The following is a 209557-nucleotide window of genomic DNA, read 5'->3' on the forward strand; positions in this document are numbered from 1 at the left end:
CGTTCGCGTTTTTCCCGGGCCGATGGACCGTGATATCGCTTTGGAATGAATTCGCCACCTTCACAAATTCCTTGGCAGGTCTCGTATGGAGCCCAGTATGGTTGATGATCGTAATTTCCCTCTCTACCATTATACCCCTCCTATCCTAAACTAACAAAGGCGAATTCAGCGGAAAACCGGAGCCGGACAGCCTAATGACGACAGCGCTTTTTGTTTCGCCGCTTGCGCGGACAATCCGAGCAGCACCCGCTTCACTTTCGGGATTTGCGCGGGACTCATGCTGAGCTCCGTAACGCCAAGTCCGATGAGCGTTTCGGTAAACGCGGGGTCCCCCGCCAGCTCGCCGCACATTCCGACCCATTTACCGTGCTTCTCCGCCGCTTCGCATACCATTCGAATGAGCCGCAGCACCGCCAAATGATTCGGATTGTATAAATAGCTAACTTTTTCGTTCATACGGTCGACGGCGATCGTGTATTGAATCAAATCGTTCGTTCCGATGCTGAAGAAATCGACGTGAGGTGCGAGCAAGTCAGCCGTCAGCGCCGCCGACGGAATTTCGATCATGATGCCGACCTTCATGTCTTTCCGGTACTCCACCCCTCGCTCATCGAGCTCCCGCATGGCGAGCAGAAGCTGATCTTTGGCAGCCAGCAGTTCGTCAAGACCCGAGATCATCGGAAACATGATTGAGATCGGACCGTAGACGCCGGCGCGCAGCAGCGCGCGCAGCTGCGTGCGGAACGTATCCTTCTCCGCCAAGCAGTACCGGATCGCCCGCCAGCCGAGGAACGGGTTCATTTCATGCGGGATGCTCAAATAATCGAGCGATTTGTCGCCCCCGATATCGAGCGTGCGGACGATCATCGGTTTGCCGTCGAGCTTTTCCGCCGTCTCGCGATACGCCGCGAACTGCTCCTCTTCGTTCGGCATCGAAGAACGGTCCATAAACAGAAATTCGGAGCGGAACAGGCCGACGCTTTCCCCGCCGTGCTCATGCACGTAAGCGGCATCGGACGGGCGGCCGATATTGGCGGCGAGCTCAATATGCGTACCGTCGGTTGTGACGGCTTTGACACCGCGGATCTCTTCATTCTTTTCCGCCTCTTTCACCGTCGCTTTACGCTTCTCCTCATACAACGAACGTAACACATCGTCCGGTTCGATCATGATGACGCCTTCATCCCCGTCCAAAAACAGCTCCGTGCCGTGTTTGACATTCGACAGCAGTTCGTTGCAAGCGACTACGGCCGGAATGCCCATCGTGCGGGCAAGAATGGACGTGTGACTCGTCTTGCTGCCGGTCGCGGTGGCGAATCCGAGAACGAGCTTTTTATCCAGTTGCGAAGTGACGGACGGCGTCAAATCGTGCGCGACCACGACGGACGGCTCGGTTAATCCGGCAAGCGGCGAGGCGGATTCACCGCTCAAGAAGCCCAAGACGCGCTGCTTCACATCGGCAATGTCGTTTGCCCGTTCCCGCAAATAATCGTCATCCATCTGTTCGAACATTGCGGCATAATTCCGGAACGTTTCCGAAACCGCCCATTCGGCGTTCACCGATTCAGCTTCGATTTGGCGGAACACATCATCGGAAAGCTGAGGGTCATCAAGCAGCATCATCTGGCCTTCAATAATTCCGGCTTCGTTTTCCAAACCGTCATCTTGCAGTTTCTTGATTATTGCCCCGATCTGTTCAGCCGCCTTATTTACCGCTGCCTTGAAGCGCTCTTTCTCGCGCTCCGCCCGCTCGGAAGAGAGGTGCTTTTTTTCGACGGCACTCCGATTCTCTTCCAACCGGAACGCTTTGCCGAGGGTTGCTCCCGGAGAAGCGGGTATGCCCGTGAGCCGCTTCATAATTTCAACGCCTTTCCGATCACATTGCTTTGCAATCTGCGCAGCTCCCAAATCATCAGGTCTTCCGTATTTTCAATAGCGTCGTATGTGATGATCTCGCCTTTTTTCACCGGTTTCGCAACGACTTGGCTCGGATGCACGAGGCCGACCGGCAGCGCGCTCATCGACTCGGCCGCGCCAGCCTCCATGATCGTGCCGTACACCGTAAATCCGCCCAATCCGTCCAACCGGTCGCCCGGATTGAGGTCCTTCTTCGCGACGGCTACCGTTTCCGCAACATGACCGTGCCAGCCGACGATCGTTTCTTCTTTATAAAAGTACGCTTTGGCTATCGAAATCGGCGTTTCCAAGCTTGTCAAGTGGTATGGGCGAAACAGCACATAATTCGGGCCGTCTCCCATTTTTAAGTAACGCATTGCATCGTGAACTTCTTGTTTGTCAGACGTGACGACGATAAACACGCCAGGCGCAACACCGTTTACGTAATCGACGATTTTTTTCCTGTTCAAAATGCCGCCTTCCGACTTCAACCGGTACAAACCTGGCAGCTCGGCGACCGTTGCCGTCGGGCCGTGCATGCCCGCAACGTCCGGAACGAAGCCGGTTGCGTTGGCGACCGCGGTCATTTCGATCATCGTCTTCGTCCCGTCTTGGAATGAAGCGATCATTTTCGGATTTGCTCCGACTTTGAGCGCCCCTTCGCGCGCCGTATCCGGATTCGCTTCGACATTGAGCGGGTTGTTTTTGCCTTTGCCGACGGCGACCGCTTCAAACCCGAGGGCTTCGGCGAAATGGTACAGCTCCATTACCGCCCCCGGTTCGTCTCCGGCGGACCCGGTGTAAACGACTCCGGAAGCTTTCGCCGTCTGCGACAGAAGCAATCCGACCGTAACGTCCGTTTCTACGTTGAGCATGACGATATGTTTTTTCTGTAAAATCGATTTATATGCAATTTCCGCTCCAATGTTCGGAACGCCCGTAGCGTCGACGACGACGTCCACTTCCGCGCAGTTCAACACTACATCCATATTGTCCGTAACAACTACTTTGTTTTGGCGAATTGCGCGTTCCGCGGGTTCAACCGAATCGGTTTGAACGATGTCGCTCTCTTTGACGCCTGCGTGCAAATAAGCGTTCCTCGCGTTTTCGATTCGAATGTCGGCCGCAGCGGCGACCCGCATCCCTTGCATGCTTTCGATTTGGGATATCATCCCGCGGCCCATTTGGCCGGCTCCTATTAGACCGACACGAATATATTGCCCCGATTTTTGAAGTTCTTTTAATTTAAATGGAATTAACATGGTTTCTCCCTCCTCCTTCTCTGTTTACGCCCGCAATATCTGAATGACGTCTCCGGCTTCGGGTGCGGGAACGTTCGCCGCGTCGATGCAGATGCTGCCGGGCATATCTTCGGTTGCACCCCCGTATTTCACGGAGACGTGTCCCAGTTCTTTAACGGCCGGGTTCACTTTGTCGCCGACGAAGATAATCGGGTAGCGCGCGTCATCGATGACGAACACGTCGCCCGCGACGATGTCTTCGGCAAGGTTTCCGCCTTCGTGCAAGACGGCAATGTCATGCAGCTCCTGTGGCGCCTTCTTGTCAAAAAAGATCAGTACGTTCTCCGCGGCGATATCCCGCACCATTTCGCCAACCTGTACCACAACCGCCTGGAAAATCGTTTTCATAGAGATCCACTCCGCTCCTCTTTGTCTAATTACATTATTGATACAATCCGAAGCTGAACAAATACGCGAGCAATACGGAAATCGGGCCTGTAATCTGCCGGGAAATGAGGACCGCCGGCACGCCGACTTCGATTGTTTCCGGCTTCGCTTCGCCGAGCGTCAACCCGACAGGGACGAAATCGCAGCCGACTTGCGGATTGATCGCGAACAGTGCCGGAAGCGCCGTTTGCGGCGGAATGTTGCCGCGTCCGATTTCGACGCCGACGAGCACCCCGACGACCTGCGCGATGACCGCGCCCGGGCCGAGCAGCGGCGACAACACCGGAATACCGCAAATGATCGAAATGATCAAGAGGCCGGCCAGAGACCCTGCGAGAGGAGAAATAAAGTTTGCGATAAAATCGCCGATGCCCGTATAGAGAATGATGCCGATCAGCGTGCTGACGAAAGCCATAAACGGCAAAATGTTGCGGATTACCATTTCGATCGTTTCGCGGCCGGCTTGATAGAACACATTGACGACGCCGCCCATCGCGCGGCCGATTTTTTCAATCGGGTTGCCCTTCTTCTGCGGGTACATTTGAGCCGCTTTTGCTTTCGCTTCCTGCTTGATTTCGGCCGCGGTTTTCGGCGCTGCCGCGGCCGGCTTCGCAGCGGCTGCCGCCGCCACTTCGTCGATCGCTTCAATGTTTTCCATTCGCACGCCGGAGACGAAGTTGTCTTCTTTGATGTAGGATGCCAACGGTCCGGAAGGTGACGCCGGAGTAATGTCGACCGTCATGATGCCGAGCTTCGGATACACGCCGCAGCGCGCCGTGCCGCCGCAGTCGATAATGACGCATGCCATTTGATCGTTCTCAACCGACGAAATAAAGCCGTCTCTCACTTCCGCGCCCGTCAAGTCGGCGATCCGCTGCGCTACCGGGTGTATGCCGCCTCCGGTTACCGAAACGACGTATTTCTTTTGTTCCGTAGGTTGGATGACAAGCGGTCCGCCCCACCCGCCGGAACCTTTGGACACCTTCACCGCTTGATAATTTGTCATTTTGTCGGCCTCACTTTCACGTTATTGTTGTACCTGTGCTTGCAATTGGTTTTCTCTCCGCTTAATCATGATGGCGGTAATCCATTCCGTGAGCAGACCGCGGATCAAGATGACCAACATGCCGACGATCAAGTAGCGCGTTGCGAGCGGCCCGAGCGACAGGCCCAGCGTCGTGATACCGTTTGCAATCCCTAGATAGACGAACAATTCGCTCGCATTCGCATGCGGAAACCAGCCGGTAATCGGGTGCACGAACGATACGGCCGAGTCGTAAAAAGCCGGTTTTTGGCGTTCCGGCAAAAACCTGCCGAACGTATAGCACATCGGATTCGTCAAGAAGAAGACGGCGAGAATCGGGAAAATCGTGTAGCGCAAAATCGCGATTTTCGTACACTTTTGCGCGAAACCGTTGATGCGGTCTTCCCCGAGGAATTTGATAAAAGCGTTTACAGCGGTGATTAAACAAATAAGAGTGGGGATGATGCCCGACACCAAGCCGATGAATGTTTCCCCGCCTTTTTGAAACATTCCGATAAAGCCTTCCGCGATCTGTACAAAAAAATCCATGCTTTTAACCTCCCTCATATTAGGCCATTGATATCCGCCCGCTTCTTATTGTTTCATTACATAACGGCCTCCGCATTCAATCGCTGTTGCTCGCGAATCCGTTCGACAGCCATGCGGATCGCGTCGGACCGGCTGCTGCTGTCCTCCGTTTTGCTCAATACTTCGATGCTCTTTCCGGCCAGTTCCGCGTTTTTGCGGAACCTGGCGAACAATGTCACTCCTGTCATTTCCCTGGCCTCCACCACCTTCCCGGATAAGTCGGTGACCAACACGATCACGGATCCGACACCAAGTTTGCGTTTAGCCACACCGACGCCTAAGAACCCCGGACCGTAAGCGCTCATCTCGCGTATGGTGAGCTTATAATGCTTGGATTGAACGAATGTAAGAGCGACCTGCAGCATCCACATGCCCGCAAATAAAATGATAACCGCTCCCCATGTATCCATTTGCACCACCCCTTACATTTGTTCATCGTCATTACATTTGTAAATTTATTATAGGGCGATCCGATCATTATGTCAACGCTTTCATTTTGTGTAAGCGCTTACAAATCATATTAAATAAGAAAACCTCTTTCGAGGCCAATAAACAAAAACTTCACCGAAGCACATGCACAGAAGCAAGACCGTAATTTGAGGAAGGTTTTCTTGCAACGCTAGAATTGCTGTTTACTTCGTGAAACTTATAAATTCTGAGAGTTATAAAAAACGGCCGGAATATTTGCTTATTCCGAGCCGCCAATCAAACCATCGATCGTTTCCGCCGTTTGGTCGTCGATGGCGAGCACATCGAGATACCCTCCGCGCAGCGCCGCAATGATGCTCTGTGCTTTATGGGCGCCAATTGCTACACCTATCACCTTATTAATATTTTTCAATTGTTCTAGGTCGATGCCGATCACTTTGTCGTTTATCGGATGGTCGGACACTGTGCCGTTCTCCATAATAAAGCGGGAATTCAAATCCCCTATCACGCCGTTTGCGCGCAGCTCCTCGATATCGTTGTCGTTCAGATAACCGATTTCCTTCATCGTGGAATGGTAATAGGGTGTGCCGATGCCGATCAACGCGACATCCACCTCGACGGCCTCCTGCAATACGGACGCGATATTCGGAAAGTCAGTCAACTGGTTTTTCAATTCGACGGTTCCGACAACGGCCGGAGCATAGAGCGACTCGCTTCGTCCGTTGAGCTTTTTGGCCAGTTCATATGCGATCTGGTTCGAATGGTATTCGACGAGCTTCGTTCCGACTCCGCCGACCAGCGGCACGACGGTAATTCCTTCACGGTTTTCATAAGGAAATTCAGAGACGAGATGATACAGCGTGGAACCCCAACCCACCCCGATTTTTTTCGCGTCGCGGATCGCCTTGGACAGATGGGGAGCAAAAAATTTTCCGAAAGCCGGCAAAAGCATATCTTTTGTCAAACCTCGGCTCGGAAACACTAACACTTCGTCCAGGCCGAACGCGCTTTCAATCCTCTGCTCCAAATCGACTGTTTCAAAGGTATCGTCATGTATGATAATTTCAACAATGCCGCTCTGTTTCGCCTTTTGCAGCATTTTGGAAATGATCGGCCGCGAAACGCCGATCTTCTTGGCGATTTCTGCCTGTGTCAGCTCTTCGAAGTAATATAATTTGGCTATTTTAATCAAAACCTTCTTTTCCTCGCGGTTTATCATCGGCCTACCCTCTTCATTTGTTCTATGGTCTGTTTTGTCACACCCTTCACAAGAATATAACATATATTCTGTTAATTTTGATCAGATATCCACGCCTGAGCCGCTTCCATCAAACTTTCGGACAGCGTCGGATGCGGATGGATGAGGCTCGCCAACTCTTCGACCGTGCCTTCCAAATGTATAAATGCGGACGCTTCGGCAATCATTTCAGTAACATGCGGACCGACCATGACAACACCGACGACTTCCCCGTACTTGACGTCCGCAATCAATTTAATAAAACCTTGTTTGATGTCCATCGCCATCCCTTTCCCGGTTCCGCTCAGACAGTGGACGACCGTCTTCACCTCGAAGCCGCGCCGTTTTGCTTCCTCCTCGCCGATGCCGACGCTGGCGATTTCGGGCTGCGTATAAATACAGCGCGGCACCGCACGCTGGTCCAATTCACGGACGCACCCGCACGCGTTCGCCGCGGCAACGGCGCCTTCAGCGCTTGCCGCGTGAGCAAGCTGCCAGCCGCCGACGAGGTCCCCGGCCGCATAGATGCCCTGGATGCTCGTTTCCATCCGCGCATTGACGGCCACGAACGGCCCGTTCTTCCGCAAATTGAGCGCCTCAATGGCCCGGACGTTCGGAGTTCGGCCAATACATGCGACCGCATGCGACGCTTTCATCTCGCTGCGTTCGCCGTTCGCTGATTCCAAGACGGCTCTCATTGCGCCGTCTTCTCTTCGGAACGACACAACTTTCGTCGAGGTTAGCAGCTTGACGCCGTTTTTCAGAAGCGTCTTCTTGAGCACGTTGGCCGCATCGCTATCTTCGCTCGGCACGATGCGTTCAGCCGCTTCCACGATCGTAACTTCGGCCCCAAGATTCGAGAATATGCAGGCGAACTCGACGCCGATGATGCCGCCGCCGACAATGAGGATGCTCTTCGGCACTTCCGTCAGATCGAAGACGGTTTCGCTCGTCAATACGCCGCTTTCCTTTAAGCCCTCGATCGACGGAATGACCGGTGCGGACCCTGTGGCCACAATGACGCTGCCGCCTCGAATCGCCTCTTCTCCGTCCTCTTGTTTGACAACGACGGTTTTATCCGCGCGAACGGTGCCGAAGCCATGAATTACATCGACCGGGCCGCGCTTCATCAGTGCGGCTACACCGCTCCGAAGCTGGCGGACGACTTTGTCCTTGCGTTCCATCATTTTGGCGAAATCGAGCATCATCTCTCCGGTTTCAATTCCCCAGCTTTTCGCTTGTTCGATTAATTGTATCGTCTCCGCATACCGGAGCAGCGTTTTGGAGGGAATGCACCCCCGGTTCAAACAAGTGCCTCCCAGACGATCCGCTTCAACGAGCGCCACCGTCTTGCCGTATTTCGCCGCTTCCGCCGCCGCGACGTACCCGCCGGGGCCGCCGCCGACAACCACCACATCGTACGTTCTCATGGTATCCTCCCTGCTTCTGTTTCTACACTGCGCGTCAATCTTACGATTGACTCCTACACCAGCAAATAATATGGCGATTCCAGCATGTTTTTCAGGTCTGTCAAAAAAGCGGCCGCAGGCGCTCCGTCCACGGCGCGATGGTCGAAGGACAGCGAAAGCGACATCATCGGGCGCAGCTGAATCGTTCCCTCGAAGGCGGAAGGCTTCTCGCGGATGCGCCCGACCCCTAGAATCGCCACTTCGGGGGCGTTGATGATCGGCGTAAATCCGTCAACCGCGTACTTGCCCAAATTGCTGATCGTGAACGTTCCGCCCGTCAATTGCTCCGGTGTCAGCTTTTTGTCGCGCGCCGCCGCCGCAATCGTCTTGCATTCTTGCGTCAGTTCGGAAAGCGACTTGCGGGAGACGCTGCGCACGACCGGAACAAGCAGCCCTTCCTGCTGGTCGACGGCCAAACCGATATGCGTTTCCTTATGCAGCCGAATCGTGCCGTCCTCGTACGTTGCGTTGAGCCGAGGATGTTTGAACAGCGCGCTCGCGGCCGCCTTGAAAATAATTTCAGTATAAGACAGCCTGTACCCTGTCCGTTTTTCGATTTCCGGCAGCAGCTGTTTGCGCAGCTCGACCGCAGCGCCCATATCCACCTCCGCCGTCAATGTGACGTGCGGAGCCGAGAAGGCGCTTTCCGTCATTCGCCGCGCGATTGCAGCCCGAATGCCTCGCACCGGAATCGTCTCGTACCCGTCGTCAGCCTCAGCCGACTGAGCCCACTTCGCCGCCGTAGCCGCGGCGCGGACGACGTCGTCCTTCATTACTTTGCCGGCTGTGCCCGATCCGGCCAAGCTTCGCAAGTCAACGCCCGACGCTTCGGCGAGCTTTCTCGCCAACGGCGTGGCCTTTCCGCTTGTATGTGCCTCTACGTCGGCGGCTTGAATGCGGCCGTTCACCCCGCCGCCCCGCACCTCGGCAAGCTCGATTCCGTTCTCCCGGGCGATGCGCCGCGCCGCCGGCGTTGCGCGGACCGCTCCTGCACCGGCTAGCTGACCGCTGTCACTCTCCTCTTCGGTTGCCGCAAGCGAATCGCCGGGCGTATCCGGCACGGCTTCGCCCGGCTCGCCGATATAGCCGATAATTTTGTTAACAGGCACTTCGTCGTCGGGCCCATAGTACGTTTTTAACAGCACGCCTTCTTCGTAAGCTTCGACCTCGATGTTGATTTTGTCGGTCATCACTTCCAAAATCGGCTCGCCGACTTTGACCGGTTCGCCTTCTTTCTTCAGCCACAGCATGATGACACCCTTCTCCATCGTCATCCCGAGCTTAGGCATCAAGATGGGCTTTGCCATGCGTTTCTCCCCCTGTCCGTCCCGCGCTTACGCTTTGCGGTACAACGTGTTTTTCGCGGCCTCAATAATGTCCGGCACTTGCGGCACCGCGGCTTTTTCCAAATTCGGGTTGTACGGTATCGGCACCGGCTTTCCGCCTAAACGCCGGATCGGCGCGTCAAGGTAGTCGAACGCTTCGCTCTCCGCAATCGAGCTCGCGATCTCCGCGCCGTATCCCGCGCGCTTCACCGCTTCATGCACTACCACGAGCCTTCCGGTTTTCATTACGGATTCGACGATCGTTTCAAGATCGAGCGGCACGAGTGTGCGAGGATCGACGACTTCCGCGGAAACGCTTTCCTTTTCGAGCTTGGCCGCGGCTTCGAGCGCTTTGTTCACCATGATGCCGGTCGCTACGATCGTGACGTCTTTGCCTTCGCGCTTGACGTCCGCTTTGCCAAGCGGAATCGTATACATATCTTCCGGGACATGGCTTCTGGTCCGGTAAAGCAATTTATGCTCATAGAAGATGACCGGATTGTCATCTTCAATTGCAGAGATCAGCAGTCCTTTCACGTCATATGCGGTCGACGGTTGAACGACCTTCAGCCCCGGGATGTGCGCCATCCACGCTTCCAAGCTTTGCGAGTGCTGCGCCGCCGCGCCCGTGCCCGAGCCGGCCGGCGTGCGCAGCACCATCGGCACTTTTCCTTTGCCGCCGTACATGTAGCGAATTTTTGCCGCTTGATTGACAATTTGGTCCGTCGCAATCGTAATGAAATCCGAAAATTGCAGCTCCAAAATCGGCCGCATGCCGGTCAGAGCGGATCCGACAGCCGCGCCGGCGATCGCCGATTCCGAAATCGGAGTGTTTCTCACCCGCTCCGGCCCGAATTCTTCAATCATTCCGCGCGTGACGCCGAAAGCCCCGCCGTATACGCCGATGTCTTCACCTAAAATATATACGTCTTCGTCTACACGCATTTTTTGCGACATCGCTTCCCGAACCGCTTCCAAATACGTAAGCTCTCTCACTCCCACTCCCCCTCGTCGTTACGCATAGACGTCCGTTTCCAAATCTTCCGGCTTCGGCTCCGGGCTTCGCTCGGAGAACGCAACGGAATCTTCGATCGCTTGTTTCGCTTTTTGCTGCAAATCTCCGAGCTGGCGATCCGTGGCGATGCCCGCATCAAGTAGCGCGCGCTTCATAAAGGCGATCGCATCTTTCTCATTGCGCCAGTACTCTTCCTCATCGCGCGTCCGGTATTTCTTCGCGTCGCTCTTCGAATGGCCTTTGTAACGGTACGTCTTTGCCTCGATCAACGTCGGACCTTCGCCTCTGCGGGCGCGCTCCACCGCTTTATGCGCCGCTTCCATCACCGAAAAAATATCGTTTCCTTCCACAACTTTGCCCGGAATTCCGTATGCGGAGGCGCGGTGGGCGATATGTTCGATATTGATCATTTCTTTGACAGGACCGGACATGCCGTATTGATTGTTTTCACAAAAGAATACGACCGGCAGCTTCCAAATGGAAGCAAGGTTGATCGATTCGTGGAAGCTTCCTTCGTTGGAGGCTCCGTCGCCGAAGAAGCAGACGGTAACGTAACCGAGGTTTTTCATTTTCGACGTCAGAGCGGAGCCTACCGCAATCGGGATACCGCCTCCGACGATGCCGTTTGCGCCCAGGTTGCCCTTGTCGACGTCCGCAATGTGCATAGAACCGCCTTTTCCCTTGCAGTAGCCGGTTTCTTTCGCAAACAGTTCAGCCATCATTCGGTTCACATCCGCTCCTTTCGCGATGCAGTGCCCGTGGCCGCGGTGCGTGCTCGTTATTTTGTCGCGCTCTTCCAGCACCGCACATGCTCCCGAAGCGGTCGCTTCTTGTCCGACGCACAGGTGCGTCGTGCCATGAATCATTCCGCGGGCGAAAAACTCGTCCACCTTTTCGTCAAAGTAGCGGATGAGCCACATTTGGTGGTACAGATCCTTCAAGCGTTCGTTCGTAACCATCGGAGGCAGCTTTTGAGAGACCGTCATACAATCACTCCATTCGTTTTTTACATTTGTTCATCCATGTTACATTTGTAATTATCATATTATCTAGCAAAGAATCAGTCAAGCGACAGACGGAATCTCAGGTCTTTCGTCGGCAGCAAAAATAAGCCCCCGATTGTCGTTATAGACAATTCGGGGGCTATTTTACACGCAGTATTGCTGATTCCGCCGCCTCGAGATACGGACCGCGAATACGCGCACACTTAAACGACTCAAAACTCCTCACGTCGAATCACATGAAGAAAGGGAGAAGCAGCCTTCTCCCCCGAATATGAGGTCCGCTATTCGCTCCCAGCGCCTGGCTTCGGCTCCGGACGATCCGCATCGCCGGCGGCTTCTGCGCCTTGCGGATGCTCGCCGGCATCCTTCGCTTTCCCGCGGCGTCTGAGCGCGAGCTTGATGCCGCCCTTGGGCAGCCTTGGCGCGCGGACGCGCACGCTCCGGCCGGCGATTCGCGCGATCGTCTCCGCGTTCTTGCGCAAACCGAACAAGGCGTACAACAGCAGCGGAATAAACAGCAGCTTGGACAACGCGCCGGGATGCAGCACCGCAACGGAAGCGGCGGCGATGATGACAATAGGCGTGATCCACACGGCGCGGCGCGACATCTTGAACTGTTTAAAATTCGGATATTTTACGGAAGACACCATCAACGCCGACAATCCCAGTGAGGTTATGACGAGCACGAAAGCGGGAATGTGCTCCGAAAACAAAGCCAGTGTACACATTACTCCGCCCGCGGCCGGAATCGGCAGACCGAGAAAGTAACCCGGCAAACCGTCGCTTACGTTGAACCTGGCCAAACGCAGCGCCCCGCAGATCGGGAAGACGGCCGTTACGATCCATCCGAGCGCCGGATTCAAATCCTGGAACGCCGCGACGTACATAATGAACGCGGGGGCCACACCGAAGGAAATAACGTCGGAAAGCGAGTCGAGCTCTTTCCCGAACTCGCTTTGCGCATTCAGCGCCCGGGCCACTCTGCCGTCCAACCCGTCAAGCAGCATGGCGGCGATGACGGTCATCGACGCCGCATCGGGGCGGTCGTTAAAAACCATGATGATTGCTATAATCCCTAAAAATAAATTCCCAACGGTAAACCAATTGGGAAGCGACTTCAATGTCATCGAACACACTCCTACCGTCAGCGATCGGAAAGCGCCGGCGTTCGCACAGCGGCATCCCGATCCCGCAAGAAAACATACCGCCGGTCGCGGTTTCGTTTCCTTAAATGTACTCCGAACAAGCTGATATTACTATGCCCAAAAAATCCCTAAATGTGCCGATCGACCAACACTTGCTCCCGAATGCGCTTCAAGCCCTCTTTAATGGTGCGTGCCCGCACCTCGCCGATGCCGTCGACTTCGTCCAGCTCCTCGATCGTCGCCATCAATACGTGAGGCAAATGCTCGAACTGCTCCACCAAATTGCCGATAATGACAGTCGGAAGACGCGGAATTTTGTTCAATACCCGGTAACCGCGCGGCGACACGGATTCTTCGAGCATCGCCGTAGTATTCGGATACCCCAGGAGCCTGATGATTTGATGATCCTCCATCAGCTCGTCTCCTGTCGACTTTTTGAACCCGTTCATAATATCCTTAATCTTCTCGTCGGCCGGTTCGCGGCAATAGTCCTTCAGCAGCAAGTACGCCTCGGTTTCAAGACCGGCGACCAACTCCTCCAACTGCATCGAGATCAGCCGTCCTTCGTTGCCGAGCTCGTTGATGTAGCGGTTGATCTCGGCTTTAATCCGAAGCACCATCTCGATGCGCTGCACCGCGTTCGCCACGTCGTGGAGCGTCACGATTTCTTCGAATTCCGCGGCGGACAAATTCGTCAACGCCTGATCCAGCACGGCCTTGTACTTCTCAAGCGTCTGGATCGCCTGATTCGCCTTCGTCAGAATGACTCCGATGTCTTTGAGCGCGTACCTTAGATTGCCTTGGTACAACGTAATGACATTGCGCCGCTGCGATATCGATACGACGAGCTTGCCGGTTTGCTTCGCCACCCGCTCCGCCGTGCGGTGCCGGATTCCCGTCTCTGAGGAAGGTATGGACGAATCCGGAATGAGCTGGGTGTTGGCGAACAATATCCGCTTCAAATCCTCGCTGAGTATGATCGCTCCGTCCATCTTAGCCAGCTCGTACAAATAATTCGGCGAAAAATCGCAATTAATCGAAAATCCGCCGTCGACAAGATCCATCACCTCAGGAGAGTACCCGCATACGATCAAACCGCCGGTTTTCGCACGCAGCACGTTTTCCAATCCTTCCCGAAACGGTGTTCCTGGCGCAACCAATTGCAGGAGTTCGCTCATAATTTCCTGATTGTTATCTTCCTTGACCATAGGTACCCCCTTACCGACCGGATGTTCGACTCGCGAACACCGCTTGCACTATCTATTGTATTTAAAAACCTATCGAGTTTGCATACCGATTTGAAGAATCGCTCACCGATTTTTATTTTATAACTCTAGAATTAATTAGTTTTCACGAAATAAACAGCAATTCTAGAGTTTCAAGAAAACCTTCCGCTAAACGCGGTCTTGCTTCTTTGAATTGGCCTCAAAGAGGTTTTCTTATATTACGGCAGCGCCGCCTGCAGCGCTTCCTGAACGGTGCGGACGGGGACGACTTCGATTCCCTTCGGAGGCGCCCACTGCTTCAAGCTTTTCTCCGGCAAAATGACCCGCGAAAACCCGAGCTTCAGCGCTTCATTGACACGTTGATCGATTCTCGACACCCCGCGGACTTCACCGGTAAGGCCGATTTCTCCGAAGACGACGTCGCCGGGGTTTGTGGGACGGTCCCGGAAGCTCGACGCGACCGCCACAGCAATGCCGAGGTCTGCCGCCGGTTCGTCCAGCTTCACGCCACCCGCCACATTAAGGTATGCGTCTTGAGTCTGCATGTGCAAGCCGACGCGCTTTTCCAGCACCGCAATGATCAGATTGAGCCTGTTGTAATCGACGCCTGTCGCCATTCGCCGCGGGCTCGGGAAATTCGTCGAGGCGACGAGCGCCTGCAGCTCCACGAGCACCGGACGGGTGCCTTCCAACGAGGCGACGACAGTCGAGCCCGCCGCGCCGATCGGCCGTTCCGAGAGAAACAGCTCGGACGGATTCGTCACTTCGGCGAGGCCGCTCTCGGCCATCTCGAAGATGCCGATTTCGTTCGTCGAGCCGAAGCGGTTCTTCACCGCGCGGAGCATGCGGTACGAGTTGTGCCGCTCGCCCTCGAAGTATAGCACCGTATCCACCATGTGCTCAAGCAGCCTCGGGCCCGCGATGGTCCCCTCCTTCGTCACGTGACCGACGAGGAGAGTCGCCACGCCGAGCTGCTTGGCGACACGCATGAACAGCCCGGTGCACTCGCGCACCTGGGACACGCTGCCCGGCGCCGAGGCGACGCCCGGCTGATACACCGTCTGGATCGAGTCCACGACGAGAATGTCCGGGCGCACCTCCTCCAGCGCTTCGAATATATGGTCCGTGTTCGTCTCGCACAGGACGAACAGCGCCGGCGCTGCAGCGCCGAGCCGTTCCGCGCGCATCTTGATCTGCCGCGCCGATTCCTCGCCGCTGACGTACAGCACGCGCAAGCCGCTGCGGGCAAGCGTCTGCGACGTCTGCAGCAGCAGCGTCGACTTGCCGATGCCCGGGTCCCCGCCTACCAGGATCAACGATCCCGGGACGAGCCCCCCGCCGAGCACCCGGTTCAACTCGGCGCTGCCGGCATCGATGCGCGGCTCCTGCGCGGCGGCGATTTCCGCGATGGAGCGCGGCTTCTCCTTCGTCATTGCGACCGGCGCGCCCGCCACGCCCGCCGTCTTCACGATCGTCTCGGTCTCCTCGACGAACGTGTTCCAAGCGGCGCACCCGGGGCACTTGCCGAGCCACTTCGCCGATTCGTATCCGCACTCCTGGCAGACGAATTTCGTCTTTGTTTTTGCCATGCAACCACTTCGCTCTACGTCTATTATCTAACAAGTGTAACAATTTCCGGCGGAGATTACCAAGAGTATATGTAGCAAAAATAAACCAAGCACCGTAGAGCGGCCCGGCTGCCGTAACGGCGGCTCATGCCGCCGTCCCAGGCCCGTGGCTTTGCGTCTCCGCCTTTCGGCGGGTTTGCCTTGGTTCCCTTCGCTTGGTTGTTTAGGTCGTTCGCTTCATGCAACTTAAAGCTGTAGGACATATTCTCCATGAACCGACAATATCCTGCAATAATTGACAAAATGTTTGCATTCCATATACTTGAGCGGCGCAATTTCTGTTAAGATAACGATACTGAGATTGGTACCGGCAGTTGCGCCGGCATCGTTATCAATACACTGCACTTATTAATTAAGGTACATTTTGACCGTTGGTATATTCGCCGCATTGATGGATGCACGTTACATTTTACCATTTCAGCAAATGATAGACTACCCATGAAACGGAAGGCAGAGAATATTATATGACAGTCAGGGGCATCGCCTCTAAACTAGGTTTGCACATGAGCCCGGATTCTTGGCACAACTTCCGCTGCGACTTTTCGTCGGCGATGATATTCAGCGTGTTTAACGTCGTGTTCAACCAATTTTATTTGCCTTTCGCCATCCAACAAGGCGCTTCCAACATCCAAGTCGGAATACTCGCGGCAGCCCCGGCCATCGGATTGTTTTTCTCGCCGCTGTGGGCAAGCTGGATAGAGAGAACGGGCAACCCCAAACCGTTCGTCATTATTCCGAATTTCATTGCTCGCATATTGATTGTGCTTCCTGCGTTTTTCGGCGCGCCCTGGGTTTATGTGGCCACCGCTCTCATGTTCCACATGATGATGGGCATTCCCGCACCTGCCTACGCTTCATTAATGACGAGAATATATCCTCCGCAGCTGCGCGGAAGGATTATGGGTTACGTACGCGTGCCTATGGTACTTATAATGATTCCATTAGCTTATGGGATCGGCGCATGGGCGGATAGTTCCGGCCCTGCGGGTCCGCTGCTGTTTGCCGTCGGCGCCGGCGTCGTTTCGTTGCTCGTCTTCCTTCCGGTCAAACAGTCCGAACCGCTCCCGCCGCAAGATGCGTCGCCAAAGAAGAGAGCATCTCTTAAAGAGCAATGGAAGCTGGTGAAACAAAGCCGGCCGTTGGCCGTCTTTCTGATTGCGACGACGTTCGCGGGGTTCGGCAATATTTTGGCAGGGCCGCTTTATCAAATCATTCAGGTGGAGAAGCTCGGCTTGTCGAACGCGGAAATCGGCTTGGCCCGCGTCGCTTACTTTTCTTGTCTGCTGATAACGTACCTCTTTGCAGGATGGGCCATTGACCGCTACTCCCCCGAACGGACGCTAACCTACGGACTCGGCGCGTTCGCCGCCGTTCCGATGCTGTACGGATTGTTCGGAAGCTATCCGTCCGTCATCGTTGCCAGCGGCATCCAAGGCATCGGCGACGCGATATGGGATATCGGTATCCTATCCTATGTGTTCCGCTTGGCGCCGGGCAGAGAGGCCGTCGTGTTCGGGCTGCACTTGATGCTGTTCGGCATCCGGGGAACGATCGGACCGCTGCTGAGCACCGGTCTTGCCGACACCCTTCCGCTATCTGCGATATTGCTGTTCGCGTCTCTTTGCGGGTGGATCGGGACGTTATGGTTTGTGATGGGCAACAAGTTGAACGCGAAGAACATGCGGGGCAATCCTCCGGCATCTCTTTCGGGGTAGCGGATTACGATAACTTTGACGCCAAGTGTTTTTGGAGTTCACTTCCAATCAATCCGTAACTGGCCAGAATGTCTCGACAGCTTCTTCATTTGGCATCATGCTGATTTTATATATCCAAATGTCATGGGAAGCAATCGCGCTTTTATTACTCAACGATTCGCCATTGGGTGTCATCCGCGTTAACCGAATCCATCGATACTAAGTCTGCTCCCATTGTGTTTAAAATTTCAATAACACGATTTTTATGATCATTTGAAACTTGAATTTTTAGCAATATGATTATTGATCCTACTATGACAACGAACAAAAGCACAGTGATCCTAAACCACTTTTTCTTAAACATCTCTTGATTCCCCTTTAATACGTCGAAGAATTCTCAATATCCCCCTTATACGTATCCTCACTCACAAAGCGCCCGATTTCCGGCTGGTAGTAGCGTGCACGTGCGTAGGTGAGGCCGCTATTAAAATCATACCCTAATCCGGTGTAGCCGAAAAGGTTGTCCGGTCCCGGCCAGTTCGGGTCGAATTTCTTCGCTTCGAGCGGGATGCCGAATTCGTCGTAATGGTAGCGCGACGACATGCGGCCGTCTTGCTCGATCAAACCGAGCGTGCTGCCGAGCGCGTCGGACAAGTACCACAGCGTCTTCGGTGTGACGCCCTCTTCCGCGCCGCCCGCACCCGGGGTCGGTTCCCAACCGTTATCCGGATCATGCGCCGTATAGCTACAGAAACGGCATATTCGCCATCAATACTGAACCGGCCCCACACTTTCCGAAATCTTATAATATTATTTTTTTGCTTTGATTCTTCGCCCCCCACTCACACAACTCCTCCAAAACTGGTAACAAAGTTTCCGCTTTCTCCGTGAGACTGTATTCGACTTTAGGGGGAACTTGAGGATACTCTTTCCGTTTCACCATACCGTCTGTCTCCAGTTCTTTCAATTGTGCACTCAATGTTTTGTAAGTAATGGCGCCTATCCGTCTTTTCAGGTCATTAAAGCGAACCGTTTGGTTTTCTGCCAGAAGGTAAATAATAAGCAATTTCCACTTACCGCCAATCACAGACAAGGTGTAACCAAAAGGTGTCTCTTTAATATTACCCTTATAGTCAGCCACGCTCATGTTTACACTATCCTTTCGGGTAGTACCTATCAAAATAGTGCGTACTACTTAATAATTTGTGCTCAGTTTATACTAATCTTACTTTGAAGTAAAGGAGAGGGACTATGGTTAATATCAAAACCTGTGATCACGGTCTTTGGGATCACGGCATTTCCCAAGATTACAGTGTTAACGGCACTATCTACGTTTTGGTGTCTCGAGATCAAACCTTGTTTATGTGGAGATCTATCTGACTAACGCGAAAGGGCATTTCAAGCCCGTCGTCGGGTTGTTCAAGGAATACGTGGGACAACACCGGCCGGCCGGCAGTCTCATTGGCGTGACCGATCTGGCCTTCCCTGAGCAATTGATCGAAATCCGCGTGATCTTACTTTGAGTTAAGGAGAGAAAAAATGACCGACAAGACAATCCGTCTTCTAATGCCGCAATGGCAAGGAGGAAATAACCCTAACTATGCTTTTGGAGCCGAACTGCTGGCTTGGCTGGCTCCGGACAATGATCAACCTCTTATTAAAGTTCCAGTTCAAGCTTATGATGGAACGCCGCTTGTTTACGAGAACGGTACGTATGGAAGAAAACACCTCCTTGCACAATTAGAGGCTGCTCAGTATATACTTAAGGCTCATAAGCCGGATCGCATTGTCATGTTTGGCGGTGATTGCTTAGTCGAACAAGCCCCGTTTGCCTATCTGAATGAACGGTACGGTGGGGAATTAGGTTTAATTTGGATCGATGCTCACACCGATTTGGCAAGAATAGTAGGGTATGACTATGGACATACATTACCGCTCGGGAACCTACTGGGAGAAGGAGATGAAGAGTTCGCAAAACATGTGAATATCCCTCTTAGACCTGAACATGTCTTTATCGCGGGACTAAATTCTCCTACTGAACAAGATGTTGAAATCATTCAAAGACTGGGTATTAAAACTGCCGGAACCCAAGAGTTAATGAACAGTACTGAATCTGTAAAAGAGTGGATTAATGAATACGGCATTAAGCATCTGGCTATTCACCTTGATTTAGATGTGCTTGACCCGAAGGCATTTCGTTCGTTATTATTCGCCAACCCTGCAACGCCTTATGATTTTTCTGCCGCTGGAACCATGCAATTGCCTCAACTGCTTTATTTGATTCAAGAACTATCTGAAGAGACCGATGTCGTTGGATTAGGTATAACGGAGCATATGCCGTGGGATGCTATTAATTTGAAGAATCTGCTTGGAGAAATACCAATTCTAAATAAATGAAGTCATTAAAGAGGAACGCTTGCTCCTTAACGGGAGCGGGCGTTCCACTTTGTCGTTCCACGTGTTGCAAAGCGCTAGCTTTTACTGCCGTTTCAATAGATCCAGTAATTGAACAAGATTTGCACGGTCTCCGCTATTGTCGTGATGACATATATTAGATTCCTCTACTGATAGAGGCTTGAAGTGTCTGCTAAGTTATAAGAAAGCGTATTGGTCTGAACAGCGTGGTAGGTCACCTTAAAATCCAGCGGCATCAATCCGGCAAGCGACATATTCGTATGCGAGAAGACGAAATCGCCGGTCGCCAAGTTTACCGGATCGAAATCTTCCGCGAGCGGATGTCCTTCCTTGTTCGCGTACGCTTCCTCGATACGCTCGATGTCCGTATTGTCGATATTGCCGGCCGATTGCGGCTGCGAAATAAGCACGACCGCATCTTTATCCAGCTGGCCGTCTTCGCAGCGTTTGAGCTCTTGGTCGTTGAATTGAGCAATTTTGACAACGTTCGCCGCGTAATACAACGCCGCGATGTGCGCCCAGTTTACGCCCCAGATGTTCGCTTTGTATTTCAGCACTTCGAGCAATTCTGAATAACCAGACGTCTTGCCGTCTAACGGACGCTTCGTCATAGCCCGAATATGCGCGAGTTGATATAGGGGCAGCTCCACTTCCACTTCCCACTCGCCTACATAATCCTCCGGTGCGCTGCTCGCCGGAAATTCCGGGAAGTAGTTGCTGACGGAAATGTCCCGGGACCACGTACGCTGCCTGTTGACGGGCACATTTTCTTAAGAAACATGGTGTTTCCTTACGGGAATTATCCCGGCTTAGCGACTTCCACCACGCAACTTTAAGCGAACTCGATTAGCTTAGGCCGCATTGAAAGAATTGCGGATGCTTTCGATATCAGGGACATACGTGAAATTATCGATCTATACGTTTCTCACGGTAAGCTTGTTTGGATTCAGTCGCCCGATTCATTCGGCACTGGGTGGGGGTAAAAACAACGACCCTCACGCGCGTAAGTGAGACCGCTATTGAAATCATACCCTAATCCGGTGTAGCCGAAAAGATTATCCGGGCCCGGCCAGTTCGGGTCGAATTTCTTCGTGTCGAGCGGGATGCCGAATTCGTCGTAATGGTAGCGCGACGACATGCGTCCGTCTTGCTCGATCAAGCCGAGCGTGCTGCCGAGTGCGTCGGTCAAGTACCACAGCGTTTTCGGGGTGACGCCCTCTCCCGCGCCGCCCGCACCCGGGGTCGGTTCCCAACCGTTGTCCGGGTCATACGCCGGGAGGTACGTATACGAGACGCGATCTCCGCCTGCGCCGTAGACGAACGTTTCTTTCCACTTCGTCGGGTCCGCTTAGGTGATTTGAATCGGTTCCGGAAGCGCCATGCTCACGTCGTTCGTGTAATGGAACTCCCAGTGCTTCTTCTTGTATTGCAGCTCCCAACCGTCGCGCGGTCCAAACGGGTGGTCCGTCGGATATTCTCCGTTAACTGGATCGCATTTCTTCGCGAGCCCCGGAGGAACGAAGCCCGGTGGTACGACGTGGTCACACTTATCGCTCTTTCTACCGTTGCCGTTGCCGTTCCCATTTCCGTTACCATTGCCATTGCCGTTTCCTTTTCCGTTGCCGCGTCCGTTCGGTCCATGCTTCACGTCGACGATCATGGACACGCGGTTTCCGTCGCCGTCGTACGCATAACGGGTGATGTCCCCGACATCGTTGATGTGCTGCGTCAGCCGGTTCGCGCCGTTCCACGTATATTGCTCAAGAACCTCAGGTACCGCCGGCTCGGACATCAATGCGAATGCCAACGGATCGTACACGTCCGTATACACCGCAGGCGCCACCGCTTCATCGTACACGGAAGCCGCGACCGTCAATGTCGGATCCGCTTGTCCGAGCACCCCGATCACCTGCAGCACGTTGCCTCGTAAATCATAGGTATAGTCTTTGTAGTCGAGGCCGTTTTGCCAGTGGATCAATTGGTCGCCCGCGTTGTACGTGTACTCTTCCAAGTCGAGCAAGTCGCCCCACACCGTCGACTTCGCCAAACGGTTGCCGACTTTGTCGTACGTGTAGTTCGTCGTGATGAGCGACGCCGGGTCGCCGAAGTTGTATTTGTTCACCGTGACGAGCTGGTTGAGCGCTCAAATTGGATTCGTGTACCTCGATCTGTGCGTTTGCCTCCAGCTTCCTTCGGATTCCGCCTCACAGCGGACACCCTTGCTCTTGGCTAATGGTAGGCGCTTGCCAGCCCCCATTCCGGACTTTCACCGTAGAGATAACGCCCATGCTGGGCGTACAAGAAAACCACAATGCGATGGTCAATCACATTGTGGTTTAGTTTTTCTACCTCTAATCTAATCTGCTCGAAATTCCTGCCATAATGTCAATTTCAAATTTCTCTTCAGGTATGCCCAATTCTCTAGTAGTGTACAGAATATACCGAGATGAAGTCCCCGCTGGTTCGAGCACCACCCAGTTATTAACCTTTTTAACCCCAAGTCCTGCAATCTTGCGTGTTTGAATATCAACCGGGATGTACTTCTCCTCTCCCGAGCCAACATCCTTTAGATAAAGTTGAGCACGACTGTTTCTTTGGAACAAGTTAATTAATTCGATTCGATATTCATACTTCCCATCCTCGGTAATCTTTAATGTATCACTGGCGATTTTTTCCTTCATCCAACCATGTGAATTGACACTGTGAATTAAGGAGGCGGAAAGCAACGTTAGTAGTAACAGTCCAGAAAAGAAACCTACATAAACTGCTGAGCTTGTCGGAGTCCAACCTTTTACCGATAATATAGTATACAAAATGGCTAATACAAGAACTGGGACACCAGCACCAATTAATATAGTTGTGCCTATAATATCCATCATCCGTTGAAAATATGCGGTGGAACCTACAAAAAACCATATAAGTGATGAGATGCTAAAAAGTATTAGCACTACCGTTAGTAACCGTAACCACAAGTGCATACCCGCCCCCCCTTTGCTTATAGTACCATTCTGCTATTATTTCTTTAATACTGGTTCAATATAATTTTCCCAGATATCAATATTGCTGTGCATGTTTGAATGAGCTCCAATTCTTGTTCCCGTCTCGGCATCTTTAGCACGTACGTTATCTGCGTTCTTAAATTTTCGGGTAAAAGTATATCCCAGTAACCACCATCTACCTCCCAAGTCGCTTTGTACGATATCCCTATTATTATACACATTAATATGTTGCCCAACCTCGGTTTCTAGTTGATACTCCCTCACTGGAGTTGCGATGGTTATTAAAGTATCCACTTCCAAACCTTTTTCCTCCAGTAGATTTGCCAACATTATAGCCACATTCCCTCCATGACTATGACCTACCAATCTAATGGGTTCATCCGGGTTTTCCTTATGCCACTCATATACCTTCGTTGCAAAATACTCCGCCGCCTCCGAACGAGCACCTTTAGAATTACCACCGGACCAATTTAATTTCTCACTTGACTCTTGAAATAAGTCCTCAACATAATCAACAAAATCATCGGTCCAAGTATCTCCATCTGAGAATGTACCATGAATCAGCCAAACTTTATGTCCGCTAGGGTCGGTAAAAATTATTGGATTATTATGAACATAAGCATAACCATTCTGACTCTGCGGACTCCAAATATCCCCCTTATACGAATCCTCACTCACAAACCGCCCGATTTCCGGCTGGTAGTAGCGAGCGCGCGCATAGGTGAGACCACTATTGAAATCATACCCTAATCCGGTGTAGCCGAAAAGATTGTCCGGTCCCGGCCAGTTCGGGTCGAATTTCTTCGCGTCGAGCGGGATGCCGAATTCGTCGTAATGGTAACGAGACGACATGCGGCCGTCTTGCTCGATCAAGCCGAGCGTGCTGCCCAACGCGTCGGTCAAGTACCACAGCGTCTTCGGGGTAACACCCGGTTCCGCTCCGCCGTCTCCCGGGGTCGGTTCCCAACCGTTGTCGGGGTCGTACGCCGGAAGGTACGTGTACGAGACGCGTTCCCCGCCTGCGCCGTAGACGAACGTTTCTTTCCACTTCGTCGGGTCCGCTTCGGTGATTTGGATCGGCTCCGGCAGTGCCATGCTCACATCGTTCGTGTAATGGAACTCCCAGTGCTTCTTCTTATGCTGCAACTCCCAGCCGTCGCGTGGTCCGAACGGATGGTCCGTCGGATATTCCCCGTTGACCGGATCGCATTTCTTCGCAAGCCCCGGCGGCACAAAGCCCGGCGGTACGACGTGGTCGCACTCGCTCTTGTTTCCGTTTCCGTTGGCATTACCATTACCATTTCCGTTACCATTGCCGTTTCCTTTTCCGTTGCCGCGTCCGTTCGGGCCATGCTTTACGTCCACGATCATCGACACGCGGTTTCCGTCGCCGTCGTACGCGTAACGGGTGATGTCCCCGATATCGTTGATGTGCTGTGTCAGACGATTTGCGCCGTTCCACGTATATTCCTCGAGCACTTCCGGAACTCCCGGTTCGGACATCAGCATTTCGGCCAGCGGATCATACACATCCGTATACACCGAAGGCGTCACCGATTCGTCGTACACGGAGGCCGCTACCGTCAGTGTCGGATCGGCTTGTCCGAGCACCCCGATCACTTGCAGCACGTTGCCTCTTAAATCGTAGGTATAATCTTTATAGTCGAGGCCGTTTTGCCAGTGGATCAATTGGTCGCCCGCGTTGTACGTGTACTCTTCCCGATCGACCAGGTCGCCCCACGCGGTGGACTTCGCCAAGCGGTTGCCGACTTTGTCGTACGTGTAGTTCGTCGTAATGAGCGACCCCGGATCGCCGTGGTTGTATTTGTTTGCGGTGACAAGCTGGTTGAGCGCGTCGTACGCATATTCGGACACGACACGGCTTTCCGCGTTGTCGTCCTCGTCGCCGCCGCCTTCGATGCGCTCCATGTTCGTGCGGTTGCCGACCGGGTCGTATGCGTAGATGAGCTGCTCTACCGCGTGACCGTACTGATTCTTATGCGTCAACTCAAGCAGCTGGCCGAGCGCGTCGTAGCGGTACGTGCTGACTGCGCCTGTCGGGAGCGATTTCTCCGTCAGCAGCCCGCGCGCATCGTACGTATATGACGTGCGGCGGCCGGAGCCGTCGATGACGCCGACGATGCGGTCCAGCAGGTCGACGTCGTACGTGACGACGCTGCCGTCCGGATACGCCATGCTCTTGCGCTGCCCGTTCTCGGTCCACGAGTAGCCGATCGTCTGGCCGCGCGAATCGGTCACGCTCGTCAATCGCGACAATGCGTCATATGCATAGGTCGTCGTACCCGTGGAGTCGGTCATCGATGTGCGTCGGCCGAGTTTGTCGTACGTGTACGAAACCGAAGCGCCGTCGTGGTACGCAATGCCGGTCAACCGGTTCGCCAAATCGTAGTTGTATGCCGTGGCGGTCTGATCCGGATGCGTCACGGATGTAACGTTGCCCATGCCGTCGTACAGCATTTCGGTCACTTTGCCGAGCGGATCGATTTGCGACTTTAAGCGGCTGAGCAAGTCGTATTCGTACTCCGTTACCCGGCCTTCCGCGTCCGTCTTCGTCCGCAAGTTGCCGACCGCGTCATACGTGTACCTCGTTGCGTCGCCTTTCGCGTTGATGACCGCTTCCAGACGGCCTAACGCGTCGTAGTCGTAGACCGTTATCTGTCCCTTCGCATCCTTCACGCTAGTAATGCGGTCCATCTCGTCATAGCCGAATTCGGTGACGGCGCCCGATGCGTCGGTAATCGTCTTCACGCGTCCGATCTCATCGTACGTATACGTCGTCGGCGATCCGGACTCATCGCGCGACACTTTCACCCGGCCGAGCTCGTCGCGCTCCATCGCCGTTCGATTGCCGAGCGGGTCGACGGTCGCCACGAGCAAGCCGCGGTCGTCGTACTCCATCGCCCAGATCGCACCGTTTGGCTTCTTCACGCTTGTCAGACGGCCCGCCCTGTCGTAGCCGTACTCCGTCGCTTGGCCGAGCGCGTCGATCACCTTCGCGAGGCGGCCGACAGCGTCGTAATGGTAAGAGGTGATCGAGCCGTAATGATCCTTCTCGGTCGTTAATCGTCCGAGCGCATCGTATCCGTACTGGGTTACCCTGCCTTCCGGATCGGTCAATTTGACCGGCAAGTTGCGGGCATCGTACTCGATCGTCGTGCGGCCCTGGCGCGGATCCACGACGGCCGTCACGTTGCGGTTGCCGTCATACTCGTAGTCGGTCACATTGCCTTCGGCGTCACGGACCCAATCCACACGATCGGCAGCGTCGTAGTGAAGTTCCGTCACCGCGCCGTTCGGCTCGATGATCTTGGTCCGATTGCCGACGGCATCATACTCAAACTGAGTCACTTTGCCGTCCGGATCCGTCACCGTCTTCAACCGGTCGAATGTGTCGTATGTGTACTCGTATGCCTCGCTCCCACGGTTTTCGACATGTTTCAAGTTGCTGTTCTTGTCATAATCGAACGTATCCTTGTAGCCTAGCGGATTCAGACGCTCCTTCACCCGGTCACGCGGATCGTAGGCAATCTTCGTCCGGTGGCCGAGCGCATCGACGATCTCGGTGACGCGATGCAGCGGATCGCGCACCAGCTCCTGTGTGAACCCTTCCGGGTCGGTGATGAAACGCACGAATCCGTCGTCGTCGTTCGTCAGCACGGTGCGTTCCCCTTCGGCGTTCACCATCGCCGTCGGCACGCCGCGCGCGTCGCGCTCGATCGTCGACACGCCTCCAAGCGCATCGGTGACGGAGATCAGGTTCCCTCTTCCGTCATAACCGAACAACGTCCTATTGCCTAAAGCGTCGGTCACTTCCGTCGGCTTGCCGAAGCCGTTATACAGCATCGTCGTCGTGGTACCCAACGGATCGATCTGCTGCAGCATATTGCCCAATTCATCGTATACAAACTCCCACGTCTCGCCGTTGCGGTCCGTGTAATGCGTCATGTTGTCGTTCGAGTCATAGACGAATCTTTCCGAGGTGCCGTCCGGATGATGAATGGCCGTCCGGCGCTGGCGGTCGTCGAACTCGTACGTCGTCCTTCGGCCTAACGCGTCGATCGTCACCGTCTTCTTCTCTTCCGGATAGTAGACGATATCGCCCCATTCGCCGCCCAAGTCCCGCTGCCTGACGACACGGTCTTGATTGTCGTATTCGTTGATCAGCTTCGCCGTTTGCTCCGGATTGATCATTCCGGTCATCCGGTGCAATTCATCGTACTCGAAGCCGATCTTCGCCCTGTCCGGCAGCACGATTCCCGTCAAATCGTTATTGACGGCATCGTATTCATAGATCACCTCGCGTCCGGATTGATCCGCAAGACGAATCAGCTTCCCGTTCGCACCATATGTAAAATCCAACGAAGCGCCTTCCGCTTCGATGCGGTCCAACACCGATCCTACATAGTAAAATTGAGCGCCGTTCCCGTTCGCATCCTCCATCCGGTACAATGTTCCGTCTTCCCGGAACACCATGCGGGACTGATCCTTGCGGGTCAGCGTAAACATGCCGTTCGGCTCTTGAACAAGCGTATCGTACACGCCCGGAGGGGTGTGGAATTGACCGTTCCCCGCCGACTCATACACCAAGCTCGCTCCGGACGGCGTGACCAATACTTGCGTATTTTCCCGGGGATAAAGATGCCAATCCAACGAGTGGTGCCAGCCGACGCCGAGAATGCCGTCATATTTGTCGCGGCTGTGGTAGGTCACCTTAAAATCCAGCGGCATCAATCCGGCAAGCGACATATTCGTATGCGAGAAGACGAAGTCGCCGGTCGCCAAATTTACCGGATCGAAAGCCTCGACTAACGGATGTCCTTCCTTGTTCGCGTACGCTTCCTCAATTCGCTCGATATCCGTATTGTCGATATTGCCGGCCGATTGCGGCTGCGGAACAAGCACGACCGCATCTTTATCCAGGAAGCCCATGCAAATCTCGCCGTCTTCGCAATGCCTCAGCTCCTGGTTGTTGTATTGCGCGATTTTGACAACGTTCGCCGCGATGCCTGCTTTCGAAACATCGTCATAATACAAAGCGGCGATGTGCGCCCAGTTCACACCCCAAATATTCGCTTTGTATTTGAGCACTTCGAGCACTTCCGAATAACCGGACGTCTTGCCGTCGAACGGACGCTTCGTCACGGCGCGAATATGCGCGATTTCGTAGAGGGGCAGCTCCACCTCCACTTGCCATTCGCCCACATAATCCTCCGGGTCGCTGGACGCCGGAAATTCCGGGAAGTAGCCGCTTACGGAAATGTCTTGGGACCACGTACGCTGCTTGATGACAGGCACATTTTCCGCGATCTTTATAATTTCCGGTTTCACGACCTTCCGGTTCGTACCTTCTTTCACCGTCACCCACATTTCAAGCGTCACCAACGTATCGGTTTCCGCCAATCCGCGAATGACATGCTTCTCACTGCGCAGCTCCGGGTCGGGAACGATCTCCACTCCAATCGGCGCAGGCGGCGCAGGATTTCTCACCGTGAACGGCTCCGAACCGAAAAACTGCGTGAAATCCGTCGGCGTGACGCAAGCTTCATAGCTTCCTTCCGGAGCCGGCTGACCGTTCAGCTTTCCGTCCCAGCGGTATGTATGACTTTCAATGACGGAATAGCTGGCGCCCGAAACGAGCGTCTGCTCGCCGCAGATGGAAATGTCCGTCGGATGGCTCGTCTGGCCTTCTCCGGGATTATCGTAGCTGAAAGTAATATCGAGCGGTTGTCCGTAAACGGTCATAATTTCATCCGGGTCCACGTCCACCGATGTCGCGGCTTTCGCCTTCGGCGCGTCGCCCGGGTACAGCGGAATGCCGCTGACCGCGATCAACACCGCCAATACGGATGCGATGATCGAATTTCTTTTGCGCCGCAGCGCATTAAACAAACGACTCATAAGTCCGGTTCCTCCCCATTATTCGTTCGCTACGAGCGGCAGCAGCCGGTACACGACCGTCGCCGCTTCCGCGCGGGTCGTCGTCTTTAACGGCATCACTTGGCCGTCGCTGCCCTTCAACAAGCCGAGCTTTACGACGGCCGCGACATTCGCCTTCGCCCAGCCGCTGATCGTTGCCGCGTCTTTAAACTTCAAGAGGCCTTCCGTCTCTTCCAGCTGCAATACCGGCGCCTTCGCGCCCATCGCGCGGACGATCATGGCGCTCATCTGTTCCCTCGTCACCGGCGCATCGGGATGGAACGAACCGCCGTCACCCTGCACCCAGCCCGCTTTCGCCGCCGCTTCGACGACGCCGAACGCCCAATGATTCCGACCCACATCGGCAAAATGTCCCTCATTCCCCGAAGACACCGCCTGCAAACCGAAAATTCCGGCAAGGAGCTTCACGAATTGAGCCCTCGTCACTTGCGTGTCCGGACGGTACGTTCCGTCCTCGAAGCCGTTGACGATGTTCTTCGCCGCAAGCACTTCGACGGCGTCTTTCGCCCAGTGCGCGGACAAATCCTTGAACGAAGCGTTTCGCTGCGCAACCGCGACGGTCCCCTCTTGTTTCGTCCAAACCGCCGTTGCCGCAGAAGCCGCAGCATCGGCCGTTCCGCCCAAGTACGTCCACTGCTCGCCATTTTGCAAAAACAGTCCCGTTTTCTCATGGTCCAATCCGGTCATACCGCTGCTCGCATATGCAAGAGTCATCTTCGCAGCCGCGGCAAACGGCCTGCTCGACGTGACCGTCCATGCGTCGCTCTTCGGAACGAAGCCTTCCGCCGCCGATTTCGAAACGCTCTCGCGCTTTACGGTAATGTCCGCTGTTTGATCGAAAGCGCCGGCCGGAATGATGAGCTTGAATGCCCCGTCAGCGGATTCCACCGTTCCGCCTTCCGCACCGATCTTGCGTGTGATCGAATCGACCGATATGACCGGTTGCGGCGAAGTGTCTTGCTTGGAGCCGGTCGCCGTATTCGCCGGAACAACGGTCAGTACCGTCAATCGTCCGTCGGCGGCCTTCGTGATCATTTTGTCGTTCTCCATCTTGAGGAAGGTTTGATCGGTTGTGCCGTGGGTCGCCTGGAACGTTTCGTTCGTCTTCAAATCCGCGGCCATAATTTGCGCGACGCCGTTCACATCCTCCACCCACGCGACCACATTGTCGCCTGCCGCCATGATCGGGAATTCTCTATCTTTCTTTGAGGGTTGGGTAAGCTGTACGGGCTCGGCTCCAGGAGTGTTGATTTTCATCGCCATATAGTGCGTCAAGCCGTCGAAGTTTCTGATTTTCCATATGACCGTGTTGCCTTGGAATGCGAATCCTGCGATATAATTGCCGCGCTCTGCTTCATACAGCACGGTATCCGCCTTTGTGCCCAAATCCAACATATTGAGGCCGTCTTTCCCCGCTTGCTTGTATACGACGAGCCCGTTTGATACGATCGGGTAGCGCCCTTGGCCGAGCAGCTCGGTCGCATCTTTGTCCGAGTCGTAGAGATACATATCTCCCCGTGTGTCGCGGTTGTACCAGGCGATAAACTTGCCGTCCGTGGACGGGTTCACGTGCTGAGCCGGAGACCAGCTGATCACTTTCTCTTTGTTCGTTGCGAGATTGTAAAGGATGATATGGCGAGCCGCCGGCTGCGCTTTCGCGTCGATCTCCCGCTTGTCTTCCCATACGATCAGATCCCCATGGAAAGCGATCGTGTCTTTGAAAGAGGCGACCGTCGTCAACTGGCGTTTCTCTTTGGAAGTGATGTTTGCATGAAAGATATGTTGGTTTGCAATCCATGCCGCTTGATTCCCGAATACGGTCGATTTCGCCGGCAGCACGAAACCGGTTGAATCTGCGTCGACGTCATAGCTTGCGGCGATCGCCGGGTTTGCCGGAACTGCGAGCAGGAGTGCCGCGATTAATAGTAGAGCTCTAGTACATTTTTTCATTCGATTTCCTCTCCCTATTTGGAAAAATAAAAACTCCCGAAAGCCTGTTTCGAGGCGCCCGGGAGCAATGTGCATGCGAAAATGTTTTCGCGATCCAAGAGCAACCTGGCGATCATCGTTCCGGAGTTCAAAATCCGGTTCGGAAGACCCATGGCTTTGCGTCATCGCCTTTCGGCGATTTTGCCTTTGATTCTATGAACCTATGAAATTAGTACTACTATTTGGCTAGGTCTCATTATAATGGGAAAAGATGTCGGATTCAATCGAAAAATACATTATTAAGGCGAAAACTGCTTTAGACGACGTATATTTCCGCCGATAATACAAATATCGATGACATGCGGAAGGGGTATCGTTATGATGCGAAGTATAAACCCGTGGATATCCATTTGGACGAGACCGTGCGAAACGATGAAGGCTATGCTGGAGAGAGGGGAGTCGGCTGCCGCGTTCTGGCTGATGATTGCCGGAACGTTCATCAACACGTTGGATCGCGCGGCCGGCAGAAGCGCGGGTGACGGTATGGGGTTTGTCAGCATTCTTATTATTGCCGGAGTCACGGCTATAGTCGGAGGATTGATCGGGTATTATGTCGCGGGAGCGGTGCTCACATGGTCCGGCCGGAGGCTTGGCGGCGAAGGAAGCTACCGGGATGTCCGCCTGGCAATTGCATATTCGAAATACCGCTCATTTACACGTACATCACTTGGATTCCATCGCTGATCTTATTCCGGGAAGAAAACTTCACGAGCGCAACGCCGATGATCGACGCCAACCCGGCGTTGTTGTGGTTGTTCCTTGCGATTACCGCTATTGAGGTCGTTGTCGCGGTATGGTCCGTGGTCATTCTTCTAAAATGCCTCGCCGAAGCCCACCGATTTTCCGCCTGGAAGGCGCTGACCTGCTATTGCTGCCGGTCATTATCGTTGTGCTGCTGTTAGCCGCCGTGTTCGTCTTGTTCACGCTGCTGAGTTTGTAGCTAACGGAAGCGAATGTCCGCTAGAGGTTAGCGGACATTCGCTTCCGTTAACTGCGTTTCCGACCTGCATCGAGCAAGCCCGCCGGCAGCGGCATACGCCGCAACGCGGCCTAAATCACTTCACCGCGCCTTCGGTCAAGCCGGCGATAAACTGCTTGCTGAACATGAGGAAAGCGGCCAAAATCGGCAGCGTCGCCAACACGGTACCCGCCAAAATCATCGCATAATCCGTGTAGTATGCGCCGTTCAAATTTTTCAGCGCGATCTGCACCGTATGAACGCTGCGGTCCTTCAACACAACGAGCGGCCACAGAAAGTCGTTCCACGTTCCCATGAACGTGATGATGCCAAGTGTCGCGAGCGCCGGACGAATCGAAGGAATCGTAACGTTCCAATACAGCCGGAGATTCGAACAGCCGTCGATTCTTCCCGCTTCCAGCAAATCGTTCGGAATGGTGGCGGAAATATATTGCCTCATCCAAAATACGCCGAACGCGTTCACCATGCCCGGGATGATGACCGCCCTCAACGAATCGACCCATCCCAGCTTGCTGACGATCATGTATGAGGGGATTAACCCTAACTGTGAAGGCACCATCATCGTTCCCAGAAGAAATACGAACAACACGCGGCGGCCGGCAAATTGCAGCTTCGCGAAAGCGAAGCCGGCCAACGAGCTGAAGAACAACACCGACAATGTTACCGCGCCGGACACCAACGCCGAATTCCAGATGGACCCCAAGAAATTGACGCTGTCGAACACCTTTTGCAAATTGGCAAAAAATTGCGTTCCCGGAGTTAAGGAAGGCGGAAACTTGTTAATCGCGGCCGTTGTGTTCGAGCCGATCACGAACATCCAGTAGAAAGGAAACACCGACAACAACGTAATTACAACCAAGAAGGTATAAAGCGATACCCGGCCGATGCCGACCCTCACACTCATTCTCCTTCACCCCTTGCTATATACTTGCGGTCGCGGACAACCTTCGGTTGCCTGTTAGTCCGCGGATTGTAACTTTTTCGTTAAGAACAAGTTCACTGCCGAGAAGGCAACGATAATGAAGAACAGAACCCATGCGACGGCTGCGGCGTACCCAAACGATTGACGCGTGAAGGCTTCCTCGTAAATGAGCTGGGTGATCGTCAATCCTTGTCCCTGAGAGCCTCCTCCGGCGCCGGAGAAAATCATCGGTTCCGTGAAAATTTGCATGCCTCCGATGGTGGACAAGATGACGGTGAAAATGATGACGGGACGAATCATCGGGATGGTAATGTAGAAAAACTGCTGCGTCTTCGATGCGCCGTCAATCGTCGCGGCTTCGTACAAGTCGTTCGGAATACTCTGCAAACCGGCCAAATAAATAATTGCGTTATATCCCGTCCATCTCCACATGACCATAGAGGAAATGGCTATATGCGTACCTATGACCGAGCTCTTGAAATCGTACGGCTCAAATCCGAGCACCGTTAACAAATAGTTCAACAATCCGTAATGCTGACCGAAGATCGCTCCGAAAATAACGGCTACCGCCACTATGGAAGTGATGTTCGGCATAAACACCGCCACTCGGAAGAAGTCTTTGCCTTTCAGAAAAGCTTGGTTTAAGAAGAAAGCCAAAACCAGCGCCATGAACAGTTGCGGAATGGTGGATATAAACCAGATGCTGAATGTGTTATAGAGCGATTTCCAAAAATACGGGTCTTCCATTAAAAATTGATAATTATCGAAGCCGATGAATTGTTTGTTGCCGACGATATTCCACTTGTGAAGCGACACCCACGCCGTGAAGATGATCGGGTACACGCCGAAAATTCCGAATAAAATAAAGAAGGGAGAGATATAAAGATAAGCGGAAACATGGTCCCGCACGCCTTGGTTCCATCTCATCGCCGTTCCTCCAATCGCACGAAAGTTGCGAAAAGGGAAGGCTGATGCGTCACACCAGCCTTCGCGTCTCTTATTTGCGGGACAATTGCCGTTCAATGTCTTGATACGCTTGATTCCAGCTGTCTTCAGCGGACTGCTGCTTGTCTTCAACCCTGGCGATCGCTTGATTCAAAGCGTCCTCCACCAACTGAGAGTCCGGACCCTCGTAAACCGGCTTCACCAGCTTTGCTGCTTCCGCATAAATTTTGCCTGCCGGAGCGTTGGAGAAGTATTCGTCTTTATAGTCTTGAATTTCAGGAGATTCGAACAGCTCCGGCGTCGACGGGAAGTTGCTGTTTTTCTTGAACGTGACCAATTGCTGTTCCGGCGACAAGAGCCACTTGATGAGCTCGTACGTCTCTTTCGGATGCTTGGACTGCTTCGGAATCGTCAAGAACGAGCCGCCCCAGTTGCCCGAGCCTTCAGGCATCAGCGTCAAATTCCATTTGCCTTTCGCGTCCGGCGCGTTCGTCTTCATGAATCCGCCCATCCAAGCAGGAGCCAGCTCGACCGCGAAATCGCCGTTCGTCATACCTGTGCCCCATTCGCTCGACCAGGCGTCGATATTGGCCGTAATGTTTGCTTCAATCGCTTTGTTCGCGTATTCCCAAGCTTTCTTCACCTGCGGGTTTTCTTTGGAGATGAACGTGCCGTCCTGTTCGAAGTGCTTCTTGTCGCCTTGGCCGACCATGACGGTCAACAAGCTTGCGGCATTGTCGATCATCGCGACTCCCGCGTTCTGGCGAACCTTCTTTCCCGCCTCAATGAAGTCGTCCCACGTCTTGATTACATTGCTTACTTCCGCCGGATCCGTCGGAAGACCGGCCTTCTCAAATACGTCCGTACGGTAAGCCATCGCCATCGGGCCAATGTCCGTAGGTATGCCTAGGAGAACATTTTTGTCCCCGGTTAACGCTTGTTCCCATTTCCATTCGATGTAATCGTCTTTGATTTCATCCGCGCCAAGCTCCAACAGGTTGGTGAAATGTTCCGGATTTGCTTTGAATTTTTCGATGACCTTCACTTCTACGGCGGAGATATCGGGGGCGCCGCTGCCGGAAGCCAATGCCGTCTGCAGGTTGTTATGAACGTCGGCGAACGGTGAGAGCTGAATATCGACTTCGAGATTGTTGCTCGCCGCATATTCCTTGATTTGGTCTTCAATGCCCATTCCCGGCCACAACCATATGGTCAGCTTTACTTTCTCCGGGCTTCCGCCGCCGCTGCCGGCGTTTCCGCCGCTTCCGCCGCTTCCGCTATTACCGCCGCCGCAAGCAGCGACTGAGAACGCCAGCATCAAGCCCATCAACAAGATTCCGATACGTTTGACCATGATCATTTCCCCCTATTTCAATATGTTTGCGCTTACAATAAAGCGCTTACAAGAAGTATATAAAACCGGGGGAAATATTCGTATGTGACTATTCTTGTATTTTTTGCACCTATTTCAGATGTTCGTCTCCTAAGGAGCAATAGGACTCGCGATACTCATACGGGGTCATTCCTTCCACTGCTTTAAATAACCGGCTGAAGTAGGCTTGATCCGTATAGCCGGCCTTTTCGCAAATTTCATATATTTTCAAGTTCGTTTCCCGCAGCAATTGCTTCGCCGCTTCCAGCCGGTAATTGGTTAGGTGCTGAGTGAAAGTAAGCCCCGTTTCCGATTTAAACAGTCCGCTGAGATAATTCGGATTGACGAAATATTTTTCGGCAATCGACGCAAGCGTCAGTTCGGGCGATGCATATTGCTCGGCGATCCATTCCAGCGACGACCGGATCAGCCTATGCGTCGAATCGGACGGCTTCGATTTGTCGATTCCGTCTTGGACTTTCCGTTGGGTAAGGTAATGCTTAACCCTCTCCACCGTCTGCATGAGGCTCTCCTTGGATATCGGTTTAAGCAAATAATCGAACACGCCTTGCCTGATCGCGGCGACGGCGTAATCGAATTCGGCGTAACCGGTAAGCAGGACTGCGACGGTAGATGGGTGATTCACGCTAATGTTGGAAGCCAATTCGAGTCCGTCCATACCGGGCATGCGAATATCCGTGATCACCAAATCGATGTTTTTGCGCTGCAAAATTTTGATGGCTCCTTCGCCGTCTTCCGCTTCTTCAACCTCGCAGCTTGCATACTGGGAACGAATGAGCCGCGCCATGGATGAAAGCACGAACGGTTCGTCATCGACAACCAAAATATTCATCGCGTTACTCCCCTCTAGAAGCAGATTAGTCGAAGCTTGGAGCGCCGTACTTATTTAAGTCCCTCATAATTTGTTTCATCGTGTCGTCCCACGCTTGTTCCGGATCGGCTTGTCTTCTCTCGACCTTCAGAAGCGCTTGCTCCATTGCCGTCTGAACCATGGAGATGTTCGGATTTAGTCCGGCCGGTTTCACCATCTTGGCCGCTTCGGCATAAATTTTCCCCGCGGGCGCTTCGCTGAAATAAGAGTCGGATTGTTTGCCGATCAATTCATGCTCGTAAACGGCGGGACTCGACGGGAAGTTGCCGTTCTTCTCGAATACCGCCAGCTGCTGCTCCGGATCGGTCAACCACTTGATCAACCGGTATGCTTCCTCCGGATGCGCTCCCTCCTTCGGTATTGTCAAGAACGATCCTCCCCAATTTCCGCCTCCGCCAGGCATATAAGAGATATCCCATGCTCCGGCGGCCTCCGGCGCATTCTTCTTTATGAACCCTGTCATCCAGGCAGGGGACAATACTACTGCGAAATCCCCGTTGTTCAACCCGGTCCCCCACTCCGGCGTATACGTTTGTATCCCCGCGGAAAGGCCGCGCATTGATGCGTCAACCGCATAGTCCCATGCGCGCTTGACGTTCGGATTCGACTCGGCGATAAATTCCCCCGTAACCGAATCGAAATATTGAATCTCCGACTGCTCGATTATGGCGCGGTAAAGCGTGACGATGTTATCGAACATCGGTTTGCCTGTTTTCTTGAGTATTCGTTCTCCCGCAAAGATCAAATCGTCCCACTCGGATAATTTTGCCGCCACTTCGTCCCGGTCTGCGGGCAAACCCGCCTCCCGAAACAATTCGGTCCGGTATACCATCGCGATCGGACCGATATCCGTAGGCAGCCCGAAGATGAACGTTCCGTCTTTGCTTTGCGCCTGCTGCCAATTCCAGTCCAAGTACCGCGTATTCAATTCGCCCGCGCCGAAATCTGCCAGATTGTGAAAAAAGTCCGGAAACGATTTGAACCGCTCGATATAACTGATTTCGATAAGGCAAATATCCGGCGCACCGATCCCTGCTGCGAAGGCGGTTTGCAGGTTGAAATGCACGTCCTCGTAAATCATCGATTGAATAGCGATACGCAGCTCCGGATGCCGCTTCTCGTACTCCTTGATTAACGGTTCCAAGCCGGTTCCCGGCCAAAGCCACACCGTGAGTTCTGTCCGCGAAGACGCCTGCTCGGTATCTTTTTCGGGCTTCAGAGCACTCTCCGCGCACCCTGACAATGACAATATCAAGACGGCAACAAGAAGAATCACTCTTTTCATTTTCCGCATCATTGCTGCGCACCTCCCGTTGTCGCCGGAATAACGATTTCTACCCTCAGTCCGCCGATTTGGCTGTTGGACAGCTTCAATCCGTATTCCCTGCCGTAGATCAATTTAATGCGATGATTCAAATTCGCAAGGCCCAGTCCTGTATGGACGGAGTTTTTCTCGTCGGCGCCGCTTCGAAAGTTCAGCACGTCGGCCATTTTGTCTTCCGGCATGCCTAACCCGTTATCCTCCACAACGAGCCGGATATTGCCGGTTTCCGCACGCGTTATTTCAACGCGCAGTATCCATTGGCGGTTTTTTACCGGCTCTAGACCGTGAGTGAACGCATTTTCGGCAAGCGGCTGAAGCATCATTTTCATCATCTTGTATTTCAACAGCTCCGGTTCGACATAGGTATCGAACTGCAGTTTATTTTTATATCGCTCCTTCTGTAAAAACATAAACCGCTCCAAATTGTGCAAATCTTCTTCGATCGTGACCATGTCCGAACCGGGCTGTACGCTGTACCTCAATAGATCGCTTAACGTGAGCACCATTTTCGCCACCCGGTCCTGGCCTTCGTTAATGAGCGACCAATAAATCGTGTTGAGCGTGTTATATAGAAAATGCGGCCTGAATTGCGCCTTTAGAGCGACGAGCTGCGCCTGCTTTTCGCTGATTTGTAAATCCGACATATCTTTGATCGTCTTGTTCAAATTAAGAATCATGCTGTTAAAACTCTCATAGAGAGAGGCGACCTCCCTGTTCATCATCGTTCCCCGATAGGAAAAGAGCACGCCGCGTTCCACCTTGGCCAGCATTCCCGATAAATATCGAATCGGACGTGCGGTCGACCATGAGAAGAAGACGATTAACAACAAAGCGGCGGCCAAACCGAACAGCGCGATGAAGAAGCTGCTCTGCTGAATCTTCTGTAAATCCCGCGTCACTTCGGACACCTCAATATATGACGCCGCCGTCCAGCCGCTGTAATCGGATACGGAATAAGACATATACGCGGGCTTGCCGTACCATTCGCCTTCGAGGACGCCGGCCTTCTTGCCAGTAAATTGATTGAGGAGATCCCTCTCTACGACGGTTCCTATTTCCTGCAGGTTGCTCGAATAAACGACTTGTCCGAGCTGGTCGATAATAAGAGTTTTACTTTTCGTCCCGTCTCCGGTCGTTTCACGCTGTTCGATCGTACGGGCCAGCTGTTCGAGCGGGATGACGAGGAACATATCGCCAAGCCGGTCCAAGCTTGACCAGTTGTTTATTTGGCGGGCGCCGATTACAGCGGGTATTTTGCCGCTTCTCCATGCGGTGCCCAACACCCACAACACGCGGCCGCGGTTATTCTCGATCTGCGGGTACCAGTTCAAATGTCTGATTTCTTCCGCCTTTCGCCAGTACATCACTATCGTGTTGCTGCCGGAATAAAACCCGCCGTGCAAATCCAGCACATGCACCGATAATTCCGATCCGATATATCTCGCTTTATTCGACAAGTATCTGTCGATCGTAACGGGGCTCTCAACCGTGCTCTTGCCCGATTTGATTTCCGACAAATATTGCTGCAGGGTGGGGCTGAACCCGACTCTTTGGGAAAACTTGTCGTATTCGCGGAGCAGAACATCGGTTTTGCCGCGCATCTGAACGACTGATTCCAGCATGTATTGAGTCGCTTTTTCGGATACGACCTGCGAAGAGTAGTGATATGAGAAAAAGCTCGTAACGGACATCACGACAATCAAAATACCGGAGAAACCTACTATTAGTTGAACGAGGATGGATGGTTTTTTTGCCATAGTCCGCTCCTTCCGCATAGGATGGTTATCAATGATTGGAAGCGCTTGCAATCGGTAAGAGCGTGACACAGCCTAACACTAATTTTACATCGGGAGTTGGCCACGGATGTAGTGGAAAAAGTTACCACTGCAATGACTCTGCAATCTGACGGACTCGTGCAATTGTGTAAAAAATGCCGCTATAATCATCCCGTTATCTAAAAGCAATGGTTAAAAGAAATAATCAGTACAGAAGAAAACGCCGCCCGGCCCGCTTTCGCGGATCGGACGGCGCTTAATGACTTGGAACGGCGGCCGCGGGCGCTACTCCCGCTGCATGCACAACAATTACTTCTGCATTACTTCGCTATTCACGGCAAGCTCGCCGTTCTTCTCGTCGATGACTACCGTATCGCCTTTCTTGATCGTGCCTCTCAGCAGCTCTTCCGACAGCCGATCCTCGATATGCTTCTGGATCGCGCGGCGCAGCGGACGCGCGCCGTACGCCGGGTCGAAGCCTTCCTTCGCGAGGAAAGCCATCGCCGAGTCCGTGAGCGAAAAGTCGATCTCTTGCTCTTTAAGACGCTTGCGCAGCTCTTCGGACATAAGCGAGACGATCTGGGCGATATGCTCCTGCTCCAGCGGATGGAAGACGATCGTTTCGTCGATCCGGTTGAGGAACTCCGGACGGAAGCTCTTCTTGAGCTCGCCCATTACGCGGTCGCGCATCGCTTCATACTGGTTCCGCACCGTGTTCGCTACGTCGCCCGTTGCGAAGCCGAGCGTGGAGCCTTTCTTGATCGTTTCCGCGCCGACGTTGGAGGTCATAATGATCAACGTGTTGCGGAAGTCGACCGTGCGGCCCTTCGAGTCGGTCAACCGGCCGTCCTCGAGCACTTGCAGCAAGATGTTGAACACTTCCGGGTGCGCCTTCTCGATTTCGTCAAGCAGCACGACGCTGTAAGGTTTGCGGCGAACTTTCTCCGTGAGCTGGCCGCCTTCTTCGTAGCCGACGTATCCCGGAGGCGCGCCGACAAGTCGCGAAGTCGAATGCTTCTCCATGTATTCCGACATGTCGATGCGGATGACCGCGTTCTCGTCGCCGAACATCGCTTCCGCCAATGCCCGGGCAAGCTCGGTTTTACCTACGCCTGTCGGGCCCAAGAAGATGAAAGAACCCATCGGCCGCTTCGGATCCTTCAAGCCTGCCCGGGAACGCCGCACGGCGCGGGCGACTGCTTTCACAGCTTCGTCTTGGCCGATGACCCGGTTGTGCAAGATGTCTTCCATCTTCAATAAGCGCTGTGTTTCTTCTTCGGCCAGCTTCACGACCGGAATTCCGGTCCAGCTCGCGACCACTTGCGCGATATCGTCAGGCGTTACCTCGGAATCGGTGCGGCCCTGCTTTTCTTTCCACTCATTGCGGGTGGACTCCAACTCGTCGCGAAGTTTCTGTTCCGTATCGCGAAGCGACGCCGCCTTCTCGAACTCTTGGCTTTGCACCGCGGCGTCCTTTTCCTTCCGGATATCTTCGAGACGCGCCTCCAGCTGTTTCAAGTTCGGCGGCACCGTGTACGTACGAAGACGCACTTTGGAGCTGGCTTCATCGATCAAGTCGATCGCTTTGTCAGGAAGGAAACGGTCGGTAATATACCGGTCGGACAAGCGCACCGCTTGATCGATCGCATCGTCCGTTATTTTTACGCGGTGATGCGCCTCATAGCGGTCGCGCAAGCCGTGCAAAATTAGAATCGCTTCCTCCACCGAAGGCTCGTCGACCATAATCGGTTGGAACCTGCGTTCCAACGCCGCATCCTTCTCGATATATTTGCGGTACTCGTCAAGCGTCGTCGCTCCGATGCACTGCAATTCGCCGCGCGCCAGCGAAGGCTTCAGGATGTTCGACGCGTCGATCGCGCCTTCCGCGCCGCCCGCTCCGATCAACGTATGCAGCTCGTCGATAAAGAGAACAATGTTCCCCGCTTGACGGATCTCATCCATAATTTTTTTCAACCGGTCTTCGAATTCGCCGCGGTATTTCGTTCCCGCCACGACCGAGCCCATATCCAGCGTCATTACGCGCTTATCGCGGAGCGTCTCCGGAATTTCATTCGCGATGATGCGCTGCGCCAAACCTTCCGCGATCGCGGTCTTACCGACACCCGGCTCGCCGATGAGCACCGGATTGTTCTTCGTCCGGCGGCTCAGCACTTGAATGACGCGCTCGATCTCTTTCGCCCGGCCGATGACCGGATCCAAATTGCCTTCCTTCGCCACAGCGGTCAAGTCGCGCGCCAAAGAGTCGAGCGTCGGGGTGTTCACATTCGCCGGCGCTCCGCCGTGGGCGCTCGAGGATACCTCGCTCGATCCCAACAATTGCAGCACTTGCTGGCGCGCCTTGTTCAAGGACACGCCCAAATTGTTCAACACGCGCGCCGCCACGCCTTCGCCTTCACGAATGAGTCCGAGCAAGATATGCTCCGTTCCCACATACGTATGGCCGAGCTTGCGGGCTTCGTCCATGGACAGCTCGATAACCTTCTTCGCACGCGGAGTATATGCGATATTTGTCGGCTGCTCCTGTCCGCGGCCGATGAGCGCTTCCACCTCATCTTGAATTTTCTCAAGACCCAAGCCGAGCGCGATCAACGCCTTCGCCGCGATTCCGTCGCCTTCGCGAATCAACCCGAGCAAAATATGCTCCGTACCGATATTATTGTGCCCCAACCGCACCGCTTCTTCTTGCGCCAACGCCAACACTTTCTGAGCGCGTTCCGTAAATCGTCCAAACATCATATGGTTACACCTCCGGAAAATCTGATTATATTTGAAGATGTCCCGCACAAGGCGGTTACTTATTGCCGAATACTTCCCGGATGAGCTTCGCGCGGTGCACGTCTCTCTCTTCCGGCGATAACATTTTGCCAAAATGCTTCTGCAAATACCCCGGCTGCGTCATGACGAGCAATTCGTTCATCGCGATGGCCGGAACTTCGTGGATCAGACCCAAATCGATACCAAGGCGTACATCCGACAACCGCTGCGCCGATTCCTTCGAATCCATCACTTCGGCGTACTTCATAATACCGAATGAACGCCGGATGCGGTCCATAATCTTCGTTCTCGATTCGCCCATCAGCTTCTGCCGGGCCGCTTTCTCGTGCTCGATAATTTGCCGGGCGACGCCGTGCAAATTGTCGATGATTTCATCTTCGGTTTGGCCGAGGGTTATCTGGTTCGATATTTGAAAAATGTTCCCCGTCGCCTCGCTGCCTTCCCCGTACAATCCTCTGACCGCCAGCCCCACCTGCGTAATCGCCTGCAAAATGCGGTTGATTTGTTTGGTGATGACAAGCGCGGGAAGGTGCATCATGACCGACGCCCGGATGCCGGTGCCGACGTTCGTCGGGCAGCTTGTTAGGTATCCGAATTTTTCGTCGTATGCGTAATCCACGGCTCCCTCAAAGACGTCGTCGATCTGATTGGCCAGCTCCCAAGCTTCCTTCAGTTGAAAACCCGGGTACAACACCTGTATGCGAAGATGATCCTCTTCGTTCACCATAATCGAGATCGATTCGTTCTCGCTTAAGATAGCTGCGCCGTTGCGGGCGTCGTCGGCCAAATTCGGCGAGATGAGATGCTTCTCGACGAGCACCCGCTTCTCCAATTCGTTCATCGTTTTTAAAGGCACCAACTCGAAGCGGCATATCTCATGCAGTTCATCGCTGTTAATGACGCTAGACACCCGGTTGAGCACTTCTTGCGACTGTTGGTTCGTCGCAAGCATCGGGAACGGTGCGCTGGACAAATTGCGCGCAATCCGGACCCTGCTCGAAATGACGATATCGGAATCGGGACCGTCCGCTTTCATCCAAGAGGAGAGCGCATTGTCGGTGAACCGGTTCATCACTTCGAACCACCTGCCTTCTTCTCAAGTTCGCGAATTTCATCGCGCAGCTTGGCCGCGGCCTCAAACTCCTCGTGCTGGACTTTGTGCTGAAGCTCGCGCTTCAGCTGATCGATTTGGCGCCGCACCTGGAACTGACGGCCGGCCCGCTTCGGCACTTTCCCGACGTGAACCGTGTTGCCGTGAACCCGTTTCAGCAGCGGCGTGAGCCGTTCGGAGAAATGCTTATAGCATTCGCTGCAGCCGAATCGTCCCAGCTTGCTGAACTGAGTATAGGTCAATCCGCAATAATCGCAGCGCGTCTGGGCCGATTTGGCGGCGTTGCCGGTTTGGGCTTTGGCGCTCGGGTCGAGCTCCAGTAGCCCCGAAAGCAGGTTATGGATTGAGAACCCGTTGGCCGTCCCTGGGATCAGCTCACCCTTCTCTCTGGCGCAAGGTTCGCAGAAATGAAACTCCGTCTTTTCGCCTCCGACGATTTTCGTAAAGTGAAGCGTCGCCGGCCGTTTGCCGCATTCTTGACAGAGCACTTCGTACCCCTCCTACACATCAGCATTAGGACTTCACTTCGTCAACAGGGCGACCAGCATCGCCTTGAGCAGCCGGGCACGCACTTGATCGCGCAGCGGCAGGTTTAGATGAATCGCATCGCGATGAACGGCCGCTTTCAGCAAGCTCGCTTCGCGGCATGAAATCAGCTGCGCCTCCTCCAACCGGTAGATCAAGCCTTCCGCAGCCCCTTGATCGATCTCCGGCCCGATCGTCTGCGACACATGCACATGTATCGGCTCGTGCATCGGCAAATCGACTTTCTGAATGCGGATGTACCCCCCGCCGCCTCGCTTGCTTTCGACGAGATATCCTTTCTCCAGCGTAAACCGGGTGCCGATCACATAATTGATTTGCGACGGCACGCACTGAAATTTCTCGGCAAGCTCATTGCGCTGCAGCTCGATAAGCCCATCCTTGCTTTCTTGTATCAGCTTCTTTAAATACTGCTCGATCATGTCGGACGTATTCCGCATGAAGGTTGCCTCCGTGTTCCGCGGGGCGCTTGTTGTTTGCCAGCCCCCTGCCGCCCCGATCGGCAAGCGGCAAGAGGCACGCCGACACTGCCCCTCGTTGACTTTGACTTTCTTTGACTTTAAATTCATTATAGTCAAAAATTTCTCGTTTGCCAAGTGCTTCTGTTACTACTTATGGTTTACGTTTGGAGGGGGGTTCATACCGTGGGCGCGGGGCATTTTCCAACGATTCGGGTAATTTGTTCTACGGTTGATCCGGTCACAGGTTGCAAACACTATTCGAGGCAACGTTTGATAATGAGTGGCACTGCAATTTAAGGGGGTGTTCTTGCATGTCGGGACGCAACACGCACCCGGACCGTGACGGAGAGCGCAGCAGCCCGTCGCGTCTGGACCAATTCGGCGAAACGCTGGCCAACGACAACGACGAGGCGGAAGATCTTGCGGCGGGCGTACGAGCCCGCACGGAGGGACCGGAAAACGGAGCCTGCGGCTATCCGGAATGAATTTTGTAGTACCGTCGTGTAGAGCGCAAAGAAACCTCCAGTTCCACTTATAAGTGGTTTTGGAGGTTTCTTTGGGGCTTAGATAACTTTTGAACGCCGGAATAACCGGAGTTTCTCCAGTTATTCCGGCTTCAACCACACTTCACGGCAGCTGCACCCGGAGTTTTTCCGGTTATTCGGGCTTCAATCACACTTTTCAGCAGCCATAACCGGAGTTTCTCCCGTTATTCGGGCTTCAATCACACTTTTCGACAGCTGTAACCGGAGTTTCTCCGGTTATTTCGGCTTCAACCACACTTCTCGGCAGCTGTAACCGGACTTTCTCCGGTTATTCGGGCTTCGGCGGCACGTTAGTTCACACATTCCCTAGCATTCGCAAAAACTCGTCTTCGTTGTCGATGACGGTCACGCCGAGGTCGCGCGCTTTCGCCAGCTTGCTTCCGGCGCTTTCGCCGGCGATCACGAAGTCGGTCTTCTTCGACACGCTGCCGGCCACTTTGGCGCCCAACGACTCAAGCCGCTTCGCCGCATCGTCCCGCGACATCGATTGGAGCGTGCCCGTCAACACGACGGTCTTGCCGAAGAACGGCGAATCCTCCGCATTCTCGGCCAATGCGGCCCCCGCTTCCTCCACCGTCGGAGAAACCCCGGCGGACAGCATGCGCGCGATCGACTCCCGGTTCAACGGATCCGCAAAAAATCCGTGAATGCTTTCCGCCACGATGCCGCCGACATCCGGAAGCCCGACGAGCTCCTCGGCCGTTGCGTGCATGAGAGGCTCCAGGCCGCGGTAATGGTCGGCGAGCATCCGCGTCGTCGTCTTCCCCGTATTCGGAATGCCGAGCGCGTACAAGAACGAAGCGAGATCGCGCGTCTTGCACTTTTCGATCGCTTCGAGCAGCTTCTGCGCCTTCTTCTCCCCGAATCGCTCCAGACTGACCAAGTCGTCCTTCGTCAAATAAAACAAGTCCGCGGGATCTTTCACATCGCGCTCGTCGTACAGCTGCTCCGCCGTCTTCTCGCTGAACGTCTCGATGTCCATCGCGTCGCGTGTGGCGAAGTGCGTCACCCTCCCGACAATTTGCGGCTTGCAGCCGAGCTTGTTCGGGCAGAACAAGTGAGCTCCGCGCTGCTCGAGCGCATGTCCGCAAGCCGGACATTCCGCCGGCGCCACAACCTCCCGTCCGTCCGCTTCCTCCGTGACTTTGCCGAGAATTTCCGGGATGACGTCGTTCGCGCGCCGGATGTGGATCAAAGTGCCGATCGCGTGCCGCAGCCCTTTGCGCTCGATGTCGTCCATATTGTTTAACGTGCAGTTGCGCACCGTGACCCCGGCGATATCGACCGGCTCGACGATCGCGAGCGGCGTAATTTTGCCTGTGCGCCCGACGTTCCACACGACTTCGTTAAGTATCGTCGTCGTCTCTTCCGCCTCGAATTTATAAGCGACCGCCCAGCGCGGGAATTTGTCGGTATATCCGAGCACGTCCCGCGTGCGCAAATCGTTCAGCTTCACGACCGCTCCGTCGATAAGGAAGTCGAGCGTATGCCGCTCGCCCGCCAGCCGCTCAAGCTCCGCATGCACGTCTTCGATGTTGTCGAAGTGTTTGACGTAAGGGTTCACCTTAAACCGGTTTTCCCGCAAAAACTCGATCATTTCCATATGCGTCGAATAAGGACGCTCTTCGGACGTATACCCGACGTTGTAGAAGAAAGCATCCAGCTTTCTCTCCGCCGTTACGGCCGGATTTTGGTTCCGCAGCGCCCCGGCCGCCGCATTGCGCGCGTTCTTGAGCGGCTCCGCAGCCGTCTTGTTGTACTCCTCGAGCACGGATAAGTACATAAATCCTTCGCCCTGCACTTCGATGGTGCCTTCATCGTAAGGAATGCGCGCCGGCACGGAACGGATCGTCCGAACCTGCGCCAAAATCCCTTCGCCGACCGTGCCGTTGCCGCGTGTAGCCGCTTGCACGAGCCCGCCGTTCTCATACGTCAAGTTTAACGTCAGTCCGTCGAACTTAAGCTCGAGTACGAACGACGGTTCAGGCAGAGGTTGGCCCGGATTTTTCGCGTTATAATCATTGATGAGCTTGACCGCGCGCGCGTGCCACGCGAGCAGGTCGTCTTTGTTTTGAGCCTTGTCCAAGCTCCACAGCCGGGACAGATGCCGGTGCGGCTCGAAGCCTTTGAGCACACCGCCTCCGACCCGAAGCGTAGGCGATTCCGGCAGCGTCACGCCGGTTTCCCGTTCCAGCTCCGCCAACCGGTCGTAGAGCTTATCGTACTCCGCATCGCTCAGCTCCGGCCGGTCCAACGTGTAATACAAATAATTGTGATGATTCAGCTGCTCCACTAACTGTTTCATTTCTTCCAATGACGCGCTCATCCGACCAACCTCCACAACGAATCTTGGGAAAATGTTCCCTAAAACCCGCCATCCCCGCCGCATAAAGACAACGAGGACAGAGCGGGAAACTACACTTTCTCAATCGGCGCAAAGCGCGCCAGCAGCTTCTTTACGCCGACCGGAGCCGGGAACGCGATTTGCAGCTCTTTGTCGTCCCCATCCCCGCGGACGGAAACCACCGTGCCCACGCCCCACTTGTTGTGGGACACTTTGTCGCCGGCGGCGAAATCGACGCCGGCCGCTCCGCCCCCTACGAAGGCGGGAGCTTTCACCGTCACGCGGGGCGATGCGCCGCCTGCGGCCGATGCCGCGGGCGTGCCGCCGCCGAACCCGCGGGAAAACCCGGCCCCGCTTCCGAACGAACGTGCCCCGAACGCATTGCGTGCCGGAGATACGGTTTCCTTATATTCGTCCGGTATCTCTTCAAGGAAGCGCGAAGGCGCATTCGCCGCGACGCGGCCGAACAACGTCCGCATGCGCGCGCAGGTGAGGTACAGCTCCCGCTCGGCGCGCGTAATGCCGACATATGCGAGCCGCCGTTCCTCTTCCAGCTCCTCGGCGTCGTTCTGGGCGCGGCTGTGCGGGAATATGTTTTCCTCCATGCCCGCAATGAACACGACCGGAAACTCGAGACCCTTCGCGCTGTGCATCGTCATCAGAATGACCGCGTCCTGCGCTTCCGCGGGATCGTTATTCATGGAGTCGATATCCGCGATCAGCGCGAGGTCGGTCAAGAATGAAACGAGCGATTTGTCCTCGTTGCGCTTCTCGAAATCGAGCGTCACGGACAGAAATTCGTCGATGTTTTCCAGCCGCGCCTTCGATTCGAGCGTATTTTCGCGATTCAGCTCATCGCGGTACTGCGTCATTTCAAGCGTCTTCTCAGTCAACTCGGTCACGGACAAATAATCCACCATGCGCGCCAAGTTGGATACAGTGTCCTTAAATTCCCGCAGCGCGTTTACAGCGCGTGCCGTAATCCCTGCGGATTCGATGTCGTCGATCATCGCGAACATCGATACGCCGCGGGCGGCCGCCGCTTCGGCAAGCTTATCCACCGTCGTATCCCCGATGCCCCGCTTCGGCACATTGACGACCCGCTGGAACGAAATGTCGTCGTCGGGATTCGATATTAACCGCAAATAGCCGAGGATGTCTTTGATTTCTTTGCGGTCGTAGAACTTGACGCCGCCTACGATTTGATACGGAATGTCCGATTTGATGAGAATTTCCTCGATGATCCGGGACTGTGCGTTGGTGCGGTACAGGATGGCGTGGTCGGAGAACCTTTTGCCGGCTTCTTTGTTCTTGCGGATCGTCCCCGAAATGAAATACCCTTCCTCGTGCTCCGAATCGGCGACGTACAGTTGAATTTTGCTGCCTTCTCCCCGGTCGGTCCACAAATTTTTCGCTTTGCGTCCGGAGTTGTTCTTGATGACCAGGTTCGCGGCGTTCAGGATATTCGCCGTCGAGCGGTAGTTTTGCTCAAGCAGTATCGTCCGCGCTTCCGGGTAATCGGCCTCGAAGTTCAGAATGTTCGATATGTCCGCTCCGCGCCAGCGGTAAATCGACTGGTCGGAGTCGCCTACGACGCATATGCGGTGGTGTTTGTCGGCAAGCATGCGGCAGAGCATGTACTGCGCCCGGTTCGTATCTTGATATTCGTCGACGTGAATGTATTGAAATTTATTTTGATAAAAGTCCAAAACCTGAGGCTCTTCTTTAAAGAGCTGTATCGTCGACATGATCAAGTCGTCGAAATCGAGCGAGTTGTTCGCTTTCAGCCGCTTCTGGTACATTGCGTAAACTCTCGAAACGACTCCTTGGAAGTAGTCGCCGATCTTCTGCTCGTAGCGCTGAGGATCGATGAGCTCGTTCTTCGCTGCGGATATGGCGGCTTGGACCGCTTTCGGTTCGAACTTCTTCGTATCGAGATTGAGGTCTTTCATGCAATTTCGGATCACAGAGAGTTGATCTGTCGAATCGAGTATCGTGAAGCTGGAGGAGAAACCGATCCGCTCGATATCGCGCCGCAAGATGCGCACGCACATGGAGTGGAACGTGGACACCCAGATGTCCTGCCCGTGCGGGCCGACAAGCTTAGATACGCGATCCTTCATCTCCCGCGCCGCCTTGTTCGTGAACGTTATCGCGAGAATGCTCCATGGAGCGACGCGCTTCGCTCCGATGAGATAGGCGATCCGGTGCGTGAGCACGCGGGTTTTGCCGCTGCCGGCGCCCGCCAGGATCAGCAGCGGCCCGTCCGTCGCTTCGACGGCTTCCCGCTGCCTCGGATTCAGCTTCGTAATCGCTTGATGAATGTCGACGGGACTGGGATTGGGATTGGGATTGTTCATGCGCTTCAAACCTTTCTTTCGGATTGCGGATAAGCTCAAAAACAGACCTTAATTGAATAATAAGGTTCATAATTGAGCCTATTTTGAGCGGTGAGCCGAATTTTGATAGTAATACGGCACAAATAGGGTCAATTTCTGACCTTATGGGCAGTAAGGCGGGCGCTGTCGGTCACTTTTAAGGTCAAATATTGGGCTTATTGCAACAGATAGAGTCAAAAATTGACCTTATCGAGCGCGGCCCGGGGATTACCGATCGCCGGCGGCGGAGTCCTTCGCCGCGCGCACCGTTTCCAGCGCCCGATCGAGCGAGTCGTAGATGACGTTGCCGACCACGATCGTGTCCGCCGCGGCAGCCGCAGCCTTCGCCTTCTCGTAGCCGTCGATGCCGCCCCCGTAGAATAACCGGGCTTGGGTGAGCGTCTTCTTCGTCTCATCGACCAGCGACATGTCCCCGAACACGCCCGAGTATTCCAAATAGACGATCGGCAGCCGAAGCAGCCGGTCGGCAAATCGGGCGTAGGCGAGCACATCTTTCACATCGAGCGGCGCGCAGGCGGAAGAGATGCGGGCAGCCGTGCAGTCGGGGTTCAATATGACGTATCCCTCCGCGAGCAGCCCGTCCCATGGCAGTATGCCGCCATACCGCTTCAAAGCGCGTTGATGGTGGCCGACGATGTAATTTGCATCTTCCGAGTTCAAGGCGACCGGAACGAAATAGAGGTCGAATCCGGGAACGACCGCATCGAGCGACGTTACTTCCAATACGCACGGCACCTCGAACCGTCTGATTCGGGAAAGCAGCTCGATCGTATTGTCGAACGTCACGCCGCTTGAGCCGCCGACTACGACCGCATCCGTGCCGGAAACGCACAACGCTTCCAGCGCATCGTCGCCTAATGGCTTATCCGGATCCAACTTAAATACATGCTTCCATTCATTAATGAGACTGTCGACCATTAGAGCCCCCGGCATATGATAACAAAACATTTGTTCTCTTTCAGTCTAATCGAGGGGTAGGCACGTGTCAAACCGCAAAATCTATTCTTTTTCCTTCTGCGGCTTCACCCAACGGTCGTACCGGTCGTCAGGCTCCTTCGCCATGCTGCGGATGATTTTCGTCTCCTCCGCCACCGGATCGGACTCCGCCTTGACAGCATACTCGTATCGCGTTCCAAGCTTCCCCTTCGCGCCTTCCTGCGGATCGATGCTGTCCATTTCCCCGACAGTCAGCGTCTTTTCGATCATTTGCTCCAGTTCTTCGCGTTCCCGCTTCTCCATTCGTCGGACAGCCTCCTGTGAAAATAGTAAAGGCCCCGCGAGCGATGCTCGCAGAGCCTTGCGGCGTACCGCTCTTATGTATGCTTGTATGCTTGCTTTCGCGCGTTACAGGTCAGTCGGCATCCCGTCTCGCACTCGCCGTCGAAGCCGCTTTGCTGCGGCGGCCGCGCTTTCGGACCGGTGCGGACGTGTCCGTCTCATCGGTCTCATAAGTAAATTCGGCCGGGGTTACGGTCTTGGAAACCTCGGCGCCGCCGGACTCGGCGCCTTGAGCTTTCTCCGCCGCAGTGACGGACGGCGCTTCTTCGGCGATCGCATAATTGTCCGCCGGCGGGTAAGAAGACATCGGCTCGTTATACGGATTAGACTGATCCGCTCGCGCGGCATTCGCGGCATTAATATTGGCAAAAGACGTTTGAACCGGCGCGTAGTGGGACTGCTGCAGCCCCCCGAACGGCGAAGCGTGCGGCAGCGCAAATTCCGGCAATCGGGGAGCGCTCCCGAAAGATGCGGCGCCCGCGAAACCATTGCCCCCATTCGCGGCAGGCCCCGGCTCGAAGAGCATCGGTTGGGCCGAGTATGCCGGCGCAAAAGCGTTGCGCCCCAAATGCTGCGCCTCTCCGGCGCCCCCTCCCATAATCTGTGCGCCGCCGGCCGCCCCCCCGTTCGAACGGTCCCGCATGAACTGACGTACCGATCGAATCGTCTCTTGACTTCTCTGTGCCTCCCTCTGCACTTCATGCGGAGGAGCGGGGTATGCAGCCTCATGGAGACGGCTTTGGCGCATCGCCTCGGCCAACTGCTCATGCGCGCGAAGCGTGTCGCCTGACAAGCGCTCGAACAAGCGGCGTAATTCGGTCGTGCAGGCTTCCGCGGCGGACGCCGAATACTCGACCGCAACGCGTTTCAATTCGCATAATATGTTGTCCGCCAGCGCTTGATCCGGCAATTCGCAATGCGGCCGCGCGGCGAACGTTTCGTTGTGCATCGGCATCGTATGTATCACTTTGGGCATTTCCTCCGTTCGAATCTGTATCTATCGGCCGAAACCGGCATATTTTTGCAGCACGCCCGACAAGTCCTCAAGCTTGCGGCTCCGCTCCTCGGCTTGATGGGCGAAGAAGCCCCGCAGCTGCGGATTGGCGCATTCCACCGCGGCCTGCGTGCACAAATAAGCCAGCGTCGCTTCGTTCCTCACATGATCGGCCAAGCGGTTCAGCTCTTTTGAGGTGATTGCGTTGCGGTATGGTTCGGCAGACTTGAACATGGAAACGTCCTCCTTTTCGCACAATGATCTCTTGTATGATGCACAAATTGGAAAAAATTATACATTCCTGCAGCAAAATTATCCCCTTGACCCTCACGTTTCGTGAGGGTGTAATATTCATCTCGAGCCACGAAAGGGAGGTAATTACAGTGATTATTAACACAATCGATAATTTGACTCACCAGCGTATCGTGTTGGAAGCCGCGCCTGAACGGCGCAAGGACTTATTTCAGAAGCACGTCGTCGAGCCCTTGCGTCCGTTCTGGGAACCGATGCTGGCCAGAATGCCTGCCGGGCAAGGAGCGTCCGATGCGATGCAATTCATGGGCGTGTACGACTCCTCTAACGCTGAATCCGACAAAGAAGCGTTGGAGCGCCTTGCGATGCTGGCCCGAGCCGAATCTTTGAACGCCTGCCGTGACGCCGTCGAACAAGCGATTCGCATATTGCGCCCGGAAGAGCACGGAGTCATATTGGAAAGCTTGCTCTTCGCTCTTGCGCTGGGGAGCCCGAAAAAATTCGGGAAAGAGCCCGGCTACACAGGTTCCGGAGGACAGCCCGGACAATTCATCGTCGTCGTTTGGCCTAATGACTACAATGTGCCGCGTTTGCCGGCGATCGCCGTTCACGAGTTTCACCACAATGTCCGATTAACTTACGAACCATGGACACAGGAAACGACGGTCGGTCAATATCTTGTTATTGAAGGGCTGGCTGAGGCGTTTGCCGCGGAAATGTGCGGAGAAGATAAGTTGGGGCCGTGGGTGCATTCGCTAAACGATGCCCAGCATGAAGAGGTCAAGCCGCGTTACCGCGATGCGCTTCACATCTCGGGCTTTAACGAAATCCGGGGATATATATTCGGCGATCTGGAGGGAGACTTCGCCTCGCCTGTGAACATCGGCTTGCCGCCATACTCGGGTTATTCGGTCGGCTACAGGATGGTTAACGAATACTTGCGGAGAAGCGGCAAATCCGCCGCGGAAGCGACTTATGTGCCTTGGCGGGAAGTCGTAGAAGGATCGTGTTACTTTTAAGATTGGATGTCTCCCGCCGGCACAATGATTTATGATCAATGAAGAAGAGGCAACCGAAGGTTGTCCGCGGTGATGAAAGCAAGGGGGTACGCGCAATGCCTTATAAAGTGAAGGAAGTGGCCGAGTTGGTCGGCGTGAGCATACGTACGCTCCATCATTACGATGAAATCGGACTGCTTGCGCCCGAATCCGTCAATCAGGCCGGATATAGGCAATACACGGATCGCGAGCTCGAGCGGCTGCAGCAAATATTGTTTTTCCGGGAAATCGGCTTCTCGCTCCAGGAGGTCAAAACCATTCTGGATGACCCGGACTTCGACCGCAAACGAGCTTTGCAAACCCATAAACAATTGTTAATCGAAAAGAAGAAGCGGCTGGAAGAGATCATCGAGACGGTGGATAAAACCATTCTAGCCGTCGAAGGAGGGATTGCGATGACAGGGAAAGACATGTTCGGCGGTTTCGACATGACTCCGATCGAAGAGCATAAGAAGAAGTATTCCGCCGAAGCGCGGCAGTTGTACGGCGATGCCGTTATGGACGCCGTCGAAAGGCGCACGGACAATTATTCGAAGGCCGATTGGGCAAACATTATGGCGGAGACGGAGCGCATCAACGCGAAAATCATCGCCGCCATGGACAACGGTCCGGACGACCCGCAAGTGCAAGAAGGCGTCGCGGAGCTTCGCGGCTGGATTACAGATCGCTTTTATGACTGTACGCCAGAAATATTTCGCGGTCTCGCGGACTTGTATGTGACGGACGAACGATTCACGGCCAACCTCGACAAAAACAAGCCCGGTTACGCGGCGTTCCTGCAGAAAGCAATGCACATATACTGCGACAGACTTTAACTTTCACAGCCCCTAATGATCGAATAATAATGCCTAGCGGAAATTTCTGTGCCTAAATCAGCGCCAAACTGCACATTTACCTAAAAATGCGCCGATTAAGCACAAGAATTTCCGCTAAGCACCATTCGTTGTCATTGTGCGCGTCAGCCTAAGCACACGATTTTCCGTTAGCCTGCCAGCAGTAGGAAGTTGCCCCGGCAAGAGGCCAAGTCGGCACACCGGTTATCCGCGCGTCACGCCAAGCTACTTCACCAGCTGCCCGCGCGTCACGCCGAGCTGGTTCGTCGCCTTGAGCGAGCGCCACACCTGCGTGCCGCTCACATCTCCACGCAGCGCTTTCCCGTACAGGTTCAGCACCTCCACCGCCTTGTCGCCCGTCTCCTCCAAAAATTCCACACGGTAAGTCGATACGCCGAGATCGAGGAAATTTTGCAAATATTCCGCACCTGACTGCTCGATCGCATTGTACACGGTGTTGCGGCATCCTTCGTCCACCCGAACCGGGTGGGACATGCCGATCCGGTCGCGCAGGCTGACACGGTGCTCCTCGCAAGGGCGGCCGCAGTTCGTATAATCGGTGCCTTCGCTTAAAAACGTGCAATAGACGCAGTGCTCCGTATGGAACATCGGCATATGCTGGTGAATGACGATCTCCAGCCGGGACGTGTCCGACCGCTCCAACAGATCGATCATCTGCTGAATGTTGAGGTCGTACGACGGCGTTACCATCGACAGTCCGGTATCCAAGAACAGATTCGCCGTCTTGTGGTTCGCCACGTTCAACGAGAAATCGCCTATCAATTCGGGATGCGCGCCGCTCGGGTTCTGGGCAAAATGTTTCGCAAACCAATACACCGCCCCCGTATTCCGCACCAACACCGCGTCCGGCTTCAACCGCAAAATATTGTTGAAGTAACCGGTTTCTCCAGGCATATGAATGCGCGGGGTGGCGAGCGCAATACGTTTGCCCGCCGCGCGGACCGCATCCACCGCCGCCGGAAACTGCTTGATGAATTCGAAGTCCGCGTAAATGAAATCGACATCCGTTCGGGAGGCGATCGCTTGCACCTGCTCCAGGCTGCGGCAAAGCGCCGTCAATTTCGGGCTCGCCGGGCGCGGGGCCGGTGTGACTGCGTCCTCGTACACGTCGACGCTGCGCTTCACATATTGCGGCGGCCGGCGGCGTTCCGCTTCCAGCTGCTCCACCGCGCGGCGGCGCATCCGGTTCAGCTCGCTCATCGGTACGATGACTTGGCCGGTAAGGCCGTTGTCGAGCAATGCGAGCTCGAACAGGGTGCCTCCGAGGCGGCCGAACTGCTCTTCCAACAGCGCGCCGTCGATCGGGCGTTTCTCGGCAACGGCCAGTGGGAGCCCGGACTGCACCGACACCGTGTGCCCCGTCGACTCATCCGTCCATAGCGCGACAAGCGGCTGGCCGGCTTCGCCGTACACGGCGACGGAAACCGGGAACGTCCGGTACGGCTTGTCCGTCTCGTATGTCGCTCTCAGCCGCTTATCCAGCGCGGGGTCGCTTGTACGCCAGATTCGGTCGCCCACATGGACGCGCTTGAGATTTACGTCGTTGCGTCCCATGACGATTTCCGCCAATCCGCCCGGCAGCTCCCCTTCGACTTTTACGCCTTTTTGCTTGATGTCGTAAACCCGTCCGCCTTCCTCGTCCTTCGTCGGGTCCCCCGCGTCGAAGACGATGCCGTCGCCCCTCTTGAGCGCCGCTTCCAATTCACAGATGACGCCTTCGCGCGTTACTTCCTTCACTCTGCCGAGATATACGCCGCGCTTCTTGGGATACGTTCCGTCCACCAGCTGCTTATTGTTCGTGCCTCGTAGGAAGCCGTAAGTAAACCCGCGGGAGAAGCTTTGTTCGAGCTCCTGCAGCTCTTGCTTCGACGGCTTCGGGTCCCGGCCTTCGAAATATTTGTCGATGGCGGCGCGGTACTTGCTTACGACGTTGGCGACGTATTCCGGGCTCTTCAGCCTCCCTTCGATTTTGAAGGAAGCGACCCCGGCCTCGATCAGCTCGGGAACCAGCTCCAATGCGGCAAGGTCCTTCGGCGACAACAGGTAAGCCACGTCGCCCATCGGCCGGTGCTCACCGTCGACCATCATATCGTACGGGAGCCGGCACGCCTGGGCGCACTCGCCCCGGTTGGCGGACCTTCCGCCCCACATCTCGGAAGTGAGACATTGTCCGGAATAAGATACGCACAGCGCGCCGTGCACGAACACTTCCATGGGAAGCCTCGCTTGCTCGCCGATCGTCTTAATCTGCTTCAAATTGTTCTCCCGGCCGAGTACGACGAGCTCCAGCCCGAACGGCTTCGTAAATTCGACGGCTTCGGGCGACGTGATCGTCATTTGCGTTGAGCCGTGGATCGGGAAGTCGGGAGATATTTCCCGGATCAGTTTTACAAGGCCGAGATCCTGCACGATAACGGCGTCAACGCCCGCATCGACGCAAGCTTCGATCAGCTGCTTCGCGTCGTCAAGCTCGTCCTCGAACACGAGAATGTTAAACGTAAGAAACCCCTTTACGCCGTATGCGTGAAGAAACGACATGATGTCCCGCAGCTCGCCCGTGTGAAAATTATGCGCGCGGGCTCGGGCGTTGAACTTCTCTACTCCGAAGAAGACGGCGTCTGCGCCGTTCGCCACCGCCGCCCGCATCGCGTCCCAATTGCCGGCGGGCGCGAGCAATTCTATATTATCGCGAGTAATGTGATTGTTCATGAAGGTACCCCTTTGCTCCGCTCATTTTATCCATTAATAATAGCAATGCTTGCTATGGAGCACAATTACCGGTGTTAGTGTACCCTCTTTCGAAGTATATTCAGGGCAGCCAGACCGCGAATAAAGGAAGGTTTGGTTGAAACATTGAAATAATGCAATTATGTATGAATTGGATGAATTTCAATGTTATAATTTGAGTTGGCGTCTCATTACATATTTCGGAGGTGCATGGCACATGAAATTAGGTGTTTTTACAGTACTTTTTGGTCAAAAACCGTTCGAAGAGGCACTCGATTACATTGCGTCCAAAGGGCTTGGAGCCGTTGAAATCGGCACGGGCGGCTGGCCGGGCAATGCGCATTGCAAGCCGGACGAGCTTCTTGCCGATGCGGGGAAGCTGAAAGCGTTCAAGCAGGCCGTTGAATCCCGGGGAATGATCATCAGCGCGCTCAGCGTGCACGGCAATCCGGTGCATCCTCAGAAGCAAGTGGCGAAACAATACCACGAAGATATTATCAAGGCGATCGACCTGGCCCAGCGGCTGGACGTTCCGGTCGTGAACACATTTTCCGGTTGTCCGGGGGACCATGAGGATGCGAAATATCCGAACTGGCCGGTCGCTCCTTGGCCGAACGAGTTCCAAGAAGTGCTCAAGTGGCAGTGGGAAGAGAAGTTGATTCCTTATTGGAAGGAAACGGGCAAGTACGCTTCCGACCGCAATGTGAAGATCGGCCTTGAACTGCACGGCGGATTCTCCGTACATACTCCGGCTACACTGTTAAGATTGCGCGAGGCGGCGGGCGAAGCGATCGGCGCGAATCTCGATCCGAGCCACTTGTGGTGGCAGGGCATCGATCCTGTGCAAGCGATCCGTATTCTCGGCCGCGAGAACGCGATTCACCACTTCCACGCGAAGGACACGACGATCGAGCAAAGCAACGTGAACAAGTACGGCTTGACCGACATGCAGTCGTACGCGCAAATGTTCGACCGCGCTTGGCAGTTCCGCACCGTCGGTTTCGGGCACGACCTGAAGACCTGGGCGGACATCATTTCCGCGCTGCGTCTCGTCGGTTACGATTATGTCGTATCGATCGAGCACGAAGACGGTCTCATGTCGGTTGAGGAAGGGTTTACGAAAGCAGTGGAAAATTTGCAGCAAGTGCTCATCCGCGAACCGTTGACGGAGATGTGGTGGGTGTAGGTTGAAACTGAGAGCCCTCGGTTGCCGTGTTTTTAGGCGGGTCGGGGGCTCTTTGTTTGCGTGCGGTCGCCGCGTTCCCGTTTCATCGCCTTTCCCGCTTTTTGCCCGGACAACTCCGCCGCCAACAACGACCCTTGTTTCACTCCGGCACAACGTGGTTCATCCGCGACTCACCTTGTCCCACTATGAAACAACTCCGCCGCCAACATCGACCCTTGTTTCACTCCGGCACAACGTGGTTCATTCGCGACTCACCTTGTCCCACTGTGAAACAGCACCGCCGCCACGACCGCTCCTTGTTTCATTCCGGCACAACGTGGTTCATCCGCGACTCACCTTGTCCCACTGTGAAACAGCACCGCCGCCACGACCGCTCCTTGTTTCAGTCCGGCACAACGTGGTTCATCCGCGACTCACCTTGTCCCACTGTGAAACAGCACCGCCGCCACGACCGCTCCTTGTTTCAGTCCGGCACAACGTGGTTCATCCGCGACTCACCTTGTCCCACTGTGAAACAGCACCGCCGCCACGACCGCTCCTTGTTTCAGTCCGGCACAACGTGGTTCATCCGCGACTCACCTTGTCCCACTGCGAAACAACAACGAGTATCACACCTCAAACCCCAACAGAACGCACGAAAAAAGGACGGCACATCGCCGCCCTTCGGTTTCAATCGATTCTTATTTTTAAAACTCGACGCCGATCCAAGTGAGCACCATAATCGCATCCGCGAACAGGAACGTCGCCAACACTACCGTGCTGAATGCGATGGCGAACTTATTTTTGTGGCTGATCGCCCGCACGAGTGCGAAAATGACCAGAATCGTAAACAAGATCATGAAAATATCGAAACCGTGAAAATTAACCGCAGCAGTAGTTGTCTGTTCCGTCGCTGCCAACAGCATCGTGGGCCCTCCTTCAAAAAACCGAAAAGTCTTCACAACATAGCTTATCAACCATATGTTACCCGTCCATCCCGCTGAATGCAAGAGGTCGGTCCCAGATGTAACGATTTTGTCAACATTATAATTCTTCGAAGTAAACCCACAACAAGCAAGACCGCATGTAGAGGAAGGTTTCCTTGCAACACCATAAGGCTGGAAATTAATTTAGTGTCCATTGCCTTTGGTGTTATAAGCTCTCCTTAGAGTAATTATAAATATTTGTTCATTGTCGATCAGGCTAGTCTGTGGTACGATGTTTTTATATCATACCATTACACTCGGAATTCTGCGCTTATTATAGGGAGGGTGCAACCAGCATGGCATACACACCGATCTGGGCGGAAGACACTTCGAAGCTGAATAAGGTCGAATTGTTGAAGCTTGAGAAAGACGGGTTGGACGTCATTCGTACGATTATTGAGGAATATGCGGAAAAAGGTTACGACGCAATCACGGAAGACGATATGAACCGCTTCAAGTGGGCCGGCGTATATGAGCAAAAGCCGAAAGACGGTCACTTCATGATGCGCGTGCGCATCAACGGCGGCGTCTTGACTTCGGATCAAGCGCGCGTGCTCGCCGGTATCGCACACGACTACGGCCGCGGACTGGTGGACGTTACGACGCGCCAAGCGATTCAATTCCACTGGCTGCGCGTCGAACAACTGCCCGATATTTTCAAGCGGCTCGAATCCGTCGGACTCTACTCTTACGAAGCATGCGGCGACTGTCCTCGAACGATCGTCGGGAACCCGCTTGCGGGAATCGATCCGAACGAGTTGATGGACACTAACGACATCGTGAACCAAGTGAACGATTTCTTCTTAATGAACCGGGATTTCTCCAACTTGCCGCGTAAGTATAAGATGTCTATTTCATCGAACATCTATAACAGCGCTCATGCGGAAATTCAATGCTTGGCATTCACGCCGGCAACGAAGAAAATTGACGGAGAAGAAGTGCTCGGCTTCCACGCTTGGGTTGGCGGCGGGTTGTCGGCGAAGCCGCATCTTGCGAAGCAGCTTGATATGTTCGTTCGTCCGGAAGAAGTATTGAAAGTCGCGGTCGGCGTAACGACCATCTACCGCGATCACGGGTACCGCGAGAAGCGTCACCATGCTCGTTTGAAGTTCCTCGTTGCCGACTGGGGCGCCGAGAAATTCCGCGACAAGCTCGTTGAATTGATCGGGCCGATGCCGGCTCGCGGCGAGGACAAAATCGCCGGCTGGAACGCGGCGTACTACGACGGCGTTCATCCGCAAAAGCAAGAAGGTTACAGCTTCATCGGACTCAGCGTTCCGGTCGGACGCCTCAACGCCGATGAATTGACCGAGCTTGCCCGCATTTCCGACGAATACGGCAAAGGCGTCATCCGGACGACGGTTTCGCAAAACATCATTCTCCCGGATATCCCGAACGAGAAGGTCGAAGCCGTGCTGCACGAGAGCGTGCTCCAGCGCTTGACTCCGTTCCCGTCCCGTTTCATAAGCCGTACCGTCTCTTGCACAGGCAACGAATTTTGCAACCTTGCCGTTGTCGAAACGAAAGAGCGCGCACGCACAGTCGCCGAATATTTGGACGCCAACGTCGAGCTTGACGAAGAAGTCCGCATTCACTTCATCGGATGCCCGAACGCTTGCGGCCAGAAGCATATCGCCGATATCGGCCTCCAAGGCGCTCTTGTCAAGACGCCGGAAGGCATGGTGGACGCATTCGATATCGCCGTCGGCGGCACGCTCGGACCGAACGCGCAGTTCAACCAAGTGCTCAAGGGACGCGTGAAAGGCGACGACGTCGGCGAAGTGCTCGCCAAGCTGATCTTGTTCTACAAGGAAAACCGCAGCAGCGAAGAAGAATCGTTCCATCAATTCTTCACGCGCGTAGGAACCGAGCCGTTCCAGGCAATGCTGTCCGATTTCATCAACGCGAAGATCGCGTAACGGAATATATCGTCAAACGGGGCTGTCCCAAAAGTGGTAAACATCCAATGAGGGATAGCGATTTTCACGGTAAGAGTATTAAAAACGGTCGATCAGGGACTTATTCCTGACCGACCGTTTTCATTTTTTGGCTCATTGTCGCTCGCTTGAGCAAATTGTGGGCGAGCGAAAGCCACCCGACCTCCTGGCTCACTTTTGGCAAGCCTCGAAGCAGGAACCGCCGGAATCCCCGGTTGTTCTTCATTTGCCCGAATACACTTTCAACTTCGATCATACGCCGGACCGAAAGCTCACGGCCCTCTTCGCTGCGGAGTTTTTCCCTAGCCTTGGCCTTATATTGAAGGTAAGCCAAGCTCACCTGAATCTCTCGGTTTCCTTTCGCCTTGGTGCAGAGATCCTTCAATGGGCATCCTACACAGTCCATGCTTCGGTAATGGCGTATCCGCACCTCATATCCGCTCTCGTTTTTCTGTTTGCTCTCTCGCAGGAAAGGGAGCGTTCGTCCGTTCGGGCACAGCCAAGTATCTGTATCTTGTTGGTAGGTCCAGTTGTCGATTTTGCTTATGTCTTGCTTCCACGCTTTCGAGTTCTCTTTGTGAAAGGTGTTGTACTTGACTAGTGCTTCGAGTTCTTCCTTCTCCAGGTAGGCGTAGTTCTCTTCACCGCCGTAACCGGCATCCACAATAATGGTCTTCGGCAGTTTTCCCAGATTGGCCTTTATTTTCTCCAAGTGCGGGATGAGGCAGCGGGTATCCGTCGGCCGTTGGTGCAGCGAGTAGCCGACAATGAACTGATTTTCCGTGCCGAGTTGCACATTGTACCCCGGCTTGAGCTGGCCGTTGCGCATATGGTCTTCCTTCATGCGCATAAAGGTCGCGTCTGGATCGGTCTTGCTGTAGCTGTTGCGCTCACCAAGCAGCTTCTGCTGAAGTTCATACTTCTGCTGGCGGGGGAGCAGGTCTTTGCGCAACACGCGGACCGCCTTCTTCACCGGCTTATTCTTCGGCTCTTCCTTCAGCTTTTGCTCCAGCCGCGTAACGGCCTTCTCCAGTCTCTCGCTGGTTAATTCGCTAGATTCGCCGAGTTCAGTCAGATCCTTGCCGCCGTGTTCCGCGTCCTCCAGCAACTCCTTCTGCTCAATCTCGGCGAAGAGCGCTTTGACTTTCTCCTGTAGTTTGGCCTGTTGTTTTACCACCGCCTTGCCCCAGACGAAGGTATACCGGTTCGCATTCGCCTCAATCTTCGTGCCGTCCACAAAGTAATGCTCAAGCTTAACGTAGCCTTCTTCCGCAAGCAGCTCCAACACCGCCGTGAACACTTTCTCCAACACATCTTTCATCCGTTCGGAACGGAACCGGTTAATGGTACGGAAATCCGGGCGCTGCCGGGCAGCAAGCCACATGAAGGGAATGTTCTCTCGAACGGCCTTAGCGATTTGACGGGAGGAGTAGATCCGCTGGGTGTAGGAGTAGATGACGACCTTCGTCATAAGTTTGGGGTGAAAGCTAGGGCGACCGCCTCCCGTGTAGGCAGCTTCAAAAATCCCGTCGTCGATACGATTGACGGTGTCGTTAATTACACGGGCGACGTGATTCTGAGGAATATCCTCTTCCAGGTCCATTGGCAGAAACAGTTGGTCCATGGTATATTGAGTAAACAAAGAAACCTCTCCTTTTGTAATGGTTGCTCGACACTTCCATTTTACCAAGGAAAGGTTTCTTTTTGTTTACAAAATTGAAAGAGGGGCGTCCCTCAGTCATCTACGATGACTTTTGGGACAGCCTCTTTTTTTGTTGCGAAAATTTTCCCCCTCCCCGATAATGTGTGTTACAGACGATGGTCAGAAGGGAGCGATGGTAGTTGATCCCTAGATGGCGCACATTTTTCCGTTCCATTACTGGGCAGCTATTCTTCTTGTTTTTCATCGGCATGATTATTCCCGTCGCGGCGGGAGGCTATCTCAACCACCGTCAGTCGACCGCGATCGTCCAGGAGCAAGTCGGCAACGTCGCATCGGTAACCGTAACTCAAGCAAGCGACAAAGTGAATCTCATCCTTAAAAAATTGGAAGACTGGTCGATGTTTATTCTCGGCAATCAGACGATCATGGAAGCGCTGGAAGCGGACGATGTGGACCGGGACAGCTTTGAATACTTTCAATTAAGCAACCAGGCTTCGGAGCTGCTGTACTCCATCTTTATCAACTCCAATGAAATAATGGATATATATATTTTCGACGTGAACAAACAAAACAATATTTTCAGCTCCACGGCGAATGTAACGGGCCATTGGGATGACGATTGGTATCGTCAAATTATTGAGGCGGACGGCAAACCGGTATGGTTCGGACTTACAAACAAATCCTTCCTCAAGCGCGCGGATATCGGCATCCCGGTATTCGGCCTCGGCCGTACGGTGAAAAACAGGTATAACGGCAAGCTGTTGGGCGTTCTATTCATTGAAGTGCGCGGGACGCACCTGACGCAAGAGCTTCAGAACGTAAAATTCGGAGAAACCGGTTATACGTTTGTCGTTGATCAGAACAACAACTATATTTACCACCCCGATCAGCGGCAGTACGGCAGAGCGTCCGCATTCGACTTGTCCCCGAATGAGCACCGTGTTGAACTCGACGGGCGCGAGCTGCTTGTCATCCCTAAACGCCTTATGAACGGCTGGTATGCGACGGGGATCATTCCTATCGAAGAATTGCTTCAAGATTCCAAAGAAATCGGACGTTTGACCGCGATTATCCTTGCCTGCTCCGCCGTATACGCCTTAATAATAGGGGTAATTGTCACTACGAAAATTGCGAGGCCGCTTGTCCACTTGAACCGTCTGATGAGGCGGGGAGCGTCAGGAGATTTGAACGTCCGCAGCCGTTTTCTCGGCGCTAACGAGATCGGCCAGCTCGGCCGGAGCTTCGACCGGATGATCGAACAAATCCGGCTGCTGATCATTCAGAAAGAAACGGAAGAAGCCGAGAAAATGAAGGCTGAAATACGCGCGCTCCGGTATCAGATCAACCCTCACTTTTTATACAATACGTTAAATACGATCCGGCACTTGGCCCGCTTTCAACGTACCGACGATGTAAGCCGTTCCATTGCGAATTTAATACCGCTTTTGGAAGCCAGCATCGAGCGGGACGGCACGTTCGTCCCCTTGGGCGAGGAATTCGATTTACTCAAGAAATACATGGTCATACAGCAGTACCGGTACATCGATAAACCACTGTCGCTTCATATTCATTGTCCCGATGAACTGCATTCGATCCTGATACCGCGCATGCTGCTGCAGCCGATCGTCGAGAACGCGATCTTTCACGGACTCGCCCCTAAAGACGGCGCCGGGACGATTGCTATCGACGTATGCAGAGACAACAACGACATTCTGATTAATGTGGTTGACGACGGCATCGGGATCGAGGCGGAGAAACTCCCGCAGCTGCTTCAGCAGAGCCAAAATCATCTGCGCGGGATGACGAAGATCGGTTTATTTCATGTTCATCAGACGCTGCGATTGTTCTACGGACCGCAATACGGGCTAAAAGTGGAAAGTACGTATGGGGAAGGCACGTCGATCATACTTCGATTGGCGGGGGCCCCGCCGAAGGAGGAGCGAAATGCCATATAACGTTCTTATTGTCGACGACGAGCCGTTGGCGAGAGCGGGGCTTCGCGCCATGTACGACTGGATATCCAACGGTTTTCAAGTCGTAGGGGAAGCTTCCGACGGAAAGAAAGCGCTTCAATTGATGGAAAAGGTGCATGTGGACATCGTCATCACCGATATTGCGATGCCTGTGATGGACGGATTGGAATTTTCCCGGGAGGCCCGTCGCAGGTATCCGGAAGCAAAAATACTGCTTCTCAGCTGTCATAACGAATTCGATTACGCCCGCGAAGCGATGCGCTTCGGCGCATCCGATTATTTGTTGAAAGCCAAGCTGGAGCCGGAAGATTTGCACCGTTCTTTAATGCAAATTTATAACCAGCTTGTGCGGGAAAGAAGGAGCGCCGGTGAACGTTCCTTGCTCTCCGCATTGGACAACATCAACGATTGGCGGGCTTCTTCGGGCGGCCATACCGGAGAATACGTCATCGCTGTATGCGTCCCTGTATCCTTAAAGACCGGGCTGGACGCACGCTCCGAAGCCGGTCTGTACGAACGGATGACCGGCATTTATTATCGCGAGCTTCCTGACGATTTCGCCGTAAGATACGGCAGCCGGCAGCTGGTGCTATGGATTTCCGCCAAAGTCGAAAGCGCCGCATGGGAGAAAATATGCCGGCTTCACCTTCTCTGGAACAATGGACACATACCGAGCACGATCGGGCTCTCAGCCGTATACCCTACCCGGGACGGCATTCGCTCTGCGTTCTTTGAAGCGGCGTCCGCGGTTCAGCGCCAATTTTTCGAAGGCGACGGCCGAATATATAAAGCTCCGGTGCGCTCCGCATTCGCTCGGAGAGATCCGGCAAAATTTCAGGAGTGCAAGAAGGCGCTCAAAAACGCGCTTAACGAAGGCTTCACCGAGAAAGCATATGAATTGCTGGTGAAGATCGTTTCCTGTTGGAACGAAACATGGACTCGCGAAGATGTGATAGGGCAAGCGAAGGAATTGGTTCACGTGTTCTTATCCGCCGACCGCGATCCGAAAGCTAAGTTAGCGGAAGAATTGGAAGCGGTCGACCGCTGCCGGCATATTGAGTCGTTAAAGGCAAGTTTGTTCACGCGTCTCGACCGCCTCTTTCCCAAACATGAATGTACCGGAGATTATCATAGCAAAGCGATCGCCAAAGCGATCGAATTCATTAAAACCCATTACAAAGACGACATTAGTTTGACCGACGCCGCCGCCCACGTGTCGATGAGCCGGAATTACTTCTGCGAACAATTCAAAAAGCACACCGGCCTCACCTTTATAGATTTCGTCACCGGCGTTCGGATGAACGCCGCCAAACGGCTGCTTCAAGACCAGCAGTGCAAAATATACGAAGTGGCCGAGCAATGCGGATTTAACGATGTAAAGCATTTCAGCAAACAATTCAGAAAAGTATTCGGCCAATCCCCGAAAGAGTTCCAAGGCAAGTTTGGGCAGCTGACAGACGGCAAGAACATATCTCCGTAATTAACGGAAATCAACTTTTCAATAGTAATACTTAGTTTCCGCAAACCCTCTATGTAATATGTTAAACGTTTTCATATCTTTTCACGATTGATTCCGAAGAAAACACACCTTTTTTGAACTATTCCCCACTGACAGCCGTCAAATGCGCTTGCTAAAATAATCTTAGCAAGCGCTTTCAAATTCAATAATAGGGGGATTGGTTATGATGAAAATGAAGGTACTTTCAGCAGTCTTGCTAAGTTCTGTGCTTTTCCTTCAAGCATGCGGCGGTGGCGGCGGGAACAGCTCCGGCGGTGACGGCGGCGGCAGCGGTGGCGGCGGATCGGGCGAGAAAGTGAAAATTACTTGGTCGACCTGGGGCAATCCGGGCGAGCTTGGCCGCTTCCAAGAGTTTACTGACGATTTCAACAAGCGCCATCCCGACATCCAAGCGGAGCTTATCCCGATTCCGAACGACGGCTACGAGCAGAAAATGTTAACACAGCTGAGCGGCGGCACGGCTCCCGACGTCTTCTATTCCGGAGACGGCTTGATCTCGCAATTGGTTGCCAACGGCTCCGTCGAGAAGTTGACACCGTTCATGGAGAAGCCCGGCAGCGCGCTTGGCCCGAACGATCTGGTCGATGGTTTGTATGGTGCCGCCAAACAAGGAAGCGACGTATGGGGCTTGACCGTTGACTGTAACCCGATGCTGCTTTGGTTCAACAAGAAGGTACTGCAAGAAGCGGGAATTACCGAGATGCCGAACGACATCTACGAGAAGGGCCAATGGAATTGGGAAGCATTCAAGGCGATGACCGAGAAAATACAAGCGGCAGGTAAATACGGCTTCGTTCTCGATTCCTGGTGGGGGCCTTACTATAGCTGGGCGACCGTCAACGGCGGCAAAGTGTATGACGAGAATGGCAACTTCGTTCTTCATGAAGACACGAAGGGCAAGGAAGCGATGAAGTTCTTATTTGACAACATTAAAGCGGGCAACTTCACGTTCTCCGGTTCGCTTCCGAAAGGGCAAGGCGGCGACGCGATGTTCATGTCCAACCAACTCGGGTTCCTTGGTGCCGGCCGCTGGATGCTTCCGGTGTTCAGCAAGAACGACGCTCTTGAATACGACGTTGTGCCGTACCCGACGAATACGGGCAACAAGATGGAACCCGCCGCTATCCCGACTGCTTATCTCGTCATGAACAAAAACACCAAGAACAAAGACGCCGCTTGGATATTTATGTCGGAGTTCGTAAATAAAGAAGGTCAAACGTTCCGCCTCCAAGGCGGTGGCAATGCGGTTCCTTCCGTTCTCGGCGCGGACGATCTTGTGCTGGAAGGCAACGATCCGGAGCATGCTCAATACTTCCTTGACGCACGCGAAGTGGGTTATGCACTTTGGTTAGAGGAAGCTGCGGTTCCGGGCTTGGCGAACGAAGTGAAGACGAAGCTCGAAGAGCTGTGGCTGACGGACGTCGATTTCGAAGCCGGGTTGAAAAATGTCGCCGATTCGGCGCAAAAGAAAATCGAAGAATACAAAGCCGGCAAATAAGACATGAACAGCGATCATGAAGGAAGGCTGCGTGCCCTGCGCGCCTTCCTTTTGTTCCACCGATTATCCCAGAAGGAGGAAAGCTGATGAATAAACGTCGTTCGGATGCGTTATGGGGATACGTGTTCATCTTCCCGCAGTTGATTGGAATGCTTTGTTTTTCGCTCCTCCCGCTCATATTCGTGTTCGTGCTTAGCTCCATGAAGTGGGACGGGTTCGGGGCAAGAAGCTTCATCGGATTGGACAATTTTGTTTATATGCTGCATGACAAAGACCTGCATGTCGCTTTAAAGAATACGTTGTGGTACAGCCTGTTGTCGGTGCCGAGCAGTATCGTCATCGGATTGTTGGTGGCGTTGGCGCTTAACCGCGTAGCGGGCAAAACGGTATACCGCGTCATCTATTTCATGCCGACGGTTACCGGCACCGTGGCTGTCGCGATTGTGTTTATGTGGCTGCTGAACCCGGATTTCGGAATCGTGAACACGTATCTAAAACAATTGTTCGGCATAGCGGGACCGCGCTGGTTGACCGATCCGAATTATGTCATACCTTCCGTTTCGATCTTGAGTGTATGGCTCGGCATCGGTTTCAATATGGTCATATTTTTGGCGGGTTTGCAGGGAATATCAAAGTCGTATTACGAAGCGGCGGAAATCGACGGGGCGAACCGTATGCAGCAGCTGTGGAACATTACTCTTCCGCTGCTGTCTCCGACGACATTTTTTATTACGATTATCGCCATTATCAACTCTTTCAAGGTGTTCGACCAAATTCTCGTCATGACGGGCGGAGGCCCGGGCAATGCGAGCCGTGTGCTAGTGTTCCACATTTACGATTACGCGTTTCAAGATTTTGCATTCGGGAAAAGCTCCGCGGCCGCGGTGTTAATGTTCCTGATCATTTTGCTGCTAACTTTGATTCAAATGAGAATTTCGAGGCGGTGGGTGCATTATGAAGGCTAACAACGCAACATTTACCGATAGCAAACCACGATTGGCTGCCGCATTCCCTCTTCGCATCTCGATCGGAAGCATCGTCCTTCATACGGTGCTTATTCTCGGAGCTTGTTTGATGATTTTGCCGTTGTTTTGGATGGCGTCCAGCTCGCTGAAAGACATTTCGCAAATATTTTTGATCCCGCCGAAATGGATTCCCGATCCGTTCGTGTGGGGAAACTTCGAAAGATCGTTGAAAGCGCTCCCTTTCGACAAAGCGTATTTCAACAGTATATATATTGCCGTTCTCGTCGTCGTGCTCCAGCTGTTTACTTGTTCGTTGGCGGCGTTCGCATTTGCAAAGATAAACTTTCCGTACCGTGACGTCTTGTTCGTTCTGTTCGTCGCGATGCTCATGGTGCCTGAACAGGTTACAATCATTCCGCTGTATTTGATCATGAAAGAAATCGGCTGGCTCGACTCTCATCTGTCCATTATTGTGCCACCCGCTTTATTCAGCGCCTTCGGCGTATTCTTGCTGAGGCAATTTTTCAAGACGATACCGAACGATCTGGAGGAAGCCGCCATCGTGGACGGCGCCAGCTTGCCGACGATCTACTTCCGCATCATGCTGCCGTTGATTAAACCGTCGCTGTCGGCCCTTGGCATCTTTACGTTTCTGTACATGTGGAACAACTTCTTCCACCCGGTCATCTTCTTGAGCACGCCTGAATTGTATACGGTTCCTCTCATGCTGAATATGTTTAAAGGGCTGTATATTACCGATTGGACGCTCATGATGGCGGGCTCGACCATTGCGCTCGTGCCTGCGTTGGTCGCGTATCTGTTCACGCAGCGGTATGTGATAGAAGGTATCGCAATGACCGGTATCAAGGGGTAATATTTAATAGATTTTGCGGTGCGGGTGATGCTTTGGCGTCATCCTCTTTTTTTGCGGCAATGTAATGAGCATCCCGCCAAATTTCCCCCACAAAGGAGACGTCCTTCCACAGTTAATTTCTATCGTTCCTAGACATTATGCATTCCCTATATTAGCGCGTATTTCGACAATCTTTTAATACATTATCGCAATTATTTTGCCATTAAATCTCTTATCACTGCAACTAAATATATAGATTTGCAGTCTATTACTAGTAGAAGCAAAATTCGACATAAACCGAGGTAATTTTATGCGCAAAGCAACAATTTCCGTATTTGGTTTGGCCGTTATTCTCATTATTGCAATTGCGGCTTTCAACTCGCTGCAAATTAACGCATCTATTAAAGACAAAGATGAGCCGGCATCTGTAACCGTTCAATCGAATAAACCGCCTGTTGTTGAAAATACAACACCTCCTCCTGATCAAGATGCAGAGCCGCCGCATGTCGAGCAGCCTTCTCCCGAGCCGGATGACGGAGTGAAAAACGATTCTAATTCGAAGTCTGAAAATGTAACTGCGGATTCCGGCCAATTGGTTGTGGAACCGGCCACCGCAGCTCCCGAAAGCATCGCCGCGCTCGTAAACAAACAATATGCGCTTCCTGAAGATTACGAGCCGTCCGATTTGGTTTATCCCGATGTCGATTTTACTTTTGATGAAAAGATCGATAAACGCAAGCTGCGTAAAGTCGCGGCTGATGCATTGGAGGAAATGTTCGAAGCTGCGAAAGAGGACGGTATTTTCTTGGCCGGCGTTTCGGGTTACCGTTCTCACGACACTCAGAAAGCGTTGTTCAACCGTTATGTTAAGAAGGACGGGTTGGAAAATGCGCGAAGATACAGCGCAGAACCCGGTCACAGCGAACATCAAACCGGTCTCGCCATCGATGTCAGCGGAAGCAACGGCAAATGTGCGGCACAGGATTGCTTTGCCGGTACCAAAGAGGCTGAATGGCTCGAGAAGCATGCCGCGGAGTACGGATTTATAATCAGGTATCCGAAAGAAAAAGAATCGATTACCGGGTACAAGTACGAGCCTTGGCACTTGCGTTATATAGGCGTTGAATTAGCGCTAAGCATTACGAGTCAAGGAATTACGCTGGAAGAATACTATAATGCCGCCGTGCCGGTGTCGAATGAATAAACTGAAGGTCAGAGCCATTTTCCGGCTACAGAGCGTTCGCCTCAACTGCATTGCGTAAAGAAGGATATATAGGACGAAAACCTAACTTTTCCCGAATTTTTGCCGTATCCGCAATTTGAAGCCAGGCGGTGTCTATTGGCCGGTGAGCCGCATCCTCACCGACAGGCTCTCCGAATAGCTTCATAATCTGTTCCGCCGGCGCCGGTTCATTGTCGGCCACATTGTAAATTTGACCGCCAATTTCTTGCGTATCCGTCGCCAGCATAACGGCTTGGGCGACATCTGCATGGTGAACCATGTGAATTCTCTGCTGTGGATTCCAGTTGCGAAACCATTGCATTCCCTCCGACAAATGCGGATCTTTGTCCCCGTATACGAAGGCGAGACGAAGTATACGCAAATCAAGTCCTCTTGTGTAATGAAGCTGCATGAGCGCCTGTTCGGCGGCAGCTTTCGTTTCCGGATATGGGCCTGCCGGTTTTGGCGAGTCTTCTTCATTGAAGGCTCTGCCTATATCCGTACCGTATACAAGATTGGTGCTGGCAAATATAAAGCGGCGGACATTCGCCTGCAAAGCCGCTTGTGCCAATGAAACCGTACCTTCCAAATTTACGGCGCGCGTTTGTTCCTCGGTTGCGCCTCGAAAAAATGCAGCCAAATGAACGATTGCATCGATATCCGCCACTGCTTGGTTGAGAGTTTCCGGCTGCAGCAAATCTCCCACCGCAATTTCCGCGCCGTGCTCTCTTAATGTCTGAGCGCGTTCCGGCTGCCGGACCAAAACACGTACACAATCTCCTCTTTGCAGCAACCGCGGAACGATCCTGCTTCCAATTCGTCCTGTTGCCCCAGTAACTAATATGTTCATTTGATCTTCTCCTCGTATCCAATGTTATAATCTCAGTATTATGTATTTTTTATCGTACTACCAGATTTCGTTTATCGTACGATTGTGACTGTCAGGATAAGGAGGAAGTATCGTTGGACGATTTGGACCGCCGCCGCGCATTGGCGGAATTTCTCCGCACACGGCGAGCCCGTCTTTCGCCGTCGGATGTAGACCTTCCTGCGGGGAGCCGCCGAAGGACGCCGGGACTGCGCCGTGAGGAAGTCGCTCAATTGGCGAACATCGGCACTTCGTGGTATGTGGCGTTGGAACAGGGAAGGGACGTTCATCCCTCGGAACAGGTATTGGAGAGTATTGCCCACGCTCTTCGTCTCACACCCACGGAACGCAGGCATTTGTTTCTGTTGGCGCGGCCGCAATCTTTTGCCAATTCGCTGCCCCCTGAAGAGGAAACCGTCGGCTCTGCACTGGAACAAACGATCCATGCGCTCAATCCCCATCCCGCATATATTATGGGCAGACGTTGGGACTTGCTGCTGTGGAATCGGGCGGCTGAACTTGTTTTCGGTTATTCGGACATCGCTCCGCCGCATACGAGAAATTTCGTTTGGCGCAGTTTCACCAGTCCCGTGCTGCGGGCCCATCCCAACTGGGAGCGGCTTGCGAGAAACTTAACCGGCCAGTTCCGGGCTGACAGCGTGCGTTATCCAGGCGATCCTTGGTTTCGCGAATTGATAGAAGATCTGAAAAATATAAGCGAAGATTTTCGTTTATGGTGGTCAATATATGATGTGAAGAGTGTGCCCGACGGACATAAGCTAATGAATCATGAGACGCTGGGAAAACTCGAATTTGAATATGTGACTTTGCATGTTCCTGAAAATACGGATCAGAAGGTTATCATTTATACATGTTCCCCGGACACAGCCGAAACGTTGTCGGTTCTGATTAATAAATAAGGTGCGGGCCGCCGTTAAGCGTATCCCACACCCATGCAGTTTCGGTGTGCCGTCACACCGCTTGAATCTTCTTTTGCTCTTCGCGATCTTGTTCCGCTTCGGTCCGGGCGCGGTCACGCTCCAGAACCGGCTTCAAATATTTGCCGGTGTACGAGCTCTTCACCGTGCACAGTTCTTCCGGCGTACCTGCCGCAACGATCGTTCCGCCGCCGTTGCCGCCTTCCGGACCGAGGTCCACGAGCCAATCGGCCGTCTTGATCACATCGAGGTTGTGTTCGATGACGAGCACCGATTCCCCGGAGTCGACCAACCGATGCAGCACTTCCAACAAACGGGCGATATCGTGAATATGAAGTCCCGTCGTCGGTTCGTCCAGAATGTAAAGCGTGCGTCCGGTGCTCCGGCGATACAACTCGGAGGCAAGCTTCACGCGCTGAGCCTCGCCGCCGGAAAGCGTGGTAGCCGGCTGCCCGAGCTTCATGTACCCGAGACCGACATCAAGCAAAGTCTGTACTTTACGGTGAATTTTTGGCACGTTCTTGAAAAATTCGCATGCGTCTTCCACCGTCATGTCGAGCACATCCGCAATGGACTTGCCCTTAAACTTGATTTCGAGCGTTTCCCGGTTGTACCGCTGTCCTTTGCAAATTTCGCAAGGAACGTACACGTCCGGCAGGAAGTGCATCTCGATCTTGATGATTCCGTCTCCGCGGCACGCTTCGCAGCGTCCGCCCTTCACGTTAAAGCTGAAGCGGCCTTTCTTGTAGCCGCGAATCTTCGCTTCGTTCGTCACGGCAAACACGTCGCGAATGTCGTCGAACACTCCCGTATACGTCGCCGGATTGGATCGAGGCGTCCGCCCGATCGGCGATTGGTCGATATCGATGACTTTGTCGATGTGCTCGAGACCGCGGATTTCCTTATGTTCCCCGGGTCGCACGCGCGCGCCGTTCAAATCGCGGGCGAGCGTTTTATACAAAATCTCATTAACGAGCGTACTCTTCCCGCTGCCGGATACTCCGGTTACCGCCGTAAACACGCCGAGCGGAATTTTCACGTTCACATTCTTAAGGTTATTCTCGCGGGCGCCGCGCACTTCCACCCATTTGCCGTTCGGTTGGCGGCGCTTCAACGGAACGGGGATAAATTTCTTCCCGCTTAAGTATTGGCCTGTCAACGAATTATCGTCCGCCATCACTTCTTTCGGCGTGCCTGCCGCTACGACATGGCCGCCGTGAATGCCCGCTCCCGGTCCGATGTCGATAATATAGTCGGCCGCGAGCATCGTGTCCTCGTCATGCTCCACGACAATTAACGTGTTGCCGAGGTTCCGCATATGCTCGAGCGTCCGGATGAGCCTGTCGTTGTCGCGCTGATGCAGTCCGATGCTCGGCTCGTCCAATATATACAGAACACCCATAAGGCTTGAACCGATCTGCGTCGCCAGGCGTATCCGCTGCGCTTCGCCGCCGGATAACGTTCCGGCTGCGCGGCTGAGCGTCAAATAATCGAGTCCGACGTTGTTCAAGAAACCGAGACGAGCACGGATTTCCTTCAGAATCAATTGCGCGATCGTTGTCTCTTTCTCGTTGAGTTTCAAACTCTCGAAATAATTTGCCGCTTCATTGATGGACAAATCCGTAACGTAAGCGATATTTTTGCCGCCGACGGTAACCGCGAGAATTTCCGGCTTCAGACGCTGTCCCTTACAGCTGGCGCAAGGCTTAGCGCTCATATACTGTTCGATGTATTCGCGAATGCCGTCTGAGCCCGTCTCGCGGTACCTGCGCTCCAGATTCGGAATAATGCCCTCGAAAGGCACGACCGCTTCCCGCGTAACTCCGAATTCGTTGTCATACCGGAACCGGATACGCTCTCCTCCGGTCCCGTGAAGCAGTACGTGCATCTGTTCCTTCGTCAATTGAGAGACCGGAACGTCCGTCGGAATGCGGTAATGGTCGCAAACCGCCGCAAGAAACTGCGGGTAATAGTTGGAGGTGCTGCCCGCCCATGCCTCGAACGCGCCGGCGTCGATGCTTCGCGAGCTGTCCGGACACAACAAGTCCGGGTCGACGATCATCTTCGCGCCCAACCCATCGCATTCCGGACATGCGCCGAACGGGCTGTTAAACGAAAACATCCGCGGAGCCAATTCATCCATGCTGAATCCGCAATCGGGACATGCCAAGCTCGTGGAGAAGAGAAGCTCTTCCTTCGTATCGAGCACATCGACCAACACTTTACCTTCGGACAGCTTCGTGGCCGTCTCCAGCGAATCCGCAAGCCGCGCATGGACATCGTCCTTGACGACAATCCGGTCGACGACGACTTCGATCGTATGCTTCTTGTTCTTCTCCAATACGATTTCTTCCGTTACTTCCCGCATTTCGCCGTCTACACGGACGCGCACAAAGCCCTGCTTGCGGATATCTTCGAACACTTTCGCGTGCTCGCCCTTCTTTCCGCTTACGACAGGCGCCAAAATTTGCAGCTTCGTCCGTTCCGGGTACTCCATGATGCGGTCGACCATCTGTTCGATCGTTTGCGATGAAATCTCCGTACCGTGCGTCGGACAATGCGGACGCCCGATCCGCGCGAACAGCAAGCGCAAATAGTCGTAGATTTCCGTTACCGTACCGACTGTGGACCGCGGGTTGCGGCTCGTCGTCTTCTGATCGATGGATATCGCGGGCGACAGCCCTTCGATCGAGTCCACGTCCGGTTTGTCCATCTGGCCGAGAAACTGCCGCGCGTATGCCGACAATGATTCAACGTACCTGCGCTGCCCTTCGGCATAAATCGTGTCGAACGCAAGCGAAGATTTCCCCGAGCCGCTCAACCCCGTAAGCACGACGAATTTGTCGCGCGGGATCGTTACGTCGATATTTTTCAAGTTGTGGGCGCGGGCACCTTTAATAACGATATTCTCTTGAGCCATTGAAACTTTTCCTCCTTGCTCGAGCGTCTTCTTCTACCCGGCGAACCCCGGTTACGCGCCCTGCGCCTTCAATTCCAATATAGCGTCGCGAAGCTCGGCAGCCCGTTCGAACTGCAAATCTCTCGCCGCTTGTTTCATCTCCTGCTCCAACCGCTCGACGATTTCCGCCCGGTCCTTCTTCGACATCTTCCCGGTCTTCAATTCAGCCAAGTAATCGGCCTTCTGCTCGGCCGCCTTGGTCGCCTCAATGACATCTCGCACTTTCTTGCGGATCGTTTGCGGCGTGATGCCGTGCTTCTCGTTATACGCGATCTGAGTAGAGCGGCGGCGTTCGGTTTCCCGAATCGCCTTCTCCATCGATTCAGTCATCTTGTCTGCGTACATGATGACCCTTCCGTCCGAATTCCGGGCGGCGCGGCCGATCGTCTGAATCAATGAGCGTTCCGCGCGCAGGAAGCCTTCCTTATCGGCGTCCAGAATCGCCACGAGGGACACTTCCGGCAAATCCAAACCTTCGCGCAGCAGGTTGATCCCGATAAGCACGTGGAATACGCCGAGACGAAGATCCCTTAAAATCTGCATCCGTTCCAGCGTCTTGATATCGGAATGGAGATAGCGCACTTTAATACCGATCTCCTTCATGAAATCGGTAAGGTCCTCCGCCATCTTCTTCGTGAGCGTCGTTACGAGCACCCGCTCGTCTTTGTCGATCCGGTCGCGGATTTCCCCGATCAGATCGTCGATCTGCCCCTGCGTCTTGCGCACTTCAATGACCGGATCCAGAAGACCGGTCGGCCGGATGATCTGCTCGACCATCTCCGGACAATGCTCCAATTCGAACGGCCCCGGCGTCGCTGACACGAATATGATTTGGTTGATCTTCTTCTCGAACTCTTCGAACCGCAGCGGGCGGTTATCAAGCGCCGAGGGAAGACGAAAGCCGTGCTCCACTAAAATTTCTTTCCGGGCGCGGTCGCCGTTATACATGCCGCGGATTTGCGGCAATGTAACATGCGATTCGTCAATGACGATCAACATGTCATCCGGGAAGAAGTCCAGCAGCGTGTACGGTGTCGCCCCCCGGGGACGGAACGTAAGCGGACCCGAATAATTCTCGATTCCGGAGCAGAAGCCTACCTCCCGCATCATCTCGAGGTCGTACCGCGTCCGCTGCTCGAGCCGCTGCGCTTCCAGCAGCTTTCCACGACCCCTCAGCTCTTCCAGCCGCTCTTCCAGTTCCCGTTCGATGTCGAGCAGCGCTCGTTTCATCGTCTCTTCATGCGTGACGAAGTGAGACGCCGGGAATATGGCGACATGCTCCCGCTCCCCGACAATCTCACCCGTCAGTACGTCGATCTCCGTAATTCGTTCGATTTCGTCGCCGAACAGCTCGACGCGAATCGCCCGCTCATGCGTGGATGCCGGGAATATCTCCACTACGTCGCCGCGAACGCGAAACGTTCCGCGGGCAAAGTTGAAGTCGTTCCGCTGGTATTGAATGTCCACCAGCTTATGCAAAATCTCGTTGCGGGGCCGCTCCGTGCCGACGCGCAAGCTGAGCGTAAGATCCCGGTATTCCATCGGAGAACCGAGACCGAAAATACAGGATACGCTCGCTACAATGATGACGTCCCGCCGCTCGAAGAGAGAGCTTGTGGCTGAGTGCCGAAGCTTGTCGATCTCCTCGTTCGTGCTGGAGTCCTTCTCGATGTATAAGTCGGTTGCGGGAACGTACGCTTCCGGTTGATAATAGTCGTAATAGCTTACGAAATACTCGACGGCGTTGTTCGGAAAAAACTCTTTAAACTCGCTGCATAACTGCGCCGCCAGCGTCTTGTTGTGCGCGATCACGAGCGTCGGCCGGTTCAGGCGGGCGATCGTCTGCGCGATCGTGAACGTCTTGCCCGTCCCTGTCGCCCCGAGCAGCGTCTGATATCTCTTCCCGTTCAATACGCCTTCCGTCAATTGCTCGATCGCCTTAGGCTGATCGCCTTGCGGAGAAAACTCGGACACAAGCTCGAATTTTTTGTCCATCATTGCAAAACCGCTCATTGGATCACCCAACCAATAAGAGAATATTTGTTCCCATTTTTCAATTATACCATTATGTACTTAGGGGTGCAAACGGAGGAGCGTGGAAAGTTGTGGTGAGATCGGCGCATTTTACGACCGAATTCGGAACGAACGTTGCGGGCGGCACAGGAACATGCATCAATGAACTTCATAAAGCGAGCGGCCCAGACACGCAAATCATATTTTTGTCGCGGGACGTCGGCCATTCATTGACTGCAGACAAGGTTCGGTGTGCCGGTTTTTACGATATGGACGTGCTGAACTCGCTTGAGTTCGATGTCGCGGTGTTTCATTTTTACGGATTGGGCTATTTGGCGGATGAAACATTTTTGCGGGGGCGCAAATTGATTTATGCAGTGCATTCCGTTCCGACTACGGAACCGTGGAATCTGCTGAACCCGTATGGCGGCGCCAATGAAGTCCCTTTCTATTTCGAGCGCATGTGCGACAGGGCCGACCTAATCGTTTGCGTTTCGGAGGCGGAGCGAGGCAAGCTGCTATTGCTGTACCCCGACCTTGAGTCGAAAACATGCGTCATTCATAACGGCCTGTCCACGCCTTCTTCCGCCGGGTTGAACGTTTCGTCCCGCAGAACGACATTCGGTTTTCTCGGACGATGCGATTATCGCAAAGGGCTGCGGGAAGCCATACAAGTGCTTTCTTCCGTTCCCGGGGAGTTGATCATTGCGTGCGGGCAGGAAGACGATTCATATCAAAATGCCGCAAAAGAGGACATTCGGCGTCTCGGACTATCCGATCGGGTGACATGGGCGGGCCGTGTCAAAGGAGAGGAAAAGGCGGTCTTTTTCGGCAAATTGGACGCTTTGCTCGTGCCTTCCCGCTGGGAGCCGTTCGGGTATGTCGTACTGGAGGCGCTTCGCACGGGCGTCCCACCGATCGTCGGCAGCCGCGGAGGCATGACGGAAATCGTCGGCGGGCAATATCGTTACATATTCGATCCATGGGACACCGAGTCGTTTGCGGAATGTTTGAGAACTTTTCAAAATGATTCCGAGGAAACGGTACGGCGGGAATTGGAGACGGCGGTTCGGCGGGCCGAACGGCTTACGGCGAAGAGCATGGCGGCGGAGTACGAGCGGCTGGCGTCCGAGCTGGTGCGAGGCGAACGCATTATGGAGGCGGAGGCTGCCTTCTTGTTCAAACGAAGATACTGGCGGGACACCGGCGGCGGACCGTCGTCGTTTCCGTTTCGGGCGGCGGCCGGCCGAAACGCGTCGTCCACCCCTCCGCTCCCTCATGCATAACAAGCCGAGGTACGAGCCACAATATCCCATGTACAACATTACCATTGACATCGGGAGGGAACTCGACCATGGCAAGAGTTGCCGTAGAAAACAGCTTGAACAACGTTAAGGACGCGCTCCGCAACAACGGCCACGAAGTTATGGATTTGTCCGGCGGCCTGGATGCTTGCGATTGCTGCGTCATTTCCGGCGAAGATAAAAACATGATGGGCATGGCGGACCGCGCCACGATGGCGTCCGTTATCAACGCGCAAGGCATGACGGCGGACGAAGTTCTGCGCCGTGTGGACGAGAGCGTCCGGCAGGCGCAAGATTAACCTGAGGGCAGGGGGCGGACACCCCCCTGTTTTTCGTTCTTGACGATAACGTCCGGTTTTCGTTACAATGTGGCAGAAACATTTATGACGCAAACTCGGATTGCGGGAAAGATGAGGTACCCTGAACATGGATAACTAATCCTACTATTTAGACTTGTTAACTCGTATGAATTTTCATACTTGTGCTTGTTCTGAAGATAGGATTCGACTGTCCATTTATAGGGATGCCTTAGCCGCTGCGGATTTAGTCGGCTTTCTTTAGGTATCGCGCATGTTCCCCTGTGCGGGATATGCCTGCCCTTTTATTAGGATATTTGGATGATGCGAATCCTCTTCGGATCGATTTTCGGCCTGGGGAGGTTTTTTTGTGCCATTTTTATATATTGAGAATGTGGAGAAGTATGTGGGGGACCGCTTGCTGTTCAAACAGGAAGGGCGGTTCACCGTCGATAAAGGCGACAGGATCGGCATCATCGGCAGAAACGGGGCGGGAAAATCGACGCTGCTTGCGCTGCTGGCCGGACGCCTCGAGCCGGATGCCGGAAGAATTGAAAGATCGTGCACCGTCGCGGAAATGATGCAGCCGGCCGGAAGCCGCGGAGATTGGGAGCAAGTTTGCGGTGTCAGTGGTGCGGAGACGGATGAATCGTCAGCGGCGGAAGCCGTGAAGCGGTGGCGCGCTCCCGATGAAGAGGCGGCGGCTTCGCACGGCAGCGGCGGCGAGCGCACCAGGCGCCGCATCGCGCTGCTGTTGAGCAGCGGCGCCGAGCTGCTGATCGCGGACGAACCGACGAGCCACCTTGACCAAGAAGGAACGAAGCTTCTATTCGACGCGTTCGCCTCCTTCGACGGCGCTGTAATTATTGTATCGCACGAACGGATGCTTCTTGACGCGGTTTGCACTTCCATCATCGAGCTCGATGAAGGCAGGCTCTCCGTATTCGGCGGCAACTACTCCGATTACAAAATGGAAAAGCAAGCCCGGAAAGCCCGCGAGCAATTCGAATACGAGCAATACGCGAAAGAGAAAGCGCGGCTGGAATCCGCCATTGTCGAAGCGAAGAACAAATCCAAATCGGTGAAAAAGAAGCCTTCGCGAATGAGCGATAAGGAAGCGCGCTTGGGCAAAATGAAACGGAATTCCGCTAAAGCCAGACTTGACCGTACAGCCGGAATCCTCGAGCAGCGGCTGAATCAGCTTGAGGAAAGGGAAAAGCCGCGGGCTGCCGAAGCGCCTCTCTTCGATGTGACGGCTCACGAGCCGTGCAGAAGCAAGCATGTGCTCCGGGTGGAGAACTTGACGGCGGCATTCGGGGAGAAACTGTTGTTCCGCGAACTGAATCTTCCGGTTAAGCCGGGCATGCGAATCGCGCTGGTCGGCCCGAACGGCTCGGGAAAGACGACGCTGCTGCGCGCCATCGACGCCCGCGCCGACGGAATCGCGTACTCTCCGGCTTGCCGAATCGGTTATTTCCGTCAAGACTTATCGCTGCTGGATGAGGAGAAGACGGTGCTTCAGAACGTAATGTCCACGACGAACTACAACGAAATGCATGTGCGCACCGTTCTCGCCCGCACACTGTTTAAACGCGAGGAGGTCCACAAGCGCGTCGGCGATCTGAGCGGAGGAGAACGAATCAAAACCGCTCTCGCCAAGCTGTTCCTTGGAGAGTATAACACGCTACTGCTTGATGAACCGACCAACTATTTGGACATCTTTGCGAGGGAAAGCTTGGAACAAGCGTTGGTCCAGTATCCGGGCATCATCCTGTTTGCCGCGCACGACGAAGCATTCGTCAAGAATGTGGCGACACACGTCCTGACGTTGTCGGACGGACGGTGGAGCTTTGCGCCTGCCGGGGCGGATATGCAGGCTGCCGGCGCTTCAGGGGCTTCGGGATCTTCAAAAGTTTCGGGGCCACCGGACGAAGAAGCGGAAATGGAGCTGCTTCAGGTCGAACGGGCGCTTGCCGAGACAATCGGCAGATTGTCCATGCCGCGCCCGGACGACGACCCGGTGAAACTGGACGCAGAGTTCCGGAGCCTGTTGGCCCGCAAGCGCGAGCTGCTGAAGGTTAAGTAAGTTGAATGGAACTGTCGCGATGCTGCTGTGAACAGCGTTCCACGAGCCGGCGTATCTTCGCGACCATGTCCTCGGCGTGCCACCTTCTGTCCTTAAGCTCTAAAACTGACCTTATTAATGGAAATAGAGTCAATTTTTCACCCTATCCATGCCCGGTCATCCCGGAACCTGGCCTGTAAGCTCAAAAACTGAACTTATTAATGCACGTAGGGTCAATTTTTGACCCTATCCATGCCCGGTCATCCCGGAACCTGGCCTGTAAGCTCAAAAACTGAACTTATTAATGCACGTAGGGTCAATTTTTGACCCTATCCATGCCCGGTCATCCCGGAACCTGGCCTGTAAGCTCAAAAACTGACCTTATTAATGCACGTAGGGTCAATTTTTGACCCTATCCGTGCTCGGCCATTCCGACACCTGGATACGTCAGGAAGTTTGAGGGTGCTGGCAGGTCTATCCATCGGAACGATCTATGAAAAATATGTATTTTGTTTTGATAGAGGACGCAGCCCAAGCGAAGGCGCGGGAGGAATATATCCTAAAGGTGCTTGATCTACAACAGTTTCGTTGGAACTACTCTTTAGCGGCAATACCGAGAATATGCAAAAAAGGGCTGCCCCAAGTGAATTTGGGTGCAGCTCTTTCATTTAAGATCTCTCGCTCAAGTAATTGACACGGTCCATCGTCACATCCAAATCGGTTTCGAATGCTCTCAGCGTGCGCTGGAAACTGTTGAAATTGCGGCGCGTTTCCTCTTTGAAATCGGAAAGTTCGCTCTTTAACGCTCCGACCCGCCGCTTCCAACCGGTCCATGCTGAATTCGAGCTTATCCATTCTGGACTCAAGTTTATCGATCCTCGATTGCAGCCGATCCATCCCGGACTCTAATCCGCTTACCCGCTCCGTCAACGCATCGAGTTTCGCATTAGTCATTTGCTGTTTTTCAAGAATCGCCTGCAACATGGACTTCAACTCAACCATATCCCGTTCCCTCCCCGATTAAAACCGATTATATCATATCTCGCTCCGGCTGAGCGCTCTTAGTACCAAGTCCCGCGCATCGTTGGTTTCATATCTCGAATCCGTCTTCACGATCCTCACTACGATGAATCCTTCACCCTCCAATCTCTCTTTCCGTTCCAACAGCTCGGAATACTCCGCGGCGGAGAGCTGCAAGTTACAGCTTCTGTAATCAAGCACTTCAAAGACGATAGGGCGCTTGGTTTTACGGGCGCGATGATACACAAAGTAGGTGCAATAATCCCGGGGCGTGTAACCTTCCAATGGAAACCCCGCCTCAAGGTGCGTAAAGTCATAATGTGAAACGCGCCCCCATATTTCCTCCAGAAACCATACTTCTTCAGGCGTCAAATACGGCCAATCCCGTCCGCATTCCTCCGAAATCTTTCGTTCGCATTGCCCCATAAATGCCGCCAACTTAGGATGATACCCGCCAAACCGCATACCATGCTCCTCCTTCGCGAACGCAAAAAAGCCCCGCAGCCGGTTAAGGCTTACGGGGCGTGCTTCGCCACAATGTTTCTCTCATTATATCACAAAGCAGGAATGCGATCAAGCGTTCGCAAACAACCAATCAACTCTCCCGCGATCTTCGCAAACAGCCGCCCTGCTTGGCTCGTTTCACGAAACAGAGAAGTTCCCTCCACATATAAATCCGGCCTTTCTTCGTAAGGAGCTTCGAGAGGAATTTTGGCCAACAGCCTTGCATTCAACTCCATGGCCAAGCGCTCCCCGCCGCCGGTGCCGAAAATAGGTATTTTCTCGCCGCCGACCGCCATGTAGGACATATTCTCAATGATCCCCACGATGTCATGCTTCGTTTTCCTGGCCAGCTCTCCCGCTCTCGCCGCAACGTGAACCGCGTTGGCGTGCGGCGTCGTGACGATAATCTCCTTGCTGAGCGGAATAATGGAATGCAAGTCCAACGGAATGTCGCCTGTCCCCGGTGGCAAATCGATCAGCATATAATCCAATTCTCCCCATTTCACCAGCGTAAAGAAAGTGCGCAGCATCTTGCCCAACTGCGGTCCGCGCCAGATGACCGGAGCGTTATCTTCGCTGAAGAAGCCCATCGACACTAGTTTCACCTCGAAAGCTTCAATCGGAACGACCATATTCCCATCCAATTCGGAACGCTCCCGTATCCCCATAATCGCCGGTATGCTGTAGCCGTAAATGTCGGCATCAAGCAGCCCGACCTTCTTTCCTTTCGCCGCCAAAGCTCTGGCTAAATTCGCCGTAACGGTCGATTTGCCGACGCCACCCTTCCCGCTTGCGACGGAAATGAATATTGTATCTTTGCCGACAGCAATCTCGGGAGGCTCGTTCCGAGCTGCACTTGAGACAGGTCCGGATCTTTCGCGCTCGGTCATCGATCTGAACCGGATATGTACACTGTCGATTCCGATACCTCGCAAAGCTCGCTCGGTCTCTTCTTTTAGCCGGCCCGTTTCAGAATCGTTGCGGCTCGATACCGACATCGACATATAAACTCCCTTTTCTTTAATCACTATGTCTCTTACGAGATTCGACTCCGTCATGCGTCGTTTCGATCCCGGCTCCTCCAAGTGGCGCAAAGCGTCAAGAACGGCCTGTTTCGTTATCATAAAAGTCCACCTCCCGAATTACACTAGAATCCATCAGCTAGATGGCAGTCTGTGTATGATTGGCATCAAGTCCCATGGAGGCAAATATCTGCGCTCGAATATGCAAATATTGTTCGCCTGTCCGGCTGCGCGGCCTGGAGATCGGCACGGGCACCACTTCCTTGATGCGGCCGGGGCGCACAGTCATGATAATGATGCGGTCGGACAAATACAACGCCTCCTCTATATCATGCGTAACGAAGACGACCGTAATTTTCTCCAGCTGCCATATTTTCATAAGTTCTTCCTGCATTTTCAGCCTTGTTAAGGCATCCAATGCGCCGAACGGTTCATCCATCAGCAAAACTTCCGGTTTCAAGCAGAGCGAGCGGGCGATAGCCACCCGCTGCTTCATGCCGCCCGAGATTTGCTCCGGATAAAGATCAGCCGCTTGCGATAGCTCCATCAGTCTCAAATAATAGTCGGTTATTTCCTTTCGTTCCTTCCTCGAAATTCCTTTCATTTCCAAACCGAACGCAATGTTTTGACGAACAGTCCGCCAAGGAAACAGACCGAAATCCTGAAATACAAAGCCCCTGTCGGGATCGGGACGTGTAACCGGCTTTCCTCCGCATAAAATCCGGCCTGCGTCCGCTTGTTCGATACCCGCGATCAATCGGAGCAGCGTGCTTTTGCCGCAGCCTGAAGGTCCCAGCAAGCAAACAAACTCTCCCTGCTCGACGGTCGCATTGATAAGCTGCAAAGCTTGAACTTGAGAATCCGCTCCCGTTAGATAATGCTTGGAAACATCTACGATTTCCAACTCCATCGCACGTCACCGCCCCTTATACGGTCTTCCACTTAACGAACAGCTTCTCGATCACTCTGATGACAGCCGAAAATACGTAGCCCAATAAACCGATCGTGAACATGCCGACGATCGATTCTTCGTATTGCATGAGATGATACGCTTCCCATGTATAGTAGCCGACGCCGTATTGCCCCGCCATCATCTCGGCCGTAATGACGGCCATCCAGGACGCTCCAACACCGACGGTAAGCGCGGAAAAAATACCAGGGGCCGCAGCCGGCAGGTACACCTTCCATACCGCTTTGCTTGGCGGACAACCCAGACATCTGGAAGCGTTGATCAGCACCGGAGAAACACGTTTGACGGCATTGCGGGTGCTGATGAGTATCGGGAAAAATGCGCCGATAAACGTAATGAATACAATTCCCCCTTCAATCGTTGAAAACAAAAGCATCGTAACGGGCAAAAAAGCGATCAGCGGAATCGGACGAAATATTTCAAGCGTCGGGAACAAGGAATCATTCGCCTTACTCGATAATCCGATCCAAACACCTAATAGCACGCCGAAGATCAAACCAAGCACGATCCCCAGCGTGACCCGGTACAAGCTGTACAGCATATCCACATAATAATGTCCGCTGACGGCGACTTCTTTCCACTTCTGAAGAACCTCTAACGGAGAAGGCAAGTTGCCGAATTGCAATGGCCACATGAAGTTGATTGCGGACAAAACATGCCATAAGACTAAAAATGCGGCCACCGACCCTACACGCAGCGTATATTTCCCAAAGTTTTCATAGAGTTTCCTTTGATAAGGCGTTTTTCGCCCAATTGCCGAAAGAGCTTCTTTCTCCTGCAGAGCTGTCGTAACACCCACGGATTCCATCAGCGACTCCTCCGTCCATTTATAAATTAAAACTCCAACCCGTCGATATAGTCCGACTTCCGTTGCTCATCCGTCAGATAAGGTTTTCCGGCCGAAGAGGCCGCTTCCTCCAGATAGCTCACATCTATGAACTTTTCAACGTCCAGTTCTTTCTCCACCTTCCCGATCGAGCGTAAAAATTCAATGCTCCCTTTCAATGTTTCAATATCCCTATCATAGACTGCGGCATCGAAACGGATCGTCTTTGTAAGCTTCATGCAAACTTCAAGCGGAAATCCGCTCTCCTGCGCGAAAATGTCCGCCGCCTCCGCCGGATTTTCCCGTATGAACTCATGGCTTTCGAACAACGCTTTGATGAAAGCGACGGTATATGCTTTATTCTCATTAACCCAGTCCAGATTGGCTACAACGCCGTCCAAATAATCGATTTTTGTCTCCGCCCCGTCATACAGCACCTTAGCGGTATCCTTATGCATGATGAGGCTGGGATAAGGCTCCCAGGTGGAATGTGCGGCAATTTTATTTTGCTCGACGCTTTGCATGCCCACCGTCACGCTTTGATCGACGATTTTCACTTTATCCGTAAGATCGTTCTGTTTCAAAGCGTCCAGAAGCATGCGGTGAGCGCTGCTTCCGATCGGCGTGGAGACCGTCCGGCCGGCCAACTCCTTAATATCTTTCAAATCGCTGTCCTTCGGGACGATGACCGCTTGATTGACGCCCATCACTCCTTTGCCGTCAAACGCCAAAAACACGGACCGGTAGTTGTCTTGCGTCAAGCCCTTCATGCCGTTAAGAAGCAGAGGCAAATCGCCCATAAAGGCCATCTGTATTTTCCCGCCGATCATGTTGTTGTTCAATACCGCACCGGCCGGAGCGTCGAACCATTGCACCTCGAAAGCCGTATCGGGCTCGGCTTCCTTCAGATGCTTCTCGTACAGCTTGTTGTGCTTCATGATCAGCGCCCCCCAGGTTTGGGCAGTTGGACTTTGATAACCGACGGTAATTTTGACCGTCTTGGAAGGAGCTCCGGATGCGCTTGCCGCAGCCGATGAGTCCGAAGTGAGCGCGGATTTGTCTCCTTCGCTTCCTGCAGCCGGGTCCGCCGCCGAGCAGCCGGCAAAAGCCGAAAGCAGCAGGATGCATATGGCGATAACAGACATTTTTTTGGCCATGACCGGCATCTCCTTTCACTCTTCAACCTCCGGCAATTTCACCTCAAAGCCGAAGGTCGAAGAGCTCCTGTTTTATCTAACCAAATACGGAATGTTCACCTTCACGGCATCTACCGGACAATCCACCTCACAGGGCGTGCAATACCAGCATTCGTCATATTTCATATACGCCTTTTTGTTTTCATCCAGCGCCAGGATTCCCATCGGGCATACTTGAACGCATATATCGCAGCCGATGCATTTGTCCTTGTCGATAATGACACCCGCTTCCACTCTTTGCCCGATCATATTGGAAGAGAAATTATTCATTGACGACCAACTCCTGTCTCAGAATATAGGGGGGCAGCTCTTTCGTGCCAAGCGCCATTGCTCCGTTAGCGTCCTTCTTGACGATAACCCGCTTCATCCAATTTTTGTCGTCCCGCACCGGGTAATCAAGATAATAGTGATAAAATCCCCACCGGCTTTCCTTTCTGAACAAGGAAGCCTTCGCCATCATTTCCGCGCAATCCACGATACTGTGCACCTCCAACGCCCGGCCCAGCTCGTGCGGGTCTGTCGCCCCAAGCTGCTTTAGATCGACGTTGCGGAAATGCTCGACTTTCTCCAAAGCGATCTCCATCTTCGTTGTGATTTTAGGCGGCATCAAATATTGAGTTACGATGCGGCGTATTTTCGTCTCCACCTGCTGGTGCGGAATGCCGTTCGGATTGCTTAGAGGCGCGTAGATTCGTTCGCGTTCCGCTTCGATTTGGGCCGGATCGGGCTCGTAATCGGATTGTTGCCGGGCGAACTTAGCCGCATTCATGCCGGCGATTTTGCCGAATGTCAGCGCGCCGAGCAAATATTGATGAGGCACGCAAGCCATATCGCCTGCTGCATACAAGCCTTTCAACGTCGTTTCCGCTTCGTGGTTGACCAGCACGCCCGAGGCGCTGTGTCCGCTGCAGAGCCCCACCTCGGAGAAATGCAGTTCAACCATTTGATCGCGGTAATCCAGACCTCTGTTTTGATGGAATCGTTCGCGGCTCGGACGTTCGTTCTGATGCAAAATGTCCTCGATTTGCGAGATGACGCTGTGATCCAGATGGTTCATCCGCAAGTACAGCGGCCATTGGCCTTTATTGGCCAGCTTCCACATGTTCATAATCAGTTCGCCGCTCCAATAGTCGCAACCCGTCACCCGTTCCCCTTTCGAATTCGCTGTAAAGCCTCCGAACGGCCCGGCCACATAAGCGCAAGCCGGTCCGTTATAATCCTTCATCGTCGGGTTAATTTGATAGCATTCGATCCCTGTCAATTCCGCCCCGGCATGATAAGCCATGACATAGCCTTCACCCGTGTTGGTCGGGTTCTCGTAAGTGCTGTATAAATATCCCGAATCCGTCGTTCCCATCCGGCCGGCCGCTCCGGTCGTACAGACGACGGCTTTCGCTTTGACGATGATAAAGTCTCCGTTCATCACATCCACGCCCAAAGCGCCGATTACTCTGTCTCCGTTAGTCAGAAGCCGTGTCGCCATCACGCGGTTAACGATTTTGCATCTGCTCTTCTTAACCTGCTTGGCGAGAATTTGTTTCAGGTCGCTCGCCTTAGGCATCGGAAGAACATATCTTCCTTTCCTGTGCACCCTGTAGACTTGAAAATCGCCGTTCTCGTCCTTTTCAAAATCGACTCCCCATGAATCAAGCAGCTTGATGATTTCATAGCATTCGGACGCCTGCCGGTAAACGGCTCTTTGGTCAATTATGCCGTCATTCGAATCGGTAATTTCCTGAGTATATTCCTCGGGTGTCGCCTTGCCCGGCACAATCGCGTTGTTCAAGCCGTCCATCCCCATGCAGATCGCTCCGCTGCGCCTGATGTCCGCTTTGTCCAATACAAGCACTTCGGCTTCAGGGTCTTGTTCCTTCGCTTTGATCGCCGCCATCGTTCCGGCAGTTCCTCCCCCGATGATAAGTACATCCGTTTCATATTCGCGCGTGTTCATCATGTCGGCCGCCTCCTTATACAGAAGTAATGTTAATGAAATTATTCTTGACTTCACTGTAGCACCAGGTGTTTTTATACGTCAATATTCATAACAGATTATGACACTAAATAAGGATGAATGATGAAAATCGACGAATACAGCCAATAAATTGTAATTTAATGTTAGACAATATTACATTTAATTGACGTAACTACGATTCCAACATAATATTTTAAATAAGGAAGCCAGACCGCGGGGGGATGCAAATGTCGGATAAGCGATTAAACTTGATGACTTTGCAGGAAGTGATGGATACGTTGGAGGTTAGCAGGTCGACGCTCGACCGGTGGCGGAAAGAGCAGCGCATGCCATTCGTCAAAATCGGAAAGGAAATCTATTTCCATAAAGAAGACCTGCAGCTTTGGCTTCGTTCCCACTCCCGGGTCAAAACTCCAACTTCATCCGAAGCAAAAGACGAACCGCTTGCCGAATCGATAACGATCGGTTATCAAAGCGGAACCGCTCACATGTGGAGCGCCTTAATCGTCAAAGAACTCCGTTTATTCGAAGAGGAGCTCGCAGCCGTCGAGCCTTCGAGGACGTTCGCGATTCGCTGGCGCAATGCCGCAAACGGCTTGGAGCTGGTCGAGGGCATGATCGCAGGGACGATCCAGCTCGCCTCTTTGGGCGATTACCCCATTGTCGTCAGTCACCAAATCGGACAAAAGCTGCCGAATTTCAAACCCGTTCTGCTCGCCTTCGATGGAAAAACGCCGCAAGGCCAAGGGATCTCGATCGTTGTGCCCAAGGGGTCCGCCATCCGGGATTCAACCGGTCTCGCCAATCAGACGGTTTCCACCGTATTAAATTCAAGTGCAGGCTCCAGGCTAACACGCTTGCTATCGCTAAAGGACAAGAAGCACATCCGCATTATTCATCAGGAAATGGATGACAGCTTGAACAGCATCATGCACCGTCATGTAGGGGCAAGCGTAATGTGGGAGCCTTATGTAAGCCTTGCCCGCCTTCAAGGTGCGGGACCCATATTGTTGGAGAACGAAGTGAGGGACGATTATTTGACCGGACTCGTGGCGCAAGACGATTGGATTCAAGCGAACGAATCGGTCGTTACGGCATACTTGAAGGCGCATCTGCGGGCCCATCGGATCGTGCGGGACCGTCCGTTGAAAGCCGCGAGAATCATTTCGCAGTCGACCGGTTTTCCGGTTGAGTTGGCTGCCCGTCTGTGCTCCCAGGTGCGTTGGGACGCCTCCGCCTATGCGCGGGACTTGAGAACGCTCGAGAATTTGGCGGATTCCGATTCTGCGGGCGCTTTACATTTTCGGGGGGAGTATTTGGAGCAAGCGGCGAAGCGGCTCAACCTTCCGTCTTTGTCCGATGAGCCGCTGCCTGGGGAATGGTCTTCAGCTTACCTCTACTAAGATTCGGCACTTATAAGGTGCAGCTTCTGAATAAACATTCCTGCCGCTTTGGTCGCTGCACTGTCTTTTCTTTGAATGATAGAAAACTCCCGATTAAGATCCGTTTCTTTAAGATTGACCTCGATCAATTCACCCCTGTCTATGTCCTTCCGCACGACCCATCTTGATAAAACCGCAATCCCCAAGCCGGCGGCAACCGCCTCTTTCACTCCCTGGCTGCTGTTAAACACATACGCCCGCTTGATATGCAAAGCGGCGCTTTGGATCAATCGATCGCTGAAGGACCGGGTCCCCGACCCGTTTTCCCGAAAAACCCACACTTGTTCATCCAGCGAATCAACCCCGGCATTTTTCATTGACGATAAAGGATGGTCAGGCGGGGCAATGACGACCATCTCGTCCTCCATGAACGGCTCCATTAGCACATCCGGATGCAAAACGCCACCCTCCACCAATCCGAAATCGAGCGCATTTTCCCGAACGGCTTGTTCGGTTTCTTCGGTATTCCCGATGGATACCCGGATGTCCACTTGGGGATATTGATTTGCAAATTCGGCGATAAGCCCCGGCAGTACATATTCCCCGATCGTAAAGCTCGCCCCGATGTTCAACGTTCCGGTTACCGTGTCACGCAAGAGATGAATTTCTTGTTTGGCATCCTCGTAAAGCGAAAGAATTTGTTTCGCCCGCTCGTATAGCACCGTCCCGGCTTCCGTAAGCTTCACTTGCTTCGGAGACCTGTGCAGCAGCCGGACACCGAGCTCGTTCTCCAAATTGCGGATGTGCAGGCTGACGCCGGGCTGGGACAGATGAAGCAGCTGCGCGGCACGCGAGAAATTGCTTTGCTCCGCCACTGTGACGAATATTTTTAACGGCTCGACAATCATGCATGCTCACCCCCAATCATTAATTTTCCTCATCGTTGGGATAACGGTTCCGTATTTCTGTTTTCATCGGCTTCGGACTATAGTGAAACCTTAGGAGGAGCTGATTGAATGGATAAATCATATGGCCTGACGTTGAGAAAGAAAAAGGGGTTCGCGACTGCCAAAGGCATTGCACTTACGGTGCTGCTTGCCGCAATGTCAAACGTTATTGGCGTCTTGCCGCCGCTCGGCGTTATCGGACCGCTTGTAATTGCGATTATATTGGGGATTGCCTGGCGAGCGTTGTTCGGCGTTCCTTCTCAAGCCTTTGACGGAGTTGCGGCGGCAAATCAGAAGATGCTTCGGCTCGGAATCGTGTTGCTGGGCATGCGTCTAAACCTCGGCGATATCGCCGCCGCCGGGCCCAAAGTACTGGCTCTGGCCGGATTGAATATCGTATTTGCCGTATTTGCCGTATATGCGCTTGCGAGGCTCTTGCGGGTTGATAAAAAGCTGGGAATGCTGACGGCATGCGGAACGGCCATATGTGGAGCCGCCGCGGTGGCCGCCATTTCGCCGCAAATCAAAGCGAACGCAAACGAGACCGCGATAAGCGCCGCAACGGTTGCCGTCCTGGGGACTCTGTTTACGATTATGTATACTTTAACATACCGGTTCCTTGGTTTCACGCCGTACGGATACGGAGTATTCTCGGGAGCCACGCTTCACGAGATCGCCCATGTGGTTGCCGCCGCCGCGCCGGGCGGGAAGGCGGCTGTCGATATCGCTGTTGTCGTGAAGCTGACGCGCGTCGCGCTGCTCGTCCCTGTTGCACTCGGCATCGAATTCTGGAGAAGACGGTCATTTCGAACGGAACATTCGGGGACGGCCGGAACGGAAAGCCGCAGCTCCATTCCGTTTCCCTGGTTTATTGTCGGGTTTCTCGCTATGAGCGCTCTTAATACCGCCGGCGTCATTACGCCGGCGGTTGCGAATCAGGTCGTCTCCGCCGCTTATTTCTTAATGGCGATCGGCATGGTCGGCCTCGGCTTGAATGTCGATATGCGAGTCTTTTTCCGCGCCGGAATGAAAGCTTTCGCCGCCGGACTCGCCGGGTCCGTTTTATTGTCCGCTTTCGGTTATGTGTTGGTTCACGGATTCGGACTCTTGGGGTGACCGGGCATCTGACAATTTTGCGGCGTCCGTCTTTTTTTCGCAAGCAGGGCGATAACTTCGTTGGCGGTGGCCATGGTGAGCTTTCCAGAAAGGGGTGATCGCCTTGGTCACGCTGACAGCCGTTCGGTCTCCGGAATAAGGGTGAGAAGAGAACCGCCGTTTGACCTGGCTGTACTTCCTTTATTCGTTATCGTTACCCGCTTAATCAACTCTCGGTCTATTCCTGGCAACAGACCGCTCTCATGCTGGCATGAATCTGCATCGAGGCGGTTTGTTTTTAGCTGCATTGAAATGGGAGAACTGCGATGCAAAGCTATAAAGACATGCTGGCTGATACCGGCATCTCCGACAGGGAGAAGGCGGCGTTGGAGAAGCAGCTGCTGCTCAGCGAATACCGTCTGCAGCACGAAATCCCGCCGTATGAGGACGCTTCGATGTGGGGCATCGTTGCCAAATCCACCTTGTGGTTCAATTGGGTGATGTCAGGATGAAAAAAAAGCAGTCGGATCGCTCCGACCGACTGCAATTCTTCCTTTATTTTTGGAAGCTCTTCACGGGTTCTCGTAGTTTTTTAACGGCATTCCTACATATTCTCGGAAGGAGCGGATCCGATCCTTCTCGAACTCGAAGACGACTGAAAGCTCATTGCGGAAAGGTCTACCGTTCAGCAATCCTTCCGCGCGAAATACTACCATCCCGTAGCTCTCATTCTCTAGCTCGATCAGCGGAGTGAGGCGCATCTGAAATACTGAGCGCTCAAACCTGATTAATTCCTCGAACCGCTCTCGGCCTTGCTGCTTCCGATTCCACCCTTCCAGCGGGAGCGGAACGAAGAAATGAAAATCATCCGTAACCTTTTTAAGGAAATCGTCTGTATGCCCTGTTTCGAAAGCACGCCTAAAAGCATCAAACGCTTCATGGTTTGTCATCATAACAAGCCTCCTAATTTCATTGTTCCAGCTCGCTTTATGCACCCGAGCGTAGGGTCTTCATTTGATGAGCTTAAGCTGGCTTGATATAACTCCAAGGTGAATCGCTTCATGAATCAATGCGAAATTAAATAATTCGCCGGCTGTATCGAATTGGAACGGACCCATTTCAAACGGCGTTTGCAGCCTCTGTTCGAGCATTTCGGGTGTCAGTTCGGAAAGGCGGGAAAGCTGTACCGCCAACATCCCGATCAATTCATCCTTGGACGGGGGCGTTGCCGTCCAAGCCGAAGGTTTCGTTCCGGAGTTGAACAATGTCTCGTATTGAGCCGGAATGGCCGATGGGGACCTGAAGCTTAGTGAAGCGTATTTATCCAACCAATAAACGATATGACCGACATTCCAGCGTACCGAATTACGAAATCCCTCAGGTTGAATGTCCATCTGTGACTCCGACACGTTCTGAAGCTGGCCGATTATAATTTGACGAAGCACTTTCCCCGTATTGATAATCGATTGTGCCATTCTTGAATCCTCCTTCTATTGGGTTTGTTCGTTTTACTTCTAAAGCTTACGTTACATACCTCAGCGCAACAATCACGAGATTCCGATGCAATTGATCGGTTTCAGTAATGGTAAATTAGAAATTGTTGGAACTCAGGTTTCTCCGTTATAATGGCGGAGGAGGATCGATAAGCGAAAGGGGAATTGAGCATTGGAGCTTCGACAGCTTGAATATTTTGCTGCAATTTGTAAGGAGATGCATTTCTCCAGGGCGGCCGAAAATCTCTGTACCACACAGTCGAATCTGAGTCAGCAGATCAAGTTTTTAGAGAACGAGCTGGGGCTCCCTTTATTCGATCGTATCGGCAAGCGAATCAGATTAACCGACGCAGGAAAAATCCTGCTCGAACAAAGTGAAAGTATCTTTAAACACGTTGACTATGCAAAAAGGGCGATATCGGATCTTAAGAGTCTGGAGGGAGGCAGGCTGGATATCGGCATTTTACCGGGAGACGGGGATTTGCTGTTTGACGCATTACTCATCGATTTCCATAAGAAGTATCCTAAGCTCACGATAAGCGTTACGGAGACCATGGATGTCTATGAACAGGTTCTTAACGGCACAAGAGATCTCGGTGTTACTACGGTACCTCTCAAGCCTGATGAACGTATTTCGATTATTCCTTTGTTTCACGAAGAGTTTGCTCTAGCCATCCGATCGGATCACCCTGTTGCGAAGTCAAAGGCGATTCCGTTCGAACAGCTTCAGCATCTAAAGATGGTCATGTTCAGTTCCGAACATCAGATCACGAAGGTCATTCAGTCGTGCTGTGGTGAGAAAGGAATTGCGATTGACAATCCGATTGTAACTTCAACTTTATCGACGCTGCTGTCCTTGGTCGAGCAAGGCATAGGAGCCTCTATTCTCCCCCGGATGCTGCTGGATTATATGAATCATGAGCATATCGCCGCCGTAAAACTGCTTAATCCCACACCCATACAAGACATCTGCATCTTATATCGTACAGACAAATTTATGGGGCAGGCGGCGAAGTTATTTATTGAAGAATTACAGTCCTTCCTTCAGAGCGTTATGAATCATACCGGTCGCTCGTTAGGTTAGTGCATCAACAAGAAATGAACATGCACCGACTTATCGCAGTGCACGTCCGGTCGGTTAATATCACTTGCTGCCTAGACATATTTCCTCAAGATTGTTTTTAGTGCGGTTTCCAATTATGTATACATATTTACCGGTACGGAGGTTGCATATATTTTCCAATTATTTGACCGATGTTTCCTTTCATTTTCATCATCTGATGGTGCCACGACAGCGGCAATGCAGCCGACACACGTATAAAAACAGATCGCTTGATGAGCAATAGATACCATTAAGCGATCTGTTTTATGATGTTGGGCTATTTCACTATCGTATCCCGTTAGTTTAACCGTTGGTGGCGATTAGATGATTTGAATTTACAGGTGCAATACGATTTGTTCGCCAACGCCATATTTAAAAGCAGCACGGATATGAGAAATTCCTTGGCGAGAGCAGCACTGATGTATGACGAAATTGCTGGGGAAAGAAAGCATTTCATCCCGTTCCCATGTAAACAATCTTTTCCTCCAAAGAAAAAGCTTACCCATCTTAGGGCAAGCCAATGAAACAACATAATTGGTGGCTTACGGTAGTTTCGACGCTCTACAACTACGCCTACCACGCAAATATGGAAGGACAGCCGCATTCCTGGACCGCAGGCGCTTCCCTATTGTAAGCCGGGAGGCTTTTAATAAACTCATCCCGGCAGCTCCCGAAGCAATTGCAGGAACTCCTCGCCGTATTTCTCCAGCTTGGATCGGCCGACACCCTTCACATTGAGCATTTCCAGTTCGGAGCGGGGCTGTGCCAGCGCCATTTCCCGAAGTGTGCTGTCGGCGAACACGACGTAAGGCGGCACGCGTTCCCGGTCGGCGATCCGCTTGCGCAGCGCGCGCAATTGCGCGAACAGCTCGTCGCCTTCATGCGATTTCCGCCGGATGCGCGGAGAGCGGCGGTACACCGTTTTCTCACCCTTCAGCACGTCAACCGCGGAAGAAAGCAGCCGAACGACCGGAAATTTGCCGTCGCTTAAACCCAGTATGCCGTCCGCCAGAAGCACTTGGAGCAAATCCAATATCTCCTTCTCGGTCTTGTGACGGAGCAGTCCGTATGTGGGCAGCCGGTCGAATTTGAAATCCTTTACTTTCTGATTCGAGCTTCCCTTAAGCACTTGAGCGACCAATGTCATGCCGAAACGTTCGTTCATTCGCTTCACGCACGAACATATCATTTGCGCCTCTGTCGTGATATCTTCCAACTCGCTGTCGTCGCTGCAGTTGCCGCATCGGCCGCACGCCGCATCGCCGGGAGCATCCGAGAAATACGACAGCAAGTACGCCCGCAAACAAAGACGCGTCTGGCAATAGTCCGCCATCCGCCGCAGACGGCGCAGCTCCATCGCCCGCCGTTCCGGCGACTCCACCGACTGCTCTATCAAATACTTCTGCGTAACGATATCCTGCGGCTGGAACAGCAGCACGCATTCCCCCGGCTCCCCGTCCCTGCCCGCGCGTCCCGCTTCTTGGTAATAGGCCTCCATGTTCTTCGGCATGTTCCAATGTATGACGTAACGCACATTCGATTTGTCGATCCCCATGCCGAACGCGTTCGTGGCGATCATCACCCGCACATCGTCTTGCAGGAACGCCTGCTGCATTCGGCTTCGCTCGCCGTCACTCAGCCCCGCGTGATACTTGCCGGCAGCCACGCCCCAACCGTTAAGCATCGTGTGAAGCCTCTCCGCTTCCTTCCTCGTCGCCGTATATATAATGCCGGATTGATCCGCATGCTGCGCTAAATAGCGTCTTATATAATCCTCCCGATTCACGCCCCGCTCGACGCTGTACGTTAGGTTCGGACGGTCGAATCCGGTAATGTGAACCGCAGGCATCCGCAAGCCGAGCAGCCGGACAATATCATGACGCACCTCTTCCGTAGCGGTGGCGGTATACGCCGCAACCCGCGGACGCGGTTGTATCCGCGAAATAAACGGTTCAAGCGCCAAATAGCTCGTACGGAAGTCATGCCCCCATTGCGACACGCAATGCGCTTCGTCGATCGCAACGAGCGATATCGGAAGCGATGGAAGCAGCGTGGCGAATTGCTCCGATTCGAGACGCTCGGGCGCCACATAGAGCAATTTCAATTCGCCGCGAGACGCTTGTTGAAGAACCAGCTGCGTTTGTTTCCACGAAAGCGAACTGTTGAGGTATGCCGCAGGCACCCCGTATTCCCGCAAAGCGTCGACTTGATCCTTCATGAGTGAAATGAGCGGCGAAACGACAATGGCAATTCCGGGAAAAAGCAGCGCCGGTAGCTGATAGCAAATCGACTTTCCACCGCCGGTAGGCATGATGCCAAGCGTGTCCTTGCCCTGCAGCACATCTTGGACGATCTCGCGCTGCCCAGGGCGAAACTCGTTGTAACCGAATATATTTTTTAACGTTTGCGCTGCTTGCTGCATGAGCTCAACAGATGACACTGAAATACCCCTTCCGGAAAAAGAAAGCTTCTATCTTAGCAGAAGCATCCCTTGTTTCACCTCGGCACAACGTGGTTCATCCGTGAACCACCGTGTTTCATTGTGAAACAAGCGCTACCGTATAACGTATCGCTTGTTTCACCTCGGCACAACGTGGTTCATCCGTGAACCACCGTGTTTCATTGTGAAACAAGCGCTACCGCATAACCGCCTTTTGTTTCACCTCGGCACAACGTGGTTCATCCGTGAACCACCGTGTTTCATTGTGAAACAAGCGCTACCGTATAGCCGCCTCTTGTTTCACCTCGGCACAACGTGGTTCATCCGTGAACCACCGTGTTTCATTGTGAAACAAGCGCTATCGTTTAACCGCCACTGGTTTCACTTCGCACGAAGCGGGTACGTCCTATTGCGGAAGCGGCCCAGGTCTAGATCCTGTTCTATATCCGGATTCTCATACGCATCCGGTCACATGCCGACCGTCGTGTCCGGCCTGGAGCCGCTCGCACCCGCACCGGCTGCTCCGGCCCCTCCCGCCCGGCGCGGGCGAAGGAACGAGAACAACCCGCCGCCGCGCGACTCCGCGTAATAAAAAGCCTCTTCATCCGGGCACAGGATGAGTCCCAGCTGGTGGTGCTCGTTAGCGAACAGCGCCCGTTGCAAAAATCTGCTGTGACCGTCGCGGTTGAGCACCTCCAGCTTCGTGAACGCCGGGTTGAGCCGCAGCGCGGCGTGCAGATCGGCCTTGCCGGACACCCGCTGGCCGTTCACTTTGTGCACGATCTCCCCTGGCTCGATGATAAGCGCCGCCGCCGGAGACCCCGGCAGCACGGCGAGTACCTTCAGTCCCCGATCGTCGTGCACGAAATAAGGGCTGCCGCGCTTCTCGTCCATGCGGCCCGCCGCATGAACGAGCTCATGCAGCCCGGCGCAGCATACGGCGGCAAGCGCAGCGACGACCGCCGAACCCGGCGCAAGAGCGGACACCGCAGCGAGCGCCGCGCAGGCGAGCCCGTACAGCGCCAGCCTCCGGCCGTTTCGGCGTGCCGCAGAAGCCGGCAGCTGCCTTGTCGTCATCGCGTTGAAGCCGATGACGACCGGGAAGGCGAGCACCGTCCACCCGCCTTCCCACAAGGAACCGCCGAGCAGCGGCTGCCAAGGCAACGACAAACCGCCGCCCGCGGCATCCAGCGGTACGAGCATCAGCATCGGCACCGGCCAAAATCCTTGCAGATGAAATCCTCCGACCATCTTGCCGCGCTTGCCTTCATAGAAGAGCGGCGTCGCCAACCGCCCGCCGCTGCGGGCCGCCAATCCCGCTTCCGCCAAATGCAGCAAAGCGACGAATGCAAGCACAGACGGCATGTGAACTTGAAGCAGCTCCTCGCGCAATAACACTAATCCTCCCGGCATCGAAACATCGGCCGCGAGATACGCAACCGCTTGCAGAATTCCGAGGACGCCCGCCGCATAAGCAAAGCATAAAAACCGCACGCGTATGACCGATAATAACAAAGCTATAATCCAAAGCATTAACAAAACGGCAGGGGATAATACGGCTCCAATGAATGCGAACACGACGGTGCTCGCCGCGCCGGCGGCCGCTCCCCAAACGACGATGCGCCACAGCTCGCTTTGCCACGAGTGCAGCCGTACCGAAAACAACCGGCGCTCCATAGCGATCTGCTTGCGAAGCTGCCAGAAGACAAACAGAATCGAAAGGTAATAAAAGGGCGACGTCCATAACGCGGCGAAAGCGCGTCCCCAATACGCCAGCATGTCCATATGTCAAAACTCCCGGATTCATAATAGTTAGATAGAAAAAGGAAGGCCGGAACCGTCCGGCCTTCCTCTTCTTATTCGACGTTGCGACTTTGCTTTCCTTCCTCGGGTTATAGCATTTTCTGGATTTGTTCCAGCGCGGCCTTCAGCTGCTTGTCGTTGGCCGGATCGAGGTACTCCCGGATCACATACTGCTCCAGCATGCCCGCCGTTTCGCCGTCGACGATGCCGCTTTCCTCCAAGCCCGCGTCCCGCTGGAACGCACGGACCGCCTTAACCGTCGAATCGTTGAAGTACCCGTCGGACCTGCCGGGCTCGAAGCCGAGACCTTTCAAAATAGCCTGCACGTTCTTTACTTCATCGCCCGCCATGTCGAACTTCAATACATGATCCTTGGGGATTGCGACCGCTTCGAACAACGAGGCTTGTTCCACTAAAATATCGGGCGCGATGCCCTGCTTGTTGATCGTGTCTCCGTCCGGGGTGAGCCATTTGGCAATCGTCAGCTTGACGCCCGTGCCGTCTTTCATCTGTACCGTCGTTTGGACCAAGCCTTTGCCGAACGTCGTTTCGCCGACCAATACGCCGCCGGCCGATTCCTTAATGGCCGCTCCCAAAATTTCCGAAGCGCTTGCCGACCCTTTATTGATCAACACGACGACCGGGTACGATTTGCCTTTCCCTTTCGATTCCGTCTTCTCCCGCTTGCCGTTCTTGTATTCCATGTGCATGATCGTCCCGCCTTTCGGCACGAACTGCTCGGCGATCGACTGCACGGAGGACACGACGCCTCCGGGGTTGTTCCGCACATCGATAATAAGAGCTTTCATGCCTTTGGACTCGAGCCGCTTCAGCTCTTCGGCAAACCGGTCGGACGTATTCACGGCAAATTGGTTGATGTCGATCTTGCCGATGGAATGCTCGAGCATCTCCGCATATACGGTCTCCAACTTGATATCGTCCCGAACGACGATGATGTCGATCGGCTCCGGCGAGCCCTTGCGAAGCACGCGGAGCTTCGCTTGCGTGCCTTTCGGCCCGCGAATTTTATCGACAGCGTCGTGCAAATCCAGCCCCTCAAGAGACTCGCCGTTGACGGACAGAATAATATCTCCGGGCAGAATGCCCGCCCGCTCCGCGGGGGTGTTCTTCTGCGGCGCGACAACTACGATGTTGCCGTCCTGAACGGTGACGTCCGCCCCTATGCCGGTGAACGAAGAATTGATATGCTCGGAGAACGCCTCGATTTCCTCTTTATCCAGGTACTCGGAGTACGGATCGCCCAAAGCGGCGACCAGCCCGTCCAACGCGCCGTCGGCCAACGCCTCCCGGTCGACGTTGTCGATAAAGCGGCTGTTGATCAGCTCGAATACCGTCGATATTTTCGACAGCTCCTTCTCGGTCATTCCGGAGGAACCCGAACCGCCCGATTCACCCGGCAGTTCCGATCGGCCGGATTGTTCTGCGGAACCGCCTCCCAATATCGACGCGGCTTCCCTTACATCCCGGGTAAGAGTCCGGGTGTCGAGCGAACCTGTAACCGTAAGCGTCAAAATGCTGCCGGCAAATAACGCCAGCAGCACAAACGCAACAACCGTACGGCCTTTAAACACCATGCGCACCCACCACCTTATTTATCTCGCCGGCGAATCCGTTCAATACTAAATAAGCATATGCAAGGCCTGTACATCTTATGAAATTATTTTCTCAAATACGGTAACGGGTCAACCGACTCGTTGTTCACATATACTCCGAAATGAAGGTGGTTGCCGGTGGAATTGCCGGTTGAGCCGACTTCGGCGATTTTTTCGCCGCGCGAGACTTCATCTCCGACCTTCACTTTGATGCCGCCGGACCGGATGTGCGCGTACAGCGTGCGGAACCCTTCTTTATGCTCGATGATGACGCAATTTCCGTATCCGCCGTACCACTGCGCCAGAATGACGGTTCCGGATTCCGCGGCCACGATCTTCGTTCCGTTCGGCGCGCCGATGTCCACACCGGAATGCGTATGCTTTTTCCTCGTAATCGGGTGAACCCTCGTTCCCCAAGGGGATGTGATAAGATCGCTGGAAGGAACCGGCCACTCCAGCTTTCCGCCCTTATATTTCGCGGTTTTCTTTTTCTTGTTTTTATTCTTTATCTCTTGCTGCTTCTTGATGAGCGTGCTCTGTTTATCCGCCAAAAGCAGCAGTTGTTTCTCTTGCTCTGCGGTCAACTCTTCCAGATCTTCTTCTTTCGTTTCAAGCGACGCTATGGCGACTTCGCGGTTTTCCCGCTTCCGCTCCAGCGTCTTCTTAAGGTCCGCCGTCTGCGCCAGCAGCTGGCTGACGTAGTCGAGCTGTGCGGTGATGTCCTGTTTCTTCCGCTCCACCGTCTGCTTGTCCATAATATTTAAAGCCAAAATTTCCTTATCCTGCTCGACGATCGATTGGATCGCATTCAACCGGTCTAAGAAGTCTACGAAACTGGTGGAACTTAGCAGCACATCAAGATAGTTCACGAAACCGTTCATATACAGCAGCTGAAGCCGCGACTTTAGCAGCGCATCCCGGCTCTCGACGCGCTGCTGCGCTTCCTCGAGCTCCTTCGTCGTGTGGACGAGATTCGTCTCCACATCGTTCACTTGCTTATTCAGCCGGGACAGCTTCGCGCTCGTCGAGTCGATCTCTTTCTGCAGCTGCGACAATTGGGAAGAATATTGTTCCTTCTGTTCTTTTATTCTCTTAATCTCTTGTTTCGCCGCATTTTCCAATTCTTCGGCCTTCTTCATCTCGCGCTTGACTCTGTTCAATTCTTGGGTGATTTTCTCCAGCTCCGAGGCGGCCAATACTTCCGTTCCGGGGATCGCGATCGACGAAAAAGCCACCGACACCGCCACCGTTAACGGCAATAGGAACCGTTTCACTTGGGCAAGCCTCCCTACACTTTCAAAAATTTACGGACGGACAGCATGCTGCCCCAAACACCGATGACAAAACCGATTCCGATCAAGAGACCCGCCAGTACCGACGCCACTTCGGACAGCGGCAGCAGCGCGATTTGCAGCAGGCCGAGCTCCATCTTCGTCAAAGAAATAAGTTGATAGTAGCAGATAAATAGTATCGCTACCGGAATGACGGAACCGATTATACCGAGCAGGGCGCCTTCGATGAAAAACGGCCATCTGATAAACCCGTTCGTCGCGCCGACCAGCTTCATGATGGCGATCTCGCGGCGTCTGGCGACTATGGTGATCTTAATCGTGTTCGCGATCAGGAACATCGACATCAACGCCAGGCCGCCTACAAGAATCAAACCGACGTTGCGCACGATATCCGTCACTTTAAACAGCGTCCTTACCGTATCCGCGCCGTAATTCACTTCCATTATCGGCGGCGGATCCCGGCCTTCGTTAAGCGCCAAGATGCTGTTCGCCACGGCGTCGATCGTTCTCGGTTCGTAAACCTCCACGGTGAACGAGTCCGGCAGCGGATTGTTGTCGCCTTCCTGGCCTTCAAGCAATTCTTTGCCTTCCTCGCCCAACCGATCCTTGAGAAACTCGAGTCCCTCTTCTTTCGAGACGAATTCGGACCGCTTTACTCCATCAATGCTGTTAATCTCGTTTTGCAGCTTGGGCACATCCGAACGCTGAAAGTTTGTATCCAGATAAACCCGGATCTCCACTTCGTCCTCGATGTCCTCCGTCATCTTGTTCACATTCATCGCCACGACCATAAACACGCCCAAGATGAACAAGGAGATCGAGATGGCGCTGATCGAGGCGAAAGACATCCATCCGTTGCGCCAAATACTGCGGAACCCTTCGCGGAAATGACGGCCGATCGTACTAATCCTCATAGCCGTAATCCCCTCTAATCTGGTCGCGGACGATTAGACCGTTCTCGATGGCGATTACCCTTTTGCGCATGTTGTTCACGATGTCTTTATTATGGGTCGCCATTACAATGGTCGCTCCTCGGAAATTGATTTCCTCCAGCAGCCGCATGATGCCCCAGGACGTGTCCGGGTCGAGGTTTCCCGTCGGTTCGTCGGCGACGATGACGGCCGGATTGTTGACGATCGCGCGGGCGATCGCCACCCGCTGCTGCTCGCCCCCGGACAGCTGCGCCGGATAGGCGTTGCCCTTGTCTTTCAACCGGACAAGCTCCAGCACTTCTTGCGTGCGTTTCTTGATGATTCTCGCCGGCGCTTCGATCACTTCCATGGCGAAGGCGATATTTTCATACGCGGTCATCTGCGGCAGCAGCTTGAAATCTTGGAAAATAACGCCGATATTGCGCCGCACGAACGGAATTTTCCGCTGCTTCAGCTTCTCAAGGTTAAAGCCGTTTACAAAGATCGAGCCTTTGGTCGGTCTTTCTTCCCTGTAAATCAGTTTCATGAAAGTGGATTTCCCCGCTCCCGAAGGGCCGACGACATAAACGAACTCGTTATTTTCAATACGGACGGAAACGCCGCGCAGCGCTTGACCGCCGTTCGGATACGTCTTCCATACGTCGTGCATATCGATCAAAACAATCACTCCTGTTTGCTCATGAGAACCATTTCGACAAAAGACGCGAAAATCCTCCAGTTAATTACGCTTTTCAACAACATGTAACATTCTAGCATCATTTTTTAGTCGAAAGGCCGATTATGGCCAAAAGTTGCGAAGTAAAATTTGGCATTTGCTACATATACATGTGTAAAAGTGATTTTGCAAAAATCGCAGCAAAGAGGTGCGCCGATGAAAACATGGTCTTTGCGGGCAATCGTTTTTTTATTGCTTTTGGGAATGTCGTCCGTTGCGGCGGTCGCGATATGGGGTTCATCCGGCAAACTGCCCGGCGGAATGTCGGTTTCCGGTTGGGACATCGGCGGATTGACCGTTTCGGAGTTCGATGCGGGTTTGAAGGAAAAGGTTCGAGCGTTGGCCGCAGCGAAGGTGACGCTTCGCCTTGCGTCGCCCGGGCGGGCTGCCGAGGAGCGAACGGCCTCGCTCGGCGAGCTGGGATTGCAGCTCAATGCGGACGCTTTGCGGACGGAAATCGCTTCGATGAGCGAGGGAAGCTTATGGGAGAAGGCGGTTCGCCGGTGGGAATGGCGCGGCAGGGAGCTGACGCTGCGAGTCGGGTTGAACAAGCGCGTCTTCGAAGAGAAGGTGCAGTCGATGTGGCCGGAGATATATTCGGTACAGCCGGTCGATGCCCGGCGCGAGATCACGGCTTACGATACAGTCAAATATGTGCCCGGACGGACCGCGACGCGCATTGAGACGGATGCGCTCCGCCAAGAGGTTGCTTATGCGCTGGAAGGCGCCGCCTCCGGTTCGGTTCTCGTGCCCGGCGGCGCCGACCCGGAATCGTTCGTCGCCCGCAGGCTGTTTAGCTCGGCGGTACAGCCGATTGCCGTGGATATGCCATTGTTCGAATTGGAACCGGAGGTGACGGTCGAATCGCTGCGCGCGGAGGGCGTCGAACGGTTGATCGCAAAGTTCAGCACCTCCTTCGCCGCGAGCGCCGAAGGCCGCAAACACAACGTGCGGTCCACCGCGGCCGTCGTCAACGACACTTTGCTGCCTCCCGGCGGCGTATTCGATTACGGCAAAGTGATTGCCGAGACGAAGAAACGGTTCGGTTTCCGGGAAGCGCCCGTCATATTCAACGGCAAGCTTGTTCCCGGCATAGGCGGCGGCATTTGCCAGGTGTCGACGACGCTGTATAACGCCGTGCTTCGCGCCGGGCTGGAAATCGTGGAGAGGCGCAACCACTCGCTGCCGATCGGGTACGCTCCGATGGGGCAGGATGCGACGTTCTCGAGCGGGTACATCAATTTCAAGTGGCGCAATTCTACCGGCAAGCATCTTCTCATTCGTACGGAATCCGAGGGCGGTGTTCTGACCGTAAAGCTGTTCGGTTCGACGCCGAAGAACGTCTCGTACGAAATCAAGTCGGTAACGGTGAAGACGATCGAGCCGCCCGTCAAATACGTGAAGAATCCTTCGCTCGCGAAAGGAACGGTGAAGCTGCTGCAGCAAGGCAAACCGGGGTATGTCGTCGAGACGTACCGTTATAAGAAGGTAGACGGGAAAGTCGTCGGCAGGGAAAAGTTATCCCGCGACACGTACAAAGCGCAGCCGACGCTGTACGCCTCTAACGCCGGCGGCGCCGCACCCGGTCCGGGCAGCAGCGGTAGCGGCAGCGGGATCGTCGAGGACGGCGTGATGGGTCCGGTGTTCGATTGAGCGGGGTAGGCTGTTGCTCGTACGAAATGCAAAAACGCCGCTCAATCCGCAAACAGCGGATCGAACGGCGTGTGCTTCTCGCTTTTTTAATAACTACATCACCACTCCAAAACCACTTCAACTCCTTCGGGGGTTCCCGGGTACCGGACCAGCAACGTTCCTGACTCCGGATCGCGGCTTACTACTGCCTCCTGGCCTCCGGCCGTAACCATATGCGGTTCGACTGCGACGCGAATCCGCGTGCTGACGGTCATTTCGGAAGGCGATTCCGAGACGAAGAAGTAGCGGTCCGCTTCCCGCTTCTCTTCGCGAATCCGTGAGGAGCTGACGAGAACCGAAGGAACGCTGCCGGCTATCTTCTTCGCATAACTCAGGTCATAAAGCAGGCTGTCGTCCCCCGGCTCCAGCTCCACCGAACGCTTCACAGGAAGATCGGCTTCGAACAAATCGACGAATTCCCCGCGCAGCGCAACCGGCTCCCGGTTCTCCGTCTCGTCAAGCACATGGGTGATCAAGTAGGGTCCGCGCTTGATCTGAAGAAGTCCGCTCTCTTTGTAGGCGTCCGCTTCTCCGCGGATTTCGAGCGCCCGGCGGACGCTGTCGCGCACCTGCTTATCGCCCGCAATGGAACGGGACAACGCAGCCGGATTCTCTCGGAAAAACAGCACGCTTCCTTCACCGACCGCATGTTCCCCCTCCTCCGGATTGCGCCCGAGCCCCATCGATTCGAAGAGGTGCTCCTCGGGCCGCTCGTACACCCTTCCCCCGGCGGAGTTCCACCACTCGCGAACGGAATGAAACGGATCCGCGCCGTCCCCGAAATAGATCAGCACGCCTCCTTCCCTCACCCATTGGCCGATGGCCTGGTGAATGCCGGGATGCTCCGGCTTCATAAATTCATAGCTGAGCAGCAGCACCCGATAACCTTCCAAATAACCCGGGAACGTCAGGATATTATCCAGCTGCACCGGGCGGAGAGGGATGCCGCTTTTCACGAGAGGCAGCGCCAAACCGTAAAAAGCCGACCAATCGAGCAGCTCCCGCTGCTCCGAAGTCAACATATCGGTGGCCGTCGTACCGTCGTATTTGAACGCAGCGCCTTCGCCAGCCTGTTGACACGCATCCGGAATGACGTCGCCTCTCTGATACATCGCCGAGTTGGCCAGACAAAGGCCGATCCCCGTTGTATACGTCCCGCCGTCCTCTTCATCATAATTGTGCATATCGCGCAGCACGTTCATCACGGTCAGCAGCACGGTGGCGTAATCGCCCGGGATCGTCTCCTTCCCTAATGCGTCCTCCTTCGGATAGCTCCCTTCGAATACCCGGCGCGGCCACGGACAAACCTCGTACTGCTCGACGCCGGGATGCAGCAAGGAAGCGACGACGGTCGACTTGTAATTTTTCCGGTAATCGCTCCAGGTGTAGCGGGGATTATCCTCGATCGGATCGTGCAGAAACCACATTTCCCGCCCCGTGCCGCGCGTCAGCTCCTGCATAATCCCGTATTCCAGATAAGCGGTCTCGAACGTCCGCTCGCGGCCAACGCCTTTATAGACGTTAGGGGTGCGCGCCGTCCCCGTCCATATTTGGGCGATAAAGCCGTCGCACGCCGGCATGGAGACGAGTAGCGCCTCGGGGCTGACGATTCGCCACTGCGTATAGTTAATGAGACTGTGCGTCGGAACGTAGAATCGCACCGTTCTGCCGTAGGTAACGAGCGAATATTCTTTCATTTGGCTGCAAAGCCGGTCCAGAGCCCGATAATACATCGCCGCCTTCAGCTTGGATGCCCGGTATTGGGCGTCGGGCGAAGCGTGCGGAGGAATCCATTCCTCGCCGTAATAATTAAGCCATTCCCGCTTGAACGCCTCCGCATATCCCGCCGACGCCCAAAACTCCGGCTCCTCCAGATGGATCGCTTCCACGCCGCAATCGATCGCCCGCTTGATATACGTCGCCAAATATTCGGTGAACGAAATCGTCGGCACCATATACGGCACGTCTTTCCCGTGAAGCAAATGCTTGCCCTTCCGGTCGGTCTGAGCTTCGTCCCAATGATCGCGACCGTCGAACCGGCCATACAAATAATCCTGATATTGCCCCCATGACACGCCCGTCATCAGATGGATCGTATATCCCGCCTTCTTCCAACCCTCGATCCTTTCCGGCAAATCGTTCGAAATACCGTATACCATGACGAAATCCGTCCGCAAATCGTACTTCGGCCCATATGGGCGCGACTCTTGAAAACCGGTCCATTCCGCTCCTTTTTTTGCGATCCGGCTCATTGCTCGAAGCCCCCTTCGGCGAAATGATCCAACAATCGGATGAAAATGCCACCGACAACCGACCGGTTCTGAAAGCCCACCTGCTTGGCGGTAACCGTGTCATACCAATCCGTGAAAGGGACCCTGCTCTCGGTTTCGTTCAAGAAATCCCACAAAGGAGCGATCAATCTTTCAAAATGTTCCTTCGACCTCGCCATAGAGGCGCACCAAACGAGCCAATCCGATTTCGTATACGTTTTTCTGCTGTCCAGAGGCGTCCCATACTTGTTTTGCTTCAATATATAATAAGGAATTTCTGTCTCGACAATCTGCTCGGGGAACAACTGTAATCCGAATAAGCGGTCCCAAACCAAGTTATACTTTTGGCTCCAAGTTTCTGCCGGCCCGTCGAACGTAAGCTTGTAATGATCGCCGGCATCGGCCATGTCCGCCCATTTCGAGGCCATCTCTTTCGCTGCGCGAACGAACTTGTCGCCTTCCGGTTTGCCCAGCTTACGGCACATCATGGAATAAGCGCCGATGCCGAGGATCGCTTTTATGGACAGATTGGCGTTATGCGCCAGATGACCGGCAAAATCATCCGTGCACAGCTGGTTTTCCGGATCAAGCCCGTTTTCGAGCAAATAGTTCGCCCACCGTGTCAAATGGTCCCAATGCTCTGTAGCAAAGTTCGTATCATTTCCATAGAGACAAACGGCCGCAGCCATGATCAGCATGTTGCCGCATTCCTCGATCGGCATCTGGTATTCGAGTTTATTTTCGCCGTAAACCTGCCCGTTGGCTTTCGGGTAACATCCCACGTCGTGAGGAGCGAAGTCGAACTTCCAGTCCCCGCTGCCTGCGTACTTGAATATCGGCCGCATCATGCCTTTGACAAGCTCCGGATTATAGCGCAAATATAGCGGAATCGACGGATAGCTGACATCAACCGTGCCGATGCAGCCGTTGCTGAAGTTTTCTTTCGAGAAAAACAGGATTTCCCCGTTTTCGTCCGTAACCAGCTTATGGGCTGCGATCGACTGCCGGTAAGCAAGCGCCAATAAATCCTTATACTTCTCCCCGCCTGCCCGTTCGCCTTCAACGATGAGCTGAACATCGAACCGTTCACATTTTCGCCGGATTTCTTCATATTGTGCCTCGGCTGACGAAAGCATCTCCTCGAACGTCGTCCCGTTCCTTCTCCAATACGCATCTAGAGGGTTTCCAAAATATTCGATGGAATGGATGTCGTCGTATGCCAAGATCGCATAATGCGAAGAAGGATTTTCGTCCACCTTCCCGAAATCAATTGCCGCAGCCATGACCGGGGTATTCTCGGCAGCCGGCCTCGGCTGATGTTCATCGTCGTAGGGCGGCAGCACCCCGGTTTCCAAGAACTGATTTCTCACGCCGTAAGAATGAATAACCGTCTGAAGTCCCCTTGTTTGCGGCACGGCCACATAACAATACCCCCAATCTATTCGGGTATCGTCTCCGGCACGCCCCAACACCGGCTGTTCCAATGTGCCCATGCGCATTGCCGTCAAACGGCTACCTATCGTTTCACGCGACCAAACCACCTGCTGATCCGGCGTGTTCACGCACCAGTCCGCAGTCACATCGAAATAGATTTTTACATTGTGCGGCTTCCCGTCAATCGAACGCACCCGGAAGGTGATATAGGAAACGGGTCTCGACAAAATGTCCAAATCATCCGGAAGGAGCGGCGTCATAAAGTCGACTTCAAGCTCGATCCCGCCTCTTTCAAATTTGTACTTGGTGATCAAAGGATCGACTTGCAAGGCCGTTTGCTCCATTGCGGCCGGCTCCTGCTCCAACCCGGCGGCGGAACCGAAAAGCTCCGTTTTGCCCATAAATCTTGCGGGCTTGCCGTCGATCCGAATCAGGCCGGCCATACTGTTGCGCTTGTTTGTCCAATGCACCGTATGATCGTCATAAAGCCGGTCCGCAGCCGACCACACGCTGAAATAGGGATCCGCCGTAACGAGCGGTACCGACGGGGGACGAAAGGTTGGCTTCACTTGAATACACCTCCTGAACGAAGGGAGAGCGCAGCCGCTCCCCCCTCTGTTGAAATGTTCCTAAAAACCTATATCATCTCTTTCTGCAGCTTTTTGGGCCACAAATTCCGCCATTTCTTCCACGCCGGCAGCCTTGAATTTCTCTTGGACATTATGAAGCATTTGTAGAGCTTCTTCATCCGACGCCGCAAAAAATGCTTTCTTAAATTCCTCATCGAAATTCAAGCTGCTGGTTGCATTTCTAAATTCCTCGTATTTCGGCCACTCTCTTGCAAGGTAGCTGGCACTAACCTTGTCAATAATTTTGATAGGCATCTTTGCCGAGAAGCTTTCGTTCAGCTTATCCCACTCCGTCTTTTGATCTTCGGGCATTGGCCAAGTGACTTTGTCGGAGAATGCACCAATGAACCTGCCTGGAAGGAAATTGAGCCCTGCGTCTCTTTTCAGATCCGGATTTTCATCGAATTGTTTTTTCACGTCAGGAATCCATTGAGGTACCCCGTTTTCCATGGTGTAGTGCGTCCCTTCGATCCCGAAATACGCAAGCAATCGGCCTTCCTCGCTGTTGACGTAATCAATGTACCGCAATGCCGCATCGGGATTTTTTATGTTAGCGCTTAAGAATAGGACAGGGAAACCGGAACGTCCGGGTTTTTCCACTTGCGTTCTAATTTCTCCGCTCTTATTCTTCATCGGCCCCAATAATTCATATTGCATTTCCGGATTCGTCTTATAAAGCGTTTTTTGTAAATCACCTAACATAGGTTGGGCTCCGAATACGGCGAGCTTGCCCGTAGTAAGCTTTTCATTCGCTGTTGTACTCGTATTGCTGAAGGCTTCAAGATCAAACAAACCTTCCGATAATAGCTTTCTCATGTATAACAACCTGGCTTCATGGTCCTTGGATTGCGTCCAGTGGATCAGCTTTCCGTCTACCTCACGGAAGTCCGAAATATTGTAATCCGTCCACCCGGCAAGGAATTGGCCGTAATCCCATCCATTCCACATTGTTCCGGCCGGTATGACCGGCTTCCCGCCAATATCCTTGAAACCGCCGTCTCTAATCTTTACCAATAGATCATACAGCTCATCATGAGTATCAATATCCTCTGCTTTTACATTTAAAGCTTTCAGGATATCTCCCCTCGCATAGAGGCCGTAATTCCAATTATGGATGCTCTCAATGGTTCCGTCTGGGGTCTCCGTAGGAATGAGATAAGATTTGCCTTCAAAATCGGGACTATTGAGATCAAACTCGGCAAAATCCTTCGCAATCCCGGTAGTCACGAGTCTTTTAATATTCGGGTATTTATCGAGATAAGGGGTTAAATCCAGAAGCTGTCCTTCCATAGCCGCCTTCTTGATGACTTGTCCTTCCCCTCCTGTAGTAGACCAGAAGGGTGCGTTAACGATATCCGGAACCGTACCGGAAGCAAAGATGGTGTTCAGTTTTTCTACTTCGCTTGTTGTGATGGATTCCAGTTTTAACGTTACCCCGGTTTTTTCCCTAATTTTTTCGGCCACGGGATTATTCTCCTGGTCCTGCGGGAAACCGGCCCCGCCGCCGTTCCAAGCACTAAGAAAAGACACCGTTACCTGCTCAGGTTGATCCGAACCCGTTTCGCTTGGCTCCGTGTTGTTGCTCTCGCTCCCGCCCGACCCGTTGCATGCGGCTAAGGCTAGCAGCGGTATGGCAAGAGTCGTGCAAAGAAACCTTTTCATCTTGTTCTTGCTCATTCTAGAAACCCCTTTCAAGTTCATTTTTTTATACAAAAGGCTTAGCCTTTTATACCAACTACTCCTTAAGAGAACCTACCAATACGCCTTTTACAAAATATTTCTGAAGAAACGGATACACACAGATGATCGGGGTCGTAATAATAATGACGAAAGTCATCCTCAAGGCTTCCGGAGTCACTCCTCGCAGCTCCATCTGAGTCTCGGTCATGTTTTGAATAGCAGATCCGCTATTTCCCGACGACGACGTCATCGACTGGAAAGACGCTTCGCTGATCATCTTGTTAAGGAACGTAGCTGCAGGCTGGAGCTGCTCATTCTGTATGAAAAACTGCCCGGTAAACCAGTCGTTCCAAACTCCGACTCCGACAAACAAGGCAATGGTGGCAAGCACCGGCATCGAAAGAGGCAGCATGATTCTTGCAAATACCGACAACTCGCTTGCTCCGTCTATTCGGGCCGATTCCGATAGAGCTTCGGGGATCCCGTCGAAGAAGGTTTTCATGATAATCGCATTGAAAAAGTTGTAAAGCGACGGCAATACCAGCACCCAAAAAGTATCCAGGATATGCAATTGCCTGAACAAGATAAAGGTAGGAATAAGTCCCCCGCTAAACAAAGTGGTAAAGAAAAAGAAGAAGACGATATACTTCCTTCCGGGCAAACCTTTCCGTGAAAGCGCATAAGCTAATAAAGCCGTCAAAATTACGGAAAGTACCGTTACCACAAAGGTTCGGGAAATGGATATAAAAAACGAGTTTAGGATCAACGGGTGGGTAAATGCCTTAGCATAGTTTTCTAATGTGAATACTCTCGGAAAAAGATAGATACCGCCCTTCATAGCGTCATAGCCGTCATTGAAAGAAAGGGCTAGAAAATAGATAAAGGGATATAGTGCCGTAACGCAGAATAAAAGCAGCACCGAATAGTTAAGCGTCATATACATTTTATCTGCCGCCGACAGCCTTCTCGCTCCCATACGCGCACCTCCTCATGTTCATCGCTTGTCTTTTACCATAGCGATACGTCACTCACACGTTTGGATATATTGTTTACAGCAACAATGAGAAGCAGCGAGATCGCGGACTTAAATAAACCGATTGCCGTGGAATATGCAAGTTGCCCCTGCTGGAGGCCTGTTTTCAAAACATAAGTGTCCAATATTTCCGAGACGCTTAATGTTGACGGGGACTGCATCAGCCAGATTTGGTCAAAACCCGCGTTCAGTATTCCGCTGAGGGAGAATATAAGCAATATGCCTATCGTTGGAGTAAGGCATGGAAGCGTGATCTTAAATAGTTTGCTCCATCGGCCTGCTCCGTCGATTTCCGCGGCTTCATATAAGTGCGGATCGATATTGGTCAACGCGGCTAAATAAATGATCGATCCCCAGCCCACACCTTTCCAGATATCGGATATAACTACCAACGGATAAAATAATGACGGCATACCCATAAAGAATATAGGCTCCAGCCCCATTTGGTAACGAATGTCGTTGACAAGCCCTACGTTAGGGGAAAGAATTTTTTGAAGCAACGTAACGACAACGACCCATGATACAAAGTGGGGAAGATAGGAAATGGTCTGAAACACTTTTTTTATTCTTTCGTGTAATACGCCATTCAGCATTAACGCCAAGATCAGCGGAGCCGGAAATCCGAAAATAAGTTTAAGGGCGCTAATGGACAGCGTATTGCGGAGTACATCATAAAAACTGGAATCGTTTAAAAACTGCTCGAAATATTTAAATCCTGCCCACGGACTCCCCAAAATCCCCAGATTATATTTGAAATCTTTGAACGCTATCAAAATGCCGTACATCGGATAGTAAGCAAAAATCAGAAACCATAGGATAGCTGGGAGCAAAAATAAATATATATGCCTGAAATACCATATTTTTGATAATTTTTTGTTCTTTTTCAATTGATCAAATCTAGGTATAACAGCTCCTTTTGCAATCATTTTCCAACCACCTCCTGATTAAAATACAAAGCTTAAGCAGCACTTTTCGCTGAAACCTTATCACTTAAAAGGCTGTCAATCTAAGAGTCTTAATTTCAAAAGGGGTAAAGGAAAGTGTAAGTGTCTGTTCGTTAATATCCAGTTGTTGCACGCGCTCTTCCATTAAATCGGCCAGCCATGCTTCAGACATCTGAAATCCTATGTACAGGTTCGTCTGGATCCGGGTTCCTGCCGTCTCGTAAAGTCTGATGACGACATCTTCGCCGTCCTCCGCACGTTTCACCGTTTCAATCATCACATTCGGATGGTCAAGCTTCAGAAACGAATGCGTACCGGTCAGCTTGCCCTCCGAACCGAGGTTATTCGCTTTTACGGCCGTCCTCAGCGGAATATTCAATTCATATCCGCGCTTATAAACCTCCGCCTGAATATGGTCGCCTTTGTGCGGATAAAGCGAGTACGTGAATTCGTGCTCCGCCCGGTCCGCCTCCGGATCGGGGTAGGACGGGCTGCGAAGCAAATTCAGATCGAGCACGTTGTTTTCGGCGCGATGCCCGTATTTGCAATCGTTCAACAAGGCGACGCCGTAATCCGGCTCCGACAAGTCGATCCAATGTTGGGCGCAAATTTCGTCCTTGGCGTAATCCCACATCGTATTGCGGTGGGTCGGCCGTTTCAGGTAACCGAATTGGATTTCGCAGCTTACGCTGTCCGAACGGACATCGACCGGGAACGAAGTGCGCAGCATTTTGTCCGATTCCTTCCAATCGACGTTCGTTACGAAATCGATCCGGCGGCTGCCTTGGGTCAGTACGACCTTCTGCGTCAGAAGGGACTGTCCGAACCGGTAACGCATCTTCAAGCCGGCCGTCGGTCCGTCGGCGAATTCGGTCATTTCGATAAGCTGAAGCGGCATTCCGCCGGTTTGCCGGTAATCGTGCCGGAAATCCCATGCGTCGCCCCGATCGTGGAAGACTCGCAGTTCGTTCGCTTTTTGCCCCTGCGGCACCACTTCCCGGCGGTATTCCTTGTCCCGGATCGAGACGATAGCGCCGTCTTCGGCGAACTTCACTGCCAGCAGATCGTTCTCCACAATGCGTCCGGCTGCCGAAGCCCTAAGCTCCGGAAAGGAATGAATCTCCGCTTCCGTCCCGATGGCCGGCGCCGTTTCGGCTTCCGCAGCCGGCTCTGCATTCGTCATTGCGCAGCCCATCGCCGGAACGCGAACGCGCAGCCAGCGTCCGTTCGCCTTCAGCCATTCTTCCCGCTCCCAAGGCAACGAGTTGAATGCGGCGACGGCTCTTTCATCCACGCCAGGTACGAACAGCCGACCGGCCACGGCTCCGTATGCTTCGGTAATCAACCGCTCTACTCGTTCAAGCAATTCAGCATACCTTTCCAGCGATTCATCGTAAACTCTCTTTATCGAAGAACCGGGCAAAATATCGTGGAACTGGTAAAGCAGCACTTCCTTCCATATTTCCTCCAGCTCTTCGGCGGGGTAACGGATCCCGGCAGCCATCTCCGCCATCACGGCCGCAAACTCAAGTTCGCGCAGCGCCTTCTCCAGTTTCCGGTTGTAGCGTTTGTTCCGGGCTTGGCTCGTCAGCGTTCCTTGGTGCTTCTCCAGATAAAGCTCTCCGCGCCAGGTTTGATATCGGCCGGCGCCTTCGCTGAGTTTGTCGAAGAATTTCGAAGACGGCTCCTGCACGACCGGACTTAAGCCGAGCAAGTTTTTCTCTCTCGAGAGCCTCTCCAGATGCTCTTCCCCCGGACCCCCGCCGCCGTCGCCGATACCGAACAGCATCAGGCAGTGCTCGGACACGTTTTTGTCCAAATAGTTTTGTTCCGCCTTTACGATCGACCGCGGCGCGGCCGGACTGTTGTATGTATCCTCCGGAGGCATGTGCGTCAATACCTTCGAGCCGTCGATTCCTTCCCACATGAACGTATGGTGAGGATGGCGGTTGTATTCGCTCCAGGACAACTTCTGCGTCATCATGTGATCGACGCCGGATTTCTTTAAAATCTGGGGCAGGCTTGCGGTGTACCCAAATACGTCCGGCATCCACAACGTTTTCATTTCCTGGCCGAATTCCTGCATAAAAAAACGCTTGCCGTAAAGAATTTGCCGAACCAACGATTCTCCGCCGGGCACATTCGTATCCGATTCGACCCACATCGCGCCTTGAGGCTCCCAGCGCCCTTCCCTAATGCGTTCCTTAACCCGCCCGTACAGCTTCGGATAACGCTTCTTCATCCAGTCGTAAAGCTGGGGCTGGCTCGCGCCGAATACATAGTCGGGGTAACGTTCCATCATCTTAAGCGCAGTCGAGAACGTTCTTGCACCCTTGCGGATCGTTTCCCGGATCGGCCACAGCCATGCCAGATCGATATGCGCATGACCGACGGCGCTGATCGTCAGCACAGGGTCTCCGCCCCGCTTCGTCAGCTGTTCGCCGAGGATGCCCCGCGCTTTCGCAACGCGTTCATCCGTCAGATCCGTCAAGAGTAAAGAAACGTCGTACAGCGCCTTAAAAATTCTATCCTTCCTCACCGATCCTGCCGGCAGCCGTTCCGCCGTTTCGAGCAGCACTTCCGCGTCGTAATACAGCTGCCGCGCATCTTCGCGGCAAACGGCAATCACCGCTTCTTTCAGCGTCCCGCTCCGGTAACGCCCGAACAGGTCGTTGCAGCCGGCGTCGCCCCACAAATCGATCGTCTCTTCGCCTGTCGACGCTTCGCTGACGTCCACGACCCGTTTGCCCGGAAGGCCGAGCGAGAGGTCGAATTCGGAATTGACGTTCGTTAACCCTTGCGAGGGCGAACCTTCGTCGTCTACGAGGCACAATTCACCGTTCACGTCTATGAGCAGCACGACTTTGGCGCCTTTCGCGGTTTCCGGCACCCGGCCGGTGAAGCGAAACCATGCGCAGTCCCACAAATTGCCCCATTTGTCTCCAGGTGTAAGCTCCAACTTTCGCCCCGACATTCTATCTTCGTAGGATACAGGCTCCGGAGTCACCCAAGCCGTCACGTCCAGTGCCGAAATCGGCGCATAGATGTACTCTTTGATCCGATTCAACATTGATTTCAACTGCTCCGGTTTGACTGTTTCGTACGGCATTTTTCAGTCTCCTTTGTAAGCTGTTTCAATTTTCTGTAATTTAACAATAATATAACTATTGTGCATATTCAATATGTTTTTATTAAATATACATAAAAAACCTTTTCCATGTCGGAAAAGGTCTTATTTTTATACTTATTTAATTGGATGGCGCCGAGCGATGCCGGCCGGACGTCTGCCGTACGACCAGTTCCGGTTCGATCAACGTTTTGCTGTACTTGCCGCCGCGGCCCGCGCCGCTTTGTATGATTTCGAGAAGCTTGCCCGCCGCGCGGTAACCCATTTCGAATTCGAACTGTTTGATGTGGGTGAAGAAACTGAACTCCTCCACAATCGATGTCGGGTCGTCGAAGCTGACGATGGACATGTCGTCCGGCACGCTTAAACCGGCTTGGCGAGCCATCTGATAGATTTGGACTCCGAGCTTCCCGTTAAGCGTAATGTATGCCGTCGCCATCCGGTTGCGGATATACCGGAACAGCGGGTGCGTTTCGGCGTCTTTCAGGCTCTCCACCTGGAACCCTGTTATGATGTGTGCCGGGTTGATAAGAGCCCCTTTCTCTTTTAACGCGTTCATATATCCCTCGATCCGTTCCTGCACCGTGACGGTTTGCAGCGGCGAATCGGAGCAGATCGCGATTTCGCGGTGACCGAGCTCCCATAGATGATCGACCGCGAGAGCGGTGCCAAGCCTGCCATCCGCAGCGATATAATGGGTCTCAACGCCGGGCAAATAACGGTCGACGAGCACGAACGGAAAGCCGGCGAATTTCATGCTCAGTATTTCCTCGTTATACTGCTCCTCGTCCACCGGGAAGATCAGCAGCCCTTCCGCGCCGATTTCCTGAAGCGTCTTGATGGCTTCTTTTTCTTCCTCGACCGCGCCGCCCGATAACAGGATGATCGGTCGATAACCTCTCTCGCCCAGCGCTTTCCTTACCCCTTCGATCAGCCTGATGGCGAAATAATCATAGATGGAAGGCATGATGAGGCCGATCATTTTCGTCTGCCTGCGGGCGGCTGCCCGTTCCGAGATTTTTACTGTTGCGGCGGAAATGTCCGGCGCTTCGGAGGCGGCCTCCGGCTCCCGGCCGCTTACAAAGCTGCCTCTGCCCGGCACACGGGTGATAAGTCCTTCGTTAGCCAAGCCGGACAACGCTTTGACGACCGTTATTTTGCTCACGTCGAAACGATCCATCAGCTCTTTCTCCATCGGAATACGGTCGCCGGTCTTCAACTCTTCCGTTTCTATCAGCTTGCGGATATAGTCTTGTATTTTCTGATAAAGCGGTATGCGGTCGGTTGTGTTCATTTCGGCTCACCAAGCTTCTGTCGTATATTTGTATTTTTGATACAGAATTTTAAAGTTCCTAATAGCACTGCAATGACGAGTAAATTCTGTACCAAGAAAAGCTTCCTCTAGTTGCGGTCTTGCTTCTATGCATGTGCTCGATGAAGTTTATCTTTATTGCTTCGATAGAAGCTTTCCTTATATACATTATATATATATACGATATTCCGCAACAGATATCCTTTATTGGCGTTTGGCGGAAACAAAGTATCAAACGACTGCCCGTCTCCTATCGCCTTACGACCTATTTTTTCATAAGATTAGCGTCGTTATTTGTCATTCCATGTCATTACTTAGTAACCTTTGTCGAAATACTTGAAATAATTATATAATAACATATTTAATATATATTGTGTGGCTTCGTTGTGGGAATAACCATAAACAGCCGAAGAAGGCGGTGAATCGGGAAGGCGAAGAACGAAAGCTCCACCAAATTGCGAAAAAGAGGTGTGAATCGTGTTTCGAAAGCTGACGGTTATTAGTCTCGCATTAATCTGCATGCTGAGCTTGCCTATCGGCGCAGCCGCCGACTCGGCGTCAAGCCCGCAAGCCGGCTCCATTACATGGCCCAAGCACCAGGGGCTGCCAACGTTCGCGGAAGCAAAGAAGCTGGATGTCACGGATATTTATGACGCTCCCGGAGACATCAAGCTCCTGATGGCCACGTTGCAAGGCGTCGTCAACCGCGCGGAGCCGCGCATCTACCTGTTGGAAAACAAAGAAGAAGGCGAATTTACTTGGCTGAACGATTTGGATGTCCCTTATCATGTTCATGGCGATTACCGGGATATCGTCCGAAAATATAAAGACGAGATCGAAGGCATTATCGTATACGACCCGGCAGTTCCCGACTCCATCAACGTGGCGACCACGCTGGCGGGGTTGAAAGACGCGGCAGTGGCGAGTCCGGAGCTCGCGTCGAAATTAACGGAAGCCCCCTTCAACCTAGAGGTACTGGAAGACCTGCGGGGCCGGTTCAAGGACCGGTTGGACGCTTATCAATGGCAATATGATCATCTTTGGGAGCAAACGACTCATCGGATGCTGATCGGTTTAAGCCCGGATACGTCCGTCAGAATGCCGCCGGGACTTCCCGCTTCATTCCGGATCATCGCGGAGGAGACGACGCAGGAGCGCGAAGCGAACAACCGGAAGGTCTACGATTTGGATTTGTCCGGTTTTCTTGGGAAAGAATCCGTTTATCTCCGCTTTGACGACGCCTTCCCGCAAGACGGCTGGGGGCCTGCCGTGCATGAGGTAACCGTAAAAGCCGACGGGCAGGTGATTGCGCAGTTTATTCCGGGCACTCCTGAAGAAACGCCGTTTCTGTACGACCCCCAAAACTCGCAATTATCGGCGGGGAGCGGCGGACACCGTTTCGCGGACAACGGCCGCTACTTCGTATACGAGTTCACGCCGCCTGCCGGAACGAAGCAGCTGACCGCGTCCGTGGATATGTGGAACCAATTCAAGGTTTCCGCCGGGAACGAGAAGCCGCCTACCTCAGGGCAGAAAGAGCCATACGGATATCTTCGCGATTATGCGGTTGCAAATAAGGCGATGGTATTCTGGCTTGAAGTGAACGTGCCCGAACAGAAAGCGCTGTTCGAGCGCATCCTGTCCGACGTTGAGCCGGGAACGCCGTACTTGGGCTGGTTCAGCAACGACTTCGAGGGCGAATTCAGCTCCGTCGAAGTAACGTCGAGACATGGCGTCTACGTCCTTGCGGCGGACTGGTTCAGCAACCTGACCGTCTTCTCTGGAACGAAGGTAAAGCCCTACATTCAGAAGCCGGTCAAAGCGCCGCAGTTGAAGAACAAAATTTACGTCACGTATACGTTCAGCGAGGGCGACAATTTCCAATACAACCAGCACCGGATGCGGATCCTGTGGGACGACCCGAACCGCGGCAAAGTGCCGATCAACTGGACGTCGAGCCCGCTGCTTTATGACGGCGCGCCGGCCATGCTGAATTATTACCGGTCGACCGCGACCGCGAACGACCTGCTCATCGCCGGGCCTTCGGGAGCCGGATACTTTTATCCGAACGTGTGGCCGGAAAACACTTTTTCCGATTTCCTGAAGCGTACCAACCTTTACTTAAATAAGACCGGCATGACGATCCCGTATGTGCTGAACCGGATCGAAGGCCGGAACGTGCCGCTCAGCGAATCGGTCGTCTCCGCCTACCGGGACGAATATAACGTCCCCGGCCTCTTCCTGAGCTGGGAGGACCGTTATGGCGTCGAACTGGCGAACGGCAGCATCCCGGTGTCCACGATTCAAGGCATCAGCACCGTACAGGACGGAAAGAACATATTGGCGAACGCCAAAGCAAACTGGGACGGCAAGTCGCCGCTGTTCGTCTCTTTGGGATTGCTCGCTTGGAGCATGACGCCTTCGGATGTCGTCGCAATTACCGAATCGCTCGGAGAGGAATTCGAGGCCGTAACGGCGGATCATTATTTCTCGCTGCTCCGGGAAGCGTACGGACTTCAGAAATAACCTGGAAGCGAGCACATCGCCTTGTTGTAACAACGGTACAATATTATTATGAAATCGAGCAGGCCTATGCGCGTGCGCATAGGCCTGCTCAATTTACTTTGGTTCCACTTAATAGCTCTTCATTGTTATTCGCCGGGTCCGGCCAGTCCTGCGAGCGGCGCATGCTCCGCCGCCCAGGCGCGCGCTTCCGCGGCGGCGGCTTCGGCGCGCGCGACTCCCTCGCGCACCTGCGCGAACGCGGTGCCGCCGTATACGGCGCGCGCGTTCACCACGTGCTCCGGCTGGAGCACGTCGAAGATGTCGCTCCCGAACTCGGGAGCGAACTCTTGAAACTCCTCCAACGAGAGTTCCAGCAATACCTTGCCGCGCTCGATGCAGTAGAGCACGAGCTTGCCGATAATCTCGTGCGCCTGGCGGAACGGGATGCCCTTGTGCACGAGATAGTCGGCGATGTCGGTCGCGTTCGAGAAATCGCGGTCCACCGCCGCCCGCATGCGGTCCTTCCGGACCTGCATGCTCGCGATCATCGGCGCCATCAACCGCAGCGCGCCGCCGACCGTCTTCACCGTGTCGAACATCCCTTCCTTGTCCTCCTGCATATCCTTATTGTAGGCGAGAGGAAGGGATTTCAGCACGGTGAGCAAGCCGACGAGGTTGCCGTATACCCGTCCGGTTTTGCCGCGGACGAGCTCGGCCACGTCCGGATTTTTCTTCTGCGGCATAATGGAGCTGCCGGTGCAGAACGCGTCGTCCAGCTCGACGAAGCCGAACTCCGTGCTCGACCACAGCACCAGCTCCTCGCACAAGCGCGACAGGTGCGTCATCAACAGCGACGCATTCGACAAGAACTCTACGATAAAATCGCGGTCGCTCACTGCGTCTAATGAGTTATCGTAAATCCGCGAAAACCCGAGCAGCTGCTTCGTCATCATCCGGTCGATCGCAAATGTCGTACCCGCTAACGCGCCCGCGCCAAGCGGGAGCATGTCCGCGCGCTTATACGAATCCATGAACCGCTCCGCATCGCGGCTGAACATCGCCACGTACGCGAGCAAGTGATGGGCGAACGAGATCGGCTGCGCCCGCTGCAAATGCGTATACCCCGGAACAACGGTCTCCACGTTCTCCTGTGCCTGCGCAATCAAAGCCTCTTGCAGCCCGGCGAGCAGCTCCACAAACTCAACGATCCGCTTGCGCAAGTACAGATGCATGTCCGTCGCCACTTGATCGTTGCGGCTGCGGCCCGTATGCAGCTTGCCGCCGACGGGACCGATATCCTCGATCAGCAGCTTCTCCACCGTCATGTGTATATCTTCGCTGGAAGCCGAAAACTCCACTTCACCGCGGGATAATTTGCCCAATACACGCTGCAGACCGCCAATGATCTTGTCTACATCTTCCTCAGGCAAAATGCCGCAGCGCCCCAGCATCGTCACATGCGCAATGCTTCCTTGAATATCTTCTTCATACAGCTCGCGGTCAAAAAAGACGGAAGCGGTATATTCCTCGACCAACGCGTCGGTCGCTTTCGTGAACCGGCCGCCCCAAAGCTTTTCCGCCATTATCTTTACCCTCCTAATTAACACAGCAGGGAGCCGGCAATGAGCTTTGCCGACCCCCACCAGCCCGTCATATTTATGTTCAGTCAGGAAAGGCGACTAATACGCTCGTCACCTGCCTTGTCGTCCCAGCTATCGCCTCTTACTTACCCGCAGGTACCGCCTGCTCCGCCTTCGCCGTACCGGCCGACGCGCCGCCGACGCCTTCCGCGCCGTGCACGCTCGACGTGACGCGAAGCCGCAGAGCGTTCAGCCGGATAAATCCGGTAGCGTCCCCTTGATTGTACGCCTGCGTCGGATCGGCTTCCATCGTGGCGATGTCCGGGTTGTACAAGCTGACCGGGCTCTTCACGCCTGCCGCCATCACGTTGCCCTTGTACAGCTTCAACCGGACCGTACCCGCAACGTGCTTCTGGCTCTCGGTGACGAGCGCCTGCAGCGCAAGCCGTTCCGGAGCGAACCAGAATCCGTTGTATACAAGCGACGCGTATTTCGGGATCAAAGAATCCCGCAGATGCATTACGTCGCGGTCCATCGTGATCGACTCCATAATCCGGTGCGCTTTGAACAGCACCGTTCCGCCCGGCGTCTCGTATACGCCGCGGCTCTTCATGCCGACGAACCGGTTTTCCACCATATCGATCCGCCCGACGCCGTGTTTGCCGCCGATCTCGTTCAACGTCTCCATCACCTGCAGCGGCGTCAACCGCTTGCCGTTGACGGCGACACAGTCACCCTTCTCAAACTCGAGCTCCACGTATTCCGCCTCATCGGGAGCAAGCTCCGGATCGACGCTCATTACGTACATATCGCGGACGTCAACCGCCGTCGAGTCAAACCATGGATCCTCCAGCATGCCGCTCTCGAACGAAATATGCAGCAGGTTCCGATCCGTGGAATAAGGCTTCGACGCCGTCGCCTTCACCGGAATGCCGTGCGATTCCGCGTACGCGATCATCTCCGCGCGACCCGGGAATTGCGCCCGGAATTCCTCGATCCGCCACGGCGCGACAACCTCAAGCTCAGGCGCAAGCGCCGCGGCCGTCAGCTCGAACCGGACTTGGTCGTTCCCTTTGCCCGTTGCGCCGTGCGCGATGGCGAACGCGCCTTCCGCGCGCGCAATCTCGACCATCCGCTTCGCGATCAACGGCCGCGCGATCGAAGTCCCCAGCAAATACTGACCTTCGTACAACGCTCCCGCTTGAAACATCGGATAGATGAAATCCTTCGCGAATTCCGCGCGAAGATCTTCAATGTATACCTTGGACGCACCGGTGTTGTACGCCTTTTCCTCCAAACCGTCCAATTCGTCCGCCTGCCCGATATCGGCCGTGAACGCGATGATCTCCGCGTCGAACGTTTCCTTCAACCACGCGAGAATGACCGACGTATCCAGACCCCCGGAATACGCGAGTACAATTTTTTGCTTCGACATAGCCGCCGCTCCTCCTGCTTTTGCATGAATCATTTTTCCAATTCGTTTAATTTCAATCCGCTATCCCATCAACGCCGCCATAATCGCTTTCTGAGCGTGCAGCCTGTTTTCCGCTTGGTCAAACACAATCGAGTTGGCTCCGTCGATGACATCCGCGCTTACTTCTTCACCGCGGTGGGCCGGCAAGCAATGCATGAACAAGTAATCCGGCTTTGCATAACGCACCAAATCCGCATTCACTTGATATTTCGAGAACGCCTTCTCGCGATCCTTCTGCTCCTGTTCGAAGCCCATGCTCGCCCATACATCCGTGTACACAACGTCCGCACCGGCAATAGCCTCTTTCGGATCGCGGCAGAACGTGTAACTGCCTCCGGTTTGAGCCGCATGCTCTTTCGTCAGCTGCACGACTCCCGCATCGGGCTCGTAGCCGTCCGGAGAAGACACGGCCATGTGCATGCCGAACTTGGCCGCGCCCATCATGAGCGAATGCACCATATTGTTCCCGTCGCCGATATACGCAACCTTCAAGCCCGCCAATTTCCCTTTATACTCGAGCACCGTCATATAATCCGCCAAAGCTTGGCACGGGTGCGACAAATCGGTCAACCCGTTGATGACCGGAACGGTCGCATAACGGGCAAGTTCAATGACATTGCGGTGGGCGAACGTGCGGATCATGATGCCGTCCACGTAACGAGACAACACTTTCGCCGTATCCGCGATCGTCTCGCCGCGCCCCAGCTGGATATCGTTCTTGGAGAGGAACAGCGCGGAGCCGCCCAGCTGCGTAATCCCGACTTCGAACGAAACGCGCGTACGTGTCGACGCCTTCTCGAAAATCATACCCAGCGTCTTGCCCTTCAACGGGTGATACGTTTCCCCCGACTTCTGCTTCTTCTTCAACTCGATCCCCAATCGGACCAGATACATTAACTCCTCCGGCGTGTAATCGACCAAAGCCAGGAAGTCCCTGCCTCTCAATACGTCTGCGCTTCCCTCGGCGGGAACCTTCAACGCTGCTTCCATCATGACCGCCTCTCCCCTTTCTTCATCGCGTGTATTTACACGGCAACCCCGTTTTTCGATTTCAAAATGATTCCCGCGAGCGCATCCAAACCGCCGAACCACTCGTCTTCCCCAATGGTGAGCGCCGGCAGCAGCCGAATGACATTCGGTCCCGCGGTGATTACGAGCAGCCCTTCCTTCTGAGCCGCCATCACGATATCCGTAACCGGTGAAGCGAGCTCGATGCCGATCAACAAGCCAAGTCCGCGAACGCTCACCAATTCCGGATGATCCGCCAAAGCGGCGCGCAGCCGCAGCATGCCTTCCGTACCGAGCCGGGCCGCACGCTTTGGCAGCTCCTCCCGCTTCATCGTTTCAAGCGTCGCAATAGCCGCCGAGCAAGCGATCGGCGTTCCGCCGAACGTGGACCCGTGGCTTCCCGCGGAAAATCCGTCCCGCAGGAACGCTTTACCGAGCATCGCGCCGATCGGGAATCCGCTGCCGAGACCCTTCGCGAGCGTAATAATGTCCGGTTCAACGCCGTAGTGCTGGTACCCGAACATTTGGCCCGTGCGGCCAATACCGGTTTGGATTTCATCCGCAATGAGCAGCAGACCGTGTTTCTCGCACAGTCGCTTCACTCCGGCCGCAAACGCCGGGCCGGCGGGATTGACGCCGCCCTCTCCCTGCACGAACTCCATTATAATCGCGCAGGTCCGGTCGTTGATCGCCGCTTCCAACGCTTCAAGATTGTTATACTCCACGTGAACGAATCCCGCCGGCAGCGGGTCGAACCCGTCCTTCACTTTGTCTTGGCCCGTCGCCGTTAACGTCGCCAACGTGCGCCCGTGGAACGAGCTTTGGAACGCGATGATTTCATAACGGTTATTGCCGAGCACCTTCCGGTTGTACCTTCTGGCAAGCTTGATCGCCGCTTCGTTCGCTTCGGCCCCGCTGTTGCAAAAGAACGCCAAATCCGCGCAGCCTGCCTCCGCCAGCATCGAGGCCAGCTTCTCCTGCCCCGGAATTTCAAACAAATTCGATACGTGCCACAAGTTCTCCAATTGATCGATTAACGCCTGTTTCACCGCGTCAGGTGCATGGCCGAGGCCGGTGACGGCGATGCCGCTCATCAAGTCGAGATATTCGCGGCCGTTCTCGTCCCATACTTTGCTGCCTTTGCCTTTCACCAACCGCGCAGAGAAAAAAGGAGCGTAATTCGGAAACAACGCCTCGCGTCCGCTCACAGCGATCCCTCCCATTCGTCGTCCGGCGTTATGCCGGCGCCGCAGCCTGTTCCGCGGTAATTTTCGTGCCGATATTTTCGCCGCGCAGCACTTTGCCCAACACGCCCGGTTCGGATCCGTTCACAATGACTACTTCGTTGACGTTTCCGCCGAGACATTTGAGCGCTGCCTGCACCTTGGGAATCATTCCTCCGTAAATTTCGCCGCTCTCGATCATCGATTTGATCTTGCTCGGCGTAACGCTCGGCAGCACTTTCTTCACGCCGCCCACCGTTCCGGCGATGCCGGGAACGTCGGTCACGACGATGAACGGGGTCGCGCCGAGGCTGGAAGCGACCGCTCCCGCCGCCGTATCCGCATTAATGTTGTACCGTTGATTGTCCGCTCCAAGTCCTACCGGCGCTACGACCGGTATATAGCCGACGGAAAGCAAGCTGTTCAGCAGCTCCGTATTCACCTCGGTCACTTCGCCCACATATCCGAGTTTATCCGCGTTCGCGACCGGCTGCGCCGTCAGCAATCTTCCGTCCGTACCGGACAGACCGACCGCCTTGGCGCCGTTCTGCGTCATGCGGCGCACGATTTCCTTATTGATCTTGCCCGCGAGCACCATCTCGACGACGTCGAGCACTTCCGAGGTCGTGCGGCGCAAGCCGTCGACAAACTCCGTATGAATACCCAATTTTCCTAATGATTGCGAAATTTCAGGTCCGCCGCCGTGCACGATGACCGGCTGAAGCCCTTGCCGCTGAAATGCGGCCAGCTCCGCGAAAAATCCGTTCGGAAGCGCCGCAAGCGTGCTGCCTCCGCATTTAATGACGAACGTGTTTCCGTTCATGTCTTGCTCCCCTCTCCTAACTTGTGATTGAGCACTACGCGCCAATCTTACGATTGGCTCCTTATGTGCGGTATGAAGCGTTAATTTTTACATAATCGTATGTCAGATCGCATCCCCAAGCCGTTGCCTTGCCCGGGCCGATGTGTAAATCCACGTAAACCGCGATTTCGCTGCCGTCCAAATACCGCTTCGCAGCCGCCTCGTCGAACGGAATCGGCACCGACGCTTGCAGTACCGGGATATCTCCCAATCGGATATCCACCGTGTTTGCGTCGATCGGCACTCCCGCGCGCCCGGCCGCGGCGATAATTCGGCCCCAGTTCGCATCCGAACCGTACATCGCCGATTTCACCAAGCTAGAGCCGACGATCGTCTTCGCGACCGCTCTCGCATCCTGATCGGTGCGGGCGCCTGAGACATTCACCTCGATCAGCTTCGTTGCGCCTTCGCCGTCGCGGGCGATTTCTTTCGCCAACGTCTCCGAGACGCACCGGAACGCCGCGGCGAAGCATTCCCAATCCGGGTGGCCGGGATGCAGCGGTTCGTTGCCCGCCAATCCGCTCGCCATGGCGACCACCATATCGTTCGTGCTCGTATCGCCGTCCACGGTGATCATGTTGAACGTGACGTCCGTCGTCTCGCTAAGCAGCGACTGCAGGACTCCCTCGTTCAACGCCGCATCCGTTGTAATGAAGCCGAGCATCGTGGCCATGTTCGGGTGTATCATGCCCGAACCTTTCGCCGCGCCCGCAATCGTCACGGCCGCGCCGCCGGCTTCCAGGCGAACGCACACCGACTTCTGCACCAAGTCGGTCGTCATGATCGCCTGGCAGAAATCGCCGCCTCCGTCCGGCGACAACCCATTCGCCAGCGCGCCCACTCCCGCGCGCACTTTATCCATCGGCATATGTACGCCGATGACTCCCGTCGACGTCACCCCTACCAGGTGGTCGGGCACCCCGAGGGCGGCTGCGAACGCCGACCTCATCTCGCGGGCGTCGGTGAAGCCCCGCTCTCCCGTGCACGCGTTGGCATTCCCGCTGTTGACGAGCATCGCTCGCAGCCGTCCCTCGCGCGCGATCGACTCGCGCGTTACGGCGAGCGGCGCCGCCTGCACCAAGTTCGTCGTATATACCGCCGCCGTCATCGCCGGGACGTCGCATACGATCGCCCCCAAATCATACCGCCGCACCTTCTTGATGCCGCAATGGACGCCGCCCGCTTTAAAGCCTTTCGGCGTCGTTACCGTGCCTTCGGGTGCCAACGCGAAACCTTTTTGCCCGATCATGCCCGCTCTCCCCTCTTCCTGTTCCGCTTTACGGATATACCGGCGCCGATTGAAGCCCCGCGCCTTCGTCCCACCCGAACGACAAGTTCAAATTTTGAATCGCTTGCCCCGCGGCGCCTTTCACCAAATTGTCGATGACGGAAACGATCGTGATCCGCCCCGTCCGCTCATCGTACGCAAAACCGATATCGCAGTAGTTCGAACCCCATACTTCCTTCGTTGCCGGCCATCTGCCCCGGTCGCGAATCCTCACGAATCGCCGTCCTTCGTAGTACTGCCGGTACAACGATATCCATGCGTCCTCCATCCGGTACGCATCGTTCGTCACGGATGCATACGTCGTGCATAGAATGCCTCGGGTCATAGGTACAAGGTGCGGCGTGAACGTCGCCGTCACCGCGCTTCCGGCCCGTTCCGACAACACCGATTCGATCTCTGGAATATGCTGGTGTTTGTTGATCTTGTATGTTTTGAAGTTTTCATTCATCTCGGAGTAGTGGTAGTTGATTCCCAGCCCGCGCCCCGCGCCGGAAACCCCGGATTTCGCGTCGATGATGACCGTCGCCGGGTCGACCGCTCCCGCTTCGACGGCAGGAATGAGTCCAAGCAGTGCCGCCGTCGGATAGCATCCCGGGTTGGAGATCAGTTCCGCATCCCGCACACGATCGCCGTAAACTTCCGCCAGTCCGTACACCGCCCGCTGCAGCACCGCCGGTTCCGGCGCCTCGTGTTTATACCACTGCTCATATGCTTCACGCGACTGCAGCCGGAAATCCCCGGACAAGTCGATCACCCGCAGTCCAGCGTCTAGCAAGGCCGGAACCAGCTTTCCGCTTATGCCGGAAGGCGTTGCGGCAAACACGACGTCCGCTTTTCTTCGGATGAGCTCCGGATCCACGGCGTCCAGCACCGTCACGGGCAGTATATCCTGCAGATGAGGGTACCCTTCCGTTATCGACTCTCCTGCATTGGATGACGAAATGACCGATGTGATTTCCACGTGCGGATGTTGAAGCAAAAACCGGATCAGCTCGACGCCGCCGTATCCCGTCGAACCTACAATCGCAACTCTTACCTGTTTCATGTTTCTTACTCTGGCCCCTCTCCCGCGGTCGCCGTTCTATGTGTTCAAGATATGAATTATTATACATAGGTATGCATATTGATACAACCGTTTTTTTGTGAAATGGAAATGTTTCGGTCTTCCCTCATTTTTCCTGCATTTTACGAATCGCGCACAAGGATAAACGGCTTCGCCGTCCTCTTGGAGGTCGGTGCCGTTTACCGTTGAAATATAAGCCAAGTATAAATGTGAAACTTATACTTTCTTATATTTGCACAAAAAAAGCCCGCTGCATGCAGCGGGCTGCAATCGGCGGACTTTCCCGTTACTGCACCTTAAATCCTTCTCCCAACACTTCCGTCGCCCCCGTAATGATCACGAACGCCTGCGGGTCCGCCGCTTGTACGAGAGCTTTTAGCTTCGTCACTTCCGTCTGCGAGACGACCACCATAAGAACCGTCTTGGCCTGCCCCGTATAACCGCCGTGCGCCGTCAATCGGGTCAATCCGCGGTCCAAATCGTAAAGCACGGTGCGGGCGATCGACTCGACATCCTCACTGATGATGTAAGCCACTTTCGAAGTGGAAAAGCCGATCTGCACCACATCGATCGTCTTCGTCGTCACAAACAGCCCGATCAACGCATACAACGCTTGCTCCGGGGAAAACACGAAGCCCGCCGTCAAAATGACGAATCCGTCCAACAGCGCTACGGATAACCCAAGCCCTAACCCTGTATATTTCGCCACAATTTGTGCAGCGAGATCCAAACCGCCGGTAGATCCCCGTCCGCGAAAGACGATCCCCAAGCCCGCTCCGATGCCCAAGCCGCCGAACAAGGTGGCCAGCAACGGATTATCGGTTAACGGCGCCCAATTGTCCGTCAACAAGACGAACAACGGCAGCACCGCGGTGCCTACAGCGGTTTTCAGGCCGAATTTGCCGCCCAGCAGCGCAATACCGGCAATGAAAAGAGGTATGTTAAGAAGCCATTGGGTAATGGCCGGTTCGACGCCGATTAATGAGCGAACAATGACCGATATTCCGGAAACGCCGCCGGAAGCGATCCGATTCGGTTCCATAAATAAATTGAAGCTGACCGCAACGAGGAACGAGCCGATCAGCAGCAGCGCATATTCATACGCCGTATGGACGGGGGTGCCGATCGGAAACCGGGGAGCCTTCCTTCTTGAACGATTCATGATGGTCATGGAGAACTCCTGCGCAACCTATTCGCTCTTCCGGATTTGGCTTCGCAAATACGCGTTAATGAAAGGGTCGATATCTCCGTCCATGACGGCGCCCACATTCCCCGTCTCTTCCCCGGTGCGGTGGTCCTTCACCATGCTGTAGGGGTGGAACACATAGGAACGGATTTGGCTGCCCCATGCAATATCGCTCTGTTCGCCGCGAATCGCCGCGATCTCTTTTTGCTGCTCCTCCAGACGCCGTTCGAACAATTTGGAGCGGAGCATCTTCATCGCTCTATCGCGGTTTGAAATTTGGGACCGCTCGGATTGGCATGCTACGATGATACCCGAGGGAATATGCGTAATGCGCACCGCGGATTCCGTCTTGTTGACGTGCTGCCCTCCGGCGCCGCCGGCCCGGTACGTGTCTACTTTAAGGTCTTCCGAACGAATCTCGATTTCCGAATCGTCGTCTTCGATTTCAGGCACGACGTCGCATGACGCGAAAGACGTATGTCTGCGTCCGGACGCGTCGAACGGCGAAATGCGCACAAGGCGGTGCACGCCTTTCTCCGCCTTCAGGTAGCCGTATGCGTTGTACCCGTGCACGATAATCGTTACGCTCTTGATCCCCGCTTCGTCACCGGGCAAATAATCTGCGACTTCTACTTTAAAGCCGCGGTCTTCCGCCCAACGCGTATACATTCGGTAGAGCATCGACGCCCAATCCTGCGACTCCGTGCCGCCCGCGCCCGGGTGCAGCTCCAGAATGGCGCTGTATTTATCATATGGAGAGCTGAGCAGCAGCGTAAGTTCAAACTGATCGAGATCGGAGGCCAGCTTGTTCACGCCTTGCGACCAATCTTCCGCCAGTCCGGCGTCCCCTTCTTCTTCAATGAGCTCCTGCATGAGGAGCAAGTCGTCGCAGTCGCTCTGAAGCTTCTGGTATCTGTCCACTACCGATTTTATTGCGTTCAATTCGCCTATCATCTTCTGAGCCCGCTCGTTATCGTCCCAGAAATCGGGCGCGGACATCTTTTGCTCGTAATCGGCAATCTGTTCAAGCTTGAGGTCTAAGTCAAAGAGACCCCCTAAGCGCTTCGAGTTTTTGTGCCGCCTCGCGGAGTAGGTGGCGGATTTCCGGATCAATCATAGTATTAAAGCTCCTTCTTATAATGAATGAGCCCGGCCGAAGCCGGGCGGCAGGCGCCTACGCACCGTGACAATACTTATATTTCTTCCCGCTTCCGCAAGGACACGGATCGTTGCGGCCGACTTGGTTTTCGGAACGAACGGGGCGTTTCACTTGCTCCTCTTTCGTGTTGACAGCCTGCCCTTTCGCCACTTCCTGACGCTGCAGGTTCGCTTCCACTTGAGCTTTCGTGATGTACTTCGCCACTTCCTCCTGGATCGTTCCGATCATCTCTTCGAACATGGCGAAGCCTTCGAATTGATACTCGCGCAGCGGGTCGGTGCCGCCGTAAGCGCGAAGGTGAATGCCCTGCCGCAACTGGTCCATCGCGTCGATATGATCCATCCACTTGCTGTCTACGGCGCGAAGAACGATAACCTTCTCGAATTCGCGCATGAACTCCGGAGGCAGCTGGGCTTCCCGCTCTTCGTAATTTTTGCGGACGACACCTTTCAAAAACTCAATGATGTCTTCCTTCTCTTTGCCTTCCAACTGTTCCGGCGAAACTTGGCCTTCATGCAGGAAGTTGCCGTTGCCGTACTCGACGATCGCGCCTAAGTCCCAATCCTCCGGAACTTCGTCAGCAGGGCAATGTGCCGTCACAATTCGCTCAATGACCGAATCGATCATCCCGAGAACGATGTCCCGGATGTTGTCCGAGTACAACACTTCGCGGCGTTGTTTATAAATGATTTCACGCTGTTGGTTCATGACGTCGTCATATTGAAGGACGACTTTACGGATATCGAAGTTGTTGCCTTCCACCCGCTTCTGTGCGGATTCGACCGATTTCGTAATGAGGCGGCTTTCAATCGGCTGGTCCTCTTCAAAGCCGAGCTTCTCCATCATGCCCATCACGTTGTCCGCACCGAAGCGCCGCATTAATTCGTCTTGCATGGACAAATAAAATTGCGTCGAACCCGGGTCGCCTTGTCGTCCCGCGCGTCCGCGCAGCTGGTTGTCGATACGGCGGCTCTCGTGGCGTTCCGTACCTATAATATGCAATCCGCCAAGTTCCGCGACACCTTCGCCGAGCACAATATCGGTACCGCGGCCCGCCATGTTCGTCGCGATCGTGACCGATCCGCGTTGACCGGCTTGCGCGACGATCTCCGCTTCTTCGGCATGATACTTCGCGTTCAATACTTTATGCGGGATCCCGCGGCGTTTCAGAAGCCCGGACAAGTACTCCGAAGCCTCGATGGAAGCCGTACCCACCAGTACCGGCTGTCCCTTCTTATGGCGCTCGACGATCTCCTCGACTACCATGCGGTATTTGCTTGACGTCGACTTGTACACGACGTCCGGCTTGTCCTCACGGATCATCGGACGGTTTGTCGGGACGACGACAACATCGAGGCCGTATATTTTCTTGAGCTCCTCTTCCTCCGTCTTAGCCGTACCGGTCATTCCGGCCAGCTTCTTGTACATACGGAAGTAGTTTTGGAGCGTAATGGTCGCGAGCGTCATGCTCTCGTTCTGCACTTCAAGGCCTTCTTTAGCCTCGATCGCCTGATGCAGCCCGTCGCTGTAGCGGCGTCCGTGCATGAGACGCCCCGTGAACTCGTCGACGATTACGATCTGCTCTTCGTTGACGACATAATCGACATCCAGCTTCATAATCGCATTCGCTTTGAGCGCTTGCGTAAGATGATGGTTGATCAGCACGTTCGCATGGTCATACAAGTTATCGAAGCCGAACGCGCGCTCCGCCTTCGCGACGCCCGCTTCCGTGAGTGCCGCGGACTTCACTTTGATGTCGACGGTGTAATCTTCGCCTTCCACCAGCTTCTTCACGAAACGGTCGGCAGCATAATACAGCTCCGTCGATTTCGCCGCTTGACCGGAAATAATTAGCGGCGTCCGCGCTTCGTCGATCAAGATCGAGTCCACTTCGTCAATCAACGCAAAATGCAGCGGCCGCTGCACGATTTGTTCCTTATAAAGCACCATATTGTCGCGCAAATAGTCGAAGCCGAATTCGTTATTCGTGCCGTAAATAATATCGCACGCATAAGAGGTCTGCTTCTCGCCGTGCGACATGCCGTTTAGATTGACTCCGACGGTAAGGCCGAGAAATTGGTGAATTTGGCCTACCTCCGCGCTGTCCCGCTGAACCAAATATTCGTTGACGGTGACGACATGAACGCCTTTGCCTTCGAGCGCATTCAAATAGGTCGGCAATGTGGCGACAAGCGTCTTTCCTTCTCCTGTACGCATCTCTGCAACGCGACCTTCGTGAAGCACCATGCCGCCGATAAGCTGCACGTCGTAATGCCGCTTACCTAACGTACGCTTCGACGCTTCCCTAACGACCGCGAAAGCTTCCGGCAGTAGGTCGTCCAACGTTTCGCCCTTATCCAGTCTATCTCTAAATTCAGCGGTTTTCCCGCGCAGTTGATCGTCGCTTAGCGCCGCCATGCTTGCTTCGAGACCGTTAATCGTCTCCACCGTACGGAGCATGCGTTTTATTTCCCGCTCATTCGTATCTCCAAAGATTTTCTTAACAAGACCGAGCACTCGATGTTCCCCTTTCCAGGTTGAACTTTCAGCAAATATTGTAACAGTTTGTCTATGGTGTAAGCAACTTTGCCCCTTTGTTTAATACGCAAAGAAAGCCCGTTCCGTTGCGGACGGGCTTTCATTATTCACTGGTTATTTTGGTTGATATTGTATCACACTGCCGGTTCGATCAAACCGTACTTTCCGTCTTCCCTCTTATATACAACGTTTACCGACGATGTGGCCGAGTTCGCGAATACGTAAAAATTGTGTCCGAGCAGATTCATTTGCAGTACCGCTTCTTCCACATCCATCGGTTTTAACGTGAACTTTTTCGTCCGGACCACTTCAAACATATCTTCTTCCTCGTGCGGACGGCTGGCTGCGGTTTGCTCGAATGCTTCTTTAAACACGCTTCGCTGAGTACCCTCTTGGCGGGCCCTGCGGTTAATTCTTGTTTTCAGCTTCCGTATCTGGCGTTCCAATTTATCGATGACCATGTCGATGGATGCATACATATCTTCCGATTTTTCTTCCGCCCTAAGTATTGCCCCGTTCACAGGGATCGAAACTTCCACAGTATGTTTGTTTTTTATTACGCTTAACGTGACGTTCACTTCGGAAACGAGAGGAGCTTCAAAATATTTCTCCAACCGGCTCACTTTTCGTTCTGCATACTCCTTTAAAGGATTTGTTACCTCGACGTTTTTACCGCGAATGCAAAACTTCATGGTGAAATCCTCCTTTGGTTAAGCTTAACAATATTTTAACATAACATCCGGATAATTTCAAAATATTCAGACAAGTCACCGCTTACAAAATGAACGCAAAAAAACACCCCGGAGTTATCGTTCCGAGGTGTGTTGCTTGCTACGAATCCTTATGAACCATCTATTGGGTCGGCGGTAATATTTCGCCGCGATGATTACAATTTGGTTACGTTAGCCGCTTGAGGACCGCGTGCGCCTTCGACGATGTCGAATTCTACCGCTTGACCTTCTTCAAGTGTTTTGAAACCATCTTGTTGGATTGCGGAGAAGTGAACGAATACGTCTCCACCTTGTTCAGTCTCGATAAAGCCGTAGCCCTTCTCTGCATTGAACCATTTAACTTTACCTTGCATGTGACACAATCCCTTCATATTCAAGTACGTGGATGTCATACCACAACTCGAATATACCATCACATTTTTGCAAAGTCAATTAGGTCAAGCGGTAATTTCTACACATTATCGACAATTGGAAATGTTCCGAAAATTCCGTTACAAACATCTTCTTTGATACAAATAGGCGCATGAAAGCTTGTTTTCATTAGTTATGCACAAAGTTGTCCACATTATCCACAGGATTTTGTTCAAGTTGTTCACAGTTTTGATCATGAAAAGCTTGTCTTTGTCTAGCGGGCTGTTGACAATAACCGGTAACCCGAGTCATTGAATCGGTTTTGCCCATTGTGAATACTCGAGGAGTTATTGCGGCAGTTGCTAAGTACAAAAAATTCCACAGACTATTTGAATGGAAAAACCCCGTCCACAACGACAGGGTTTTACGAAACGCACTACTTGAGCTGATGCAGGAACTTATCGAGTTGTTGAATGATCGAGTCAAACTTGGAGTTTTCCGACTCTCCCGACAGCCTGGATTTCAAGCGATCAATGTCAATATCCGATAATGACCTCAAATAATCTTTCAAACGATCGACAAAGCGGTTGAACTTTTCCAAAGACACGGTTTCCCCGTACATTCTGCTCTTCTTGAAGCGATTGAAAAATTCACGTTCCAAGGCGCTGTTCGAAAAATCAAAGGTAACCGCTTTTTTGTTCCCTAATGCATCGACTGCATAAAACAGAGTATCCGATCGATTCACGCTGCTTGGGCTTTGCATTATAACAGCAGATTTATTGGTACCGTAACCGATCTCAATTGTTATACGATCCTGAGTGAATATTGTAGTCGGACTCAACGGCGGTACCGGGTTCGTATTCACCGGCGGTGGTTCTACCGGTGGTGGTTCCACTGGCGGCGGTTCCACTGGCGGCAGTTCAACCGGTGGCGGTTCAACCGGACCTCCCCCGCCGTTCAAACGATCTATGATATCTTGAATTGCATTCTGCAAATGTCCCCTTGCATTATTAATCTGACTTACTTGGTCTAACAATTTTTCTTTCAATTTCGGCGATGCATGCTCCGATCGTTGTTCGATCCGCGACTGGACGCCTTGCAGCCATTCGTCCATTCCCCGGCCGATAGTCAACAATTCTTCATCCGTGACCTCAATGCCGTTATCCGCGAACCTCTGCCGAACGTGATCCAAATATGTCCCGGATTCCTCATTTGACTGCTCTGCCCATTGATTTATATCGCTTAACAGTTTCTTCCCAAAACCATTTAAAAAGGACGAATTACCCTCAAATAATTCCAATAGCGGGTGCTTATAGATCTGTTGATGTGTAGGCCGATTTTTGCTGTTTTGAGTTTTCTCGTATACCGCTACGAGATCTTCACTTTCCTTCTTTACTCTAGAGTACTGGGACGATACCGGAACAATTGCAGAAGTTGCATGAATAGAGGTGACTTTTTCAATACCGTAGTTCTGCAACCCGGATGAAATGCTCTGCACCAAAATTATTCACATCCTTCCTAAAAAAATAGACCAATGAATAATTCATCGGCCGGTTGCATCACTAGCTCCATATACTTCAGATGCCCAAGTAAGAAGTATATTTCATTGCGTCCAATATTTATATTTACTTTTTCTTATCGAAAAAATAACTTTCTTGATAATGCGATTCATAAGCATGCTTCTGTTTGCGGGCTGAAGACATCTTTGCAATTTCTTCCGCTGCGGAAGCTTTAAATGAATTCATCTTGATTAAGATCGACTCGTCATATTTCAAAATGCTCGCTATTCGGTCTTTATATAACTCTCTATGATCTTCTTTAACAACCATCCGGGTTACTCTAAATATCAATTGTTCCCGATTGAGCAAAAATTGTTGAAGATCCTCGTAACTTATTATATTTAACCGGGAAACACATTGTAAAGTAATATTTTCCAATTCGGTGATTATTTCTTCCATGTCAACTGCCGTACTCATGAATGGCTGGCAACTTGGCTGGCATGTTTCGCAGCCTGAATCCAGGTTTCTTTCAAATCAACCAAGTAGCCCAAAACCTCTTGAATGGGTTCGACTTCTTTCTTCATATTGGCTTCCATCAGCCGCTGAAGGAAATATTCATACAATCTCATTAAACCTTCCGACACCGGCGAGGTTTGATCAAGGGTAACCATAAATTCTCTAATAATGTCTTGCACCTTCAACAAGTTGCGGTTCGCTTCTTCCATTTGACGCTGGTTCAACGCCTCGATTGACATCTTGGAAAACCGAATCGCCCCGTCATAAAGCATAATAAGCAGCTGAGCCGGAGATGCCGTTTGAATCGTTGTCTCTAGATATTTGTTGCGTTGGGCTTGTAACATCCCGTTTCCCCCTAAAATACTGTTATTGAGCGCCCGTGCCGAACTGGCTGGCCAGATAGGCGGATTGGGAGTTAAATCGTTGAATAGCGGTTTCCATCGCGCTAAACTGGCGGTAATAACGGTCCTCAACGTCTTTCAACCGATCCAGCATTTGATTTAATCGGTTGTCGATATCTTGCAATTGCCGGCCCATCAGACTATTCTCATTAAATCCGGACAAATCCGAGAACCTTGAAGTACCCGCCTTATCTGAAAAGTCTTTTAATGTTTTTTCCAAGTTGGTATACATTCGTTCCATAATACCGACATCAGAGTTGTCGCTGTCGCCGTTCCCGTCAGCGGTGAACAAAGCAAGCACGGCCTGCGGATCTTCCTCGACGGCTTTCCTAAGCTTTTCTTCGTTTTTTAAAATCAATCTGCCATGCTCCAAATAATTCCCGGTTTCAATTCCTATCGTACTAAGCATGTTATATTTCGACCCGTTACTTACACTTCCCGAAGCATCATATCTGAGCCGGTCAAACGTTTGTTCCAATATTGTATCTCTTCTTAACAGGCCGCTCTTTGCTTTCTCTTCCCACAGTTCTATTTCATTCTCGGACAATTCTTTCCTCTGCTCATCCGTGAGAGGCGGATAGTCGCGGAACTTCTGTTCGTTAAGCTTATCGTACAACAACGTATTCATTTCGTTGTATGCATCAATAAATTCGGCTATTGAATTTATTATGGCATCGGTATTCGTCTTGACCTCAATGATTGCCGCAGCCCCGCCCGCCGTATTCAACGTGATTGTAACTCCGTTAACATCAAATGTATTGCCTGTTCTTTCGGTTCTGATTCCGTTGATCGTAACATCCGCGTTCACTGCTGCCACTTCTTCCGCCGAACCGGCGGCAATTTTAAGCGTGTTGCTAAGAAAGTCGCCCGATAATGATATCTTGTCCTCATTGCCGGCCGCTCCATTAACCTTGCCCGTATTCTTAGACACAATCGATACTTTGCCGGTAACTGAATCGTAAAATGCAGTAACGTTCGTATCTCTGTTTATTTTCTCTATGACTGAATTTAACGAATCACCGCTTTCAATGGTGACAGTTTTTCCGTTCAAGGAAAAAGTGTTCGATGTAAACCCATTGATGTGACCTGCGGCAATTTCGTCCGTTAACGGCTTCGACGGGTCGAACGCGGTTGAATTCCGAATATCTGCCGAACTTCGATTGCTTGCAGCAGTGGCTTTAGCGTGGACTTCAACAGTGAGAGTTCCTGCAATAGCCGATCCCGTAGCCGTGGCCGTTAAAGCAGCGGTATTCCCGGTAACGATTGCCGTTTTGGCCGCGAGAGTAGCTTCTTTCTTAAGATTAAACAATGTATTATTCCGGAAATCGAGGAGTTTTGCGTTGATTTCTTTATATGCGTCGCGTTGCCATTGGATCAATTGCTTCTTTTGTCTCATCTGATCGACAGGGATGCGATGCGCCTTCATCAAATCTCTAATGATTTGATCTGTATCAATTCCAGAGGCGAGACCGCCAATACGAAGATTCATAACTTACACCTCCATTTCACGTTTACCTGCGCTCATCCACAAGAATTCCGGCCATTTCCCATAGCTTGGCAACGAAGTCGAGCATTTTCTCCGGCGGAATTTCGCGGATAACTTCCCCCGTTTCACGGTCATGTACGCTTACCGCAATCTGTTTCGTAGTTTCATGAATAGAGAATTCAAGGTAAGTATAAGGCCCTTGCATGGATTTTACCGCTTTTTCAATTGCTTTGATCAACTGTTCATCGCGCAGAGGTACTTGCTTGCCTTGCAGTTCAGCTTGCTTTAATTCTTTAGTATTTGTTATCGAAGCGACTGATTCAGAAGGAGAATTGCTGCTTGTTTTAATCGGAACATCCGCCGGTGTATATTTTGCTCCGATTGTCATATTGGGGGTTACTGCATTCATTTCAGATGCCATTTCGCAACGCCTCCTTTTCGGCTATTTTTCTCATATTATTTATATCGGTTCGGTTTCTTTTTTGTTTAAGAGGCTTTTTCGATCTTAAACAAAAACCCCTCTGCTAGCTGCAGAGGGATGCGGTTAAAGCTTCATCTTTGAACTTGAACGATTTTGAACACGCCGCTCGAACTCCAATATATCTTCCATATCATCGATATCGAGAGACCGTTCCCGGGGCATTCGATAAGCAACCGTATCCTCATGCAGAAAGCTTTTGTTTTTCAGCAGCGCGGTAATTTCCGAAACATACACAGCTCCATTAAGCACATAGCAAGGAGGGAGGTCTTGTCTCCTCGTGAAACCGGATCCTTCCGGAAGCACGGGAAGCATCCGGTTGTCTTCATTGATACGAAACATCCAATACGGATTTTCTTCGGTTTCCGTCACCGACACGCAGGAAGCGGAACGACTTCCAACGCACAGCTCCAAACAACCGTCGATATCCGACACCGTTCTGAGCGGAGATGTCGGTTGAAGCAGCACGACGTAGTCGTAGCCGGAGATCTCTTCCACCGCATGCAAAATCGGTTCGACACCCGGCGTCTCATCCTTGGCAAGCTGGTTTGGCCGGCGAAAAGGAGCTTCGCACCCATACCGTACGGCCGTTTCCATGATCTCCTCGTCATCCGACGATACGATCAGCCTGTCAATAAACTTGGACTTTTTCGCTTCTTCGATCGTCCAGGCGATCAACGGCTTTCCGGCGACCCGGTATAAGTTTTTCCGGGGTATGCCTTTGGACCCTCCTCTGGCGGGGATTACGGTCAAAATGCGTCGTCCCCCGATCATACGGCTCCCTCTCCATATTCCAAATTCGCCCGTTGGAAATCTTCCATTCGTCCAATGTCGAGCCAATAATCCCGAATTGGAAAAACCGCGGTTTTCTCGCCTGACCCGATAATATGATCGAACAAGGAGGGCATGTCAAAAAATGTATCTTCCGGTACATACCGTAAGCTTTCCGGTTCAATCACATAAATTCCGCCGTTAACGAAAAATTTCTGGACCGGTTTTTCTTCAATGCTTTGAATAAAGGTTCCGTCCGTGCTCACTACACCGTAAGGGATCTGAAACTCGTATTCGCGAACCGCCATTGTTGCCTTTGCCTTAGTTTCAAGATGCGTCTGCAGCAATTGACGGTAGTCCATTTTTGTCAAAAGATCGCCATTCATCACTATAACAGGTTCGTTCACACTTTCCCTTCGGAATAAGCTTAACGCTCCCGCAGTACCTAATCGTTTCTGTTCGCGAATATACGAGATCTCAATTCCTCGGTCCGCTCCGTCTTTGAAATAGTCCATTATCATATCGGCTTTGTAATTCACCGATATAAAAAACTTAACAAAACCCTGTTCAAGGAAATTTTCAATGATCGTCTCCAAGATCGGTTTCGACCCTACTTTCAAGAGCGGTTTTGGTACTTCATCTGTCAAAGGGCTCAGTCGGCTGCCCAGCCCACCGGCCATCAAGACAACCGGATTTGTTATTCGATCCTGCGCCAGGTATTCATGGATTGAATCCAGGCGAACCACACGCCCCCATTGGTCTACGATCGGAATTTGCTCCAGCCGTTTCTCCTTCATCCGGTTCAACACCACTTGGCGGCTATCGTCCGTACGGCATACAACCGGGTTATTATTCATAATTTGCCGGACGGGAGCTTCCAATGTGACGTTCCTCAAAATACCCCTTCTCACATCACCGTCAGTTACCGTCCCGATCAACCGATCGTTCTCATCTATGACCAACGCGATTCGCATCGCACCCCGGTTAATCATTTCCAACGCACGAATAATCGACATCTCCGAATCGATAAAAATATCTCTAACGATCGCCACTTCGTCTCAACTCCTTTGCCGGGACTCCTACAGCCGTAATATAAGGGGGCAAATCTCGTGTAACTACGGCGCCTGCGCCTACAACACTTTCCCGGCCGATTCTCACGCCTTGCATTACGACCGCTCCCGCTCCGATTAACACTTCCTGACCGATCGTCACATTGCCCGATAATACTGCAGCGACAGCAATGTGGGAATGTATTCCTATGACGCAATCATGATCTACGGAAGCCCTGGTGTTTACAATGACATTGGCACCGATCGATGCTGACGGCTGAATCACCGCACCGGCCATAACTTGGGCTCCTTCTTCAATGATTGCGCTCTTTGAAACTATCGCCGCCGGATGAACAACTGCGGCAAAGCCATACCCTAACGACTTGTACCGCTCAAACACTTTGCGTCTTGTCGTCGGAATTGAAGCCGCTCCAATTCCATTAACAAGCAAAATGTCACTAACCGGAAAAATATCCGGGAACTCCTCATCGGTTATCGCTGGATACGGTCCGTTTGACCCGTCGCGTTCAGGGAGAACGACACATGCGATGTCGGCATTCAACAATTCCAAGCTATCCATCAGTACTTTCGCATGTCCGCCATAGCCGATGACCGCTACCTTTCGATTCGCTAACGAGTTCATAAATGGTCGTCTTTCCGATACGTTCTTTGCGCCAGCTTGCCTGTCAATTCCCAATAGTCCATCGGAGAGCGGCCGTCCCCGGGACGTTTAACAGTAACTTGTTCCGGCAGTATCGTCTGCCCCTCGCCGATGTCCTCAAGCGCATATAAGGACTTTCTTGCTATGCGGATATTTTTGCGCTCGGACGGTGTCGGCCGCTTGGCCCGTATACCCATAGCCAATTCTACTTGCCTAATGCTGCGTATCATCAGCTCCAACTCGTCCGGTTCCAACGAAGCCTTATGATCAGGTCCGGGTAACGAACGGTCCAGCGTAAAATGCTTTTCAATAACGTCAACCCCTAATGCGGCGGCCGCCACAGGGACGGCAATCCCTTCCGTATGGTCCGAAAACCCCGTCCGCAGTCCGAACGAGTCTCTTAACGTTAAGATGCAGCGAAGGTTGACTTCATCAAACGGAGCAGGATACTCTGTCGTACAGTGAAGCAAAGTAACCTTCTCTTTGAGGAGCTCTTGCGCTTCACTAGACCCATATGCGGCGTAAAAGGCTTCCTTCGAAGGCGGTTCCTGCGAATTTGTGTACCCGTACGCCAACACGGCTAACGCATCTTCTATTTCACCAAGAGTGCTCATGCCGGTTGATAATATAATCGGTTTGCCGGTTTTAGCAGCCTCCAGCAGTAAGGGGCCATTCGTTATGTCTCCGGAAGAAAATTTAATTTTCTGAACTCGCAATCTCGAATTTAAAAAGATCAAGCTTTCCAAGTCAAACGGCGTCGATAGAAACATAATCCCCAAAGCCCTGCATTTCTCCGCCAACAGAAAGTGGGCCTCCTCCGAAAGCTCCAACCGTTTCAACATGTCGTATTGGCTTTCGGCGGCATCGGTCGACCGCTTCTGATATTCGGCCTTGGCGGCATTTTTGTTTACAAGCTTGTCCGCTTTAAACGTCTGGAATTTCACGGCATCAGCCCCGGCTTTCGACGCCGCTTCTACAAGACTGTAAGCCAGATCAACATCACCGTTATGATTGACACCGGCTTCCGCGATTATGAACGTTTGTTTCATAGGCCCACTCCTCGTATCATCTTATGGTCGCTCGGCGATGTCGCGGAACGTTTTGATCCGCAAGGCTCTCGGGTCCGATTGTTCTATAATGCGCTCTATTCGTTCAGCAGCCGTACCGTTACCATAAGGCAGCTTCATATTACGTATTCGTTCAAGGAAACTGTCGCTGGTGCCGATTCGAATCGCTGCGGCGATTTCTTCCCACCGTTCGCCGCAATCGATAACGCTCGCCGCACGAATTCGCCCTTTCTGTCTGATTCCTATATTTACGGTAGGTACACCTACCGCAGGAGCTTCAATAATTCCGCTGGATGAATTTCCGATCACCAATTTCGAATGCCGCATCGCATTTACATAATTCTGCCGCCCCAACGATTCCGCACATTTGGCACGATCCGGTTTATTGGAGCAATAATCCAAAATCATCCGGCGAATAGCTTCATTCCCGGGATCGGCATTTGGCATAGTAAATAAAAGAGAAGCTTCTTCAAATTGATCAAGAGCAAGCAGCAATTGTTCTAACGCCCGCGTTCCAGTTTGCGAGTCAAGTGTCACAGGATGATAGGTGATAAGAAACGTGGGCGCGTGAAAAGTAAAATCCAGCCTCGTTCCTAATTCCTCGCGAGACATTCGCTTCGTCCGCACGACATTATCTACTCCCAATGCACCTACGTTAAAAACCCGTTCCGGCTGTTCCCCCATCTGAATGACACGTTCGCGGTACGGTTCGGCAGACGTAAAGTGAAGATGGGACATCTTCGTAATCGCATGACGGAAACAATCGTCGATTGCACCCTCCGTAATTTCGCCGCCATGGATATGCGCGATGGGAATTGTAAAAAGAGTAGCCGCCGTTGCAGCGCAGAACGCTTCGTACCTGTCGCCTAGAATCACGACCAGGTCCGGCTGCAACTTCCCCAAGACATCGCCCAAGCCGTCTAAAACCGCCGCCATTGAAGCTAAAACCGCCCCCGGACGATCGCTTCCCAATGGCATATTAACTTCAGCATTAATGAAAACTCCGTCTTTACGTATCTCATTGACGGTATACCCATGCGTCTGCGACAAATGCGTCCCGGAAGCAATCACCTGCAGTTCCAACTTTCCGTTATCGGCTATCCGTCTTATCAATCCGCTCAGCAGTCCGTAATCAGCCCGGGTGCCGGTGAATACGCACACTTTTCTTTTTCGCAATTCCATCGCACCGCCCAAATAAACTCTATTTCACCCGATCGCGGCTCCGCTCGGAATGTTGATGATACGCGCCGCCAATGAGTCCGCCGTGTTCACATCCATAGAAGGCATGCCGGCGTACATCTCCAATCGGTTTATCAACCGCCAAGCCGGTCTGCACAAGTATCCGGCTTCGTGTAATGCAAACAATACATCCTCGCGATATATTGCGTTTTCAGGCTCGAGAATAATCGTTTGAAGCCAGTAATTGCTCTTGGATTGCTCAGGTTCAGCATATAAACGGACACCTTCCACTTGAGCAAACGAAGCATCGTATGACGAGAACAACCTTCGTTTCGCTTCGACAAATTCGGTCAACTGCTCCAATTGCGCGCACCCTAACGCGGCGTTAATATTCGGAAGCCGATAATTGAAACCGACGGCATCGTGAATATATTCCCAGGCATGAGTAAGTTTGGCGGTTGTCGTGAGATGCTTCGCCCGTTTCGCAAGATCCGGGTCGTCCGTGAGGATAGCCCCGCCGCCTCCTGTCGTAACGATTTTGTTGCCGTTAAAGCTTAGCGATGACAAGACGCCGAAAGTGCCGGTATGTTTGCCCTTATAATACGAACCCAACGATTCCGCCGCATCTTCTACAAGTGCCATACCGAAATCATCGCAAAGCTCGGCAAGCGAGTCCAAATCGACTGGGTGGCCGAATGTATGCATAGGAACGACGGCTCGAATCGGGCGGTTCGTTTGCCGGTTATATAAGACGCCTCCTTGCATGTAACCGATCTTCTCAAGATGAGTTCGCAGCTTCACAGGATCGATGCCTAGCGTACGTTCTTCAATATCCGCGAAATGCGGGACTGCTCCGATATAAGATACCGCGTTAGCTGTGGCGATGAACGTCAAGGAAGGAACGACCACCTCATCCCCGGCCTTCACTCCTGCCAATAGCAAAGCCACATGCAATGCGGCGGTACCGTTGACGGTAGCGACAGCAAACCCTGATCCGGTAAATCGGGCCAAATCCCTTTCAAACCGATCCACATATTGTCCGACGGAAGAAACCCAGCCGCTATCCAAACAATCTTTCACATAATCCCATGCCCGGCCTCCGATCGACGGCTCATGGAGCGAAACGGGCGTGTCCGCTTCTGGGACGACGGAACGGACGGCACCGACGATGCTTTGAATCCAATCTTCATTTTTCATATCGTATACATACCAGTCTTGTACATTTCGAGATGCTTCGGCTCGCTAAACCAGCGGATTGTTTCTTCCAGCCCTCTTCGCAAACCTTCTTTCCCGGCGAACCGGGGTTCCCAACCGATCAGCTGTTTCGCTTTGGAGTTATCCGCCCACAACCGCTCGACTTCGCTCTTTTCAGGCCGTAGCCGCCGTTCATCGGATTCGATGCGGATCTGCGTTTCCATGATATCCGCGATCATTTCGACCGTCTCGCCTATCGAAATTTCGTAGTTGCTCCCGATGTTGACGGTTTCGCCCACCGCCTGTTCCGACTCCATCATTTGAATAAATCCGCTCACCGTATCCGTTACGTAATTAAAATCGCGAGTCGGATGAAGCGACCCCAAACGGATCGAGCGTTTGCCGGAAGCAATTTGCGTTATAACCGTGGGAATGACAGCACGAGCGGACTGTCGGGGACCGTACGTATTGAAAGGTCTTATGATGGATACCGGGGTTCCGAAAGACAGATAGAATGACATCGCCATTTGATCCGCTCCAATTTTTGATGCGGAGTATGGGGATTGGCCTTGCAAAGGATGCTCTTCGGTGATGGGCACAAACCGGGCCGTGCCGTACACTTCGCTGGTGGACGTATGCACCACTTTGGATACGTCCAGTTCCCGCGCCGCTTGAAGTACATTTAATGTTCCCTTGATATTCGTATCGACATACGTATCCGGCGAATGATAAGAGTACGGGATGGCAATCAAAGCAGCCAAATGAAGAACCGCATCGCAGCCTTTCATTGCCTGCTTGACGCCGTGCGGATCCCGAATGTCGCCCAGAACAACGTCAAGAGACGTCTTGACGTCTTTATCCGCATGATCCAACCATCCCCAGGAGCCGAGTGAATTGTATAACACAAAAGCCCTCACGTTGTAGCCTTCGCGCACCAAAGTTTCGGTTAGATGGGACCCTATAAATCCGTCCGCCCCCGTAACAAAAATAGTTTTACCGCCGTTCATCATTTTACCCCACCTATAAGAATGGCTGTAGTTTAGATTCGTTAAGAAACTTCTCTAAGAAATCCGACGTTTCCTGTATCATATTTTTCACTTCTTTGACCATGCGGACCCGGTCTTCGTTGCTGTATTCCGGCTTATCCATCTCGTATTCGAAGAAGTTGTTCAGACGTTGAAGGGAGTAGGAAAACTGGTTCAAAATTACGCCTTCATACCATTCGTTCTCACGCAAACGAACGAGGTGCCGAAGCACGAGCTTCAACTCTTTAACCGTCGCCGTATATTCGCTCACATTCCGTAATTTTCGTAAAACCTCTTTCAACTGCTTGTACAATTTTTTCAGTTCCGCCATGCAAATATCGACAGCTTCTCTGCCAGTCTCCGTAGAAGCCGCCAAAGTACGCTTGAGATCTCGTTCTTCCCTCACAAATGAGAATGGAAATTGTTCTGCCGGCAAATAAGGAGCCCCTTGTATTTTTGCTCCATGCTTCGCAAGGTTGTAAATTTTGATGCGTTCCGGGTCCATCATACTGATCATTCCATTAAATGTTTCCAAGAAGGCGTATAACATGCTGTTCGTCCCCACCTTCTCCCCGCTGTTGCTGTCAATTTCAAATTCAATGGCAAGGGTTTTAGCGGCACTGTGGTAACGAACCCCTTCCGCATAATAACTTCCGTTCTGGAAGGCCAAATCCTGTCCCACCAAATACACCTCTGAAAAACCTAAGTAATTCAGGATGTTTAAGGTTACATTCGCTACGGAAGGAACGCTTGGCAAATAAGGAAGGGCAGGAAAGAAACGTTTGGATATATCGTCGGATTCAAGTCCAAATAAAATCACAGGGCCCTTAAAATTCCTAATGATATTGGAATTTGCCGTCGTCCCGATGAACATGGGGCCTTCATAACGGGTATCCTTGAAATGAGCTTCAAAGTTCGTCTCGCTTGAATCGTAAGTTACTGTAAAATCGGGATTGATCCCGTGGCTAGTGAGTCCGTTTACCGCGGAACCCGCGGCGAAAATATACGCCGACTTCTGCATGGCGGAAAGATACGGAATGCTATCCTTCAGCGAAGGACCCGCAGCCGCCAATATCGCCTTTTGTCCGACGAAATGACCCCTAAGCTCTTGCAACTGAAGTATCTCCCGATTGTATTCCAAATTCAGTATCGGCTCCAACAGCCACTCTTTGCGATATTTCATTTGCGTTATATAATTCAACCGGACGAGCTCCACGCTCCGATGAATCGATAGCAAGACCGATTTCATATATTCCGGATTCGTTCGATCGTAATGGGGATGGAACATGATTTGAAAGTCTACGCCACGGTAACGTTCCAGAATTCTCCGGAACGATGCGGTTAAAAATGCGAAGTTTGTATAGTGATCGACCGTTACACGGTCAGTATGGCAATGTTCGTTTAAAAATTCAATCTCTTCAAACGGTTCTAGAATAAACAAGTGAAGATATTCACCTCGCCGGATCAGCTCTTGTACAACATCACCATTCCCGTATCCAATCAACACAAAGACGGCATGACGCTTCGAATGCGTGTCGGCGAACTTCTGCGCCTCGCGCTTTGAAGAATACAATGATCCCAGAGGTATCCGGCGGGCTCCTTCCTCATATACGAACACCTTCTCTCCTTGATCGGAGAATGACTCAGTAATCGTATAGGTATCAATCATTGAACCGGTTTCCTTTCTTCAAGCGACTTCTTGAAATTTTCCAGCATAGGAATGCATTCGTACTCCAGAACTTCTCGCAAGTAACTGTCGTTATTGGATTCAATCTGCGTGAGCACACGATTTGCAAGCAATTCAACTTGTTCTTCTTTAATGTCATCAATATTAAAGTATTCCCCGAGATGTGCCAAGTGCAACAACGATTCCATAAGATCGGAGAAGGACCGGTACAAAACCGAAACTTCCTCTGTCTGAATGAGTCCTTGCAATTGCAAGATTGCGTCCTCCAAGAATTCGAGCGTGGTCTGCACCGTTTCGCTTTCCAACTCGGAAACCGCAATAGCTTGCAGGTTGGCATCTTTATTCTCCAAGTGATGCATGACTTTTTCCTGGCTCATTGGCTGACCTTCCTCGTCTACAATAACCCATTGTTGTTCTCTCAATAAAGCCATAACATTATCAAATGTTTGTTGAAGCGAATCGCCGATCGGTACCAGTTGTCCATTGACGAACACCATGTTTATCCACCTTTTCCTTAATTATGAAAAATGATAGATAGCGCGGGGCTATCTATCATTTTTAACTGATCATTCAAACCGAGAACGTTTCGCTTATCGCAACAACTGAAGAACGCCTTGCGGTGCTTGATTTGCTTGTGCAAGCATTGCTTGAGCAGCTTGAGTCAAGATGTTGTTCTTCGTGAACTCCATCATTTCCTTGGCCATGTCTACGTCGCGAATACGGGACTCAGCTGCGGCCAAGTTCTCGGATGCTGTTCCAAGATTGTTGATGGTGTGCTCAAGGCGGTTTTGAATGGCACCAAGGCTGGAACGCTGCCCGGACACTTTGGAAATTGCTTTATCCAACGCTGTGAGAGCTGCATTGGCGCCAGCTTGTGTGGAAATCGTCGTAGTGTTGATACCAAGGGCGGACGCTGTCATTGTACCGATCGTTAATGTCAACACTTGGCCTTGATTTGCACCAATATGCATATCTTTGCCGGTGAACGTGCCGTTGATCAGCTTTTGAGTGTTGAATTCCGTCGTTGTAGCAATCCGGTTGATCTCGGAACGCAGAGCCACAACTTCCTTCTGAAGCTCCGCACGGTCCGCATCCGTGTTTGTGTCGTTCGCCGATTGAACCGCAAGTTCGCGCATCCGCTGGAGAATGGAATGCGTTTCATTCAAAGCGCCTTCGGCTGTTTGAATCAAGGAGATACCGTCTTGCGCATTCTTAGAAGCCATGTCCAAACCGCGGATTTGGCCGCGCATCTTCTCGGAGATTGCCAAGCCTGCCGCGTCATCACCTGCACGGTTGATACGAAGACCGGAAGACAATTTCTCCAACGACTTGGATACTCCAAAGTTATTAGCCGTTAGCGAGCGGTGCGTGTTAAGTGCGGAAATATTGTGGTTAATTCTCATGTGCCAATTCCTCCTTGAATATGTATCCCACTTCCATGTGGTAAGCTTTGACTCGATGGGTCGGCCGCCCCATTAAGTCTCACATTATTTATATCGACAAAATTCTCGTTTTTATTAATGAATTATCTCGCGAAATTCGGATGTTTTTCGCGAAAAACAAGAAAAATTATTAATCATTTGTGATTTATCATTATTTTTCTTTAATTTTCTTTGAATTAATCGCTAAAACCCTTAATTCATCAATTCCAATTTCTGTTTTCGACGCCTCTTGGTTCGACTCTTTAATGGAGAGATATACTTCTTTACGGAAGATCTCCACTTCTTTCGGCGCTTGAATTCCTATTTTTACGGTATCCCCCTCGATCCCAAGAACAACCACCTCAATATGATCCCCGATCGTGATCGATTCACCCTTTTTCCGAGTTAACACCAACATATTGTATCCTCCTGTTAAACGGAACGTACGGGGGGCAGCAACGGATGTTTCGTCCCGTAATCTGTTTCATGAAGTATGACCTGTTTTCCTTGTTTCTCTCTAACGTTAAGAATGATCGGGGCTTTTAAGTTAAGGGTTGCATCTTGAAGAGAAGCCGGAACGGTAACGACGGACCATATCGCTATTTCCTCCGTTTGTGTGATCTTCAATTCAATTTGTTGGCTCTCGCTTAGCTGAAATTCATAGTTATGATAATAAAGGAACGGGTCTGTGACCAAAAAAGCTAAATCGCCGTTTTCTACCGATTGCAAGTAACAAAAGGGCATGTCCTGCGAAGGTTGCAGCAAAACATATTGTTTACAATACTCAAAACCGGGTACCCCTGCGGGAAACGTATAAATTCCCGTCTCATCGATCTCGATGGCGCCGAAACGGGAGGTGTGAATTTTCATAAACTACCCCTTTCTTATTAGAAAAACTTGTTCGGAGTACACTCAAGGAAGCAAGCCCGCGATTAAAGCAAGTTTTTCTTAAAACTTTAGAATTGCTGTTTGCTCGTATTATATATTCTATAGTTATTAAAAAAGCTGTAGGTCCGTTTGCTCCTACAGCAAGGTTAGCCGTTTTACAATGTAAGGTCAATTGCAGGCGGGATTATTTCCACTTGGTTGCGCTGCCGCATGTAGATGTCGAGCTTCCCGCGTGCATAGGAAATCTCGGGCGGCCGAACTTGCACTTGAATATCGGCGCCCCCTTCGCTAATTCGGATATCCGGTTTGCTTACGGTATAGTGCAAGTCAACATTATCATAAGAAGCCGGACCCATATAATTAAAATCGCGGGAACGAAACGCCCCTTCCTGAGCGATTTCCGCAATCATATCCGTCCGAAGATGAATTGAAGCCAAGCGGTCGCCCTCTTCCGCGATGCGAGCGATCCCTTCTAAAGCTACCCGGTGCGCTTCCGACCGAATTCTGCTCATAGCTTCCAAAATGCCGCCCAATCCTAAAGCGTCCCAAGCCTTGCTTTGGTCGATCTCCAATCGGCCTTGCCCGGCACGAATATCGAGCTTCGCGGCCGTTTGCCGAATTTGCATATCCGCCCGCGGTTGACGCATCTCGTACTTGCCGAGATCGGCATCAATCCCGATTTTCGCAAACTGCTGATTAATTTGTATAATTGGTATCCGCATATGACCTGCACATCAACGCAAGAAATCAATCAAACTCGGCCGAATAAGACGTGAGCCGGCAGATAAAGAGGATTGGTAAATGTTTTCACTCATCTTCAAATTCGTAATAACCTCGGCCATATCGGCATCTTCCGTTTTGGACTTGAGGGTTTGCAGGTTGATGCCGATATCCTTTAAACGCTGCTCAGCCAGTTGAAGCCGGTTTGAACGTGCGCCGATTTCCGCACGGACTTCGAGAAATTTATCAAGACGTGTATCCAATTTCCCTATTGCATTGTTAACGCCGGCTTGATTCCCGGATCCAAGCGCCGTGATAAGGTCTTGCAGCACCCGGAATGTATTATCCGTCTCGGACGGTGTGCCGAACACCTGATTGCCTGTCACGCTTACCGGCATCGTCACCCCCGGACTTATTTCAAACCGAATGTCGACGTTATCGCTGGACTGGCTCATAGCTGCTGCTTCCGTATAGGGCGCGACGTCCGTTAATTGCCCGTTAAACACATACTTGCCGTTATATTCGCTATTTCCTATTTTGACCATCTGTTGGTACAGCTGCTCGACCTCGCTCTTTATTGCGTTAAGCGCAGTTTGAGGGTTCGTACCGTTAGCGCCCTGAACCGCCAGCTCCCTGGCGCGTTGAAACACCTCACCAGCCTGGTTTAGCATCGTATCCGTATAATCGAGCCAAGAGTTTGCAGAGTCCACATTCTTCTCGAATTGATCGTTAGCCGACAATTCGCTGCGATAACGCATCGAATAGCTAATACCGACAGGATCGTCCGAAGGTTTGTTAATTCGGCGTCCGCTGGCGAGTTGATTTTGCAAGTCGTCCATTCTCCGCATGTTATTGTTCAAGTTGCGCAACAACTGAGAGTTCATCATATTTTGCGTCACACGACTAGGCAAGAAAGATCACCTCCTGAACTTACTCGCGAAACAAAATTATCTGCCCACAACACCCATACCGTTGATTACCTTATCCAACATTTCATCCACGGCTGTCATAGCCCGTGCGGCAGCATTATAAGCATGTTGGAACTTAATCATATTCGCCATTTCTTCATCGAGCGATACGCCGCTTACACTTTGCCGGCGGTTGTCGACTTGTTCCACAAGAATCGTTTGATTATCCGCTTGACGGGCCGCTTCTTGACCTTGCACGCCAAGCTGCCCGACTACCGCGCGGAAAAATTCGTCGAACGAACCGTCGGTAAGAATCGGCAGACCCGTCTCATCCGGATCAAAGTTGACGCGCAGGTTGCGAATACCGGCGATCAGAAGCGCCATATCGCCGTTACCCTTTACTACCTGCTCCGTGCCCGAACTATCGATATAAGTACGCATAGACGACGCAATGTTCCGCACGTTTGCCACGATTTCGGGATTGACCGCCACACTCTCGGCTGACAAAGAATCATATCCATCTTTCACTACAAAGAAGTCTCCTCCGGGCACAACGCCGGGATTTAGAGTGTACCCCAACCGGTGAAGTCCGTTCACTCCATTGATGACTACCTTCAAATCGGACGTTAAAGTTCGATTCGCACCGCTGTATGTTGTCCCGTCGATAACTGTTCCTTCAGGAAGGACGGTTCCTTTCGGCAATGTAATTGTCGTCTTGCCTTCCACCATCGCCCGGATCATGCTGTCCAACTGGAGTTGATAGTTCGGAATAATCTGATCTCGGGAAAGAAACATCCCGTAAACTTCACCGGAGGAAAGATCGCCGGAGTCGACCGCCGCTTCGAGCATTTCCGCCGTAAACGGCCCTCCTGCCGTGGTACCGTTAACAAGCTGAATCGCACCCATCCGCACGTTATAGCCTGCTTCAGTTCGTTCAAGAGAAACGTTCACGATTTTGGACAGATCATCCATAATGAGATCCCGTTGGTCGCGCAAGTCATTGGCGTCGTTGGCCAACCCTTCGACGCGATAAATCTCTCTGTTTAAACTCGCTATTTGGTTCGCGAAAGTATTAATTTGGGTTACTTTCGCGTTAATATTGCCGGTAATATCGCCAGCGTAATCTTTCAATTGTTTCCCCGTATGGTTGAACGCATCCACCATCGCAAGAGCGCGTTCCTTGACTACGGCCCGCGCGGTTAGATTGTCCGGTTCCTTACTCAAATCTTGCCATGAGTTCCAAAAGCTCTCGATGGTCTGCCTAATGCCGCTGTCGGTCGGTTCATTAATAATGGCTTCCAATTTCTCCATAGTGTCCCGACGTACGGACCATTCACCGAGATATTTGTTTTCGCTCATAAATTGATCGTCCAAAAATGTTTCACGTACGCGCCGTATCGAATCGAACTCAACGCTTTGTCCGAGTTGGCCCGGGGTATTGCTGCGCATGAATCCGGGAGCTTCGATCGGCCGTGCCGCGACGAAATTAACCGTTTGCCTGGAGTATCCCCGGGTGTTTGCATTCGCAATGTTATGGCCGGTGGTTGAAAGCGCCGTTTGGTGCGCAAACAACGATCGCTTGGATATTTCCAATCCGCCGAAAGTGGATCTCACTAATAATAACCCCTTTCTCCGTACAACCCGTTATTAAGCTTTCGAATCGAAATAGCCCGCCCGTTTCGTCGGGCTGCTGTTATTGCTTGCAGGATTCCGGTAAACCGGTTCTTCATCCGGACCAAGAACTAAATCTATCGAATAATTTACAAAAGCGAGCGACTGTTGGATAAGCTGTTGGTTAAGCTGGTTGGCGGCTGCCAATCTTTCAATGTTTGACGTCAACCGATCGCGAGCCGATAACAGCGCTTCCTTCGCATCCGGTTCGAATACGAGCCGTGACAATTCGGTTACCGAAATTGCCCGTGCAGGCTGCAAGCCCCGCGACCGGAAGAACGCATTCGTCGAATCCGCCTGTTCTTTCAACAAATCGTCTACGCTCCGCATTATCTTCGTCTCTTTATTTACAGTTGCCGATACTTTATCAACTTCGTTGTGTATAAGTGCGGCTTTCTTCTGTTCCGCCAAATCCAGCAAAGCTTCATGCGCCTCGGCCAGCCGGCCGAGAATGCCGATCAGTTGTTGTACAGGCAATGTTATTCACCCTTATATTTTCATACTGAATTATTTCAAATACGGAAGCAGCTTCTCCGCGATGCGGTGCGCATCCACATGGTAAGTGCCCGCCTGCACCGACGATTTCAATTGTTCCAAGCGCTGCGCTCGCTCCGTATCGCCGGTCCGCTGGGCTTCCAGCAGCTCTTTCGCTTCCGCGGATATATGAACGTCGTCTTTCGCTTTCAAACTCTTGCCCGACGCTTTCGCGTCCTTCGCATTAACATTATTGCGATATGCGTTCAATGAAGAAAGCCGCCCGGATTCGTTAATTTTCATCAGAGACCACCGCCTTGTCGACATAAAAAAAAGAAAACCGATATTCTATAATTAATATATCGGTTCCTCTACGCAAATCATTAATATGAAATTAGAACTATGCCATCCGTCTTCTCAGATGCCTCTGTTCTTCCTCGACTTCGTAGATGCGAATTTTCATGCCGTCCAAATCTTTCTGTACACGATCTACCTTTCCATCGATTCGCCTAACATCGTCGGTCAATGTGTCCACACGTTCAGTGAGCGTATCCACGCGCACAGTCAATGTATCAACACGTTCGGTCAACGTATCTACGCGCACAGTCAGTGTATCAACACGTTCGGTGAGCGTATCCACGCGCACAGTCAGTGTATCAACACGTTCGGTCAACGTATCCACTCGCACAGTCAGTGTATCAACACGTTCGGTCAACGTATCCACTCGCACAGTTAATGTATCCACTCGTTCGGTCAGCTTGTCCACCCGCTTTGACAAACCTCCGACTTCTAGCATCAGTTCACGCAGCGCTTGCAAAACTTCTTGCTGAAACTGAGCTTCGGACATAACATTTCCCCTCCAGCGCATTATAGAATGATTATAACTCTAACATTTCGCCCGTCCCAGTCTTGACATTAACGATCCTTCAAGAACCCGTCTCCTTGTTGCCGGTCTATCCTTCTGCGCTCATCTTCTCTTAAATTTTGTACGTCCTTGGACAATCTCTGTCTGCAGGATTCGCAAATATGCCCCTCGCGAATGGAGGCGCCGCACACTTCGCACTTGTAGGACATATTCTGATACTCGGCAATTGAGATACGTCCTTCGCGTATAAAATTGGTGATCGTATTCGTGCCGACACCTGTTCCATCGCTTAATTCGGAAAGAGTGCACTTGCGATTCTCTCGTAAAAACAACAAACATTTCCGATATTGATCCTCTATTTGTTTAAAGCAATCCGGGCACATATTTTTCGCATTTCTCGCGTAGAGCTTTCCGCATTTCGGACAATTCGCAATATTAAGGCTCATACCGTAATCCCTCGCTGAAGAAATTCATTATGTATTAAGAAAAGAAGCCGAACCGAGATTAGAGGAAGTTTGCTTGCTATGTGAGACAGGCCGTATAAAGTCCGAAACTTACTCTTTCTGACATTATAAGAAAACCTCTTTCGAGGCCAATTCTAAAGAAGCAAGACCGCGTTTAGCGGAAGTTTTTCTTGCAATGTCAGAAAGGTTATTTATGCTTGAAACTTACTCTTTCTGACATTATAGAGTACCATGGAAGGTTTGTACATCGGTTGATTGCAGCCGCCTAACGCGCCCACGTTAACCCATAGACGACAACCCCGCCACCTAACGCCGACTTGATTTCGTTCGCGCACCGGTTAAGTGTGCTGCCGGTAGTATAAACGTCATCGACAATAACAATATTGACGCTTCCCCCCGCGGACATATCCCGCATGCGGCGCAACCCGCCGGAATGCACCGCAAATGCGCGGTCGAGACTTTCCAGACGCTCTCTTCGGCTCTTGTAGCTTTGTTTCTCCGTATGCCGGGTCCTCTCCAATAATGAAACGAGCGGCAGCCTCTTTTCCCTGCTTAACCGCACCGCCATTCTTTCCGCTTGGTTAAAGCCGCGTTCCCCGAGTCTCCGTTCGCTTAACGGAACGTAACTGACCACCGTTGGCCGCTCGCCGGTCCCGGTTCGCGCCAGCTCGTCAGCCAACAGCCCGAACGCATAGCCGATCATATGCGAAAATAACGGTTCCAGCCGCTCATCTCCACGGTATTTATAACGAGCAAGCCACTCTTTCATCAACGCGTCGTACCGCACGGCACTTCGGTTGACGATTCTTTCTCCTTCTTGCCGCCGCTTGCAGTCGGGACATTCCTCGTACCTCCCGCACACCGGGCACATGATTTCCGCGATCCATGGAACAGCCCCGCAGCATTCCGCGCACAGTAATCTGTCAATTCCTCCGAAAGCCGCACCTGTACCTGAAAAGCTCATACGCTCTTGACTCCCCCCGCACCACAAACATTGCGGACTCGAAGGAGACAGCCATCGCTCCGCCTGCCGCAACCATCCGCTAATCCGACTCTGTCCGATCGCAATCACGAAACAAGATACCCCTTCTTCCGCGCCAGCGAATTCATGGCGCAAATTTGCCGGACCGCATCCCGCTGCGGCCTCGTCCATTCCGGCGCACAGAAGTATACGTTCCCTTGCGGGTCTTCCAGCTTCCGGCCGGCTCGCCCCGCCATCTGGATTAACGACGCGTCGTCAAATAAAGGCGTATCCGCATCCAAGATAAACACGTCGGTTTTCGGAACCGTTACCCCCCGTTCCAAAATGGTAGTCGTTATAATGACACGAATTTCTTTCCCCCGGAACCTCTCCACCTTGCCGGATCGCTCTTCATCCCGGGACGATGTGCCCTCAACGGTCACATCCGGAAATGCGAAACGAAGCGTCCGCACCAGCGGCGGAATGGAGCCGATGTGCGGCACGAATACGAATACTTGAGCTCCGCGCGTTAAACTCCGGTGAAGCGCATTCCGCAGCGCGTCCGGCAGCCCGTTCCCCGCAAAACGGCGTAAAGCGGGAATGCGGATACGCCGGGGTACTGGGAGCGGATGCCGGTGAAACCGGACGCATACCTTCGCATGCGCAAGCTTTCCGCGCCGCGCCAGATCTCGCAACGCTTTCGGCGGTGTGGCGGACAAGAGCACGAACTTTCCCCCGGGCCTGCAAACCGCCCTCGCAGCATACAACAGCTGTTCATCCCCATGGAATGGGAAAGCGTCAATCTCATCCACGACTACAAGATTGAACGCCTCGCGGAAACGAAACAGCTGATGAGTCGTCGCCAGAATAACACTCCCGCTCTCCCACCGATCGCGGCTTCCCCCGTACAGCGTCACGATACGCTCCTCCGGGAACGCCGCCTTTAACCTCGGCTCAAGCTCGAGCACCACGTCCTTCCTTGGAGTGGCGATCAATACGTTTCCTCCCCGGCCAAGCGCATCATCGATCAACGGAAACATCATCTCCGTCTTTCCCGCTCCCGTAACCGCCCACAGCAAGAACGAGTTGCCTCCGGCACCGAACTTCTCCCCTCCCTGCAAGAATTTCAAAGCCTCCCGCGCGGCTTCCGCTTGCGCGGCGCTTAACCCCCATTTCGCCTTTACATCGGCGCCGCCTGAATAGCTTCGAGGAACCCGCCCCCCATCCGTGCAGCCTCGTACTACCCCTTGCACCAATAACCCGCAAAACCTTACCCGGCCCATCGTCAAACACGCTTCGCAATACGGGCACTCCGTACCGCAGTGCGGACATAACGTGCGATGCAACCGTTCCTCCCCGCTGCCGCACCGGATGCATCGATACGGCGTCTTCCTTCCGCGCCCGTATCCGCCGCCGCCTAAGTTAAACGCCCCCGCAAACAGCCTCCGCCCAACAACCCGCTCCACACCTTGCAGCAGCTTTACATCTCCTTCCAGAGCGCCCCATTGAACGTAATAGAGCCATTCCTTCTCTTCCATCTCCAAACCTCGCGATAAAATAAACGGCTCCATCTCCTCCCGCAGCAAACACCTGCCCTTCAATGCCTCAACGAGCCGCAAGTACTTGCGCTGATCCCACCGCCGCAATAATTCGCCTGTCCCGCAAGATAACCACTCCCCCTCATCCTCGTTCGGCGCCAACCTCTGATTCTCCATATACTTCTCTCTCCACTCGAAAGCTTGTCCGAGCGACATTTTCACACGATTCCTTATCCATATCCGCCTTACCCCGTGCCTCCACCACCACTCCATATCCGCCTCGATCGACACGGAAACATGCCATCGCCAGCATTCTTCAAAATAAACACCGTAACCGCAACCTCTCATCCTGACCCCAGCCCCCCGATCCAAACAACAAAAAACACACTTCCCCGAGGATTCCCTCAAAAAAGTGTGCTTCACTATGTCCCATTATAACGCCGTGCAGCCGAACTGACAACCCTCAAACTAACAGCAAACTTGACAACGCTTCCCGCATTCAAGGCAGTGACGCCGCTTCCGCCGTTTCGTCTTCACCCGAAAACCCGCGAAGGCGAATTACCTGATCGACGCCTTGAGCCTCTTTCAGCCATCTCTCCGCCTCTTCCGCCGACGAAACCGATACAACGTTCCAGTGTAGCCGGGGATTCTGCACGAGCCGCGCAGCGATCCGGACCGTATCGTCGGTCGATCCTTCGTCAAGCACCGTCACGGACGTATTGCGTGCTTGTATCCAGCTCGTCAATGCGATCGAACGAAGATGCCACTCGATGGTCGAACCGGCGTGATTCGTCAGGAACACGATATGGACCGCCTCACGCGCAAACCGGCCATGCAGCAAATGCATGAGGCAGATCCCCAATCCGTAAGCGGCGGCAATGGCAAGCAGTTCTTCCACCATCGCTGTTCCCTCCTTATGTCTTCAACATATGCCGTCGAAGGAAAGGAGGTGACAGACGGGCCGCAGCGGTGGTTTATAACATAAGAATACACCTTTTCACGAGTGAAAAGGTGTATTCTTATGTTTCAAGAAAAACTTCATCTAATCGCGGTCTGGCTTCCTTGAAGGTACTTCGAAGAAGTTTTTCTTACAACGTAACCCAACCGTTCTTAATGGAAATGATTACCGCTTGCGTGCGGTCGTCGACGTGCATCTTCTGCAGGATGCTGCTTACATGGTTCTTCACTGTCTTCTCGCTTATAAAGAGATGATCTCCGATGGCCCGGTTGCTCTTGCCCTCGGCCATCAAGCGCAGCACTTCCGCTTCGCGCTTCGTCAACGGATTGTCATCCGTATGAACGAACCTCACGCCGAGCCCTTGCGCGAAAATCTCGCCCGTTACAGCCGTTTCCGTTTCGGCGTCCGCATCGGTCATACGGCGGATTTGAGAAATCAGCTTGCCCGTGACTCGCGGGTGAATGTACGCGTGTCCCAGCACAACGGTGCGGATCGCTTCGATCAACGTTTCCGTCTCCGTGTCTTTCAAGAGGTACCCGGAAGCGCCTTTGCGCAGCGTCTCAAATACATAGCTTTCATCGTCATGAATGGAAAGTATGATAATTTTCAAATCCGGCATCGATTGGTACAGCTGTTCCGTTACCTGGACGCCGTTCGCAACCGGCATGTTGATATCAAGCAATACGACATCCGGAGCAAGCTCCCGGCATTTATCCATTACTTGCTGACCGTCGCCGCATTCCGCCACTACCCGCATTCCCGGTTCCATATTCAATATCCTCTTCAACCCTTCGCGAAACAGCGAGTGGTCATCGGCGAGAATAATTCTTACTTCGGACATGCTGCCTGTACGTTCAAGCATGGTTACCATCCTCCCTCTGGAGTTCGCCGTACGGAACTTCAATTGTGATTTTTGTGCCAGCATTAACATTCGATTCGATCTCGATATTTCCTTCCAGCAGCTCGACCCGTTCTTTCATCCCGACGAGCCCGAAATGGTCGTTTCCTTCTTCTCTTAACTTCAGCGCCATCTTTGCCTTATCGAATCCGACGCCGTTATCTTGCACAACCACACTCACCGTTTCCGCTCCATATGTCAACTCCACGTGCACATATGAAGCTTCCGCATGCTTTACGATGTTGGACAGCGACTCTTGCACCAAGCGGAACAACGCGACTTCCAATCCGGAATTTAGACGCCGTTCTTTCCCTTTCACATCGAGCTTCGTTCGTATTCTGTTCTTCTCTTCAAAATCTTTGGTCAATTTGCGGATGGTCGGAGTCAGTCCAAGATCGTCAAGCGCCATCGGACGAAGATTAAAGATGATTTTCCGCACCTCTTCAAGCTCCGTCCGCACTTGCCCCTTCAACTCGCCAAGCTCGCCTTTTACAACATCCAATTCGCCCTTGGCAAGCATCCGCTCCGCAATTTCCGTCCGCAGTATGAGGTTCGCCATCGATTGTGCGGGGCCGTCGTGAATTTCCCGGGCGATTCTTCTGCGTTCTTCTTCCTGTGCCAAAATAATTTTCAACCCGAGCAGCTGCCGGTTTTTGGCCGATTCAAGAATTCGCGTCACTTGATTCAAATCGCCCGACAAATATTCAAGGACAACATTCATCTGAGAGTACAACACTTCAGCGCGTTCGATCGTCCGTTCGATGTTTCGGATGCGCTTTTGGACCTCGTCGCGCCGCAACTTCAAATTCGTTTCCTTCTCCCGGTTGACGGAAAGCTCCGATTGAAGCTGTGTGGCGCTCTCATAAGCTTCGCGAATATCCTTCTCGCCGAAATGTTGGAAATCTCGGCTGACCTCGACCAATCGCGCGCGGGAGCGGCGGTATTCCGATTCAAGCCGATCGACGTTGTTAATGGTCGCATCCAGCTCTTCAAAAATCTGCTGCAGCTCTTTTTTCAACGCCTCATGCTCGTTCCGGGCCGCTTCGCAAATTTCAAATATTTGATATTTGCTGCTCTCCATCACTTCCGTCGCGTTTTTCAGCACCCGTTCAATGGAATCTACTTGAATATCTAAGGCCGAACCTTCTCTCATGATGAAAAATGCCTCCTAAATGCTACTTCCCTTCATCAATCGTAATCTCCCGCGTTTCCGGCAGCCATTGGATGTTTAACCCGAGCCGTTCGGATACGACGCGAATAGGAAGCAGCGTTCTTCCTTTGCGAACCAGCGGCGTCACGTCCGATGTCACGCGTTCGCCGTCGGCGATCAGATCATTCTTCCCGAGCCATAATTCAACCAGATGAGAGCCTTTGCGTATTGTCACTTTCTTCTCCGCCGCAACATAATTTACGTTGCCTCCGAGCGCGTCGACGACGAACCGGACCGGTACGAATGTGCGCTCATTTTCTATTAGCGGAGGTTGATCCAGCTTCTGAGGCTGTCCCCCGACGGTCACGTCGCGCTTGCCGACCGTCATCTTCACCTGCACGCCTTGCTTCCCGGCACTCTCCGGATAAACGAGGCCAAGATTGTCAATGGCGATTTCTCCGCTCATTTGCGCCTTGCTCACAACATAGATGCGCTTTAGCTTTACCGCGCCCGTTCCGGTCAAGTCGACGGATACGGTCTTCCAACCGGTCCAATCCAACTTCTCGGCGAGTGTTTTGCGGATGACGTTGCCGTCTTTATCCGCAAATTCGGCACGCAACCATGCCGCGTTGCCGTCACTGTAGACATCGACAAGCACGGAACCCGGCTCTCCGGATAGCCCTATTCCATGTTCTCCGTTGAAGAGCGCGTAAGCCGCCTTATCGGTCGAATCGTCGCCGCCCGTAAAATCATACCGGAGCGCAAGCGATTTGTTTGGCGTGTTATAAGCATCAGTGATAGCTACGCTGCCGCTTGCCGTGTCCGGATAATTCCAGAACGTAATCGGCCACGGAACCGATTCGAAATCGGCAAGCGGTTTGATATTCGGCGCCTGAAATGCAAGTCGCGCGCTGTAACCGTCGTACCGGGCGATCAGCATCGCTTCCTTAGCGCCCTCAGTGAATCCGGTGAATCGAAACGCACCGGCCTCCATTACGCCCGAAGCGCCTGTTCTCTCCCATCGAACCAATTCCGGCGGAACGGTGCGTTGGCGGCCGTCCCGAAGCGTCGCCGTCACCGACAGCTGATAAGTGTTGCCGGAAATCCACCGCTCCGGCGGAATATCAGATGTTACGTCCAGCTTGACGATGGAGTTTGCGTCGGCAATTTCGATCGCCTGCGTTTGCTTCACCGCGCCGGATTTTACGGCGATTGTGGCGTTGCCCGCCGCCGTCGCCGTCACTTGGCCGGTTGGCGTAGCGATAGCATTGCCGTCGGCGACGCTCCAAACCGGTACCGAGGCAAGAGCGGACGGATCCAGCGGATTGTAGTGCGTGTCGTACGCTTTCGCCGAATAGGTTGCGGTTTCGCCTTTCCACAGCAACGTTGCTCCGCCGATAATGAGCCCTTGCAGTTCCCCTGTCGACGCCGTCGTGTACACTCCAATGCCGTTCACAACCTTGCGCATCGAACCGTCTTCCGGGTTGTTCTCGAGTTCGGCCCGGAACTCTCCAAGCGGTCTGGATACGATCGTCGTCGAACCCCCGCCGTCCAAATTCACCGCTCTCCACACGCCAAGCTTCACTAATATTTGCTGCAAATCGCTTAATTTGACGCCGCCTTTGCCCCCCGCTCTCTCCGCAACAACGAGAAATACGAATCTGCCGTCTTGCGAAAAGCCAGCCGCCGTGCGGGATCGCGTGTTATTGCCTCCGATCCCGCTCACGTCGCGGGAAAACACCGCCGGCTTTCCGTCTGCAACGAGAATGGTGTGTCCTCCGACCAACATTTTGAAACTGTCCTGCGTATACGATCCCGCCGCTGAGTTTATCGCTGTGAGAGTGTACGACGCTTCGAGCCTTTCTCCTTCTCTCACATTGGCCGCGATAAATTCGGCGCCTTTGCCGGATGTCCGTAAAATATAGCCGTTGGCCGGCGGCAATCCGTCGATCGGCGCGCCATAGGAAATCAGCTTCACGAAACCGTCTTCGACCAACACTTCCGTCGGCGGGGTCGGCTCGTTCTGCCCTCTTGTCTTGCTTCCCCAAGCGCCGGTGTACATTGCCATCGCATACCGTCCCGGCGTCTTATTGATCACCGAGAAGTCGAAGGTTTGCCCGTTGGCCGCCATTACCGTTCCTTTGAAATTAAACAACTCGATTACCGGTCTGTTGTCCTTCGTAATGCCGAAAGCGTACATTCCCGAAAATCCGGAACCCGGCATTGTGCTGCCCATTAACGTCCCGTTGCTGATTTGCGCCCCGAACGGCGACGATACGGAGTTGCGCGGATCGAAGAAGTCTGCGTTGACACCCGCAATGGCGCCGGTTTGGCGGCTCATATTCAACACGGTGTCTCGCTTCGGGAATTGTCCGGATTGTCCGGTCATGACATCCAATCTCACATATGGATTGGCAAGATCCGCTCTTATCACTTTCACAGGGGCCCCGTTCCACTGGTATTCCCTCAATATGACACCCGTGGACACTACTTCCTCCTGAAACAAAGCTAGTGTCGGGGCTGTAGTTGTTGTTGTTGTTGTTGTTGTTGTAGTGCTTTGTTCCACCGCTCCGTCAGATGCGTAAACCTTTTGCAGCAATGCTAAAGGCTGACCGGTCATCACCAAGCTGCTTGCCAACACTGCGGCCGCTACTCTCTTCCCGCGATTTTTTTTCCGATTCCCCAACATATCCGATGTTCTCTCCCGTCCATTAAACATATCTAGTATTTCTTACGTTAATAGACTCTTAAATGTTGGGAAAAGTTGCTCGGTATTTTATGGGTAACAGTTTTAGCGGCCTATTTTAACAATATTTTTTTACTATCTCACCTTCCTTCGCGACTCGATAGTCCCTTTTCCTATAACTTTCGTAATGGTCCTCCTCTTTCTGTCCGTCGTACGTAAAAATTATATCAAAAAATGTAGGTAATTATATCAATAATTTTGGGTATTATTTAGTATTACTAGGTGTTACGTAGTGCGGCTATGTCCTTATGCATAAGAATTGAGCATTAGTACCTTACATCCAAAGTAAGATAAGCTCATTGGAGGTCACATCCAAAGAAGCAGGACTGCGTATAGCGAGGAGGGCGTATATGCTTTAGCGGAAGGTTATATTGCTGCCGCATCGGGAGCGTTCGCTTTTTGGCAGCTACTTTCTATTGTCTCCAGGAAAGCAAGCAGCCTGCATCCATAAGTGAATCCGTTGAACGGTCTCTTGTTTCACTTCGGCACAACGTGGTTCATCTGTGAACCATGGTGTTTCACTGTGGAACAGAAGCACCACCCGTTCGAACGTCTCTTGCTCCGCTGGGCGAATACCGATGGGTACGTCGATTAGATGCAAAAAAATCCCGGTCGGGAGGCTTACTGCCTTCCGTCCGGAATTCGCCGATTCGGGTTTAAGTCTTAGACTCCTGCTTCGCTCTTTAGAACCGCAGCCTTATCGGTGCGCTCCCAAGGCAAGTCGAGGTCGTTGCGGCCAAAGTGGCCATATGCTGCGACTTGGCGGTAAATCGGGCGGCGAAGGTCGAGCATCTTGATAATGCCTGCAGGACGCAAGTCAAAATGTTTCCGCACCAAATCCACCAGCTTCTCTTCCGTCACTTTCCCGGTGCCGAACGTATCTACCGCAATAGAAACCGGCTGCGCGACGCCGATCGCATAAGCGACCTGCACTTCGCATTTGTCCGCCAAGCCCGCGGCAACAATGTTTTTGGCTACGTAGCGGGCCGCATAAGCGCCCGAGCGGTCCACTTTCGTCGGGTCTTTGCCGGAGAAAGCGCCGCCGCCGTGACGGGCGTAACCGCCGTATGTATCGACGATGATTTTCCGTCCGGTCAACCCGGCGTCGCCTTGCGGCCCGCCGATCACGAACCGGCCCGTCGGATTGATGAAATATTTCGTATTGCCGTCCAGCAAGCCTGCAGGCACAACCGGTTTGATCACATGCTCCATAATGTCTTGTTTAATGCGTTCAAGCGAAATTTCGTCAGCGTGCTGCGTAGAAACGACAATCGTGTCGACACGAACCGCTTTGTCTCCGTCGTACTCGATCGATACTTGCGTCTTTCCGTCCGGACGGAGATACTCGACAATGCCTTCTTTCCGCACCTCGGTCAGACGGCGGGACAGCTTGTGCGCGAGCGAAATCGGCAGCGGCATAAGCTCCGGGGTCTCGTTAACGGCGAAACCGAACATGAGTCCTTGGTCGCCGGCGCCGATCGCTTCGATTTCAGCGTCGCTCATCGTGCCTTCGCGCGCTTCAAGCGCTCTGTCCACGCCCTGCGCGATGTCCGGCGATTGCTCGTCAATTGATGTCAATACCGCGCAAGTTTGATAATCGAAGCCGTATTTGGCGCGGGTGTATCCGATATCTTTAATCGTGCTGCGTACGATGGATGGAATGTCTACATATTCGGAACGAGTGCTGATTTCTCCCGCCACCAGCACAAGACCGGTCGTAACGGAAACTTCGCACGCCACGCGGGCATTCGGATCGTTGCGCAAGAACGCGTCAAGTACGGAATCGGAAATTTGGTCGCAAATTTTGTCCGGGTGGCCTTCGGTTACCGATTCCGACGTAAACAGGCGACGTCCGCGGATAGATGTCATGAGATCTACCTCCTATAAAGAATATTTTGCTGCGCCGTGTAACAATCTATGCTTAGAAAGACGCAATGCATAAAAAAAGGACCTTTTCCGATAGGAAAAGGTTTCTAGCCTTTCGATATTTCATCTTAAAGCATTTGTCGAGAGGTGTCAATTTTTGTTTCAATCCACGTATCCCGCGAGGGATACGACTTGGTATTGGCTTATTGAAACACCGGAGCCCGCGTCTTTTTTCTCCGATGTTCCCTTGTGCAGTTATAAACCTAATAATTCCTTCTCAGCTCTACGGATAAGGTGCTGCGTAATTCGTCCGCCGACTGCGCCGGCGTCCCTGGATGCAATATGTCCCCAGTAATCTTCCCCTGACGAACCTGTACCGGACGATGCCGAACCAAGCTCAGCCGCAAACTCGGTATCTTCACCGTTGAATGCCGTACGGTTTCGTCCAACCGGCAATCCCAGTTCCGCGGCGAATTCGTATTTCAATGCATCCAACGCTTTGTGCGCTTCCGGCACGATTTGTCTGCGTTTCGCCGAACCTCTTGCCACAGCAGGTCACCTCCATGCTCGAGTTTTAACCCTCAATGTTGCATCGAATCGGGGTACCTATATTATGGCCCGGAAAGCTTCGGCTCAAGTGCATAACATCTTGTCAGCGCGGGCAAAATTTATGGAGTTGCCGGAAGCTGATTACCGTCTGCGCCGATATGCAGGTATGAGCCTTTAACAGTGACATAAACGTCGCCCTTAGCGCCTGCGTCCACCTTGAGCCCGCGCCCTTCCCTAGGTATCATTAGAAGATGGTTGTTCGGGGCTTGCGTACCGTTTTTCAAATCGGCGCCCTGGGTTAAATCCGGAATCCCGTTCTCCGTATTGCTGACGATCGTCGCTTTACCCGTTCGAACGATGAACTCCGTACCCATTCCGCCAAGAAGCGTTTGACCGGGCTTCAAGACGACCACTGTAAACGGAACACTGCCCGCCGAATCGCTGCCGGCGCCACCGCCTTCGCTCGGCTGGCCAACCGGCTTCCCGCTTAACGCTCTCTGGATCTGTTCATCGACATAACTCTTAGTCACGACCGGATCTTCCGACGAGCCGGGTTGTCCCGCCGGAGGTATACTATTAGCGAATGTTGTCAGCATCGAACCTATTAAAACGCCGCATCCGATAGCCGCAGCTGCGGCCGCTGTTTTTCCCCAACGCATATTATGACTTCCTCTCTTCTTCGCATTCTATTTCTTTGTTGCCTGAAACTTCTTGTGGGATCCTTTTTTACTTACCTGTTACTGGATCGCGTCTCTCATCCGGTCCAACGTACCATCGATGGAATCAAGCCGTGCATCCGTATAACGCTGCCATCCTTTTACCTCGGACTTGAAATCGCGCATTTCATTCTTGAAACCCCGGAGTTCGGCAAGCGTAAGTTTTTGATCCTGTTCGATTTTTATAAGCTTCTCGTCCACCGCATCGAACCGCCGATCCAATCCGTCGAGCTTCGCAATAATCTGTTTAAGCAATTCGTCCACCATCAACTTCCCCCGTTCATGCAATACTATTTTATATCATAACGAACAATGTCGGATTGTGGCAACAACTTATATCAAACCTATTTCTTGAGCATTAATTTCTATACGGGCAAGAGCAACTTTTGACCCCTTTTTAACGTTTTATATAGTGAGGAATTTATATCGTAGGAGGATTACTATGGACCAAAAACCAAAACGCAGCCAAGCAAAGGCGCTGAGCTATATTTTAGTAGCTTCCTTGTCTGCCGGCAGCATTGCGGGCATTCCCCCAAGCCTTGCCGTAGCAGCGGACGCCGTCAAATCGTCCGTGTATGTCGCTCCGGCTGCGGGCAAAGTTTCCCTAGGCGGTTCCAGCTACATAGAGTTGAAGGACGTCAATAAGCTCGGTCGCACCGTTCGATTTACCGTCTCGTTCACGAACGGCGGTTCGAGCGACATTAACTTTATCGATTACTGGGTGAAGCTTCGTTCGGCGACCGGCAGCCAATTTTCAGTTACTCAAGCGGAAAGCGATAAAAATAAAACCAAAATCGCCGCAAAGTCTACAGAAACTTTCACCTTCTATACAACGGTAGGGGATACGACGAAATTATCCGATCTTTCCTTTGATTTTATTAAGTGGGATTTTAGCCAGCCTTCGTTCCAGCGCACGTTGGGGACGATTCGTATTCCAGCCACGTACAAGACGGTCACTCCGGCCGGATCCGTACGATCGATGTTAATTGCCGATGTCTCCACAAAAACATCGATCAAACGTGTAAACACGGCCAAGACGGGCGATGAATATGTAACGAATCTCACCTTTGTATTTGAGAATACCGGTTCCAAGAGCTTCGTGATTCCTGCTTACGAATATGCAGTAGTAACTTCGGAAGGGCTTTCGTATCCGTTGAAAGTTACCGGATTGAAAGAAAACGAAAGCTTGCATCCGAGATTTAAGAAAGAAATTACGTTGAACGGCGAACTGCCGGCAACTGTGTCTAATAAGGGATGGCAGCTGGTGTTGTCCGAGAAGAAGGGCGAATCGTCCCCTATGCTCCCTGTATCCGCTTACTCACTCCCGGCGTCTTCCGGCGCGGAAACAGTGAACTCCGTTCCGGTTAACGGTTCCAAAGAGCTCATTATTTCGGATCAAAAGGTTCAAACGAAAGTGGAACAGCTCATCCGGAACGAGAACGATAAGAACTACTTGGCGACGGTCAGATTTTCATTCGTGAATCAAGGGAAAGAACCGGTGACGCTTCCGAAATACATATTCAAGATCCGCACATCTTCGGGACTGACGTATCCGGCTGCAGTCAACATGGAAAATATCCGGCTGGATCCTCTTGTGGAAAAAGAAGTGGAAATGAAAGTCACTATTCCGCTCACGGCGGAAGGCAACGGATGGAGACTTGTTATGGAGGAGCCCGTCGAATCAAGCACGACTGACGGGGATCAGGTCGCTTTGTTCGATCTTTCCAACGACAATGCATCCGGCTTGAACCAAGGCGCATCGTACGACTATTCCAATGATAACGGAACGTATAACGTAACGTTCAATAATGTCCAGCGTTTGCCTTGGGAAGATCAAGACATATTGTCGGCGAGCTTTACCATCGCCAACAAAGCAAACGGTTCCTTGCCGATTCCGGAGCTTCAGGGCTACTTTATGCTCGACGGCAAAATCAAGGTAGAAGCGAAGATGGTGAACAAAGACGCTTTAATAGCGGTTCAACCAGGTACATCCATCGGAACGATGCTGTATGGCAAAATTCCTTATACGTATGATTACAGCACGGTTGAGATTGTGTTGGAAGAGAAGAAGGATGAGAATACCGCTGTTAAAGTCGTGGAATTCAGTACCGACAGTAACGTCACCGCACTTCCGGTCATTGACTTGGGCAAATCGCACAATATCGAAGGCGCTGGCCGCTCTGCTGCCGTCTCCATGAGAAGCGTGCGCACGTACGAAGGCTTGGACGGCGGAAACCTGTTTACAGCACTTATCGACGTGAAAAATCTTGAGAAGCGTTATACGGATGTAACCAAGCTTGTCGGCCACTTCAAATCAAGCGACGGTCTGTTGTTCCCGGTTCAATTTACGGAATACAGCGGTAAAGTGGCACCTCAAGGAACCGCGACTTTGCTGGCATCCGCTTCGATTCCTGCATCCGTTAACACGGCAGGCCTGCAGTTGGTTCTCGGGGAGAGCATCATAGGCGGCACAACAGGCAACGGATCAACACCGTCAGCCGACGCGTACATGAATGCGGTAGACTACAAGTTGCCGGCTGAACCGGCTCCGAAATCAAACTTTGAAGACTTGACGCTGTTCCCTTACACCATCACGCTGAAAAATGTCCGAGCGCGCATGACCACAACCGAGAGATTCGCCTTTAGCTTTGACTATGAACTGTCGAAAAATTCATTCGTACAAAACGCTGACAAAGATCATAAGCTCACCATTGAATTGGTTGATAAGTCGGGCAGTGAGCTGTTGTCCAAAACGTTTACACTCGGAGATAATGATTCGGAAACGAACGACACAAGATTGGAACTCGGAAAGCACTCCAAGCTATTCGAAGACGATAACTCCACACTGTTTATTAAGCTGCAATATAGCTCTAATTTCGAAATACACGTGTATGACGAGTATGAGGGCGTTAGGAAGAAGCTGGCATCCATTCCGTTTGACTGGTACTCAAATCAATAGCGTAATAACATTAACCCGCACAAATAATTGTGCGGGTTTTTCTTTTCCATAATGATTATGTGAACTTGTGCACATTGATAAGGCACAGAATACGCCGCTCATCCTTATCAGAAACGGACGGACTCTTTTCTGCTTAAATCCATTGTTCGGGTTACCGTATCCTCGAAACTCTACTTTCTTTATGACGTTCGGACAAACTTCTCCCTATGCTTCCCACAAAGTTGTCCCAGTGACCAATGCTCGTTAACATTCAATAATGTGGACAAAAGAAAAGACCGAGCATATGCTCGGTCTTCTCATTTGTTGAATTACTCAGTAACAACAACCTTAAAGGAGAATACTTTGCTGTTGTGAGCGACAACGGAAACGTTGAGCTCGTCGCCAGCTTTAACCGGCTTGTTATCAGCTGGTTTGCCAGTGATGATAACGTACTTGAACAAGTCAGCAACCTTACCATTAAGTTCTTTGCCGTACTGGTCGACAACTTTCACTGCTTTGTTAGCAATGTTTGCTTCGAAGTTAGCATCAGAAAGGTTAGCATTTGCGAATGCAGCCGGTACAGCAAGAACAGTATCGGATTTCTTCGCTACGCCGTTGTCTCCGTCTTTAAGCTCGAACTTCGCAGCTTCAGGATCTTTGTTGCTTACTACGATCTTCTTCTCGATCGGTGCAACTACTCCGTCCTTTGTTACAGGAATTACGAATACTGTTACTTCTTTCTCAGAATTCGCGTCCAATTTGAATCCTTTAGCGGAAAGTTTGCCATTCTCGAAGTAAACGTCACCAGTAACAGAGTAGAACTCTTTGCTTACTGGAACTGTTACTTTAGTACCGTTGGAAGTAAGACCTTTCACGCTGAGGTCAACATTGTAGTATGCATCGTCAGATACGTAGATTTTGCCAAGGTCGCCAACTTCGTATCCTGTGATGCTGGAACGGTCAACCACATTGACGGTAATTTCTTTCTCGCTGCCATCGATGATTTCGTCATCAGCGATTGTTGCATCAGTGCTCTTAGCAAGAGCAATCTTGATTGTGGAAGAACCTGTGCTGCTAGGTGTCAAAGTAACTTGCTGATCCTTGTTAGAGAGGACAATTTTATTGTTCACATCGTTTCCAAGTTTCATAGTTACTTCGCTATCGCCAGCATCCTTCGTGATTACAACTTTGTAAGTGCCAAGGTTGTCAGCTACTGCATACTCGTCGCCGTATTGATCAAGAACGTTGATCGCTCCAGCTTTGAATTTGAACTCAGCCTTGTCAGTGCCTTGGAGAGCAAGTGCATTTCCGAAATCGTCGAGACCTGTTACAACTTCAGCTTTTGCAGCCGGTTGAAGGTTGAAGGAAACGCGAGACAACTTACCAGTCGATGTTACAACGTTTACGTAAACCGGTTTTGCGGAATCGCCTACATTGTGGTTAGTAGTAGTGAGAACCAACTTCGCAGTTTTGTTTACGTAATCTTGAACGAATTTGATGTCGCCTTCGTCAAGATTTGCTCCGGAAACATCGATAGAAGTCAAGCCATTGTTCAATGCGTCAGCGTCAGTCAACGCTTTGCCGAATTGGTCGACAGCTTCGAACGGAATTTCAACGTCTTTGCCAGCTACAGCTTTCTCAGGAGCGGACAAATTCAATACGTCGACTTTCGCTACGTCGATTACTTCGATATCAATCGATGCGCGCTTGCCGGTTGCGACGGAAGTCATGTGAACCGTTGCTTTACCAGCGCCGAATTTGGTTTCGCCTGCCGGGCGAGCAAGGTTAAGAACGAACATGTCGTCTTCTTTCTTGAATTCAGCATCCGAGTCATCGTCGCCGTCTACTACATAATCAACGTCGAAGATGTCGTTGTTGGACACGAATACTTTAATGTCTTCTTGAAGCATTTTTGCCGTTACAGCATTGCCGTATTGGTCTTTGCCTTCAACAACAATTTTGAAATCAGACGGAGTGGAATTTACACTCAAAGTCTTATTGTCTTTGTTGTAAAGTTTTACGATGCTGATGTCAGCAACTTTCGCCGCTTGAGATACTGTGAATGTTTGTTGTGCATACACGCCAGTCTTCGTGTGAACGGCTGTGAACACGATTTGCTCGCCAAGGCGGAACTCATCGCCTGCATCGTTAGTGAACTTGATGTTTCCGTCAGCGTCAACATCTTCGTCATCTGCGCTGCTGGAGATGTTAAGCTCGGATTCATAAGCTTTAGTAACATTTTCACCGTATTGGTTTTCGATTGTCAACGAAGCCCAAGCGATGTTGTCATTGTTCTCGTTGCGATCCAATGCAGCTTTGTCGCTGGAGATTTTGATTGCAGTTACTTTCTCGGTTTCAGCCGTGAATTTCGCAGACAACTCAGTCGCTGCTGCATTCTTAGCCGTTACTGTATATTCGCCGTCCGTAAGTTTAGCGGAAAGCGTAAGAGTTGCAACAGTCTTAGCGTCGTTGAATTTAACTTCAGCAACGTTTACAGTGATTGTGCCCTTCTTCACCGCAAACTCAACTTTCGAAGTGTCAGCTACAGCTCCACCGAAAGTAACTTCAATTGTCTTCGCGCCTACAGCTTTAACGCTGTAAGTTTCAGCAACTTGCTTTTTGCTGACTTCTGCTTCTGCAGTGTAAGTAGCGGAAACGAGAACGTCACGCTTTACAGCAGCTTTATAATCGGATTGAGCTGTGATAAGTCCTGCTTTGATTGCTGCTGCAACGTAACCTTTCATTGTCGGAGATACGTTTCCGTCAACAGTTGCGTTTGCGTCAACTTCAAGGTCAAGAGCTTCAACAAGCAACTTCGCCAATTGTTCAAACGTTACGTTAGCGCTCGGAGCGAAAACGCCGTTGCCCATACCGTTGATGTAACCGGCTTTAACAGAAGCTTCGATCGCGCCATATGCCCAATGGTCAGCTTTAACGTCGCTGAACGTAGGAGTTGCTGGTTTAACTTCCTCAAGCTTCAACAAACGCTTAAGTACCATAGCGAACTGTGCACGAGTCATGTCTTTGTCAAGACCTGCAGTGCCGTCGTCATAACCTTCGAAAATACCTTTTTCTTTCAATGCATCAAATTTCTCTTGTGCCGTCATATCGTCAGCTGCGAATGCAGTCGAGAATGCGGAAAGAGACATGGAGGCTGCAAGAAGCAGCGCTAAACCTTTCTTCATAACCTTTTTTTCTCCTCCTCGATTATGGTTCGGTGTGTGAGATGTCTTTGTAAAATAGCTCGATTCCCTCATCGCCGATTCACCCCCTTTCCAAGGTTGAGCGTGTTTGCTATTTTGGAGTCTGCTACCAATTATGGTGCAGAAACTAGTAAACAAAATGATAGAAAAACCACTTTACAATTATACATTGGTAGGCAAACAGCGTAAAGAGGAAATTGAGAAAAAGTTCCATACCCCAAACCATACCTCGACGCCTGAAGCAACTTCCAATGCAACTCCGAGCCCTTTTCGACTCAGTGTCAACATATTAAACGCATGGTTTTCAAAAAAGTTGCGCCGATTTGAAAAAAGTTTTTCAAACCGCATATGTTGCAATGGCATATATATCAAGCGTCTACGAAACCTAGTATATAGTTATCATTCACTTGCGTCCATCACTAAAGATTTTCCAGTTTTCATGCGAGTCTGCCGCATTTTTTCGGTGAAGAAAAAGCTTGCGCCGGGCAATTCCGGCGCAAGCAGACTTTAAGGCGTATAAGGCAAGAATATTCCGAGTTCACTCAGACGGCTGACCGGATAGTGCTGCAGAATCTCCGCGAACAGCTTCGGATCGGCCATGAGCTCGTAAAGCGTATACGTTTTGCCCAATGCTTTCGATTCTTTCGGCATGTAATCGTTCTTTACAGGATTCGTTCCGTCGACGCCAAGCTTGAAATTTCGTTCCTCCAGGATCTGGCCGTACTTATCGAATGCTTGCAGCTTAACCTCGGTTAAGCCGTCAGCTTCGAGCCCGGAATAACCGGCAGTGAATACGTTATTGATTTTGTTGGTTAATATTCGCGGACCGCGGTTGCTCGTAACGACGATCTTCGCGACATCGATATCGGCGGTAATATCGATGTTCGTCAGGTTATTTCCCTGCATGGAAGGAACCAAGCCCTGTACATAGTGTATCGTCTCGATGTTCTTAATGTAGCTTTTCGGTACGACAACAGCGATGCGTCTAGGCGGTTCGATCGAGAGAATCGTGTTATTGATGTTCGCAATCGTTGCCGTTTGCGGGTCGATCAATGTCGCTTTGAAATCGCGGAAGGTAGAAAATTTGATCGTGACCGAATCGTTTTTCAAAGGATATTTCGCATTAGTTGCCCCTGTTGCAGCTGCAGCGGAAGTAGCATATGTATTATTAGCTACCGGGGTGTTGGTGGTTGCAATAAAATTATTTACCGCGGTCTCAAGATTGTTCACTTCCGTCGACAATGTGGAGAACGATCTTACACGATCGATAAGAAACTGCGCCTGATTTGCCAAGCCGGCGGCGGAATTCGCCGGTTCGTAAGAAGCCGCTTGCGTTGTCGGCAAGTATGCGTAAATGTAGTCATACGCGAAACGAATAACTTCGTTCGCATAAGAGATCGCGCTTGCTTCCGTAACAGTTGCCGGTTTAACCGGTGTAGTCACGTTACTTCCGCGCTGAGCGAAGTAAATTTGAGTATCGCTCTCCGCATCTTCCAAATTATTCGAGTTTATTGTTACTGTATATAGATGGTTCGGTTTTAACGGGTTGTCATTCGGCAGTTTAATAATAAGCGTATTGGCTGAATTGCCGTCCAACGAAATTTCGGTTTGCGGCGTGTGCGGGGTAGCCGATGCGGAAAGCTCATTCCCCGATACTACCACCGTATTTTGATCAAAGTTCGATTTCATGTCGTTCATAAATTCCATAACGAGGGATTTCCGGTATCCGACTCCCTGAATATCGACGCGGTTAGGCAAGGTAGAAATACCGTTTTTCACAGTAAACGTCTGGTTTCCGGGCTGAAAGGAAAACACTGCGGGAATCGGTTTCCTTTCAACGGTGAAAGTCCAGCTGATTTCAGCGTTGCGATCGGCCGAAGCCCCGTCGTTTTCGTATTCCAAGCTTCCTTGAGGAATGATGACTTGATAAGTTTCTCCAGGCTTCAAACGTTTTTGGTTGTCGTTTGCGCTCCCTGAAGTCAGGTACTTATTTACTTTAATAACAAGAGTTGCATCGGTGTTGCTCGCGCTGCCGTCGTCGAACCACACCTCCGGCTGCCCGGAAGCATTCACAGCCTGCACTTGTGTGTTCGTGCTCAATTCAATAACCCTGATTTTTTCCCAATTTGGTTTAACCGTACCGCCCGGGTTGTCCTTCTTGATCGGCAGGTAATTTACGGGATTGTTCGAACCATCCACTTCACCCTTCGGGTTCGATTTAAAGCTTACGCGTACATACTCCAACGCCGAAGGAACGCCTACGGCGCCGTTTTCCGGATATTGGCTGCCGTCGATGATTTCCGGCACTGCCGCATACGCGCTGCCGGGAGCCGCCATAATAAGCGCAAAACAAAAAGCGATCAATAACATGAGTCCGAACAATATGCGCGAAGGCCGGATTGCATAAGTACTCATAGTGTACCCTCCAACTAACTAATTATTGGTTTGTTGAACCGTCGTTTCATAAGTTTGCAGCACTTTTCCTTGTATGTCGTAAGCGACGATCGTGATTTTGTCGCCGAGCTTCAAGCCTGCGGTGGCCAGACTGTACCGGTTGTTTCCTTCATAGTGCATCCTGATGCCGTTCGCTTTGACGCTTGTCACTTTGTCGCTGACATCGATTTGAATCGTGGACATCAACGAGCTGAAGCTCACCTGCACGTTGCCGATGGACTGGCCGGTCGTTACCGTAGGTGTCGTAGGTGCCGGCAAATCGGATCCCCCGCTGCCGCCTGAGCCGCCGCCATTGTTTACAGGCGTGCCGTTCTGTGCGGTGCTGTTAACGACAAACACCAATAGTTGCGCCTTCACTGTCGTACCGTTAACCTTGCCCGAGAGCACATGCTTGCCTAATTCGCTCGTGTTGACCGGATCCCACGTTACGCTTGCCGACCCTACATATCCGTTACCATACTTGGCGGTTACCGTCTTCGGCAGCAGCGTCGACACCGACTGGTATTGCATTACGGTTATCGGATTGATCGGAACAATGGAAACAATATCGAACCCGCTCGACGATGCAGGAGCATTGGAAGCGACCGAACCGTTCAGTTCGAAAACACGGTTCATAATGGCTGCGACTTGGGCGCGTGTAACCTTGTCCTTAGGCTTGAACGTACGGTCGGGAAACCCGCCCATAATATTTTTGGCCATGATCGCATCAATCGCCGCTTTCCGCCACTGATCGATCTGACTCGAGTCTTTGAAATTCGCAGCCCTCAAAGTTGCGAGATCTTTAGACGGTTCAAACCTGAACGCCTTCATAATCATCGAGGCGGCTTCCTGCCGCGTAATCGGAGCGGACGGTTTCAGCTCTCCGCCGTCCCGGTACTCTCCTTGCAAATACCCTGCGGAAATCGCTTTCGCCACTTCGCCGTAAAACCAATCCTTCGCAGAGACATCCGAGAAGAGCGGCACTTGGGTCTTTTGGAAACCCATCGCCTTGTTAAGCATCGTAATGAATTCCGCTTTCGAGACCGGATTGCCCGGTTTATACGTGCCGTCCGGAAACCCGGATACGACGCCGCGCTCCCGCAGCAGTTGAACGTCATGGTTGGCCCAGTGTCCTCTCATATCTTTAAGAGGCTCCAAAGCCGCCAACGCCGAGGAAACGAATATGGAGCCGGCGAGTACCACGCAGCCTGCGGCAGCCGAGTGCCGTCCCAGCCTTCTTGATCTGTTTCGCAAAGGGATCCCTCCTTAGTATAAAATGATGTTCTCGCGGTAATCGATTTGCAGATCCTTTTCCAGAAACTCGAGGAAACGTTCAAGCAGCATCGCCGTCTCCGCACGGCTTAACACCTTGCCCGCCCGCGCCCGGTTCGACTCGTCCCCCATCATCAAGCCGATTTCCCGGGCGACGTAAATTTTATCCTTCGCCCAATAAGGAATCGATTCGTCGTCCGCAAACTCCGTCCGGTATTCCGGCGCCGGCGCCCTGTGCTCAAATCCGAGCGCCCGCAGCATGATCGTAATGGCCTGCGCCTTCGTCAGCGGGTCGTCCGGTTTGAACAGATCGGCTGTCATACCCTTCACGATGTCTTTCTCATTCGCGCTATATATGTATTGGTAGTTGGAGTCGCTTGTTTTCAAATCTTTAAACATGGACGGTTTTTTCGCGGCTTCGGCGGCGGCTTTTTTGCTCTTCGGATTGTCCAGCCGCACGTCTGCCGCTTTCATTACCGCCACCGTGAAATCGTACCGGCTCATCGGGACATCCGGGACGAAAAATTGCGTGTTTTCTTCAAAAATATCGAGCGAATACAGCTTCTCGATCGCCTCCTCGGCCCAGTGCCCCACCGTATCGCGAAATTTCGGAACAATGAGCCTCTCGACAGAGGGGACACTCTGTAAGATAAGCTTGCTTTCCCCAATATTCCTCTGAGTGTCGACATACCCGTTGGATGTTACCGTAGGAAGGTTGTAGCTGTACGTCGCCGTCTGTTCCGCTTCCGTAACTCGCACATACCCGCCGTCGAAGCTGGAGTACGCAGCTCCGTTGCCTTGATAGACAAGCTTTTTGGTTTTCGTGTCCGACGTCTGGGCTCTAACGGTGCCTGTCCAAGTGTCGCTCTGATATTCATAATCGATTATTTGAGTTTCCGTGTTTCCCCAGAAGTTTTTGTACCCCACGTCGCCGCCGCTGATCGTTACAACGATTTCTTTCTCGTTCGCTTTACCCTTATTCAACAAAAATATTTTCCGGCCGACGATGTTTCCGGAATAGTAATCCGCAGCGGGACGAACGTCGACCACATCCGATTTGGAGAACCGGTAATCGTCCAAAGTGAACTTCTGGCCTGAAATTTCAATCGTCTCTTGGTAATTGTCCGTAACGGTCGTAACGGTCGTTGTTTGCCCCTTATCCGGCCGCGCGGTCGCTTGCGTCACATATGTAACCCGTCTGTCCAACGTGCCCGGTCTCCCGGGATTCGTCGACTTCAGACTAAAATTGTAGCTTATCGTGGTTTTGTCCTTGCTTGTTCGTTCGTTGCGTGTCATTTTTCCTTCAAATTTAATCGGTTCCCCCGTGATAAACACATATTCTTCGTACCGGTATTCGTCGCTGACGCCTCCTGAATATTCCGCGGGAGCCGCGAAGGATGGCGACGGAACGATCAACGTACAGAGAAGAAGCAACCATCCGAAGCGTTTCAACGGCCCACCCCCTTCGAGCAAGTCTGATTATGTAACAATGACAACGACTCCCCTGGTGCCTTCTCTAATAACGTAAACGTTGTTCCCGGGCTTAATATCTTTAAGTTGGGCGGTAGCTCCGTCCTTCATGATAACGGCTTTGGAAAGATCCAAGGTTATGGAAGCTCCGGTTGAAAACCAGTGAACCCGGCTCACGCTCCAGTCCTTCGGATCGTTGATCGTCAGGCTTGTTCCGGAGAGGCTGCCGGCGATGCCGATCGATACGATTTGGGCCGTTAAATTGTCGGGGTACCTCCACATGCCCATCTGGATGATGCGGCCGTCTCTTACGTATATGTATCCGAACCAATCCTTCAACCGATGATAAATTGCGTACGGGTCCCTCTCGTCGACGGCGTAATTTTTTCTGTCGAACTCATCGGGATTCACAACAATGCCGTTGGTGAAGTCCATAAGCATCGTCTCGTTGTCGTAGTTTAACTCTCGAATGTCGTTGAATTGGTATTCCCATGTATGTTCGGTCAAGGTGTAGAAATCTTTAAGCCACAGCTTTCCGTCAAGTATCGTATCCAACGTTCCCCAGTAGATGCCGTCGCTGTGCAGCTGAGGCTTCTCCATGCCCTCGTTGTAGACATATACTATGTTAGCTAGCAGCGGGGAGGATTGATGTCCCGCATCGCCGGAAACAAAGGCGTGTGTCGCGTGCTGCAAACCGAATTTGTCTACGAACCGGCCGTTGCGAATGAGCAATGTGCCCGCATGAATCTTGAATTTCAGGTTGCCGTTCAAGACGATCTGCTCGGTGTTGAAATTATAACCGTCTATCGGCTCGGAGTATGTGCGTTCGTTCCGGCTTTCGATGACGACTCTCTCCGCCTGCTCCCGGCCGGAAAATAATTTCGTCGCGATAAAGACGGTCGATCCCGCATATTGGGCGAGGGTAGAAGAATCCAGCTTCTGTTCGCCGTAATATACCGGGTAGTCGGTGCCGCTATGAATGTTGAGTAACGCCTTGTAGGGCTGCCATTTGGCATCCTTGAACACCTGAACGTCCGTCAATATTAATTGGCTTGTTTTCCGGTCATACCGATGAAGCTTACCTTTATACAAGCCTTTGATTTCAATTGAATCGTGTTGGATTTCCAGCTTCCGAATCGCGGATGACGTTGTTGATGAGAAATACATTTTCACCCGGTCGCCTTCCAACACCGTGCGTATATCCCTCTTCACCCCGTTCTTTAACACAGCGGTTCCATTCGTAACAATATAGGGCTTCACTTCGCCGTATGCCAGCTGAACCCACAACCGATTGCCGTCCACCTGACTGACAACGCCGGTTCTCATCTTCCCCTCGGACGGAATCTTGCCGCTGCGCTCCTTCTTCACGGACCAGCCCTTCAATGAAACCAGCTTCTTGCCGGCAACAGCCGTCGTAACTTTCATGCCCGGCTTGAACGCTTCCAATCCGGCGGGAACCGTGTCGATCGTAATTGCGGTAGCTGCGGTGACGCTGTATGATTTATGCATTGTTTGATTGGCCGGTTGTACTGTAATTGTTTTCCTCGAATGGTCCGCCTTTACTAACGTGCCGGTGGTATAAGTTGTTGCAGCCCCGTGGGCGTTATTTCCAAAAACCGGACTCAGAAGCAAAACGGCGAGCAGCAGCAAACAAAATCTCTTCATCATAATCCCCCAGAAAAACAAAGGTGCAATATCCTCTATATCGGTCAAACGCGGGCAAAAGTTTAGTGTAAGAATTACTTCAATCGATGTAACCGTCAAACAAAAAAAGCGCCCCGAAGGGCGCAGCACACACGAAAGCATTATTTCATCGACAACAGCCGCTGCACGAAATGAATGATCGGCCGCCGGCTCTTGCTGACGATGCCGATCGCCTCGGCTCCGAGCTGCAAAATCAACAGCGTCACGGCGATCACGATCAATGCGACCCACTGCACTACGGTGGACAGCAGGATGGCGCTCGTCGCAAACATCGCCGCAATACCGTAAATGACCAGCACCGTATTGCGGTGGCTCAAACCGAGCTGCAGCAAACAATGGTGCATATGATTTTTATCCGCGACGGAGATCCCCGTCTTGTTCAACGTGCGGCGCACGATCGCGAAGAACGTATCCGACAACGGCACGCCGAGAATAAAGATCGGCACCACGAACGAAACGAGCGTCGCTTGCTTAAATCCGAGCACGGATAACGTCGCCAAGCTGAACCCGAGGAAGAGCGCCCCGGAATCGCCCATGAAAATTTTCGCCGGGTGAAAATTAAACACCAAGAATCCCAAGATACTGCCGAGCAGCACGGAGCTGAGAACCGCAACGGTAACGTTGCCCGTCATCAACGCCAGCACAAGGATGGTTCCGGTGGCAATGGCGGATACTCCGGCAGCCAGACCGTCCAATCCGTCAATCAAGTTGATTGCGTTCGTCACGCCGACGATCCAAAATATCGTCAATGGAACCGACAGCCACCCGATCGATGTTCCGTCGCCGAACGGCAGCATCACGAATTGCACCTTTATGCCGAATGCCACTACAACGCCGGCTGCCGCAATCTGCCCCAACAGCTTCACTTTCGGGGATAAATCGAACCTGTCATCTAGCGCGCCTACAATGGTGATAATGGCCCCGCCAATCACCAATCCCCATACAACGTGGGCCTTATAACCTTCAAGCACCGGAAGGACAATAAAGAATGCGCACACAAAAGCCAAATATATCGCCAATCCGCCCAAACGCGGCATTATTCGAGTATGCACTTTCCGGTGGTTCGGCGCATCAACGGCCCCGACGGCTACTGCAAACCTCTTCACAACGGGTGTTAACGCCAAAGCCATCCCCAACGCGGCAACGAATCCAAGAATATATAAATAAACCATCTTTTCCCGTCCTTCACCCCTTCTTGAACTGACAGTGCCCATTATACATCGTCAGGTTGTCGGTTTGCTAGAGCAGTCGAGGGCCGTTTTCAGCTGTTTTCATTCATTTTCACGATTATTTCATTAAATATGCGCCACTGTCCATTCGTTAGCGTAAGTTTTCTCCATACAGCAACACCTTAACCGCAAAACGCGGCAAAACCAGCATCCGTCTCCAGCGTGCCGGCTCCTGGAGCAGCCTGTACAGCCATTCCAGCCTTAGACGCCGCATCCAACCGGGAGCGCGTTTCAGCTTGCCCGACATGACGTCGAAGCTTCCGCCGACGCCGATCATAACCGGAACACGAAGGCGTTCCCGATATTTCGAAATCCAAGGGTCCTGAGTATATGTAGACCGACCCACCAGCAACAAATCGGGAGACGCTTCAACAATTTGGCTGATTACGTCATCATCTTCATCTTGACCAAAAAATCCGTTGCGGCATCCGACAAAGCGAAGACCCGGGAACCGCTCCTGCACATTGTCCCGCGCCGCCTCGATCACATCTTGCGTCGTTCCGAGGAAATAGACGCGCCAACCCTCTTCGCTCCCTACGCGAAACAACTCCTGAATCAAGTCGTAGCCGGCCACCCGTTCCGTAACCGGCTTGCCTAACCGGGCCGCCGCCCAAACAAGTCCCGCTCCGTCGGGGACGACCATATCCGCGCTGCGGAGCATCTTCATGAATTCCGGGTCTTCCACCCCGGTCATGACCATAATCGGGTTCGCCGTCACCACTTGATGGGGCCGCCGTTCGCGAACGGCTTCGCTCAAGTACCGCACCGTCTGCGCCATATTCATCTTGGACACCGGAATACCGAACAGAGTGACTGTCTCAAACGCTTTCGCTAATTCCATTATCGACCAACCTTATATACGTAATTCACGAACAATATGTTGCGCCGGTTCGCGCGATTCCCGCTGAATTCGTTCGATAGTCTCACGTTTTTCTTCAACCCATGCGTTATTTCGGCCGATGGCGCTTATCCTGTCGAGTGCCAGATCGGCTAGGACTTCCGCCGACAAACTTTCCGTCGAACCCGCCGGAGCTTCCCCGAGACGGCGTAAAAACTGGTCGATCTTCGGGTCGTATGAAACGCCGATCGGCGGAACGAACGCGGTGGCGGCATAGATGAGCGAGTGCAGCCGCATCCCGATCAACGCATCGCAGCGCGACACCTCTTTAAGCATGTCGCTCGGATGCTCCGCGCCTTCGTGCATGTGAATACGCTCTTTGTCCGCACCGAGCTCTGCAAGCTTATCCGCCACATAGCGGGAAGCTGCCGCGTCGGAGGGCAAGTGAAACGGCAAAAAGGTGACGCGGGCATCGGATCGTTGCAGCAACAAAGCCAACCCCGCTGCGATTGTGTCAAGATCGTTCCGGTCTTCTCGCCAGAACCGGACCGAAACCCCGACCGTCGGGATATCAACAGCTTCGGCACGTTCATTGCGCGCCATACCCAATCCCATGACAGGATCCGGCACAACGTTGACCGAATGAGCGGATAAGCCGTACGAAACAAGCAGTTCCTTCGATTCCCGATCGCGAACCGAAACATACTTGCACCGGTCAAACGCGGAGCGAATCATCGGTCCGAATAAGCCTTTCCGAATTACCGGACCGATACCCTGCGCATACACGAACGTCCGCTTCCCGAACCATTGCGCCAGCTTCATAACTCCCAAATAATAAGGAATCGATTTCGCGCTCGTCACGTCTTGCAGCAAGCTGCCTCCGCCGCTTATAAGCGCGTCCGCGCCGCGAATCGCGGCCGTCAACGCTCCGGGGCGCATCCGATGCGCACTCTCGACGCCGTGCAGACGTGCAGTTTCCTCCGGGTTTGCCGAGAGTACAACGGGGGTAATGTCAGCCCCCTGCTTCTCGCCTTCCTCCCGCAGCGCGGTCAGTATCGCGTGCAGCACCGCTTCGTCGCCGCTGTTTCGGAACCCGTAATACCCGGATATTACAATTCGCTGAGTTTTCTTGACCATGTTTTCCATCCTTTATCGGCAAACCGCCATAACGCTGCAAGAACGACGCCGATGACGGCTCCGAACGCAAGGCCGTAAACAACGCGAATGAGTGAAATCCCGATCGGCGTATGAAGATGTGCGAACGTATCGACAATGGACAGCTGCCCGACGGAACCGACAGCAATCAAGAACAATCCGATGCTCTTGCGTCCCACTGCCGCGAGGTAAACGCCCAATACGAACAACGGGTGCGCGAACAAAAACTCTTTGGTTCTGGGCCTTACGCCAAGCGTGTCTTGCAGCACTTCGCGGAATAGCCGCTCAATTGACGAAGTTTGCCCTTCGTTGCCTGTACGAGACAAATAATACAAAATTGCGAGTCCGCAAACTCCGGCAACCACTACCCATAAAACGGTGATGTTCGTATTCAGGAAATCGGCGATTCGCTTCCCGACCGTTCTCGCGTCATGCTGTTCATGGAAAAACAGCAAATAAGCGAACGACAATGCAATGGGAGCGAGATGCAGCAGACCAACTCCGCGGAATTGCTGGAGTACATATAAATAGCTGACCTCTTGCAGCAAACCTACAATAAATAAGATACCTGCAAAAGATATCGCGCTTGCGGCGGCCAACAATACGACCCCGAGGAGCGCAGCGCGAATTCCCGTATGCCTGCTGCCGTTACCGACCGAAGCTTTCTTCAAAGCGTATACAATGGCGAGCGTTGACGAAGCGATTGCCGCTCCAAGCGCCAATGCCTGGGACAATAGTGCCGGAGAAAGCACGAACAACGCTGCCGAGCCTGCCAAGCCGATGCCGAACACGGCTAGGGCAATGCGGGGAAAGAAGGCATGCGCCAACAGGGCGATCAACGCGACGGCGCCGAGCGCCGCACCCGCTTTTAACGGCAGTTCGGCCTGTTGCGCAGGGAAAATCGGTGCCGGCTGGAACGGTTCTGCGACTCCAATCATATATCCGTTCTCTTGGATGCGTGCGATTGCGCCGTCCGGTCCTTGCAAACTTTCCAGCACATTGTCAATCGAATCTTTACGAACTCCCAGTTGGGTATCCATCGCAGCTTCCGCGTTGAGAAAAATCATTCGAATATTGCGATCCTGCACGGCAAGAGCAAACCGGTCGGCAAGATCATCGGGAGTCCTGCTCGACAATCCGGCAGGCAGCGAGTGCAGACGAACGATGTTGTATCCGGTAAGATAAGCGAGTTTATTTTGCCCTTGTTGGGGCTTTGCCAATTCAATGGTAGCGAGGCCGATGCCGCGATCTTCCATCAATTCCGCCATTGCCGCGACCGAATTATGGTCCCCGTCATCCTCGGCGCCGGTGACGCTGTTTCCTTCAAACACGATCCGGGTGACGCCCCTTTCCGCCAATTGGTCGAGGAGCTTCTCCATCCGTCCGGCATCGAACGGCTGCCGTTGATCGGATAATCTTACTACAAGGTGAAAACCAAGCTTCTGGAGCTCCTCCATCGTAATGGGGTCCGGATCCATCGCTTGAAGCATGGCTTCGTCTTTAGGCATGGCGAGCTTGACGCCGTCCAGGCCGCGGTACGACCACGGCGTTATTTCCACTTCGAGATCGGTGAACGCCTGTTCGACCAAAGGCCGAATCAGCCTTTGCGATGGGTCCCCAAGAAAGAGCACATACGTGCTCTTCTCATTCGCCGCTACCTCAAAGCCGGTTAGGAGAGCCGCTTCCGCAGAAGAGAGCGTTTGAATGCGTCCGCTTAGCTCCAATTCGCGAAGCGTGCTTTCGTACACGGCCATCGAACCGACTCCGGATTCCTTGATCGCAAGGAGCTTTTCAAGCGTGTACTCCGAAGGTTTGCTGCGATAAGACGAAACCTCCAGCAAATCGCGGTAATCGAAGACGAATTCGACGGTATCCGATGACCGCTCCGTTACTATGCGTTGAGCGGCTAGCGGAAGTGTGCACAAAAGCCCTACGATCGTTAACGCCCACAGTATGATTTTTATATTCTGCGATAAGCGGTTGTACAAAGAAAACAAAAATAACACTCCTCACCTAAATAGCCGCGTCGATCCGGGACATGACATCGCTGACCAGCGAGTCCAGTTTGTTCCTGGCGTCTTCATTATTTGCACCTTTTACTCCGAAATACATCTTGATCTTCGGCTCCGTGCCGGACGGACGCAAGCAGAACCAGGAGCCGTCGGCAAGCAAAAATTTCAAAACGTTCTCCAGCGGCAAGCCGTGCACGTCCTGCATATAATCGAGCTTTTCCGTTATCTGAACGCCGGCGGCCGCTGCCGGTGAATTCCGGCGCCATTCGTCCATCATTTCCCGCATTTTCTGCAGCCCGTCTTTTCCTTTCAGCGTCCTGGATTCGAGCGTTTCCAAGTAAAACCCGTGGCGTTCGTATAGCCGCTGCAGCACATCGTACAAGGTCAATCCTTGTCTCTTCCAGTAAATGCACGCTTCGGCAATGAGCAGCGACGCAACGACGGCGTCTTTATCCCTTGCATACGTCCCGGCGAGGTAACCGTAGCTTTCTTCGTAACCGAAAACGAACGAATGCTCTCCGGTCCGTTCGAACTCCGTCATTTTTTCGCCTATATATTTGAAACCCGTCAGCGTATTCAGCACTGCCGCGCCGTAATGGCGGGCCACTTCCGCGCCCAACTCGCTGGTAACGATCGTCTTGATCACGGCGGGGTTTTTCGGCATTGCGTTGCGGGCGGACAAATTTTCCATAATATATTCGGCAATGAGTGCGCCGGTCTGGTTTCCGTTTAATACGGTATATTTGCCATCGGCATCCTTAACGACAGCCCCCACCCGGTCGCAATCGGGGTCGGTGCCCAGCAGCAGATCGGCGCCTTCCGCTTCCGCAACGCGGATGGCCAACTCGAAGGCGTCCCGCTCCTCCGGGTTGGGCGACTTCACGGTGGAAAACTGCGGATCGGGCAGCTCCTGCTCCGCCACGACGCGGACGTCACGGAATCCTGCAGCGGCCAGGGCTTGCCGCACCGGTAAATTACCGGAACCGTGAAGCGGCGTGTAGACGATGCGCAAAGAAACTCCCGCTTGCTCGGCCGCCCTCACTACGCCTGGATTCGGGCTTGCTTCCACGACCGCTTGTATGTATTTCTCGTCAATATCTTTGCCGATCCATACAAGCTTGCCTTCCGCTTCGGCGTTCGAGCGTTCGATCCGCTTGACATCCCGGAACGAATCGACCGCGGCGATCTGCGCCATCACTTTCTCCGCCGCATCCGGTACAATCTGTCCGCCGTCCGGTCCGTAAACTTTATATCCGTTATATTCCGGAGGATTGTGGCTCGCCGTAATCACGATGCCTGCCGAAGCGCCGAGATGCCGGACGGCGAAAGACAATTCCGGGGTCGGCCTCAAGCTTTCGAACACGTAAGCCTTCACTCCGTTAGCGGCCAGCACGAGAGCGGCTTCCAAAGCGAATTCGGGGGAACGGTGTCTCGAGTCGTATGCTATTGCAACGGAAGGAGAAGCGGTTCCGAGGCTGTTGACATATTGAGCCAGCCCTTGCGACGCCCGTCCGACCGTATAACGGTTCATCCGGTTCGTCCCTGCACCGATCACGCCGCGCAAACCGCCGGTTCCGAACTCCAGATCGCGGTAAAACCGGTCCTCAATCTCTTTCTCTTGTCCTTCCAGAGCACGCAGCTCGGCTTTCGTCTCGTCGTCGACAACCGGGTCGTTCAACCATTGGCGGTACAGATCTTTAACACTCACTTCAATCACGTTAACTTCCTCCTCATCCCTTATGTTTCTTTATTGTCATGCTAAATTTGTAATCACTTCTGTATTGCGAACATAAGCTCGGCTTCGGCGACGACTTTGCCTTCAACGCTTGCAACTGCCGAACCTTTGCCGATCGGCCCCTTCATCCGGGTTATATTCACTTCCAGCCGAAGCGTATCCCCGGGCACGACTTGCCCCCGGAACCGGGCGTTGTCGATTCCCGCAAAGAAAGCGAGCTTGCCCTTGTTCTCTTCCACACTGAGTATGGCGGCGGCTCCGACCTGCGCAAGCGCCTCAATCATCAATACGCCCGGCATAACCGGAAATTCCGGGAAATGCCCGACGAAATGAGGCTCGTTCATCGTAACGTTCTTGATGCCGACCGCGCGAACTCCCGATTCGAGTTCAAGTATCCGATCCACAAGCAAGAACGGCGGCCGATGGGGTATAATTTGCTGGATTTGCTGCACGTCAAGCATAATGAGTCCTCCTTCGGTTACACTAACCAATGTCCCTTCACGATCTGCAGTAGTGAAGGTTGATATAAGGGGGCATAATGCCGTTGCGAATAGCGGCTTATGCCCTTTTTTCCCGGCAGTCCCAATCAATTATACCGTTCCCGTAAGGAAAAAAAAACTCCCTCTCGAGAGGGAGCGCAGCTTGTTTACGTATTCTGAAATACCAAATCCAACATATGTTTCCATGTATCCAGCTGGAGCACATCCTCCGGATCGCCGCCGCCGAATCTGACGTATCCGATACGCAGTCCGGCGTATAGCGCCATGAGACAAAGAAGCGGAAACGCAAACCACTTCATTACTTTTAACAAACGACGGACTCCGGGTGAAGTTTTTGCGGCTTTTCCTTTAGGCTCCGTGTTATTGCCTTTAGACATAAGCATACATCCTTGCTGTGTAAAAATTACGTGTTGCTTCATATATTAGTTGTCTCTGACAACCTTCGGTTGCCTCTTTGCTGCCATATATTCGTGATCGCGGCAACCCTTCGGTTGCCTCTTTGTTACGTGCGCAAATTATTCGCCAGACTCATCAGCGTGTCGCTTGACGTGATCGCCCTGGCGTTCATCTGATACGCCCGTTGAAGCGCCACCAATTCGGTCATCTCATCCGTCAAGTTGACGTTGGATTGCTCGATAAAGCCTTGCCGAACCGCGATTTTAGTCTGCTCGTTTACGTTGTTGGAAGCGGCATCTATCGTATCCAGAACTCCGGCCGCATCAACGCCGGCCGGCAGACCGAACAAATTGCTTCCAGCATTGATCAAAATTTGAGGCCTGACCGCCCGCATGAGCTTCAGCTGCCCTACCGGCGCCGGAACCGATTCCGGGTTCGCCGCATTTCGGGCGAACACCCAACCGTCTTCCGCAACGGTAATTTCGGAATTTATCGGTACGACAATCGGTTGATCGCCCGCACCCCTCAGCCTGTAACCTTCTTGCGTCGTCAGATGAAGACCCTCGGCGTTACCGGGAATTACGGAGAGTTTAAACGAACCGTCTCTCGTCCAAGCAATAGTAGGGTTTCCATCGGCGTCCACGCTATCCGTCTCCACTTCGAACAATCCGTTCCCTTCAATCCCGAGATCGAACGGGTTTCCCGTCGCTTTGAGAGCTCCCTGTTCCAAATTCAATTCGATTTGGCCGATCTTCGCGCCCCAGCCTTGCGGCAAACCGAGCGGGGTGAGCCGCCCAGATCGTTCGAACGGTGCGGGCTGGTTTGACACGCTTGTCAGTATATCTTGAAACGATGCGTCTCGGCGCTTATAACCCGCCGTGTTCACATTCGCAATGTTATGCGACAATACATCCAGCTTCTGCTGAAGCGCCTGCATCGACACGGAAGCGTTGATCATCGAATGATTCATACTCGGCCCACCTCGTTGACGGCTTTCTCCAAGCTCCGGTCATAAAATTGCACCATTCTCTGATTGGTCTCGTAAGCGCGCTGCGCCGCCATCAAATCGATCATCGATTGAACGGGATCCACGTTCGAGCGCTCCACGAAGCCTTGATAAACTGTTATATCGTCGCCAGGCGCAGCTGTCATCGGGGGCGCGTCCTCTTCCGGCAGCCGGAAGTTGCCGAAGCCGTCCCGGACGAGCCGGTTCGGGTTTTCAATCCTCGCAACGAACAGCGAAACCGCGTTGCCGTTCTCTTCTATGGGCTGTCCGGTAATTCCGTTGATCAGCACGCCCCGTTCGGTAACTTTCACTTCGGAGACGGAACCGTCGAACACGATCGGACGGCGCTCGCTGTTCAGCACTAAATGGCCGTCGGAAGTAACCAATTGTCCGGCGGCGTCAATAGTGAACTTACCGTTGCGCGTGTATCGCTCGCGTCCTTCGCCGTCCCTGACGACAAACATCGCTTGAGGCTGGTAGGTGACCTCCCCGTCCGGCGAAACCGACTTACCGGAAGCCTCGAACGCGACGCCGTCCACCTGAATGTTCGATATAAGCGCGAAATCGGACGCATCCCGGGTTTCCATCAAATCTCCCTGCTTAAACATGTGCGGGGTTTCCTCCACGAAGACGCCCGTGTTCAGGCGGCCGATGCCCGTGACGAGCTTCGCCGGGGCGCCGCCTCCTCCGGAGAACGAAATGAGCATTTCCGGAAACGAGCGCGCAATGGCGACGTTTGCTTTATAGCCCGGGGTATTCATGTTTGCAATGTTGTTCGTTACGGAGTCGTGTCTGCGTTGGTTCGCGATCATGCCCGCCGCCGCAGTATATAATCCTCTTAACACGCCGTGCCGTCACCCCGCTTATTTTCTCTTTGAAACCCTGTCAAGGTTGTCCAACATAATTCCGGTTCCCTTCACAACGCAATGCATCGGATCTTCCGCGACAAGCACCGGAACCTTCAATTGCTCGGCCATCAGCTGGTCCAGACCGTGAAGAAGCGCGCCGCCGCCCGTGACGATTACTCCGCGGTCGATGATGTCCGCCGACAGCTCCGGCGGCGTCCGTTCCAGCACCGACTTTGCGGCCGCAACAATGGAAGACACCGGTTCCCATAGCGCTTCCCTCACTTCGCGGCTGTGAATCGTTACCGTCAGCGGGAGACCGCTCACCATGTCTCTGCCCCGAATGTCGATCTCCTCGCTGCGTCCGTCCGGATTCACCGTCCCGATCTTAATCTTGATATCCTCGCTGGTCCGTTCGCCGATTAAAAGCTTATACTTGTCTTTTATGTACTTCATAATGGCAGAGTCGAACTTGTCCCCTGCGACTTTAATAGAAGAGGCGGTCACGATATCGCCCATGGACAAGACGGCAACGTCCGTCGTTCCACCGCCGATATCGACCACCATATTGCCGTAAGGCTGGAAAATATCCATTCCGGCACCGACGGCCGCCGCCTTCGGCTCCTCTTCCAAGAACACCTCTTTCGCTCCGCTGCGTTCCGCCGCTTCCTGAATCGCTTTCTTCTCTACAGACGTGATGTTCGTCGGCGCGCAAATGAGTATGCGAGGATGACTGTACCAACTCTTCCCGCCGACGAGGCTGATGAAATGCTTCAACATCATCTCCGTAATCTCAAAGTCCGCGATCACCCCGTCCTTCAACGGGCGAACCGCCACGATATTGCCGGGAGTACGGCCGACCATCCGCCTTGCTTCCTCACCCACAGCGAGCACGCGTTTGGTTTCGCTTTCGATTGCTACGACTGAAGGTTCGTCTAATACGACTCCGCGGCCTTTGACGTGAATGAGAACGTTGGCCGTTCCCAAGTCAATACCGATATCTTTGCCAAACATCCAGTAAGCCTCCTCACGGGGTACCCAAAAAAAACGGGAGAAAAGTCCGATATACCAAATTAAGCACGTTAACTATAAAATTATTCGCTGCAAATTGGCAAAATCCTCTTTTGGGGGCAGGGGAAACTTACGCTTTCTGAGACTTACGGACGACCGGAAAGCACGGGAGCCGGTTTTGCCTTCGGCTTCGTCTTCTTGTACTTGATTTTCGTAGCCTCTCCGCCGCGCAGGTGGCGTATCGACTTGTGATATTCAAGTATTGTTTTCACCTGGTTGGCCAATTCCGGGTTGATTTCCGGCAGCCGTTCCGTGAGATCCTTGTGCACCGTGCTTTTGGACACGCCGAATTCCTTGGCTATGGTTCGAACCGTATTCTTGGTTTCAACGATGCTGCGCCCGATCTTAATGGTTCGCTCCTTAATGTAATCGTGCACGCCCCTCGCCTCCCTGTGTTCGAGATGTTTGGTACATTATATTGAGGGGTAGACACAGTTATTCTCTATAACCAAGCCTGACAAGCCTGTACTTTCGCAATATTTTCATTTTTTTGAGTTATGAGGGGAAAAATAGGCAAAAAAAAGCAACGCCGAAGCGTTGCGCGAACTGCTCAAATTATTGAATTACCGTTTCCGGATTTACAGGCTTGCCGTCTTTCCATACTTCGAAGTGGAGGTGAACGCCAAGTTCTTTCTCAAGCTCATTTCGTCCGGCCATTGCGATCTTCTCGCCCTTCTTCACTTCGTCGCCTTTGGCGACTTGCACATCGTCCAAGCTTTGGTACAGCGTGCTTAGGCCGTTGTCGTGTTTAATTTCAACAACGTAGCCCGCGATCGGCAATTGATCGACGCGAGTGACGGTGCCGCCCATAGCCGCCAGCACTTCAAACGGCTCTTGATTCGGGCTTGAAAGGTCGATGCCCGTATGCGGCGTGAATGTGTCGCCGTACTCAACCATAGCAGCTTGATTGTCTTCACTGGATGCGTTGACGTCGAAATATTCCATTGTCAATTCCAAGCTGTCTTTGTTGCTGACCGGCCAGCCGAGAGATTCGGCTTCCGCCGTTGCCGGCACTGCGTTTCCATCGGTCGTCTTTTCGCCGGTGCTCACTTCCAGACCGGTTTCATCCTGCGGGATCGGCGAATTTGCGGAGTCTTGATAGACCCACATCAGAGCTAGAATAATTGCCGCCGCCGCCATGTACGTTGCCGGGAACACCCATTTCTTTGCGAGCAGACGTTTCCAGAACGTTCCCGTTACCGCCGCTTCTCTTCCTTCGCTAGATTTAGGAGAATCTTTTTGCTCTCCTTGCAAAGGAGTAATCTTGTTATCTTCTTTCATTGTTCTATCACCTCAGTAGCCATTGTTGCCAGCATGAAATCTTTTATACGTGGCTAAACAGGGTGATAGTGAAAATATTTTTCAGTTTATACTTTCGGCAATACGTCTTTCAGCGGCACAATATCGACACCGGTATAGTAATATTGCAAAATCTCTTTCGCATCCTTCCCTTGTTTTGCTAGTCCGTTGGCTCCCCACTGACTCATGCCGACGCCGTGTCCGAACCCGAGCGTGGTGAATTCCAACGATTGCCCTTTCACCGTCCACCCGAAATCGGTAGAGGGCAGTCCCAGCTTTTCCCTAAACTCTCTGCCCGTGAACGTTCGCCCTCCAACCTCAATCTTCAATACTCTTCCGCTGGGCGATTTCTCCAACACTTTCAGATTCAGATTGCCTTTCGCTTCGGACAATCCGAGCCTCTGAAACACTTCCTTCCTTGAAATGCGCGTCGTACTTTTATATTTGGGAGAGTATATTTTATCCCACTGGCTTTTCACGCTGCGCAAATACGGCAACGGCTCAGACCAATATTTCTCCGAATCTTCCGTGTACCCGTTGCTGGTAGAGAAAAAAGTGGCATGAATAGGTTTTCCTTCATAAGTCAGTATAAGCCCCTGCGTTTCATTGACCGCTCTCGTCAATTTATCCATATTGCGCGCATAAGCGAAAAATCCCCACTGCTCCCGAAGATCCTGCTCCGATAAATATGCTTGATGGAGAACCGTATCCGTTACGACAGCCGCGCCGGCTTCCGGAGGCATGGAGCTGCGGTCGCCATCGGCCAGCCTGCGGACAATATACGTTCTCGCGGCGATCGCTTGAGCTTTCAGCGCTTCGTGTTCAAACTCCGCAGGCATCTCCGCGGCCAGCACTCCTCTCACATACTCTTCGATAGGAATGTTTGCAACTTCTTCCTTCCCGCTTAAAAACACAGGCACAATGAGCGACTCGCTCCCGGGAGCGGACTGCAGCGTTTCTTGAGGACGCAATGGTAGAATTTGCGAGGCGTTCCATTCTTCGAACCGGTTTACTAGGAAGAGGGGGATGAGCAAAATAACCGCCAACAACGCAGACGCGCCGAATATGCCCGTGATCCACTTCCTTTGGTTGTGCGTCATTTTACGGTATGCCGTCCGATTTGTTTTCCCGTGTCTTTTCCGCATGTAGTATCCCCTGCCCTTTCGCTCCTATTATATGAATGGGAATAACTTGCTAGAACAATCGAACAGTGAGCCGAAAGTCCCTATCAAATTGTTGATAGCGGTTGCAAAAAACAATATCTGCTTGACATCTGAAAATATGTCCTTTATATTTGACAATATATTGAATTTGCGCGACTCTTACGATGGAAGCACCCGTAAGATGGGCATGACCGCCCTTCTTGCCGGTGCTTTTTTTGTTGTCTTCAGCGCGAGAAGTGACTTTCATTTTTACGAGGAGGATTCTTATGAATAAGAAGACGGGATTGACAATGTTTCTTTTGCCGCTTTTTTTGGCTGCAAGCGTATTGACCGCAGGAACGGCTGGCGCTGCCGTATCCGTCTCGGCAACCACAAAGAAGGCGTTAGACAAAACAATCGCATCCGCCGACACCGAAATGAAAAACAAGCTCACTAAACAATTCGGACATTTTCTCAATTTACAGGAGCAAGAAAGAGCGGGTGACGCAAGAAATAAAACAATCCACTACAAGAACGAAGATACGGAGATCGCCGTGCGGAAACTGATGTACCAGATCGACTCAGGTAAAATAAAGAACCTTGAACAAGCAGTCAAGCAAGCGCGCGACCGGCACCAACCTTTATTCGACATGTACAAATCTCTGAATCAACAAATATCCGTTGCGAAATCGCTTGGCGGCAAGGAACTGGCGTCCGCGCTAAACGCTCAAGCCAAAGCGTTGAAAGTGCCTGTCCAATTGGCTCGCCAAGACATAAAGGCGAAGACGACCCTGTTAAGTACGGCGAAGAAGGAGCGATCTGCGAAGATTAAACGGGTACGTAATATTTTGGCCGATATCAAGCCGATTGACGTAAAAATTAAAGCCGAGCGAAGTACGGAAAGTATTTATAAGAAGAACGTTTCGACGGAGTGGAGCTACTTTACCCAATCTGTAAAAAAGAACGATCCCAAGGCAACATCGTCGTCCCTGACATCGTTAATCGCCAAGTCAAATCAAATCGTCGAACAAAAGCGGAAAATATACGAGCATGAGAAAAAAATTAGCGACATCCTTGCCAAAGCGAAAATGCAAATCGGCTCGTAGAATGACGTTTCCGGCGGGAATATGGACAAGACTCTTATAGAACAAACAAGCCCCGCAGCCTTTGCAGGCTTGCGGGGCTGTGATTGCTACGCCAACGAAGGCGTAATTTGTTGAGATGCGAACAGCGGCATACCCTGTTCTTCTTCCTCGACCATGCTTTGAGTGCCGTCGTGTCTCATCACATCGGCGCCGAGCGCTCTCAGCTTGCCGGCGATATCGACGTAGCCTCGATCCAGATGGTGAAGGCCGGTAACTTCCGTTTCGCCTTCAGCGACGAGCCCCGCCAAAATTAACGCCGCGCCTGCGCGCAAATCCGTGGCGCACACTTTCGCGCCCTTCAATTTCACGTTTCCTTTAATAACTGCGGTGCGGCCTTCCACTTTAATTTGCGCGTTCATGTTCTTGAACTCCGCAACGTGCATGAAGCGGTTCTCGAACACCGTCTCCGTGATGATGCTCGTGCCTTCCGATACTGTGAGCAGCGCCATCATCTGCGCCTGCATATCCGTCGGGAATCCGGGATGAGGAAGCGTCTTGATGTCGACGCCTTTCAATCTCCCGTTCGAGCGGACGCGGACGCCGTTCTCGTCTTCTTCGAATACGACGCCCATCTCCTGGAGCTTCGAGATGACCGGAGCCAGATGGCCGGCGATGGCGCCTTCTATGTAGACGTCGCTTTGCGTAATGGCTGCCGCAATCATGTAAGTTCCGGCTTCTACTCGGTCGGGAATGACCGTGTGCGTTACGCCCGTAAGCTTCTCTACGCCTTCAATGCGAATGATTCCAGTACCGGCTCCGCGTATTTTCGCGCCCATTGCGTTGAGGAAGTTGGCCAAATCGACAATTTCCGGTTCCTTCGCCGCGTTCTCGATCGTCGTTATGCCGTTGGCAAGGGAGGCGGCCATCATAATGTTCTCGGTCGCTCCGACGCTCGCAATGTCAAGGTAAATCTTCGCGCCTTGAAGTCTCTTTCCGCCGGTTTTCGCTTCAATATAGCCTTGACCGAGATCGATTTCCGCTCCCATGGCTTCGAAGCCTTTCAGGTGCTGATCGATCGGACGCGTGCCAATGGCGCAACCTCCGGGCAAGGAGATCCTTGCATAGCCTTTGCGCGCCAGCAGCGGACCCATGACAAGAAACGAAGCGCGCATCTTGCGGACAAGCTCATACGGCGCTTCCCAGCGATCCAACGTTTGAGCATTTATGTAGACCGTCTCATCTTTATAATGAACTTGAATGCCAAGCGTTTGCAGCACTTGGCTGATGGTGAACACATCGTCCAACGGAGGCGCATCCTGAATGCGGCACTCCCCCTCCGACGCTAAGATCGAGGCCGCGATAATCGGCAATACGGCGTTCTTCGCTCCGCTGACTTTTACCTTGCCGGACAATCGCTTGCCCCCGCGGATTACAATTTTGCTCATGTTGGTTCCCTCCGCGCATTCCGCTCTAAGAAAGAAGATCGTTATGAATTTTCTACATAAATCGACGTGTTTCGGCACGCTCATCCCAGTGTAGCATCAGGAAGCGCATGAAACAACTGTTAACTTTCTACAGTATTCGTAACGAGTTTTCCTTTTGAGACGGTTGTACTATCCAGTGTTGACAAAGTGAGGGCTTCCTATTCCATTCGCCCTAGAAGTACTCGCGGAACCATGTTGATAAACGGAGGTAATCCAACAGAAAATTCCCGAATTGATGCCCCAAAATAACCGCAAATATCAAGTGAAGCAGCTTTGCCTGCACGCTTCCCGGTTCCCGCACGAAGCGTTCGAATTTCAAGCCGAGCAGCGCCCACCAGCAAACGGCGATGCTCAGCAGCATGACGAGCAACGAAGCGATCGAATAATATATGACGGAACTGCTTAACATCTCTTCAGATCCCACCATGTGACGGTCCTCTCCTCTTCCCGTTACCTCTTGAGCCTGTGGATCAATGTCGCTATTTCGGCGCGCGTGGCCGGCTCGTTCGGACGGAACGTACCGTCCCCGATACCCAGCAGATAGCCTTTCTTATTGAACGCCCTTACGTATCCCGCAGCCCAATGCTTGCCCGGCAAATCGGCAAAGCCGGGCGTGCCTCTCTCGGGGCGGATGCCGGTTGCAAGCGCCGCCATGATGGTCATCTCGGCGCGGGACACCGGCTCGTTCGGACGGAACGTGCCGTCCGGGTAACCGCGAACGATTTTTGCGGCGGCCGCATTCGCAACCGCGTCGCTAAACCACTGTTCCTTGGTTACGTCAGGGAACCTCACTCCCCCAGCCGCCGGTTTCAAAGCGAAAGCCCGAACGAGCATTGCAGCCGCTTCGGCGCGCGTCACGGTTTTATTCGGCATAAACCGGAGGTTGCCGTAACCTTGAAGGATTTTGTCGCCTACCAGCCTTTCGATCGATTCTTGCGCCCAATGGCCCGATATGTCCCGGAAACCGGCGACGACCGGCTCTTGGCGTATGCGAATTTGGTATTGCTTATCTTGGAACGCCGCGTCGGTCTTTAATTTAATGTAATACGTCCCGACCGGCAAATCGTGCGTTACCCGCATTTCCGTCTCGCCGAACTTGTTTTTGTTCGAAAATTTTTGCTTTTCGTTTGAATTATACAATGTATAACTCATATAACGGTCGCCCGGAATACCTGTCATCTCGACGGTTATAAAGCTTCTTCCGCCAAGCTGAAACTTAAACCAGTCCTCGTCGTTGGCGCTATTGAATACACCCTTGTAACCGGAACCGAATGCGACGGTTGTCGCTTGAAACGGCTTGTTGTTCGGCTCGTTGCCGTCCAAGAACATCTTATCGAAGGTGACGGAAAGTTTATACTCCCCAGTAACGGGCAGCGGGTACAGGGATTTTACATTGCGCACGCGCACGTAATATCTCCCCGGCTTCACATTAATGACCGGACTGATTTCGCTTTCCGGATGTCGGGCATCCGCGCCTTCATCGATAGTCAACTGTTGTCCTTCTCCTTCCGGCGCGAAGTACAACTCGGGATCAATCCGGGGCGTGTCCGCTTCCACTTTCAGCCGGAGCGCCCCGGGCATTGTGAACTGCAGCGCATACCAATCATCATCGTTGAGCTGATGGAACGTACCGGTTACTTCCTGGCTTCGCTCAGGAAGCAAATATGCCTTATACGCTTTATCGTTGTCTTCGAACGGATCGCGGTAAATATGAAAATCGGATTCTAAATAATACCGTAGCGTCTCTTTTACCGAATTCGCTGTGCCCGGTTGCAAGCGCACCGCAATATATATGCGATCTGTCCCGGCGGGAATTTTCACCGGTTTGCCCGACGACATGTTATAAATTTGTTTCGGTTTGCCGCCCTTCTCTCCATAAAGGGAAACTTCCATAGGGAGAGACTGTTTGTTGTCACCCGTCAAACTCAGCTCGATGTCGCCCTTGTACGGGGCGTCGAAATAAAACCAATCGGTGTCCTCCTTGCCTTGGATCGCACCGGATACGGAGGCCGCGACCGACATCGGTTTTGCCGATGACAGGCCGTTGTTCGGCTCGTGCATGTCGTCGACCGGCGCTAACGCCAAAGCCTGGTCCGCACGAAGCAAGCCGTAACCCGTATACTGATTCCACCCGCCGAAATGGAGCGCCTCCGCCGATTGCATAAGCCGTTGCCGGATTTGCTCAGGCTTAAGATCCGGCTCCACGCCAAGCATTAATGCGGCTACTGCGGCCGCTTGAGGAGCTGCCATCGAGGTACCCTCTTTATATACGTAACCGCCTCCGTTGGCGGTCGTGTACACATACCAAGGCGCGATAAGATCGACTTCGGGTCCGAAGTTGGATGAAGCCTTGTATTCGTTCATCGTGGAAGCTCCGCCTACAGCCAGAACGGTCCGATAGGCGGCAGGATATTTTACCGGCTTGCCTTCATTGCCGGCGGCCGCCACCAGCAGAACGCCTTTCTTCTCAGCATAGGACACAATCTCCAATAAATACGTCGAATACACATTTAATCCGGAGGACAGCACGACAATGTCGGCCCCGTTATCGACCGCGTAACGAATGCCTTCGCCGAGATTCTCCTCCTCGCCTTGGCCGTCGCTTTCGATCGATTTGACAGGCATGATCCGGACGTTCGGCGCAATGCCGGCAATGCCTTGGCCGTTACCGGATACCGCCGCGATCACACCGGCCACGGCAGTGCCGTGACCGTTGTCGTCCTTCGGGGGTTTGGACGGATTCACAATGTTCTTGCCCGCAACGATTCTTTCTTTTAAATCCGGGTGCTCCAAATCGACGCCCGTATCGACCACCGCGACCGTTACAGGCTTAAGCGTCCGTCCGCGCAACCGTCCCCACGCCTCCGGGGCGTGAATTTGTTGCAAATAATGTTGTTTTTCATATAATGGGTCATTCACGGCTGCGGCTGCTTTCTCCGCCGCAACGGCCGGAACCGCCGGGCCGATCGTTATCATTGTAATGATTCCAACCGCCGCCGCCAACCCTGCCCAAAATTTATTCATAACCAACGCACCCTAATCTTCTTTGAGTCTTCAATCATCATATAACCAAACCTTCATCGAAGGTAGCCAGACAGGGGAGGTTTGGTTGCAACATTGATATGATGCAGCTCTGCATGAACATCATCATTTTCAATGTTATAAACACATTGTATATAATATTCGATAACTTTTTTTGAATCCCTTTAGGAAAAATACAACTGCCCGCCCTGAACGGCTTTTGGCCGCAAGGCAGGCAGTCTGAAGGAAACTTTCTTTAGCGATAAAAGAGATCCGTGCCGAACCGGAAAGCATCCTCGAGCATGCCGAGTACCGGACCCGGAAGCAAACCTAGAAGGACGCTTGCCGCCGCGGAAATCCATAACGTAACGCCGAGTGCGGCGGGAACGCGCACTTCCGCGCTTCCGTACCCGGGACGCATGAACATCTGGCGAATTAACCCGAAGTAGTAATAGAAGGAGAAGGCGCTCGTCACAATCATGATGATTGCGAGCCAGAACAGCTTCATCTGCAGTGCGCCGAACAGTATGAACAGCTTCCCGAAGAAGCCGCCCGTCACGGGAATTCCCGCCAGCGACAGCACCAAGATGACGACGGCGATCGCCGTCAGCGGAGCGCGGTGATACAAACCGGCGAAACCGCGAAGCTCGTCGTGGCCTTCCGCCATGCTGACGATCGACAACGCCGCGAAAGCGCCCAAATTCATGAACAAGTATGCGACTAAATAATACGCGAGTTCGGCGAAGCCGCTTGCGTGGAACACACCGAGGTGCGAGGCGACCGGAACGAGCATATACCCCGCATTGGCCACCCCGGACAACGCAAGCAGCCGCTTCGTGTTCATCTGGCGCAGCGCCATCGCGTTGCCGACGATCATCGCCGTTGCCGCCAGTACGGCGAAAGCAAAAAATACGTCCTCTTGAATCGGATATTGACCCGTTCCCGCGCCGGCGCCCCAATACACTGTGTACATAAGCCTGAACAACAGCGCAAATCCCGCCGCTTTGGATACGACGGCCAAGTACGCGGCAACCGGCGTCGCGGCGCCTTGATACACGTCGGGCGCCCATGTATGGAACGGCGCGGCGGCCACTTTAAATCCAAGACCCGCCAACAGCAAGAAGAAGCTTATATAGACAAGCGCGGCATTGCCTTCCGCCACGTTGCGCAGAGCGTCGTTGATTTGAAACAAGCTGGTGGAGCCGGACAAGCCGTAGAGGAACGACATCCCGTACAATACGAATGCGGATGAGATGCCTCCCATTACAATGTACTTGAACGCGCCTTCGACGGAGACGGAAATCTTCTTTCGAATGCCGACTAATATATAGGAAGTAATACTCAGTAATTCCAGGCCGACGAACAATGTGATCAAATCGGTCGAAGACGCCATTATCATCGCGCCGAGCGTAGCCGGGAGGAAGAAGTAATAGTACTCGCCTACGTCTTCGGTGCCTAACCGGTTCTTGCCTTCTCCCAGCCCGAGAAGCACCGTTAGTGCGGTGCCCGCCAAAAACACCAGCTTCATCACAACGGCGAAACCGTCGATCCTGTAAGCGCCGTTTAACAAATCAACCGGTTGATCCACGCCTGCTTGGAGCACCGCGAAGACGCCGGACACCGCCAGCGCTGCAATGACCAACCACCCTATCGGCGTTCGGCTCGCCGATCTCGGCAGCAGCAAATCGAGTACGGACAAAATAACCGCGGCGATCACCAGCGTCAGTTCGGGAGCCAGATAGCTTATATCTTCAACGCGCAAACGTTGCAGCTGATCCATCTTTTAACCCCCCACCTTCGCTTGAAGTCCTTGCAGCGCTTGTTCGAAGCCGTCGATCGTCGCGTGCAGCGGTTCGCTTAGCACCGCGGGATACACGCCGAGCAGCAAAATGAACGCAACAAGCGCGATCATTGGCAGCGCCTCGACCAAGCGAGCGTCTTTATAATGAAGCGCCTGGCCGCGAGCCTCCCCGTACGTAATCGCGAGAATCCCGCGAAGCACGTATACCGCCGCCAAAATGATGCCCAAGCATCCGACAGCCGTTATAACAGGCATTTCATTGAACAATCCCAGGAAAGCCAAAAACTCGCTGACGAAACCCGATAGTCCAGGCAGCCCTAACGACGCCATTCCCGCGACCATTAGAATACCGCTCATGAATGGCATCGGCTTGGCAAGCCCTCCGAGTTCATGCAGCTGCGTCGTGCCCGTCCGCTCGTACAAGCTGCCCACAAGCAGGAACATGAGAGCGGATATGAGGCCGTGCGACACCATTTGGAATACGGCGCCTTCCAGGCCGATCCCGTTCAACGCCGCCAATCCCAATAGAACGATGCCCATATGGCTGATTGAGGAATAAGCAAGCACCAGCTTGAAGTCTTTCTGCACGAAAGCGAGCGCCGCCCCGTACAAAATGTTCACCACACCGAGAATTGCCAGCAGAGTGGCCCACTCTTTCGATTCGGCAGGGAACAGAAGCACTCCGAACCGAAGCAATCCGTACGCGCCCATCTTTAGCAATATGCCGGAGTGGATCATGACGATCGATGGAGGCGCTTCGGTATGAACGCGGAGCATCCACGTGTGGAACGGAAATATCGGCAGCTTGATGCCGAATGCGATCAGCAGCAGGAAGAACAGAGCCGTTCGCTGGCCTTCCGTAAGATAGAACGGATTCGGAAAATCGGCTCCGAACATCGGTCCCGCGTTCGCGAACGACTGCGGATCGCTCATATTGTTAAATATGACGTCGTAGCTTCCGGAATACGTCAGCGTCACTCCCGTTTCCGTCTGGACAAACGTCATTCCCGCCGTAGCGACCAGCGTCAAGAAAGCGATAAGCATCAATGCCGAGCCGATACCGTTATAAACAAGGAAGTGATTTGCGGCCCGTTCCCGGTCGTGATATCCGTAAATGCCGATCAAGAAAAACATCGGAACGATCGTGATCTCGAAGAACAGGAAGAACAAAAACAGGTCGCGCGACATAAACACGCCGAACATGCCCGTTAAAAGAAGCAGGAACAAGATGAAATACGTCTTCCACCGCTTCTTAATGTGAACGGATGCAAGCGCCGCCATCGCGGCTACAAGCGCCGTCAAAAACACCATCGGCAGCGAAGCTCCGTCGGCAGCCAAAGAATAGTCGAACCGGAATCCATACCCTTCAAGGCCTTCCCCCTCGCGTTCCAACCATTCTTTGTTCAATGGAGCGTCGATCCATGTTACGTTCTCGACAAACTGAGTTTCGCCGCTGTTGAGATCGAAGCTTGCGTATAACCATCCGCACAGCAGCAGCGGGATTAATGTTGCGGCTACGCCGATCCACTTGATAAGGTTGCCCTTCTCCTTCGACACGAACAACAAGACAAGCACACCCAGCAACGGGGAGAAGGTAATAAGCGACAGTATCGGAAATCCATCCGGCATCTAGAAGAACCTCCTTCCCGCCAACAAGACGGCGAACAACACTAAGCCGAGCAATGTTACCAATCCGTACGTCTGCAGTTGTCCCGTCTGCAATTTAATGCCTGCCCGGCCGATGCCGACGGTTGCGGCTGTAAGCAGCTTCACAATGCCGTCCACCACATAAACATCGAACGCATGCAGTATGTGCCCGATCGCTTTGTACGGAGTAACGATAACCGCTTCATATATTTCATCGATATAATATTTGTTGCGAAGCACGCCGTGCCAGCCGCCGGCAGTTTCCCGATTTCCGGCTTGCCGGCCGCGGCCGAACACAACATATCCGAGCGCTATTCCCGCAAGAGCCGCCGCATTCGAGAGGAGAATAACGTTCCAATTCGCGTGCTCTTCGATCGTCTCCCCCCACAGCCAACCGGCGAGCCACGGTTCGCCCGGAAAGTTGACGAAGCCGGAGATTACGGCAAGAACGCCCAGTATGATCAGCGGCAAAGTCATGACGAGCGGAGATTCGTGCGCATGATCGTCCTCACTTGATTTCCCGAGAAATACTAGCACATACAATCGAGTCATATAGAACGCAGTGAAAAATGCCGCGATCAATCCGACCGCGAACAACAGCGGACGTCCGGCGTGCAGCGCTTCGGCCAAAATCGCATCCTTCGACCAGAAGCCAGCGAACGGGAACAGGCCGGCCAGCGCCAATGCGCCGATCGCGAATGTAACGGCCGTGATGCGCATCTTTCCGAACAAGCCGCCCATTTCCCGAATGTCTTGTTTGTGCACCGCATGGATTACGCTTCCTGCGCCAAGGAACAGCAGCGCCTTGAAGAAAGCGTGCGTGAACAGATGGAATATTCCGGCGGAATAACCCAAATCCGATCCGAAGCCCATCGACAGCATCATATATCCGAGCTGGGAAACGGTCGAATATGCGAGTATGCGTTTAATATCGTTCTGCGCGACGGCGATCGTCGCCGCAAACAGCGCGGTAAAAGCGCCGACGTAAGCTACGACCTCCAACGCGACCGGCGCGGCTTGGAAGATGTCGTAAGTGCGCGCCACCAAATATACGCCGGCCGCGACCATTGTCGCCGCGTGAATAAGCGCGGAAATCGGCGTCGGGCCTTCCATTGCGTCCGGCAGCCACGTGTGCAGCGGAAATTGTCCCGATTTTCCGACGGCGCCGATGAAGATGAGAATGGCGATCAACGCCGCCAGCCCCTCATTGATCTCGCCGCCTTCGAACGCGTTATGTATGGATGTGAAATCGAGCGCATTGCCCGGCATCGCCCAGAATAACAGCAAAATGGCGATGAAGAGGCCGACGTCGCCGATCCGCGTAACGATAAAGGCCTTCTTGGCGGCCGCTTTCGCTTCCGGTTTGAAGTACCAAAAGCCGATCAGCAGGAACGAACAAACCCCGACCAGCTCCCAAAAAATGTACAGCATCACGATATTGGACGAGATGACAAGTCCGAGCATCGAGAATGTGAATAGCGACACATAAGCGAAGAACGTTGATATCCGGTCGTCATCGCTCATATATCCGATCGAATACAGGTTGACCAAGAAACTTACCAAGGTCACAATGACGAGCATTAGAGCGTTCAGGTTCGTAATCTCGTACCCCATATGCAGCGTAATGCCGGCAATGTCGAGCCATTTCCACTCTTCCCATGTACGGGCCGCGGCCGCGCCGTCAAGACGCTCCATAAATATGAGGGCCGCGAACACGAACGAGAGGAACGCCGCCGCGGTTCCGATCCATGCGCCTGTTTTCTTCGCGCCCCGGCCCATAGCGGTCAGGATAAGGAAGCTAAGGAGCGGAAAGAGCGGAATCAACCATGCGTGTTGCGAATATGTGTAATCCATCGGTGTTCCCCCTCCTAATGCTTTAACTCATCCATATCCGTCACTTCGCTCGTGCCCCGCTTGCGGAACAGCGCGATCAGGATCGCGATGCCGACAGCCGCTTCGGCGGCCGCCACCGTAATGTTAAACAGCGAAAAGATTTGTCCGTTCAACGACGGATTGATTCCGTACTTTGCGAATGCCACCAAATTCAAATTAACCGCGTTGAGCATAAGTTCTATCGACAGGAGCACGATGACCGCGTTTCGCTTCGTCAACGCGCCGTACAAACCGATGCAGAACAAAATCGCCGCCAGCGTCAGATAGGATGAAGCAAGGTTAACGGTCATTCTTCTTCCTCCCTTCGGGCAAGAGCGATCGCTCCGATGAACGCAACCGTGAGCAGGACGGAGACCAGCTCGAACGGGATGACGCGTTCGGTAAACAACAGCAGGCCGATTTCCCGCGTATTGTCTTCTCCCGGATTCAACACGCCGTTCGGGGTAAGGTCCGCATTCTGGATCGCGTAGAACAACATCCCGAACAACGCCAGACATCCGAGCGCCGTTATCGATTCGTGGGCGATTCGCGGTGCCTGCCTCTCTTCATCCGTATGCTTTGTCAGCATAATTCCAAAGATCATCAAGATCGAAATCGCGCCCGCGTAAATCAAGATTTGTACGAAAGCGACGAATTCGGCTTCAAGCAGCACGTATAATCCGCCGAGGCTCAAGAAAGTAAAAGCCAACGAAACGACCATATGTACGACCTTGGTGAAGGAGATCATAAAGATCGCTCCACCAATGATCAATAATGCGAATATGAAGAAGGCGACCAATTCGCCTGTCAGAAACGGCATCTCAATTGGCTCCTCCTTTGGCGGCAGGCGTCAAGTTTTTGCTGTTCTCGCTGCGGACGTTCGTATTGTTCTCATTGAGCCACTTCATATTTTTGAACAAATCGTCTCGGCTGTACGTCGCAAGCTCGAAATTGTTCGTCATGACGATCGCTTCGGTCGGGCATACTTCCGTGCACAAATCGCATAGAATGCAAATCTCGAAGTTGATGTCGTACGTGTCGATGACCTTCCCTTTCTTCTCCGGATCCGGATTCGGTTTGCCCGTCAGCGTGATGCATTCCGTCGGGCAAACCCGCGCGCATTGGTTGCACACGATACATTTGTCCGGGTCGAAATGCTGCACGCCGCGAAACCGGTCGGGCATCGCCATCGGCACATCGGGATACGCATAGGTGATTTTTTCTTTGGTCATGCTCTTGAGAGTGACTCCTAATCCTTTGGCCAACCCTTTCATCGTCTCACCCCTCCAATCCCATTTTTTTTGTTAAAACAGTTCTTTAAACAATGCAGTCAAGAAAATGTTCACGAGCGCGATCGGAAGCAAATATTTCCAAGCGAGCCCCATGAGCTGGTCGACGCGGATACGCGGCATCGTGGCGCGCAGCCAGAACAAGAAGAATACTACTAAAGAGAACTTTAGCAAAAACCATACGATGGCGAGTCCGGGCAGCGCTTGATCCAACCACGGAATCGGCGCATGCCAACCACCAAGAAAGAGAACAGTCGTCAATGCCGCGATTGCGAACACATACACATACTCTGCCAGCATGAAGAATGCGAAGCGAAAGCCGCTGTACTCTACGTGATATCCGGCGACGAGCTCGGACTCCGCTTCCGGAAGGTCGAACGGCGTGCGGTTCAACTCAGACACGGCAGCGATGATGAATACGCCGAAGCCGATAATTTGCGGCACGATATTCCAAGTGAAAAATCCTCCGGCTTGGCCCTCGACGATATCCTTCAAGCTTAAGCTGCCGGTGAGCATGATGACGCCGGTGACCGACAATATAAGCGGGACTTCGTAAGAAATCATCTGCGCCGCCGAACGCATGCCCCCAAGCAGGGAGTATTTGTTGTTGGACGCCCATCCGCCGAGCACGATGCCCAATGTGGATATGCTGGACAAAGCCGCGTAATAAAGCAAGCCGACGTTTAAATCCGCCGCGTACAAGTTACCGGTATACGGTAATGTTACTATGACCGCGAACGACGGAACGAATGCAATGACCGGCGCGAGAATAAACAATGTACGGTCCGCTCTCGCGGGAATTGTATCTTCTTTAAGCAGCAGCTTCAATACGTCCGCGACGGATTGCAGCAATCCGAACGGCCCGACGCGATTCGGACCGATCCGAAACTGCATCCAGCCGATAACCTTCCGTTCGAAATAAATGGCGTACGTGACGAAGCCAAGAACGACCGACAGCGTAAGCACGCCGACCGCCAGCATGATGAAAAACCCGGTCCAAGTGAGCGGGTTTTCAAATAAAGTTTGCATTAGGCGTCAACCTCCCCGACAACGATGTCAATGCCGCCCAAGATCGTAATCAAGTTCGTCATCGTTTCGCCGACAAGCAGCTTCGGCAGTATTTGCAGGTTGACGAATGACGGACGGCGGAATTTGAGCCGGAACGGTTTGTCTTTTCCCTTGGAGACGATGTAGCACCCGATTTCGCCGCGAGGCGATTCGATAGCCGCATATGTTTCTCCTTCCGGCGGCCGGATGACGCGCGGCACCTTTCCCATAACCGGCCCGTCTTCCGGGAATTGTTCCACGGCTTGCTCAAGGATGCGCAAGCTTTGCTTGATTTCTTCGATGCGCACGAGATAACGGTCGTAGCAATCGCCGTTCCTTCCGACCGGAACGTCGAATTCGAATCGGTCGTATAAGCTGTACGGCTGCTCTTTGCGGATGTCCCAGTTTACGCCGGTGCAGCGCAAATTCGCGCCGCTGAGCCCATAATCGATTGCCGTCTGAGCGTCGTATTTGCCCACTCCCTTGATTCTTGCAAGGAATATTTCGTTGCCGCCGACAAGCCGGTCGTATTCTTCGAGTTTTTCTCTCATATATGGAATGAAATCGCGCACTTTCTCAATCCAGCCTTCCGGCGCATCCCACTTCACTCCGCCGACGCGCATGTAGAAATACGTCAGGCGTGCGCCGCAAAGCTCGTTAAACAGATTGATGATAATTTCGCGGTCCCGGAACGCATATAAGAACGGGCTCATCGCTCCGATATCGAGCAAATACGTGCCCCACCAGACAAGGTGGGAAGCGACGCGCTGAAGCTCCATGACGATAAGCCTTAGAAATTCCGCGCGTTCAGGCACTTCCAGGTCCATTAATTTCTCCACCGCATGGCAGAGCACATAGTTGTTCGTCATCGCGGACACGTAGTCCATTCGATCCGTATACGGGATGATTTGCGTATATGTCAAGTTTTCCGCAAGCTTCTCCGTGCCGCGGTGCAGGTAACCCATGACAGGGGTCGCCTCTTTGATCACTTCGCCGTCCAGCTTTACCACGATACGAAACACGCCGTGCGTGCTCGGATGCTGAGGACCGACGTTCAGTAACAATTCTTCCGTTCTCAATGCCATGTCGGCTCACACCTCCGGATCGATCGGCTCGTAGTCTTTGCGCAGTGGGTAGCCTTCCCAGTCGTCGGTCATCATGATTCGGCGCAGATCGGGGTGTCCCGGGAAATCAATGCCAAGCAGGTCGTACGCTTCGCGTTCATTCCAATTCGCCGTCGCAAATAACGGCGTAACGGACGGAACCGACGCATTGTCCCGATCCGTCTTCACCTTTACGCACAGCTCATGTTTGTTTGTCATATTGATGAAGTGGTATACGACTTCCAAATGCGACTCCTGATCTACTCCCGATAAGTTCCGCAAGTAATTCATGCTCAACTCGGGATGGCTTTTCAACACTTCGGCGGTCTTCAACCAGTGTTCATTGCGTACGGTTAATGTCGGCATGTCGTTGCTCTTCTCGTTGATGCTCGATTCTTCAACGGCATCGGCCGCCACCGCTTCCCGAATAATCGCAGCTGCGCGGTCGAGCTGCGGCTGATTAGGAGAAGGCTCCTTCGGTTTTGCTTCTTCAGCCGCTTCCGCTTTGCCGGCCGCCTTCCGGGGAGCTGCCGCCGCTTCCCCCGCGTCCTCGCCTTTCGCGGCCGCACGCGCCGCGCGCGCTTCCGCCGCACGCTTCAAGCGAGCTTCCCGCTCTTCGTCGCTGACCGGCGCTTTCGGATTCGTGTTTGCCGAACCTATTTCCACGCCGTCTTTCTTGCCTTCGGCTGCGGCTTCCGCATCCCGCCGTTGTTCCGCGGCAAGCGCTTCCGCCGTATCGCCGCCCGGCTGCTGCTTCTCAATGGTTAGTTTTACGGTTTCCTCCGTAGGCGTAGCTTTGCCGTCTTCCAGCTTCACCTTATCGCCGGGCGCATTCTCCAGCACGCGGCCGTCTTTATCCGGCTCAGGCGTAAACTCGGCGACATCCTTCTCGTTCACAGGGACGGATACGTCGTAGCTTTCGGGCATTTTCTTCGGCTCGCCGGCCCCGCCGCTTTCCTTCGCCAACTCGTCTGCGGCTTTCTCGACCGGTGTTTCAGGCGCCTTGTTGTCGTCCGCTTTCGGTTCGTTTTGCACTGACGGTTTCTTCGCGTCCCTTTTTACATTGTCGTCGGTCACCGGTCGGTCACCCGCTTCCCGGTCTTAGCTTCGTAGCGGATTTTCTCTTGTAGCTTGTTAATCCCATAAATAAGTGCGGCCGGATTGGGAGGGCATCCAGGGATGTATACGTCCACCGGCACGATTTGATCCACGCCTTTCACGACGGAGTACGATTTCACGTACGGTCCGCCGGCGGTGGCGCACGATCCCATCGCAATGACCCACTTCGGCTCCGGCATCTGATCATATAATTTGCGCAATAACGGGCCCATCTTCTTCGTTACCGTGCCGGCGACGATCATGACGTCGGACTGGCGCGGCGACGTGCGGAAAATAACCCCGAAACGGTCAAGGTCGTAATGCGAAGCGCCCGTGCCCATCATCTCGATGGCGCAGCAAGCCAAGCCGAAGGTGAGCGGCCACAGGGAGTTGCTCCGGGCCCATGCTTTCAACTGTTCCAATGTCGTCATGAACACGTTGCGCTGCATTTCCTCGTGTTCTTCGGGTGTGATTTTCGCTAAATCGAGGTCCATTTCAACACCTTCTTCTTCCATGCATATATGAGGCCGATCACAAGGAGCGTGACAAATATCAACATTTCAACAACCGCGAACAGACCGAGTTGGTCGTACGCGACCGCCCACGGGTACAGGAATACGGCTTCCACGTCAAAGATAACGAACATGAGCGCGAACAGATAGTAACGGATGTTGAACCGCACCTGGCCTGTTCCGACCGGCTCGTTGCCGCTCTCGTACGTTGTCTGCTTCTCCGGTGTCGGCTTATGCGGGCGCAGCAATCGTCCGAGCGTCAGCGCGGCGACCGGAAGGAAGATGCCTAGCGCGATAAAGATCGCCACCAGCACGTAGTTGTTCATGTAATGTTGCAAGGTTCCAGTCCTCCTGTCTTAGGCAAAGCATTGATATTGAAGAGAAGCTTCCGCTGCACGTGGTCTGGCTTCTCTGCTTGGCTACAAATAAGCTTCTCTTTAGAGATCAATATTGTTTCACTTCTTGAAATGACTCCGTTGATCTCGCAAGAGAAGCTTCCTCTGCACGTGGTCTGGCTTCTCTGCTTGGCTACAAATAAGCTTCTCTTTAGAGATCAATATTGTTTCACTTCTTGAAATGACTCCGTTGATCTCGCAAGAGAAGCTTCCTCTGCACGTGGTCTGGCTTCTCTGCTTGGCTACAAATAAGCTTCTCTTTAGAGATCAATATTGTTTCACTTCTTGAAATGACTCCGTTGATCTCGCAAGAGAAGCTTCCTCTGCACGTGGTCTGGCTTCTCTGCTTGGCTACAAATAAGCTTCTCTTATAGAAAACGCAATCTTTACCTATAAAACGTTACCATTATAACAAAAACTTCCCCCGGCGTATATGCAAAGTAGTTTTTGTTGCGAATTCTATTATTGGACGCAAACTCAAAGTGAACAACCCCAAATATTTTAACAAAAAACTGCGCAATAAGTAAATTTAACCGTAATATTAGTATGTGCAAAAACCAATGATGCAATTGGGTATAGACGAAATAAAGAACCGTCCCGGCAACATTTCCGGAACGGTTTTTTATTCAAACGCGAAACTGCTTGTAACGGTGAAAACTGTCCATAATATCGTACCGTTGTCGGCGAACGCGGCAAGGCATTGCCATCGTGGCATTAGAAATGTTCGAGCACCAACTTGCCGATCATGTCTCCGGCCAGCAACCGCTCGTGCGCGAAACGAAGATTGGCAGCGTTAATAGGTTCGAGGCGCTCCGTCAGCGTCGTTCTCACAAGCCCGGCATCGACGAGTTTCCGCGATTCTCGTGCTCCCGGGGGCTGATTCCAAGCCGGTCACGGATAAAGGGAGAGTGCGATAGAAACCGACAGCCTTCATCGAGGTCCCTCCCAAAGTGGAATACTCGCTGACCGAGTTCGGCAGAACGCTGCAGCCCCTTATTTTGTGGGGACAGACCTATAAACACAGGCTAGACGAAGCGAGGGCGCTGCCGTTTTTATCCGCCTCCTGTTTCACTTCGGCACAACGTGGTTCATCTGTGAACCACCGTGTTTCATTGTGGAACAAGCGCTGCCGTTCATCCGCCTCCTGTTTCACTTCGGCACAACGTGGTTTATCTGTGAACCACCGTGTTTCATTGTGGAACAAGCGCTGCC

General features: G+C 52.8%; 176 protein-coding genes, 2 pseudogenes and 3 riboswitches (1 of these 181 cut by a window edge). Of the genes and pseudogenes, 30 read left to right on the forward strand and 148 right to left on the reverse strand.

Translation table 11 applies throughout. The annotated features are described in order from the left end of the window. The 15 genes from JET16_RS13315 to radA form a co-directional block, all read right to left on the reverse strand. Positions 1–130, reverse strand: the 5' end (the start) of a protein-coding gene (locus JET16_RS13315; protein ID WP_199616600.1) for an HPr family phosphocarrier protein. 140 nt of this gene lie to the left of the window's left edge; 130 of the gene's 270 nt are visible here — the first part of the coding sequence; the start codon lies at positions 128–130; the stop codon falls past the left edge of the window. Between the two features lie 35 nt (positions 131–165). After that, positions 166–1857: a phosphoenolpyruvate--protein phosphotransferase gene (gene ptsP / locus JET16_RS13320; RefSeq protein WP_199616601.1), complete on the reverse strand. Its 1692-nt coding sequence runs from the start codon at positions 1855–1857 to the stop codon at positions 166–168. Next, entirely contained in the window at positions 1854–3158 is a 1305-nt protein-coding gene (locus JET16_RS13325; RefSeq protein ID WP_199616602.1) for an NAD(P)H-dependent oxidoreductase, read from the reverse strand. Before JET16_RS13325 ends, ptsP begins: the two co-directional genes overlap by 4 nt. 24 nt (positions 3159–3182) lie before the next feature. Then, positions 3183–3545 (reverse strand): PTS glucitol/sorbitol transporter subunit IIA, encoded by a 363-nt coding sequence (locus JET16_RS13330; RefSeq protein WP_199616604.1) that lies wholly within the window; start codon positions 3543–3545, stop codon positions 3183–3185. Between the two features lie 34 nt (positions 3546–3579). Next, complete coding sequence (srlE, locus tag JET16_RS13335) at positions 3580–4590, reverse strand: PTS glucitol/sorbitol transporter subunit IIB (RefSeq protein ID WP_199616606.1); 1011 nt, start codon at positions 4588–4590, stop codon at positions 3580–3582. Between the two features lie 21 nt (positions 4591–4611). Then, positions 4612–5157, reverse strand: coding sequence for a PTS glucitol/sorbitol transporter subunit IIC (srlA, locus tag JET16_RS13340; RefSeq protein WP_199616607.1), 546 nt, complete (start codon positions 5155–5157; stop codon positions 4612–4614). 56 nt (positions 5158–5213) lie between these two features. Next, positions 5214–5606 (reverse strand): transcriptional regulator GutM, encoded by a 393-nt coding sequence (locus JET16_RS13345; RefSeq protein ID WP_199616608.1) that lies wholly within the window; start codon positions 5604–5606, stop codon positions 5214–5216. A 278-nt stretch (positions 5607–5884) separates the two neighbouring features. Continuing rightward, the gene (locus JET16_RS13350) at positions 5885–6844 is read right to left on the reverse strand and encodes a sugar-binding transcriptional regulator (RefSeq protein ID WP_199616609.1); all 960 of its coding nucleotides are present in this window, start codon (positions 6842–6844) and stop codon (positions 5885–5887) included. 71 nt (positions 6845–6915) lie between these two features. Continuing rightward, complete coding sequence (lpdA, locus tag JET16_RS13355; protein WP_199616610.1) at positions 6916–8292, reverse strand: dihydrolipoyl dehydrogenase; 1377 nt, start codon at positions 8290–8292, stop codon at positions 6916–6918. A 53-nt stretch (positions 8293–8345) separates the two neighbouring features. Beyond that, on the reverse strand, positions 8346–9638 hold the full coding sequence (locus tag JET16_RS13360; RefSeq protein ID WP_199616612.1) for a dihydrolipoamide acetyltransferase family protein: 1293 nt from the start codon (positions 9636–9638) through the stop codon (positions 8346–8348). 27 nt (positions 9639–9665) lie between these two features. Beyond that, positions 9666–10652 (reverse strand): alpha-ketoacid dehydrogenase subunit beta, encoded by a 987-nt coding sequence (locus JET16_RS13365; protein ID WP_199616613.1) that lies wholly within the window; start codon positions 10650–10652, stop codon positions 9666–9668. A gap of 18 nt (positions 10653–10670) precedes the next feature. After that, positions 10671–11657, reverse strand: coding sequence for a thiamine pyrophosphate-dependent dehydrogenase E1 component subunit alpha (locus JET16_RS13370; RefSeq protein ID WP_199616614.1), 987 nt, complete (start codon positions 11655–11657; stop codon positions 10671–10673). Positions 11658–11956: 299 nt separating this feature from the next. Next, complete coding sequence (gene pssA, locus JET16_RS13375; protein WP_199616615.1) at positions 11957–12802, reverse strand: CDP-diacylglycerol--serine O-phosphatidyltransferase; 846 nt, start codon at positions 12800–12802, stop codon at positions 11957–11959. Between the two features lie 146 nt (positions 12803–12948). After that, positions 12949–14028 (reverse strand): DNA integrity scanning diadenylate cyclase DisA, encoded by a 1080-nt coding sequence (disA, locus tag JET16_RS13380; protein ID WP_199616616.1) that lies wholly within the window; start codon positions 14026–14028, stop codon positions 12949–12951. Between the two features lie 236 nt (positions 14029–14264). Then, entirely contained in the window at positions 14265–15635 is a 1371-nt protein-coding gene (gene radA, locus JET16_RS13385; protein ID WP_199616617.1) for a DNA repair protein RadA, read from the reverse strand. 95 nt (positions 15636–15730) lie between these two features. Continuing rightward, positions 15731–15825, reverse strand: a riboswitch (cyclic di-GMP riboswitch). Positions 15826–16138: 313 nt separating this feature from the next. On the opposite strand from radA, the gene JET16_RS13390 reads away from it, so the two are divergent. After that, a complete protein-coding gene (locus JET16_RS13390) occupies positions 16139–17389 on the forward strand; it encodes an MFS transporter (RefSeq protein WP_199616619.1) in 1251 nt (416 codons plus the stop codon). 357 nt (positions 17390–17746) lie between these two features. Here the strand turns inward: JET16_RS13390 and JET16_RS13395 are convergent, their stop codons facing one another. Together JET16_RS13395 and JET16_RS13400 are read right to left on the reverse strand one after the other, a co-directional pair. After that, positions 17747–18022, reverse strand: a complete 276-nt coding sequence (locus tag JET16_RS13395; RefSeq protein ID WP_199616621.1) for an RHS repeat-associated core domain-containing protein — start codon at positions 18020–18022, stop codon at positions 17747–17749. 148 nt (positions 18023–18170) lie between these two features. Continuing rightward, complete coding sequence (locus JET16_RS13400) at positions 18171–18515, reverse strand: winged helix-turn-helix transcriptional regulator (RefSeq protein WP_199616623.1); 345 nt, start codon at positions 18513–18515, stop codon at positions 18171–18173. 217 nt (positions 18516–18732) lie between these two features. Here JET16_RS13400 and JET16_RS31125 point away from each other — a divergent pair, with 217 nt between their 5' ends. After that, the gene (locus JET16_RS31125; RefSeq protein WP_407673138.1) at positions 18733–18891 is read left to right on the forward strand and encodes a RidA family protein; all 159 of its coding nucleotides are present in this window, start codon (positions 18733–18735) and stop codon (positions 18889–18891) included. 16 nt (positions 18892–18907) lie between these two features. Next, positions 18908–19765, forward strand: coding sequence for an arginase family protein (locus tag JET16_RS13410; RefSeq protein ID WP_199616624.1), 858 nt, complete (start codon positions 18908–18910; stop codon positions 19763–19765). A 164-nt stretch (positions 19766–19929) separates the two neighbouring features. Here JET16_RS13410 and JET16_RS13415 read toward each other — a convergent pair whose 3' ends face one another. Continuing rightward, positions 19930–20547: a DUF6531 domain-containing protein gene (locus JET16_RS13415; RefSeq protein WP_199616625.1), complete on the reverse strand. Its 618-nt coding sequence runs from the start codon at positions 20545–20547 to the stop codon at positions 19930–19932. An 8-nt stretch (positions 20548–20555) separates the two neighbouring features. On the opposite strand from JET16_RS13415, the pseudogene JET16_RS30125 reads away from it, so the two are divergent. Then, a pseudogene (locus JET16_RS30125) lies at positions 20556–20766 on the forward strand (helix-turn-helix domain-containing protein); the annotation flags it as partial. Here JET16_RS30125 and JET16_RS13420 read toward each other — a convergent pair. The 5 genes from JET16_RS13420 to JET16_RS13440 all read right to left on the reverse strand — a co-directional run bounded on the left by JET16_RS13420 (position 20730) and on the right by JET16_RS13440 (position 30690). Then, entirely contained in the window at positions 20730–20972 is a 243-nt protein-coding gene (locus JET16_RS13420) for a hypothetical protein (protein ID WP_199616626.1), read from the reverse strand. The pseudogene JET16_RS30125 and the gene JET16_RS13420 overlap by 37 nt on opposite strands. Positions 20973–21131: 159 nt before the next feature. After that, complete coding sequence (locus JET16_RS30830; RefSeq protein WP_199616627.1) at positions 21132–21905, reverse strand: RHS repeat domain-containing protein; 774 nt, start codon at positions 21903–21905, stop codon at positions 21132–21134. A gap of 229 nt (positions 21906–22134) precedes the next feature. Further along, positions 22135–22761: a hypothetical protein gene (locus JET16_RS13430; RefSeq protein ID WP_199616628.1), complete on the reverse strand. Its 627-nt coding sequence runs from the start codon at positions 22759–22761 to the stop codon at positions 22135–22137. Positions 22762–22797: 36 nt separating this feature from the next. Further along, positions 22798–28701 (reverse strand): DUF6531 domain-containing protein, encoded by a 5904-nt coding sequence (locus JET16_RS13435; protein WP_199616629.1) that lies wholly within the window; start codon positions 28699–28701, stop codon positions 22798–22800. Between the two features lie 18 nt (positions 28702–28719). Further along, the gene (locus JET16_RS13440; RefSeq protein WP_199616630.1) at positions 28720–30690 is read right to left on the reverse strand and encodes an S-layer homology domain-containing protein; all 1971 of its coding nucleotides are present in this window, start codon (positions 30688–30690) and stop codon (positions 28720–28722) included. A 96-nt stretch (positions 30691–30786) separates the two neighbouring features. Further along, positions 30787–30885, reverse strand: a riboswitch (cyclic di-GMP riboswitch). A 162-nt stretch (positions 30886–31047) separates the two neighbouring features. Between JET16_RS13440 and JET16_RS13445 the strand changes: the two genes are divergently transcribed. Beyond that, a complete protein-coding gene (locus tag JET16_RS13445; RefSeq protein WP_199616631.1) occupies positions 31048–31413 on the forward strand; it encodes a Yip1 family protein in 366 nt (121 codons plus the stop codon). Here the strand turns inward: JET16_RS13445 and JET16_RS13450 are convergent. Then, on the reverse strand, positions 31382–31537 hold the full coding sequence (locus JET16_RS13450; protein WP_199616632.1) for a hypothetical protein: 156 nt from the start codon (positions 31535–31537) through the stop codon (positions 31382–31384). The two genes, JET16_RS13445 and JET16_RS13450, sit on opposite strands and share 32 nt — an antisense overlap. Positions 31538–31546: 9 nt before the next feature. Between JET16_RS13450 and JET16_RS30600 the strand changes: the two genes are divergently transcribed. After that, positions 31547–31669 carry a hypothetical protein gene (locus JET16_RS30600; RefSeq protein WP_267908695.1) on the forward strand — a complete coding sequence of 41 codons (123 nt, stop codon included), beginning with the start codon at positions 31547–31549 and terminating at the stop codon, positions 31667–31669. 115 nt (positions 31670–31784) lie between these two features. On the opposite strand, the gene JET16_RS13455 is transcribed toward JET16_RS30600, so the two are convergent. The 10 genes from JET16_RS13455 to JET16_RS13500 all read right to left on the reverse strand — a co-directional run bounded on the left by JET16_RS13455 (position 31785) and on the right by JET16_RS13500 (position 43828). Beyond that, a complete protein-coding gene (locus JET16_RS13455) occupies positions 31785–32612 on the reverse strand; it encodes a carbohydrate ABC transporter permease (RefSeq protein WP_199616633.1) in 828 nt (275 codons plus the stop codon). A 54-nt stretch (positions 32613–32666) separates the two neighbouring features. Then, complete coding sequence (locus JET16_RS13460) at positions 32667–33557, reverse strand: carbohydrate ABC transporter permease (protein ID WP_199616634.1); 891 nt, start codon at positions 33555–33557, stop codon at positions 32667–32669. A 70-nt stretch (positions 33558–33627) separates the two neighbouring features. Beyond that, positions 33628–34929 carry an ABC transporter substrate-binding protein gene (locus JET16_RS13465; RefSeq protein WP_199616635.1) on the reverse strand — a complete coding sequence of 434 codons (1302 nt, stop codon included), beginning with the start codon at positions 34927–34929 and terminating at the stop codon, positions 33628–33630. Between the two features lie 109 nt (positions 34930–35038). Then, positions 35039–35800, reverse strand: coding sequence for a response regulator transcription factor (locus JET16_RS13470; RefSeq protein ID WP_199616637.1), 762 nt, complete (start codon positions 35798–35800; stop codon positions 35039–35041). Positions 35801–35825: 25 nt separating this feature from the next. Next, positions 35826–37136, reverse strand: coding sequence for an extracellular solute-binding protein (locus JET16_RS13475; protein WP_199616639.1), 1311 nt, complete (start codon positions 37134–37136; stop codon positions 35826–35828). Next, positions 37133–38920, reverse strand: a complete 1788-nt coding sequence (locus JET16_RS13480; protein ID WP_199616641.1) for a cache domain-containing sensor histidine kinase — start codon at positions 38918–38920, stop codon at positions 37133–37135. The genes JET16_RS13475 and JET16_RS13480 overlap by 4 nt, the downstream gene beginning before the upstream one ends. A gap of 327 nt (positions 38921–39247) precedes the next feature. Beyond that, entirely contained in the window at positions 39248–41695 is a 2448-nt protein-coding gene (gene clpC, locus JET16_RS13485; RefSeq protein WP_199616643.1) for an ATP-dependent Clp protease ATP-binding subunit, read from the reverse strand. Between the two features lie 55 nt (positions 41696–41750). Next, the gene (locus JET16_RS13490) at positions 41751–42806 is read right to left on the reverse strand and encodes a protein arginine kinase (protein ID WP_199616645.1); all 1056 of its coding nucleotides are present in this window, start codon (positions 42804–42806) and stop codon (positions 41751–41753) included. Beyond that, on the reverse strand, positions 42806–43333 hold the full coding sequence (locus tag JET16_RS13495; RefSeq protein ID WP_199616647.1) for a UvrB/UvrC motif-containing protein: 528 nt from the start codon (positions 43331–43333) through the stop codon (positions 42806–42808). The genes JET16_RS13490 and JET16_RS13495 overlap by 1 nt, the downstream gene beginning before the upstream one ends. A 33-nt stretch (positions 43334–43366) precedes the next feature. Further along, complete coding sequence (locus JET16_RS13500; protein WP_199616649.1) at positions 43367–43828, reverse strand: CtsR family transcriptional regulator; 462 nt, start codon at positions 43826–43828, stop codon at positions 43367–43369. 332 nt (positions 43829–44160) lie between these two features. On the opposite strand from JET16_RS13500, the gene JET16_RS13505 reads away from it, so the two are divergent. Continuing rightward, entirely contained in the window at positions 44161–44334 is a 174-nt protein-coding gene (locus tag JET16_RS13505) for a hypothetical protein (RefSeq protein WP_199616871.1), read from the forward strand. A gap of 355 nt (positions 44335–44689) precedes the next feature. On the opposite strand, the gene ligA is transcribed toward JET16_RS13505, so the two are convergent. The 6 genes from ligA to JET16_RS13535 all read right to left on the reverse strand — a co-directional run bounded on the left by ligA (position 44690) and on the right by JET16_RS13535 (position 51643). Further along, entirely contained in the window at positions 44690–46720 is a 2031-nt protein-coding gene (gene ligA, locus JET16_RS13510) for an NAD-dependent DNA ligase LigA (protein WP_199616651.1), read from the reverse strand. An 89-nt stretch (positions 46721–46809) separates the two neighbouring features. Continuing rightward, on the reverse strand, positions 46810–49098 hold the full coding sequence (gene pcrA / locus JET16_RS13515) for a DNA helicase PcrA (protein ID WP_199616653.1): 2289 nt from the start codon (positions 49096–49098) through the stop codon (positions 46810–46812). Positions 49099–49344: 246 nt separating this feature from the next. After that, positions 49345–50055: a heptaprenylglyceryl phosphate synthase gene (gene pcrB / locus JET16_RS13520; RefSeq protein WP_199616654.1), complete on the reverse strand. Its 711-nt coding sequence runs from the start codon at positions 50053–50055 to the stop codon at positions 49345–49347. An 81-nt stretch (positions 50056–50136) separates the two neighbouring features. Next, on the reverse strand, positions 50137–50376 hold the full coding sequence (locus JET16_RS13525) for a hypothetical protein (protein ID WP_199616655.1): 240 nt from the start codon (positions 50374–50376) through the stop codon (positions 50137–50139). Between the two features lie 112 nt (positions 50377–50488). Further along, a complete protein-coding gene (locus JET16_RS13530) occupies positions 50489–51382 on the reverse strand; it encodes a spore coat protein (RefSeq protein WP_325176689.1) in 894 nt (297 codons plus the stop codon). Positions 51383–51412: 30 nt separating this feature from the next. After that, complete coding sequence (locus tag JET16_RS13535; protein ID WP_199616657.1) at positions 51413–51643, reverse strand: spore coat protein; 231 nt, start codon at positions 51641–51643, stop codon at positions 51413–51415. Positions 51644–51792: 149 nt separating this feature from the next. On the opposite strand from JET16_RS13535, the gene JET16_RS13540 reads away from it, so the two are divergent. Continuing rightward, the gene (locus tag JET16_RS13540) at positions 51793–52680 is read left to right on the forward strand and encodes a DUF2268 domain-containing protein (RefSeq protein ID WP_199616658.1); all 888 of its coding nucleotides are present in this window, start codon (positions 51793–51795) and stop codon (positions 52678–52680) included. Positions 52681–52775: 95 nt separating this feature from the next. Continuing rightward, a complete protein-coding gene (locus tag JET16_RS13545; protein WP_199616659.1) occupies positions 52776–53534 on the forward strand; it encodes a MerR family transcriptional regulator in 759 nt (252 codons plus the stop codon). A gap of 243 nt (positions 53535–53777) precedes the next feature. On the opposite strand, the gene JET16_RS13550 is transcribed toward JET16_RS13545, so the two are convergent. Beyond that, positions 53778–56282 (reverse strand): U32 family peptidase, encoded by a 2505-nt coding sequence (locus tag JET16_RS13550; protein WP_199616660.1) that lies wholly within the window; start codon positions 56280–56282, stop codon positions 53778–53780. Between the two features lie 235 nt (positions 56283–56517). On the opposite strand from JET16_RS13550, the gene JET16_RS13555 reads away from it, so the two are divergent. Continuing rightward, positions 56518–57486, forward strand: a complete 969-nt coding sequence (locus tag JET16_RS13555) for a sugar phosphate isomerase/epimerase family protein (RefSeq protein WP_199616662.1) — start codon at positions 56518–56520, stop codon at positions 57484–57486. A 686-nt stretch (positions 57487–58172) separates the two neighbouring features. Here the strand turns inward: JET16_RS13555 and JET16_RS13560 are convergent. Then, a complete protein-coding gene (locus JET16_RS13560) occupies positions 58173–58391 on the reverse strand; it encodes a hypothetical protein (protein WP_199616664.1) in 219 nt (72 codons plus the stop codon). Between the two features lie 356 nt (positions 58392–58747). Between JET16_RS13560 and JET16_RS13565 the strand changes: the two genes are divergently transcribed. After that, positions 58748–60370 carry a nitrite/sulfite reductase gene (locus JET16_RS13565; RefSeq protein WP_199616666.1) on the forward strand — a complete coding sequence of 541 codons (1623 nt, stop codon included), beginning with the start codon at positions 58748–58750 and terminating at the stop codon, positions 60368–60370. Between the two features lie 100 nt (positions 60371–60470). On the opposite strand, the gene JET16_RS13570 is transcribed toward JET16_RS13565, so the two are convergent. After that, entirely contained in the window at positions 60471–62030 is a 1560-nt protein-coding gene (locus JET16_RS13570; RefSeq protein ID WP_407673139.1) for an IS1182 family transposase, read from the reverse strand. Positions 62031–62230: 200 nt separating this feature from the next. On the opposite strand from JET16_RS13570, the gene JET16_RS13575 reads away from it, so the two are divergent. The 6 genes from JET16_RS13575 to JET16_RS13600 all read left to right on the forward strand — a co-directional run bounded on the left by JET16_RS13575 (position 62231) and on the right by JET16_RS13600 (position 70063). Beyond that, on the forward strand, positions 62231–64006 hold the full coding sequence (locus JET16_RS13575; RefSeq protein WP_233531541.1) for a cache domain-containing sensor histidine kinase: 1776 nt from the start codon (positions 62231–62233) through the stop codon (positions 64004–64006). Next, a complete protein-coding gene (locus JET16_RS13580; RefSeq protein WP_199616668.1) occupies positions 63996–65504 on the forward strand; it encodes a response regulator transcription factor in 1509 nt (502 codons plus the stop codon). The genes JET16_RS13575 and JET16_RS13580 overlap by 11 nt, the downstream gene beginning before the upstream one ends. A gap of 202 nt (positions 65505–65706) precedes the next feature. Next, positions 65707–67041, forward strand: a complete 1335-nt coding sequence (locus JET16_RS13585; RefSeq protein WP_199616670.1) for an ABC transporter substrate-binding protein — start codon at positions 65707–65709, stop codon at positions 67039–67041. An 86-nt stretch (positions 67042–67127) separates the two neighbouring features. Then, on the forward strand, positions 67128–68006 hold the full coding sequence (locus tag JET16_RS13590) for a carbohydrate ABC transporter permease (protein ID WP_199616671.1): 879 nt from the start codon (positions 67128–67130) through the stop codon (positions 68004–68006). Continuing rightward, positions 67996–68880 (forward strand): carbohydrate ABC transporter permease, encoded by an 885-nt coding sequence (locus tag JET16_RS13595; RefSeq protein WP_199616672.1) that lies wholly within the window; start codon positions 67996–67998, stop codon positions 68878–68880. The genes JET16_RS13590 and JET16_RS13595 overlap by 11 nt, the downstream gene beginning before the upstream one ends. Positions 68881–69169: 289 nt before the next feature. Next, on the forward strand, positions 69170–70063 hold the full coding sequence (locus JET16_RS13600) for a M15 family metallopeptidase (protein WP_199616673.1): 894 nt from the start codon (positions 69170–69172) through the stop codon (positions 70061–70063). Between the two features lie 25 nt (positions 70064–70088). On the opposite strand, the gene JET16_RS13605 is transcribed toward JET16_RS13600, so the two are convergent. Continuing rightward, the gene (locus JET16_RS13605) at positions 70089–70931 is read right to left on the reverse strand and encodes an NAD-dependent epimerase/dehydratase family protein (protein WP_199616674.1); all 843 of its coding nucleotides are present in this window, start codon (positions 70929–70931) and stop codon (positions 70089–70091) included. Between the two features lie 113 nt (positions 70932–71044). Here JET16_RS13605 and JET16_RS13610 point away from each other — a divergent pair, with 113 nt between their 5' ends. Continuing rightward, positions 71045–71869, forward strand: a complete 825-nt coding sequence (locus JET16_RS13610) for a helix-turn-helix transcriptional regulator (protein ID WP_199616675.1) — start codon at positions 71045–71047, stop codon at positions 71867–71869. 52 nt (positions 71870–71921) lie between these two features. Here the strand turns inward: JET16_RS13610 and uvrA are convergent, their stop codons facing one another. Together uvrA and uvrB are read right to left on the reverse strand one after the other, a co-directional pair. After that, positions 71922–74807, reverse strand: coding sequence for an excinuclease ABC subunit UvrA (uvrA, locus tag JET16_RS13615; protein WP_199616676.1), 2886 nt, complete (start codon positions 74805–74807; stop codon positions 71922–71924). Positions 74808–74858: 51 nt separating this feature from the next. After that, a complete protein-coding gene (uvrB, locus tag JET16_RS13620; protein ID WP_325176690.1) occupies positions 74859–76844 on the reverse strand; it encodes an excinuclease ABC subunit UvrB in 1986 nt (661 codons plus the stop codon). Positions 76845–76951: 107 nt separating this feature from the next. Here uvrB and JET16_RS13625 point away from each other — a divergent pair, with 107 nt between their 5' ends. The 3 genes from JET16_RS13625 to abc-f all read left to right on the forward strand — a co-directional run bounded on the left by JET16_RS13625 (position 76952) and on the right by abc-f (position 80545). After that, the gene (locus tag JET16_RS13625; RefSeq protein ID WP_199616678.1) at positions 76952–78145 is read left to right on the forward strand and encodes a glycosyltransferase family 4 protein; all 1194 of its coding nucleotides are present in this window, start codon (positions 76952–76954) and stop codon (positions 78143–78145) included. A 68-nt stretch (positions 78146–78213) separates the two neighbouring features. Then, positions 78214–78462, forward strand: coding sequence for a YkuS family protein (locus JET16_RS13630; protein WP_199616679.1), 249 nt, complete (start codon positions 78214–78216; stop codon positions 78460–78462). Between the two features lie 367 nt (positions 78463–78829). Then, entirely contained in the window at positions 78830–80545 is a 1716-nt protein-coding gene (gene abc-f, locus JET16_RS13635) for a ribosomal protection-like ABC-F family protein (RefSeq protein WP_199616680.1), read from the forward strand. A 573-nt stretch (positions 80546–81118) separates the two neighbouring features. Here abc-f and JET16_RS13640 read toward each other — a convergent pair. The 8 genes from JET16_RS13640 to JET16_RS13675 form a co-directional block, all read right to left on the reverse strand. Further along, the gene (locus JET16_RS13640; RefSeq protein ID WP_199616681.1) at positions 81119–81526 is read right to left on the reverse strand and encodes a hypothetical protein; all 408 of its coding nucleotides are present in this window, start codon (positions 81524–81526) and stop codon (positions 81119–81121) included. A gap of 33 nt (positions 81527–81559) precedes the next feature. Next, positions 81560–82009: a hypothetical protein gene (locus JET16_RS13645; protein WP_199616682.1), complete on the reverse strand. Its 450-nt coding sequence runs from the start codon at positions 82007–82009 to the stop codon at positions 81560–81562. Between the two features lie 89 nt (positions 82010–82098). Next, positions 82099–83172 (reverse strand): Mrp/NBP35 family ATP-binding protein, encoded by a 1074-nt coding sequence (locus JET16_RS13650; protein WP_199616683.1) that lies wholly within the window; start codon positions 83170–83172, stop codon positions 82099–82101. 37 nt (positions 83173–83209) lie between these two features. After that, the gene (locus JET16_RS13655; RefSeq protein ID WP_199616685.1) at positions 83210–83980 is read right to left on the reverse strand and encodes an ABC transporter ATP-binding protein; all 771 of its coding nucleotides are present in this window, start codon (positions 83978–83980) and stop codon (positions 83210–83212) included. A gap of 16 nt (positions 83981–83996) precedes the next feature. Beyond that, positions 83997–84848: an ABC transporter permease gene (locus JET16_RS13660; RefSeq protein ID WP_199616687.1), complete on the reverse strand. Its 852-nt coding sequence runs from the start codon at positions 84846–84848 to the stop codon at positions 83997–83999. Positions 84849–84874: 26 nt separating this feature from the next. Further along, positions 84875–86023, reverse strand: a complete 1149-nt coding sequence (locus JET16_RS13665) for an ABC transporter substrate-binding protein (RefSeq protein WP_233531543.1) — start codon at positions 86021–86023, stop codon at positions 84875–84877. Positions 86024–86095: 72 nt separating this feature from the next. Further along, positions 86096–86332, reverse strand: a complete 237-nt coding sequence (locus tag JET16_RS13670; protein ID WP_199616689.1) for a 4Fe-4S dicluster domain-containing protein — start codon at positions 86330–86332, stop codon at positions 86096–86098. Next, on the reverse strand, positions 86325–88016 hold the full coding sequence (locus tag JET16_RS13675; protein ID WP_233531544.1) for a fumarate reductase/succinate dehydrogenase flavoprotein subunit: 1692 nt from the start codon (positions 88014–88016) through the stop codon (positions 86325–86327). The genes JET16_RS13670 and JET16_RS13675 overlap by 8 nt, the downstream gene beginning before the upstream one ends. Positions 88017–88261: 245 nt before the next feature. Here JET16_RS13675 and JET16_RS13680 point away from each other — a divergent pair, with 245 nt between their 5' ends. After that, positions 88262–89437, forward strand: coding sequence for a helix-turn-helix domain-containing protein (locus JET16_RS13680; protein WP_233531546.1), 1176 nt, complete (start codon positions 88262–88264; stop codon positions 89435–89437). Here the strand turns inward: JET16_RS13680 and JET16_RS13685 are convergent. Further along, complete coding sequence (locus JET16_RS13685) at positions 89434–90324, reverse strand: selenium metabolism-associated LysR family transcriptional regulator (RefSeq protein WP_199616693.1); 891 nt, start codon at positions 90322–90324, stop codon at positions 89434–89436. The genes JET16_RS13680 and JET16_RS13685 overlap by 4 nt on opposite strands. 108 nt (positions 90325–90432) lie before the next feature. On the opposite strand from JET16_RS13685, the gene JET16_RS13690 reads away from it, so the two are divergent. Further along, positions 90433–91479, forward strand: a complete 1047-nt coding sequence (locus JET16_RS13690) for a YeiH family protein (protein ID WP_199616695.1) — start codon at positions 90433–90435, stop codon at positions 91477–91479. 305 nt (positions 91480–91784) lie between these two features. Next, on the forward strand, positions 91785–91970 hold the full coding sequence (locus JET16_RS13695; protein ID WP_199616696.1) for a hypothetical protein: 186 nt from the start codon (positions 91785–91787) through the stop codon (positions 91968–91970). 60 nt (positions 91971–92030) lie between these two features. On the opposite strand, the gene JET16_RS13700 is transcribed toward JET16_RS13695, so the two are convergent. Beyond that, positions 92031–92408, reverse strand: coding sequence for a nuclear transport factor 2 family protein (locus tag JET16_RS13700; RefSeq protein ID WP_199616845.1), 378 nt, complete (start codon positions 92406–92408; stop codon positions 92031–92033). A gap of 60 nt (positions 92409–92468) precedes the next feature. Next, a complete protein-coding gene (locus JET16_RS13705; protein WP_199616698.1) occupies positions 92469–92933 on the reverse strand; it encodes a DinB family protein in 465 nt (154 codons plus the stop codon). A 190-nt stretch (positions 92934–93123) separates the two neighbouring features. On the opposite strand from JET16_RS13705, the gene JET16_RS13710 reads away from it, so the two are divergent. Further along, positions 93124–94035, forward strand: a complete 912-nt coding sequence (locus tag JET16_RS13710; RefSeq protein ID WP_199616700.1) for a LysR family transcriptional regulator — start codon at positions 93124–93126, stop codon at positions 94033–94035. Positions 94036–94708: 673 nt separating this feature from the next. On the opposite strand, the gene recQ is transcribed toward JET16_RS13710, so the two are convergent. The 6 genes from recQ to ftsE form a co-directional block, all read right to left on the reverse strand. Then, positions 94709–96475: a DNA helicase RecQ gene (recQ, locus tag JET16_RS13715; protein ID WP_199616847.1), complete on the reverse strand. Its 1767-nt coding sequence runs from the start codon at positions 96473–96475 to the stop codon at positions 94709–94711. A 486-nt stretch (positions 96476–96961) separates the two neighbouring features. Beyond that, positions 96962–98278, reverse strand: a complete 1317-nt coding sequence (locus JET16_RS13720; protein ID WP_199616702.1) for a PDZ domain-containing protein — start codon at positions 98276–98278, stop codon at positions 96962–96964. Between the two features lie 107 nt (positions 98279–98385). Then, entirely contained in the window at positions 98386–99891 is a 1506-nt protein-coding gene (locus tag JET16_RS13725; protein ID WP_199616704.1) for a S41 family peptidase, read from the reverse strand. An 83-nt stretch (positions 99892–99974) separates the two neighbouring features. Then, positions 99975–101183 (reverse strand): murein hydrolase activator EnvC family protein, encoded by a 1209-nt coding sequence (locus tag JET16_RS30835; RefSeq protein WP_199616706.1) that lies wholly within the window; start codon positions 101181–101183, stop codon positions 99975–99977. 14 nt (positions 101184–101197) lie between these two features. Next, the gene (gene ftsX, locus JET16_RS13735; protein ID WP_199616708.1) at positions 101198–102115 is read right to left on the reverse strand and encodes a permease-like cell division protein FtsX; all 918 of its coding nucleotides are present in this window, start codon (positions 102113–102115) and stop codon (positions 101198–101200) included. Then, positions 102105–102791: a cell division ATP-binding protein FtsE gene (gene ftsE / locus JET16_RS13740; protein WP_199616710.1), complete on the reverse strand. Its 687-nt coding sequence runs from the start codon at positions 102789–102791 to the stop codon at positions 102105–102107. The genes ftsX and ftsE overlap by 11 nt, the downstream gene beginning before the upstream one ends. Before the next feature lie 213 nt (positions 102792–103004). Here ftsE and JET16_RS13745 point away from each other — a divergent pair, with 213 nt between their 5' ends. After that, the gene (locus JET16_RS13745) at positions 103005–104501 is read left to right on the forward strand and encodes a VanW family protein (protein WP_233531548.1); all 1497 of its coding nucleotides are present in this window, start codon (positions 103005–103007) and stop codon (positions 104499–104501) included. 98 nt (positions 104502–104599) lie between these two features. On the opposite strand, the gene JET16_RS13750 is transcribed toward JET16_RS13745, so the two are convergent. The 7 genes from JET16_RS13750 to JET16_RS13780 form a co-directional block, all read right to left on the reverse strand. After that, positions 104600–106792, reverse strand: coding sequence for a hypothetical protein (locus tag JET16_RS13750; protein ID WP_199616712.1), 2193 nt, complete (start codon positions 106790–106792; stop codon positions 104600–104602). After that, positions 106789–108813, reverse strand: a complete 2025-nt coding sequence (locus tag JET16_RS13755) for a glutaminase family protein (RefSeq protein WP_199616714.1) — start codon at positions 108811–108813, stop codon at positions 106789–106791. The genes JET16_RS13750 and JET16_RS13755 overlap by 4 nt, the downstream gene beginning before the upstream one ends. A 60-nt stretch (positions 108814–108873) precedes the next feature. Then, positions 108874–110337, reverse strand: coding sequence for an extracellular solute-binding protein (locus tag JET16_RS13760; RefSeq protein WP_325176692.1), 1464 nt, complete (start codon positions 110335–110337; stop codon positions 108874–108876). Positions 110338–110608: 271 nt separating this feature from the next. Continuing rightward, positions 110609–111529, reverse strand: coding sequence for a carbohydrate ABC transporter permease (locus JET16_RS13765; protein ID WP_199616716.1), 921 nt, complete (start codon positions 111527–111529; stop codon positions 110609–110611). A gap of 32 nt (positions 111530–111561) precedes the next feature. Continuing rightward, positions 111562–112512: an ABC transporter permease gene (locus JET16_RS13770; RefSeq protein WP_199616717.1), complete on the reverse strand. Its 951-nt coding sequence runs from the start codon at positions 112510–112512 to the stop codon at positions 111562–111564. A 64-nt stretch (positions 112513–112576) separates the two neighbouring features. After that, positions 112577–115639, reverse strand: coding sequence for an alpha-mannosidase (locus JET16_RS13775; protein ID WP_199616718.1), 3063 nt, complete (start codon positions 115637–115639; stop codon positions 112577–112579). 139 nt (positions 115640–115778) lie between these two features. Beyond that, the gene (locus tag JET16_RS13780; protein WP_199616719.1) at positions 115779–116951 is read right to left on the reverse strand and encodes a GntR family transcriptional regulator; all 1173 of its coding nucleotides are present in this window, start codon (positions 116949–116951) and stop codon (positions 115779–115781) included. A 495-nt stretch (positions 116952–117446) separates the two neighbouring features. Here JET16_RS13780 and JET16_RS13785 point away from each other — a divergent pair, with 495 nt between their 5' ends. After that, on the forward strand, positions 117447–119495 hold the full coding sequence (locus JET16_RS13785) for a GxGYxYP domain-containing protein (RefSeq protein WP_199616720.1): 2049 nt from the start codon (positions 117447–117449) through the stop codon (positions 119493–119495). 125 nt (positions 119496–119620) lie between these two features. On the opposite strand, the gene argH is transcribed toward JET16_RS13785, so the two are convergent. The 45 genes from argH to JET16_RS14010 all read right to left on the reverse strand — a co-directional run bounded on the left by argH (position 119621) and on the right by JET16_RS14010 (position 166010). Further along, positions 119621–121057, reverse strand: coding sequence for an argininosuccinate lyase (gene argH, locus JET16_RS13790; protein WP_199616722.1), 1437 nt, complete (start codon positions 121055–121057; stop codon positions 119621–119623). Positions 121058–121196: 139 nt separating this feature from the next. Continuing rightward, the gene (locus JET16_RS13795; RefSeq protein WP_199616724.1) at positions 121197–122489 is read right to left on the reverse strand and encodes an argininosuccinate synthase; all 1293 of its coding nucleotides are present in this window, start codon (positions 122487–122489) and stop codon (positions 121197–121199) included. A 60-nt stretch (positions 122490–122549) separates the two neighbouring features. Then, a complete protein-coding gene (argF, locus tag JET16_RS13800) occupies positions 122550–123521 on the reverse strand; it encodes an ornithine carbamoyltransferase (RefSeq protein WP_233531550.1) in 972 nt (323 codons plus the stop codon). Between the two features lie 32 nt (positions 123522–123553). Beyond that, positions 123554–124759, reverse strand: a complete 1206-nt coding sequence (locus tag JET16_RS13805; RefSeq protein ID WP_199616726.1) for an aspartate aminotransferase family protein — start codon at positions 124757–124759, stop codon at positions 123554–123556. A gap of 13 nt (positions 124760–124772) precedes the next feature. Next, the gene (argB, locus tag JET16_RS13810) at positions 124773–125582 is read right to left on the reverse strand and encodes an acetylglutamate kinase (protein ID WP_199616727.1); all 810 of its coding nucleotides are present in this window, start codon (positions 125580–125582) and stop codon (positions 124773–124775) included. 61 nt (positions 125583–125643) lie between these two features. Further along, positions 125644–126870: a bifunctional glutamate N-acetyltransferase/amino-acid acetyltransferase ArgJ gene (gene argJ, locus JET16_RS13815; protein WP_199616728.1), complete on the reverse strand. Its 1227-nt coding sequence runs from the start codon at positions 126868–126870 to the stop codon at positions 125644–125646. Between the two features lie 28 nt (positions 126871–126898). Continuing rightward, entirely contained in the window at positions 126899–127954 is a 1056-nt protein-coding gene (gene argC / locus JET16_RS13820) for an N-acetyl-gamma-glutamyl-phosphate reductase (RefSeq protein ID WP_199616729.1), read from the reverse strand. A 304-nt stretch (positions 127955–128258) separates the two neighbouring features. Beyond that, positions 128259–129143 (reverse strand): YitT family protein, encoded by an 885-nt coding sequence (locus JET16_RS13825; RefSeq protein ID WP_199616730.1) that lies wholly within the window; start codon positions 129141–129143, stop codon positions 128259–128261. Between the two features lie 18 nt (positions 129144–129161). Next, positions 129162–130275, reverse strand: a protein-coding gene (gene prfB / locus JET16_RS13830; RefSeq protein WP_233531551.1) for a peptide chain release factor 2 whose coding sequence is annotated in 2 segments (ribosomal slippage) — positions 129162–130202 and positions 130204–130275 — 1113 coding nt in all. Because the reading frame shifts where the segments join, the coding sequence is not laid out codon by codon here. A 57-nt stretch (positions 130276–130332) separates the two neighbouring features. Next, complete coding sequence (gene secA / locus JET16_RS13835; protein ID WP_199616736.1) at positions 130333–132834, reverse strand: preprotein translocase subunit SecA; 2502 nt, start codon at positions 132832–132834, stop codon at positions 130333–130335. A 155-nt stretch (positions 132835–132989) separates the two neighbouring features. After that, positions 132990–133547, reverse strand: coding sequence for a ribosome hibernation-promoting factor, HPF/YfiA family (gene hpf / locus JET16_RS13840; RefSeq protein ID WP_199616737.1), 558 nt, complete (start codon positions 133545–133547; stop codon positions 132990–132992). Positions 133548–133741: 194 nt separating this feature from the next. Next, entirely contained in the window at positions 133742–133939 is a 198-nt protein-coding gene (locus tag JET16_RS13845; protein WP_199616738.1) for a cold shock domain-containing protein, read from the reverse strand. 434 nt (positions 133940–134373) lie between these two features. Continuing rightward, entirely contained in the window at positions 134374–135438 is a 1065-nt protein-coding gene (locus JET16_RS13850; RefSeq protein WP_199616739.1) for a hypothetical protein, read from the reverse strand. A 38-nt stretch (positions 135439–135476) separates the two neighbouring features. Further along, a riboswitch (cyclic di-GMP riboswitch) is annotated at positions 135477–135560 on the reverse strand. Between the two features lie 2 nt (positions 135561–135562). After that, entirely contained in the window at positions 135563–135913 is a 351-nt protein-coding gene (locus tag JET16_RS13855; RefSeq protein WP_199616740.1) for a hypothetical protein, read from the reverse strand. Beyond that, a complete protein-coding gene (fliS, locus tag JET16_RS13860; protein WP_199616741.1) occupies positions 135910–136296 on the reverse strand; it encodes a flagellar export chaperone FliS in 387 nt (128 codons plus the stop codon). The genes JET16_RS13855 and fliS overlap by 4 nt, the downstream gene beginning before the upstream one ends. A gap of 22 nt (positions 136297–136318) precedes the next feature. Continuing rightward, positions 136319–137842, reverse strand: coding sequence for a flagellar filament capping protein FliD (gene fliD / locus JET16_RS13865; RefSeq protein WP_199616743.1), 1524 nt, complete (start codon positions 137840–137842; stop codon positions 136319–136321). A gap of 22 nt (positions 137843–137864) precedes the next feature. Beyond that, positions 137865–138260 (reverse strand): flagellar protein FlaG, encoded by a 396-nt coding sequence (locus JET16_RS13870; RefSeq protein WP_233531552.1) that lies wholly within the window; start codon positions 138258–138260, stop codon positions 137865–137867. Between the two features lie 123 nt (positions 138261–138383). Further along, entirely contained in the window at positions 138384–139091 is a 708-nt protein-coding gene (locus JET16_RS13875) for an acylneuraminate cytidylyltransferase family protein (protein WP_199616745.1), read from the reverse strand. Further along, positions 139088–140140 carry a nucleotidyltransferase family protein gene (locus JET16_RS13880; protein ID WP_325176693.1) on the reverse strand — a complete coding sequence of 351 codons (1053 nt, stop codon included), beginning with the start codon at positions 140138–140140 and terminating at the stop codon, positions 139088–139090. Before JET16_RS13880 ends, JET16_RS13875 begins: the two co-directional genes overlap by 4 nt. Further along, positions 140127–140780: an acetyltransferase gene (locus JET16_RS13885; RefSeq protein ID WP_199616747.1), complete on the reverse strand. Its 654-nt coding sequence runs from the start codon at positions 140778–140780 to the stop codon at positions 140127–140129. Before JET16_RS13885 ends, JET16_RS13880 begins: the two co-directional genes overlap by 14 nt. Continuing rightward, positions 140777–141847: an N-acetylneuraminate synthase gene (gene neuB / locus JET16_RS13890; protein ID WP_199616749.1), complete on the reverse strand. Its 1071-nt coding sequence runs from the start codon at positions 141845–141847 to the stop codon at positions 140777–140779. The genes JET16_RS13885 and neuB overlap by 4 nt, the downstream gene beginning before the upstream one ends. Before the next feature lie 21 nt (positions 141848–141868). After that, positions 141869–143041: a UDP-N-acetylglucosamine 2-epimerase gene (gene neuC, locus JET16_RS13895; protein WP_199616750.1), complete on the reverse strand. Its 1173-nt coding sequence runs from the start codon at positions 143039–143041 to the stop codon at positions 141869–141871. 30 nt (positions 143042–143071) lie between these two features. Next, the gene (locus JET16_RS13900) at positions 143072–144241 is read right to left on the reverse strand and encodes a LegC family aminotransferase (RefSeq protein WP_199616751.1); all 1170 of its coding nucleotides are present in this window, start codon (positions 144239–144241) and stop codon (positions 143072–143074) included. Next, complete coding sequence (locus JET16_RS13905; RefSeq protein WP_199616753.1) at positions 144238–145248, reverse strand: NAD-dependent 4,6-dehydratase LegB; 1011 nt, start codon at positions 145246–145248, stop codon at positions 144238–144240. Before JET16_RS13905 ends, JET16_RS13900 begins: the two co-directional genes overlap by 4 nt. A 10-nt stretch (positions 145249–145258) precedes the next feature. Then, positions 145259–146932 carry a motility associated factor glycosyltransferase family protein gene (locus JET16_RS13910; protein WP_199616754.1) on the reverse strand — a complete coding sequence of 558 codons (1674 nt, stop codon included), beginning with the start codon at positions 146930–146932 and terminating at the stop codon, positions 145259–145261. Further along, complete coding sequence (locus tag JET16_RS13915) at positions 146929–147447, reverse strand: hypothetical protein (protein WP_199616755.1); 519 nt, start codon at positions 147445–147447, stop codon at positions 146929–146931. Before JET16_RS13915 ends, JET16_RS13910 begins: the two co-directional genes overlap by 4 nt. A gap of 93 nt (positions 147448–147540) precedes the next feature. Beyond that, entirely contained in the window at positions 147541–148353 is an 813-nt protein-coding gene (locus JET16_RS13920) for a flagellin N-terminal helical domain-containing protein (RefSeq protein ID WP_199616756.1), read from the reverse strand. A gap of 190 nt (positions 148354–148543) precedes the next feature. Continuing rightward, positions 148544–148789, reverse strand: coding sequence for a carbon storage regulator CsrA (gene csrA / locus JET16_RS13925; protein ID WP_199616757.1), 246 nt, complete (start codon positions 148787–148789; stop codon positions 148544–148546). Between the two features lie 14 nt (positions 148790–148803). Then, complete coding sequence (fliW, locus tag JET16_RS13930; protein WP_199616758.1) at positions 148804–149241, reverse strand: flagellar assembly protein FliW; 438 nt, start codon at positions 149239–149241, stop codon at positions 148804–148806. Between the two features lie 173 nt (positions 149242–149414). Then, the gene (locus JET16_RS13935; protein WP_233531553.1) at positions 149415–149981 is read right to left on the reverse strand and encodes a DUF6470 family protein; all 567 of its coding nucleotides are present in this window, start codon (positions 149979–149981) and stop codon (positions 149415–149417) included. Positions 149982–149993: 12 nt separating this feature from the next. Then, the gene (gene flgL / locus JET16_RS13940) at positions 149994–150890 is read right to left on the reverse strand and encodes a flagellar hook-associated protein FlgL (RefSeq protein WP_233531554.1); all 897 of its coding nucleotides are present in this window, start codon (positions 150888–150890) and stop codon (positions 149994–149996) included. Between the two features lie 36 nt (positions 150891–150926). Beyond that, positions 150927–152501, reverse strand: a complete 1575-nt coding sequence (gene flgK / locus JET16_RS13945; RefSeq protein WP_199616760.1) for a flagellar hook-associated protein FlgK — start codon at positions 152499–152501, stop codon at positions 150927–150929. Between the two features lie 33 nt (positions 152502–152534). Then, positions 152535–153035: a flagellar protein FlgN gene (locus tag JET16_RS13950; protein ID WP_199616762.1), complete on the reverse strand. Its 501-nt coding sequence runs from the start codon at positions 153033–153035 to the stop codon at positions 152535–152537. Between the two features lie 30 nt (positions 153036–153065). Then, positions 153066–153335, reverse strand: a complete 270-nt coding sequence (gene flgM / locus JET16_RS13955; protein WP_199616764.1) for a flagellar biosynthesis anti-sigma factor FlgM — start codon at positions 153333–153335, stop codon at positions 153066–153068. Between the two features lie 97 nt (positions 153336–153432). Next, the gene (locus tag JET16_RS13960; RefSeq protein ID WP_199616766.1) at positions 153433–153879 is read right to left on the reverse strand and encodes a hypothetical protein; all 447 of its coding nucleotides are present in this window, start codon (positions 153877–153879) and stop codon (positions 153433–153435) included. A gap of 747 nt (positions 153880–154626) precedes the next feature. Beyond that, positions 154627–155325, reverse strand: a complete 699-nt coding sequence (locus tag JET16_RS13965) for a ComF family protein (RefSeq protein WP_199616768.1) — start codon at positions 155323–155325, stop codon at positions 154627–154629. Between the two features lie 104 nt (positions 155326–155429). Then, positions 155430–157208, reverse strand: coding sequence for a helicase-related protein (locus JET16_RS13970; protein WP_199616770.1), 1779 nt, complete (start codon positions 157206–157208; stop codon positions 155430–155432). Between the two features lie 151 nt (positions 157209–157359). After that, positions 157360–157761: a hypothetical protein gene (locus JET16_RS13975; RefSeq protein WP_199616772.1), complete on the reverse strand. Its 402-nt coding sequence runs from the start codon at positions 157759–157761 to the stop codon at positions 157360–157362. 187 nt (positions 157762–157948) lie between these two features. Next, on the reverse strand, positions 157949–158680 hold the full coding sequence (locus JET16_RS13980; RefSeq protein WP_325176694.1) for a response regulator transcription factor: 732 nt from the start codon (positions 158678–158680) through the stop codon (positions 157949–157951). Beyond that, positions 158673–159869 (reverse strand): sensor histidine kinase, encoded by a 1197-nt coding sequence (locus tag JET16_RS13985; protein WP_199616774.1) that lies wholly within the window; start codon positions 159867–159869, stop codon positions 158673–158675. Before JET16_RS13985 ends, JET16_RS13980 begins: the two co-directional genes overlap by 8 nt. Before the next feature lie 22 nt (positions 159870–159891). After that, on the reverse strand, positions 159892–162555 hold the full coding sequence (locus tag JET16_RS13990) for a stalk domain-containing protein (protein ID WP_199616776.1): 2664 nt from the start codon (positions 162553–162555) through the stop codon (positions 159892–159894). Between the two features lie 720 nt (positions 162556–163275). Next, a complete protein-coding gene (metK, locus tag JET16_RS13995; protein WP_199616778.1) occupies positions 163276–164481 on the reverse strand; it encodes a methionine adenosyltransferase in 1206 nt (401 codons plus the stop codon). A 252-nt stretch (positions 164482–164733) separates the two neighbouring features. After that, on the reverse strand, positions 164734–165027 hold the full coding sequence (locus JET16_RS14000; RefSeq protein ID WP_199616780.1) for a small, acid-soluble spore protein, alpha/beta type: 294 nt from the start codon (positions 165025–165027) through the stop codon (positions 164734–164736). A gap of 119 nt (positions 165028–165146) precedes the next feature. Beyond that, positions 165147–165686, reverse strand: a complete 540-nt coding sequence (locus tag JET16_RS14005; RefSeq protein WP_199616782.1) for a hypothetical protein — start codon at positions 165684–165686, stop codon at positions 165147–165149. A gap of 78 nt (positions 165687–165764) precedes the next feature. After that, positions 165765–166010: a hypothetical protein gene (locus tag JET16_RS14010; protein WP_199616784.1), complete on the reverse strand. Its 246-nt coding sequence runs from the start codon at positions 166008–166010 to the stop codon at positions 165765–165767. Positions 166011–166185: 175 nt separating this feature from the next. On the opposite strand from JET16_RS14010, the gene JET16_RS14015 reads away from it, so the two are divergent. Continuing rightward, positions 166186–168702 (forward strand): hypothetical protein, encoded by a 2517-nt coding sequence (locus tag JET16_RS14015; RefSeq protein ID WP_199616786.1) that lies wholly within the window; start codon positions 166186–166188, stop codon positions 168700–168702. Between the two features lie 308 nt (positions 168703–169010). On the opposite strand, the gene JET16_RS14020 is transcribed toward JET16_RS14015, so the two are convergent. From JET16_RS14020 to spoIID, 18 genes are all read right to left on the reverse strand, one after another. Further along, a complete protein-coding gene (locus JET16_RS14020; protein WP_199616788.1) occupies positions 169011–171866 on the reverse strand; it encodes an S-layer homology domain-containing protein in 2856 nt (951 codons plus the stop codon). Between the two features lie 525 nt (positions 171867–172391). Further along, positions 172392–174299 (reverse strand): hypothetical protein, encoded by a 1908-nt coding sequence (locus JET16_RS14025; protein ID WP_199616790.1) that lies wholly within the window; start codon positions 174297–174299, stop codon positions 172392–172394. 18 nt (positions 174300–174317) lie between these two features. Then, positions 174318–175571 carry an S-layer homology domain-containing protein gene (locus JET16_RS14030; protein WP_199616792.1) on the reverse strand — a complete coding sequence of 418 codons (1254 nt, stop codon included), beginning with the start codon at positions 175569–175571 and terminating at the stop codon, positions 174318–174320. A 12-nt stretch (positions 175572–175583) separates the two neighbouring features. Then, positions 175584–177041 carry an S-layer homology domain-containing protein gene (locus JET16_RS14035; RefSeq protein ID WP_199616794.1) on the reverse strand — a complete coding sequence of 486 codons (1458 nt, stop codon included), beginning with the start codon at positions 177039–177041 and terminating at the stop codon, positions 175584–175586. Positions 177042–177068: 27 nt separating this feature from the next. Beyond that, positions 177069–178727 (reverse strand): hypothetical protein, encoded by a 1659-nt coding sequence (locus JET16_RS14040; RefSeq protein ID WP_199616796.1) that lies wholly within the window; start codon positions 178725–178727, stop codon positions 177069–177071. Between the two features lie 137 nt (positions 178728–178864). Then, positions 178865–179935: a glycosyltransferase family 4 protein gene (locus JET16_RS14045; protein ID WP_199616797.1), complete on the reverse strand. Its 1071-nt coding sequence runs from the start codon at positions 179933–179935 to the stop codon at positions 178865–178867. A 148-nt stretch (positions 179936–180083) separates the two neighbouring features. Further along, complete coding sequence (locus JET16_RS14050) at positions 180084–180833, reverse strand: WecB/TagA/CpsF family glycosyltransferase (RefSeq protein ID WP_199616799.1); 750 nt, start codon at positions 180831–180833, stop codon at positions 180084–180086. A gap of 12 nt (positions 180834–180845) precedes the next feature. Next, entirely contained in the window at positions 180846–181967 is a 1122-nt protein-coding gene (gene csaB / locus JET16_RS14055) for a polysaccharide pyruvyl transferase CsaB (protein WP_199616801.1), read from the reverse strand. Continuing rightward, positions 181940–183982: a DUF5693 family protein gene (locus JET16_RS14060; RefSeq protein ID WP_199616803.1), complete on the reverse strand. Its 2043-nt coding sequence runs from the start codon at positions 183980–183982 to the stop codon at positions 181940–181942. Before JET16_RS14060 ends, csaB begins: the two co-directional genes overlap by 28 nt. Positions 183983–183998: 16 nt before the next feature. Next, on the reverse strand, positions 183999–185714 hold the full coding sequence (locus tag JET16_RS14065; RefSeq protein ID WP_199616805.1) for a phospho-sugar mutase: 1716 nt from the start codon (positions 185712–185714) through the stop codon (positions 183999–184001). A 53-nt stretch (positions 185715–185767) separates the two neighbouring features. After that, the gene (fabZ, locus tag JET16_RS14070) at positions 185768–186193 is read right to left on the reverse strand and encodes a 3-hydroxyacyl-ACP dehydratase FabZ (RefSeq protein ID WP_199616806.1); all 426 of its coding nucleotides are present in this window, start codon (positions 186191–186193) and stop codon (positions 185768–185770) included. 185 nt (positions 186194–186378) lie between these two features. Continuing rightward, positions 186379–186609 (reverse strand): DNA-directed RNA polymerase subunit beta, encoded by a 231-nt coding sequence (locus JET16_RS14075; RefSeq protein ID WP_233531555.1) that lies wholly within the window; start codon positions 186607–186609, stop codon positions 186379–186381. 125 nt (positions 186610–186734) lie between these two features. Further along, a complete protein-coding gene (locus tag JET16_RS14080) occupies positions 186735–187598 on the reverse strand; it encodes a flagellar hook-basal body protein (RefSeq protein WP_199616807.1) in 864 nt (287 codons plus the stop codon). Continuing rightward, a complete protein-coding gene (locus JET16_RS14085) occupies positions 187595–188479 on the reverse strand; it encodes a flagellar hook-basal body protein (protein ID WP_199616808.1) in 885 nt (294 codons plus the stop codon). The genes JET16_RS14080 and JET16_RS14085 overlap by 4 nt, the downstream gene beginning before the upstream one ends. Positions 188480–188497: 18 nt before the next feature. Then, positions 188498–189493 carry a rod shape-determining protein gene (mreB, locus tag JET16_RS14090; RefSeq protein ID WP_199616809.1) on the reverse strand — a complete coding sequence of 332 codons (996 nt, stop codon included), beginning with the start codon at positions 189491–189493 and terminating at the stop codon, positions 188498–188500. Positions 189494–189636: 143 nt separating this feature from the next. Further along, positions 189637–189927, reverse strand: a complete 291-nt coding sequence (spoIIID, locus tag JET16_RS14095; protein ID WP_199616810.1) for a sporulation transcriptional regulator SpoIIID — start codon at positions 189925–189927, stop codon at positions 189637–189639. Positions 189928–190105: 178 nt separating this feature from the next. Continuing rightward, the gene (locus tag JET16_RS14100; protein WP_199616811.1) at positions 190106–190831 is read right to left on the reverse strand and encodes a M23 family metallopeptidase; all 726 of its coding nucleotides are present in this window, start codon (positions 190829–190831) and stop codon (positions 190106–190108) included. An 86-nt stretch (positions 190832–190917) separates the two neighbouring features. Continuing rightward, positions 190918–191994, reverse strand: coding sequence for a stage II sporulation protein D (spoIID, locus tag JET16_RS14105; RefSeq protein ID WP_233531556.1), 1077 nt, complete (start codon positions 191992–191994; stop codon positions 190918–190920). A gap of 284 nt (positions 191995–192278) precedes the next feature. Here spoIID and JET16_RS14110 point away from each other — a divergent pair, with 284 nt between their 5' ends. Further along, positions 192279–193097: a hypothetical protein gene (locus JET16_RS14110; protein WP_199616813.1), complete on the forward strand. Its 819-nt coding sequence runs from the start codon at positions 192279–192281 to the stop codon at positions 193095–193097. 86 nt (positions 193098–193183) lie between these two features. On the opposite strand, the gene murA is transcribed toward JET16_RS14110, so the two are convergent. From murA to JET16_RS14180, 14 genes are all read right to left on the reverse strand, one after another. Then, positions 193184–194521: a UDP-N-acetylglucosamine 1-carboxyvinyltransferase gene (gene murA, locus JET16_RS14115; protein WP_199616815.1), complete on the reverse strand. Its 1338-nt coding sequence runs from the start codon at positions 194519–194521 to the stop codon at positions 193184–193186. A 211-nt stretch (positions 194522–194732) separates the two neighbouring features. Beyond that, positions 194733–194987 carry a DUF1146 family protein gene (locus JET16_RS14120; protein WP_199616817.1) on the reverse strand — a complete coding sequence of 85 codons (255 nt, stop codon included), beginning with the start codon at positions 194985–194987 and terminating at the stop codon, positions 194733–194735. A 23-nt stretch (positions 194988–195010) separates the two neighbouring features. Then, on the reverse strand, positions 195011–197584 hold the full coding sequence (locus JET16_RS14125) for a S8 family peptidase (protein ID WP_199616819.1): 2574 nt from the start codon (positions 197582–197584) through the stop codon (positions 195011–195013). A 253-nt stretch (positions 197585–197837) separates the two neighbouring features. Continuing rightward, the gene (locus tag JET16_RS14130; RefSeq protein WP_199616820.1) at positions 197838–199361 is read right to left on the reverse strand and encodes an NADH-quinone oxidoreductase subunit N; all 1524 of its coding nucleotides are present in this window, start codon (positions 199359–199361) and stop codon (positions 197838–197840) included. A 3-nt stretch (positions 199362–199364) separates the two neighbouring features. Next, the gene (locus JET16_RS14135; protein ID WP_199616821.1) at positions 199365–201011 is read right to left on the reverse strand and encodes a complex I subunit 4 family protein; all 1647 of its coding nucleotides are present in this window, start codon (positions 201009–201011) and stop codon (positions 199365–199367) included. After that, positions 201012–202883 (reverse strand): NADH-quinone oxidoreductase subunit L, encoded by a 1872-nt coding sequence (gene nuoL, locus JET16_RS14140; RefSeq protein ID WP_199616822.1) that lies wholly within the window; start codon positions 202881–202883, stop codon positions 201012–201014. It abuts the gene before it with no gap. Between the two features lie 14 nt (positions 202884–202897). Then, entirely contained in the window at positions 202898–203212 is a 315-nt protein-coding gene (nuoK, locus tag JET16_RS14145; RefSeq protein ID WP_199616823.1) for an NADH-quinone oxidoreductase subunit NuoK, read from the reverse strand. Next, a complete protein-coding gene (locus JET16_RS14150) occupies positions 203209–203721 on the reverse strand; it encodes an NADH-quinone oxidoreductase subunit J (protein WP_199616824.1) in 513 nt (170 codons plus the stop codon). The genes nuoK and JET16_RS14150 overlap by 4 nt, the downstream gene beginning before the upstream one ends. 1 nt (position 203722) lies before the next feature. Beyond that, entirely contained in the window at positions 203723–204175 is a 453-nt protein-coding gene (gene nuoI / locus JET16_RS14155; RefSeq protein WP_199616825.1) for an NADH-quinone oxidoreductase subunit NuoI, read from the reverse strand. A gap of 30 nt (positions 204176–204205) precedes the next feature. Next, positions 204206–205219 carry an NADH-quinone oxidoreductase subunit NuoH gene (gene nuoH / locus JET16_RS14160; RefSeq protein ID WP_199616827.1) on the reverse strand — a complete coding sequence of 338 codons (1014 nt, stop codon included), beginning with the start codon at positions 205217–205219 and terminating at the stop codon, positions 204206–204208. Then, positions 205219–206322 carry an NADH-quinone oxidoreductase subunit D gene (locus JET16_RS14165; protein ID WP_199616829.1) on the reverse strand — a complete coding sequence of 368 codons (1104 nt, stop codon included), beginning with the start codon at positions 206320–206322 and terminating at the stop codon, positions 205219–205221. Before JET16_RS14165 ends, nuoH begins: the two co-directional genes overlap by 1 nt. Positions 206323–206328: 6 nt before the next feature. After that, positions 206329–207417 (reverse strand): NADH-quinone oxidoreductase subunit C, encoded by a 1089-nt coding sequence (locus tag JET16_RS30840; protein WP_325176695.1) that lies wholly within the window; start codon positions 207415–207417, stop codon positions 206329–206331. Then, positions 207414–207932 (reverse strand): NuoB/complex I 20 kDa subunit family protein, encoded by a 519-nt coding sequence (locus tag JET16_RS14175; protein WP_199616831.1) that lies wholly within the window; start codon positions 207930–207932, stop codon positions 207414–207416. Before JET16_RS14175 ends, JET16_RS30840 begins: the two co-directional genes overlap by 4 nt. Further along, positions 207917–208276, reverse strand: coding sequence for an NADH-quinone oxidoreductase subunit A (locus JET16_RS14180; RefSeq protein WP_199616867.1), 360 nt, complete (start codon positions 208274–208276; stop codon positions 207917–207919). The genes JET16_RS14175 and JET16_RS14180 overlap by 16 nt, the downstream gene beginning before the upstream one ends. 1004 nt (positions 208277–209280) lie before the next feature. Between JET16_RS14180 and JET16_RS30140 the strand changes: the two are divergent. Continuing rightward, positions 209281–209388: pseudogene (locus JET16_RS30140) on the forward strand (winged helix-turn-helix transcriptional regulator); the annotation flags it as partial. Here the strand turns inward: JET16_RS30140 and JET16_RS30145 are convergent. Continuing rightward, positions 209358–209557: hypothetical protein (locus tag JET16_RS30145; protein ID WP_233531557.1), on the reverse strand; the 200-nt coding region annotated here is incomplete at its 5' end. The pseudogene JET16_RS30140 and the gene JET16_RS30145 sit on opposite strands and share 31 nt — an antisense overlap.

Source organism: Paenibacillus alkalitolerans, from assembly GCF_016482785.1.
GTDB classification, from domain to species: Bacteria; Bacillota; Bacilli; order Paenibacillales; family YIM-B00363; genus Paenibacillus_AE; species Paenibacillus_AE alkalitolerans.

Excerpts from the sequence above, each read along its gene's own strand:
- JET16_RS13400 (WP_199616623.1), bottom strand. The coding sequence starts at position 18,515 with ATGAGCGTGGCTGACTATAAGGGTAATATTAAAGAGACACCTTTTGGT.
- JET16_RS13480 (WP_199616641.1), bottom strand. The coding sequence starts at position 38,920 with ATGGCAAAAAAACCATCCATCCTCGTTCAACTAATAGTAGGTTTCTCC.
- srlA (WP_199616607.1), bottom strand. The coding sequence starts at position 5,157 with ATGGATTTTTTTGTACAGATCGCGGAAGGCTTTATCGGAATGTTTCAA.
- argC (WP_199616729.1), bottom strand. The coding sequence starts at position 127,954 with ATGAAACAGGTAAGAGTTGCGATTGTAGGTTCGACGGGATACGGCGGC.
- JET16_RS14175 (WP_199616831.1), bottom strand. The coding sequence starts at position 207,932 with ATGGACCTCGATTTAGCGAAAATCACACCCGAAGAACACGAGGAAATG.
- JET16_RS13650 (WP_199616683.1), bottom strand. The coding sequence starts at position 83,172 with ATGATAACGAAACAGGCCGTTCTTGACGCTTTGCGCCACTTGGAGGAG.
- JET16_RS13555 (WP_199616662.1), top strand. The coding sequence starts at position 56,518 with ATGAAATTAGGTGTTTTTACAGTACTTTTTGGTCAAAAACCGTTCGAA.
- JET16_RS13345 (WP_199616608.1), bottom strand. The coding sequence starts at position 5,606 with ATGGATACATGGGGAGCGGTTATCATTTTATTTGCGGGCATGTGGATG.
- JET16_RS13680 (WP_233531546.1), top strand. The coding sequence starts at position 88,262 with ATGTCGGATAAGCGATTAAACTTGATGACTTTGCAGGAAGTGATGGAT.
- JET16_RS14020 (WP_199616788.1), bottom strand. The coding sequence starts at position 171,866 with ATGAAGAAAGGTTTAGCGCTGCTTCTTGCAGCCTCCATGTCTCTTTCC.
- JET16_RS13700 (WP_199616845.1), bottom strand. The coding sequence starts at position 92,408 with ATGACAAACCATGAAGCGTTTGATGCTTTTAGGCGTGCTTTCGAAACA.
- uvrA (WP_199616676.1), bottom strand. The coding sequence starts at position 74,807 with ATGGCTCAAGAGAATATCGTTATTAAAGGTGCCCGCGCCCACAACTTG.
- recQ (WP_199616847.1), bottom strand. The coding sequence starts at position 96,475 with ATGCAGCAAGCAGCGCAAACGTTAAAAAATATATTCGGTTACAACGAG.
- JET16_RS13500 (WP_199616649.1), bottom strand. The coding sequence starts at position 43,828 with ATGCGGAATACGTCCGACATGATCGAGCAGTATTTAAAGAAGCTGATA.
- JET16_RS13885 (WP_199616747.1), bottom strand. The coding sequence starts at position 140,780 with ATGAACTCGTTAGCGAATCGAAAGGTAGCGGTCATCGGCTATGGCGGA.
- JET16_RS13750 (WP_199616712.1), bottom strand. The coding sequence starts at position 106,792 with ATGAGCCGGATCGCAAAAAAAGGAGCGGAATGGACCGGTTTTCAAGAG.
- JET16_RS13705 (WP_199616698.1), bottom strand. The coding sequence starts at position 92,933 with ATGGCACAATCGATTATCAATACGGGGAAAGTGCTTCGTCAAATTATA.
- JET16_RS13985 (WP_199616774.1), bottom strand. The coding sequence starts at position 159,869 with ATGAGAGAAGGTTCGGCCTTAGATATTCAAGTAGATTCCATTGAACGG.
- JET16_RS14010 (WP_199616784.1), bottom strand. The coding sequence starts at position 166,010 with ATGGTGGACGAATTGCTTAAACAGATTATTGCGAAGCTCGACGGATTG.
- JET16_RS14045 (WP_199616797.1), bottom strand. The coding sequence starts at position 179,935 with ATGGTTTATTTATATATTCTTGGATTCGTTGCCGCGTTGGGGATGGCT.
- JET16_RS13915 (WP_199616755.1), bottom strand. The coding sequence starts at position 147,447 with ATGGTGTTCGTCAATGGACAACTGGTACCGATCGGCGATTCGCTTCAA.
- JET16_RS13455 (WP_199616633.1), bottom strand. The coding sequence starts at position 32,612 with ATGAGTGTGAGGGTCGGCATCGGCCGGGTATCGCTTTATACCTTCTTG.
- JET16_RS13490 (WP_199616645.1), bottom strand. The coding sequence starts at position 42,806 with ATGAACCGGTTCACCGACAATGCGCTCTCCTCTTGGATGAAAGCGGAC.
- JET16_RS13720 (WP_199616702.1), bottom strand. The coding sequence starts at position 98,278 with ATGGACATGCTGGCGTATTGGGGACGCGCTTTCGCCGCGTTATGGACG.
- JET16_RS13770 (WP_199616717.1), bottom strand. The coding sequence starts at position 112,512 with ATGATTGCAAAAGGAGCTGTTATACCTAGATTTGATCAATTGAAAAAG.
- JET16_RS13965 (WP_199616768.1), bottom strand. The coding sequence starts at position 155,325 with ATGAGCTTTTCAGGTACAGGTGCGGCTTTCGGAGGAATTGACAGATTA.
- JET16_RS13935 (WP_233531553.1), bottom strand. The coding sequence starts at position 149,981 with ATGCGGATACCAATTATACAAATTAATCAGCAGTTTGCGAAAATCGGG.
- JET16_RS13665 (WP_233531543.1), bottom strand. The coding sequence starts at position 86,023 with ATGGCCAAAAAAATGTCTGTTATCGCCATATGCATCCTGCTGCTTTCG.
- ftsX (WP_199616708.1), bottom strand. The coding sequence starts at position 102,115 with ATGAGGATTAGTACGATCGGCCGTCATTTCCGCGAAGGGTTCCGCAGT.
- JET16_RS13475 (WP_199616639.1), bottom strand. The coding sequence starts at position 37,136 with ATGATGCGGAAAATGAAAAGAGTGATTCTTCTTGTTGCCGTCTTGATA.
- csaB (WP_199616801.1), bottom strand. The coding sequence starts at position 181,967 with ATGGTCAAGAAAACTCAGCGAATTGTAATATCCGGGTATTACGGGTTC.
- JET16_RS13585 (WP_199616670.1), top strand. The coding sequence starts at position 65,707 with ATGATGAAAATGAAGGTACTTTCAGCAGTCTTGCTAAGTTCTGTGCTT.
- JET16_RS13685 (WP_199616693.1), bottom strand. The coding sequence starts at position 90,324 with ATGATTGTCGAGCCGTTAAAAATATTCGTCACAGTGGCGGAGCAAAGC.
- JET16_RS14025 (WP_199616790.1), bottom strand. The coding sequence starts at position 174,299 with ATGAGTACTTATGCAATCCGGCCTTCGCGCATATTGTTCGGACTCATG.
- JET16_RS13765 (WP_199616716.1), bottom strand. The coding sequence starts at position 111,529 with ATGGGAGCGAGAAGGCTGTCGGCGGCAGATAAAATGTATATGACGCTT.
- csrA (WP_199616757.1), bottom strand. The coding sequence starts at position 148,789 with ATGTTGGTGTTAACTCGGAAAAAGGGTGAATCGATCACGATCGGGGAT.
- JET16_RS14135 (WP_199616821.1), bottom strand. The coding sequence starts at position 201,011 with ATGCCGGATGGATTTCCGATACTGTCGCTTATTACCTTCTCCCCGTTG.
- clpC (WP_199616643.1), bottom strand. The coding sequence starts at position 41,695 with ATGATGTTTGGACGATTTACGGAACGCGCTCAGAAAGTGTTGGCGTTG.
- JET16_RS14150 (WP_199616824.1), bottom strand. The coding sequence starts at position 203,721 with ATGCCGTTTCTGACAGGCGAATTGGTCGCCTTCTTCATATTCGCATTA.
- JET16_RS13535 (WP_199616657.1), bottom strand. The coding sequence starts at position 51,643 with ATGTTCAAGTCTGCCGAACCATACCGCAACGCAATCACCTCAAAAGAG.
- JET16_RS13695 (WP_199616696.1), top strand. The coding sequence starts at position 91,785 with ATGCAAAGCTATAAAGACATGCTGGCTGATACCGGCATCTCCGACAGG.
- JET16_RS13370 (WP_199616614.1), bottom strand. The coding sequence starts at position 11,657 with ATGACGGTCTCTCAAAAGCTGCCTCCGATGGTTACGAACGAACGCTTG.
- JET16_RS13855 (WP_199616740.1), bottom strand. The coding sequence starts at position 135,913 with ATGAGTACGGCAGTTGACATGGAAGAAATAATCACCGAATTGGAAAAT.
- JET16_RS13630 (WP_199616679.1), top strand. The coding sequence starts at position 78,214 with ATGGCAAGAGTTGCCGTAGAAAACAGCTTGAACAACGTTAAGGACGCG.
- JET16_RS13775 (WP_199616718.1), bottom strand. The coding sequence starts at position 115,639 with ATGCCGTACGAAACAGTCAAACCGGAGCAGTTGAAATCAATGTTGAAT.
- JET16_RS13460 (WP_199616634.1), bottom strand. The coding sequence starts at position 33,557 with ATGAGATGGAACCAAGGCGTGCGGGACCATGTTTCCGCTTATCTTTAT.
- JET16_RS13805 (WP_199616726.1), bottom strand. The coding sequence starts at position 124,759 with ATGGGAGGGATCGCTGTGAGCGGACGCGAGGCGTTGTTTCCGAATTAC.
- JET16_RS13795 (WP_199616724.1), bottom strand. The coding sequence starts at position 122,489 with ATGTCGAAGCAAAAAATTGTACTCGCGTATTCCGGGGGTCTGGATACG.
- JET16_RS13450 (WP_199616632.1), bottom strand. The coding sequence starts at position 31,537 with ATGACCACGGACCATACCGCGACAACGACCTCAATAGCGGTAATCGCA.
- JET16_RS13870 (WP_233531552.1), bottom strand. The coding sequence starts at position 138,260 with ATGGCATCTGAAATGAATGCAGTAACCCCCAATATGACAATCGGAGCA.
- argJ (WP_199616728.1), bottom strand. The coding sequence starts at position 126,870 with ATGATCGGGCAAAAAGGTTTCGCGTTGGCACCCGAAGGCACGGTAACG.
- disA (WP_199616616.1), bottom strand. The coding sequence starts at position 14,028 with ATGGTCAAGGAAGATAACAATCAGGAAATTATGAGCGAACTCCTGCAA.
- JET16_RS13435 (WP_199616629.1), bottom strand. The coding sequence starts at position 28,701 with ATGAGTCGTTTGTTTAATGCGCTGCGGCGCAAAAGAAATTCGATCATC.
- JET16_RS14125 (WP_199616819.1), bottom strand. The coding sequence starts at position 197,584 with ATGAATAAATTTTGGGCAGGGTTGGCGGCGGCGGTTGGAATCATTACA.
- JET16_RS13960 (WP_199616766.1), bottom strand. The coding sequence starts at position 153,879 with ATGTCCGAAGCTCAGTTTCAGCAAGAAGTTTTGCAAGCGCTGCGTGAA.
- nuoH (WP_199616827.1), bottom strand. The coding sequence starts at position 205,219 with ATGCAAACTTTATTTGAAAACCCGCTCACTTGGACCGGGTTTTTCATC.
- JET16_RS13605 (WP_199616674.1), bottom strand. The coding sequence starts at position 70,931 with ATGAACATATTAGTTACTGGGGCAACAGGACGAATTGGAAGCAGGATC.
- JET16_RS13645 (WP_199616682.1), bottom strand. The coding sequence starts at position 82,009 with ATGCGGTTTGGCGGGTATCATCCTAAGTTGGCGGCATTTATGGGGCAA.
- pcrA (WP_199616653.1), bottom strand. The coding sequence starts at position 49,098 with ATGAACAATCCCAATCCCAATCCCAGTCCCGTCGACATTCATCAAGCG.
- JET16_RS14050 (WP_199616799.1), bottom strand. The coding sequence starts at position 180,833 with ATGGAATTAGCGAAAGCGTTTGAGACAGTCACTCTGTTCGGTATTCCG.
- JET16_RS13660 (WP_199616687.1), bottom strand. The coding sequence starts at position 84,848 with ATGGAATCCGTGGGTGTTACGACAGCTCTGCAGGAGAAAGAAGCTCTT.
- argF (WP_233531550.1), bottom strand. The coding sequence starts at position 123,521 with ATGATGGAAGCAGCGTTGAAGGTTCCCGCCGAGGGAAGCGCAGACGTA.
- JET16_RS13560 (WP_199616664.1), bottom strand. The coding sequence starts at position 58,391 with ATGCTGTTGGCAGCGACGGAACAGACAACTACTGCTGCGGTTAATTTT.
- nuoL (WP_199616822.1), bottom strand. The coding sequence starts at position 202,883 with ATGGATTACACATATTCGCAACACGCATGGTTGATTCCGCTCTTTCCG.
- JET16_RS13675 (WP_233531544.1), bottom strand. The coding sequence starts at position 88,016 with ATGATGAACACGCGCGAATATGAAACGGATGTACTTATCATCGGGGGA.
- JET16_RS13465 (WP_199616635.1), bottom strand. The coding sequence starts at position 34,929 with ATGGTCAAACGTATCGGAATCTTGTTGATGGGCTTGATGCTGGCGTTC.
- JET16_RS13590 (WP_199616671.1), top strand. The coding sequence starts at position 67,128 with ATGAATAAACGTCGTTCGGATGCGTTATGGGGATACGTGTTCATCTTC.
- JET16_RS13905 (WP_199616753.1), bottom strand. The coding sequence starts at position 145,248 with ATGATGAACGGCGGTAAAACTATTTTTGTTACGGGGGCGGACGGATTT.
- nuoK (WP_199616823.1), bottom strand. The coding sequence starts at position 203,212 with ATGACCGTTAACCTTGCTTCATCCTATCTGACGCTGGCGGCGATTTTG.
- JET16_RS13545 (WP_199616659.1), top strand. The coding sequence starts at position 52,776 with ATGCCTTATAAAGTGAAGGAAGTGGCCGAGTTGGTCGGCGTGAGCATA.
- JET16_RS13410 (WP_199616624.1), top strand. The coding sequence starts at position 18,908 with ATGACCGACAAGACAATCCGTCTTCTAATGCCGCAATGGCAAGGAGGA.
- JET16_RS14120 (WP_199616817.1), bottom strand. The coding sequence starts at position 194,987 with ATGGTGGGATCTGAAGAGATGTTAAGCAGTTCCGTCATATATTATTCG.
- JET16_RS13655 (WP_199616685.1), bottom strand. The coding sequence starts at position 83,980 with ATGGAGTTGGAAATCGTAGATGTTTCCAAGCATTATCTAACGGGAGCG.
- fliW (WP_199616758.1), bottom strand. The coding sequence starts at position 149,241 with ATGAAAATTCACACCTCCCGTTTCGGCGCCATCGAGATCGATGAGACG.
- JET16_RS13330 (WP_199616604.1), bottom strand. The coding sequence starts at position 3,545 with ATGAAAACGATTTTCCAGGCGGTTGTGGTACAGGTTGGCGAAATGGTG.
- fabZ (WP_199616806.1), bottom strand. The coding sequence starts at position 186,193 with ATGCTTGACGTGCAGCAAATCCAGCAAATTATACCCCATCGGCCGCCG.
- ptsP (WP_199616601.1), bottom strand. The coding sequence starts at position 1,857 with ATGAAGCGGCTCACGGGCATACCCGCTTCTCCGGGAGCAACCCTCGGC.
- JET16_RS13325 (WP_199616602.1), bottom strand. The coding sequence starts at position 3,158 with ATGTTAATTCCATTTAAATTAAAAGAACTTCAAAAATCGGGGCAATAT.
- JET16_RS13525 (WP_199616655.1), bottom strand. The coding sequence starts at position 50,376 with ATGGAGAAGCGGGAACGCGAAGAACTGGAGCAAATGATCGAAAAGACG.
- lpdA (WP_199616610.1), bottom strand. The coding sequence starts at position 8,292 with ATGAGAACGTACGATGTGGTGGTTGTCGGCGGCGGCCCCGGCGGGTAC.
- JET16_RS13445 (WP_199616631.1), top strand. The coding sequence starts at position 31,048 with ATGATGCGAAGTATAAACCCGTGGATATCCATTTGGACGAGACCGTGC.
- JET16_RS13390 (WP_199616619.1), top strand. The coding sequence starts at position 16,139 with ATGACAGTCAGGGGCATCGCCTCTAAACTAGGTTTGCACATGAGCCCG.
- JET16_RS14080 (WP_199616807.1), bottom strand. The coding sequence starts at position 187,598 with ATGAATCATTCGATGATCAACGCTTCCGTGTCGATGCAGGCGCTTCAG.
- JET16_RS13565 (WP_199616666.1), top strand. The coding sequence starts at position 58,748 with ATGGCATACACACCGATCTGGGCGGAAGACACTTCGAAGCTGAATAAG.
- spoIID (WP_233531556.1), bottom strand. The coding sequence starts at position 191,994 with ATGCGGAAAAGACACGGGAAAACAAATCGGACGGCATACCGTAAAATG.
- JET16_RS30600 (WP_267908695.1), top strand. The coding sequence starts at position 31,547 with ATGCCTCGCCGAAGCCCACCGATTTTCCGCCTGGAAGGCGCTGACCTG.
- JET16_RS13725 (WP_199616704.1), bottom strand. The coding sequence starts at position 99,891 with ATGGTGTTTAAAGGCCGTACGGTTGTTGCGTTTGTGCTGCTGGCGTTA.
- JET16_RS14165 (WP_199616829.1), bottom strand. The coding sequence starts at position 206,322 with ATGGCATTGAGAACGGAAGAATTGTTACTGAACGTCGGTCCTCAGCAT.
- JET16_RS13690 (WP_199616695.1), top strand. The coding sequence starts at position 90,433 with ATGGATAAATCATATGGCCTGACGTTGAGAAAGAAAAAGGGGTTCGCG.
- hpf (WP_199616737.1), bottom strand. The coding sequence starts at position 133,547 with ATGAAGTTTTGCATTCGCGGTAAAAACGTCGAGGTAACAAATCCTTTA.
- JET16_RS13825 (WP_199616730.1), bottom strand. The coding sequence starts at position 129,143 with ATGACCATCATGAATCGTTCAAGAAGGAAGGCTCCCCGGTTTCCGATC.
- radA (WP_199616617.1), bottom strand. The coding sequence starts at position 15,635 with ATGGCAAAAACAAAGACGAAATTCGTCTGCCAGGAGTGCGGATACGAA.
- JET16_RS14130 (WP_199616820.1), bottom strand. The coding sequence starts at position 199,361 with ATGGATCAGCTGCAACGTTTGCGCGTTGAAGATATAAGCTATCTGGCT.
- JET16_RS13875 (WP_199616745.1), bottom strand. The coding sequence starts at position 139,091 with ATGATCGGGGGACGACGCATTTTGACCGTAATCCCCGCCAGAGGAGGG.
- JET16_RS14040 (WP_199616796.1), bottom strand. The coding sequence starts at position 178,727 with ATGATGAAGAGATTTTGTTTGCTGCTGCTCGCCGTTTTGCTTCTGAGT.
- JET16_RS13920 (WP_199616756.1), bottom strand. The coding sequence starts at position 148,353 with ATGAGAATTAACCACAATATTTCCGCACTTAACACGCACCGCTCGCTA.
- JET16_RS13970 (WP_199616770.1), bottom strand. The coding sequence starts at position 157,208 with ATGAGAGGTTGCGGTTACGGTGTTTATTTTGAAGAATGCTGGCGATGG.
- JET16_RS13440 (WP_199616630.1), bottom strand. The coding sequence starts at position 30,690 with ATGAAAAAATGTACTAGAGCTCTACTATTAATCGCGGCACTCCTGCTC.
- nuoI (WP_199616825.1), bottom strand. The coding sequence starts at position 204,175 with ATGAAAGGGTTGGCCAAAGGATTAGGAGTCACTCTCAAGAGCATGACC.
- JET16_RS13350 (WP_199616609.1), bottom strand. The coding sequence starts at position 6,844 with ATGATAAACCGCGAGGAAAAGAAGGTTTTGATTAAAATAGCCAAATTA.
- JET16_RS14015 (WP_199616786.1), top strand. The coding sequence starts at position 166,186 with ATGGACCAAAAACCAAAACGCAGCCAAGCAAAGGCGCTGAGCTATATT.
- JET16_RS13900 (WP_199616751.1), bottom strand. The coding sequence starts at position 144,241 with ATGAAAAATGAAGATTGGATTCAAAGCATCGTCGGTGCCGTCCGTTCC.
- metK (WP_199616778.1), bottom strand. The coding sequence starts at position 164,481 with ATGACATCTATCCGCGGACGTCGCCTGTTTACGTCGGAATCGGTAACC.
- JET16_RS13975 (WP_199616772.1), bottom strand. The coding sequence starts at position 157,761 with ATGGTGGAAGAACTGCTTGCCATTGCCGCCGCTTACGGATTGGGGATC.
- fliD (WP_199616743.1), bottom strand. The coding sequence starts at position 137,842 with ATGAATCTTCGTATTGGCGGTCTCGCCTCTGGAATTGATACAGATCAA.
- JET16_RS14005 (WP_199616782.1), bottom strand. The coding sequence starts at position 165,686 with ATGCGTTGGGGAAAAACAGCGGCCGCAGCTGCGGCTATCGGATGCGGC.
- JET16_RS13640 (WP_199616681.1), bottom strand. The coding sequence starts at position 81,526 with ATGGTTGAGTTGAAGTCCATGTTGCAGGCGATTCTTGAAAAACAGCAA.
- flgM (WP_199616764.1), bottom strand. The coding sequence starts at position 153,335 with ATGAAAATTAACGAATCCGGGCGGCTTTCTTCATTGAACGCATATCGC.
- pcrB (WP_199616654.1), bottom strand. The coding sequence starts at position 50,055 with ATGGTCGACAGTCTCATTAATGAATGGAAGCATGTATTTAAGTTGGAT.
- srlE (WP_199616606.1), bottom strand. The coding sequence starts at position 4,590 with ATGACAAATTATCAAGCGGTGAAGGTGTCCAAAGGTTCCGGCGGGTGG.
- uvrB (WP_325176690.1), bottom strand. The coding sequence starts at position 76,844 with ATGATGGACAAAAAATTCGAGCTTGTGTCCGAGTTTTCTCCGCAAGGC.
- JET16_RS13580 (WP_199616668.1), top strand. The coding sequence starts at position 63,996 with ATGCCATATAACGTTCTTATTGTCGACGACGAGCCGTTGGCGAGAGCG.
- mreB (WP_199616809.1), bottom strand. The coding sequence starts at position 189,493 with ATGTTTGGCAAAGATATCGGTATTGACTTGGGAACGGCCAACGTTCTC.
- JET16_RS13980 (WP_325176694.1), bottom strand. The coding sequence starts at position 158,680 with ATGCTTGAACGTACAGGCAGCATGTCCGAAGTAAGAATTATTCTCGCC.
- neuB (WP_199616749.1), bottom strand. The coding sequence starts at position 141,847 with ATGAAACAAACGTTCATAATCGCGGAAGCCGGTGTCAATCATAACGGT.
- argB (WP_199616727.1), bottom strand. The coding sequence starts at position 125,582 with ATGAACGGAAACACGTTCGTCATTAAATGCGGAGGCAGCACGCTTGCG.
- JET16_RS13550 (WP_199616660.1), bottom strand. The coding sequence starts at position 56,282 with ATGAACAATCACATTACTCGCGATAATATAGAATTGCTCGCGCCCGCC.
- JET16_RS13430 (WP_199616628.1), bottom strand. The coding sequence starts at position 22,761 with ATGCACTTGTGGTTACGGTTACTAACGGTAGTGCTAATACTTTTTAGC.
- argH (WP_199616722.1), bottom strand. The coding sequence starts at position 121,057 with ATGGCGGAAAAGCTTTGGGGCGGCCGGTTCACGAAAGCGACCGACGCG.
- JET16_RS14110 (WP_199616813.1), top strand. The coding sequence starts at position 192,279 with ATGAATAAGAAGACGGGATTGACAATGTTTCTTTTGCCGCTTTTTTTG.
- fliS (WP_199616741.1), bottom strand. The coding sequence starts at position 136,296 with ATGTTACAAGCCCAACGCAACAAATATCTAGAGACAACGATTCAAACG.
- JET16_RS13845 (WP_199616738.1), bottom strand. The coding sequence starts at position 133,939 with ATGCAAGGTAAAGTTAAATGGTTCAATGCAGAGAAGGGCTACGGCTTT.
- ligA (WP_199616651.1), bottom strand. The coding sequence starts at position 46,720 with ATGAGCGCGTCATTGGAAGAAATGAAACAGTTAGTGGAGCAGCTGAAT.
- JET16_RS13600 (WP_199616673.1), top strand. The coding sequence starts at position 69,170 with ATGCGCAAAGCAACAATTTCCGTATTTGGTTTGGCCGTTATTCTCATT.
- JET16_RS13780 (WP_199616719.1), bottom strand. The coding sequence starts at position 116,951 with ATGAACACAACCGACCGCATACCGCTTTATCAGAAAATACAAGACTAT.
- JET16_RS13745 (WP_233531548.1), top strand. The coding sequence starts at position 103,005 with ATGAAAACATGGTCTTTGCGGGCAATCGTTTTTTTATTGCTTTTGGGA.
- JET16_RS13505 (WP_199616871.1), top strand. The coding sequence starts at position 44,161 with ATGTCGGGACGCAACACGCACCCGGACCGTGACGGAGAGCGCAGCAGC.
- JET16_RS14100 (WP_199616811.1), bottom strand. The coding sequence starts at position 190,831 with ATGAAAGAAGATAACAAGATTACTCCTTTGCAAGGAGAGCAAAAAGAT.
- JET16_RS14075 (WP_233531555.1), bottom strand. The coding sequence starts at position 186,609 with ATGTCTAAAGGCAATAACACGGAGCCTAAAGGAAAAGCCGCAAAAACT.
- murA (WP_199616815.1), bottom strand. The coding sequence starts at position 194,521 with ATGAGCAAAATTGTAATCCGCGGGGGCAAGCGATTGTCCGGCAAGGTA.
- JET16_RS13990 (WP_199616776.1), bottom strand. The coding sequence starts at position 162,555 with ATGTTGGGGAATCGGAAAAAAAATCGCGGGAAGAGAGTAGCGGCCGCA.
- pssA (WP_199616615.1), bottom strand. The coding sequence starts at position 12,802 with ATGACATTGAAGTCGCTTCCCAATTGGTTTACCGTTGGGAATTTATTT.
- JET16_RS13670 (WP_199616689.1), bottom strand. The coding sequence starts at position 86,332 with ATGAATAATTTCTCTTCCAATATGATCGGGCAAAGAGTGGAAGCGGGT.
- JET16_RS14180 (WP_199616867.1), bottom strand. The coding sequence starts at position 208,276 with ATGAACAACTACGTGCTGGTGGCGATCTTTATCGCGCTAGGCATCTTC.
- JET16_RS13910 (WP_199616754.1), bottom strand. The coding sequence starts at position 146,932 with ATGATTGATACCTATACGATTACTGAGTCATTCTCCGATCAAGGAGAG.
- JET16_RS13360 (WP_199616612.1), bottom strand. The coding sequence starts at position 9,638 with ATGGCAAAGCCCATCTTGATGCCTAAGCTCGGGATGACGATGGAGAAG.
- JET16_RS13595 (WP_199616672.1), top strand. The coding sequence starts at position 67,996 with ATGAAGGCTAACAACGCAACATTTACCGATAGCAAACCACGATTGGCT.
- JET16_RS13470 (WP_199616637.1), bottom strand. The coding sequence starts at position 35,800 with ATGAATATTTTGGTTGTCGATGACGAACCGTTCGTGCTTTCATCCATG.